The 206,716-nt window shown below is 60.4% G+C and carries 154 protein-coding genes, 2 tRNA genes, 3 pseudogenes and 1 riboswitch; of the genes and pseudogenes, 65 read left to right on the top strand and 94 right to left on the bottom strand.

Annotation, left to right across the window (positions count from 1 at the left end; translation table 11 throughout):
• The first annotated feature begins 177 nt into the window (after positions 1 to 177).
• Positions 178 to 774 (top strand): MarC family protein, encoded by a 597-nt coding sequence (locus K0H48_RS04910; protein WP_138817044.1) that lies wholly within the window; start codon positions 178 to 180, stop codon positions 772 to 774.
• On the opposite strand, the gene K0H48_RS04905 is transcribed toward K0H48_RS04910, so the two are convergent.
• The 5 genes from K0H48_RS04905 to cobG all read right to left on the bottom strand — a co-directional run bounded on the left by K0H48_RS04905 (position 771) and on the right by cobG (position 6,118).
• The gene (locus K0H48_RS04905; RefSeq protein ID WP_219266624.1) at positions 771 to 1,547 is read right to left on the bottom strand and encodes a hypothetical protein; all 777 of its coding nucleotides are present in this window, start codon (positions 1,545 to 1,547) and stop codon (positions 771 to 773) included. The two genes, K0H48_RS04910 and K0H48_RS04905, sit on opposite strands and share 4 nt — an antisense overlap.
• Before the next feature lie 237 nt (positions 1,548 to 1,784).
• Positions 1,785 to 3,422 (bottom strand): precorrin-3B C(17)-methyltransferase, encoded by a 1,638-nt coding sequence (gene cobJ, locus K0H48_RS04900; RefSeq protein WP_219266623.1) that lies wholly within the window; start codon positions 3,420 to 3,422, stop codon positions 1,785 to 1,787.
• Positions 3,422 to 4,153, bottom strand: coding sequence for a precorrin-2 C(20)-methyltransferase (locus tag K0H48_RS04895; RefSeq protein WP_219266622.1), 732 nt, complete (start codon positions 4,151 to 4,153; stop codon positions 3,422 to 3,424). Before K0H48_RS04895 ends, cobJ begins: the two co-directional genes overlap by 1 nt.
• Positions 4,153 to 4,779 carry a precorrin-8X methylmutase gene (locus K0H48_RS04890; protein ID WP_138817048.1) on the bottom strand — a complete coding sequence of 209 codons (627 nt, stop codon included), beginning with the start codon at positions 4,777 to 4,779 and terminating at the stop codon, positions 4,153 to 4,155. Before K0H48_RS04890 ends, K0H48_RS04895 begins: the two co-directional genes overlap by 1 nt.
• Entirely contained in the window at positions 4,772 to 6,118 is a 1,347-nt protein-coding gene (gene cobG, locus K0H48_RS04885) for a precorrin-3B synthase (protein WP_219266620.1), read from the bottom strand. The genes K0H48_RS04890 and cobG overlap by 8 nt, the downstream gene beginning before the upstream one ends.
• Positions 6,119 to 6,156: 38 nt before the next feature.
• Between cobG and cbiE the strand changes: the two genes are divergently transcribed.
• Both cbiE and K0H48_RS04875 read left to right on the top strand, forming a co-directional pair.
• A complete protein-coding gene (gene cbiE / locus K0H48_RS04880; RefSeq protein WP_219266619.1) occupies positions 6,157 to 7,362 on the top strand; it encodes a precorrin-6y C5,15-methyltransferase (decarboxylating) subunit CbiE in 1,206 nt (401 codons plus the stop codon).
• On the top strand, positions 7,359 to 8,078 hold the full coding sequence (locus K0H48_RS04875; RefSeq protein WP_219266617.1) for a cobalt-precorrin-6A reductase: 720 nt from the start codon (positions 7,359 to 7,361) through the stop codon (positions 8,076 to 8,078). The genes cbiE and K0H48_RS04875 overlap by 4 nt, the downstream gene beginning before the upstream one ends.
• A gap of 119 nt (positions 8,079 to 8,197) precedes the next feature.
• On the opposite strand, the gene K0H48_RS04870 is transcribed toward K0H48_RS04875, so the two are convergent.
• A complete protein-coding gene (locus K0H48_RS04870) occupies positions 8,198 to 8,446 on the bottom strand; it encodes a DUF6124 family protein (RefSeq protein ID WP_219266616.1) in 249 nt (82 codons plus the stop codon).
• 443 nt (positions 8,447 to 8,889) lie between these two features.
• On the opposite strand from K0H48_RS04870, the pseudogene K0H48_RS04865 reads away from it, so the two are divergent.
• The 11 genes and pseudogenes from K0H48_RS04865 to K0H48_RS04815 all read left to right on the top strand — a co-directional run.
• A pseudogene (locus K0H48_RS04865) lies at positions 8,890 to 9,087 on the top strand (type II toxin-antitoxin system RelE/ParE family toxin); the annotation flags it as partial.
• On the top strand, positions 9,080 to 9,367 hold the full coding sequence (locus K0H48_RS04860) for an addiction module antidote protein (protein ID WP_200431967.1): 288 nt from the start codon (positions 9,080 to 9,082) through the stop codon (positions 9,365 to 9,367). The pseudogene K0H48_RS04865 and the gene K0H48_RS04860, both read left to right, overlap by 8 nt.
• Before the next feature lie 96 nt (positions 9,368 to 9,463).
• Positions 9,464 to 9,859, top strand: a complete 396-nt coding sequence (locus K0H48_RS04855) for a DUF2946 domain-containing protein (RefSeq protein ID WP_068931263.1) — start codon at positions 9,464 to 9,466, stop codon at positions 9,857 to 9,859.
• A 46-nt stretch (positions 9,860 to 9,905) separates the two neighbouring features.
• Positions 9,906 to 10,388 (top strand): copper chaperone PCu(A)C, encoded by a 483-nt coding sequence (locus tag K0H48_RS04850; RefSeq protein WP_219266615.1) that lies wholly within the window; start codon positions 9,906 to 9,908, stop codon positions 10,386 to 10,388.
• A gap of 10 nt (positions 10,389 to 10,398) precedes the next feature.
• Positions 10,399 to 10,809, top strand: coding sequence for a DUF2946 domain-containing protein (locus tag K0H48_RS04845; RefSeq protein ID WP_219266613.1), 411 nt, complete (start codon positions 10,399 to 10,401; stop codon positions 10,807 to 10,809).
• Between the two features lie 93 nt (positions 10,810 to 10,902).
• Positions 10,903 to 12,963, top strand: a complete 2,061-nt coding sequence (locus K0H48_RS04840) for a TonB-dependent copper receptor (protein WP_219266612.1) — start codon at positions 10,903 to 10,905, stop codon at positions 12,961 to 12,963.
• Positions 12,964 to 13,098: 135 nt separating this feature from the next.
• A complete protein-coding gene (locus K0H48_RS04835) occupies positions 13,099 to 14,481 on the top strand; it encodes a PepSY domain-containing protein (protein ID WP_219266611.1) in 1,383 nt (460 codons plus the stop codon).
• A gap of 153 nt (positions 14,482 to 14,634) precedes the next feature.
• A complete protein-coding gene (locus K0H48_RS04830; protein ID WP_219266609.1) occupies positions 14,635 to 16,743 on the top strand; it encodes a TonB-dependent siderophore receptor in 2,109 nt (702 codons plus the stop codon).
• 139 nt (positions 16,744 to 16,882) lie between these two features.
• Positions 16,883 to 17,671: an ABC transporter ATP-binding protein gene (locus K0H48_RS04825; RefSeq protein ID WP_219266607.1), complete on the top strand. Its 789-nt coding sequence runs from the start codon at positions 16,883 to 16,885 to the stop codon at positions 17,669 to 17,671.
• On the top strand, positions 17,668 to 18,615 hold the full coding sequence (locus tag K0H48_RS04820; protein ID WP_219266606.1) for an ABC transporter substrate-binding protein: 948 nt from the start codon (positions 17,668 to 17,670) through the stop codon (positions 18,613 to 18,615). The genes K0H48_RS04825 and K0H48_RS04820 overlap by 4 nt, the downstream gene beginning before the upstream one ends.
• Complete coding sequence (locus K0H48_RS04815) at positions 18,612 to 19,622, top strand: iron ABC transporter permease (RefSeq protein ID WP_219266604.1); 1,011 nt, start codon at positions 18,612 to 18,614, stop codon at positions 19,620 to 19,622. The genes K0H48_RS04820 and K0H48_RS04815 overlap by 4 nt, the downstream gene beginning before the upstream one ends.
• Before the next feature lie 2 nt (positions 19,623 to 19,624).
• Here K0H48_RS04815 and K0H48_RS04810 read toward each other — a convergent pair whose 3' ends face one another.
• The 3 genes from K0H48_RS04810 to K0H48_RS04800 all read right to left on the bottom strand — a co-directional run bounded on the left by K0H48_RS04810 (position 19,625) and on the right by K0H48_RS04800 (position 36,565).
• Positions 19,625 to 25,528, bottom strand: a complete 5,904-nt coding sequence (locus K0H48_RS04810) for a DUF4329 domain-containing protein (RefSeq protein WP_219266602.1) — start codon at positions 25,526 to 25,528, stop codon at positions 19,625 to 19,627.
• 138 nt (positions 25,529 to 25,666) lie between these two features.
• Positions 25,667 to 31,594: a DUF4329 domain-containing protein gene (locus tag K0H48_RS04805; RefSeq protein ID WP_257626845.1), complete on the bottom strand. Its 5,928-nt coding sequence runs from the start codon at positions 31,592 to 31,594 to the stop codon at positions 25,667 to 25,669.
• A 171-nt stretch (positions 31,595 to 31,765) separates the two neighbouring features.
• The gene (locus tag K0H48_RS04800; RefSeq protein WP_219266599.1) at positions 31,766 to 36,565 is read right to left on the bottom strand and encodes a DUF4329 domain-containing protein; all 4,800 of its coding nucleotides are present in this window, start codon (positions 36,563 to 36,565) and stop codon (positions 31,766 to 31,768) included.
• A 68-nt stretch (positions 36,566 to 36,633) separates the two neighbouring features.
• On the opposite strand from K0H48_RS04800, the gene urtA reads away from it, so the two are divergent.
• From urtA to ureC, 11 genes are all read left to right on the top strand, one after another.
• Positions 36,634 to 37,899, top strand: coding sequence for an urea ABC transporter substrate-binding protein (gene urtA, locus K0H48_RS04795; RefSeq protein ID WP_219266597.1), 1,266 nt, complete (start codon positions 36,634 to 36,636; stop codon positions 37,897 to 37,899).
• A gap of 126 nt (positions 37,900 to 38,025) precedes the next feature.
• The gene (urtB, locus tag K0H48_RS04790; RefSeq protein ID WP_219266595.1) at positions 38,026 to 39,528 is read left to right on the top strand and encodes an urea ABC transporter permease subunit UrtB; all 1,503 of its coding nucleotides are present in this window, start codon (positions 38,026 to 38,028) and stop codon (positions 39,526 to 39,528) included.
• Positions 39,528 to 40,595, top strand: a complete 1,068-nt coding sequence (urtC, locus tag K0H48_RS04785; RefSeq protein ID WP_138450633.1) for an urea ABC transporter permease subunit UrtC — start codon at positions 39,528 to 39,530, stop codon at positions 40,593 to 40,595. Before urtB ends, urtC begins: the two co-directional genes overlap by 1 nt.
• Positions 40,592 to 41,425: an urea ABC transporter ATP-binding protein UrtD gene (gene urtD, locus K0H48_RS04780; RefSeq protein ID WP_178112708.1), complete on the top strand. Its 834-nt coding sequence runs from the start codon at positions 40,592 to 40,594 to the stop codon at positions 41,423 to 41,425. Before urtC ends, urtD begins: the two co-directional genes overlap by 4 nt.
• Positions 41,426 to 41,560: 135 nt before the next feature.
• Positions 41,561 to 42,259: an urea ABC transporter ATP-binding subunit UrtE gene (urtE, locus tag K0H48_RS04775; RefSeq protein WP_219266593.1), complete on the top strand. Its 699-nt coding sequence runs from the start codon at positions 41,561 to 41,563 to the stop codon at positions 42,257 to 42,259.
• 31 nt (positions 42,260 to 42,290) lie between these two features.
• Positions 42,291 to 43,130, top strand: a complete 840-nt coding sequence (locus tag K0H48_RS04770) for an urease accessory protein UreD (RefSeq protein WP_219266591.1) — start codon at positions 42,291 to 42,293, stop codon at positions 43,128 to 43,130.
• A 148-nt stretch (positions 43,131 to 43,278) separates the two neighbouring features.
• Positions 43,279 to 43,581, top strand: a complete 303-nt coding sequence (gene ureA, locus K0H48_RS04765; protein WP_003217383.1) for an urease subunit gamma — start codon at positions 43,279 to 43,281, stop codon at positions 43,579 to 43,581.
• A gap of 9 nt (positions 43,582 to 43,590) precedes the next feature.
• The gene (locus tag K0H48_RS04760) at positions 43,591 to 44,103 is read left to right on the top strand and encodes a GNAT family N-acetyltransferase (RefSeq protein WP_219266590.1); all 513 of its coding nucleotides are present in this window, start codon (positions 43,591 to 43,593) and stop codon (positions 44,101 to 44,103) included.
• 5 nt (positions 44,104 to 44,108) lie between these two features.
• Complete coding sequence (locus tag K0H48_RS04755) at positions 44,109 to 44,642, top strand: GNAT family N-acetyltransferase (RefSeq protein WP_219266588.1); 534 nt, start codon at positions 44,109 to 44,111, stop codon at positions 44,640 to 44,642.
• On the top strand, positions 44,639 to 44,947 hold the full coding sequence (locus K0H48_RS04750) for an urease subunit beta (protein WP_099487950.1): 309 nt from the start codon (positions 44,639 to 44,641) through the stop codon (positions 44,945 to 44,947). The genes K0H48_RS04755 and K0H48_RS04750 overlap by 4 nt, the downstream gene beginning before the upstream one ends.
• Before the next feature lie 125 nt (positions 44,948 to 45,072).
• Positions 45,073 to 46,773, top strand: a complete 1,701-nt coding sequence (gene ureC / locus K0H48_RS04745) for an urease subunit alpha (protein ID WP_219266587.1) — start codon at positions 45,073 to 45,075, stop codon at positions 46,771 to 46,773.
• On the opposite strand, the gene K0H48_RS04740 is transcribed toward ureC, so the two are convergent.
• The gene (locus K0H48_RS04740; protein ID WP_219266585.1) at positions 46,770 to 52,778 is read right to left on the bottom strand and encodes a DUF6543 domain-containing protein; all 6,009 of its coding nucleotides are present in this window, start codon (positions 52,776 to 52,778) and stop codon (positions 46,770 to 46,772) included. The genes ureC and K0H48_RS04740 overlap by 4 nt on opposite strands.
• A 103-nt stretch (positions 52,779 to 52,881) precedes the next feature.
• Positions 52,882 to 53,820 (bottom strand): DnaJ C-terminal domain-containing protein, encoded by a 939-nt coding sequence (locus K0H48_RS04735; protein ID WP_219266584.1) that lies wholly within the window; start codon positions 53,818 to 53,820, stop codon positions 52,882 to 52,884.
• Between the two features lie 238 nt (positions 53,821 to 54,058).
• Here K0H48_RS04735 and K0H48_RS04730 point away from each other — a divergent pair, with 238 nt between their 5' ends.
• On the top strand, positions 54,059 to 55,333 hold the full coding sequence (locus K0H48_RS04730; protein ID WP_219266582.1) for an Hsp70 family protein: 1,275 nt from the start codon (positions 54,059 to 54,061) through the stop codon (positions 55,331 to 55,333).
• A 123-nt stretch (positions 55,334 to 55,456) separates the two neighbouring features.
• Here K0H48_RS04730 and K0H48_RS04725 read toward each other — a convergent pair whose 3' ends face one another.
• The 3 genes from K0H48_RS04725 to K0H48_RS04715 all read right to left on the bottom strand — a co-directional run bounded on the left by K0H48_RS04725 (position 55,457) and on the right by K0H48_RS04715 (position 57,825).
• Entirely contained in the window at positions 55,457 to 56,470 is a 1,014-nt protein-coding gene (locus tag K0H48_RS04725; RefSeq protein ID WP_056860493.1) for an AI-2E family transporter, read from the bottom strand.
• Positions 56,471 to 56,661: 191 nt separating this feature from the next.
• Positions 56,662 to 56,964, bottom strand: a complete 303-nt coding sequence (locus K0H48_RS04720) for a PsiF family protein (protein WP_065930644.1) — start codon at positions 56,962 to 56,964, stop codon at positions 56,662 to 56,664.
• Between the two features lie 72 nt (positions 56,965 to 57,036).
• Positions 57,037 to 57,825, bottom strand: coding sequence for a helix-turn-helix transcriptional regulator (locus K0H48_RS04715; RefSeq protein ID WP_219266580.1), 789 nt, complete (start codon positions 57,823 to 57,825; stop codon positions 57,037 to 57,039).
• Between the two features lie 97 nt (positions 57,826 to 57,922).
• Here K0H48_RS04715 and K0H48_RS04710 point away from each other — a divergent pair, with 97 nt between their 5' ends.
• Entirely contained in the window at positions 57,923 to 58,822 is a 900-nt protein-coding gene (locus K0H48_RS04710) for a DMT family transporter (RefSeq protein ID WP_219266579.1), read from the top strand.
• 13 nt (positions 58,823 to 58,835) lie between these two features.
• On the opposite strand, the gene K0H48_RS04705 is transcribed toward K0H48_RS04710, so the two are convergent.
• Positions 58,836 to 59,726, bottom strand: a complete 891-nt coding sequence (locus K0H48_RS04705; RefSeq protein ID WP_219266578.1) for a triacylglycerol lipase — start codon at positions 59,724 to 59,726, stop codon at positions 58,836 to 58,838.
• A 74-nt stretch (positions 59,727 to 59,800) separates the two neighbouring features.
• Positions 59,801 to 60,442 carry an FMN-dependent NADH-azoreductase gene (locus K0H48_RS04700; RefSeq protein WP_219266577.1) on the bottom strand — a complete coding sequence of 214 codons (642 nt, stop codon included), beginning with the start codon at positions 60,440 to 60,442 and terminating at the stop codon, positions 59,801 to 59,803.
• Between the two features lie 137 nt (positions 60,443 to 60,579).
• Here K0H48_RS04700 and K0H48_RS04695 point away from each other — a divergent pair, with 137 nt between their 5' ends.
• Complete coding sequence (locus K0H48_RS04695) at positions 60,580 to 61,476, top strand: LysR substrate-binding domain-containing protein (protein WP_219266575.1); 897 nt, start codon at positions 60,580 to 60,582, stop codon at positions 61,474 to 61,476.
• Between the two features lie 98 nt (positions 61,477 to 61,574).
• The gene (locus K0H48_RS04690) at positions 61,575 to 62,105 is read left to right on the top strand and encodes a bacterioferritin (protein WP_017136789.1); all 531 of its coding nucleotides are present in this window, start codon (positions 61,575 to 61,577) and stop codon (positions 62,103 to 62,105) included.
• 366 nt (positions 62,106 to 62,471) lie between these two features.
• On the opposite strand, the gene K0H48_RS04685 is transcribed toward K0H48_RS04690, so the two are convergent.
• Positions 62,472 to 64,538, bottom strand: a complete 2,067-nt coding sequence (locus tag K0H48_RS04685; RefSeq protein WP_219266573.1) for an AsmA family protein — start codon at positions 64,536 to 64,538, stop codon at positions 62,472 to 62,474.
• Between the two features lie 346 nt (positions 64,539 to 64,884).
• On the opposite strand from K0H48_RS04685, the gene K0H48_RS04680 reads away from it, so the two are divergent.
• Both K0H48_RS04680 and K0H48_RS04675 read left to right on the top strand, forming a co-directional pair.
• A complete protein-coding gene (locus K0H48_RS04680; RefSeq protein WP_219266572.1) occupies positions 64,885 to 65,295 on the top strand; it encodes a hypothetical protein in 411 nt (136 codons plus the stop codon).
• 153 nt (positions 65,296 to 65,448) lie between these two features.
• Positions 65,449 to 66,081, top strand: a complete 633-nt coding sequence (locus K0H48_RS04675) for a TetR family transcriptional regulator (RefSeq protein ID WP_219266681.1) — start codon at positions 65,449 to 65,451, stop codon at positions 66,079 to 66,081.
• Positions 66,082 to 66,087: 6 nt separating this feature from the next.
• Here K0H48_RS04675 and K0H48_RS04670 read toward each other — a convergent pair whose 3' ends face one another.
• Positions 66,088 to 66,576 (bottom strand): C40 family peptidase, encoded by a 489-nt coding sequence (locus K0H48_RS04670; protein WP_219266571.1) that lies wholly within the window; start codon positions 66,574 to 66,576, stop codon positions 66,088 to 66,090.
• 339 nt (positions 66,577 to 66,915) lie between these two features.
• Here K0H48_RS04670 and ureE point away from each other — a divergent pair, with 339 nt between their 5' ends.
• The 5 genes from ureE to K0H48_RS04645 all read left to right on the top strand — a co-directional run bounded on the left by ureE (position 66,916) and on the right by K0H48_RS04645 (position 70,619).
• Entirely contained in the window at positions 66,916 to 67,416 is a 501-nt protein-coding gene (ureE, locus tag K0H48_RS04665) for an urease accessory protein UreE (protein ID WP_219266570.1), read from the top strand.
• Positions 67,413 to 68,087: an urease accessory protein UreF gene (locus K0H48_RS04660; protein ID WP_219266568.1), complete on the top strand. Its 675-nt coding sequence runs from the start codon at positions 67,413 to 67,415 to the stop codon at positions 68,085 to 68,087. Before ureE ends, K0H48_RS04660 begins: the two co-directional genes overlap by 4 nt.
• A 9-nt stretch (positions 68,088 to 68,096) precedes the next feature.
• Positions 68,097 to 68,711: an urease accessory protein UreG gene (gene ureG, locus K0H48_RS04655; RefSeq protein ID WP_028615537.1), complete on the top strand. Its 615-nt coding sequence runs from the start codon at positions 68,097 to 68,099 to the stop codon at positions 68,709 to 68,711.
• A gap of 22 nt (positions 68,712 to 68,733) precedes the next feature.
• Positions 68,734 to 69,306, top strand: a complete 573-nt coding sequence (locus K0H48_RS04650; protein ID WP_219266567.1) for a HupE/UreJ family protein — start codon at positions 68,734 to 68,736, stop codon at positions 69,304 to 69,306.
• Positions 69,307 to 69,509: 203 nt separating this feature from the next.
• Entirely contained in the window at positions 69,510 to 70,619 is a 1,110-nt protein-coding gene (locus tag K0H48_RS04645) for an AGE family epimerase/isomerase (protein ID WP_219266565.1), read from the top strand.
• Between the two features lie 102 nt (positions 70,620 to 70,721).
• On the opposite strand, the gene K0H48_RS04640 is transcribed toward K0H48_RS04645, so the two are convergent.
• From K0H48_RS04640 to K0H48_RS04600, 9 genes are all read right to left on the bottom strand, one after another.
• A complete protein-coding gene (locus K0H48_RS04640; protein WP_138817088.1) occupies positions 70,722 to 71,627 on the bottom strand; it encodes a cation diffusion facilitator family transporter in 906 nt (301 codons plus the stop codon).
• Between the two features lie 197 nt (positions 71,628 to 71,824).
• Entirely contained in the window at positions 71,825 to 72,589 is a 765-nt protein-coding gene (locus tag K0H48_RS04635; protein WP_056860507.1) for an SDR family oxidoreductase, read from the bottom strand.
• A gap of 800 nt (positions 72,590 to 73,389) precedes the next feature.
• Positions 73,390 to 74,106, bottom strand: coding sequence for an ABC transporter ATP-binding protein (locus K0H48_RS04630; protein WP_069786861.1), 717 nt, complete (start codon positions 74,104 to 74,106; stop codon positions 73,390 to 73,392).
• Positions 74,103 to 74,978: an ABC transporter ATP-binding protein gene (locus K0H48_RS04625; RefSeq protein WP_138817090.1), complete on the bottom strand. Its 876-nt coding sequence runs from the start codon at positions 74,976 to 74,978 to the stop codon at positions 74,103 to 74,105. Before K0H48_RS04625 ends, K0H48_RS04630 begins: the two co-directional genes overlap by 4 nt.
• On the bottom strand, positions 74,975 to 76,252 hold the full coding sequence (gene livM, locus K0H48_RS04620; protein WP_017136077.1) for a high-affinity branched-chain amino acid ABC transporter permease LivM: 1,278 nt from the start codon (positions 76,250 to 76,252) through the stop codon (positions 74,975 to 74,977). Before livM ends, K0H48_RS04625 begins: the two co-directional genes overlap by 4 nt.
• A 2-nt stretch (positions 76,253 to 76,254) precedes the next feature.
• The gene (locus K0H48_RS04615; protein ID WP_017136076.1) at positions 76,255 to 77,169 is read right to left on the bottom strand and encodes a branched-chain amino acid ABC transporter permease; all 915 of its coding nucleotides are present in this window, start codon (positions 77,167 to 77,169) and stop codon (positions 76,255 to 76,257) included.
• Positions 77,170 to 77,335: 166 nt separating this feature from the next.
• Positions 77,336 to 78,472, bottom strand: coding sequence for a branched-chain amino acid ABC transporter substrate-binding protein (locus K0H48_RS04610; RefSeq protein WP_219266564.1), 1,137 nt, complete (start codon positions 78,470 to 78,472; stop codon positions 77,336 to 77,338).
• Between the two features lie 374 nt (positions 78,473 to 78,846).
• Positions 78,847 to 80,130 carry an FAD-binding oxidoreductase gene (locus tag K0H48_RS04605; protein ID WP_219266562.1) on the bottom strand — a complete coding sequence of 428 codons (1,284 nt, stop codon included), beginning with the start codon at positions 80,128 to 80,130 and terminating at the stop codon, positions 78,847 to 78,849.
• Between the two features lie 144 nt (positions 80,131 to 80,274).
• A complete protein-coding gene (locus K0H48_RS04600; protein ID WP_138817094.1) occupies positions 80,275 to 81,765 on the bottom strand; it encodes an aldehyde dehydrogenase family protein in 1,491 nt (496 codons plus the stop codon).
• Between the two features lie 153 nt (positions 81,766 to 81,918).
• Here K0H48_RS04600 and K0H48_RS04595 point away from each other — a divergent pair, with 153 nt between their 5' ends.
• The 3 genes from K0H48_RS04595 to nadE all read left to right on the top strand — a co-directional run bounded on the left by K0H48_RS04595 (position 81,919) and on the right by nadE (position 85,066).
• Positions 81,919 to 82,806, top strand: coding sequence for a LysR family transcriptional regulator (locus tag K0H48_RS04595; protein ID WP_058422440.1), 888 nt, complete (start codon positions 81,919 to 81,921; stop codon positions 82,804 to 82,806).
• 214 nt (positions 82,807 to 83,020) lie between these two features.
• Positions 83,021 to 84,235, top strand: coding sequence for a nicotinate phosphoribosyltransferase (gene pncB / locus K0H48_RS04590; protein ID WP_017138441.1), 1,215 nt, complete (start codon positions 83,021 to 83,023; stop codon positions 84,233 to 84,235).
• 3 nt (positions 84,236 to 84,238) lie between these two features.
• Complete coding sequence (gene nadE, locus K0H48_RS04585) at positions 84,239 to 85,066, top strand: ammonia-dependent NAD(+) synthetase (RefSeq protein ID WP_219266561.1); 828 nt, start codon at positions 84,239 to 84,241, stop codon at positions 85,064 to 85,066.
• Positions 85,067 to 85,202: 136 nt separating this feature from the next.
• On the opposite strand, the gene azu is transcribed toward nadE, so the two are convergent.
• Entirely contained in the window at positions 85,203 to 85,649 is a 447-nt protein-coding gene (gene azu / locus K0H48_RS04580; protein WP_138817097.1) for an azurin, read from the bottom strand.
• A gap of 333 nt (positions 85,650 to 85,982) precedes the next feature.
• Here azu and K0H48_RS04575 point away from each other — a divergent pair, with 333 nt between their 5' ends.
• Positions 85,983 to 86,165 (top strand): hypothetical protein, encoded by a 183-nt coding sequence (locus tag K0H48_RS04575; RefSeq protein WP_017138444.1) that lies wholly within the window; start codon positions 85,983 to 85,985, stop codon positions 86,163 to 86,165.
• Positions 86,166 to 86,211: 46 nt separating this feature from the next.
• Here the strand turns inward: K0H48_RS04575 and K0H48_RS04570 are convergent, their stop codons facing one another.
• From K0H48_RS04570 to K0H48_RS04550, 5 genes and pseudogenes are all read right to left on the bottom strand, one after another.
• Complete coding sequence (locus K0H48_RS04570) at positions 86,212 to 87,102, bottom strand: transglutaminase family protein (RefSeq protein WP_219266559.1); 891 nt, start codon at positions 87,100 to 87,102, stop codon at positions 86,212 to 86,214.
• Positions 87,102 to 89,588 carry a circularly permuted type 2 ATP-grasp protein gene (locus tag K0H48_RS04565; RefSeq protein ID WP_219266558.1) on the bottom strand — a complete coding sequence of 829 codons (2,487 nt, stop codon included), beginning with the start codon at positions 89,586 to 89,588 and terminating at the stop codon, positions 87,102 to 87,104. The genes K0H48_RS04570 and K0H48_RS04565 overlap by 1 nt, the downstream gene beginning before the upstream one ends.
• A 130-nt stretch (positions 89,589 to 89,718) precedes the next feature.
• The gene (locus K0H48_RS04560) at positions 89,719 to 93,006 is read right to left on the bottom strand and encodes a transglutaminase family protein (RefSeq protein WP_219266556.1); all 3,288 of its coding nucleotides are present in this window, start codon (positions 93,004 to 93,006) and stop codon (positions 89,719 to 89,721) included.
• A 201-nt stretch (positions 93,007 to 93,207) separates the two neighbouring features.
• Positions 93,208 to 93,702 (bottom strand): solute carrier organic anion transporter, encoded by a 495-nt coding sequence (locus K0H48_RS04555; RefSeq protein WP_219266555.1) that lies wholly within the window; start codon positions 93,700 to 93,702, stop codon positions 93,208 to 93,210.
• A pseudogene (locus K0H48_RS04550) lies at positions 93,699 to 94,612 on the bottom strand (NAD synthetase). The gene K0H48_RS04555 and the pseudogene K0H48_RS04550 overlap by 4 nt, the downstream one beginning before the upstream one ends.
• Positions 94,613 to 94,799: 187 nt before the next feature.
• Here K0H48_RS04550 and K0H48_RS04545 point away from each other — a divergent pair.
• Positions 94,800 to 95,288 (top strand): annotated as a pseudogene (locus K0H48_RS04545) (Hcp family type VI secretion system effector).
• A gap of 55 nt (positions 95,289 to 95,343) precedes the next feature.
• Here K0H48_RS04545 and K0H48_RS04540 read toward each other — a convergent pair.
• The 3 genes from K0H48_RS04540 to K0H48_RS04530 form a co-directional block, all read right to left on the bottom strand.
• Positions 95,344 to 95,793 carry a hypothetical protein gene (locus K0H48_RS04540; protein WP_219266553.1) on the bottom strand — a complete coding sequence of 150 codons (450 nt, stop codon included), beginning with the start codon at positions 95,791 to 95,793 and terminating at the stop codon, positions 95,344 to 95,346.
• Positions 95,790 to 96,722 (bottom strand): NAD synthetase, encoded by a 933-nt coding sequence (locus K0H48_RS04535; RefSeq protein ID WP_099548100.1) that lies wholly within the window; start codon positions 96,720 to 96,722, stop codon positions 95,790 to 95,792. The genes K0H48_RS04540 and K0H48_RS04535 overlap by 4 nt, the downstream gene beginning before the upstream one ends.
• A 220-nt stretch (positions 96,723 to 96,942) precedes the next feature.
• Positions 96,943 to 99,246, bottom strand: coding sequence for a YgiQ family radical SAM protein (locus tag K0H48_RS04530; protein ID WP_138817103.1), 2,304 nt, complete (start codon positions 99,244 to 99,246; stop codon positions 96,943 to 96,945).
• 313 nt (positions 99,247 to 99,559) lie between these two features.
• Here K0H48_RS04530 and K0H48_RS04525 point away from each other — a divergent pair, with 313 nt between their 5' ends.
• A complete protein-coding gene (locus K0H48_RS04525) occupies positions 99,560 to 105,850 on the top strand; it encodes a DUF6543 domain-containing protein (protein WP_219266552.1) in 6,291 nt (2,096 codons plus the stop codon).
• A gap of 4 nt (positions 105,851 to 105,854) precedes the next feature.
• On the opposite strand, the gene dnaB is transcribed toward K0H48_RS04525, so the two are convergent.
• The 7 genes from dnaB to rnr form a co-directional block, all read right to left on the bottom strand.
• Entirely contained in the window at positions 105,855 to 107,252 is a 1,398-nt protein-coding gene (dnaB, locus tag K0H48_RS04520; RefSeq protein ID WP_017138451.1) for a replicative DNA helicase, read from the bottom strand.
• Between the two features lie 110 nt (positions 107,253 to 107,362).
• On the bottom strand, positions 107,363 to 107,809 hold the full coding sequence (gene rplI, locus K0H48_RS04515) for a 50S ribosomal protein L9 (RefSeq protein ID WP_003171376.1): 447 nt from the start codon (positions 107,807 to 107,809) through the stop codon (positions 107,363 to 107,365).
• An 18-nt stretch (positions 107,810 to 107,827) separates the two neighbouring features.
• Positions 107,828 to 108,721, bottom strand: a complete 894-nt coding sequence (locus K0H48_RS04510; protein ID WP_219266551.1) for a hypothetical protein — start codon at positions 108,719 to 108,721, stop codon at positions 107,828 to 107,830.
• A gap of 36 nt (positions 108,722 to 108,757) precedes the next feature.
• On the bottom strand, positions 108,758 to 108,988 hold the full coding sequence (gene rpsR / locus K0H48_RS04505; protein WP_002551829.1) for a 30S ribosomal protein S18: 231 nt from the start codon (positions 108,986 to 108,988) through the stop codon (positions 108,758 to 108,760).
• A 28-nt stretch (positions 108,989 to 109,016) separates the two neighbouring features.
• Complete coding sequence (rpsF, locus tag K0H48_RS04500) at positions 109,017 to 109,439, bottom strand: 30S ribosomal protein S6 (protein WP_003217491.1); 423 nt, start codon at positions 109,437 to 109,439, stop codon at positions 109,017 to 109,019.
• A gap of 327 nt (positions 109,440 to 109,766) precedes the next feature.
• Positions 109,767 to 110,522 carry a 23S rRNA (guanosine(2251)-2'-O)-methyltransferase RlmB gene (rlmB, locus tag K0H48_RS04495; protein ID WP_058422435.1) on the bottom strand — a complete coding sequence of 252 codons (756 nt, stop codon included), beginning with the start codon at positions 110,520 to 110,522 and terminating at the stop codon, positions 109,767 to 109,769.
• Positions 110,519 to 113,155 carry a ribonuclease R gene (gene rnr, locus K0H48_RS04490; RefSeq protein WP_219266549.1) on the bottom strand — a complete coding sequence of 879 codons (2,637 nt, stop codon included), beginning with the start codon at positions 113,153 to 113,155 and terminating at the stop codon, positions 110,519 to 110,521. The genes rlmB and rnr overlap by 4 nt, the downstream gene beginning before the upstream one ends.
• Before the next feature lie 224 nt (positions 113,156 to 113,379).
• Here rnr and K0H48_RS04485 point away from each other — a divergent pair.
• The 4 genes from K0H48_RS04485 (at position 113,380) to K0H48_RS04470 (ending at position 116,429) form a co-directional block, all read left to right on the top strand.
• Positions 113,380 to 113,466: transfer RNA gene (locus K0H48_RS04485), tRNA-Leu, on the top strand.
• A 153-nt stretch (positions 113,467 to 113,619) separates the two neighbouring features.
• Positions 113,620 to 113,706, top strand: a tRNA-Leu gene (locus tag K0H48_RS04480).
• A 144-nt stretch (positions 113,707 to 113,850) separates the two neighbouring features.
• Positions 113,851 to 114,876, top strand: a complete 1,026-nt coding sequence (locus K0H48_RS04475; protein WP_138449479.1) for an extracellular solute-binding protein — start codon at positions 113,851 to 113,853, stop codon at positions 114,874 to 114,876.
• The gene (locus tag K0H48_RS04470) at positions 114,876 to 116,429 is read left to right on the top strand and encodes an iron ABC transporter permease (protein ID WP_219266548.1); all 1,554 of its coding nucleotides are present in this window, start codon (positions 114,876 to 114,878) and stop codon (positions 116,427 to 116,429) included. The genes K0H48_RS04475 and K0H48_RS04470 overlap by 1 nt, the downstream gene beginning before the upstream one ends.
• Positions 116,430 to 116,537: 108 nt before the next feature.
• Here K0H48_RS04470 and K0H48_RS04465 read toward each other — a convergent pair whose 3' ends face one another.
• The 12 genes from K0H48_RS04465 to K0H48_RS04410 form a co-directional block, all read right to left on the bottom strand.
• The gene (locus tag K0H48_RS04465; protein WP_219266547.1) at positions 116,538 to 118,472 is read right to left on the bottom strand and encodes a methyl-accepting chemotaxis protein; all 1,935 of its coding nucleotides are present in this window, start codon (positions 118,470 to 118,472) and stop codon (positions 116,538 to 116,540) included.
• A gap of 140 nt (positions 118,473 to 118,612) precedes the next feature.
• Positions 118,613 to 119,902 (bottom strand): adenylosuccinate synthase, encoded by a 1,290-nt coding sequence (locus K0H48_RS04460; RefSeq protein WP_138817109.1) that lies wholly within the window; start codon positions 119,900 to 119,902, stop codon positions 118,613 to 118,615.
• Positions 119,903 to 119,956: 54 nt separating this feature from the next.
• The gene (locus tag K0H48_RS04455) at positions 119,957 to 121,144 is read right to left on the bottom strand and encodes an ATP phosphoribosyltransferase regulatory subunit (protein WP_138817110.1); all 1,188 of its coding nucleotides are present in this window, start codon (positions 121,142 to 121,144) and stop codon (positions 119,957 to 119,959) included.
• A gap of 292 nt (positions 121,145 to 121,436) precedes the next feature.
• Positions 121,437 to 122,303 carry a protease modulator HflC gene (gene hflC / locus K0H48_RS04450; protein ID WP_017138460.1) on the bottom strand — a complete coding sequence of 289 codons (867 nt, stop codon included), beginning with the start codon at positions 122,301 to 122,303 and terminating at the stop codon, positions 121,437 to 121,439.
• Complete coding sequence (gene hflK / locus K0H48_RS04445) at positions 122,303 to 123,481, bottom strand: FtsH protease activity modulator HflK (protein WP_219266545.1); 1,179 nt, start codon at positions 123,479 to 123,481, stop codon at positions 122,303 to 122,305. The genes hflC and hflK overlap by 1 nt, the downstream gene beginning before the upstream one ends.
• A 96-nt stretch (positions 123,482 to 123,577) precedes the next feature.
• A complete protein-coding gene (gene hflX / locus K0H48_RS04440) occupies positions 123,578 to 124,879 on the bottom strand; it encodes a ribosome rescue GTPase HflX (RefSeq protein ID WP_017138462.1) in 1,302 nt (433 codons plus the stop codon).
• A 12-nt stretch (positions 124,880 to 124,891) separates the two neighbouring features.
• The gene (hfq, locus tag K0H48_RS04435) at positions 124,892 to 125,152 is read right to left on the bottom strand and encodes an RNA chaperone Hfq (RefSeq protein WP_003188059.1); all 261 of its coding nucleotides are present in this window, start codon (positions 125,150 to 125,152) and stop codon (positions 124,892 to 124,894) included.
• A 93-nt stretch (positions 125,153 to 125,245) separates the two neighbouring features.
• Positions 125,246 to 126,217, bottom strand: a complete 972-nt coding sequence (miaA, locus tag K0H48_RS04430) for a tRNA (adenosine(37)-N6)-dimethylallyltransferase MiaA (RefSeq protein WP_219266544.1) — start codon at positions 126,215 to 126,217, stop codon at positions 125,246 to 125,248.
• A complete protein-coding gene (mutL, locus tag K0H48_RS04425) occupies positions 126,217 to 128,115 on the bottom strand; it encodes a DNA mismatch repair endonuclease MutL (RefSeq protein ID WP_219266679.1) in 1,899 nt (632 codons plus the stop codon). Before mutL ends, miaA begins: the two co-directional genes overlap by 1 nt.
• 14 nt (positions 128,116 to 128,129) lie before the next feature.
• A complete protein-coding gene (locus K0H48_RS04420) occupies positions 128,130 to 129,551 on the bottom strand; it encodes an N-acetylmuramoyl-L-alanine amidase (RefSeq protein WP_219266543.1) in 1,422 nt (473 codons plus the stop codon).
• 17 nt (positions 129,552 to 129,568) lie between these two features.
• Positions 129,569 to 130,039, bottom strand: coding sequence for a tRNA (adenosine(37)-N6)-threonylcarbamoyltransferase complex ATPase subunit type 1 TsaE (tsaE, locus tag K0H48_RS04415; protein ID WP_219266541.1), 471 nt, complete (start codon positions 130,037 to 130,039; stop codon positions 129,569 to 129,571).
• Positions 130,027 to 130,887 carry an NAD(P)H-hydrate dehydratase gene (locus K0H48_RS04410; protein WP_219266540.1) on the bottom strand — a complete coding sequence of 287 codons (861 nt, stop codon included), beginning with the start codon at positions 130,885 to 130,887 and terminating at the stop codon, positions 130,027 to 130,029. Before K0H48_RS04410 ends, tsaE begins: the two co-directional genes overlap by 13 nt.
• 63 nt (positions 130,888 to 130,950) lie before the next feature.
• Here K0H48_RS04410 and queG point away from each other — a divergent pair, with 63 nt between their 5' ends.
• Positions 130,951 to 132,015, top strand: a complete 1,065-nt coding sequence (queG, locus tag K0H48_RS04405; RefSeq protein ID WP_219266538.1) for a tRNA epoxyqueuosine(34) reductase QueG — start codon at positions 130,951 to 130,953, stop codon at positions 132,013 to 132,015.
• Here queG and K0H48_RS04400 read toward each other — a convergent pair.
• The 3 genes from K0H48_RS04400 to orn all read right to left on the bottom strand — a co-directional run bounded on the left by K0H48_RS04400 (position 132,012) and on the right by orn (position 138,208).
• Entirely contained in the window at positions 132,012 to 132,629 is a 618-nt protein-coding gene (locus tag K0H48_RS04400; protein WP_169986743.1) for a trimeric intracellular cation channel family protein, read from the bottom strand. The genes queG and K0H48_RS04400 overlap by 4 nt on opposite strands.
• Before the next feature lie 100 nt (positions 132,630 to 132,729).
• Positions 132,730 to 137,406: an RHS repeat-associated core domain-containing protein gene (locus K0H48_RS04395; RefSeq protein ID WP_219266537.1), complete on the bottom strand. Its 4,677-nt coding sequence runs from the start codon at positions 137,404 to 137,406 to the stop codon at positions 132,730 to 132,732.
• Between the two features lie 259 nt (positions 137,407 to 137,665).
• Positions 137,666 to 138,208 (bottom strand): oligoribonuclease, encoded by a 543-nt coding sequence (orn, locus tag K0H48_RS04390; RefSeq protein ID WP_219266536.1) that lies wholly within the window; start codon positions 138,206 to 138,208, stop codon positions 137,666 to 137,668.
• 107 nt (positions 138,209 to 138,315) lie between these two features.
• On the opposite strand from orn, the gene rsgA reads away from it, so the two are divergent.
• Both rsgA and K0H48_RS04380 read left to right on the top strand, forming a co-directional pair.
• Complete coding sequence (gene rsgA / locus K0H48_RS04385; protein ID WP_003171340.1) at positions 138,316 to 139,347, top strand: small ribosomal subunit biogenesis GTPase RsgA; 1,032 nt, start codon at positions 138,316 to 138,318, stop codon at positions 139,345 to 139,347.
• Between the two features lie 286 nt (positions 139,348 to 139,633).
• A complete protein-coding gene (locus K0H48_RS04380) occupies positions 139,634 to 140,029 on the top strand; it encodes a type II toxin-antitoxin system PemK/MazF family toxin (RefSeq protein ID WP_219266535.1) in 396 nt (131 codons plus the stop codon).
• Positions 140,030 to 140,090: 61 nt separating this feature from the next.
• On the opposite strand, the gene motB is transcribed toward K0H48_RS04380, so the two are convergent.
• Together motB and motA are read right to left on the bottom strand one after the other, a co-directional pair.
• Positions 140,091 to 141,110, bottom strand: coding sequence for a flagellar motor protein MotB (gene motB, locus K0H48_RS04375; protein WP_219266533.1), 1,020 nt, complete (start codon positions 141,108 to 141,110; stop codon positions 140,091 to 140,093).
• A gap of 3 nt (positions 141,111 to 141,113) precedes the next feature.
• Positions 141,114 to 141,965, bottom strand: coding sequence for a flagellar motor stator protein MotA (gene motA / locus K0H48_RS04370; RefSeq protein WP_003217532.1), 852 nt, complete (start codon positions 141,963 to 141,965; stop codon positions 141,114 to 141,116).
• 166 nt (positions 141,966 to 142,131) lie between these two features.
• On the opposite strand from motA, the gene K0H48_RS04365 reads away from it, so the two are divergent.
• Genes K0H48_RS04365 through asd form a run of 3 tightly spaced genes read left to right on the top strand, consistent with a single transcriptional unit; the run spans position 142,132 to position 145,416 of the window.
• Positions 142,132 to 143,667, top strand: coding sequence for an HDOD domain-containing protein (locus K0H48_RS04365; RefSeq protein ID WP_219266532.1), 1,536 nt, complete (start codon positions 142,132 to 142,134; stop codon positions 143,665 to 143,667).
• A 57-nt stretch (positions 143,668 to 143,724) separates the two neighbouring features.
• The gene (locus K0H48_RS04360; RefSeq protein ID WP_219266531.1) at positions 143,725 to 144,540 is read left to right on the top strand and encodes a rhodanese-like domain-containing protein; all 816 of its coding nucleotides are present in this window, start codon (positions 143,725 to 143,727) and stop codon (positions 144,538 to 144,540) included.
• Between the two features lie 15 nt (positions 144,541 to 144,555).
• Positions 144,556 to 145,416, top strand: a complete 861-nt coding sequence (asd, locus tag K0H48_RS04355; protein WP_219266530.1) for an archaetidylserine decarboxylase — start codon at positions 144,556 to 144,558, stop codon at positions 145,414 to 145,416.
• Between the two features lie 131 nt (positions 145,417 to 145,547).
• Here the strand turns inward: asd and serB are convergent, their stop codons facing one another.
• Complete coding sequence (serB, locus tag K0H48_RS04350) at positions 145,548 to 146,762, bottom strand: phosphoserine phosphatase SerB (protein ID WP_200432031.1); 1,215 nt, start codon at positions 146,760 to 146,762, stop codon at positions 145,548 to 145,550.
• Between the two features lie 133 nt (positions 146,763 to 146,895).
• On the opposite strand from serB, the gene K0H48_RS04345 reads away from it, so the two are divergent.
• Positions 146,896 to 148,428, top strand: a complete 1,533-nt coding sequence (locus K0H48_RS04345; protein ID WP_219266529.1) for an AhpA/YtjB family protein — start codon at positions 146,896 to 146,898, stop codon at positions 148,426 to 148,428.
• A gap of 182 nt (positions 148,429 to 148,610) precedes the next feature.
• On the opposite strand, the gene K0H48_RS04340 is transcribed toward K0H48_RS04345, so the two are convergent.
• The 9 genes from K0H48_RS04340 to K0H48_RS04300 all read right to left on the bottom strand — a co-directional run bounded on the left by K0H48_RS04340 (position 148,611) and on the right by K0H48_RS04300 (position 158,004).
• Complete coding sequence (locus tag K0H48_RS04340; protein ID WP_219266528.1) at positions 148,611 to 149,318, bottom strand: membrane integrity-associated transporter subunit PqiC; 708 nt, start codon at positions 149,316 to 149,318, stop codon at positions 148,611 to 148,613.
• A 176-nt stretch (positions 149,319 to 149,494) separates the two neighbouring features.
• The gene (parC, locus tag K0H48_RS04335) at positions 149,495 to 151,759 is read right to left on the bottom strand and encodes a DNA topoisomerase IV subunit A (protein ID WP_017138479.1); all 2,265 of its coding nucleotides are present in this window, start codon (positions 151,757 to 151,759) and stop codon (positions 149,495 to 149,497) included.
• 10 nt (positions 151,760 to 151,769) lie between these two features.
• On the bottom strand, positions 151,770 to 152,291 hold the full coding sequence (locus K0H48_RS04330; protein WP_058422427.1) for a TIGR02281 family clan AA aspartic protease: 522 nt from the start codon (positions 152,289 to 152,291) through the stop codon (positions 151,770 to 151,772).
• Complete coding sequence (locus K0H48_RS04325) at positions 152,288 to 153,283, bottom strand: esterase-like activity of phytase family protein (protein ID WP_219266527.1); 996 nt, start codon at positions 153,281 to 153,283, stop codon at positions 152,288 to 152,290. The genes K0H48_RS04330 and K0H48_RS04325 overlap by 4 nt, the downstream gene beginning before the upstream one ends.
• Complete coding sequence (parE, locus tag K0H48_RS04320) at positions 153,283 to 155,187, bottom strand: DNA topoisomerase IV subunit B (RefSeq protein WP_138817126.1); 1,905 nt, start codon at positions 155,185 to 155,187, stop codon at positions 153,283 to 153,285. Before parE ends, K0H48_RS04325 begins: the two co-directional genes overlap by 1 nt.
• Positions 155,188 to 155,231: 44 nt before the next feature.
• Complete coding sequence (locus tag K0H48_RS04315; protein ID WP_099548086.1) at positions 155,232 to 155,840, bottom strand: YqiA/YcfP family alpha/beta fold hydrolase; 609 nt, start codon at positions 155,838 to 155,840, stop codon at positions 155,232 to 155,234.
• 204 nt (positions 155,841 to 156,044) lie between these two features.
• A complete protein-coding gene (gene cpdA / locus K0H48_RS04310) occupies positions 156,045 to 156,860 on the bottom strand; it encodes a 3',5'-cyclic-AMP phosphodiesterase (protein ID WP_219266526.1) in 816 nt (271 codons plus the stop codon).
• An 86-nt stretch (positions 156,861 to 156,946) separates the two neighbouring features.
• Entirely contained in the window at positions 156,947 to 157,396 is a 450-nt protein-coding gene (locus K0H48_RS04305; RefSeq protein ID WP_017138485.1) for a DUF1249 domain-containing protein, read from the bottom strand.
• Positions 157,387 to 158,004 (bottom strand): NUDIX domain-containing protein, encoded by a 618-nt coding sequence (locus K0H48_RS04300; RefSeq protein WP_219266525.1) that lies wholly within the window; start codon positions 158,002 to 158,004, stop codon positions 157,387 to 157,389. The genes K0H48_RS04305 and K0H48_RS04300 overlap by 10 nt, the downstream gene beginning before the upstream one ends.
• A 194-nt stretch (positions 158,005 to 158,198) precedes the next feature.
• Here K0H48_RS04300 and K0H48_RS04295 point away from each other — a divergent pair, with 194 nt between their 5' ends.
• Entirely contained in the window at positions 158,199 to 158,945 is a 747-nt protein-coding gene (locus tag K0H48_RS04295; protein WP_219266524.1) for an RsiV family protein, read from the top strand.
• On the opposite strand, the gene cytX is transcribed toward K0H48_RS04295, so the two are convergent.
• Both cytX and thiC read right to left on the bottom strand, forming a co-directional pair.
• On the bottom strand, positions 158,914 to 160,203 hold the full coding sequence (cytX, locus tag K0H48_RS04290; protein WP_219266523.1) for a putative hydroxymethylpyrimidine transporter CytX: 1,290 nt from the start codon (positions 160,201 to 160,203) through the stop codon (positions 158,914 to 158,916). The two genes, K0H48_RS04295 and cytX, sit on opposite strands and share 32 nt — an antisense overlap.
• Positions 160,204 to 160,339: 136 nt before the next feature.
• Positions 160,340 to 162,232: a phosphomethylpyrimidine synthase ThiC gene (gene thiC, locus K0H48_RS04285; RefSeq protein ID WP_219266522.1), complete on the bottom strand. Its 1,893-nt coding sequence runs from the start codon at positions 162,230 to 162,232 to the stop codon at positions 160,340 to 160,342.
• A 147-nt stretch (positions 162,233 to 162,379) separates the two neighbouring features.
• A riboswitch (TPP riboswitch) is annotated at positions 162,380 to 162,485 on the bottom strand.
• Positions 162,486 to 162,681: 196 nt separating this feature from the next.
• On the opposite strand from thiC, the gene K0H48_RS04280 reads away from it, so the two are divergent.
• Positions 162,682 to 164,121: a TolC family outer membrane protein gene (locus K0H48_RS04280; RefSeq protein WP_200432039.1), complete on the top strand. Its 1,440-nt coding sequence runs from the start codon at positions 162,682 to 162,684 to the stop codon at positions 164,119 to 164,121.
• A 125-nt stretch (positions 164,122 to 164,246) separates the two neighbouring features.
• Here K0H48_RS04280 and waaA read toward each other — a convergent pair whose 3' ends face one another.
• Both waaA and K0H48_RS04270 read right to left on the bottom strand, forming a co-directional pair.
• A complete protein-coding gene (gene waaA / locus K0H48_RS04275; RefSeq protein ID WP_219266521.1) occupies positions 164,247 to 165,524 on the bottom strand; it encodes a lipid IV(A) 3-deoxy-D-manno-octulosonic acid transferase in 1,278 nt (425 codons plus the stop codon).
• A 23-nt stretch (positions 165,525 to 165,547) separates the two neighbouring features.
• Positions 165,548 to 166,438: a LysR family transcriptional regulator gene (locus K0H48_RS04270; protein WP_219266520.1), complete on the bottom strand. Its 891-nt coding sequence runs from the start codon at positions 166,436 to 166,438 to the stop codon at positions 165,548 to 165,550.
• A gap of 103 nt (positions 166,439 to 166,541) precedes the next feature.
• Between K0H48_RS04270 and K0H48_RS04265 the strand changes: the two genes are divergently transcribed.
• The 4 genes from K0H48_RS04265 to K0H48_RS04250 are packed head-to-tail and all read left to right on the top strand — an operon-like array spanning position 166,542 to position 169,918.
• Positions 166,542 to 166,877, top strand: coding sequence for a multidrug efflux SMR transporter (locus tag K0H48_RS04265; protein ID WP_017138493.1), 336 nt, complete (start codon positions 166,542 to 166,544; stop codon positions 166,875 to 166,877).
• A 55-nt stretch (positions 166,878 to 166,932) separates the two neighbouring features.
• Positions 166,933 to 168,108: an FAD-binding oxidoreductase gene (locus K0H48_RS04260; RefSeq protein WP_219266518.1), complete on the top strand. Its 1,176-nt coding sequence runs from the start codon at positions 166,933 to 166,935 to the stop codon at positions 168,106 to 168,108.
• On the top strand, positions 168,105 to 168,917 hold the full coding sequence (locus tag K0H48_RS04255; RefSeq protein WP_219266516.1) for an aldo/keto reductase: 813 nt from the start codon (positions 168,105 to 168,107) through the stop codon (positions 168,915 to 168,917). The genes K0H48_RS04260 and K0H48_RS04255 overlap by 4 nt, the downstream gene beginning before the upstream one ends.
• Positions 168,918 to 168,958: 41 nt before the next feature.
• A complete protein-coding gene (locus K0H48_RS04250; protein WP_017138496.1) occupies positions 168,959 to 169,918 on the top strand; it encodes a hypothetical protein in 960 nt (319 codons plus the stop codon).
• 138 nt (positions 169,919 to 170,056) lie between these two features.
• Here K0H48_RS04250 and K0H48_RS04245 read toward each other — a convergent pair whose 3' ends face one another.
• The 3 genes from K0H48_RS04245 to msbA all read right to left on the bottom strand — a co-directional run bounded on the left by K0H48_RS04245 (position 170,057) and on the right by msbA (position 174,442).
• Complete coding sequence (locus K0H48_RS04245; RefSeq protein WP_219266514.1) at positions 170,057 to 170,992, bottom strand: NAD-dependent epimerase/dehydratase family protein; 936 nt, start codon at positions 170,990 to 170,992, stop codon at positions 170,057 to 170,059.
• A complete protein-coding gene (hldE, locus tag K0H48_RS04240) occupies positions 170,985 to 172,409 on the bottom strand; it encodes a bifunctional D-glycero-beta-D-manno-heptose-7-phosphate kinase/D-glycero-beta-D-manno-heptose 1-phosphate adenylyltransferase HldE (protein ID WP_138817139.1) in 1,425 nt (474 codons plus the stop codon). The genes K0H48_RS04245 and hldE overlap by 8 nt, the downstream gene beginning before the upstream one ends.
• Positions 172,410 to 172,636: 227 nt before the next feature.
• Entirely contained in the window at positions 172,637 to 174,442 is a 1,806-nt protein-coding gene (gene msbA, locus K0H48_RS04235; RefSeq protein WP_056860554.1) for a lipid A export permease/ATP-binding protein MsbA, read from the bottom strand.
• A gap of 159 nt (positions 174,443 to 174,601) precedes the next feature.
• Between msbA and K0H48_RS04230 the strand changes: the two genes are divergently transcribed.
• The gene (locus K0H48_RS04230; protein WP_219266513.1) at positions 174,602 to 176,464 is read left to right on the top strand and encodes an O-antigen ligase family protein; all 1,863 of its coding nucleotides are present in this window, start codon (positions 174,602 to 174,604) and stop codon (positions 176,462 to 176,464) included.
• Between the two features lie 159 nt (positions 176,465 to 176,623).
• Here the strand turns inward: K0H48_RS04230 and K0H48_RS04225 are convergent, their stop codons facing one another.
• From K0H48_RS04225 to K0H48_RS04185, 9 genes are all read right to left on the bottom strand, one after another.
• A complete protein-coding gene (locus K0H48_RS04225; RefSeq protein ID WP_219266511.1) occupies positions 176,624 to 177,508 on the bottom strand; it encodes a glycosyltransferase in 885 nt (294 codons plus the stop codon).
• Positions 177,505 to 178,659 carry a glycosyltransferase family 4 protein gene (locus K0H48_RS04220; protein ID WP_219266510.1) on the bottom strand — a complete coding sequence of 385 codons (1,155 nt, stop codon included), beginning with the start codon at positions 178,657 to 178,659 and terminating at the stop codon, positions 177,505 to 177,507. Before K0H48_RS04220 ends, K0H48_RS04225 begins: the two co-directional genes overlap by 4 nt.
• A complete protein-coding gene (locus tag K0H48_RS04215) occupies positions 178,656 to 179,540 on the bottom strand; it encodes a DUF6625 family protein (RefSeq protein WP_219266508.1) in 885 nt (294 codons plus the stop codon). Before K0H48_RS04215 ends, K0H48_RS04220 begins: the two co-directional genes overlap by 4 nt.
• A gap of 58 nt (positions 179,541 to 179,598) precedes the next feature.
• Complete coding sequence (locus K0H48_RS04210) at positions 179,599 to 181,014, bottom strand: PIG-L family deacetylase (RefSeq protein ID WP_219266506.1); 1,416 nt, start codon at positions 181,012 to 181,014, stop codon at positions 179,599 to 179,601.
• Entirely contained in the window at positions 181,011 to 181,907 is an 897-nt protein-coding gene (locus K0H48_RS04205; RefSeq protein WP_219266505.1) for an antimicrobial resistance protein Mig-14, read from the bottom strand. The genes K0H48_RS04210 and K0H48_RS04205 overlap by 4 nt, the downstream gene beginning before the upstream one ends.
• Entirely contained in the window at positions 181,907 to 183,037 is a 1,131-nt protein-coding gene (locus tag K0H48_RS04200) for a glycosyltransferase (RefSeq protein WP_219266504.1), read from the bottom strand. Before K0H48_RS04200 ends, K0H48_RS04205 begins: the two co-directional genes overlap by 1 nt.
• Positions 183,021 to 184,778, bottom strand: coding sequence for a carbamoyltransferase (locus K0H48_RS04195; protein ID WP_219266503.1), 1,758 nt, complete (start codon positions 184,776 to 184,778; stop codon positions 183,021 to 183,023). The genes K0H48_RS04200 and K0H48_RS04195 overlap by 17 nt, the downstream gene beginning before the upstream one ends.
• A 141-nt stretch (positions 184,779 to 184,919) precedes the next feature.
• Entirely contained in the window at positions 184,920 to 185,276 is a 357-nt protein-coding gene (locus tag K0H48_RS04190) for a YceK/YidQ family lipoprotein (RefSeq protein WP_219266502.1), read from the bottom strand.
• A 69-nt stretch (positions 185,277 to 185,345) separates the two neighbouring features.
• Entirely contained in the window at positions 185,346 to 185,678 is a 333-nt protein-coding gene (locus K0H48_RS04185) for a YceK/YidQ family lipoprotein (protein ID WP_219266677.1), read from the bottom strand.
• Between the two features lie 172 nt (positions 185,679 to 185,850).
• Between K0H48_RS04185 and K0H48_RS04180 the strand changes: the two genes are divergently transcribed.
• On the top strand, positions 185,851 to 187,950 hold the full coding sequence (locus tag K0H48_RS04180; protein ID WP_219266501.1) for a TonB-dependent receptor: 2,100 nt from the start codon (positions 185,851 to 185,853) through the stop codon (positions 187,948 to 187,950).
• A 122-nt stretch (positions 187,951 to 188,072) separates the two neighbouring features.
• Here K0H48_RS04180 and K0H48_RS04175 read toward each other — a convergent pair whose 3' ends face one another.
• The 8 genes from K0H48_RS04175 to glnE all read right to left on the bottom strand — a co-directional run bounded on the left by K0H48_RS04175 (position 188,073) and on the right by glnE (position 198,160).
• The gene (locus K0H48_RS04175) at positions 188,073 to 189,515 is read right to left on the bottom strand and encodes a lipopolysaccharide kinase InaA family protein (RefSeq protein ID WP_219266500.1); all 1,443 of its coding nucleotides are present in this window, start codon (positions 189,513 to 189,515) and stop codon (positions 188,073 to 188,075) included.
• Positions 189,515 to 190,267, bottom strand: coding sequence for a lipopolysaccharide kinase InaA family protein (locus K0H48_RS04170; protein WP_219266499.1), 753 nt, complete (start codon positions 190,265 to 190,267; stop codon positions 189,515 to 189,517). The genes K0H48_RS04175 and K0H48_RS04170 overlap by 1 nt, the downstream gene beginning before the upstream one ends.
• Complete coding sequence (locus tag K0H48_RS04165; RefSeq protein WP_219266498.1) at positions 190,264 to 190,998, bottom strand: lipopolysaccharide kinase InaA family protein; 735 nt, start codon at positions 190,996 to 190,998, stop codon at positions 190,264 to 190,266. The genes K0H48_RS04170 and K0H48_RS04165 overlap by 4 nt, the downstream gene beginning before the upstream one ends.
• Entirely contained in the window at positions 190,998 to 191,804 is an 807-nt protein-coding gene (gene rfaP, locus K0H48_RS04160) for a lipopolysaccharide core heptose(I) kinase RfaP (protein ID WP_200431748.1), read from the bottom strand. The genes K0H48_RS04165 and rfaP overlap by 1 nt, the downstream gene beginning before the upstream one ends.
• Positions 191,801 to 192,925 carry a glycosyltransferase family 4 protein gene (locus tag K0H48_RS04155; RefSeq protein WP_219266497.1) on the bottom strand — a complete coding sequence of 375 codons (1,125 nt, stop codon included), beginning with the start codon at positions 192,923 to 192,925 and terminating at the stop codon, positions 191,801 to 191,803. Before K0H48_RS04155 ends, rfaP begins: the two co-directional genes overlap by 4 nt.
• The gene (gene waaC / locus K0H48_RS04150) at positions 192,925 to 193,986 is read right to left on the bottom strand and encodes a lipopolysaccharide heptosyltransferase I (RefSeq protein ID WP_138817158.1); all 1,062 of its coding nucleotides are present in this window, start codon (positions 193,984 to 193,986) and stop codon (positions 192,925 to 192,927) included. Before waaC ends, K0H48_RS04155 begins: the two co-directional genes overlap by 1 nt.
• Before the next feature lies 1 nt (position 193,987).
• A complete protein-coding gene (gene waaF / locus K0H48_RS04145; RefSeq protein WP_219266496.1) occupies positions 193,988 to 195,022 on the bottom strand; it encodes a lipopolysaccharide heptosyltransferase II in 1,035 nt (344 codons plus the stop codon).
• A gap of 198 nt (positions 195,023 to 195,220) precedes the next feature.
• On the bottom strand, positions 195,221 to 198,160 hold the full coding sequence (gene glnE / locus K0H48_RS04140; protein WP_219266495.1) for a bifunctional [glutamate--ammonia ligase]-adenylyl-L-tyrosine phosphorylase/[glutamate--ammonia-ligase] adenylyltransferase: 2,940 nt from the start codon (positions 198,158 to 198,160) through the stop codon (positions 195,221 to 195,223).
• Positions 198,161 to 198,543: 383 nt separating this feature from the next.
• Between glnE and aceE the strand changes: the two genes are divergently transcribed.
• The 4 genes from aceE to msrA all read left to right on the top strand — a co-directional run bounded on the left by aceE (position 198,544) and on the right by msrA (position 206,572).
• On the top strand, positions 198,544 to 201,189 hold the full coding sequence (gene aceE / locus K0H48_RS04135) for a pyruvate dehydrogenase (acetyl-transferring), homodimeric type (RefSeq protein ID WP_138817161.1): 2,646 nt from the start codon (positions 198,544 to 198,546) through the stop codon (positions 201,187 to 201,189).
• A gap of 11 nt (positions 201,190 to 201,200) precedes the next feature.
• On the top strand, positions 201,201 to 202,853 hold the full coding sequence (gene aceF / locus K0H48_RS04130) for a dihydrolipoyllysine-residue acetyltransferase (protein ID WP_219266494.1): 1,653 nt from the start codon (positions 201,201 to 201,203) through the stop codon (positions 202,851 to 202,853).
• Between the two features lie 305 nt (positions 202,854 to 203,158).
• The gene (locus K0H48_RS04125) at positions 203,159 to 205,852 is read left to right on the top strand and encodes a bifunctional diguanylate cyclase/phosphodiesterase (protein ID WP_138817163.1); all 2,694 of its coding nucleotides are present in this window, start codon (positions 203,159 to 203,161) and stop codon (positions 205,850 to 205,852) included.
• A 72-nt stretch (positions 205,853 to 205,924) separates the two neighbouring features.
• Positions 205,925 to 206,572, top strand: coding sequence for a peptide-methionine (S)-S-oxide reductase MsrA (gene msrA, locus K0H48_RS04120; RefSeq protein ID WP_177023473.1), 648 nt, complete (start codon positions 205,925 to 205,927; stop codon positions 206,570 to 206,572).
• Positions 206,573 to 206,716: the final 144 nt, after the last annotated feature.

Below are 206,716 nucleotides of genomic sequence, written 5' to 3'. Positions count from 1 at the left end.
GCGAAGCGGCCCCAAACCCATCACCCCATTCTTTCTGAAAGAATAGAGTGCCTTTATTGGGGCTGCTCCGCAGCCCAGCGCAGGGCAAGCCTGCTCGCCACAACAAGCCCGCTCCCACATTTGATCTGCGTCGCCTGATAGACTCTCCCCACCTCCACCGCCCGCGAGCCGCCGCCCATGCTCCACGTGTTATTCAGCGTCTACCTGAAAATGCTGGTGCTCTACAGCCCGTTCTTCGTGCTGTCCTGCTTTATCAGCCTGACCCGTGGTTACTCCAGCAAAGAGCGGCGGCGCCTGGCCTGGAAAGTCGCGTTGGCCACGCTGGTGTCGAGCGTGTTGCTCTACCTGTTCGGCAGGGTGATTTTCAGCGTGTTCGGCATCACCGTGGATGCTTTCCGCATCGGCGCCGGCAGCGTGCTGTTTATCTCGGCCCTGGGCATGGCCCAGGGCAAGTCAGCGGTGCAGACCGACAATGTGCAGCAGGACGTCACCATCGTACCGCTGACCATCCCGCTCACGGTCGGCCCCGGCACCATCGGTGCGCTGCTGGTGATGGGCGTAAGCCAGCCGCACTGGGATGACAAGTTCATGGCTATCGTCAGCATTGCCCTGGCCAGCCTCACGGTCGGTGTGGTGCTGTATTTGTCCAACCGTATCGAACGCATACTGGGTGACCAGGGCTTGCAGATTGTCAGTCGGTTGATGGGTTTGTTCGTGTGTGCGTTGGCCGCGCAGATCATCTTTACCGGTGTGCGCGGTTATCTGGTGCCTTAAATCCGGTACTTCGCGATCGCCAGTTGCACCTTGTCACCGGCACTCTCGCGCATCAGTTGAAGGGTTTTTTCGTTGACCATCGAGGTATTGAGCACCAGGCAAGTCTGGCCGCTGAAAGCCTCGACCGAAGAACTGTCCCACTCCAGAAATGGCAGGCCCAACTGTTTGCTCACACCGTGGGTGCTGTAAGTCGCCAGCACCATCATCAGCTCTCCCGCCGTTTCAGCGCAGGACGCCAAGCCAAAATCGCCGCCCTGGTGCACCGTGCTGTTGCGTTTGAACAACTCAAACAACGCAGGTTGATGCTTCAAGGCCTCCAGCGCATCGGCGGCCAGTTTCGGCAATGCCGACAGCAACGGCCCGGCCAGTGAAGTGGCTGCCAGCGCCGCGATGATACTCAGTGCCGCCACCTGCACCGTCAGCCCCTTGTCGGAGCTTGAGACCCGCTCAAAGCGGCTGCGCACCGGCAACCAGCCCAGGCTGACCATCACCTTGATAAACTCGTCGTACCACGCCTCGCTCCCTCGTTGCACCTTCAGCACATCACTCACATAACTGCTGGCCAACAGGTAGCTTTTACGAATGTATTCACGGTTCAACGCCGACATGCCCTCGATAAACGAGATCACGCCATTGTTGACGACGGCTGCATTGCTATCATCTTCCGCGTCCAGCGGCGCCGAGTGCTTGGCGCCCGGTGCCCCTGGCAGCTTGTAGGCGGCAATCAACTTGCGCCTTTTAGCACTGATGATCCTTTTGTGATGTCGCTCCATTTTCAGTTCTCCACAAGCACCCCACATGGGGCTTGTCTTCACACTAGTCCAGCGACCAGCGCGCTTTCCAGGCCACAAACATCGCTTGGCGCACCCGTCGAAAAAACGCCACCCAGCAATAACAAGGCGTACCGGTAGACCTTCGCTCTTTCATCGACAAAAAAAGAAAAAGCCCCGAGTAACAAGAGGTTTTCACCCAGTGTTACTCGGAGCCTTCTTACTTGCCGCAGGCTGTTTTCAGGAAGCGGGTTTCTCGCCATACCAGCGCGGCGTGTACACCCATTCGCCGCCACCGGCGCGGGGGAATACGCAGGTGGTGGACGAACCGATCAGCACCATGGTGCGCATATCCACTTGCTCAGGCGTCAACTGCCCCAGCGTAGTAACGCGCAGGGTCTGGCCTGGGCGCCCGATGTCGCGGCCCAGCACCACCGGTGTTTCGGGAGTGCGGTGCAACGCGACGATTTGCAGGGCGCGCCCCAATTGCCATGGCCGCGAACGCGAGATCGGGTTGTAGAACGCCAGCGCCAGGTCGGCCTGGGACGCAAGGTCCAGGCGCTTTTCGATGATCGACCAGGGCTTGAGGTTGTCCGACAGCGACATCACGCAGAAGTCATGCCCCAGCGGCGCACCTGCCTGGGCCGCAGTGGCCAGCGAGGCCGAAACGCCCGGCAGGATTTCCAGTTCAACCTGATGCCAGGCCGGGTCGCTGGATGCGTGCAACGCCTCGAGCACCGCCGCCGCCATGGCAAATACGCCAGGGTCGCCGGACGACACCACCACTACCGAACGCCCTTGAGCGGCCAACTCGAAGGCGTGGCGAGCGCGTTGCATTTCTTCGCGGTTGTCGGTGCAGTGTTGCACTTGATCGTCGCGGAACGGCCCGGCCATGCGCACATAGGTTTCGTAACCCAGCACATCGGTGCAACGCGCCAGCTCGGCCTTCACCGCCGGCACCATCAACTCGGCTGCGCCAGGGCCAAGGCCGATCACGGCCAGGCGGCCACGGGCACGGCCGACGTGCGACAAGTCCAGCGGTTGCTCTGCCACTGTGATCACGATGTCCGCGTCTTGCGCCACTTGCGCAAAACGCAACGGCACACCTAATTCCAACGCGGCTTGCTGCAACGAGGCGTCGGCCATCTGCGTGTCGCTGGCTAGCAGGCAGGCCAGCGATTGCACGGCGATGCCTGCATCGTGCAAAGCCGCTTGCACGCGCGTAGCTAAATCCACGCTCGGCTTACAGGTGACACACACCGTCTTCGGATAAATCAGCAACTCATTGGCAGCCGGCACGCGCTCGGCACTGCCCACGTGAATCGCCAGACGTGCGTGCTGATCCTGCGGCAAATTCGCCTGATCCAGCCACGGCGCCACGCCTTCGATGCGCACGCTTTCGCCGGCCAGCAGGTCCGAGACAAACCGTTTGCCCAGCTCCAGATCGGCCAACGCATAACCCGCAGGCGGGTTGAGCAGGCAAGTGCCAAAACGCAGCTCGCCGCTGGTGGTGATCGCCGCAGCGACGCCCAGTGCCGCGCCAATTTCTCGCGCCATCAGGTTCACACCGCCCAGGCCGCCGAGCAACGGCACCACGGCGCTGCCATCTTCGGCCACGGCGAGCACAGCCGGCTCTTCGCCTTTTTCCAGCAGCAGCGGCGCCAGCGTGCGGATCACGATACCGGCAGCACACAAAGCAATCAGCGGCGTGCCTTGCTGGTACAGCTGGCGCAGAGTCGCGCCGAACTCACTGTAAGCCTGGTCCGCCCCTTCAACCCGCCCGGCCAAGCCGTGGATCAGCGCGCCAGGGTAAACCTGTGCGATCTTGCGCGCCGTCGCCAGGCTGCCCTGGCCAAGAATCACAATCGCCGGGCGCATCAACCTTGCCACCTTTCACCCGGCACGATGATCAGCGAGAAGTACGGCGAAGACGCCGGGTCGACTTGATCCAGCGGCACTATTTTCTGATTAGCCATGGTCGCGCGCTCAACGTAGAGCGCGCGCTCGGCCAGGCCGAGCTCTTGCAGCACCTGGCGCACCTTGGGGAAATTACGCCCCAGCTTCATGATCACGGCGGCATCGGCATCCGCCAGCCGGCGCTTGAGGTCGTCGTGGGGCAACACGCCGGAGAGCACCGACAAACTCTGATTGCGGTACACCAACGGCGCGCCGAGCACCGAGGCGCCACCGAGCATTGAGCAGACGCCGGGGATCACCTGGGCTTCATAGCGCTCGGCCAAACGGTCGTGCAGGTACATGTAGGAGCCGTAGAAGAACGGATCGCCCTCGCAAATCACCGCCACATCGCGGCCAGCGTCCAGGTGCGCGGCTACATCGAGGCTGGCGTTGTCATAGAAGTCGCTGATGATCTGCTCGTAAGACATCGGTGCCGGCAGCACTTCGGTGGTCACCGGGTACACCAGCGGCATCAGGGTCTGCTGCGCCACCAAGTGGTCTTCGATAATGCCGAAAGCATTGCCTTTCTTGCCCTTGGCCACGAAATACGCCACCACCGGCGACTCGCGCAGCAGGCGCAGCGCCTTGAGGGTGATCAGTTCGGGGTCACCGGGGCCAACGCCCAGGCCAATCAAACGTCCGCGTACAGGCATTATTCGACCTCCGTGGCCAAGGCGTTGACTGCTGCTGCGGCCATCGCACTGCCGCCCAGGCGGCCTTGCATAATCACAAACGGCACGCCACGACTGTCGGCCGCCAGCATCGCCTTGGATTCAGCGGCACCGACAAAACCTACCGGGAAGCCCAGGATCAACGCCGGTTTCGGCGCGCCGGCGTCGAGCATTTCCAGCAGGTAGAACAGCGCCGTCGGCGCGTTGCCGATCACCACCACGCTGCCTTCCAGGTGCGGGCGCCACAGTTCCAGCGCGGCAGCTGAACGGGTGTTGCCCAGCTCCCGCGCCAGCTCTGGCACGCTATCGTCGCGCAAGGTGCAGATCACCGGGTTATTGGCCGGCAGGCGCGCGCGGGTCACGCCTTCGGAGACCATGCGCGCGTCGCACAAAATCGGCGCGCCTGCGGCCAACGCATCGCGCCCGGCCTTGCCTGCGCCTTCGGAGAACTGCAGGCCGTCGATGGCGTCGACCATGCCGCAGGCATGAATCACCCGCACCGCGAGTTTTTCCAAGTCAGCCGGGATACGCTCCAACTTGGCTTCCGCGCGAATAATGGCGAAGGAGTTGCGATAGATCTCCTGACCGTCGCGGATGTAATCAATCATCGGTGTTGCTCCGTGTGCGGCCGCGTAACAGGGCGCCCGCCGCTTCAATGGAAAGAGTGCGTGCGTGCAGCCGGCCGAAACCGGGTTGGGCTGCCTCGCGAAAATAGACGTCGTAGTGGCCGGGGCTTACCGCCAGCAAGGTGACCGGCGCGGTGTGTGCGGCAGCGCAAGAACGCACGCAGCCGGACAGGTGTACGTCGTGGCCGGGTTGCAGCGCAGCCAGTTGCAGGGCATCGGCCTTGGTGTCGGCCAGGCCTTTGCCACAGCCGCTTGAGCCGGTGCAGGCGATCATGCGCGCCAGGGGTTGGTCGACTGAGCAGAGAAAGCCCAATCGCTCCAAGCCTGCAGTCACGGCGCCGTGGTTGTTAAGGTTGGGCAGCAGTACGCCCTGCCACGGCGTGAAACGCAACGTGCCGTCGCCAAACTCACTGGCCAGCTGCGCGGCGCCTTTGAGCATGATCGAGTCCAGACGCCCCAGCGGCGCAACGGCGGCAACATAGAACAGGTTTTTTTGCCGTTGTGGATAAGTGCCCAGGTGCAACAAAGCCCCACCGGCCGGGCGTTTGAACCCATCCACCGGCAATAACGGCAGGCTCAGGTGGGCCAGTAAGTTATCCACAGCCAAATGACGCATGCGGGTTTGCGTCGGTGTCGCCAGGTCGAGAAACGTTTCCAGCACCGCCACGACCAGGGCATGGCCTTGCTCGAGCGGCACAGCGGCCAAGGGTGCATCCAGCCCCGGACAACCGGCCAGGCCAAAAGCCCAGAGTGTCTCGCCCGCCTGTTCAAACGCCGACAGCCACAGATCGTGGTGATGCTCGAGCATCGCCAGGGCTTCACCGCCATCGAGCTGCACGGCGAATTTGGCCGACAGTTCATGGAAACGTGGATGATTTTGCAGGGTGGCGAGGACCTGATCCGCCAGCGCACGCGTGTCAAACAGCATCTGCGGGTCGATACCGGCGCTGGGGCTGAGCATCAGGTTGCGCACGTCGTCGCCGGCGGCGTTGCTGGGGCCAAGCCCTGCGGCCAGCAGCAGCGCGATCAATGCATCCTGCTCGGCGCCTATGCCGCGAATCTGCAGGTTGGCGCGGTTGGTGGCTTCGATCACCCCGCCCGCATAGGCCTGCGCTGCGTCGGCCACGGCAACTGCCTGGGCGGCAGTGATAGAACCACCGGCCAATTTGACTCGGCAAATCCCGCCATCCAGCGCCTGGACGATACGCAGCAACCCCGGACAAGCCGAGGGGCGCAAGGTATTCAGAGCAGGCGTTGGGTTCACGGGGCTACCGGTTGACGGGTAAAGGCGCGGTATTATGCCTGCTTTGTCCGGCGGCATGAAAAGCCTGCCCGTCGGATGTCGTTCAAGGAATTCATATGTCGCCCTGGCTGACGGTTGTAGGCATCGGTGAAGACGGCTTCAAGGGGCTGGGCAGAAACGCCCGGCACGCCCTGTTGCGCGCCACCCGGATTATAGGCGGCCAACGCCAGTTGGACCTGCTGCCCGTGTGTATTCGTGGCGAGCGCCAGCTGTGGCCAAGCCCGTTTTCCCTGGAACCGGTGCTGGCGCGACGCGGCGAGCCTGTGTGCGTGCTGGCCAGCGGCGACCCGATGTTCTATGGCGTAGGCGCCAGTCTGGCGCGCCAGGTGGCGGCTGAAGAACTGCTGATTTTACCGGCGCCGTCCTCCGTGTCATTGGCGGCGGCGCGTTTGGGCTGGCCATTGCAGGAGGTGGTGACGTTATCCGTGGTGGCGCGGCCTTTGGCGGCGATTAATGCGCACCTGGCCAGTGGCGTGCGGTTGCTGGTGTTGAGCAATGACGGGCGCAGCCCTGCCGCGATTGCCGCGCTGTTAGCCGAGTCCGGTTTCGGGCTCAGCCGGATGAGCGTGTTTGAACACTTGGGCGGCACAAACGAACAGCGCATCGACAGGCTGGCTGCTGATTGGCAACACGCCTCGGTTGCGGACTTGAATCTGGTCGCCATCGACTGCCTGGCCGACGCCAACACCCCGCGCCTGTCACGCCTCGCCGGGTTGCCGGATTCGGCTTTCAAACACGACGGCCAACTGACCAAGCGCGATGTGCGCGCCATGACCCTCGCCCGCCTCGCGCCCATGCCCGGCGAATTGCTCTGGGACGTGGGCGCCGGCAGTGGCTCCATCGGCATCGAGTGGATGCGCGCGCACCCGAGTTGTCGCGCACTGGCGATTGAAGCCGACGCAGGCCGCCAAGGGCTGATCGAGCATAACCGCGATGCCCTCGGTGTGCCCGGCCTGCAACTGGTTCGCGGCAAGGCGCCGGATGTGTTGCTCGGCCTTGAGGCACCAGACGCGATCTTTATCGGCGGCGGCGTCACCCGCGACGGCGTACTCGACACCTGTTGGCAACACCTGCGTCCCGGTGGGCGTTTAGTCGCCAATGCCGTAACCCTGCAAAGCGAAATGACCCTGATGGCCTGGCGCGCTGAACACGGCGGCGAACTGACCCGCATTCATGTGGCCCAGGCCCAGCCACTGGGCGAGTTCGACACCTGGCGTCAGGCGCTGCCGATTACCTTGCTGGAAGTGATCAAGCCGCTATGAAACGCATCCTGTTATTGGGCGGCGTGACCGAAGCATTGGCCATAGCCCGCACGTTGGGGCCTGAGCATATCTACAGCTTGGCTGGCGTGGGCCGCGTGCCTACAGACCTCACCTGCCAGGTACGCGTCGGCGGTTATGGTGGGTTTGAAGGCTTGGCGCAATTTGTTCGCGATGAGCAGATCAGCCTGATCCTCGATGCAACCCACCCGTACGCGGCGCAGATCAGCCAGAACGCTGCCACGGCGGCAAAAGTGTGCGGCATTCCCTGCTGGGCGTTGCGGCGTTCGGCATGGCAGCCGCAGGCAGGTGACGACTGGCGCGAGGTGGGAGATTGGGCGCATCTGATAGAAGCACTCAAACCCTTCAAGCGCCCATTGTTCACCTTGGGGCGCGAGCCACTGCAGCACCTGAATGAAATCCCCGCCGATCAATTCTGGACGCTGCGCGCACTGGATGTGTATCCGGGCAATGCGCGCTGCGAAGTCATCGGCGCGCGTGGGCCGTTTCTGATTGAGGACGAGCGCGCGTTGTTTGAGCGGCGTGAGATTGATGTGTTGATCAGCAAGAACAGCGGCAGTGCAGCGACCGAGCCGAAGCTGGAAGTGGCACGCGAACGTGGGGTGCCGGTGCTGGTGTTGAAGCGGCCGGTGTTGGCGGGGGTGGATAGAGAGTTCACCGACGTGGCAGCGGTGCTAAAGGCAACCAGCACTCTCTAAACACCACCTATCCAATGTGGGAGCGGGCTTGCTCGCGAAGGCGGTGTGTCAGTCACCGGATGAATTGACTGACACTGCGCTTTCGCGAGCAAGCCCGCTCCCACACTTGGAATGCATTATCAGGCTGCTGCCGTCGACTGCCCTATGCCTTTATGCACGCGTTCAGCCAGCAATTGCGCCAGCTCAATCAACTGCGCAACGCCCAGCAATTCCTCTCGCTTTGGGCCATCCAGGTCAAACGCAAGGTCGCAACTCAGCGCATTGGCCGAGGCGAGTGTTTCGCTGAGGTTGACCAGCAGGTCTTCGGTGCTGATCCCGTCGGCTACGGTGAATAGGCAAATGGGAGGACTGGGGGTGGGTTTAATCATTGTGAAGCTCCGGAGAAGTAAAAAGGAGCTGCCACTGATCGCCGCGACACGATGGGGGTGGCAGCTGTACGCAGGTTCGCGGACCGATTCTCCGAAACAACCGGCATACCCGAAGGTATCCCGCGCACAGCCGCCATAGCGCCGCACAGTAGACGATAAAAAAGCGCCAACTGAAAGGAGACGATGACGCTTTTGCGTCTGGAGAAATCCGGGCCGCGACGCCCGACCGCTGAGTTTGCAGCGGCGTACACAGACTAGAGTTCCACCTTCCTAGGGACAACCTCAAAGACTTGTAAGACGTTTCTGTTTGCACGAATAACCAGCCGGACGGCCAACTATTTAGCTTCTCCGCCCAAAGTCGAATCCACCTACAAATACTTCCGAACCATCTGGCTGGCACAGCCAAAAGCCCTCGCCCTAACCTCCCCTCTCGCGGTTTTGCATCAGCATGCGAAACCGTAGGAAATGGCGTATCGGAAATGCGCATCCACTATGGCCCTGGGTACCGGGTTTACTTTACGCGCATCGGTGAGGTGGTTTACCTGCTGTTGATCGGAGGCGATAAATCAACGCAAAAGCGCGACATACAACGCGCTAAACAGATTGCAGATGAATTTGGCAAAGGAGTGAACCATGACTGAATTTAGAGATTTCGACGTAGCTGAGCACCTCAAAACCCCGGAAGACATGGCCGAGTACCTTGAAGCGTCTTTCGAAGAAGACTCTGGTGACGGCTTACTGATTCGTTCAGCCCTCAACAACATCGCACGCGCCCAAGGCATGACCCAAGTAGCCCGCGACGCCGGCCTTGGAAGAGAAAGTTTGTACAAAGCCCTTTCCAGTGCTGGCAATCCTGAGTTCGCGACTATCATGAAAGTAATGAAAGCGCTGGGCCTCAGGCTTCACGCCACTGCGGTCTGACCTGGTGCGACACCAAACCACACCGCCGCTTTTTACTTATGCCCCCCGATCAGGCTAAATACCCACCTGATCGCTTAACCCTACGGATTGTCCGCCATGGCCCGTCAACGCTTTGCAATTGTGTGGATCGCCTGCTTTGCAGTGCTGTTCAACGCCTTTGCCATGCCGCTGGCCAGCGCGATGCAACAGTCGCAAGACCCTGTGCAGCAATTGCTGTGGGGCAGTTTCTGTTCCTCCAATGGCGCCAGTCTCAAGACCATTGCCTTGGGCAAGTTGGACATCCCGACGCCGCCCCAGGAAGATCATTCGGCCATGCAGCATTGCTGGTGTTGCTCGGGTTCACCACCGCTGGTGGCGTTGCCGGGGCATGTGCCGCAGCTGTATGTCACGCGTTTTGATGCGGTGCCGGGCCTGTCGCCGCCCGCACTGCAAGCCCCGACCCCGCGCCAGCAATGGCCGAGCCTCAACCCCCGCGCCTCTCCAACGGTCTGATTCGTTCGCAAGTGAACTGCGTTTAGAACCGTTCTGGAGAACTGCCATGCTTAAATCTTCCCTGCTGCTGGCTGCCTTGTTGCTGCCGGTGTTCAGTGCTGCCAATGCCGATGACTACAAGGCCGGCGACTTGCTGGTCAGCGATCCCTGGTCCCAGGAATTGCCGCCGAATGCGCCGACCGTCGCCGCCTATTTTGTGATTCATAACCAAGGTGACAGCGCGGATCGCCTGGTTAGCGTCGATACGCCCGTGGCTGCCGAAGCCCAGCTGCATGAGCATGTGATGCAGGGTGACTTGATGAAGATGCAAAAGGTGGACACCGTTGCCATACCGGCCAAGGGTGATCTGACCTTCGCACCTATGGCCTACCATGTGATGCTGCTGGACCTCAAAGACCGCAGCAAACTGCGCGACGGCCAACACTTTCCACTCACTCTGAACTTCGAAAAAGCCGGCCCGGTGCAGGTTGAAGTCTCGGTACAAAAAGCGCCGCCGATGGCCGGCCACGAGCATATGCACGCCCAATAGGCCAACGTAAATGGGCGCCCCTCGCGCCAGGTTGTTGCCACACCGCCGCGGGCCCATGAGCCTGGCGCGCGGCAGTTGGATCAGCCTGTTCGCCATGCTGATGATCTTTATCGGTCCGCTGATTTCCCAAGCGATGCCGATGGATCATCACGCCGGTATGTCGATGGAAATGTCCATGGACATGCCCTCGAGCGGCCATGGCGAACACCAGCAAGCCCCCAGCGAACACCACGCCCTTTGGGCAAAGTGCGGTTATTGCGACCTGCTGTTCAGTTGCCCCGCCCTGCCCGGCAGCGTGTCCCATGTCACCCTCGACACACCGCCACCGGCGAATGCCCTGACGCCCGCCACTCGCCTTGGCCACGCCCGGCAGAGCATCTTCCCCGGCGCCCGCAGCCGCGCGCCGCCCATCGCTTCGTAAGCACTTCACAGCATCACTTCACACCGGCCGACTCCAGACAGACAGCCGCAGGCTGCTGGCCGTGTTGTTTACGATTGATTGATGGAATTTGTCATGTCCAGGTTTTCTGCTGACTCCCGTTTGGGATGTACCCCCGTTTTCGCTGTTCTGTGCGGCGCACTGCTGGTGCCACAGGCCCACGCCGATGAGCATGAGTTGAGCCCCACGGTCATCACCGCGATCGCCCCCAGCTCACCGCTGACCGTTGTCACCAATCCCAAAGACCCACGCCAACCGGTGCCCGCCAGCGATGGCGGCGACTACCTCAAGACCATTCCCGGCTTTGCGCTGGTGCGCAACGGCGGTACCAATGGCGACCCGGTGCTGCGTGGCATGTTCGGTTCGCGCCTGAATATCCTCACCAATGGCGGCATGATGCTCGGTGCCTGCCCAGGGCGGATGGACGCACCCACCTCGTATATCTCACCGGAAACCTACGACAAGCTCACCGTAATCAAAGGCCCGCAAACCGTGCTCTGGGGGCCTGGCGCGTCCGCCGGCACCATCTTGTTCGAGCGTGAGCCCGAGCAATTCGGCGAGCTGGGCACGCGGGTCAACTCCAGTGTGCTGGCCGGCTCCAACGGGCGCTTCGACAAGGTGGTCGATGCCGCCGCCGGTGGGCCTTTGGGCTACGTGCGGGTGATCGGCAATCAGGCGCACGCCGATGACTACAAGGACGGCAATAACCACACCGTCGCTTCGCGCTACGACAAGTGGAATGGCGATGTCGCCGTCGGTTTCACCCCCGACGCCGACACCTTGCTGGAGCTTACCGCCGGCCGTGGCGATGGCGAAGCGCGCTACGCCGGGCGCGGCATGGACGGTTCGCAGTTTCTGCGCGAAAGCCTGGGGCTGCGGTTTGAAAAATCCAATATCGGTGAGGTACTGGATAAGGTCGAAGCGCAGGTCTACTACAACTACGCCGACCATGTGATGGACAACTACAGCCTGCGCACGCCATCCGGCACCGGCATGATGGCGGGGCCGATGGCTTCCAACGTCGACCGCCGCACCCTCGGCGCACGCATCAAGGCGACCTGGCGCTGGGCCGATGTGCAACTGATCAGCGGCCTGGATGCGCAGACCAACGAGCATCGCCAGCGCAGCAGCATGGGCATCGACACCTACAAGGATCTGCCACGGGTAAAAGACGCCAACTTCCATAACTACGGCGTGTTCAGCGAACTGACCTGGTACGCCGCCGAGCGTGATCGGCTGATCACCGGCGCGCGTCTGGACCGCGCCTCGGCCAAGGATTTGCGCCAGCGCACGGGCTCGGGAATGATGTCGCGTCCCAACCCGACCGCTAACGACACCCGCGCCGACACCTTGCCATCGGGCTTTGTGCGTTATGAGCACGACCTGGCCGACACGCCCACCACCGTCTACGCAGGCCTCGGCCATTCGGAGCGTTTCCCGGATTACTGGGAGCTGTTTTCACCCAACACCGGTGCGGTCGGTTCGGTGAATGCCTTCGACGGCGTGAAGCCGGAGAAAACCACCCAACTCGATTTCGGCGCGCAATACAAAACCGCCGACCTGGAAGCCTGGGCCTCGGGCTATATCGGCCGGGTGCAGGACTTTATCCTGTTCGACTACAAGCCCGGCATGATGGGCACCACCTCCCAAGCCCGCAACGTCGACGCACGCATCATGGGCGGTGAACTCGGCGCGGCGTACAAGCTGACTCAGCACTGGAAAGCCGACGCCAGCCTCGCCTACGCCTGGGGCAAGAACACCAGCGACGGCAAGGCGCTGCCGCAAATGCCACCGCTGGACGCGCGTTTCGGTCTCACCTACAGCCAGGACGACTGGAGCGCCGGCGCCTTGTGGCGTGTGGTCGCGGCGCAAAACCGCATCGACCAGAACAAGGGCAACGTGGTCGGCAAGGACTTCGACAAAAGCAGCGGTTTTGGCGTGTTCTCGCTGAACGCGGCGTACCGCATCAATAAAAATTTCAAGGTCAGCACCGGCGTCGACAACCTGTTCGGCAAAGCCTATGCCGAGCATCTGAACCTGGCGGGTAACGCAGGCTTCGGCTACCCGGCCAGCGACCCGCAAGCCATCAAGGAGCCGGGGCGCACGCTCTGGACCAAAGTCGACATGAGCTTCTAAAAGCATCGCAGCGATGCGGCGGCCCGACGAGCCAGCTCCCACACTTGGAATGCATTCATTCCCCTGTGGGAGCTGGCTTGCCTGCGATAGCGCCCTGACAGACAAAAAATATCTAAAGCCTTGCGGAGCCTAATGATGACCACCCAAAAAATTTCCTTCTACAACCTGGCCTGGCGCTGGCACTTCTACGCCGGCCTTTTCGTCGCACCTTTCATGGTGCTGCTGGCCCTCACCGGCATCATCTACCTGTTCAAACCCCAGCTAGACCCGCTGATGTACGGCAACCTGCTCAACGTGCAAAGCGCCGAGCATGCCCTGAGCGCCGACGAGCAGCTGCAACGCGCCCAGGCCGCTTTTCCCCAGGGCAAAATCAGCAAATACCTGCCACCTGCCGACGCCACCAGCAGCGCGCAATTCGTGATGCACAACGATGGCCGTGAAGTGACGGTATTCGTCGACCCGTATCGCGGCACTGTGCTCGGCGAACAGGATGCCAAATACAACCTGCAAGCCATCGCCCGCGCATTGCATGGCGAACTGATGATCGGCACCGTCGGCGACCGTCTGGTAGAACTCGCCGCTGGTTGGGGCGTGATGCTGGTGGTGTCCGGCGTGTACCTGTGGTGGCCTCGCGGCAAGTCTTCGGCGGGTGTGTTGTGGCCACGGCTCAACAGTCGTGGTCGAGTGTTCTGGCGCGATATGCATGCGGTGACCGGTTTCTGGGGCGCGGCATTTTTGCTGGTGATGCTGCTCAGCGGCATGACCTGGACCGGCTTCTGGGGCAAGCAATACGCCGAGCTGTGGAACAAGTTTCCCGCAGCGATGTGGAACAACGTGCCGCAGTCCGACCAGCAAGCGCGCAGCCTCAATACCGCCAGCCAGCAGACCGTGCCGTGGGCGATGGAAAACACGCCGATGCCGATGTCCGGCGACCACGCCGAGCATATGCATCACGCTGCTATGCATTCAGGTCCTGCCGCGCCGACGGTACGCCTGCAACAAGTGGTCGACCTGGCCAACGCGCGCAAGGTCGAACCCGGCTACAGCATCACGTTCCCCACCACCGCCGAAGGCGTATTCACCGTGGCGGTGTTTGCCAACGACCCGCGCAATGATGCGACCCTGCATGTGGACCAGTACACCGGCAAAGTGCTGGCCGACGTGCGCTGGGAACACTACAACCTCGTCGCACGCGCCACCGAAACCGGCGTGATGCTGCATGAGGGCAAGATGTTCGGCTGGGTTAATCAGCTGATCGTGCTGGTGATTTGCTTGATGATTTTGCTCAGCGCGGTGAGTGGCGTGGTGATTTGGTGGAAGCGTCGGCCACAAGGAGCGCTGGGAGTTCCGCCGTTGCGCCATGACCTGCCGAAGTGGAAAACCGCGATGGTGATCATGTTCGCACTGGCGATTATTTTTCCGTTGGTGGGTGCATCGTTGATCCTGGTGTGGGCGTTGGATCGCCTGGTGCTGGCGCGCCTTTTCAACCAACGTGAATCTGCCTCAGGTTCTGCATGAGGTAGGCGAGATGCCCACGGCAGAGGCCTCCTGTAGCCTTGCGCGACTTTTGTCGCGCAGCCAATAAGTGTTAACTTATAACACTTTCTGCGTTATCGTTGCTCGCCGCGCCCTGCGGCGAGCACACCCTTTCAAGAAGCGATTGATCGACCGATGAACAAGTACCTAGCGTGCGGCGTATGCCTGCTCGCCCTGCACAACAATGCCCAGGCGCTGACCCTGCCCGCCAGCCCCGTGACCGCGCCCGCCGTGGATGACGAACGTGTCGACCTGAACACGCCGACCACTGCCGGTTCGCGCTTGAACCTCACGGCCTTGCAAACGCCAGGCAGCGTTGAGAGCCAGACCGGCGAGAAGATCCGCGAACGCGGCGACGCCAGTGTGCAGGACGCCATTTCCCGCGCCACCGGCATCAGCCGCACCGGTTCGCCGGGCGACGGCGGCACGTCATTGCAGGCCCGTGGGTTTACCGGGCAGAGTTCGGTGCTGCAGCTGTACGACGGGCAGCGCATGTTCGATGGCGCAGGCACGTCCACCTTTCCGGTGGATACCTGGTCGGTTGAGCGCGTGGATGTGCTGCGCGGCCCGGCCTCGGTGATGTACGGCCAGGGCGCCACCGGCGCGGTGATCAATACCATTGCGAAGAAGCCGTTCAGCGGCGAAATCGAAAACCACATCCGCCTCGGCTATGGCTCCGATGACCGCCAGCAACAAGCCCTGGACAGCGGCGGCTCGCTGACCGACACACTGAGCTACCGCCTGAACGTCAACCGCCTGCGCAGCAACGGCTTCATCGCGCGCGGCGACTCTGCCAGCGATTTCGTCAGCGGCGCGCTGCGCTGGCAGCCGGCCGACAACCTGAGCTTCACCCTGGCCCACGACTACGGTGACCAGAGCCCGCAGAACTACTACGGCACCCCGCTGATCAACGGTCAGTTGCACAAAGGCCTGCGCGACAAGAACTACAACGTCAGCAACGACAAACAGCACTACAACGACCAGTGGACGCGCCTGACCAGCGAGTGGCAGATCAACGACAACGTCACCGCGACCAACGAGCTGTCGTACCTGAAAAACCAACGCCGCTGGCAGAACGCCGAGAGCTACAACTATGTGAATGGCGGCCTGGTGCGCCAGGACTACCTGGGCATCAAGCACAACCAGGAACAGGTCGGCGACCGCCAGACCTTCACTTTCAAACACACGCTGTTGGGCCTCGACAGCCAGACGGTGACGGGCGTCGAGTACAACCGCATTCGCTTCCGCCTGGCCAGCAACGCGCCGTTTAACGACGTGCCAGGCGGCGGCCAGCCGGTGGATATTCAGCATCCAGTGCCGCAACCGTTTGTGAGCGACAGCCCTTTTATTGCGCAGTCGGTCAGCACCACCAAACAACTCGCTGCCTTCGCCGAAAACCGCCTGCAACTGACCGACAAACTCTCGCTGATCACTGGCGCGCGCCGCGACTACCTGCACATCGACAGCAATGACCTGACAACCGCAAACCAAGACTCCGACAAGACCTTGACCGGCAACAACTGGAAAGCCGGCCTGGTCTACGCGATCACTCCGAACACCTCGGTTTACGGCCAGTACGCCACCAGCACCGACGGCGTCGGTAGCTTGATCAGCCTGAGCCCGAGCCAGCAGCAGTTTGGCTTGTCCACCGCCAAACAGGCCGAAATCGGCTTCAAGCAGGCGTTCTGGGACTCGCGTGGCGAATGGACCCTGGCGGCTTATCACATCGTCAAAAAGAAACTGCTGGTGAGCATCCCCGGCACCACGCTCAAGGAGCAAGTCGGCCAGCAATCCTCCAACGGCCTGGAAGCCAGCCTCGACCTGCAACTGCCCAACGCCTGGCAGCTGCAAGCCAACGCGGCCATTGTGCGGGCGCAGTACGACGACTTCTCCGAAGTGGTCAACGGCCAGGCGGTTTCCCGCGACGGCAACCGCCCGGTGGACGTGCCCAACCGCACCGCCAACCTGTGGTTGAGCAAGGCGGTGACCGATGACATTCGCGCCGGTGCCGGTGTGCGTTACGTCAGCGCCCGTTATGCCGACACCGCCAACAGCAGCGAAGTACCCAGCTACACCGTGGCCGACGCCACCGTATCGTGGAAAGCCATGCGCAATACCACCCTGGGCCTTGAGCTGAACAACCTGTTCAACCGCACCTACGCCGTCAGCCAGTACAACAACGGCCAACAGTGGATACTCGGGGAACCGCGCTCGTTCTTCGTCACGGCGGACTACACCTTCTAACTGAAACAGCACGGACTCATGTGGGAGCGGGCTTGCTCGCGAATGCGGTGTGTCAGGCAATGGAAATTTCACTGATCCACCGTATTCGCGAGCAAGCCCGCTCGCACATTTTCGATTTGCGTTGACCTTGAGAATATTGATGGCCTCACTCACCCTCACCGACCTTGGCTGGACCCCACCCGGCCACGACCACTGCAATCACCGCTTCCAGCTGCGTGACGCCAGCTTGCAGGTCGGTGCGGGGGAGTTTGTCGGGCTGATCGGGCCTAACGGCAGCGGCAAGACCAGCCTGTTGCGTTGCGCCTATCGATTCACCCGGCCGGAGCGCGGCGACGTAACGTTTGCGCATCAGAACGTCTGGAAGCAAAGCGCCAAGTGGTGCGCGCAACGCATCGCTGTGGTGCTGCAGGAATTCCCCGACGCGTTCGGCTTGCGTGTGGATGAAGTGGTCGCCATGGGCCGCACGCCCCACAAGGGGTTGTTCGACAGCGACACCCAGCACGACCAGCAACTGATCCGCCAAGCGTTGGCATCCGTCGGTATGCAGCATTTCGAGGACCACGCCTTCGCCACCCTGTCGGGCGGTGAAAAGCAGCGCGTGATTCTCGCCCGCGCCCTGGCGCAGCAACCGCAGCTACTGATCCTCGATGAGCCAACCAACCACCTCGACCCGCGCTATCAGCTGGAGCTGTTAAGGCTGGTCAAGCAGTTGAACATCGGCACCCTGGCCAGCATCCACGACCTGAACCTGGCCGCCGCGTTCTGTGATCGCCTGTACGTGATCAACCACGGGCGCATCGTCGCCAGTGGCACGCCCCGAGAAGTGCTGACCGCCGCGTTGTTGCGCGACGTGTTTGGCGTCGACGCCTTGATCGACACTCATCCCTTGTCCGGCTACCCCCGAATCACCTGGATAACCCAACCATGATCCTGCGCGCCCTGCTGTCTCTGCCTCTGTTGCTCGGCACTGCCCACGCACTCGCTGAAAGCACCCATTACCCGCTGACAATCAAAAGCTGCAACCGCGACGTGACCTTCCAGCAAGCCCCGCAACACGCGGTCAGCCACGACATCAACATGACCCAGATGATGCTCGCCCTGGGCCTTAAGCCACGCATGGCCGGCTACAGCGGCGTGACGGGCTGGAAGTCAGTGCCGCCGGACATGGCCGCGATCCTCGAAGGCCTGCCGGAGCTGGCGAGCAAGTACCCGTCGGTGGAAACCCTGCTCAACGCCAACGTGGATTTCTTCTTCGCCGGCTGGGATTACGGCATGCGCGTGGGCGGCGACCTCACGCCGCACACCCTGCAACCGTTGGGCATCAATGTGTATGAGTTGACCGAGTCGTGTGCGTTTGTGATGAAGCGCCCGGCCGCGAGCCTGGACGACACCTATAACGACCTGCGCAACCTGGGCAAGATCTTCGATGTGCAGGATCGCGCCAATACCCTTATCGCCCAGATGCAGGCGCAGGTGGCCGAGGTGCAAAAAGACCTGCCCGCCGACAAGCCACGGGTGTTCCTTTACGACAGCGGCGAAGACCGCGCCATGACCTCGGGCCGCCTGGGCATGCCGCAGGCGCTGATCGACGCCGCCGGCGGGCGCAATATTCTCGATGACATCGACGCCAGCTGGACCCGGGTCAACTGGGAAACCGTCGTTGAGCGCAACCCACAAGTCATCGTGATTGTTGACTACAGCGAGGTCACCGCCGAACAGAAGAAACAGTTCCTGCTCGACAACCCTGCATTGCAATCGGTGGACGCCATCAAGTACCAGCGCTTCATTGTGATCCCCTACATGCAGGCCACACCAGGCATCGACAACGTGCTGGCGGTTGAAACCCTGGCCAAGGGGTTCCACGGCGAATGATCACCCGTCGCTACGTTCTGTTATTGAGCGCCCTGGGTGCCTTGTTGCTGGTCTCCTGTGTGATCTCCCTGGGGTTCGGTTCGGCGCGGGTGCCCGTGGACGTGGTGTGGCGAATTTTGCTGAACAAGGTGTTCGGCTTGGGTGGGGTGGACTGGAGTGTGGGCCAGGAACATATCGTCTGGCTGATCCGTGTGCCGCGCATGCTACTGGGGGCGCTGGTAGGCGCCGGGCTGGCACTGATCGGCGCGGTACTGCAGGCGGTCACACGCAACCCGCTGGCTGACCCGCATCTGCTCGGTGTGACCTCCGGTGCCACCCTCGGCGCGGTGATCGTGGTGCTGCATGTGGGTGAAATCATCGGCCTGCTGACCTTGCCCATCGCCGCGTTTATCGGTGCGCTGCTGAGCATGCTGGTGGTACTGGCCGTCGCCAGTCGCAACGGCCGCCTGGAAAGTGATCGCCTGTTGCTGTGTGGGGTCGCGGTGTCGTTCGTGATGATGGCGGTGGCCAACCTGCTGTTGTTCATGGGCGACCACCGCGCCGCCTCGGCGGTGATGTTCTGGATGCTCGGCGGGCTGGGGTTGGCACGCTGGGAACTGCTGGCGGTCCCTGCCGCCACCATACTGCTCGGGTTGGCCCTGCTGTTGGGCATGGCCCGTGCGCTCAATGCCCTGATGGCCGGCGAACAGACCGCCGTGACCCTGGGTTTGAACGCACGCAACGTGCGGCTCAAGGTGTTCCTGATCGCATCGCTGATGACCGGCGTGCTGGTGTCAATCAGCGGCTCCATCGGCTTTGTCGGCCTGATGGTGCCGCACATCGCCCGGCGCCTGGTGGGTGCCGAGCACCGACGCTTGCTGCCGGTATGCGTGCTGCTGGGGAGCGTGTTCCTGGTGTGGGTCGATGTGGCTGCGCGCACCTTGATCGCTCCCGAAGACTTGCCGATTGGCGTGGCCACGGCAGCGATCGGCGGGTTATTTTTTATCGGTTTGATGCGTAAGCGTTGAAGTCAGAGTTCAATCCTGTCCCGTTCATTGTTGCGTTCATACCAGAACTCGCTGTTTGGCGAATCGGACGGCTCTGGCGTGCAGTTCCACTCGTTACCCACTACGCCCAAGCGTGTCCAGAAAGCGTCGACAACCAACACCGACAGACTGCCCTGAGACCGCAATCGAAGGATCAGCGAACAGGGGTCTGGTGCACCCCCCGGGCTGAGCAAGGTGGTTTCAGTCGATGTGAAAGCCGGTACGTACTTAAGCAGGGCGCCGCCCTGACTGGAAAAGTAGCAACTCTTGGCATCGGGCGCATTGCTCTTGATCACCGAGAGATAGTCGCGCAGGTCATCCTTGGAAAGGAATTTGTTCAACAGTCCTTGACCCTTAGACCCACGGCTGGATGTCGAAGGCATCGTTTGGTAGAACGCCTGCACGGCAGCGATCTTGTAGGTGCTCAGTACATTGCTGGCGGGTACATCGAACCCGGCATGATCGATCCAGAACAACAGTTCTCGCGTACTTGCACCTGCGGTGCGCTGATCTTCCACCGGATCAATCGCTACATAGCCTTGGATTTGATCTGGCATCAGTACCGCCCCCAGATATTGCTTACCCAGGAAAGGCGCCACCAGGCCTTGGGCATAACGCGCCGCATCATCGGGATAAAGAAACAACGGCCCACAGAACGAATGAAAATGCGGGTCGTCTGCAAACGCATGGAACGCTCTGTACGGCTCCCATTGCCCCGTCACCCGCTCTTTCCTGCCCCAGACGTCACTGGTCACACGGACATACAATTCCCCCCTGGTGGCCAGGCGGCGCACATAGTCGCGCACTGTGAGGGTACCTTCGAGCAATTGCGTGCGTTCAACGGCCGCGGTGCTCGTCCAGTCGTACAGTGACGCCGTCCTTTGCACCAGGTATTTAAGTAACGCACCATCAGCACACAGCAGATACAGCGCCAGAGTCTTGCCGTTGCGTGCGTAGAAGAGGAACCTCAGCGCCTTACCGATGTATTGGGGCGCGAAAAAGCTCTGCGACAGGCCATCACTGGCCGGGGCAATCGCCACATTCGAAGCACACAGATACATACCGTCGAGCACATAACCTTGGGGCAACTGGCCGTTGATAAAAACTCGCCTGAAATCGTCAAATTCCTCTCTGACAAGCGGCAGGGTCGTCATGTACAGCGACTGTTTCACCGCCTTGAGTACATAACCGAACGATACATCCGCTTGCGGCTTCGCCATGCGCTGGGCGTAGCGAACAGCATCGAGCGCGCGGGTAAAGATCGGGCCACAGGGCGAGTCGAACAAGACCTGGCGAATATCCCCAGGATTGGGCGGCGTCTTAGACGCCTCGAGTTCGCCCCTTATCCGCCTGGGCTGCCCCCATACCCGATCACCTTTCACCACACTCAACTCACCGGCCTTCGCCACCTCCGTAACAAATTCCAGCGGCGTGAGCGCCCCACTGCGGATTTGCTGCTCGACGCTGTTGTCAGCGTAATCCCCCTTGACCAGGTTCAGCGCTGCCAGACGTTTCATGAGTAGCAACTCCTCGGCAGAGCCCGACAGTTGGTAACTCAGAACTGATCCATCGAACCCGAACACATATTCACGTTTGATATGGGCCTCACGGTGCAACAGTCTCGACAGTACCGCGCTCGGTATCATGCTTAGGTAGATGGCTTTCTGGGTGGTGGACAGCAACAGCGGCACCTCTTGATCCGTCAAAGACCGATATCGCGCCACAATCGTGCTGTTCCCCGGATAAAGTCCCGCAGTAACCGCCTGATCCGGAAAGATCCAATTAAGCGCAAAACCTTGGGGCGGTATCGCCAAAGGCGCTGTCGAGGCAAACAGACCACCGGCCAGCCTGAGAATCACCCCGCCATAAGCGCGGCCACTCCCGTGGCTGATTTGAGACTCTGCGTAGCAGGCCGCATCATCAGGGTTGGCGAAGGCGGGACTCAAACTGCGCGGCATCAAGTTCTGGTAGCCGGCCCAGGTTTTAGCCACCACGCCTTGTTCATCCCAGCACTGGCTGGTACGTACCACATGAAGTGCGTTCGGCGCCCACGCCCTGATGAAGTCACGGGGCTGCAACTGGCCGGAGTTCAATTGCGACTCAGCCGTACTCAACAGCTTAGCTGCCGGGCCACCAACGGTTAAGTCGAGCGGTACGGACTTGTAACGCAACAGCGCACCATCAAGGGTTGAAAAATAAATCGGCAGGCTTTTCGCGCTACCTCGATTGGCTTCATAAAGTGAGGCATGCAAGGTTTGAGGCGTGACAAAAAACCGGGTTAACCACTCGGTCGAAGCATTCAGCCCTGCGCGCACCCATTGTTGCGAGCGAAACAGCCCATGCTGTACAAAACCATCGGGAAGCTGGTGCTCGATCAGGGCTGTCAATTTATAAAAGTTGAAGCGATTGAACAGGTCACCGTCACGGGAGGCACCCACCACCTCGCTCGCAACGTACTCTTCCTTGTCCTTGTGTTTGAGGATAAACGCATAGCACGCCTCCTGTGGAAAGTTACGCCCATGCACCCGTCCATGAAGGTCGCGGGCCGCGTCATCGGCACGGGTGAACACGCCACCGTGGGTGACATAATCAAGTGGGCCGGACCTTGGGGCATAGGTATAATTGGCCTCCCAGTCAGCGTAGATCACCGAACGCGGCCCCCACAATGGGTTGCCCTGGATGACGTTGAAATCCCCCGCCTCGGCGAGTCGCCGCACCCATTCGGCAGGTTTGACCTGCCCGCTATCGAGGCGTCGCTGCAGGCTGTGGTCCCCGGCCTGGGGGCTGACATTGGCCAGCAGTGTTGTTTCTGCCGACGACTTGTTTGGGGTGTATTCCAACAAACAATTCGGTGCCGCCGAGAGATAGGCCACTCGCCCGGCCGGGATAATTGAATACATTTCAGTGCAGGAGAATACCTGCTGATTGATCAGCGCCTCGTCCCGTGTCCAGCCGCGCCGCACGATCGGTACCGGGTCGGCCATGGACAGTTCGAGGTGAGAGCCGTAACGCCCGTGCAACACATAGGATTGCGGTGGGATCAACGGGCCGCGGTGACTGACAGGGAAAAACAGCGTGTACAAAAATGGATTGTCGTGGCTTTCTATAGGCTCGGTAATCACAAAGCGACCGTCTTCGCCCTTGAGCACGTAACCGCCATAGTAACGATCCCGCCGATTGCCGATTTGCTCATGGGCGTACACCGCCGCATCGCGCGCCGAGAGAAACGAACGGCTCAATGTTGCCGTGTAGTCCGACACCAGCAGGCGGTCACCCACCGGGCCCACGTCGCCCCACAGGCCGCCCGGCTGGACCACCGACAGATCGGTCGCGCTAATAACCCGACGCACATAAGTGCGCGGGCTGAGCGTGCCATCGAGCAAGCCGGCTTGCGCACCGTTATCGTGCAGCGCACCGCTGCTGGATTCCTGCACCAGCTCGGAGGTGGCTGTGGCCTCGGGCACTTTGAATGCCAGCAACGCGGAATCAGAGGCGTGCATGTACAGGGTCAAGCCACGGGCCGGGTTCTGGATGGCCAGAGTCGCCCGTGCCTGGCGGGTAGCGGCCACCACCTGCGACGGCGTAAAAAACGCGCTGGCCAACCAGGTTTCCCGGGCCGAAATTTCGTTGGTCTCGTACCAACTATTGAAGTAGATAGCCTCCAGCCGGTATTGGGAAGGTAGTCGCAACTCGCCATCACGACGTTTGGGGAATATACCAACAGGCGAAAACAGCGGTTCACTCTTGGGTACCGCCAGCGTCGCTGCGTAGATATCTTCACGCGTATGTTTAAGTACAAATCCAAACTTTGCGCCACTATCGTCGGGGCCGGCGAGTACAAGCGCACGCATCACGGCATGCTCAGGTCGCGAAAAGGCTTCGGTAAAAAAGGGTTGCTGCGGCTGCGCTGTCGCGGCGGTTCTGATGCGCCAGCCCTTGGAGATACGCCCGCGAACGCCACCCCAAACGGGGTTAGCAATGACCACCGACAGCTCGCCGGCCTCGGCCAGCATCCTGATGGGATGCTCGAAATCACTGCTGGTCTCACCGGGGCCACCACGCAGTTGCAGATCCAATTTTTTTTCAATGGCCGAACCACTGCTAACGTACTTGAGCAGTACATCATCCGGCCCAGACAAGTAGTGGACCTTGGCAAACGTTCTTTTTTCAAAACTGAAGAGCTGATCAGCACTGGAATAAAAGTTGTTGAACACTTGCCCCTGATCAGCCGTGAAGTGGGGAATTTGGACCTTGATGTTTTCGGCATCAGCGGGATGGGAGTGATAAAACGCCTCGGCGGCGTAATCATCAGGGGCGATGAACTTGCCCTGATCGTCCGTGGCCAACATGCGCCAGTGATCGAATTGAACGCGCTTTCCCGCTATAGGATGGGTGGCATAGTAGCGATAACCGCGTTTGAGAATGACCCCGCCATACTCGAGGTCGCGCTGCGTACCGATAGCCTCATGAGCCCAACAGGCAGCGTCGTCGGCCGTGATGAAAGCCGGGCTCATCACCGGCTTTGGCATCTTGGCCAAGGGCCGCCACTGTAGCCCCACTTCCCCAACCGTATCCCAAATATGGCTGATCTGTACGACCGACAACGACCCTGCTGCCGCAACACGGGTAACGTATTGTCGCGGGCTTAACGTACCGGCGAGCAACTGGGCCTGCAGGCTTTCATTGGCAGCTGCCCCCTCTTTGTCCTGTTCCATGAGCAACGTTTCGGCAGGCGAACCGGAGAATTCGTACTGCAGCAGTGCGCCATCGGGTGTACGCATATACAACACTAGACCCAATACCGATTCCGCCTCCGGTTCAAGGCCATATTGACGAACCTTGGCGATATAGCGGGACAACTCTGCTGGACGGAAAAAATTCTGGTAAAGCCAGCTCTGTATTGTGGGGACTCCCTGCGTGGCGGGCCTTCCATTAAAATAGAACCCGTGCAGATGAAACCCGGCCGGCAATTTAGGGCCTGACGTCAAGCCCGGGAACCAATAATCGGGAGGCAGTCCGTTCGCAGGTATAACCCGAGGTTTGGAGGCAAGGTATTCATTGCCCTGGGTACTTTTCAGAATAAACACCAACCTTTGGCTGGTGGGGCTGCGATCGAGTTGTTTTTGAGCATAGGACCAGGTGGCCTCCTCAGTCTCCAGCAGATGCCCACAAACGACCTGTTCGGAGACGGAAGCAAAAGGAGCATAAGGCGCCCAATCATCCGGAACCGCGCCCAACGAATTACCCCACGCCGAGCTGGTAGCGAGAAAGGTCAGTCGGCCGACCGACGCATATTTTTTGTAGAGCCCCTCAATGGTGCCGTCATACGCATGAGGTGATTCCCAGGGGCCAGTGGTAGCGAGCCATTGCACAAAATCACTCTCGGCGACGGAACCACTGTGCTCGTACTTGAGCAAGGTGCCCTTGGGGCCGGACAAATAGACGACACCAAACACACCGCGTTCCTGATGCAGGAAAGTAATGTCCTCGACTGAGAAGAAACTTACGAAGGTTTCGACCTGTTGTGACGTCCATTTCGGGTTTTGCTGTTGCGTCGCCGCGATACGGTCGGGATGAGAATGCAGGCACCCGACAATTCTGTAGCCCGGCGGGTGCAAGAAGTCTTTGGTGGAGCTGTCGCGCTCCAGCAATTTCGTCCAATTGAATACGGTACCCCTGTCTGCAATCGGCTCACTGGCGACAAAGCGCTGGTCTGCCAAACGCTGGAGAATGACACTCCCATACTCGACAGTACGCCGACTGCCGATCTGTTCGTGAATATATAGCGCCGTATCGTCGGCACTGACAAATGCCGGGCTTAGGGTACCCAGTTTTAATACAAGCGCTGGAAGGGCTGCGCGCTTCTCACGCGATAAGTCGATGGTCATGGTAACGTCCTTGAATGATCAAATCCGCCAGCGTTCTCAACGCCTATTGAGAAGCTGGACCTGACGTCATTCTGGACAGCAGGCCTGCCACCGACGCTGTAGATAGTTAGCCGTGTCGATGGCCGGCCCAGACCTGCTTCAGGCGCGATGTTCTTTACGTAACTCCAACAACAAGCGCACGCCAACATGACTGCGAGGCTGCCAGAACGTGTCGGGCTCCAGGATGTGCAAACGGCCGGATTGACTCAAAGTCGTGATCACTTCAGACGGCGTGGACACCCTTTCGCCGGTGTCCGGGTCTATCCAGCGGGCTATCAGCATCTGCTGTTCGCTTTGGTTATAACCGGGCCGGTAGACCAACAGCGCACCATTGCGCGGCGTGAAGTAGTAGCGCGAGCTGGTGACCTTGTCGCCATGCAACAGGCTGATCGCGGCCCTGAACTCCGGCTGCGCAATAAAATTGCTGTCCAGCGCCTCCTGATAACGGTCTGCCAGTGGCGTGCGGGTGGTATCCACCTTGTATAGCTGTTGCACCCCCATCACCTGATAACCCACTGGGTATTTGAGGGAGGTCGGCGTCGACGCCTGGTTCATGACCCCGCCGAACAGACGGCTATAGGCCGCAGTGTCCGCACGCAGCCCCAGGGCCACACTCGGGCCGCTATCGTCCACCGGTTCAGTGACCAGAAACGTGTTGGCCGAAGCGTTGCGCAAGATTGCCCCCAGCCAGGCTTTGCCCGGCTGCGGGCGGCAGCGTCGCCACATATAGCGAGCGGCATCATCGGGGTGAGCGAACAAGGGCCCAAGTGCGACCCGCGTATGAATGCCGGGGCGGTAGTCCGACACCGCCCGCGGTTGCCAGGTCGGTAATACCAGGCCTTGGGTGGCCCAAATCTCCCCCGTGATCAATACCTGCAGCACACCCGCTTGAGCAACCTGGCGCGGGTAGTCGGCCGGGTTGAACCCACCATTGAGTTTACTCACATAGGCCCTGCGTTGGGTCTGACTGGCGCCCCAGTCACTGTCCAGCCTCGACGCCTCGTACTTGAGCAAGGCACCGTCGGCAAACGACAGGTAAAGCGGCAAGAATAAATCCTGGGTTGCGGTCCAATGCTTGTGTGCCACCAACGCGGCGCCCAACACCGTCGGCGGGATGAAGTTGCGGTATATCGGATCGGCGATCAGTTCTTGCGGCTGACGCGCCGGCGCACAGAGGTACAGCCCCGCAACAGTAAAGCCAACAGGCAACTGCCCACGCAAAAATACCCGACTGAGCGGGAACAGCAGGCCTTCGGCATTGACCGGCATACTTGCTGCCCACTGGCCTTTCGCCGATTTGAGGAGGAAGCCGAACATCAGTTCGCTACGCTCGCCCGCCTGCTCGTGCGCATGACGTGCCGCATCATCCGCGTGATTGAATACCGGCCCCAAGGCCCTGTCAGCCGTTGCATACGCAACGCTTTGCGGCGCCGTAAAGCCGTTGCGGGGCAGCCAACCGTGTTGCAGTTTCTGCGCGTTACCCCATAGGGCGCTGCTCTGAATCACCGACATCGATGCGACGCCGAGGAGTTGCCACACAAATGCGCTGGGTGTTTTCTGGCCATCACGCAGTTGTCGCTCGATCACATTGCTGTGTGGGTCCTGGGACGACAGGCTCGACGGTGCCAGGTCCTGTTTGAGTTGCGCCAGTGCGCTCGCCTTTTGCCGTTTCTGCTCGGTACTGAGCAGGTCGTTGTCGGGGTCGCTGCAGGTAAAACTGATCAGCGAACCATCAAAGCCCAACAGGTATTCGTGACTCCATAAATGTGTGCATTCCAGGGCCTTGCCCAGCACCTCGGTGGTAAACATGCGCCGATACAGTTGCAACTCGCTGCCTTCCAGCAGAAACCCCGGCTGCGTATCCCGACACGAACGATAACGCGCAACGATCGTCATGCCAGGGGCAAGCTGTTCCAGAGGGACGTTTTCATCCGGCAAAATCCATTTCGGATCAAAGTTCTCGGTCGGCACCGGCACGGGCTCGGTGGCGACGAACAAACCGTCCACCCGCCGCAGCAGCAGCCCGCCATAAATAGAGCGCCCTGGGGTACCCAACCGAGTCTGGGCATAACGCACAGCATCAGCCGTATTGACGAATGCCGGGCTCAACGCCCGACGAATGAAATCGGCATAGGGTATCCAGTCCACACCCAGTTTGCCTTGCTCGTCCCAGCACTCATTGGGCTCGATCACACTTAACCAACATAGCGTTGCGACTTTGACGACGAAATCCCTGGGGCTCAACAACCCGCTGGCCAGGGCCGTGTGTACATCCTCGAATTGGCCGGAGGGTTGTTTCTGTGGGTCGAACAGCGCCGTCGAAAGCGGCGTCTGGAACTCGAGCAGAGCGCCGTCCAGGGTCGAAATAAACACCGGCAAGGTGACGCGCGAGTCTTTGGCACGCCAACGTTTGGCGGCCGAAAATGCGCTGTACAGGTCTGCGGACGAAAGAAAGTGCCGGGCCAACCACTGCTGTCCGTTTGCCTCTTTGGCCGGCAACCAGCGCCTGGCGTAGAACAAACCCTGCAGGCCGAAACCCGAAGGATAAACGGGCGCACCGTTGTCATCCATGCGAAACAGGCTGCCTTGGGTGAACAGGGGGTTGAGCTGATCGGCAGGCACCATCTGCGAGACCACGTACTCATTTTTTTGCTCATGTTTGAGCACAAAACCGAAGCATGTCTGTGCCGATGTTTCACTTCGAGACAGTCGCGCATGGGCGTGTTTTGCCGCCTCCCTGGCACTCGAAAATATCGCGCCGAACCCAACTTGCTCCGGCACCTCGTGGGGTTGCAGACCGGTCCCCGCGCGCCAGTGTTCGGACACCACGCCTGCCGGGCCCCAGAGACGATTGCCCTGCACCACCCGCAGGGACAGCGCCCCAAGATTGACAACCCTCAACTCAGGCGCCGGCCCACCGGGCTGGCGCCTGAGCGCCGGGGTGCGGGAGAGGTCAGGTATCCATTGTTCGAGCAACGCCTTTTCGGCCACCGAACCGTCGGGTTCGTAGGCGATCAGCACGTCTTCGGCACTGGAGAGGTAAGCCACGCTGATCAGATGCCGGTTGTTGATGATGTGGTACAGGTCGTCGTCGCCAAACAACTGCCAGTCGATATAAGCCTGCTCCCTCGACCAGCCATTGCGGGTCATGAGTGTGGTGTCCAACAGCGAGGCGGCCATGCACGAAGCATAATGGCCGTGCATCACATAAGGCTCAGGCACCAAGCTGACACCGGCATGATCCGTAGGGAACACCGCCTCCAGGGCGAATCGCGAAAAAGCGTCACGGCGCAGCGGTCGAGTCGCGACAAATCGTTGGTCGAGCGTCTGCAAGATATGCCCGCAAAACTGCACATCGCGCCAATCGCCAATCTGCTCATGGGCCCAGCGTGCGGCGTCATCGGCACTGAGAAAAGGTGCACTGAATGTGGCTGTCGGGTAGCGGCTGAACGGTTTCCAGCGCTCGTCGACTACACCGGCCACATCCCAAAGCAGGCTGGTACGCCTGACCGACAGCTCACCTGCACCCGCCACTTGCTGGACAAATTCGATGCTCCCCAGGGTGCGAGCGAGCAGCGCTTGACGGCTCCCGTTATCGGTAACAGCGCCGGTGGGTGCCACACCATACAATTGGTTTTCGCGCTGACTTGCGGAAAAAACGTATCGAAGCTGTGCGCCGTCCCGCGTGCTCAAGTAGATCGCGCGAAGGGCGTGATCAGGTTCATGCGAACCGGCAATCGCCAACGCCAGGTCTGCCGGGTCCACGAAGCATTCGTACACCCAATACTGAAGGGGCTTGTGGGTCAGGGCGGGCAGCGATTGGTAGCAAACCCCATGCACAGTGAAATCGGTTGGCAGTACCGGCCCGCCCTTATCGTCAACGGCGAACACACGCTGAAGGGAAAACAATGAAAGGCTGGATGAGTCGTCGATTGTCCTGGGCTGGGTGACGACATAACCTTCACTCAGGCGGTCCTTGAGAATAAACGCGAGCTGGCGCACTTCGGCGTTCAACGCCAATTGATCATGGGCATACTCGGCGGCCAGTTCGGGGGCCTCAAACACCCAACTGCACGGTGGTGAAACAGGCGCGGAACCGGTTAAAGCTTCAAAGGGTTGCCACGTACCTGGCACCCGGCCCTGAGAGCCGACCCAGAATCGGTTTGACACCATGACATGCAGCTCACCCAAGCGAGCCAATTTCCTCGCCAGCGCCTGCGGTGTGCCGTCATAACCATCTGCCTGGATACCGAACTCTTTACTGTTCAATGCATGCTGCAAAAACCCGCTGAAGTCCCGCTCCAGCTGGGTATTGCTGCGCACATATTTGAGTAACGTCCCGTAAGGGCTTGAATAGTAGAGCACCGGGATAGTCTGTGAACCTGCCGTGATACTGACGGTGAATTCATAGTTGGGAACGATGGCGTACAGCTCAGCTTGATCGTCGAGAGAAAGCGAGGACTGATTCGGGTTTTCCATCAGCGTTTTTTTCGCTGCTTCGAAGTAGTCTCCCAGCGCTGCGACAAAGCCTGCGTAGCGGTAACCGTCAGGCAGGTTAATGTCCTCGGTAATACTGCCATCAATGGGTACCCCATAATGACTGGCCAAGTCCGAACCGATAGGCTCCGTAGAAACGAATCGGCCATCGGCACGCTCAAGCACATAGCCTATGTGGTTGCGGTTGCGGGAATGGATGCGCTCATGAAGATAACGCGCTGCGTCATCGGCCGTGATAAATGCCGGGCTCAGGCTTTTTTGCAGGTATTCAAAAGCCTGGTAATCAACACTGACCCGGCCCGTTTGGGACCATTGCGTGCCTACCTGCAACACCGTCAATTCGCCCACCCTGGCTACACGATCGACAAACTGGGCAGGACTGAGCGTGTCGTCTTTCATGCGTTTTTCCACCCTGGCCGCCCCCTCGGCAAGAAGCTGGTTTTCTGCCTCAGAACCGGAAAACGTGTAGGACAGCAACGCGTTATCGGCACTTCTCAACATCAACGTCAGGCGCCGTTGCGGGTCATACAGCGCAGGGTCGGCACGCCACTGAGCGTGTACGGATGCCAACAGCGAAGGCGTGAAAAAGTTCGGATGCTGCCACGACTCTTTCGCTTGTATCCGGCAATAGATGGTGTCAATCCGCAAGCTGGATGGCAGGCGCGCACGCCCCTCCGCGCGGTGCATGAACAACGCCTCAGGTGGCACCAGGCGCTCCATTTCCCAGGCGGCAACAGGAGCGATGTATTCGTCCTTATCGATAACCTTGAGCACGTACCCGAAAACGGGTGAGGCCGACGCAGCCGCGCTCACCGGCAGCAGTTTTTCTATATCCCGCCCCGGGAATATCGAGGAACACGAGGGTTGCAGTGTCCGCTCACCGCCCAGTCGATCGCCTAATTTCCAGTCTTTGTCGACACGCCCACGTTCGCCGCCCCATGCGGGGTTAGCCACCAGGACCCACAACTCGCCGGCTTCGGCCAGCATCGGAATAAACTCTTCGAATACATCAATATGCTGACCTGTTTTTTCTACAAGGAAGTTTAGGAATGCCAGCTCCTTGGGCGAACGGCTGGTCACGTACTTGAGGAGGGAACCTTCAGGCCCGGACAAGTAATGCGCCGCTGCCACGCTACGCAGCCGGATGATGTACTCCATCTCAGTACGCGAAAAAATCCCGCGAATGATCGTGCGCTGATCAGTTGTCCAGGTTCCGACGTTGAACTTGTCATTTCCATAAGGATGGGAGTGGTAGAACGCCATGCAGGAGTAACCTGCCGGGAGGATGAGCTTGCCGTCATCCCCCACGGCGCAGACATCGGCCGGAACAAAAGATGCAGATGCACCCGGGATCGGGGTGGTCGCGAAGTAACGGTTGCCGCGCTTGAGAATCATCCCTCCATATTCTCTGTCACGTCGGTCGCCTATTCGCTCATGCGCCCAATACGCGGCATCATCGGCACTGACAAATGCGCGGCTGAGGGGTGGAAGCGGCGGTGCAGGTGACCCCGAGGGTTGTGTGTCATCCATCATGGTGAAACTCCCTGAAAACGATTGAAAGAAGCTGGAAATCTTCAACCGTCGCAAGGTCCAGTAGGCACAACATAGTTATCGCATTGACACAAGCCAGCACCGCCGACAAACAGCCATACGCTCGCGGCTCAGCCGAAGGCAGCCCGACCCGAGCCCCGAACCGCGTGGTTAAAACTCATCCTTCTCTCGATGAAAACCATCGTCTTGCTTCGCCTGCTCCGGGAGAGCCGTGGCACTGGGAGCGCCCTCAATCAAGCCTTTTTGTGTCCAGAAACTGCCAGCACGTACCACGTTCAACGTTCTGTAAGGCGTCATCAGTTCCAGCATCTCGCGGGCCTCATACGCGCCTAGGTGTTTGAACTGATGGACCATCGTCTCCTCCCGCGAGTCAACGCTGAAATCCGGGGTGTACCGTAGCAACCCGCCGTCGCGTGTCGACAGGTAGTAATTCTGAACGTCGAAATACCCTCTCAGGCCGCGGGTGTATCGCCAGATATAACTCCAGGAAATGAAGTTGACCCCCAGTGACGTGGCAGGGTCGCTCTTGCTCTGGGCAAAGTCGGATTTGTAAAGCTGATGGGTCATGACAATACGGTGCCCGTCCGGGTACTCGGGAAGCGGCACATTGTGGTCGCTGGTCGAGACTCTGCTTGGCTTCCAGAAAAGGCGCTCCTCGGCACTGGGAACGGCGTTGGCGTCGTTGTCTACCAAGGGCTCGACGGCTACATAGGCACGCCTTAGCACATCTTCAAGAATCGCCCCCAGGTAATCGTCCCCTTTGTAGGGGCCGACCAGATGTTGCGTATAACGCGCGGCATCGTCCGAATGCAGGAAAATCGGGCTCAAGGCTAAACGATAGTCATGGTAGGGAGACACGGGCGTCGCCTTGTACGGCACCCATTGCGCGGTGACCCAGGTGGTTTCGAACCAGAATGGGCTGCCCAGCAATACCCGTAGCTTGTTGCCTGCGGCGACCTTGCGAATGTAGTGCAGCAGCGGCACGGCTGCGCTGTGCAGTTCACCGCCGTAACGGGATGCTGCCTCCACGGTGGCCAGCTCGGCAGCCGGCCGGGTGGTGTCAAGCATCAGCAGCGCGCCATCGGCACATGAAAGATAAAGAGGCACACGGCCGTACTCAGCCGCCGCCAATCCTTGTAACAAGTCCAGTGGCCAGAAGAAATGAGCGGCCGGGCTTGAATCTCCGGCCTGTGGCAGCACGCGGGCATGCAGGTAGACACCATGGACGGTGAACCCTTGAGGCAACTTCCCCTCAACAAATACATGGTTGAGCTTAAAGCCTTCGGCATCGCGCAGGGGCAACGGCAGCGTCCCGGCAAAATGCGCCTGATTCGAAGACTTGAGAATAAAACCGAACGCCAAGTGATCGCGTTCCGGACTCAGGCGATGCAGATAGCGTGCGACATCCAATGGCTGGGTGAACAGCGGGCTCAACCCTGCATCCGCTTGCGCCGCCACACCAGCGATCATTTCCAGCGCCTGGGAGTATGCCCTGAGGGCAGTCACGATGCGCGACGGCCCCCATAGTTCACTGCCTTGCAGTACGACCAGTTCCCCCGCATAAGCCAACCGATTGACCCACTCTTCAGGTTGCAGGGTGCAGTCGCGAATCTGTTCCTCAATCGGGTTGTACCGATGCCATTGCCCTTGAGCAGAGGCCAGGTTGAGTTCGGCCGCCAACGCCAGTTGCTTCGCGCCACCATCGAAACGGTAACGCAGCAGCGCACCGTCGTTACACAGCAAGTAGTCGATACGGGGGCTGGATGTTGCATCCCGGGTCCGCTCCCTGAGCACCTGCGTCACAAACGCAGTGGAGAACATGTTGCGGTATACGTTCCATTGCGTATCGGTGGTCGGAAACTGCGGCTCATATGCACTGCAGCTATGATAAAAAGCCACCACGGTACTGCCTCCCAGGAACACCCCCTTAGCCACCAATTCGTTTGAGCGAACCCACTGCACATCGAAGTTTTCGACGTGTACCACCAAGGGCTCGGTGGCGACGAACAGGCCTGCGCTTGATCTGAGGATCAAGCCGCCATAGACCTTGTCCCGTCTCGCGCCCAGGCGCATCAAGGCATAACGTGCCGCATCGTCGGCACAGGAAAAGGCCGGGCTCAGACGGCGACGCAACACCCGTAAAAACGGCACCCAGTGCGCATCCACTTGGCCTGGCGTGCTCCAACATTCACTCTCCAGGATCACGTGTAGCTGCCCGCTGCCGGCCACGCGCAAGACAAAATCGGTGGTGGCTATCTCAGCGCTGTCGAGCCCGCGTTTGAGGGTCGACAGGCCTTGCTTCGTATCTGTGCCAAACACTCCATCACGGGTACCGGCTTCATACGCCAACATAGCCCCTTCCAGTGTTGCGATATGCACCACCAGCCGCTGCGACAGCGGTAACCGTCGGACACCGACGTTATCGTAAAGGGCTGCATGCAGATCGTCAGGCGCGATGAAATGGCGGGCCAACCAACGCCCGGAGGCCGACGCATCCTCCGGTAAACGCACGGTGGATGCGTAAAAGCTATCGACTTCAAACCCCGCCTGCTGCAGCGGCTCGGCAAAACGGCAGGTATGCAGCAACTGGTCGAGTAACTCGGCCGACACACTCTGCGTTACCGCGTATTGCGCCAGGGTTCGATGCCGCAGCACCACACCCAGGCCGACAGGGCTGCGCCCATAGCGCTCCAAGGTGCGTTCATGCGCGTCCCGCACCGCCTCCGCTGCCGAGGCAAACACCGGGCCCAACAGGGGTGTTTCAGGGAGGCGCGACGCGTCAGTGCCCAGCGCCGGCTCCCAGTCTTCGGGCAAATCGCCTACCGGGCCCCATAGTGGGCTGGCAAGTACCACGCGCAACCGTCCCAGGTAAGCCTGCTCACGCACAAAGGCACTGGGCACAAGCGTGCCTTGCGACAACTCTCGCGCCACGGTGCTGCTACCGGCCGAAGGCGTTACCCGCTCCAGCAACTCGCGCTCGGTATATGACTCAAGCGCTTGCGATGTGTAGGCCAGCAAACTGTTTACCGAACCTGAAAGGTAGGCGCGCGCAACCACCTTGTGATTTGAGAGCAGCGTATAAATATCGGTGTCCATGAACATTTGCGCTGCGACCCGAGCCTCGTTGTCACGCAGGCTCTGAGCCGCATCAGGCTGTATTCTGGCGCAGAACAGGGCGTACAGTCGGCAGCCTGCCGTCAACATGATCGGCTCGCCCTGGGCGTCCAACGGGTAGACCGCATCCAGTGCAAAACGCGGCTGGTTTGTGCTGACAGGTTCAGTGACGACAAAACGTTGATCATCGCGCTGGAGAATCAGCGCAGCGCAGTTGAACAGACGACGGTAGTCCAGTTGCCCATGGGCATACCTGGCCGCATCGTCAGCCGTCACAAAGGCGGGGCTTAGCGGCGGCTGCCTGTTGGAGTAAGGCTTCCAGCCTGACGTCAGGATCGCCTTTTCATTCCAGACCTCACTGGTACGCAGGACCTCAAGTGCTCCAATCCCGGCAACCCGCAACACATAGTCGTGCGCCGACAATACGCCGGTACGCATGCGATCTTCGCTGCCATCGTCTTTAAATACGCCCTGAGGACCCTCAACAAACAACGTCGTCTCCTGCTGCGAACCGCGAAGGGTGTACCGCAACAAGGCATGGTCACTGGTTTGAAAATACAGGCTCGTCGGGTAATCGTCGTTACGCACACCGGTATTGGCTCGAAGCTGCCCAATCCCCGCCGCCAACTGCGACGCCGAAAACATTACTTTGTACAGCCACGGTTGCGGCACGGCGGGCGCCACCTCCTGAACGGCCGGCACAGTGGCGTAAGCGCCCTGCACAGAGCAATGCTCAGGCAAGCTGACCCCGCCACTGGCCTGGTCTGGAAACAACGCCTTTGGAAGAAACCACGGTTGTGCCGCCGGTACCGGCCAGGTGGCGACATAACCTTGAGGACACTTGAGAATAAAGCCGCTGACCCCAGGCCCGGCTGAAGCCTTATCGTCCAAGGCCACCGTGGCCGCCTTTTCGGCTTGTGCATACACCCGAGTACACAAAGGTAATGCTTCAACTTTTGACGTCACGGCAGTGCCAGGCACCCAGGTCGGGGTGAGCCGGCCCCGTACGCCGCCCCACTCATCATTGGCCACTACCACCCACAGCTCGCCTGCGGCGGCGCAATCGAGGATAAACGAATGCACAAACGTGTAGTGCTGAGGCGCCTGGCCATTCCATTCTTGCACCAACTGGTCGTGCAAGACCTGTTCGACGGCATTGCCGCTGGCGACATACTTGATCAAGGACCCATCCGGCCCCGACAGATAATGGACCGGCACCGACTCACCCATGGCGATGTTAAACAGCATTTCCACAGAGGTGAACGAACCGAGGAGGAATCGCACCTGCGAGTCCGACAAGCCTGTGCTGCGCATCTGCTCATGTACGGACTGATGTGAGTGGTAAATCGCAACCACCTTGAACCCCTTGGGTGCAACGGGATGCCCAGACTTATCTGCTGATAACACCGTTTCAAAATAGAACCGAGGCATCTCGCCGTGGCGAGGTTCGGTCGCGCGGAAAAGCCCCTCTTTGTCCTGCAGTATCCCCCCGCCGTACTCCCACTCCACGGTATGGCGGATACGGCGGTGCGCCCAATATGCGGCGTCGTCGGCACTGATAAAAGGTGGGCTCAGGGGAGGCAATTCAACAGGATGGCTTGGGGTGACGGGAATTGTGTCCATAAGGTACTCGCTGGCAAGAAGGTCCAAGGCACAAAAGGCGCGCCTGGTGGCCTCATCCTGGAACGCTCCTGCGTGACGCTTGCGCTGCATATCTATGCCTGCGCCCTTTTTAAGGGCTTTGCGCGCACTCGATGAGCTATGCAGCGCCAAGTTGGTGCGCTGCATAGCCACGTTAGCCGGGCAACCCTTGTTGATATTGGCGCTGCACGCCATAGGCACAGCCTTTGCAAAGTGCTGAATATCTGCCCCATAAAAAACTATCGGTTTACGGAGATCGCACCATGCAGCGTCGTAGCTTGATCAAGGCTTTCACTTTGTCGGCATCCATTGCCGCCATGGGCTTGACCTGGACCGTCCAGGCCGCCGAGACCATCAAGGTCGGCATCCTGCACTCGTTGTCCGGGACCATGGCGATCTCCGAGACCTCGCTTAAAGACATGGCCTTGATGACCATCGACGAGATCAACGCCAAGGGCGGTGTGAACGGCAAAATGTTGGAGCCAGTGGTTGTGGACCCGGCCTCGAACTGGCCACTGTTCGCCGAAAAAGGCCGCCAGTTACTGACCCAGGACAAGGTCGCCGTGGTGTTCGGCTGCTGGACCTCGGTGTCGCGTAAATCGGTATTGCCGGTGTTCGAAGAACTCAACGGCCTACTGTTCTATCCGGTGCAATACGAAGGCGAAGAGATGTCGCCGAACGTGTTCTATACCGGTGCGGCGCCGAACCAGCAGGCGATCCCGGCAGTGGAATACCTGATGAGCGAAGAAGGCGGCGGCGCCAAGCGCTTCTTCCTGCTCGGCACCGACTATGTGTACCCACGCACCACCAACAAGATTCTGCGTTCGTTCCTGCACTCCAAAGGCGTAGCCGATAAAGACATCGAAGAGGTCTACACCCCGTTCGGCCACAGCGATTACCAGACCATCGTCGCCAACATCAAGAAGTTCTCGGCCGGTGGCAAAACCGCAGTGATCTCCACCGTGAATGGCGACTCCAACGTGCCGTTCTACAAAGAGCTGGCCAACCAGGGCCTGAAGGCCACTGACGTGCCAGTGGTGGCGTTCTCCGTGGGTGAAGAAGAACTGCGCGGCATCGACACCAAACCACTGGTGGGCAACCTCGCCGCCTGGAACTACTTCCAGTCGGTGGAGAACCCGGTGAACAAGAAATTCGTGGCGGACTGGAAGGCCTATGCCAAGGCACACAACCTGCCGGGCGCGGACAAAGCCGTGACCAACGACCCGATGGAAGCCACCTACGTGGGCATCCATATGTGGGCGCAGGCTGTTGAGAAGGCCAAGTCCACCGACGTCGACAAAGTGCGCGAAGCCATGGCCGGCCAGACCTTCGCCGCGCCGTCGGGCTTCACCCTGACCATGGACGCGACCAACCACCACCTGCACAAGCCGGTGATGATCGGCGAGATCCAGGCCGACGGGCAGTTCTCGGTGGTGTGGCAGACCGAAAAACCGATCCGCGCCCAGCCGTGGAGCCCGTTCATTCCGGGTAACGACAAGAAGCCGGACTATGCCGTGAAGAGCAACTGATCCGCTGATCGTTCCCACGCTCCGCGTGGGCATGCATCCCGTGACGCTCTGCGTCACAACGCGGACGCAAAGCGTCCAAGGCGGCATTCCCACGCAGAGCGTGGGAACGATCTATAGGAAACCTTTATGCCCACTGCCCTTTACCGCCTCATCCTCGCCGCACTGCTGTGGCTGCCCTTCGCCGCACACGCCAGCGACGCCGAAGACTTCATCAACGCCAACCCGATGCAACAAGCCAAGCTGCTCCAGGACTGGGCCGCCCAGCCTGACCCGGCGCGCATCGAGTTGGTGGACGCGCTGCAACAAGGCCAACTTAGCGTCAACGGCGAAACCAGAACCGTGCGCCTGAACAACCGCCTGCGCGGCCTGATCGACAACGTGCAAGCCAGCCAGCAACTGCTCGCCGCCGACCCCAAGGTGCGCCTCGCTGCTGCGCAAACCCTGCAGAAAAGCGCACAGCCTGCGCAGCTCAAATTCCTCGACCAGCAAGTGGCCGCCGAGACCAACGAGGCCGTGCACACCGCGCTGAGCCTGGCCCTGGCCAACCTGCAACTGGTCGACCCCGACCCGGTCATTCGTCTCGCCGCCGTACGCCTGTTGGGCGGCACCGGCGACCCGCTGGCGCGCACACGCCTTGAGGCACTGCTGGCGCCCGGTGTCGAAACCGATGCCGCCGTGCACACCGCCGCCGAGACCAGCCTGGCCCAGGTCAAACGCAAATTGATGTTTGGCGAGATTCTCGGCCAGGCCTTCAGCGGCATGTCGTTGGGTTCGATCCTGCTGCTCGCGGCCCTTGGCCTGGCGATTACCTTCGGCCTGCTCGGCGTGATCAACATGGCCCACGGCGAGATGCTGATGCTCGGCGCCTACTCGACCTACGTGGTGCAACTGATGATGCAGCGCTACGTGCCGGCCGCCATCGAGTTCTATCCGCTGATTGCGCTGCCGGTGGCGTTCTTTGTGACTGCCGCGATTGGCATGGCACTGGAACGCACGGTGATTCGCCACCTCTACGGGCGGCCGCTGGAAACTCTGCTGGCCACCTGGGGCATCAGCCTGATGCTGATCCAGCTGGTGCGCCTGGTGTTCGGTGCGCAGAACGTCGAAGTCGCTAACCCCGAATGGTTGTCCGGCGGCATTCAAGTGCTGCCCAACCTGGTGCTGCCGTACAACCGCATCGTGATCATCGCCTTCGCGCTGTGCGTGGTGGTGCTGACCTGGCTGTTGCTGAACAAGACGCGCCTGGGCCTCAACGTGCGCGCCGTCACCCAGAACCGCAACATGGCCGCGTGCTGCGGCGTGCCCACCGGGCGTGTGGACATGCTCGCCTTTGGCCTCGGTTCCGGTATCGCAGGGTTGGGTGGTGTGGCGCTGAGCCAGATCGGCAACGTCGGCCCGGACCTGGGCCAGAGCTACATCATCGACTCGTTCCTTGTGGTCGTGCTCGGCGGCGTCGGCCAGTTGGCCGGTAGCGTGATGGCCGCCTTCGGTCTGGGCATCGCCAACAAGATTCTTGAACCGCAGATCGGCGCCGTACTCGGCAAGATCCTGATCCTCGCGCTGATCATTCTGTTTATCCAGAAACGCCCGCAAGGACTCTTTGCACTGAAAGGACGGGTGATCGACTGATGAACCAGCCATTGATGCTTACCGCCGCGCAAAAGGCCGGCCCCAAGATCACGATAGCGGTGGGTACGGTGATTTTGGTCCTGCTGCTGGCGCTGCCTTTGTGCTCGCTGCTGTCGCCGGCAAATCCGTTTTACGTCTCGGCCTACACCCTGACGCTGGTGGGCAAGATCCTCTGCTACGCCATCGTCGCCCTCGCGCTGGATCTGGTGTGGGGCTATGCGGGGATGTTGTCCCTCGGCCACGGTTTGTTCTTTGCCCTCGGCGGTTATGCGATGGGCATGTACCTGATGCGCCAGGCGTCCGGCGATGAGTTACCGGCGTTCATGACCTTTTTGTCGTGGACCGAATTGCCGTGGTATTGGGTCGGCACCGAGCACTTCCTCTGGGCCATGTGCCTGGTGGTATTGGCACCCGGTTTATTGGCGTTGGTGTTCGGGTTCTTCGCCTTTCGTTCGCGGATCAAGGGCGTGTATTTCTCGATCATGACCCAGGCGTTGACCTTTGCCGGGATGCTGCTGTTTTTCCGCAACGAAACCGGGTTTGGCGGCAATAACGGCTTCACAAACTTTCGCAGCATTCTGGGCTTTGGCATCACCGAGCCGGGCACCCGGGCGGTGCTGTTTGTGGCCACCGTACTGTTGCTGGTCGCCAGTTTGTACACCGGCTGGCGCCTGGCGCAGAGCAAGTTCGGCCGCGTGCTCACGGCGTTGCGTGACGCCGAGAACCGCCTGATGTTCTGCGGCTACGACCCGCGTGGCTTCAAGCTGTTTGTATGGGTGTTGAGTGCGGTGCTGTGTGGTTTGGCCGGCGCGTTGTATGTACCGCAAGTGGGCATCATCAATCCCAGCGAAATGTCGCCGACCAACTCCATCGAAGCCGCCGTGTGGGTGGCCCTGGGCGGGCGTGGCACCCTGATCGGCCCGTTGCTCGGCGCCGGTGTGGTCAATGGCATGAAGAGCTGGTTCACCGTGGCCTTCCCGGAATACTGGCTGTTCTTCCTCGGGGCGCTGTTCATCATCGTCACGCTGTACCTGCCCAAGGGCATCATCGGCCTGCTGAAGAAATGAGGAACGTCATGCTGGAACCTATTTTCGATGCGGGCAGCGGCCGCGATGCCATCGGTATCGGCCAGGCCGCCGGCAAGGGCCTGAACACCCGCCACGGCACCATCCTGACCCTGGAAGACATCAGCGTCAGCTTCGATGGTTTCAAGGCACTCAATGACTTGAACCTGTACATCGGCGTCGGCGAACTGCGCTGCATCATCGGACCCAACGGCGCGGGTAAAACCACGCTGATGGACGTGATCACCGGCAAGACCCGACCCAGCCATGGCAAGGCCTGGTTCGGTGAAACCCTGGACTTGACCAGCATGAGTGAAGTGCAGATCGCCCAGGCCGGCATTGGCCGCAAGTTCCAGAAACCCACGGTATTCGAAGCCCTGAGCGTGTTCGAAAACCTGGAGCTGGCGCAAAAGACTGACAAGTCGGTATGGGCCAGCCTGCGCGCACGCTTGAGCGGTGAGCAGAAAGACCGCATCGAGGAAGTGCTCGATACCATCCGCCTGACCGCCTCGGCACAGCGCCCGGCGGGGTTGTTGTCCCACGGGCAGAAGCAGTTCCTGGAAATCGGCATGCTGCTGATGCAAGACCCGCAACTGTTGCTGCTGGACGAACCCGTGGCGGGCATGACCGACGCCGAAACCGAGTTCACCGCCGAGCTGTTCAAGCGCCTGGCGGGCAAGCATTCGCTGATGGTGGTGGAACACGACATGGGGTTTGTCGGCGCGATTGCCGACCACGTGACCGTGTTGCACCAGGGCAGCGTGCTGGCCGAAGGGTCGCTTGCGCAGGTGCAGGAAAACGAGCGCGTTATTGAGGTTTATCTCGGTCGCTGACGCTTTATCTGATCGTTCCCACGCTCCGCGTGGGAATGCTGCACTGGACGCTCTGCGTCCGCTGTGTGACGCGGAGCGTCACGGGATGCATTCCCACGCAGAGCGTGGGAACGATCAATTGAGGAGGTTTTGAACATGCTGCAAGTCGACAAGCTGCACCAGTACTACGGTGGTAGCCACATCCTGCGCGGGCCCTCATTTGACGTGAAGATCGGCGAAGTCACCTGCCTGCTCGGCCGTAACGGCGTGGGCAAGACCACCTTGCTCAAATGCCTGATGGGTTTGCTGCCGGCCAAAGACGGCGCGGTGAATTGGGAAGGCAAGGCCATCACCGGGTTCAAACCGCACCAGCGCGTACACGCGGGCATCGCCTACGTGCCCCAGGGCCGGGAGATTTTCGGGCGGCTGACAGTGGAAGAAAACCTGTTGATGGGGCTCTCGCGCTTCCCAGGCTCCGAAGCCAAGGAAGTCCCGGCGTTTATCTATGAACTGTTCCCCGTATTGCTGCAGATGAAACATCGGCGCGGTGGCGACCTGTCCGGCGGTCAACAGCAGCAGTTGGCAATTGGCCGCGCATTGGCCAGCCGCCCGCGCCTGTTGATTCTCGACGAGCCCACCGAGGGCATCCAGCCGTCAGTCATCAAGGAGATCGGTGCAGTGATCAAAAAGCTCGCGGCGCGCGGCGATATGGCGATCCTTTTGGTGGAGCAGTTCTACGACTTCGCCGCCGAACTGGCCGACCAGTACCTGGTGATGTCTCGTGGTGAAATCGTGCAGCAGGGCCGAGGTGAAAATATGGAAAGCGAGGGTGTGCGCGGGCTGGTTACGATTTAATCTGTTGTGTCCTGACGATAAGTAAAAAAACATGAACCTGCCCGTTACCCCTGCCCTGTTCACCCCCAGCTGGCATGCCGAGCTGGAACTCGGCTACGCGCGCTTCGGCGACACCACGCGCCCGGTAATGCGCCGCCACCTCGGCCCGCTGCGGGTGCAAAAGCACTTGTACGCCGAAGGCCCCGAGGTGTGCCAGCACATCATCGTCCACCCGCCAGGCGGGATAGCCGGCGGGGACCGCCTGGACATCAGTGCACACGTGGGTGCAGGCGCATGGGCGCAACTGACCAGCCCCGGTGCGGCCAAGTGGTATCGCGCCAGCGGCCCGGCCTATCAAACACTCGACCTCACCGTGGAAGCTGGTGCGACCCTGGAATGGCTGCCCCAGGAAACCATCGTGTTCAGCGCTGCCCAGGCCGAACTCAGCACGCGCATCGACCTGCAAGGCGATGCCCGGCTGTTCTACTGGGACGTGATCGCCCTTGGCCGCCCGGCCAGTGGTGAACGTTTTGACCTGGGCCACTTTCAATCGCAGCTGGATATTCGCCGCGACGGCCAGTTGCTCTGGCATGAGCGCCAGCGCATTGTAGGCGCCGACGGTTTGCTCGACTCGCCCATCGGGCTGGACGGGCAGCCGGTGTTTGCGACGTTGCTGCTGACCGGCGATATAGACCCTCAATTATTGGAAACCTGCCGCGCCCTGCCCCACGCGGTGCGCGGCGACCTGACCCAACTGCCCGGCTTGCTGGTCGCCCGCTGCCTGGCCAGTGAGGCGCTGCTGGCGCGGGGTTGGTTGATTGATTTATGGCGGCTGTTGCGTCCGGCAGTGCTGGGGCGAGAAGCCGTCGCACCACGAATCTGGAGCACATGAAGATCAACAGGTGGGAGCGGGCTTGCTCGCGAATGCGGCGTGTCAGTCGGCGCATCTTTAACTGATCTACCGCTTTCGCGAGCAAGCCCGCTCCCACATTTTGACCTCTGATGTAGTTAAGAATGCTTTCTATGAGAGACCTTGAACCATGGATTTGACCCCACGGGAAAAAGACAAACTGCTGATCTTCACGGCCGGCCTGGTGGCCGAGCGCCGCTTGGCGCGTGGCGTGAAGCTTAACTATCCGGAAACCATCGCCTATATCTCCGCCGCGCTGATGGAAGGTGCCCGCGATGGCCGCACCGTGGCCGAGCTGATGCACTTCGGCACGACCCTGCTCACCCGTGAGCAAGTGATGGAAGGCATCCCGGAAATGATCCCGGACATCCAGGTGGAAGCCACCTTCCCCGATGGCACCAAGCTGGTGACTGTCCACCAGCCAATCGCGTGAGGCCCGGCCATGATTCGTGATGCTACCGAGCAAGACCTGCCGGCGATCCGCGACATCTACAACGATGCGGTGCTCAACACCACGGCAATCTGGAACGAGCAACCGGTGGACCTGGCCAACCGCCAAGCCTGGTTCGCGGCACGCCAGGCACAGCAGTATCCGATTCTGGTGGCGGTGGAAAACGATGAAGTCACCGGCTACGCCTCGTTCGGCGACTGGCGCCCGTTCGAAGGTTTTCGCTACAGCGTTGAGCACTCGGTGTACGTGCGTAATGACCAACGCGGCAAAGGCCTCGGCCCGCGCCTGATGCAAGCTTTGATCGAGCGCGCCAAAACCTGTGGCAAGCATGTGATGGTCGCGGCCATCGAAAGCGGCAACCTGGCATCTATCCGCCTGCACGAGCGCCTGGGGTTCATCACTACAGGGCACATGCCGCAAGTGGGCATCAAGTTCGGCCGCTGGCTGGACCTGACCTTTATGCAACTGACATTGAACCCGGGCGCCGAACCGCCCAAGGAGTGAGATCGATGAGCGCTACGCAACTGCGTCGAGTCAATGCTGAAAGTTTTGCCCATTACCGCCTGGGTTTGATTGAGCTGTTGCTGGACGCGGTGAAGCACGGCGCTTCAGTCGGTTTTATGGCCGACTTCGATGAAGCCCAGGCCCGCACCTATTTGAGCGGCGTGCAGGCGAGTATCGAAGAAGGCAGCCTGCTGCTGTGGGTGGTGGTACGCGACGAACAAGTCATCGCCAGCGTGCAACTGGCGCTCTGCCTGAAAACCAACGGCCTGAACCGCGCCGAAGTGCAAAAGCTGCTGGTACACAGCAGCGCCCGCCGCCATGGCCTGGGCCAACAGTTGATGAACACCCTGGAACTCGCCGCGCGCCAGCACAAGCGCGGCCTGCTGTACCTGGACACCGAGGCCGGTTCCGGCGCCGAAGCCTTCTACCAGTCGCTGCGCTACACCAAAATCGGTGAACTGCCCAACTACTGCCAAAGCCCGGACGGGCGCTACACCCCGACCGCCATCTACTTCAAGACCCTGGGGCAACCTGCATGATTCCTGGTGAATATCAGATCCAGCCTGGCGACATCGAACTCAATGTCGGCCGGCGCACCGTCACCCTCAGCGTGGCCAACAGCGGCGACCGCCCGATCCAGGTGGGCTCGCATTACCATTTTTTCGAGACCAATGACGCGCTGACCTTTGATCGCGCCGCCAGCCGTGGCATGCGGTTGAATATTCCGGCGGGCACGGCGGTGCGGTTTGAGCCGGGGCAGAGCCGCGACATCGAGTTGGTGGATTTGAGCGGCGGGCGGCGGGTGTTCGGGTTTGCCGGACGGATCATGGGCGACCTCGACTGATCGTTCCCACACTCCGCGTGGTAACGCCGCCTGGGACGCTCCGCGTCCCGCCCTTAAAGTCGTGACGCAGAGCGTCACCGGATGCAGTCCCACGCAGAGCGTGGGAACGATCAAGGAATACGCACATGAAGATTTCCAGACAAGCCTACGCCGACATGTACGGCCCCACCGTCGGTGACAAGGTCCGCCTGGCCGACACCGACCTGTTCGTCGAAGTCGAACAGGACTTCACCGTCTACGGCGAAGAAGTCAAATTCGGCGGCGGCAAAGTCATCCGCGACGGCCAGGGTCAAAGCCAGTTGCTCGCCCATGAAGTGGTCGACACCTTGATCACCAACGCGCTGATCATTGACCACTGGGGCATCGTCAAAGCCGACGTTGGCCTGAAAAACGGCCGCATTCATGCGATCGGCAAGGCCGGCAACCCGGATATCCAGCCCGGCGTAACCATGGCCATCGGCGCCAGCACCGAGGTGATTGCCGGTGAAGGCATGATCCTCACTGCTGGCGGCATCGACAGCCACGTGCACTTCATTTGCCCGCAGCAGATCGAAGAAGCGCTGACCAGCGGCGTCACCACCATGATCGGCGGCGGCACCGGCCCGGCCACCGGCACCAACGCCACCACCTGCACCTCCGGCCCGTGGCACCTGGCGCGCATGCTGCAAGCCAGCGATTCGTTCCCGATGAACATCGGTTTTACCGGCAAAGGCAATGCCAGCTTGCCGGAACCCTTGATCGAGCAGGTCAAGGCCGGGGCCATCGGTTTGAAGCTGCACGAAGACTGGGGCACCACGCCCGCCAGCATCGACAACTGCCTGAGCGTTGCGGACGAGTACGACGTGCAGGTCGCGATTCACAGCGACACCCTTAACGAATCCGGCTTCGTCGAAACCACCCTGGCCGCGCTCAAGGGTCGCACCATCCACACCTACCACACTGAAGGTGCCGGTGGCGGCCACGCGCCGGACATCATCAAGGCCTGCGGCTTCGCCAACGTGCTGCCCAGTTCCACCAACCCGACGCGGCCGTTCACGCGCAACACCATCGATGAGCACCTGGACATGTTGATGGTCTGCCATCACCTGGACCCGAGCATCGCCGAAGATGTGGCCTTCGCCGAAAGCCGCATCCGCCGCGAGACCATTGCCGCCGAAGACATCCTGCACGACCTCGGCGCGTTTTCGATGATCAGCTCCGACAGCCAGGCCATGGGCCGTGTCGGCGAAGTGATCACGCGCACCTGGCAGACCGCTGACAAAATGAAAAAGCAGCGCGGCCCTTTGCCCGGCGACGGCCCGGGCAATGACAACTTCCGCGCCAAGCGCTATATCGCCAAGTACACCATCAACCCGGCGATCACCCACGGCGTCAGCCACATCGTCGGCTCGATTGAAGTGGGCAAGTGGGCCGACCTGGTGTTGTGGCGTCCGGCGTTCTTCGGCATCAAACCGACCTTGATCCTCAAGGGCGGCGCGATTGCCTCAAGCCTGATGGGTGACGCCAACGCCTCAATTCCCACACCGCAGCCGGTGCACTACCGCCCGATGTTCGCCAGCTTCGGCAGCTCGCTGCACGCCACCAGCCTGACCTTTATCAGCCAGGCCGCCCAGGACGCCGGCTTGCCCGAGGCCCTGGGGTTGAAGAAGCAGATTGCCGTGGTCAAGGGCTGCCGCGATGTGCAGAAAAGCGACCTGATCCACAACGACTACCTGCCGGATATCGAGGTTGACCCGCAGACTTATCAGGTCAAGGCCGACGGCCAGTTGTTGTGGTGCGAACCGGCCGATGTGCTGCCCATGGCCCAGCGCTACTTTTTGTTTTAGGTAACGACCTCAGCCACGTCCAGCGGATGCTCAAGCAACGCCTGACGGGTCAGTGTCTCGATCAGCGCGGCTTCTCTAATCTGCAATTGCGCCTGCAATTCGCTGGCCCTCTGCGTGTAAAGAGCCTCGGTGATCGCTTTGGATTCAAACCTGCTGCGCAAGTCCTCCAACTGATCGTGAAACGGGTTGCGCAGTTCGTCAAATTGCACGGGGTATTTGCCTTTCAGGTAATCCTGCCAAAAGTCCCTGGACAGCAGCGCTTGAAACTCTTGCGCAGAATTATCCAGGGCCTTGATCGTGTCATAGGCGATATCGAGCATTGATGAGGTCACGTCGCCCAAGTTGGTATGCACGACCTTCTGCGGCTGCCCCGGTAGCTGGAGCCGATCCTTGAGGCCGTAACGGTACGCCAGTCGGATCTCAACCTCTTCGGCCAGGCGTTGGGTATGGGGCAACTTGTCGTCCGCCGACACGTTGGGGTCATTGACGATGGCTTCGCTGCGCTGGATATCCGCCGACGCGATCTTGTCCACTTCGTGCAGGCGGAACAAGCCCCTGGATAACCTTGCCAATTGTAGGCCCTGGGTCTGATCCGTGGCTTGCAAACGAGCCTTGTAGGCCAGCGTGCGCACTTCCAGGTTACTGAAGGAGAAAGCCGCAAGGTCACAACACCCTGGCTCGCCGGCCAGGTCGAGGAGTTCCGTGCGCAGGGTTTCCGATTCGGCGGTGTCCTGGGTGATGCTTTCGATCACGTCCCAGACGCGGCGCTGCATGTCGGCGTGGTCGGTGACAGTCGGTTCCAGACGCTCAAGGATGTCAAAAAACGGGGCGGCCCTCGGAATGCGCTCCAATGCCCCCCATAGAAGCCGTTTGCTACTCGCGTCTTGCGGGGACATGCCTTGGGCCCAACGCAGAAATGGATCCTGCGCGCCAGCTGTGGGGGCCACACGGTTAGGGGCAATATCAGCCGTCAACCGGAGCATGTTCGGAAGACCCTCAGACATCAGCCCAGCCTCCTCAAGGCGCCGGCTGTGTTCGCGGACTTGTTGCCGGGTTTGCTCGGTCAAAGGGTTCTCGCCGATATCCGTCACACGAGTCACGCGCTCCGTCTGCGCCAATTGCTCATCCGACGGTGCAATGACTGAGTCCGGGATAGTGGTAATACTGTTTTGGCTCAGATCTACCCATAGCAGGTTCGTTCGTTCAACCAACCCCGCAGGCCAGGTATCAATCCCTGTATTTTTCATCTGCAAGGTACGCAAATCCGTCATTTGGCTGAAATCCGGCGTCAGGCCGAGGGGGTTATCATTGAGCATCAAGTCACTGAGTGTCGCTCGCGAGGACAGTAAGGCAGCCGACTCGGCAGTCAATCGGATTCGGTTGTTTTGCAGCGACAAACGGGCCAACTCGTTCATATTCCCCACGGCTGGCGGCAACTCGAACAAATGGTTATCCGACATGTCCAGCCAGCGCACACCTTGGCAGTGCGCCAGGAAACCTTCTGGTGACGTACGCAGGTTCAGGCGGTTCAGTTTCAGTGACGTCGGGCGAATGAAATTCGCGCCAAGGTCGGGCAGGCTCGACAGGCGCAACCCACTGAGGTCCAGTTCGACGTCGATGAGTGTGGCGTCGTTGCTCAAAACGAGGGGATTACCCGCCCTCCAGCAGCTCATGATGCGTTGCCTGGCGCGATCACGATCGTTGAATTCCAGCAGACGCTCATTTCGCCCGACGCGCTCGTTACTCTGACGCTCGCTGGAGAGGTTCCAGGCTTTTAACTGACGCTTGAACGCTTTGAATTCCTGCTCACGCTGGGCCAACTCTGCATCGGCGCGCTCGCCCAGCGCCCAAATCATCTTCCGAGAAGTTTGCACGCTGTTGTCGGGATAGAGTTCCTGCATGACCCTGAGCCTTGGATTACCACTGTCAAAGGCGCCATCAAGGGCGCCTTGCAAAAGTTCGGACCGCGTGCGCGTCAAGGTCTCCCAGTAGCGATCGAACTGCTGCCAATAGTCGGCAGGAAACTTATTGTGCTCAAGCATGACGACGTTGTTTGTCCGAACGATCGCTTCAAGCTGCTCAGGCGGTGGTGTCAAATGCTGTGGTGGAACCTCCTGCAGGCGGTTTTCGGACAAATCGACACGTCTCAATCCAGTCAGTGCGGTTAATCCCGAGGGCCACTGCTCAATCTGCGTGTTACTGAGGTTCAACTCCACCAGATTTGGCATACCGCTGACATCGGGGGCAGCACCCAGCGGGTTGCTGCGCAGATCAAGCGTGACAAGGGCGCTGAGGTTGCTCAGCATACGGCTGGTTGGTGGAGTCAACTCAAGATTATTACCGGTCAGGTTCAACGAAGTCAGGTAGCGCATTTCACCGATAGCACTGGGTAACTCGGTAAGCCGGCAACCGATCAGGGCCAAATGCTTGACGTGGGTGAACGATGTAAGGAAAGCATCAGTCTTGCCGGTCCAGCCGCTACCGTAGATCTCAAGCCCCTCAACATGGCTGAAGTCGACGCTTAGCAGTGGTAGTTCCAGATCGCCCCTCATCATCAGCTTCAGGGGGCCTTCACTCATAAGCCGCCAGTGACTCTTGATCTCGCGCGCGATATCGGACGCACCGGGAAAATCGGCATCCCAACCATCAGCACGCGGCGGCCCACTGGCGTAAACCCAGGCATCCAACTCCCTCGTAAACGTTTTGAACTCAGCCTTCCAGTGTTTCAACCCACCCTCGACGTCGTCGCCCAAAGTGCGGACAAACGCATTGACTGCCTCCTCGTCCATCAAAGGGAACAGATCGGTGACCTTCTCGTGTATTAAATCGACATCGCTATCGACATCACTGGCCGCCTGTCGGCTGGACCCGCCGCCGCCACCGAGTAATCTCAGCGTCGAATCAATCGTCGGTTTGCGCACCGGATGCTCCAGCAACACCGTGCGCAGCGGCTCACGAGGCAAAGGCGATTGCTGGATCGCTGTCTTCAACTGCTGTGCATCGGTGAACCCGAGGCTCTGGCGTTCGGCGGTGGACAACAGGTCCCAGGTTGCCCCAAAGAAGTCCCTGGGCATGGGCGCCTCGAACAAACCATTGTCCTTGAGCACCAGGGCCTTGGTGGTGGTTGAATCCGGGGAACCGATAGCATCCAGCAACGTGCCTTGGGCCGAGTAGTGACGCAACTCCACCCGCGTTCCACGCTGCCATCCAGGCAAGGTTTCCAAAGTGCGCAAGGCGAGGCGCTGGCTGTCGATGCTTGCCAGAGTGTCCAGGTGCAGGCCTTCATAGGCACGCGATACCCGGGTTTCCTGCTCAAGCCACCTCGCCTGTTCAATACGTTCCTCGGGCAGAAACCCGGTATCCCGAAAGGTCTGCAACTGCTCAGCCCTCAGCCTTCTGAGCAACTCAGTGGCCATCGACGCCGGCAGCCTGGGGTAAGTCGCCATGACCAGGCGCACATCAGGATCGTTCGTGGCATTCAAGGCTTGGTAGCGCTCTTCGACCAGCGAGCCCTTAAAGGTATCGACGACATTGGCGATGTGTTCACGCAGCTTGCCGGCCCGCACCGCCAGCGACTCTTCGGCACTGCCAGGGATTTCCCTGAGCGCGGGGTCCACGCCTTGCAAGCTGTACAGCACCTGATTGAGCAACTCACCGCCCGCCAACTGGCTTTCACTGACCTCCACTACGCGCCTGGAGGCGTCCCCGAAGGTCTCCTCCCACAGCACCCTGCTGTTGCTGCCACTGACCCTGACCCGTAGCGGCGCATCAGGCAACATCCCTCGTCGACGCATGATTTGCAGTTGCAGCACGGGGTCGCTCTGGGCATAGACAGCCGGGTCGCTACTTTTCATTTGCTCGACAAACGTCGTCAGGTCCTGATGAGCCTTGAAGTGCTGGATCGTGTCCTCCAACAACAAGGGCACCGGGTCATGCACAACAAAAGTCTGGCGCAAGACGTCTTCCTCGACACCGCTGGCCATACGGGCTTGTTCCAGCGTTTGGGCGTCAAGCCCACGCTGTTCCAGCCCCAGGCGCCTCATCAGGGTCGGCTTGTCCCAGGTCAGCGGCTGCTCGAACTCATGGTTCCAGACGCCAGCATGGTTATGTTCAAGCAGCGGCTCATACGCACCAGGGCGGTTGGGGTGCTGGATGCGATACTGGCCGGTGACGGAGTCCTGCCCGACCCGGTAGTGGTCACCCTCATGGGGCAAAATCAACTGGCCGTCGTGCGAGTAAAGGCCCAAAGCGTCTGGCTTGGCACCTGCGGCCAGTTCGACAGGCACCTTATAGGGGGCAAGGTCAGGCTTCCACAGGCGAGTCTTGCCACCGGGCAACGTGACGGCTTTGAGCCGTTCAATGAACGGTGACACTGTGAAGTGGAACGCCACCGCCTGCGCCGCCAGCGTGGCCAGGTTTTCTATCACATCAGTGACGTGCGCCCAACCTGCCTCGCGGTCGCCTTCGCTGAGTTCGGTCGCGCCTTCAAAGACCTCGGAAAGCAGCTGGCCAGCCATCACCCCGGCCATCACCAAGCCCAAGGGTGGGACGGCCATCCCCACCAGGTTCAGGCCGAACATGCCGATACTCAGGTAATGGGCGGCGCGCCTGGAACTGGATGCCTTGTCAGCCTCCTCAGTGCTCACGGCCTGGTTTTGGGCATCTTTAAACAGTCGCGTGCGCAGGCTGGCATGGCGATACACCCACAGGTCCGCAGCCCGCCAGAGGCCGGCGATTTCGATGGCCTGAATGTTGAATTCGGGGGCGGTTATCGGAACGCGCACAGACGGTTGCGGCTCCCCCAGCGACGAGCCGGAGGTAAAGGAGGGGGCCGTGAGTAAACGCCCCCATTCCGAGCGCAGCCACTGTGAGCCGAACGGTTGGGGGGGCGCATCCACCGCCAGCTCGGTCAGCCTGCGGTAGTAGTAAGCGCGATCCTTATCGGCGACAAACCGGGCAAAAAACTCCTGGTACTGCGTGGTTTGTACACCCTTCGAACGGTCGGCCCCCTGGCTGGTGCTCGCGGTCAGGCGATCAGTCAATTCGTTGCGAAACTCATTAAACGTTTCATAACGCTTGATGGGATGATCGGGGTGGTCAGGGATGTAGGCGATCACCCAGCACGAATAACGCTGCTTGGCGCAGGGGTCGATGATCAGGCAGTCATGCAGGTGCAGGTTCATCAGGCTCAAGCAGCGGTAACCGACCGCCTGGTTATCGACCATGATGTCCTTTTCACCCGCCGCCACGCGCATCAGCAGTGCGTAATCGGTGGCACCGATATCGCCCTTGAGCAAGGCCAGATACGCCGCCGCCTTGAAGGCATCTTTCTGGTGGCGGATGGAGCGATCCCGGAACTCGGCGCGGGCCCGTACATCATTAGGTCTCAACTGCGCCCTGAGATAAGCCTGGTATTGACGCCCCAAATCAAGGCCACGGCATAGCTGGGCGAACTCATGAATTTTCAGGGTCGTGGCATGCCGTTCAAAGTGCCCAAGCGTATCCGGCGGGGTGATAAATCCCGAGGCACTGTCGAAAAAATCCTTCTTAGCCTCCCGCGCCTCAAAGTTGCCCAGGGCAGCCTTGAGCAAGGAGAACGTCTTGCCCCTGACCCCCCCGGTTTTTCTGCCAAAGGCGTCCTCAACCGGCACATACAGGCGCAACCAGGTTTGATTGACATCCAGTGCATGGCCGGCCGCCTTTAATGCCGCTTCCAGTAACGGCTGGGCGAATGCTTCCAGCGCCTGGACTTTGCTTAGGGATTTCTCCAGTTCATTCAGGGCGTGGCAACGGCTTTCCAGCAGTGTATTGAGCTGATCCTTTTGCGCTTGAGACGTGGTGTCGTACCAAGAGGGAATATTCGCGGGTGTCTGCTTGAGCGCCTGGCGCCGCTCGGGCGAACTGATGACCAGGCAGGACGGGATCGCCTGTTTGATTAGCTCGTAGTGTTTTCCCTGCTCACCGGGCGGGAGCGTGGTGGGGGCAATAACCTGAAGTTCGAGCATAGGATGACAACCTTGTCGTGAGAAAGATTGTCATCCTATGCAGTGAGTTTTTTTGCTGGAGCTAACTATTTAGCAGGCTCGAAAACTCACCGGGTCAGCTGGTTCAGAAGTTCTCACGGGGGTCGAACGCGGCCTTTTCAGCCAGCGCCTGCCACAATGCCTTGACCTCATCGTCTGCCACTTTAGGCATCACGGCCTTGAGCTGGATAAACAGGTCGCCGCGTTGCCCGGCCTTGTTCAGCAAGCCGTGGCCCTTGGCGCGCATGCGTTGGCCGTTCTGGCTGCCGGCCGGCACCTTGAGGTTGATCTTGCCGGTAAGGGTCGGCACCGCAATTTCGGCGCCCAGCGCCAGTTCCCACGGTGCCAGCGGCAGTTTGATGGTCAGGTTTTCATCATCCACCTCAAATTTAGCGTGCGGCGCAAACTTGATGATCAGGTACAGGTCGCCATTGGCACCACCGGCCACACCCGGTGCGCCCTGGCCCTTGAGGCGGATGCGCTCGCCATCGGCCACACCGGCCGGAATCTTCACATTCAGGCTCTTGACGGTATTGCTGACATGCCGGCCAGACGCATCGTATTGCGGCACCTGGAAGCTGATCTGCTTGGACTCGGTGGACAGTGTTTCCTCAAGGGACACCGACAGTTGCATCTCCACATCCTGGCCTTTGCGCCCGGTAGGACGGCGCTGGCCGCCACCAAAGGCATCGCCGCGCGCGCCGAAGATCGAGCTGAAGAAGTCCGAAAAATCGCCCGCGTCCTGGCCACCGCCAAAACCGCCACGGCTCTGCCAGCCCGGCGGGCCCTGGAACGGCTGGCCATGCTGGCCGTATTTACGCAGTTCGTCGTACTCGGCGCGTTTGTCGGCGCTTTTGAGCGCTTCGTAGGCTTCGGACGCGTCTTTGAATTTCTCTTCGGCGTCCTTTTCCTTGCTCACGTCCGGGTGATATTTGCGTGCGAGCTTGCGATAGGCGGCCTTGATTTCCTTGTCATCGGCGCTCGGCTCGACACCCAATATCTTGTAATAGTCTTTGAAATCCATCGGCAGTTCACCATCCTTAATCGAGATCGCACAGCCCGGGGCACAACGTGCGCTGCTTTGCACCTGTTGAGTAATGTGGCCTGGGGGTGCGTCAAAGTGTTATCGGCGCTAGCCGTATGCAACAGATGTGGGGGCAAATACCCAGCTTTCAAGCACGATTTAGCGGATAGTCGGCCTACGCATCTGCGCGTGAGTGACATACACTGCGCGGCCGTTTTTTAACCGGAACCTGGAAGACATGAACAACACATCCCCAGCCCGTGCCTGCGGCATCGACTTCGGCACGTCCAACTCCACCGTCGGCTGGATCCGCCCCGGCGAGGAGACGCTTATCGCGCTGGAGGACGACAAGATCACCCTGCCGTCGGTGGTGTTCTTCAACTTCGAGGAGCGCCGCCCGGTGTACGGTCGCCTGGCGCTGCATGAATACCTGGAAAACTACGAAGGCCGGCTGATGCGCTCGCTCAAGAGCCTGCTGGGTTCCAAGTTGATCAAACACGACACCAGCGTATTGGGCACGGCCATGCCGTTCACCGACCTGCTGGCGCTGTTTATCGGCCAGCTCAAGAGCCGCGCCGAAGCCAACGCCGGCCGCGAGTTCGAAGAAGTGGTGCTGGGCCGCCCGGTGTTCTTCGTCGATGACGACCCGATGGCCGACCAGGAAGCCGAAAACACCCTGGTGGATGTGGCACGCAAGATCGGCTTCAAGGACATCTCGTTCCAGTACGAACCGATTGCGGCGGCGTTCGACTACGAGTCCACCATCGAGAAAGAAGAGCTGGTACTGATCGTCGACATCGGCGGTGGTACTTCAGACTTCTCGCTGGTGCGCCTGTCGCCGGACCGCCGTCACAACGACAACCGCCAGAGCGATATCCTCGCCACCGGCGGTGTACACATCGGCGGCACCGACTTCGACAAACAACTCAGCCTGCAAGGCATGATGCCGCTGTTCGGCTACGGCAGCCGCATGAAAAGCGGCGCCTACATGCCCACCAGCCATCACATGAACCTGGCTACCTGGCACACCATCAACTCGGTGTACTCGCAAAAATCCCAGCTGGCCCTGGGCAGCATGCGCTACGACATCGAAGACACCGGCGGCATCGACCGCCTGTTCAAGCTGATCGAACAGCGCGCCGGGCACTGGCTGGCCATGGAAGTGGAAGAAACCAAGATCCAGCTGACCCACGAAGACAGCCGCCATGTGCTGCTGGACCGAGTTGAGCCGGGGCTGAGCGTAAACCTGACGCGGGCATTGTTCGAGTCGTCCATCGACGCCTTGCTGGAACGTGTGCGCAACAGCGTCACACAATTGCTCAATGATGCTTCGGTGAGTGTGGCGCAAGTGGACACGGTGTTCTTTACCGGCGGTTCAAGCGGCATCCCTGCACTGCGTCACAGCATCTCGGCAATGCTGCCGAATGCGCGGCATGTGGAAGGCAATATCTTTGGCAGTATCGGCAGTGGTCTGGCGATTGAGGCGAGCAAGCGCTACGGCGCAATGGAGTAGATCGTTCCCACGCTCCGCGTGGGAATGCATCCTGTGACGCTCCGCGTCACGACTTCAACAGCGGACGCAGAGCGTCCAGGGCAGCATTCCCACGCGGAGCGTGGGAACGAGCTAACGGGCGAGTTAAACCATCCCCGCCAGCTTCAACTCACTCTTCAAATACGCATAATAAATCGGCCCCGCCACCACACCTGGCAGACCGAAGGCCGCTTCAAACACCAGCATCGCCAGCAGCAACTCCCAGGATTTGGCACTGATCTGCCCGCCGACGATGCGCGCGTTGAGGAAGTACTCGACCTTGTGGATCACGATCAAATACCCCAACGCCGCCACTGCCACCCAGATCGACAGCGACAGCGCGACGATGGTGATCAGGGTGTTGGAGATCAGGTTGCCGATCACCGGCAGCAAGCCGACCAGGAAGGTCAGCACGATCAGGGTTTTGGTCAGGGGCAGGTGGATACCGCAGAGCGGCAACACGACCGCGAGAAAAATCGCAGTGAAGGCCGTATTGAGCGCGGCAATCTTGATCTGGGCGAAGACGATGTTGCGAAACGCTTGGACCAACAGGTGCAGGCGGTCGAACAGCGCGGCGGCCAGGGGTTTGCGTTTGGTCAGGTCGGGCACACGCTGCAGGGCAATGATGGCGCCGAGCACCATGCCGATCAGCAGGGTGACGAACATGTGGGCGGCGTCTTTGCCAACCAGTTGCAGTTCGCTCAGGTGTTTGCTCAACCAGTCGCCGATGGCCACGCGAAACTCGGCGGCGCTGGCGGGCAAGTAGGCGTCAACGAACGGCGGCAGTTGCCCGCGCGCGCGGTCGACCACGCCCATGAATTTGTCCAGGGAAGCCCCAGGGTTTTCCGCTTCGTGGAGCAGGAAGCTGATGGCGCCGGCAAAGATCAGGGTCAGCACACTGACGATCAAGGTGCCCAGCAAGGCCACCGCCAGCCAACGCGCACGCCGGCCTTCAATCAGTCGCTGCAACTGCGGGGTAAGCATGTTGACCAGTTCATAAACCAACAGGCCGGCCAGCAGGCTCGGCAGCAGCTTGAGCGGCAGGACCAGCAAGAGCCCGCCGAAAATGATGATGCAACTGACCAGCAACAACACGTGACGCTGAGAAAACGTTGGCATACAGCCTCAAAACGAACGGCGTTAAAGGATGGGCAGTCTGCCAGCCTTGAGGGAATCAAGCGAGAGGTCTGAATGGCGAACACCGGCAGTGTGGGAGCGGGCTTGCTCGCGAAAGCAGTGGATCAGTCAGTACATCTAAACTGACACACCGCTTTCGCGAGCAAGCCCGCTCCCACAGGAGATAGGCGCTATCAGTTGCCTTTGAGGCAGGTGCTCATAAAGGTTTTACGCGCATCGCCAGCCAACGCCTTGGTTTTCGCCGTGGCATTGCAGTCTTTCATCTTCTGCTGCTGCGGGGTCAGGGTCTTGGCATCGTTGGCGGCCGGCGCCGACAGGCAGGTCTTCATAAAGGCCTTGCGGTCATCACCTTTGAGCGTCTTGGTGGAAGCTTGTGCATTGCAGGTGGTCATTTTATTTTGCTGGGCTGTGGCAGCGAAGCCTTGGGAACACAGCAGCAGGCCCATCATCAACAACGGAATACGCAGCATCTTCATGGAGTTTTCTCCCTGTTACCGCACCAAAGGGGCACGGCCTACGCAGCAGTGTAGTCAAAACCTGTTACATCTTCAGCGCCCGCGAATATTCGACCGGCGGTACTGCTCCGGGGTGCAGCTGGCGTGACGCTGGAACATGGCGATAAACGCCGAGGCGGTGCTGTAGCCCAAGTCAAACGCCACATGTTGCACACTGCGGTCGCTGTCCAGGGCTTCGATGGCGGCGAGGTAGCGTAGGCGCTGGCGCCATTCGCCGAAGCTCATGCCCAACTCACGCACGAACTGACGGGCCAGGGTGCGCTCACTCACATGCACTTGCTCGGCCCACTGCGCCAACGGGCGATTGTCCCCAGGCTCGGCCTGCATCCCTTCGAGTACGCTGAGCAACCCGGGGTGGCGTGCGTAAGGCAGGAAGCAATCATGCATCGGCGCCTGCCTGAGCTGGTCTACCAACACCTGGGCCAGGCGTGTATCGGCCTCGGTCTGCGGGATATTGACGTCACGCTGGGCAAAGTCGCTGAGGATCGCCTTGAGAATGTCACTGATCGCCAAGGTGCACGGCGCCTGCGGCAGTTGTGCGCAGAGTTCCGGAGCCAGGCCCACTGAGCGATAGACAATCGCCTGGGCGTTGTAGGAACTGTGCTCGGTATTGGGTGGGATCCACACCGCGTACTGCGGTGGCGACATAAAGCGGTTGCCGGCCACTTCCATGCGCATCACGCCATTGGCCGAATAGTCCAACGAACCCCACCCATGCCGGTGCGGCGTGCATTCGGTGTCGGGGGCGAATTCGGAGTAGCGGAAGTACACCGGGCTGGGCAGGCTGCGAAAATCCGCGAGGCGTACAGTGTGTCTGGTCATATTGTCTGGATACAGAGGTCGGTTGTCTGGATCGCAGTATAGGCTTCTATCCAGACAGAGGATAATCCCGGCTCATCAACACACCTGGTTTCTTTCGATGCAATACGCGTATCCCCTGCTGGCCATCTTTATCTGGGCCGGCAACACCGTGGTCAACAAACTGGCCGTGGGCTCGATCTTCCCCGCAGAAATCGGCTTTTACCGCTGGTTGCTGGCGGCGCTGCTGTTTACCCCGTTCATGCTCAAGCCGGTGCTGGCCAACTGGACGCTGATCCGCCCGAACCTGGGCAAGATCTTCATCCTCGGTGTGCTGGGCATGGCGGTGTATCAAAGCCTGGCCTATTACGCCGCGACGCTGACCAGCGCCACCAACATGGGCATCATCCTCTCACTGATGCCGTTGATGTCGCTGACTGCCGCCATCATCAGCCTCGGCCAACGCCTCACCTTAGGCGCGCTGACCGGCGCGGTGCTGTCGTTCGCAGGCGTTGTGGTGGTGGTCTCGGCCGGCAACCTCGGCGCATTGCTGCAACACGGGCTTAACCTGGGTGACGCGATGATGCTGTTCGCCACCCTGGCCTACGCGGTCTACAGCACCCTGCTGAAAAAATGGCAACTGCGCCTGCCGCCGTTGGTATTGCTGTATTTGCAGATCCTGGTGGCGGTGGTGGTGCTGTTTCCGTTGTTTCTGTTCTCGGCCAAGGCCGGCTTGGGCTGGGCGAATATTCCGCTGGTGCTGTACGCGTGCTTGCTGGCGTCGATGCTGGCGCCACTGGCCTGGATGCACTCGGTCAAACACCTGGGGCCAAGCCGCACCACACTGTTTTTCAATTTGCTGCCGCTGATTACCGCCTTGATTGCGGCAGTGGTGCTGAAGGAAGAACTGGCGATGTATCACTTGGTCGGCGGTTTGCTGACCTTGGGCGGGGTGATTTTGTCGGAGCGTTGGACGACGCCGGTGCGCCGCGAGGTCGGGCTTGCCTGCGATGAACGATAACCCGGTCTCCCGGTTAAACCCCGGCCGCCTTCAGCCGCCGGGAATGCTCGACAAACAACCGAATCGGCTCCGCGCCCTTGCCCACCAGCCCCATGGATTGGTTGACGATATCGAAGTGGTCCAGGGCGTAGTCATCGCCGATGACCGTGCCCAGGTGCGAGCTGTAGCGCCCGACCATGCCGTCACACTGGCCCTTCTCGCGCACAAAGCTGCGGGCGAACAACCGGCAACTGCGATTCGTGCCGTCCAGCAGGTTGCGCCCGCGATCGGTCTTGCCTGGCTGCAAGGTGCCGGACCACGAGTAATAACGCACGCCGTTGACCACCTCGGCGCCCTGCCCGCCCCAGGTTTCGGGCAGCCCTTGGGGATACTGGCGGTTAAACAAGGCCACACCGTCACAGGTCAGGGAATGGTGCGAGGCCTCTAGATCGGCCTTGAAGCGCGGGCCGCGATAGCCGGTTTCCAGCAGGCCCATCACCCAGGCAACCAGATGAAACACCGCGCTCATCAGTCGGCCTTTCACACTGGCCGGCGGGTAATGGGCGTGGATATGGTCCGCCAGTTCCGAGCCATGGTTGGGGCCGGCCACCGACGTTACTGACGCCACCCACTCCGGGCGCATGGCGGCGGCATAACGCGCGGTGAGCGCGCCCTGGCTATGGCCGATCAGGTTGACCTTATCGGCGCCGGTCTCGCGGCGGATCTGCTCAATGCGCACCAGCAACTGTTCGCCACGCACCTCACTGGAATCCAGTGGCGCCACCTGAATCGCAAACACCTGCGCCCCACCCGCCTGCAGTGCCGGGACAATGCCGTACCAGTAAGGGAAAAAGCCTACGCGCACAAAACCCAGCATGCCGGGTACCAGCACCAAGGGGTAACGCGTGGTGAGGGAATCGGGCATGGGGCAACATCCAGGTCACAATAGCGATAACGCCATCCTAGCCCAACCGACATGACTGCCCCATGACCGCGCCGTTAGAAATGCCCGGCCAGATCGTGCAACTGGCGCTCGGCCTCTGCACAGGCGCGCAGGAACACGCTTTTGTCCGACTCCTCACCTTCGGCGGCAATCACCTGGATGTCGTCGATCCCGATGTAGCCCAGCACCGTGCGCAGGTGCGGGTCCGCGTGGTTCATCGCCTCGTTCTCGCCACCCGGGCCAAACCCGTTGCCGCCTCGGCTGGTGATGATCAACGCGCGCTTGCCCTTGAGCAACGCCTGGTATTGCGCGTTGCCGTGGCTGTCCAGGGTGATATCGAAGGTGAGGCCCATGCGCACAATCTGATCGATCCAAGCCTTGAGGCCGCTGGGCACACCGAAGTTGTACAGCGGCATGGAGATGACCAGCAGCTCATGTTCGATCAGCTCGCCAACCAGTTGATCGCTGAGTTGCAGATCGGCCTTCATCACCTGCGGCAATGATTGCGGCTCAGGGTAGAAATTGGCTGCCACAAAGGCTTCGCTGACATGGGGAATGGCGGCGCGGCCGACTTCGCGGCGGGTCAGTTGGGCGCCGGGGTTGGCGGCTTGCCAGGCCTGCAGAAACGACTCGGCCAGGCGCCGCGAGTGCGAACGTTCACCACGCGGACTGGCATGTATCACAAGCATTTTTTTCATCTGTTAAACCCTTCACGGAGTAGACTCAGGCAACCTGAATGGTCACCGTTTCTGCCTGCGAATCTAAAGCTGTGGGTGATGACCGACAAATGAGCGATAGTTAATCAAGATGAGATTAATTCATCCATGGAGTTGAAATGTTTTCCTCGCTGCCCCTTACTGCCCTGCGCACGTTTGAATCCGCGTCGCGCCTGCTGAGTTTCAAGGCGGCGGCTGAGGAACTGTCGGTGACCCCCACGGCGGTATCCCATCAGATTCGCTCGCTGGAAACCTGGCTGGGCGTGCCGTTGTTCGAGCGCCTGCCACGCCGGGTGCGCCTGACCGACAGCGGCGAGCGGCTGTTTCGCAGCCTGCATGGTGCCTTGCTGGAGGTGGCACAGAGCCTCGACACCTTGCGCCCGCAACGCAGCACCGGGCACCTCACCGTCTCGACCACGCCCGCCTTTGCAGCGTTATGGCTGGTGCCACGGCTGGGGCGATTCTATGCCGCTCATCCGGACATCAATCTGCGCCTGGACACCCAATGTGAGGTGGTCGACCTGCAGCAGGACGCCAGTGTCGACCTGGTGATTCGCTACAGCCTCGGCGATTACCCGCACCTGTACGGCCAATGTCTGTTTGACGAGTGTTTCGCGGTGTACGGCTCGCCCGAGCAGGTCGCGCGCGCCAGTATCCAGGCGCCGACCTTGATCAGCGTGCGCTGGCACAACTCCGAGCTCTACGCCCTGGGCTGGCAAGCCTGGTGTGACAAAGCGGGTGAAGCCTGGCTTGGCCTGGGTCCGTTGCGCGAATACGACGAGGAACACTACGCGCTGCAGGCGGCAATTGCCGGCCAAGGGTTGGTGTTGGCGAGCAATATCCTGGTGTCCGAAAGCGTCGCCAGTGGCCTGCTGGTGCCCTATCGGCCGCAGGTCAGTGTGGGCGGTGCCGGCTATAGCGCTTTGTGTGTGCCGGGGCGTGAGCGGCATCCGCCGGTGCGGGCGTTTTTCCAGTGGGTGCGGGAGGAAGCCGAGCTATCCGGCCAGGCGGTGTGAAATCCGATAAAACTTTTTGCATCAGCCAAGACTCACAACTTGGAGTGATCACGCCAACAGAGCGTGGCGCAAAACCGGATTAGCACCAGGAGATTGAGATGACCCAAGCAAACTTGACCGACGTTGCCACCCTGCGCAGCCGCGCCCGCCAGCACGTCGAAAACGGCGCCGTGACCGAAGGCTACGACGCCGACCGTGAGGAAATTATCCGCCTGCTCAACGAGTCGCTGGCCACTGAACTGGTCTGCGTGTTGCGCTACAAGCGCCACTACTTCATGGCCAGCGGCCTGAAAGCCAGTGTCGCCGCCGATGAGTTCCTGGAGCACGCCACCCAGGAAGCCGAGCACGCCGACAAACTGGCCGAGCGCATCGTGCAGCTGGGCGGTGAGCCGGAGTTCAACCCCGACCTGCTGTCGAAGAACTCCCACGCTCAATACGTGGCCGGCAACACCTTGAAGGAGATGGTCTACGAAGACCTGGTAGCCGAACGGATCGCGGTGGACAGCTATCGCGAAATCATCCAGTACATCGGTGATAAAGACCCGACTACACGTCGCATCTTTGAAGACATCCTGGCTCAGGAAGAAGAACACGCCGATGACATGGCGGATATTCTGCAGGACCTGTAACCCGCATCACCGCTGAACCCCATGTGGGAGCGGGCTTGCCCGCGATAGCAATCCAACAGTCAGTGCTGGTATCGACTGTTACACCGCTATCGCAGGCAAGCCAGCTCCCACATTTTTTTGCGCCGACTACTGATCGTTCCCACGCTCCGCGTGGGAATGCATCCAGTGACGCTCTGCGTCACACCCCCTTTAGGAGCGGACGCAGAGCGTCCAGAGCGGCATTCCCACGCAGAGCGTGGGAACGATCCTTATCGCAGGCAAGCCAGCTCCCACATTTTTTTGCGCCGACTACTGATCGTTCCCACGCTCCGCGTGGGAATGCATCCAGTGACGCTCTGCGTCACATTCCCTTTAGGAGCGGACGCCTTATTTAACGGTTTTGGGCGCCTTGCCTTCCTTCATCTGTTGCAGCAACGGTGCGCACTGGTTGGGCTCATCGCCGCTTGGTGCGACGAGGGCCAGCAAGCCCGCCGCAGGGCCGGCGATTACGCCCAGCGCGACCATCCCGGCACCCCGCAACATCAACGGCACCGCTTTCACACCCGCATTAGGCTTGATAAACGGGCCATTGACGTACAACGGTGAACGCAGGGAGAACAGGCGGAAGCCTTTTGATTCGGGCGTGATGGTCAAGTCCAACTGCTCAGTCGCCATATTCGCCGTGCCATCGATATAAATGATCGCGTTCTCGGTATCGAATACAAACAGCCGCGTCGTCGCCAGACCGGTCTTGATGCCAAAGTCCGCTGCCGCGCAGTTGATCTTCACTTCTTTGTCGCCAAACAAGCGGCCGACCACGTAGTTGCCCACGTTGAGCCCGGCGATTTCCATCAGGCCGCGGCTGATGGCGCCGTCATTGATCAGCATTTTCAGGTCGCCGTTGGAGGTGCCCAACAAGGCCGCTACGGAGTTGCCGCGCCCGGAAATATCGGCATCACCGTTGAGTTCACCAAAGCTGGTCTTCATCGGCTCGAATGTCGGGAACAGCTGCTTGAGCTTGAAGTTACGCGCCGTCAGCTTGGCGCGACCTTCCATCGGCGTGATACGCCCGTTCAAGCGAATCTGCGCATCCAGCTTGCCACCCGCCACGCCAAAGCGCAGGGGTTGCAGGCTCAGCTCGCCATCGTTGAGAACCAAGTGGGTGTAGAGGTCGGTAAACGGCAGGTCGGCGCTGTGTACGATGCGTTTGCCGGTGAATTCCACATCGGCATCCATATCACGCCAGCGCTCGGTGCGAAATTCTTCCACCGGCAGCACTTTGGTCGCCGGCTGCTTGCTCTCGCCACCACGGGCCTTTTGCTTGGCGTTGGAGTCGGCACCGATCAACGGCGCAAGGTCGGTCATCAGCAGTTGGTTGGACACCAACGTCCCGCTGAGCTTGGGCCGTGGCTGGCTGGCGACGTAGCTGAGGTTGCCGTGGATGTCGCTGTTGCCAATCTTGCCGTTGAAGTTTTCGTAGGTGAATGACGCGCCGCTGGCCTCATGCAGCTTGGCGATCAGGTGGCCATCGGTGGAATAGGCCGGGGAATCGGGCAACGTCACGCCGGTCAGCGGGTAAAGGTTGCCCAGGCTGGTGCCGGACAGTTTCAGCCGCAGGTCCAGGGCGCCAAGGTTCAGCGGGTCAGTCAGGGTGCCGGCCAGCGCCACGCTGGTGTCGGCGATCTTCACCTGCGCTTGCAGCGGGAACGGCTTGGCCGCGTCCTGCAAGGCCAGCAGCCCGCCGATCTTGCCGGTGCCGTCGAGTTTCTGGCCGTGGTACTGACCTTTGACCTTGAGGCCGAATGCATAGTCCTGCGGCGCCGAGCCTTTCTCCAGGGCTTTCTTGGCATCCGCGTCGCCGACGATTTCACCGAAGGGAATCGGCTTGCCGAGCAGGTCGATAATCACATCCAGCTGGGTCTTGAGGGTTTGGTCGTCGAGGGTGACATGGCCCTTGTCGAAGCCGATGGAGCCGATGTCCACCACCCAGCTGGAAGGCTCGGCGTCGGGGTCTTTGGGGTCAAACTTGAAGGTCCAGTTAGCGCGACCGTCAGCCAGGCGCTGCAAGTCGGCACTCGGCTCGGTGAGGTCGATACGCGGGATCACCACACGCTGGGCCAACAATGCTAAAGGCGAAATGCGCAGCTCGACGCGTTTAAGCGTGACCATCTGCGGTTTTTTTGACCAGTCCGGGTTGCCCAGGGTCAGGTCTTCGGCAATCACATGGGGCCACGGCACCCAGGCACGCCAACCGCCTTCATCGGGCTCGCGCGCCCACACCACGGCGAGGTTGCCATTAATGGCAAACGGGCGATGCAGTTCTTCGGAGACCTTGGCATTGAGCGGCGGCTTGATGCGGTTCCAATCAAAAAACACCAGCACCAAGACCACGATAGCGATTAACACAGCGAAGCTGGCGCAGCTCCAAACCACGATTTTACGAGTGCGCGTCATTGCACAGGACTCCTCAACACAGATAGCAAAACTACAGCTTATAAGGCTACGACTGGCAAACCGCCTGGGGGTTTAACCCGATCAGCGATTTAGTCGCAAAAAGCCACATTCCTGATCGACCAGACAGTTTTCATCATCGACGGCGCACCATTGTTACCCACCTTCGTGTCGAAAATACCCACCACGGTGCAAAAGCGCGGGCTTGAGAGGCGCGTTCTAGAGCCTCTGCGGGGAACAATCAATTCTGTTGATTATTACCATTGTGTTTATGAACTTTTATATCGACTTCTCGAGAGTAACATTAGCCCTGTACCCACTTTATCGCCCTCCCAAGGAGCAACCCATCATGAAACGCCAAATACTCGCTACTGTTCTGCTGTCGGTCCTGGCTTCCAGCGCATTTGCCCTGCCAGCCGCTGAACAAGCTACCCCACAGAACAAAGCTCAAGCCGTTCAGTCGAGCCAGACCCTGGCCCGCAGCGGTTCGCAAGAAGACGAAAACCGCGACTACGCCAAAGGCGCTGTAGCTGAAAACGGTCGTAACCGTTTGGAAGAGAAAGGCCTGGTAGAAGGCGGCGCTGAACAAGCCAACAAACGCGCTTACACCGAAGGCGTTGCTGAAGGTGGCCGTGATCGCCTGGAACAGAAAGGTCTGGTAGAAGGCGGTGCTGAACAAGCCAGCAAACGCGCTTACACCGAAGGCGTTGCTGAAGGCGGTGCTGACCGTCTGCAAGAACTGCATCAAGCACAGAGCTAACCCCGTGGTGGCCGAGAAAAAAGCCCGATCTGAAGATCGGGCTTTTGCTTTTATCTGAACTGCATCACACCCCGATACCCCGCCAAGTTCGACGTAGCTGAAGCTGTTTTGCTAGAGTGCGTCGCTGTACTTGCCGACAAAGCCCGCCCGCCGATGCTGCCCCGCGCCGAACAGAAGCAACAGACCCGCCTCGCCTTGATGGACGCAGCCCGCCATCTGATGGAGTGTGGCCGTGGGTTTGGCAGCCTGAGCCTGCGCGAAGTGGCCAAGACCGCCGGGATCGTGCCCACCGGGTTCTATCGTCATTTTGAGGATATGGACCAGCTAGGGCTTGTCTTGGTGAGTGAAGTCGGCCAGACCTTTCGCGCCACTATTCGCCTGGTCCGTCACAACGAGTTCGTGATGGGCGGCATCATTGATGCCTCCGTGCGGATCTTTCTGGATGTGGTTTCGGCCAACCGTTCGCAATTCCTGTTCCTGGCCCGCGAACAATACGGTGGATGCCTGGCTGTGCGCCAAGCCATCGGCGCGCTGCGTGAAGACATCACCAGCGACTTGGCGGCCGACCTCACGTTGATGCCCAAGCTGCAGCACCTGGATGCCGACGGCCTGCATGTCATGGCCGACCTGATCGTCAAGAGCGTGTTCGCCACCCTGCCCGACATCATCGACCCTCCGGCCCTGGCCTTGCCTGCGCACCTTACGCCCCAGGCAAAAATCACCCAGCAACTGCGCTTTATCTTTATCGGCCTCAAGCATTGGCAAGGGCTGGGCAGTACCGAATAAGCCCAATCAGCCCGCCGCGTGGAAACGCTTGGCGGTGGTGTAGTGCTTTTTCCAGTAGCTGTTGCTCAATGAATCGATGCGCACGCGTTTGCCGGTGCTGGGCGAGTGGATGAACTTACCCTTGCCGATGTACAGGCCCACATGGCTGACCTGGCCGCGCCCATTGCCTTTGAAAAATACCGCGTCGCCGGGCTTGAGCGCCTCGCGCTGAACGGTCGCGGCGCTTGATCGATGCATTTCTGTGGTGGTGCGCGGCAAGCGGATATTGGCTTCGGTCTTGAACAGATAGACCATGAAGCTGCTGCAATCAAACCCCTGGTCGACCTTGGTACCGCCGCTCTTATAGGGTGTGCCGAGCAGCTGATGGGCACGATCGATCACGTTGTCGATGGTGGCGGCGGGCTCAAAGGCCACAGGTGCTTTTAAATTGGCTGAGGCCGGTATGACGGCGCAGGACAAGCTGACAATAAGTGAAACCAAAAATACTCTGAACATGATCGGCGTCGCAGTGGATTAAACACGGCGCACATCGTAATGAAACAGCACGTAACTTTTTGAACGCCAATTCCTTCAATCGCGTAGGACAATTCTGAGAAAAATCCAGTGCGAAACAGATGAAGGAAATTTCATCCTCCACGCAACGGCCATCAACGCAAAACGCCCCTATCCAGTGCTATAAATCCGCTAGCGCACCAAATTGAAGCGCGGCAGGAAATGGCTGACGCCCTATTCGGTGGCATGTCCGTGCTTGCCTACAGGGATTTCCTGTCCATACACACGGTTGGCAAGCCCCTTGCTCTAGCTCATTTATCGCTCATAGCTGGAAGCCTCCTGATGCTGGTGATCCACCGCCGAATCGCCCCCCAAGCCACCTGGGCCGCTGAACTGCTGCTGAACTTCGAAGCCCGCAGCAAAAGCCGCCTGCGCTGTTTCAGTGCCGACGGCGAAGATGTCGGCCTGTTTCTGGAGCGCGGCCAACCGCCCCTGCACGACGGCGAGTGCCTGCAGGCTGAAGACGGGCGCGTGATACGCGTAGTCGCCCGCCCGGAACAGCTGCTGCACGTGACCTGCACAAACGCCTTTGAACTGACCCGCGCGGCGTATCACCTCGGCAACCGGCACGTAGCCCTGCAAGTCGGCGACGGTTGGCTGCGCCTGCTCGATGACTACGTGCTCAAGGCCATGCTCGAACAGCTCGGCGCCACCACGCAAACCATCGAGGCTCCGTTCCAGCCGGAACACGGTGCCTATGGCGGCGGCCACCATCATTCGCGTCATGGCGATGAAGACTTCAATTACCCCCCCAAGCTGCACCAGTTCGGCGTGCGTCTATGAACCCAGCCTGGGCGCTGTTGCGTCTGGCCAGTCCGCAATTGCCGATTGGTGGCTACAGCTATTCCCAAGGCTTGGAGATGGCGGTGGACAACGGCCGGGTCAATGATGCAGCCAGTGCCCGGCGCTGGATCAGCGACCAGTTGCTGCTCAACCTCGCCCGTTTTGAAGCGCCGCTGTTGCTCGCCCATTGCCGCGCCGCCGCCGAACAGGATTGGCCGCGTTTGGCGCAGCTGTGCGAAGAGCACCGCGCCAGCCGTGAGACCCGCGAGCTGTATCAGGAGAGTCGCCAGATGGGCTACTCCCTGCAACAGCTGCTCAACGGCTTGCCGGAGCTGGACGACGCCGCACGCGACTTTCTGGCCCAACGCGACGAACCGCACCTGGCCCTGGGCTGGGCCTTGGCCGCCCGCGCCTGGCTCATCAGCCCCGACGACGCCCTGGCCGCATGGCTGTGGAGCTGGCTGGAAAACCAATTGGCGGTGCTGATGAAAACTCTGCCGCTGGGCCAGCAAGCCGCCCAACGCCTGACCAGCGAACTGCTGCCCCTGTTGCAACAAGCCCAGCAGGACGCGGCACGCATCGACCCTCACCATTTCGGCAGCGCCGCGTTCGGCCTGTCCCTGGCGTGTATGGCCCATGAGCGCCAATACAGCCGCCTGTTCCGTTCCTAGGAGACCTACATGAACACACAACCTTTGCGTGTCGGCATCGGCGGCCCAGTGGGCTCCGGCAAGACCGCCCTGACCCTGGCGCTGTGCCTGGCGCTGCGCGACCGCTACAACCTGGCGGTGGTCACCAACGATATCTACACCCGCGAAGATGCGGATTTTCTGGTGCGCAACCAAGCCCTGGCGCCCGAGCGCATCATCGGCGTGGAAACCGGCGGCTGCCCGCACACGGCGATTCGTGAAGACGCCTCGATCAACCTCGAAGCGGTGGACCAACTCAACCGCCGCTTCCCCGGCCTGGACCTGATTCTGGTGGAGTCTGGCGGCGACAACTTATCGGCCACCTTCAGCCCGGAACTGTCAGACCTGACCATCTACGTGATCGATGTGTCTGCCGGTGACAAGCTGCCACGCAAGGGCGGGCCCGGTATTTGCAAATCCGACTTGCTGGTGATCAACAAGATCGACCTGGCGCCTTTGGTCGGCGCCTCGCTGGAACTGATGAACAGCGACACCACACGCATGCGCAACGGTAAGCCCTTTGTGTTCAGCAACCAGAAAACCGGCGTCGGCCTGGATGAAATCGTCGCTTTTATCGAACGTCAAGGTTTGCTGACTGCAGCCTGATCACCCCCCAAAAGGAGCCTGTATGGGTCTCAACAAACTTCTCGCAACCGCCGCCCTGCTGCTGGCACCGGCACTCGCCTTCGCTCACCCCGGGCATGGCGATAATGGGCTGGTGGCCGGTATCAGCCACCCATTGGGCGGTATTGATCATTTACTGGCCATGGTCGCCGTCGGCCTGTGGGCCGCGCAGCAACAAGGCAAGGCGCGCTGGGCACTGCCTTGCGCCTTTGTCGGCACCATGCTGATCGGCGGCCTGCTCGGCTTTGAAGGCCTGGAACTGCCGGCGCTGGAAAGCGGGATTGCCGCCTCGGTGCTGGCCCTGGGCCTGGCAGTAGCGCTGGCAGTACGGCCGCCGTTGTTTGTGGCGGTGGCAGCGACGGCGTTGTTTGCGCTGTTCCACGGTGTGGCCCACGGCCTGGAGCTGCCGGACATGTCCAGCCCGTGGGCGTATGCGGCCGGGTTTGTGGGCGCGACGGCGGCTCTGCATGCCGTTGGATATGCGCTGGTGCGCTTTCTGCCGGCCGCTGCGGCACCGTTGGTGCGGGTTGCTGGCGCAGCTTCGGCGGCGACCGGGGTCTGGTTGCTGGCGGGCTGATCGGCAGCGCTGCTGAGGGCACCATCGCAGGCAAGCCAGCTCCCACATGATCGTTCCCACGCTCTGCGTGGGAATGCAGCCTTGGACGCTCCGCGTCCCAAAGCCTGACGCAGAGCGTCACGAAATGCATTCCCACGCAGAGCGTGGGAACGATCAGCCTGCTACCATGCGCGCCTACACCTCTGCCGTGACGACGCCAGCCGATGCCCATCGCTTCCCAACCTTCCTTGAATGCCGTGCTCACGCACTTCCACACCCTGATCGTGCCGCTGTGGCAAGGCCCGGGCTGGAATGCCGAGCTGGCGTTGCCCTACGAGGCGCTGGACGCCAATCACCAGCCATTGCCCCCGCAACGCTACCGCGCCATGGCCTGCGCCCGGCAGTTGTACCTGTTCGCCAGCCTGATCGGCGAGCCCGGTGCAGCGTTTGCCGAAGAACGTGCGGCGGCACTGTTTCGTTCGCTGCAACGGCACTTCCATGATGCCGAGCATGGCGGCTGGTTCTACAGCATCGACGCCCACGGCAAACCGCTGGACAAGCGCAAAGACCTCTACACCCACGCCTTCATCATCTTCGCCTGCGCCCACTATTGGGCCAAGGTGCGCGAGCCGTTGGTGGAGTCGGTACTCGACGCGGCCCTGGCCGTGGTCGCCGAACGTTTTGCCACCGGCGACGGCCTGTACGAAGCGGTGTTGGAGCGCAACTGGTCATCGCTCAAGTCCGGCCCGCTGCAAAACCCGCTGATGCACCTGGCTGAAGGCTTCCTCGCCACGCTGGCCGTGCGTGAAGACGCGATCACCCAGGATGCGTTGCTGGACCTCGCCACTGCTATGCAGAAGCGCTTCATTGACCGCCAGCACGGCGTGATGATGGAAAAACCGCTGGGCGCTGTGGATAACTGGTTTGAGCCGGGGCATCAATTCGAATGGTTCTTTTTGCTCGAATCGTCGGACGTGCTGCGCGGCACAGCGTTGCATGCCTCGCTGACGCGGGCATTTGCCTATGCAGAGCTCAAGGGTGTGGATAAATCAAGTGGCTCAGTCAGCGGCATGCTCGCGCTGGATGGCAGCGTGCGCGACGGCACGCAAAGGATCTGGGCCCAGGCTGAATACCTGCGGGCACTGACCTTGCGGCCTAGCAGTGAGGCGCTGTTGCAACGCCAATTGCTGGCGCTGCAACAGCACTTTTTGCATGAGAACGGCTGGCATGAGTGCCTGGATGCCAAGGGTGCGGTGAGCCGGCGGGATATGCCGTCGACTACGCCATATCACTTGGCCACTTGCTACCAGGGCCTTATCCAGCATCTGGGTTGACCTTTAGTGCCTCATCGCAGGCAAGCCAGCTCCCACATTTGACTGTGTTCACACATCAAAATGTGGGAGCTGGCTTGCCTGCGATAGCGGTCTACCTGACTGTCATGCAATCCACTTGCGATCCCCAGTAAAACTGATCGTCAACCAGCGCGCCGCATCCGGCGTACCCAGCCCTGTGGATATCTCCTCGCGCAGCCCATCAAGCGTGGCCACGTTATCCACCGGGTAATTGGCCGGCAGCACCACATGAATCTCGATAAACCGCGCCCGCCCGTGCTTTTGCACGTAGGACACGTAGTCATCGAAACCATGCCTGGCCTGGGCCGCGTCCATCACTTCGCGCACTTTGTCATCCAAGTGGTCCGGGGCAATGCCCAGCACCTCACGCAACGCCGGGCGCAGGATCTTGAACGCCGGCGCCAGCATGCTCAGGGCCAGCAGAATCAGGATCAATGGGTCGACATACACCGCCCACTCGCCATAACCCTGGGACTTGAGCAACAGCGCGGCGAGGAAGCTGATCAGCAAGCCCACCGACAGCATCGCGTCCACCAGCCAACTGATATTGTCGAACTGGATCAGTGAAGATTTCAGCGTGCGATTGCGATAGCGCACGTAGAAGAAGTAGGCGAACTCGACCACGGTAAACACCGCCGCGTAGACGATCACCAGCCCCAATTCGATTTCACGCCCGCCATTGATGATGCCGAACACGCCGTTGAGAAACGCATAGATCGCGATCAGCAACAGGAAGCTGCCTTCGATCAGCAGCACCATCGGCTCCAGGTGCCAGTAGCCGAACTGGAAACGCTCGTTGCTTTTCTTGGCGATCAGCTTGGCCGTGATCAGCATCAGCACCTTGATGGCGGTGGCGATCAGCGAGAAAAAGCCGTCGAATAGAATGGATTGGGCGCCAGATATCACACCCGTGACAATCCCGGCGATCGCGACCGCGAACATCAGAATCGTCGATTGTTTGAGCAGTGCCTGCTCACCTCGGTTACTCACATTTCCTCCCGTCAAAACCTTTAAACCGCACAGTGCGGAGGGGTTTTCAGGCGTGGAGTGTACCTTATGTCCTGTTTTGGCCGATTTGACGCCATCGCAGGCAAGCCAGCTCCCACACTTGACCGAGTTCCTGCATGAGAATGCGGTCGAATGTGGGAGCTGGCTTGCCTGCGAAGGACCCGACGCGGTCTTAAGCCTTACTTGGCCCCACGCTCAATCGCAAACCCAGCCCAGGTCTGGCTCACCGGCATCAGCTCCAACCGGTTGATGTTCACGTGCGCCGGGGTGTTCATCACCCAGAAGATCGTGTCGGCAATGTCTTGCGGCTGGATCGGCTCGGCACCGGCATAGGTCGCGTCATAACGCGCCTGGTCACCGCCAAAGCGTACCAGCGAGAACTCGCTCTCACACAGGCCCGGTTCGATGTTGGTCACACGCACGCCGGTGCCTTGCAGGTCGCAACGCAGGTTCAGCGAGAACTGCTTCACGAACGCCTTGGAGCCGCCATACACGTGGCTGCCCGGGTACGGATAGTTACCGGCGATGGAACCCAGGTTGATGATGCCGGCCCCACGGCCGTGGGCGATCAGGCGCGGCAACAGCAGGTTGGTGGTGGTCAACAGGCCTTTGATGTTGGTGTCGACCATGGTTTCCCAATCGTCGAGGCTGCACTTGGGCGCAGGGTCGGTGCCCACGGCCAGGCCGGCGTTGTTGATCAGCCCGCGTAGCTTGGCGAACGACGGTGGCAGGTTGGCGATGGCCTCTTCCATGCCCTTGCGGTCACGCACGTCCACCACCAGGCCATGCACTTCGGTCTGCTTGGAAAGCTCTTCGACCAAGGCATTCAAACGCTCAGCACGACGGCCAGTAAGCACCAGTTTCCAGCCGGCGTCGGCAAAACGACGGGCGCAAGCTTCGCCGAAACCTGAGGTGGCGCCAGTAATAAACAGCGTGTCGGACATGGTGTTCTCCTTGCGGGCATCGGGAAAAAAACAGCCAGCAGAATGCCCTTACGCCGCGATTGCGGCAACCGCTAAGCGCATAACTTCATACAGGGCTGGTTGTTTTTTGATCATGTCAGGCAAAGCCTTACAGTACGTGGCTTGCAGCCATATGCACGCAGGTTATCCACAACTGCGCCCACAGTCTTTGGGGGCAAGTGTAAAAAGCGCCAAGCCGCTCCATACAAGGCTTGCAGGCGATTTCAGAAAGTTTTTTGCTTGACCTTGGCCAAGGCGTATGTAGCCAAATGGCAAGAGGGAAAATCCGAACGATGGCTCCAGGCCAGTCATTCCGGCCTCTGCGGCAGTCTTTCCAGAGTTTAGTCACAGACTTATCCACAGGCTGAGCCGACATAAATCAGTCATATACCTGTGTCTTTAAACAGGTTGACAAAGCCCTCGGCAGGCCAGCAAAAAACCGCTGATCAATAAACAACCACCACGCTGCACGCCACGGTTTTAAAGGCTTACAGCCAGCTACTCCCACGTTACCCACAGCCGGTTCCACAGCGGATGGGGACAAGTCAAAACTGTGACAAAACAGGGATTTGCGGCGGCTATATGTCGCGCTTTGGAGGGTGTCTGGATTTGTTTTCCACAATTTGGCGGGAGCACTGAAAACAGCCCAAAAACAACTGTTGATGATCGTTCCCACGCTCTGCGTGGGAATGCAGCAAAGGACGCTCCGCGTCCCGAAGCGTGACGCGGAGCGTCACAGGATGCATTCCCACGCGGAGCGTGGGAACGATCAGGGGCAGGCGTTAATGCCCGCCGAGGTAGGCGTTGCGCACTTCCTCGTTAACCAGCAATTCCTTGCCAGTGCCCGTCAGGCGAATCTCGCCGTTAACCATCACATACGCCCGGTCCGACAGGCGCAGCGCGTGGTTAGCGTTCTGTTCCACCAGGAAGATGGTCATACCGGTAGCGGCCAGCTCGCGCAGGGTGGCAAAGATCTGCTTCACCACAATGGGCGCCAGGCCCAGGCTCGGTTCATCCAGCAACAGCAGTTTGGGCCGGCTCATCAGCGCTCGAGCGATGGCGAGCATTTGCTGCTCACCACCGGACATGGTCATTGCACGCTGAGTGCGTCGCTCCTTGAGCCGTGGGAACAGCTCGAACATGCGCTGCATGTCTTCCTGCGCATACTTGTCGCCAATCGGGATGGTGCCCATCAGCAGGTTTTCCTCGACGGTCATGTCGGGGAACACCCGCCGCCCTTCCGGCGACTGCGCAATGCCGTTGGAGGCGATGTAGTGGGATGACTTGTGGGTAATGTCGACGCCGTTGTACAGAATTTGCCCGGACTCGGCACGCGGCTGGCCGAAAATCGACATCAGCAGCGTGGATTTGCCCGCGCCGTTGGAGCCGATCAGGCTCACGGTTTCGCCTTCGTTGATGTGCAGCGAGACTTTTTTGAGGGCCTGGATCGGGCCGTAAAACACGTCCAGGTCCTTCATTTCGAGGATAGGTGCACTCATACCAGCTCCTCCTCGTCTGCGCCCAGGTAGGCGGCGATCACTTTCGGGTCGTTGCGGATTGCATCCGGGCCACCTTCGGCGATCACGTTGCCGTGGTCGAGCACCACAATGTGGTCGGAAATACTCATCACCATGCCCATGTCGTGTTCGATCAGCACCACTGTCAGGTCGTGTTCGTCGCGCAGCAGGCGAATCATCGCGCTGAGGGCTTCGGTTTCCTGCGGGTTGAGGCCCGCGGCCGGTTCGTCCAGGCAGATGATCTGCGGCCGGGTGCACATGGCGCGGGCGATTTCCAGGCGGCGCTGCTGGCCGTAGGAAAGCTCACCGGCCAAGCGGTTGGCGCAATCCACCAAGTCCACCACTTCGAGCCAATAGAAGGCATGGTCGAGGGCATCGCTTTCGGCCTTGCGGTAGCCCTTGGTGTTGAGGATGCCCGCCAGCATGTTGCGGTTGACCCACATGTGTTGGGCCACCAGCAGATTTTCCAACACCGACATTTCCTTGAACAGGCGAATGTTCTGGAAGGTCCGCGCCAGGCCTGCGCGGTTGACCAGGTGGGTGCCGCCGAACATCTTGTAGTACACGCGGCTGAAGAAGCTTTTCGGCGACACAAAGTCGACGGCCTTGAAGCGTTCGCCGAGCAACTGGATCACGTTGGTCTGCTTGCCACGAATGTTCAGTTCGATCTTGCCGCCGCTGGCTTTGTAAAAACCGGTGAGGCAGTTGAACACCGTGGTCTTGCCCGCGCCGTTGGGGCCGATCAGGGCGAAGATCGAGTTGCGTTTGACCTGCAGACTTACATCGCTCAAGGCCTTGATGCCACCGAAGTGCATCATCAGGTGTTCCACTGAGAGGACGACTTCCTTGCTCATGGCGCCACTCCTTTACGTGGGGTCACACCGGTTCGGCTGATGCGGATCAAGCCGCGCGGTCGCCAGATCATCATCACCACCATCAACACGCCAAACAGCAGCACGCGGTATTCGGAGAAGCTGCGCAGTAACTCCGGCGCAACCGTCAATACGAACGCCGCAATCACCACGCCCACTGTCGAACCCATGCCGCCCAACACCACGATGGCCAGGATCAGCGCCGACTCGAAGAAGGTAAACGAAGACGGGTTGACGAAGCCCTGGTAGCTAGCAAAGAACACCCCGGCCAGCCCTGCAGTCGAGGCCCCGATAGTGAACGCCGAAAGCTTGACCAGCACGTGGTTCAGGCCCATGGAGCGGCAGGCGATTTCATCTTCGCGCAAGGCTTCCCAGGCGCGGCCGACCGGCATGCGGGTCAGGCGGTGCTTGATGTACAGCACGGCCAGTACCACCAGGAACAGCACGATGTAGATGAACATGAACTTGATGTTGGGGTTGTAATCGATGCCGAAGAATTCGTGGAACGGAATCCCGCCATCCTTGGCCTTGCGCCCGAACTCCAGGCCGAGGAAGGTCGGCGAAGGCACTGGCATACCGTTGGGGCCGCCGGTGAACGACAGCCAGTTATTGAGTACCAGGCGGATGATTTCACCAAAACCCAGGGTCACGATGGCGAGATAATCGCCGTGCATTCGCAGCACCGGGAACCCGAGTATGCATCCGGCCAGCGCCGCAGCGATGGCTGCCAGGGGCAACACACTCCAGAAACCCAGGCCGAGGTATTGGTAACCGAGTGCCAGGCCATAGGCGCCGATGGCGTAGAACGCCACGTAACCCAGGTCGAGCAAGCCGGCCAGGCCCACCACGATGTTCAGGCCAAGGCCGAGCAACACGTAGATCAGCCCGAGAATCACCACGGTCAGCAGGTATTTGTTGGCGAAGATCGGGAACACGATGGCGATCACGATCAGTGCCGGGATGATCCAGCGCAGCCGCGATTTGTAGTCCGGCGGTAACACGTGCACGCCGGAGCCACTGCTCTCGAAACCCTGCAGGATCTTTACGCCTTTGGGGGTTTGCAGGAACAGGCTCAAGGCAAAGCGCCCGGCCATCACGATGGCGACCAACGTGGCCACCCGCGCAGGCTCGAGGTTAAAGCTGTAGCCGTCGAGCACCACGCCGACAATCGGACCGAACACGATCAACGAAATCAGCCCGGCAAGGACCGTATCGACCACACTTTTCTTGATATCGATAGATTTGGCAGCAGACATGTTTACACCTTAGCCACGAGTGGGCGACCAAGCAGGCCCTGAGGACGGAAGATCAGAATCACCACCAGCAGGGAGAAGCTGAACACGTCTTTGTAGTCAGAGTTGATCAACCCCGAGAACAGCGACTCGGAGATACCCAGGATGATCCCGCCCAACATCGCCCCAGGCAGGGAGCCGATGCCGCCGAGTACCGCTGCGGTAAATGCCTTGATGCCGATGATGAAGCCGGCATAGAAGTCGAAGGTGCCGTAGTTGAGGGTGATCAGCACGCCGGCCAGGGCGGCCATGGCGGCACCGATGACAAACACGTAGGAGATCACGCGGTCGGTGTTGATGCCCAGGATCGAGGCCATCTTGCGGTCTTGCTGGGTGGCGCGGCACATGCGGCCGAGCTTGGTGTACTTGATGATGTAAGTCAGCAGGCCCATGCCGAGGAACGCGGCCACCAGGATAAACACCTTGGTGTAGGTCAACTGCACAAACCCTGTGCCGATATCGACGCGCCAGGCGCCGGCCAGCAGGGTTGGAATGCCTTGTTGTTTCGCGCCCTGAGCGATCTGCGCATAGTTTTGCAGGATCAGGGAGATACCGATGGCGCTGATCAGCGGTGCCAGTCGGGTGGAGTTGCGCAGCGGTTTATAAGCGACACGCTCGATGACCCAACCGTAAACGCCAGTGACGACCACGGTGAAGATCAGGGTGCCGAGAATGAGCAGCGGGAAGGATTCGATGCCGAAGTAAGCCAGCAGTGCCAGACTGATCGCCGCGAGGTAAGCGGAAATCATATAAACCTCGCCGTGGGCGAAGTTGATCATGCCAATGATGCCATAGACCATTGTGTAGCCTATGGCGATCAGGCCATAGACCGACCCGAGGGTCAGGCCGTTGACCAGTTGCTGCAGGAAAATACCATCCATAACGCAATCTCACGCGGTGAGCACCTGCACACGGGTGGGTGTGCGGCGCTTCTGGAGGAAAAGACAGATCTTGATATCAACACCACTCCCCTGTGGGAGCAGGCCCTGTGTGGGAGCCAGCTCCCACAACAAGCCCGCTCCCACATTGGTTCCGTGGTGCTTGTTTTTACTTCTGCTTTTCCAACTGGTGGTATTTGCCGTCTTTATCCCACTGGTAAACCACGTAGTCGGAGATTTTCAGGTCGCCCTTGGTATCCCAGGCTTTTTCACCCATCACGGTTTTCACCGGGTGAGCCTTGAGCCACTTGGCGGCGTCTTCGCCCTTGTTGGACTTGGCGCCGTTGAAGCCGGCGGCCAGGGCCTGAATCGAGGCGTAGGCGTACAGGGTGTAGCCTTCCGGCTCGGTGCCGTTTTTACGGAACTCTTCCACCACGGTTTTGCTGTCTGGCAGCAGGCGCGGGTCGGCGCCGAAAGTCATGTACACGCCGTCTACGTATTGTGCGCCGCCAGCGGTGGCCACCAGTTCGTCGGTCACGACACCATCATCGGACATGAACTTGACGTCTTTGAGGCCGGCTTCACGAATCTGGCGAACCAATGGACCGGCTTCCGGGTGCAGGCCGCCGAAGTACACGACGTCGGCACCGGTGGAGCGGATCTTGGTGACCAGGGCGCTGAAGTCTTTCTCGCCACGGGTCAGGCCTTCTTCCAGCACAGGCTTGACGCCGCGTTTGGTCAACTGGGCAGCAGTGGCATCGGCCAGGCCTTTACCGTAGGTGTCCTTGTCGTTGATGACCGCGACTTTCTTGCCTTTGAGCACGTCGACAATGTAGTCGCCGGCCACGATACCTTGCTGGTCGTCACGCCCGCACATACGGAACACGGCGCTCAAACCACGCTCGGTCACCTGTGGGTTGGTGGAACCCGGAGTGATCATGATGATGCCCGCTTCGTCGTACACCTCAGATGCCGGGATGGTGTTGGAGGAGCAGAAGTGCCCGACCACGCCGATCACTTTGTCCTGGTCGGCCAGGCGGTTGGCCACGGCCACGGCTTGCTTGGGCTCACAGGCGTCATCACCGGCAACCAGTTTGATCTGCTCACCGTTGATACCGCCGGCCTTGTTGATCACATCGGCTGCCGCTTGGGCACCCTTCATGTACTGCTCACCGAAAGCTGCGTTGGCGCCCGTCATCGGGCCTGCCACGCCAATCTTCACATCAGCTTGAACAAACGCAGAAACACCCAACGCCGCTGCAACGGCGAGGGCCAGAAAACCTTTCTTGTAAAACGTCTGGGACATGAGTGGTGCTCCGAGGTTTTTGTTTATTGGCACTACGAATTCGCGTCAAACTTTCACAGGAAAGCCCAGAGCAAGGCGCGTGCCATTACTTTTTTATTCTTCAAAAAGACACGGTGTCATTGTTATTACAGGCGTTTCGGCTCCTTCTGCCAGCACGTGCAACCGTCTAGCATCGAAAGGTGCAACCAATGGATCCAAAAAGTACAACCCTGGCAGGTCGCACCTGCAACCGGATGCCTAAACGACAGTTCCTACAGCTGTAACAATGTGCGTAACGGAACTGCACATTTACAGTGCGTGATTGCTACGACTTGCACCAATACAGATTAGTAGCCTGCTAAGAAAATGCAGGCTTCTGACAGCTATTTCGCTGATCAGACCACGATCCGCAGGCATTGCCCGGCGTGATACAGCGAGAACCCCGCTTCATACAGGCAACTGCGCAGGCCCACCCCGGCCAGCGGTTGCATGGGCGCAAAGGGGATCGGCAATGCCTGTGGGTTTTGGTGACACAAATAGTCGGCAAAAGCCTTGCCGACCACACTGCCAGTGGTCACGCCACGCCCGTTATAACCGGTGACGGCGACCAGACCGGGTGCCGGCTCGAACAGGCGCATCAGGTGGTCCGGGGTGAAGGCGATGCAGCCGGTCCAGGTGCACTCCCACTGCACCGATTTGAGGTACGGGAAGTAATGCTGCTGCACCCGATCGGCCCACGCCTTGAGGAACCACGTGGGTTTCTGGTTGCCGTTGCCCAGGCTGCCGAGCAATAGACGGCCATCGGCGTCGCGGCGGATGCTGCTTAACACCTGGCGCGTGTCCCATGAGCCCTGCCCGCCAGGGAGGATTTGTTGCGCGGCTTCGTCCGTCAGCGGGGCAGAGGCGACCTGGTAGTAGTAACCCGGGAAAAAGTTGCGGCGCAGCTCAGTCCATTCGCCTTCGGTATAGGCATTGGAGGCGATCACCACGTGTGCCGCCTGCACTGAACCTTGGGCGGTCTGCACCGACCAGAGTGCGCCTTGGCGCTCAAGTTGCGTGACCGGCGAATGATCGAACATTTGCCCGCCAAGCCCCAGGGCCGCATTGGCCAAGCCAGTGGTGTAGGCCATCGGGTTCAAGGTGCCCGCGCGCCGGTCCAGCAAGGCGGCGGCGATCTTTTTGGTGCCGGTGGCCTGTTCGCACGCCTGGCCCGTGAGCAACTCGACGGGGGCGCCACGGCGCTTCCATTGTTCTTCGCGACTGCGCAAATCCGCCTCGCCACGGGCGTTATGCGCCATGTGCAAGGTGCCCTCACGGCGCAGTTGGCAATCAATCTTGTATTTGTCGATCAGGCTGAATACCAGCGAGGGTGCCGCGCCCAGCATGCGGTTGAGCTGACTGCCCACCGCCTCGCCAAAACCGGCTTCGATCTCATCCGGCGGGATCCACATACCGGCGTTGACCAGCCCGACGTTACGCCCCGAACCGCCATGGCCGGTGCGATGAGCCTCCAGCACGGCGACGCTTTTGCCTTGTTCCAGCAGGTGGATGGCGGCCGACAAGCCGGTGATGCCGGCGCCGATTACGCACACATCGACCTTGACCTCGCCCTTGAGCGCGGCACGATCAGGCCGGCCTGGGGTGAGTTGTTCCCACAAACATGTTTCGCGTAGTGCCATTGCCAGACTCCGGGATGAGTTCACCACCGCTCGTTCCCACGCTCTGCGTGGGAACGTAGCCCTGGACGCTCCGCGTCCGCTTTTCGTGACGCGGAGCGTCACAGGATGCATTCCCACGCGGGAGCGCGGGAACGATCAGCCGAGTCAGTCGAAGGTAATGCCCTGCGCCAGCGGCAATTCCAGCGAGTAGTTCACGGTATTGGTCTGGCGACGCATATACCCGCGCCACGCATCCGAACCCGACTCACGCCCGCCGCCGGTCTCTTTCTCGCCACCAAACGCGCCACCAATCTCTGCGCCGCTCGGGCCGATATTGACGTTGGCAATGCCGCAGTCACTGCCCACCGCCGACATGAACTGCTCGGCTTCACGCACGTCGGTGGTAAAGATGCACGAGGACAGGCCTTGCGGCACCGCGTTGTTCAGGCGCAGGGCCTCGGTGAACTCGGTGTAGCCAACCACATACAGAATCGGCGCGAAGGTTTCGGTGCACACCACGTCGCTTTGCTCGGGCATTTCGACAATGGCCGGCGACACGTAGTAGGCATTCGGGAACTTGTCTTCCAACTGGCGTTTGCCGCCGAACACCTTGCCGCCTTCGCTCAAGGCTTGCTCCAGGGCGTCCTGCATATTCTCGAAGCCGTGCTTGTCGATCAGCGGGCCAATCAGGTTGCCTTCCAGCGGGTGGCCGATGCGCACTTTGGAATAGGCGGCCTTGAGGCGGGTAACGATTTCTTCCTTGACCGACTCATGGGCGATTAGACGGCGCAAGGTGGTGCAACGCTGGCCGGCAGTGCCGACGGCGCTGAACAGGATGGCGCGCACGGCCATGTCGAGGTCGGCGCTTGGGCCGAGGATCATCGCGTTGTTGCCGCCCAGTTCAAGGATGCTGCGGGCGAAACGTGCGGCGACTTTGGGCGCCACTTCGCGGCCCATGCGGGTGCTGCCGGTGGCGCTGATCAGCGCAACGCGCGGGTCATCCACCAACGCCGCACCGGCGTCACGGCCGCCGATGATCACTTGGCTGAGGTATTGGGGGGCGCCGTCGAACTTCTTCAGTACGCGCTCGAACAATGCCTGGCAGGCCAGTGCGGTGAGCGGGGTCTTTTCCGACGGTTTCCAGATCACCGCGTTGCCGCACACCAGCGCCAGTGTGGTGTTCCACGCCCACACGGCGACCGGGAAGTTGAACGCGCTGATCACACCGACCACGCCCAGCGGGTGCCAGGTTTCACGCATGTGGTGGCCTGGGCGCTCGGAAGCGATGGTCAAGCCGTACAACTGGCGGGACAGGCCCACGGCGAAGTCGCAGATGTCGATCATCTCCTGCACTTCACCCAAGCCTTCCTGGGTGATCTTGCCGGCTTCCCACGACACCAGTTCGCCCAGGTCGGCTTTATATTCGCGCAATACATCGCCGAACTGGCGTACCAGCTCACCGCGACGCGGTGCCGGCACCTTGCGCCAGGCCTCGAATGCATGCTCGGCGCGACTGACCTGCTGCTCCACTTCAGCGGCACCTTCCCAGTGCACACTGCCGATACGGCTGCCATCAATCGGCGAATGCACGGGCTGTTTACCCGACTGGTACAGCGCCGGGTTTACCCCGAGACGATCAAGCAATGCGGCAACCATGGGTCACTCCCTCAAACTCAAACAGAAAATTCGCGCCGCCACAGACACGGCGATCCAGAGCTTATTTGTAGCTGGCCCAAGACTTGCCAACAAACGACGATTAGGCGAGATATCATTCCGTTTACTCATGCAAAGAATAAAAAGAGGCGTGCCGTGCTCAACAAAAGACATTTGCCCTCGATCACCGCCCTGCAGTGTTTCGAAGCCGCCACCCGTCACCTGAGCTTCACCCGCGCTGCCGAGGAGCTGAACCTCACGCAAAGCGCCGTGAGCAAACAGGTGGCGCAGCTGGAAGAATTGCTGCAACACCTTTTGTTTCGCCGAGTGCGCCGCCGCTTGCAGATGACCCCGGCGGGGGATCTGTACCTGGTGGAAGTGCGCAAGATCCTCACGCAAGTGGAGATGTCCACCCACTACCTGCGCTCCTACGGCGGCGAGACCGAAGTGCTGCGCGTGTCCACGCCCTACACCTTCGGCGCTCGCTGGCTGGTGCCGCGCCTCAAGGGCTGGCGTTTGCGCCATCCGCAAATCCACCTGGACCTGTGCAACGAGCAGGAGCCCGACGAGTTGCTGCAAGGCAAGGCCGACATGGCCTTCTACTTCGGTCAGGGCTCAAGGCCGGGCACCGAGAGCCTGAAACTGTTCAGCGAAGAGCTGGTGCCGGTGTGCGCGCCGGAGAGCCTGCCCGCGCAGCCATTCACCGACCCCACGCAACTGAGCAACCTGGTGCTGTTGCAGAACGCCTCGCGACCGCAGGGCTGGCATGACTGGTTCGCCAGCCAAGGCTACCAGACCGAGCACAGCTACCACGGGCCGCGTTTTGATACCTTTTATATGTGCATTCGGGCGGCGCAGGTGGGCTGTGGCGTGGCCTTGTTGCCGCGCTTTCTGGTGGAAGAGGAGCTGGCCGAGGGCAAGCTGGTGATTCCCTGGCAGCATGCAATGCCCAGCCAGGATGCGTATTACCTGGCGTATCCGGAGCATTCGGCGGAGGTGCCCAAGGTGCGTGAGTTTGTGAAGTGGATGATGGAGCAGGTTTAGATCTTTTTGGGCTGTACCACCGTCATCGCAGGCAAGCCAGCTCCCACATTTGGAACGCATTTCCAGTGTGGGAGCTGGCTTGCCTGCGATGAGGCCAGTGGCCGCACTGAAAAAATCACTGGCAAAACCCCACAGGTCTATGCGCCACTAGCACCATTCCTCAATAGTGCGTAAAGGCCGGCGCCCATCGCCGACCCGTCTGGAGATTCCCGTTATGAGCGAGAGTGTGTTTGCCGATCGCATCGTGCAGAACTTGCTCGACACCGACTTCTACAAGTTGACCATGATGCAGGCGGTGCTGCACAACTACCCGAACGTGGAAGTTGAATGGGAGTTTCGTTGCCGCAACAGTGAAGACCTGCGCCCGTACCTGGCGGAAATCCGCTACCAGATCGAACGCCTCGCCGAGCTGAGCCTGAGCCCCGACCAGTTGGGCTTCCTGGAACGCATCAGCTTTATGAAGCCGGATTTTTTGCGCTTCCTCGGGCTGTTTCGCTTCAACCTGCGCTATGTGCAAACCGGCATTGAAAACGGCGAGCTGTTTATCCGCCTGCGCGGGCCGTGGCTGCACGTGATCCTGTTTGAAGTGCCGATGCTGGCCATCGTCAGCGAAGTGCGCAACCGCTACCGCTACCAGACGGTCATCCTCGAACAGGCCCGTGAGCAGCTGTACCGCAAGTTCGACTGGCTGTCTGCCAATGCCAGCAGCGAAGAACTTTCGGAGCTGCAAGTCGCCGACTTCGGCACCCGTCGGCGCTTCTCGTACCGGGTGCAGGAAGAAGTGGTCAGCGTGCTCAAGCACGATTTCCCCGGGCGTTTTGTCGGCACCAGCAACGTGCACCTGGCTCGTGAGTTCGATATGAAACCGCTGGGCACCATGGCCCACGAATGGATCATGGCCCATCAGCAACTCGGCCCGCGCCTGATCGACAGCCAGATCGCCGCGCTCGACTGCTGGGTGCGCGAGTACCGTGGCCTGCTCGGCATCGCGCTGACCGACTGCATCACCACCGACGCGTTCCTGGGCGATTTCGACCTGTACTTCGCCAAGCTCTTCGACGGCCTGCGCCACGACTCCGGTGACCCGATTCAATGGGCCGAGAAAGCCATCGCCCACTACCACAAGCTCGGCATCGAGCCGATGAGCAAGACCCTGGTGTTCTCCGACAGCCTGACGCTGCCCAAGGCCCTGGAGATTTTCCGCGCGCTGCGTGGGCGCATTAATGTCAGCTTCGGTATCGGCACCAACCTGACCTGTGACATTCCGGGTGTTGAACCGATGAGCATCGTGCTTAAAATGACTGCCTGTAATGGCCAGCCCGTCGCGAAGATTTCCGATGAAGCGGGCAAGACCCACTGCACCGATCCGAATTTTGTCGCCTATTTGCGCCACGTTTTCAAAGTACCTGCCCTTTCCAGCAAGGAGTGAATCATGCAAGCCGTACAGCGTGAGATTGCGCAGCAGCTCAAGGTCCAAGCACCGTTCAACGACCAGGCCGCCCTTGAGGCCGAAGTGGCGCGCCGCGTAGGGTTTATCCAGGACTGCCTGCGCAATTCCGGGCTCAAGACCTTGGTGCTGGGCATCAGCGGCGGTGTCGACTCCCTGACCGCCGGCCTGCTGGCCCAGCGTGCAATCAAAGAACTGCGTGCCAGCACAGGTGATGAGGCCTACCGTTTTATCGCGGTGCGCCTGCCCTACGAAACCCAGTTCGACGAACACGATGCCCAGGCTTCGGTGGACTTTATCGAGCCGGACGAACGCCACACCGTGAACATCGGCCCAGCGGTGAAATCCCTGGCCAATGAAGTGGCTGCGTTTGAAGGCAAGGCGGCGGTGTCGCGTGATTTTGTGCTGGGCAACACCAAGGCGCGTATGCGCATGGTGGCGCAGTACACCATCGCTGGCGCAGCCGGTGGTTTGGTGATCGGCACTGACCATGCGGCGGAAGCGGTAATGGGCTTTTTCACCAAGTTCGGTGACGGTGCCTGCGACCTCGCGCCGTTGAGCGGGCTGGTGAAGAACCAGGTGCGCGCGATTGCGCGGCACTTCGGTGCGCCGGAGTCGCTGGTGGAGAAGATCCCGACTGCCGACCTTGAAGACCTGTCGCCGGGCAAACCGGACGAGGCTTCACACGGGGTGACCTACGCCGAGATTGATGCGTTCCTGCACGGCGAGCCGGTGCGTGAGGAAGCGTTCAAGATTATCTGCGACACGTATCGCAAGACTGAGCACAAGCGCGTCATGCCATTTGCGCCGTGAGGTAGACCTGTTAGTCCGGCGGTGTTTGTTAGATTGCAATCGCAGGCAAGCCAGCTCCCACACTTGACCGTTTTCCAACAAGGGAATGCGGTCGAATGTGGGAGCTGGCTTGCCTGCGATGAACGCTAACGCGGTATTACTTGACTACCACAGTGCCTTTCATCATCGAGATGTGGCCCGGGAACGAGCAGAAGAACGCGTAATCCGTGCCTGCAACCAGTTTCGACACATCGAAGGTCACCGAATCTTTCTCGCCAGCACCAATGATCTTGGTGTGGGCGATGATGCGGGTGTCGCCGTCTTTGAGGTAGTTCTTGTCGATACCGGCGGCCATGCCGTCGCTGGCAACGCCAGGCATGTCGGCGGCGGAACTCAGTACCCAGTTATGGCCCATGACGTTTTTCGGCAAGCTGCCGGAGTGCTCAAGGTTCACGGTGAACTTCTTGCAGCTCTTGTCGATGGTGATTTCTTTGGTGTTGAAGGACATCTGGTCGGTGGAATCAACAGTGACCGCGCACTCTGCAGCAAGCAACTGGCCGCTCGCCAGTGTCAGCAGGGAAACAGCAACGATTTTGGCAAACATGTGAATCTCCAAGGCAGGGTTTAAAAAACGCGTATTGCGACTAGGGTGCCTCAAGCAGGCTGAAATTCTTATGATCTGAATCAACAGATTGTATACAACTTTAGGCTATCAGACTGATCAACACAATCTACCAGCCAAACAACAGCCACCCGCCTATGATCGCTCCATCACCCACCGGAGCGTCTGCCATGCACCTCAATCAATTCTTCAACGGCCTGCTGGCCGCGTATGCCTGCGGTAAGTGAAGGCCAATCGCGCTGCTAAGCTGCTACCATAGCGACCCAAGGCAGCTGCGCGCCGCCCACCCTCACCTTCGACCCTAGAGGATCGCCCATGGCCAAACCTAATTACTCCTTCGCCAAACGTCAGAGAGACTTGGCCAAGGAGCAGAAGAAAGAGGAAAAGCTGCAACGCAAGAAAGCCGCTGCAGATGAAGAAGCAGGTGCACTGAACCCGGATGCTGAAGGTGAAGTGGCTGCTGATGACACCGAGACACCGAAAGACCCGGCTGAATAAATTTTGTTGGGGTGAGCAGGCCCTCCCTGCTCACCACAACCCACTGTTACTCCAGCGGCATCACCGTCACCCGCACCTCCGGGTCATGGTTCCCTCCTCCCAGAATCACCCCACGCAACGGCGACACATCCGAGAAATCACGGCCCCAGGCCAAGGTGATGTGCTCCAGTGCAGGCTGCACGTTGTTTGTCGGATCAAAATCCACCCAGCCCGCCACCGGGCAAAACACCGAGACCCACGCGTGGGATGCATCGGCGCCGATCAGACGTGGCTGGCCGGGCGGTGGCTGGGTCAGCAGGTAGCCGCTGATGTAACGCGCCGCCAGGCCCCGCGAGCGCAGGCACGCGAGCATCAGGTGGGCGAAGTCCTGGCACACGCCGCGTCGGCGTTCCAGCACTTCCACCAAGGGCGTGGCGACCTGGGTGGCTTCGGCATCGAAGGTGAATTCGCTGAAGATCTTCTGCATCAGGGCCTGCACGCCCAGCAGCAAGGGCACGCCTGGCGGGAAGCAACTTTCGGAGAACTCGACGAAGGTGTTCTTCAGGTGTACGTAGGGCGATTCGAAGCGATAACGACAGGCTTCAAGCATCTCAGACGACAGCACCTGGCTGCTGTAGGTCAGGCTGTCGCGGGTTTGGTCCCAAGCCGGCGACTGCTGAAAATCCAGCGCCGCCCGCGCCAGCACTTCCACGGTCAGCCCGGCATTCACCAGCAATTCATCATGGGGCCGTTCAAACGCCAGCCGGGTGATCGGGTTACCGAACACGTCCAGCTCATCGCGGCGCGACGACGGCTGCGGGCTGATATCCAATTGCTGGGAACTGCAGCGCTGCCACGCGCACGGACGCGGCCACAGATGAGCAAGCTGCTGAGCCAGGGACACCGGGCTGTCGTAGTGGTAATGGGTATCGTGAAAAATCTGGTAGCGCGCACTCATCACACCGACACCGTTTGCTGGCTGACATCATCCACATGGGCAAAGTGGCGCAACGCCAGGCGATCCGACACTTGCCCGCTTTCATCGGCGACCGCTTGCAGCAGGTCGGCCAGGCCGTCCAACGCGGCACGCACGCTGGATTCGCCGAACAGCGGGTTCTCCAGGCAACCCAGGTCGAAACGCGACAGGCGCTCCACCAACGGTGCCAGTCCGGTTTCCCGGGGCACCCCAAAGTCATCATTGAGACGCCGCAGGGTGCGGCTGACCAGCTTCAACTGGAACAACACCGCATGGGGGTTCTGTTCATCGAGCAGCAACAAGTCGAGCACCGGGATCAGTTGCGGCACTGCCAGGTAGCGCGAGCGATAGGTGATGCTGCTGTTGCCCAGCTCCAGCAGCCATTCCAGCCCGGCCTGATCAAACACCGCCACGCCACGCAGGAACGCGGCGAGGCTGCTGCTGAGAAATTGCAGGCGCTCGATACGCCGGCCCATCATCAAAAAGCGCCAGCCTTCGTCGCGGGTCATGTCGTCCAGGGCGAAGCCGGACAAGGCCGCCAGGGACATCACCAAGCGGTTGAGGAAATCCAGCAACTCGCCAAAATCCGGGGTCTCGCTTTCCAGCTCCAGGGCTTCGCGTTGCAACTCCACCAGCGCTTGCCAGTTCTCGCGAGACAACTTGCCGCGCACCTGGGACGCCGCCCACTGCAAGCGCTGCAGGTTGGCGCGCAGGCTCGACGGCCAGTCATCGCCTAGCAACGCGGCAAGCAGGCGCTCGGGCAACTCGCCCTCCTCCGGCAACAAGCGCAAGGTCTCGCCCAGTTCGACAGCGGCCTGCAAGGCTTGCGGGTCGTCGCCATCGACATAGCGTGCCAGCACAATGCGCAGCCAGCGCGCGCTGTCATCACAGCGCTCGCAGTAACGGCCAAACCAGAACAGGTTTTCCACCACGCGCGACGGCAGATAAGGATCGCGCCGCACCAGGTCGTGCACGCCAATCGCCCGTTGTGCGCGCCAATGCTCGCCGCCGACGGCGCGGTCGCCCAGTACCCAGGTGTCTTTACTCGCGCCACCACGTTGCATCGACACCACTTCGGCATCCGCCTCCGCCGCCACACGAGTCAGGCCACCGGGCAATACGCGGTAGCCGTCAGCGCTGGCCACCGCGTACACGCGCATGCCGATGGCGCGGTGTTGCAGATGGTCGTCGACGGTGTGCCACACCGGCGCCTGGGACAGTTGCGCCAGCTCTTGGGCCACATAGGCGTAAGGCCGCGCACGCATGCGCTCGGCCAGGGCCAGGCGTTGTTCGTCGTTCAAATCGCGGCCGAATACCGGCGCGAAACTTTGCGAGGGGAACGCCGGTTTGATCAGCAATTCCGGCAGCTTTTCCAAGGCTTCGGCCAGCACCGGCGCCTCGCCGCACCACCAGGTGGCGATGGACGGCAGGATCAGTTCCTCACCAAACAAGAACTCGTTGATCTTCGGCAGAAAGCCGAGCAAACCGGGCGACTCCAGCACGCCGCTGCCCAAGGCATTGGCCACCAGCACATTGCCCTGACGCACCGCGTCCAGCAGGCCGGGCACGCCCAGGGCCGAGTCGGTGCGCAGCTCCAGCGGGTCGCAGAAGTCGTCGTCCAGGCGCCGCATAATCGCGTGCACCCGGCGCAGGCCGCTAAGGGTTTTGAGGAACACCGTGCTGTCGCGCACCGTGAGGTCGCCGCCTTCTACCAGCGGGTAGCCGAGCTGGCGTGCGAGGTAGAGGTGTTCGAAATAGCTTTCGTTGAAACGCCCCGGCGTGAGCAGCACGATCAGCGGCGGCTGGTCATCACCGGGCGCCTGGCGGGCCAGGGTTTCCTGGAGCGTACGGAAGAAACCGGTGAGGTGTTGAACCTGCAAATCACGGTACAGATCCGGGAACGCACGGGATACGATGGTGCGGTTTTCCAGCGCGTAACCTGCGCCCGAGGGCGCCTGGGTACGGTCGGCGGTGACCCACCAACGGCCATCCGGGGTGCGCGCCAGGTCCACGGCATACAGGTGCAGAAACGCGCCGTCCGGCGGTTGAATGCCCTGGCACGGCCACAGGAAGTTGTTGTGCCCAAACACCAGTTCGGGCGGGAGCAAACCTTCCTTGATCAGGCGCTGAGGGCCGTACAGGTCGGCCAGCACGGCATTGAGCAACCGCGCCCGCTGGGCGATGCCGGCCGACAGGTGCTGCCACTCATCGGCGGCCAGCACATGGGGCAGCAAGTCCAGCTCCCACGGGCGGTCGGCGCCTTTGGGGTCGGCGTAGACGTTGTAGGTCACGCCGTTTTCCTGGATCTGCCGCGTCAGCAACGCCTGGCGCTGGGCCAGTTGCACAGGCGTACTGCGTTGCAGGTGATCGAGCAGGCGCTGCCAATGGGCACGCACCGCGCCACTGTCGTCGAGCAGTTCGTGATAGGTGCCCGCAGTGAGCGGGTAACGGTCGAGCAAATCGGGCATGGAACGCTCGGCAGAGGCAAGGGAAGTCAGTTTAAATCAAATTCACTGCAATCTAATGTGGGAGCTGGCTTGTTGTGGCGAGGGAGCTTGCTCCCTCTCCACAACAAGCCAGCTCCCACATTTGGATTGGTCATTTCTTATTGGGGAAACGCCGCAAATCCAGGGTCATCGGTAGTTCATCGTTAATCACCAAAGGCGGCACAGGCAGCTTGCCAGGGCTATGCCCCAAGCGGAAAAACCGCGCCATGCGCCGGCTTTCCGCCTCATTGGCATTCACCGGCAAGCTGTCGTAATTGCGCCCACCCGGATGCGCGACGTGGTACTGGCAGCCGCCCAGCGAGCGTTGCATCCAGGTATCGAGCAAGTCGAACACCAACGGCGCGTGCACCGCGATGGTCGGTTGCAAACAGTGGGCCGGTTGCCAGGCGCGATAACGCACGCCGGCGACGAACTCGCCGATACGCCCGGTCGGCTGCAACGGCACCGGGATGCCGTTGCAGGTCAGCAGATAGCGCTGCGGCGCCAAGCCGCTCAACTTCACCTGCAAGCGTTCCAGGGATGAGTCCACGTAACGCACCGTGCCACCCACGGCGCCTTCTTCGCCCAGCACGTGCCAAGGCTCCAACGCCTGGCGCAACTCCAGCTCGATGCCGCTGACGGCATAGTCGCCGACCTTGGGGAAACGAAACGCCAGGTGCGCGGCAAACCATTCGGCACGCAGCGGGTAACCGGCAGCGTTGAGTTCGACGATCACGTCGGCAAAATCCTGCTCGATAAAGTGCGGCAGCAAAAAGCGGTCGTGCAGCTCAGTGCCCCAGCGCGCCAGTTTTGGCGGTGCATAGGGTTCGCGCCAGAAACGCGCGACCAAGGCGCGCAGCAGCAGTTGCTGGGTGAGGCTCATGCGCGCATGGGGCGGCATTTCAAATGCGCGCAGTTCCAACAGGCCCAGGCGGCCGGTGGCGCCATCGGGCGAATAGAGTTTGTCGATGCAGAATTCGGCGCGATGAGTATTGCCGGTCACATCGATCAGCAGGTTGCGCAACAGCCGGTCGACCAGCCACGGCGGGCATTCCTCGCCAGGCTCGGGCATTTGTGCGAAGGCGATTTCCAGCTCATACAGCGCGTCGTTACGCGCTTCATCCACCCGTGGCGCCTGGGAGGTCGGGCCGATAAACAGCCCGGAAAACAGATACGACAAGGACGGATGGTTATGCCAGTAACTGATCAGGCTGCGCAGCAAATCCGGGCGGCGCAGGAACGGCGAGTCTTTCGGCGTCGCGCCACCCAGCACAAAGTGGTTACCACCGCCGGTGCCGGTGTGGCGCCCGTCGATCATGAACTTCTCGGTGGTCAGGCGGGTTTGCCGCGCCTCTTCGTAGAGGAACTCGGTGCGTTCCACCAGCTCATCCCAGGTGGCGGATGGCTGCACATTGACCTCGATCACACCCGGATCCGGCGTGACCCGGAAGTTGCTCAAGCGTGTATCGAACGGCGGTTCGTAACCTTCCAGCAATACCGGGCAATGCAGCTCTTCGGCGGTGGCTTCGATGGCGGCCACCAACTCCAGGTAATCCTCGACGCGCTCCAGCGGCGGCATAAACAGGTACAAACGCCCTTCCCGCGCTTCGCCACACAAAGCGGTGCGGGTCAGCCAGTCGGCGGACTCGTCGACCTTCGGCACACGCTCGTCACTCGGCGCAGGCGTGTCATGGCTTTGCAGTTGCGCGGTGGTCGGCAGTTCCGGCTGATCCTGATTCGGGTCGGTGGGATGCACAAACGGATACTCCGCCGCCGTCACCCACGGTTGCGAGGCCAACGGCAGGCGATAGCCCAACGGCGAGTCGCCCGGCACCAGGCGGCAGTGGTTGTCACGCAGGTACCAGCGCCCGCTCTGCCAGCGGTCATTGGCTGGCGTGCGCGCCAGTGGCAGCACTTGGCCGATGACTTTATCCAGGCCTTGGCTGAACACTTTGCGCAGGCGCTCGCGCTCCAGGTCATCACTCAGGCGTGGATCCTGGGCGGTGACGTTTTGCGGCAGCGCACCCTCGCGCCACAGGTAGTAGAAGTTGTCTTCGAAGGCCGGGAACACAAAACGTGCCGGCAGTTTAAGGCGCTCGGCGACACTGGCGAGGAAGCGCCCAGCCATCGCGCCATCGGCGCCGTAGTCCTGTTGCTCATCGGCGACCAACGCACTGTTATGCCAGATCGGCACGCCGTCGCGGCGCCAGTAGCAATTGAGCGACCAGCGCGGCAGTTGCTCGCCGGGGTACCACTTGCCCTGGCCAAAATGCACCAGGCCTTTCGGCGCGTAATGGGCACGCATGCGCTGGAACAGCTCAGCGGACAGCCGGCGCTTGTCCGGCCCGAGGGCTGCGGTATTCCACTCGGCGCCGTCGGGGTCGTCGATGGACACGAAGGTCGGCTCGCCGCCCATGGTCAGGCGTACGTCATCCTTGAGCAGGTCGGCGTCGATCTGCCGGCCCAACGCCTGAATCGCCAGCCATTGTTCTTCGGTGTAGGGCTTGGTGACACGCGGCGCTTCCCAAATGCGCTCCACCGACATCTCGTGGGTAAACTCGCACTCGCAGGGTTCCACCAGCCCGCTGATTGGCGCAGCGGAAGAAGGATCGGGGCTACAGGCCAATGGTATATGCCCTTCACCGGCGAACAGCCCAGAGGTGGCGTCCAGGCCGATCCAGCCCGCACCGGGCAAATACACCTCGCACCACGCGTGCAGGTCGGTGAAATCGACCTCGGTGCCGGACGGGCCATCAAGGGCTTTGACGTCGGCGGTGAGCTGGATCAAGTAGCCCGACACAAACCGCGCCGCCAACCCCAGGTTGCGCAGCAATTGCACCAGCAGCCACGCCGAATCGCGGCAGGAGCCGGAAGCGGCGCCCAAGGTGAATTCCGGGGTTTGTACGCCCGGCTCCATGCGGATCAAATAGCCGATGTCGGCCGCCAGGCGCTGATTGAGGCCTACCAGAAAATCCACCGCCGGCAGCGGCGTGCGGTCGATACCCGCCAGGTAGGCGGCAAACTTTGGCGTCAGCGGCAAGGTTTCCAGGTACGGCGCCAGCTCGCGCTGCTCATCGGCGGCGTAGCTGAAGGGGATTTTTTCGGCGTAGGGCTCGAGGAAAAAGTCGAACGGGTTGAACACCGCCATCTCGGCAACAAGGTCTACTTCGATGCGCAGCTCGTCGGTCTTTTCCGGGAATACCAAACGCGCCAGGTAATTGCCCTGCGGGTCCTGCTGCCAATTGATGAAGTGCTGCTCGGGCAGCACTTTGAGCGCGTAAGACAAGATCCGCGTGCGGCTATGGGCAGCCGGGCGCAAGCGCACGATCTGTGGGCCGAGTTCGACAGCGCGGTCGTAGCGGTAATGCGTAACGTGGTGCAACGCGACATGAATCGACACGGCGGCCTCCTGCGAGCCAGGGCATGGACACAAAGCGCGCAAGACTTATGCCAGAGCGGCTGTCATTGCGCTTTATCGTAAGACCCGGTGCAGTACAGCACCAAAACGGCGCCATGGCTGCGGTTATGGTGCAAGGGTTGCACAGATTTGTGGCGCGGGTGGGTGCGGCGGTAGCGATTGGGTGGGCGATGAGGTGGGGAATTACCTCGGTTTTTTTATTCTGATGATTGCGCGCTCGTGTTTGCGGCGTTTGTTGATGGCTGCCTGGACTTTTACGCGCATGTGGCGAACTTCTACATAGGCGGCACGCATTTCCTGATGGCGTTTGCTACGCAGTAGAAGCAGGCCGAGTATCGGCCAGAAGAAGCATTCAAAGTAAATGAACAAGTGCGGTGAAAAATGAAAGCCCGGCACTGCAACCAATAGGCAGGCGATGAAAAGGCCGTACATGCCCCAGGCCCATTTCGGTCGCCCATAGATAATCATGAAATTGCAGTGGGTAATAAAGACGACCAACACCAAGCCGGTAATCTCAGCATCCGCATTCGATAACGAGGGTAAATAATAGTTTTCCACCAGTACGATAACAGCGGAACTGCCGAATAAAGCCGAAAGAATTACACCAATAAGCACGGGAAAATTACGAGCCAGAAAAGGCCGGATAGGGACAAGATACTTCCTTGTGATAAGCCTCATTCTGAAATCTCCTCATACAGCCCAACGGCAATGATCCGGATATTCCCGGACCGTACGCTGCCAGCAACAGCAGATGCAGCGCCGAGGGCATCAAGCATCTGCAAGAGCGTCCCATTCCTTATTTCCGCCGACGTGTAGCGCTTTGGCATCTCACCAGCGATTTGTTTCAGCTTGATCATTTTTCGGGTTATTCCCGGATGATTGATACTCAGCAGCTCCCTGGTGAGCTTTGCCCGTTCTTGCCGACTCAAGCCTTCAAGCACCTGTTGCGTGGTTTTCCCGGTTGCCTTTTTCAGCATGTTGACGAATCGGATTGTCGACATCGCGGAAGTACCAGCACCCAACAAAGAAACCGCATCCAGCCCAACCACTACGGACTGATACCATGGCTCGTTGTCCATAGCGTCGTTAAGGGCAGGGTCATTCATTTCGTTTCTAGTCCGGCGACCGCTAATCCAGCACTGAAGCGAGCTGGCGACTGCTGACGTATAGCCAATCACAGCAACCACCCCAGTAGCCCCGAAGGTGAAGGGGCCCAACGCAGAGCCGCCCGCATCACCAACCAACTAATCACCGCCGAAGTACACGCCAACCCCGTATTCACCGCCTCAAATGCCACCTGCGACTCACGCGGCTCATTCGCCAACCGCCGCGCAAATTCCACCCGCCCGATGTAACTGGGCGCCTCGCGCAAAATCACTTTCTTCGGTGCAACACTGCAAATCGGCTGAAACTCACGCAACACCATCGCCCGCCACTGAGCGTCGAGGTACACCACCCCCGCGCCGACAATCGCCGGATCGGCATCAATGGCGGCAAACAACTTGCGCAGATCAAAACTGCTTTCGACCCATTGCCGCGTCGGCAAATGGGCACTGGGGAAACCGTCTTTCAACAGGCTGGAAGTCATCCCTTTACTCCGCTTTTTCACAAGAGCGCAGAGGGTAAAGACTGGGCATCGCCTAAAAATGTCAGAAGCTTCGCTTTATCCGGAAAGGCGCTTCTTTATCGTGGCTGAGCACTTTGTAGGTCATACCCCAAATAAGAAAGAGTGCGCCCCACACCCATTCGGGTGAACACCAAAACAGGGAACGATGATGGCGACTGATATGTTTTTGAAGCTGGGAGACATCAAGGGCGAATCCAAGGATCAGGTGCACCGCGACGAAATCGCGATCAGCAAATGGGGCCGGGGCATGTCTCAGACAGGTTCGATGCACAGCGGCAGCGGCGGCGGTGCCGGCAAGGTCGACATTCAAAACCTGGTGATCACCAAGGTCATGGACAAGTCTTCACCCAACCTGATGATGGCCTGCTCCACCGGCAAGCATTACCCGGAGGCGCGGCTGGTGGTGCGCAAGGCCGGAGGCAGTAATGCCGTGGAGTATCTGCTGATCACGATGAAGGAAGTCATGGTGACCTCCTACTAAACCGACGCAGTGACAACCAGCGATACACTGACCGAGGTGATCGGCCTGAACTTCGCCACGGTCGAAGTCAGCTATCAGCCGCAGAAAGCTGACGGTGGCAAGGACGGCGGCGCGGTCAAATACGGTTGGAATATTCGCCAGAATGTCAAAATGTGACACCGCCGGTCGACTCACTCAGCACGTGGTCGACGATTCAGGTGGCATCCTTGGGCTAGCGTTTTTTACGCGCGGCGATTATTGCCTGACGAAGATGGCGGACTTCCAACAGTTTGTTGCGCATTTCGCGGTGACGCTTGCTGTTGAGCAACAACAGCCCAAACAGCGGAAAGAGCACCGCCGAGCCATAGACCAGCTTGGGAATGGGGTACTGAATCATCGGCAGCACGAACAGCAGGCAGCAGCCCAGGTAACCCGCCACCAAGCCGGTGGCCCAGGGGCGGCCACGCGCAACCATCACGTTGCCAAACACCAGTACTGCCACCAGCAGCAAAATCGCCAGGCCGGAGTAGTCGGATTTAAGCGACGGATCGACACCACGCAAATACGTCACGCCGGCGAGGGATACAGCGGAAGCGCCGGAAAAGATCGCCATGAAGATCGTGCCCATGAACACCGGGAAATAGCGCGCGAGGAAACTGCCCATGTCGGGGAGACCTTTCATTCGGTGAGGTCCTCATACAAGCCGATTGCAAGGGTAGTGGCGGTGCCCACGCTACCGCTGCGGTAGCTGCCCACAATGCCGAGGATGCCGCCCAACGCGTCTTTCATCTGGGTCAGGGTGGCATGCCGAATTTCTGTGGAGCTGAAGCTTTTGGTCAGTTTGCCTGCTCGCTGCTGCAACTTGAGCAACTTGGGCGTCAGGCTCGGGTCGCGCAGGCTTAGCAGCTCTTTGGTCAGTTTCTTGCGTTCCTGGCGATTCAAACCCTTGAGCAGTTCATACCAACTCTTACCCAAAGCGGCAGCCTTTTTGGCTCTGAGCAGCTTGACCGTGGTCAGCGCACCGGTGCCAATCCCCACCAGGGAGGCCGTATCAAGGATTGTAGAAACAGCACCGAACCATTCGGCGTCATCCATCCGGTCGTTCGCGTCGGGGTCGAGGATTTCGTTGTAGGTACGTGCCACGCCGAACCCGCACTGCGCACTGCTGGCCAGCGCCGCCGTCACGCCAATGCCCACCACGAACGCACTGGCGCCCGCCGTAAAAGGCACGGCGACGCTGCCGCTGAACACCACGATCCAACCGATAATCGCGGCGGTGCACGACAAGCCCATATCAAACGCCTCTTTTCTGAGGCGTTCTTCACGGGGGTCGGTCTTCACCTGTTCCACAAATTGCGCGGGGGAAATGTACTTCTGTGCCTCGCGCAAAATGATGCGCTTGGGCTTGATGCTGCACAGGGGCTTGAATTCGCGCAGGGTGATGACATTGAAGTCGGCGTCGATGTACACCACACCGGCGCCGACAATGCCGGGGTCGGCATCGATGGCGGCGAACAAGCGTGGCAGGTTGATCTGGCTTTCGATGCGCTGGCGCGCCATGAATTGGGAGCGGTTGGAGTCCATGCCGATGGAGAGCAGGGGGTTGCTCATGGGTGTTCTTCCTTGAAGTGAATAGTGCCTGAACTGACGCCTTCGCGAGCAAGCCCGCTCCCACATTCGACCGCATCCTCATGCTGGAACTCGGACAAATGTGGGAGCGGGCTTGCTCGCGAAGGCGATCTAATGGGCGCCACCTTAACAAACAGGCACGCCACCGAATAGAAAGCAAAACGCCAGCACAAGGCTGGCGTTTTGCATATTCAGGCTGCGGTCAACGCGGCACGACCGGTTTGCGCGCAGGCTTACCGCCCTTGCCCTTCGCCGCATCACTGCGTTCTTTAGCCGCCTGCTTGTTACGCGCCTGGGCTGCCGCCTTGGCTTGCTCACGCTTGTCCCACGGGTTGCTGCCATCACTGCCGCGCGGTGGCAGGCCGGTGTGCTGGGTAAGGATCCTGGTGGTGGTTTCCTTCGCAACCTTATGGCTGCCAGCTGGCGTCGAGTTCTTGCGACGGGCGCTCTGGTAGCTGTCGGTGGACGGCTGGTGCAGCGGAATCAACTGGTCTTTACCCGGCCCGATCAAATCGGCGCGGCCCATGCGCGTGAGTGCTTCACGCAGCATCGGCCAGCCTTTCGGGTCGTGGTAGCGCAGGAAGGCCTTGTGCAGACGGCGCTGATCTTCGCTCTTGACGATGGTCACCGCGTCACTCTTGTAGGTGACCTTGCGCAGCGGGTTCTTGCCCGAGTGGTACATCGCCGTGGCGGTGGCCATCGGCGACGGGTAGAACGCCTGCACCTGGTCGGCGCGGAAGCCATTGCCCTTGAGCCACAAGGCCAGGTTCATCATGTCTTCATCGGTGGTGCCCGGGTGGGCGGCGATGAAGTACGGAATCAGGTACTGCTCCTTGCCCGCTTCCTTGGTGTACTTCTCGAACATGCGCTTGAACTTGTCATAGCTGCCAATGCCCGGTTTCATCATCTGGTTGAGCGGACCTTCCTCGGTGTGTTCCGGGGCGATCTTGAGGTAACCACCGACGTGGTGGGTAACCAGCTCTTTGACGTACTCCGGCGACTCGACCGCGAGGTCGTAGCGCAGGCCGGAAGCAATCAGAATTTTCTTCACACCGGGCAACGCACGGGCGCTGCGATACAGCTGGATCAATGACGAGTGGTCGGTGTTCAGGTTCGGGCAGATGCCCGGGAACACGCACGACGGCTTGCGGCACGCGGATTCGATTTCCGGCGTTTTGCAGGCGATGCGGTACATGTTCGCGGTCGGGCCGCCGAGGTCGGAGATCACGCCGGTAAAGCCTGGCACTTTGTCGCGGATCTCTTCGATTTCGCGAATGATCGACTCTTCGGAACGGTTCTGGATGATGCGGCCTTCGTGCTCGGTGATCGAGCAGAAGGTGCAGCCACCGAAGCAGCCACGCATGATGTTCACCGAGAAACGGATCATGTCGTAGGCCGGGATCTTTTCCTTGCCGTACACCGGGTGCGGGACGCGGGCGTACGGCATGCCGAACACGTAGTCCATTTCTTCGGTGGTCATCGGGATGGGCGGCGGGTTGAACCACACGTCCACTTCACCATGCTTCTGCACCAAAGCACGGGCGTTGCCTGGGTTGGTTTCCAGGTGCAGCACGCGGTTGGCGTGGGCGTACAGGACCGAGTCGCCACGGACTTTTTCCATGGACGGCAGACGAATGACCGTCTTGTCACGGGTCATGCGCGGGCTGGCAAGAATTTGTACGACCTTGGCTTCTTCCGGGTCTTCAACCGGGCCTTTTTCCTGCTCGATGGCGCAGGCCTGGGTGTCCTGGGTATTCACATACGGGTTGATGATCTTGTCGATCTTGCCCGGACGGTCGATACGCGTGGAGTCCACCTCGTACCAGCCCTCAGGCGTGTCACGTCGAATGAACGCGGTGCCGCGCACGTCGGTGATGTCTTCGATCTTGTGGCCCCACGACAGGCGCTGGGCAACTTCGACGATAGCCCGCTCGGCGTTGCCGTACAGCAGGATGTCAGCGCAGGCATCGATCAGGATCGAGTTGCGCACACGGTCCTGCCAGTAGTCGTAGTGGGCGATGCGACGCAGCGAAGCCTCGATGCCGCCAAGCACGATCGGCACGTTCTTGTAGGCTTCCTTGCAACGCTGGCTGTACACCAGGCTCGCACGGTCCGGGCGTTTGCCGGCCATGCCGCCTGGGGTGTAGGCGTCGTCGGAACGGATTTTCTTGTCGGCGGTGTAGCGGTTGATCATCGAGTCCATGTTGCCGGCCGCGACGCCGAAGAACAGGTTCGGCTCGCCTAGCTTCATGAAGTCGTCTTTGGACTGCCAGTTCGGCTGCGCAATGATCCCGACGCGAAAGCCCTGGGACTCCAGCAGCCGGCCGATAATCGCCATGCCGAACGACGGGTGATCCACATACGCATCACCGGTGACGATGATGATGTCGCAGGAATCCCAGCCAAGCTGATCCATCTCCTCCCTGCTCATCGGCAGGAATGGCGCAGGACCGAAACATTCGGCCCAGTACTTGGGATAGTCAAATAACGGCTTGGCTGTTTGCATGACGGTGACCGGTGTTGAGATGAAAAATCGCGGGCGCGGAATATAGCACAAATTTTGACCAATTCCGACGGCAATGGTCGGCCTTTACCCACGCCGCGCCCGACGGCGCTTATAGACCGGTTTTGCTGGGGGCAAGACACACAGAGGTATCCTGATCACTCGTCGTCATTGAAGGAGCAACTACCCGGGCTTTTTCAGCGCACAGCTTTATGCACCCCTTTTTTTGGTACTGCCCGCCCTAAGGTCGCTCAATCTTTTCAACAGAGCGCCTGCCAGGCTGCAGTGCCGAGCGCTCTCTTCCAGAGCACACACCATGACCAACTCAGTCACCTTTGACACAGAGCAACCTGCATTACTCACCAACGAAAGCTGGGCCGAACAACAGATCTTTCAACTGATACAGGAAAACGTAAACGCCTTCATGGGCAAAATGGGCGTGGACGAGCAAAAAGAATACCTGCGCCTGAGCAAAGATCTGGTGGAGCGCGAGCAAACCCTCGGCAACGCCCTCACAGCTCTTTACAACGACTTGAGCCAGCAAATGGTCGACGCTCTGGAGCGAGAGCTGAAGAGCAAAACCGGCATGGCCATCAATTCGCGTACCACCTACCTGAAGACGCGGATCCGGCAGTTGCCGGTTTCCCAGGATGACCTCCCCACCAACGATCGCTTGGGCGACAACGTGCGTATCTACAAAGAGGACCTGGGCGTACGTGAGTACGAACGTTCGATCACCTTACTGGAGGCCGCGTATCGCAACTTCGGGTTTACTGCGTATTTCTCCACCGAAGAACAACGCGCCAGCTCTATCAGCGGCAACGTCATCAGCGTCAAAGCGTTCGTGGCCGTCGCAAGGAGTGTGGACATCGGCAAGCGCATCAGCGACTACATCGAAAAAGAGTTCAAGAACCGTCTGTCCAATCCGCTCTTCGGCCTGCAAAGCACCAAGCTGCTGGTCGCTTTGAGGGACGCCTATCGCACCAATGAGTCCTGGAGTATCAGCGAATGGGAATTCAATGAACTTAAAGACTGGCTGTTCGACACCAGCGTGTATTGGGACCTCTACCAACTGGACGCCGGCGGCGACAAAATTGCCCTGCCGTTCTTCACTCGTCGCTTTGACACGCCCGACGGCTCTTGCGTCTACAGCTATTTCCCGGACCGTCCCAATGGCGCGTTACGCCGACATGCCTCTAGGCAAGAAGCCGTGGACTCGCTGCAGGACCAGATCCGAAACGACATGGGGCTGACACACTTCAGTTGGTTCATGAAGGCCATCTCCCTGAACAATCAGGAAAAGCTGCGAGCCTTTATCAAACCGCTGAAGGTCAACCGGGACGAGCTCGCCTGGCATGCCAAAATCCTGTATGACCTGTTCGCCAGCAAGACCCCAAACAGACAAAAACTGGCGGTGGAAAAAATCGGTACGGACATCCGCTGCCTCGCCCACACCTTGCCGATCCACCAGGCGTGGCCGATACAATCGGACCTTATCCGACTGGCCCGCACCAATAAACTCGCCGACCGAGAGGCCGCCGTTGCGTTAGCCACCTACCTGGTCAGCGAAACCTTGTCGATGCTGCTGATCCCCCTTCCCGGTGGCGTGACAGGTTTGGGCAAAGTGATGTTGGTCGCTATGCTGGGCACCCTTGTCTATCAGACCTGGTCCGCCATTGCGGCGCTGCGCCGAGGTCAGCAGGCCGAGCTGGTGCAAGCCGTCGGCGATATTCTTGACCTGCTGGTGGGGCTGCGCTTGCAGGGGGCAGCGGCAAAGTTATCTGCACGCCGCACCCGCCAGTTGATGAACGCGCTGGGCAACCCCAACTACGCTATTGCCACAGACGGCAAGCCAGGATTGTTGTTCATCAACGACTACACCCAAATCGACCCGAACTACCTGACAGGACTTGAACAAAACTCTCAAGGCCTGTTTGAAAAGGACAACCGAAGCTACATCAAGCTGCAGGTCGACAACCAAACCAAATTCGCCCAGGTCACCCTCGAAAAGAGCTCCGGGCGCTATCAACTGGACATGCCGGGTTCCTCAAGCATTCACCCCTATGTCACCTACTCAGCCAAACATGACCGCTGGACGCTCGACCCCATCGATACCCGTGCGCTGAACGAAGCTCAACTGCTACAGCATATGATCTCGCCCAGCGAGTTGCCGCTTAGCCCGACAGCTTGCAAGCGCGCCCTGGATGTCGCGGCCGTTGATCGCCAGGAGCTGCTGGATATCTGGTTCGATCGCCGGCCCACCCCTGTCGCATTGACGCAGGCCATCGAGAATCAGCAACTGCGCGAAGGGCTCACCCAGTTGCAAACGGCGCTCGGGCAGAACGATGGTCCGCTGCCGCCCATCGCCGACCAGGTCATGCCTGCACTACTGGCCGACCTGGGCACCTGCACGATCAAGCTATACACCCCTGACGGCAAGACCTTGCTGTCCAGCCACGCACCGGTGCTCGCGACCAACACACAACCCTTGGCCACAATCGAGCTACGCCAGGACGGGCGCGATCGTTACCTGGCATTGGCGTTTGGCGCGTCGGTAGGCTCACTCATGCAACAGGTCCTGCAAGAACATGAACGGCTGGTCCCGGATAGCACATTGGGTAAGACAGGTCACGGCAGTGAAGAGCACCCCCTGGCGAGCAGACTGCTTGGGCTGAGGAAAAAACTCGCAGCGCACCTTCAGACACATCAAGGCGCAGTGTATGAGGCGTTACGCGATGGTCGACTGCGCGACCACCTGAATGCACAACATCCAGCCACTCGGTTTGCACCCACGGCGCAGTTCGAGCAGACGCCCGGTGGTGAAGTCGCAATCAGCCTGTTGCGGCGTCGCTTTCCGGACCTTTCAAGGGCCATGGCCGCGGACTTGCTACAACATCATCCCTCATTACGTGACATCGGCCTGTATTCGCGCCTGGAGGCTGCGGTACGCGAAGCCATTCACAAAAGTATTCAACAAAGCACCATCATTGAGGCGCTCAACGCACTTTCGGACCCGGGCGGCCTCGGTCTCAACGCACAAAGCCAAGCCCTGTTCTGCAACCTGCTGACGCTCTTGCCGGGTTGGCCGAGCGACGTCGGGGTGCAGGTTTATCAAGGCTCCACCGATCAGACCGGGCGGATCACCCAGCGAGGTTCACTGCTGGACACCTATGGGAGCGAAGACGCAGACAGCTTCGTCATGTTGGTCAAGTCCGGCACTGAATATGCCGGTTACCTACAGGACAGTGGCGACCTGAAAACGCCAGTGGCCGGGGAGAACAGCCTACTCGGCGCCACCTTGCGCGCCCTCACCGAAACCCAGCGCAATGAGCTGGGCCTTGAGCCCCACGACATCGCCGTACTGGCTCAGGACGTGCTTGAACAGGCGCGCGTACAGCAGGCGCACCTGCCGGAATTTCTCACACCTTCGCGGGAGGCGCCGCTATCAACCCCAAGCATCAGTGCTTTCCGGATACCCCACAAGCAGGTGCCAGACAATGCCGATGCAGACGGCGTTCATGCCCTGAGCGGGCGTCAATACGTAACCATCGACGACGGCACCTATCAGGTCATGCTCGACCGCGACGCCTCCTCGGCGACAGGCAAAGTCTGGCGCATTGTCAAGCCGGGCGATCCGGTGGCGATGGACGCGGATAACGTCTACAACGGCAGCCGCCTCGGCGAAAGCCATGCCATTCGGCGCAATGCCGCCAATGCCTGGGTCAGCGCCATCGTCGGCGCACCGGGGGGTGTACGCGGCGAGGGACATGACTGGTCGTTCTTTCGGCAATTGGCCGACCGTGCCAGCGCCCTCTTGAATCAACTGCGCAGCCCGCAGCGGAGGGTGCACACACTGTTTCCGTTGTTTGACCAGGGACAGATCAACGCCTTTATCCAGTCTCTGGGCAGCGACATTGCTGGCGGGCTGACGCGATGGGAAGCCGAATACAGGACCCTCAGCACGGACTTGAAGGCATGGCGGCATGCGAACGCATCCGAATCTGCAAACTGGGCCAAACTCGCTACCGATGAGGTCAAACAGTGCTGGCGTCGGGAGACAGGCGCACAACTGAAGTTACCCGCGAACCTCGCATCGCTGCCCGCCTTAAAAGCAGATTTCAGCCATGTGCGCGAGCTTTTCATGGAGTCCGTTGCCTGGTCGGAGAACGCCGATGTATTCCTGAGCAATTTCACGGCCCTTGAACGCCTGGACATCACCCGCTCCAAACTCGCCGCGCTGCCCCCCGCGATTGGTGACATGACTAAACTGACCACTTTGAACCTGAGGTCTAATCACATCCGCCTGGATACACAAAGCGCTCAAAAAATCAGCGCCCTCACAACGCTCAAACAAGTTGACCTGTCGGGAAACCCGCTGGGGGCAGCCCTGGACTTCAGTCAGACGCCTGGGCTTAAAACCTTGGACTTGAGCGATACTCAAATAGATCAGTGGCCAACCGGCCTGCACAACGCGAGCGCGCTAAAACTTGTCGATCTGCGCAACAACCAATTGCGCCAAGTGCCTGAGGCCAACCTGAACCCGGCGCCTGAACAACTCAACGCCATGGTCCGCGTCAACGGCGTTACGCTTCTTGAGGGCAACCCATTCCCCGCTGGCTACTGGAAGACCCTTGAAGCGTATTGGCAACGCTTGGCTACCAATCACCCCGAACTGAGCACGCCAGCTCAAACCGGTGCCTTCAGGATCGAGGCGGACGCGCATGAGATCCAGGTAGTACAGCGGATGTATCCCGAGAAAAACGCCCAGGCCGCCAAGGAGTATCTGATTGGCCTGGGTGACAACACCGAAACAGAAATGGCGCGTATCCAGGCCTTCGATCAGTTGGACAAGCAACTGGTACGCTATATCGCAGAGCATGACCCCAACGCCCCTCGCCCTCCGGGCACCCAAAAACCGGACTCGGCCTACGCATCCAAATTAATCAGGGAGTGCTGGGTCAAGTCAGCGGATTCATTACGCCTGCCTTCCTTGAGGGCTCCCCTTCCGGCGCTGACCGCCGATTTCAGCCACGTCAAAATACTCAGTATCGATTCGGTGACCTCGTCGGCCGGTGCAGATACGTTCCTGGCGAACTTCCCCAACCTGACCGTGCTGACCATTGCCTACTCCAACATTGAAACGTTGCCTGCCAGCATTGGCCAGATGAAAAAACTGGTTAACCTGAGCCTGTGCCGAAACAACATGAAGCTGGATGAAACGAGTGCTTCGATACTGAGTAAGCTGGACCAACTTGGGGTTCTCGATCTTTCGGAAAACCCACTGCAGATAACACCTGACTTCAGCACCATGACCAGCTTGAACACTGTGGTCTTATCTAACACCGGCATAAGTCAATGGCCCATCGGGTTACTGAACCTGCCTTCTTTGGCTCACGTGGACTTGCGCTTCAACTGGTTGCGTGAAGTGCCGCAGGCCAACCTCAATCCTGCCGCCGAAAACCTGCAAACAGTGGCGCGGATCAATGCCGGCACGCGGCTGGAGGGCAATCAGTTCCCCGCCCAATATTGGAAAAAGTTCGATGAATATTGGCAACGCCTATACGACACTCATCCGGAACTGGCAGACCCTGATGATCCTAAAGTTTTCGACGTAATGAACTCCCCGGCGCAGCACTACCGTAAACAGCATTCGAACCTGCGCATCAAGGAGTGCAGGGAGCGGGTCTGGCGCATGGGGGAAGGTGCTTCATCCGGCTCACTAAGCAGACAATTTGAACGATTAACAGCGCAACTCGATAATTGGGTGCGCGTAGAAGGTGGCAATGGGCAGGACGCCTCGTCTTCCACACAACAAGGTGACCGCCTGCGCGCGGACCTGGAAAAGGCCAGGGAGCGAATCCTCAATTGCTGGCAGTTAAACGCCCCACAACAATTTGCCGCCAATGGCACTTCGATTGGCCAGGAGCTGAGTCTGAGCGGACTGAAACTGCCCAACCTGCCACCCATCAACGCCGACTTCAAATATGTCGGGTCGCTTAAATTGAGCAAGATGAACCTGAAGGCTCTCCCAAAGGATTTCCTGGGTCAATTTCGTCATCTACGCTGGCTGAATCTGGCGAGAAACCATCTAACGGAGCTGCCCGAGGGCGTGGCTGAAATGAACGGCCTGACGCATCTATTCCTACAGAATAACCAGCTGAAACTGACTGTCGAGGCTGCGCAAGTGCTTACCGGGCGAACCACACTCGAGGCATTGTGGCTGCATAACAACCCGGGATTGGAGACCCCCCCCGATTTCAGCCTGATGACCGAAATGCGCGACGTCAATCTGTCGAATACAGGTATCGACACCTGGCCGACCGGCCTGTTTACCCAGCCTGGCCTGGAGAGGATCAAGCTGAACCACAACCAAATAACCGAAATTCCGGACTACGTGGTTGAGCCAACGGCTAATTGGCTGGCGCACTCTGTCCAAGTCAACAGCATCACTGAGGTGTCACACAACCCGCTGTCCAGCGTCACTCGTATGCAAATACAACGCTATGAGCAGCGCTTGCTGGCCGCTGGCATGATGCTCAACGCAGAACCCAACCTGATCACGACGGCGGCGGTCACAAAAGACCGCGAATCAACCCGCGAAATGTGAGTGTTTACTCATCGTCGTCGAAGTTGTAACTGCCCGGCGCCAAATTTTCGAAGCGCGTGTATTTACCGATAAACGCCAGACGGATAAAGCCGATCGGCCCGTTCCGCTGCTTGCCGATGATGATTTCGGCAATGCCTTTGTGTTCCGTCTCGGGGTGATACACCTCGTCGCGGTACACGAACATGATCACGTCAGCATCCTGCTCGATGGCTCCGGACTCACGCAAGTCGGAGTTCACCGGGCGCTTGTTCGGCCGTTGTTCGAGGGAACGGTTGAGCTGGGACAGCGCCACCACCGGGCAGTTGAATTCCTTGGCCAGGGCTTTGAGCGACCGGGAAATTTCGGAAATCTCGTTGGTGCGGTTGTCGCCGCTTGAGCCTGGGATCTGCATCAGCTGCAGGTAGTCGATCATGATCAGGGCGATGTCGCCGTGCTCACGCACCAGCCGGCGAGTGCGCGCACGCATCTCCGATGGGCTGATACCGGCAGTGTCATCAATGAACAGCTTGCGGTCGTTGAGCAGGTTGACCGCCGACGTCAGGCGCGGCCAATCGTCGTCTTCCAGGCGGCCGGCACGCACCTTGGTCTGGTCGATACGGCCGAGCGAGGAAAGCATACGCATGATCAGCGATTCACCTGGCATCTCCAGCGAGTAAACCAGTACGGCTTTGTCGCTACGCAGCACGGCGTTTTCCACCAGGTTCATCGCAAAGGTGGTTTTACCCATGGATGGACGGCCGGCGACGATGATCAAGTCGGAAGGCTGCAGGCCGCTGGTCTTCTCGTCGAGGTCGGTGTAGCCGGTGGAAATACCGGTGATGGCGTTGTCGGTGTTGAACAAGGTGTCGATGCGGTCGATGGCCTTGGTCAACAGGTCGTTGACGCTGACCGGGCCGCCGGTCTTCGGGCGCGCTTCGGCGATCTGGAAGATCTGGCGTTCAGCCTCATCAAGGATCTCGGCGGCGGTGCGGCCTTCGGGGTTGAAGGCGCTGTCGGCGATTTCGGTGCTGATACCGATCAACTGGCGCAGGGTGGCGCGCTCGCGAACGATCTGCGCATACGCCTTGATGTTGGCGACGGACGGCGTATTTTTCGCCAGCTCACCCAGGTAGCCCAGGCCGCCGACTTGGGAAGTCTGGCCTTCCTTGTCCAGTTGCTCGGCCAGGGTCACCACGTCGATCGGCGAGTTCTGGTCGGCCAGCTTGGCGATGGCGCGGAAAATCAGGCGGTGGTCATGGCGATAGAAATCACCGTCCGAGACTTGATCCAGCACGCGTTCCCAGGCGTTGTTGTCCAGCATCAAGCCACCGAGCACGGCCTGTTCGGCCTCGATGGAATGCGGCGGCACCTTCAGGGCAGCGGTTTGCAGATCGTATTGCTCAGGAGCTGAAATATCGTTCATGGCCACTTGGAATTAGGGGTGTGTAGAAAAACAAAAGGCACGACCTGTAAACAGGATCGTGCCCGATGTTAACCGCCTGGCACGCGAGGTGCCAGTCAGTTAGGTGTTGCTTAAGCTGCTACCACTACAACGCGTACGGTGGCTTCAACTTCGGCGTGCAGGTGCACGGCTACGTCGAATTCGCCTACGTTGCGGATGGTGCCGTTCGGCAGACGAACTTCGCTCTTCTGCACTTCAACGCCGGAGGCGGTCAGTGCATCAGCGATGTCGTGGGTGCCGATCGAACCGAACAGCTTGCCTTCGTCACCGGCGGTGGCAGTGATAGTCACTTCCAGCTCAGCCAGTTGGGCAGCGCGAGTTTCGGCCGAAGCTTTTTTGTCTGCTGCGGCTTTTTCCAGCTCAGCACGACGCTCTTCAAACGCAGCCAGGTTGGCAGCGGTTGCAGCGGTGGCTTTGCCGTATGGCAGCAGGTAGTTACGACCGTAGCCGGCCTTAACGTTCACTTTGTCGCCCAGGTTGCCCAGGTTGGCGACTTTTTCCAGAAGGATCAGTTGCATGTGAAAATCCTCTAACTTTTAACCTTCACCGTTCGCGTTATCGGCGTCTTTCGACGCCAGACGACCGCGAAAATCAATCAGGCCGTCGACAATGGCCAAAACCACGAGTAACGGATAGATCAGCTGCATAAACAGCAACATCGTGACGTACAACCCCACCAGCCAAAACTTGGCCAGGCGCTTTCGCGCCACCAGCCCATGCATCAGGGCCAGCCCGGCAAACACCAGCGGTACACTGCAAATAGGCGCCAGCAAGGCCATCTGTGGGCCGAAGTTCGGCCCGACAACCATGCACGCCAGCAGCAACATCGCCGGCCCCGCTGGGATTCTGATACTGCGAAATTCGCGACCAAAACCACCCGGGTTGTACAACAACGCCTGCCAATAACGCCCAACAATCAGGCTCAGCACGCTGACGACCTGCAACAATGCCGCAATCAGGCCGGTCAGGACCGGGGCAATCAGTGACGCAAACCGCGCTCGCTCATCTACCGACAATTGCTGGTAGAGATCCCCGAGGGCCATCGGCAGGATCTTGACGATCTCTTGCGACAGCGCTTCGATTTGCGGGCGGAAAGCCGCGCCAAGCATCACTGAGTACACCAACCCCAATGCCACGCTGACCAGCAGCGTGCGGACCCAAGACTCGCTTGCGCGTAAAACCAACGCAAGGCTCAATGACCCAAGCAGTACCAGAAGTACCCGTGGATCACCGAATTGAAGCCACCAGATCAAGGCCGGCAACAATCCCAGGGCAAGAACGCCAAGGGCGTCCTTCAAACCGCGCCGCAGGAGCACAAGGCAACCTGCAGCAGCACCCAACCAATAAAGCAGCGGCAATGCCGCACATCCAGCCACTACCAGAGTGGCCTGCACGCGACCGCGCATGATGAACTCAGCTAAGGCGCGCATGCATTCAATCCCTTACTACTTGTCGACTGCCCGGTCTCAGCGGCCGTGGCTGTCGGTGTAGGCCAGCAGGGCCAGGAAGCGGGCGCGCTTGATAGCGGTGGCCAGCTGACGCTGATAACGTGCTTTAGTACCGGTGATACGGCTTGGAACGATTTTGCCGGTCTCGGATACGTAGGCTTTCAGAGTGTTGAGATCTTTGTAATCGATCTCTTTCACGTCTTCAGCGGTGAAGCGGCAGAATTTACGACGACGGAAGAAACGTGCCATTTGATAGGCTCCTTAAAAGGTCCGTGGATTACTCGTCAGCGTTATCGCTGTTGTCGCTGTCATCACTATCAGCGCTTTCGGCGCCTTCGTGCTCAGGACGGTCGCGACGCTCACGGCGCTCACTGCGGTTTTCTTCAGCCTTGAGCATCTCGGATTGGCCGGTAACGGCTTCTTCGCGACGGATGACCAGGTTACGGATCACTGCATCGTTGTAGCGGAAGTTGTCTTCCAGCTCGGCCAGGGCCTTGCCAGTGCATTCAACGTTCAGCATCACGTAGTGAGCCTTGTGAACATTGTTGATTGCGTAGGCCAGTTGACGACGGCCCCAATCTTCCAGACGGTGGATTTTGCCGCCGTCTTCTTCGATCAGCTTGGTGTAACGCTCAACCATGCCGCCGACTTGCTCGCTTTGATCCGGGTGGACCAAAAAGATGATTTCGTAATGACGCATGAATGCTCCTTACGGGTTGTAGCCTGCCGCTCAAAAACGGTCAGACAAGGAGTGAATGACACTTATGGATCTTGCCGCAGGGAGGCACATAGGTGCCTGCCAGGAAGGCAAGGGGCGCAATTGTAGAGAAGGGGGAGAAACGGCGCAAGGTGATTGGTGATTATTTGAACAATCTTCCAAACAGCCTCAAACGACTGTGGGAGCTGAAATCCTGTGGGAGCTGGCTTGCCTGCGATGCAGACACCCCGGTGTATCAGTGATACTGAGGTGATGCTATCGCAGGCAAGCCAGCTCCCACACAAGCCAGGCTCCCACATTCTTGATGGGTTACTTCTTGCTCTTGGCCTTGACGCCACGCTGGCGCTGGGCTTCAAACAGGCACACGCCGGTGGCAACCGACACGTTGAGGCTGCTGACGCTACCGGCCATCGGCAGTTTCACCAGGTAATCGCAATGCTCACGAGTCAGGCGACGCATGCCTTTGCCTTCGGCACCCATGATCAGGATGGTCGGGCCGGTGAGGTCCTGGTCATAAATGCTGACCTCGGCCTCGCCCGCCGTGCCCACGACCCACAGGCCGCGCTGCTGGAGTTTCTCCAGGGTGCGCGCCAGGTTGGTCACGGCCACCAGCGGAATCACTTCCGCCGCGCCGCACGCGACTTTACGCACGACCGGCGTCAGGGTTGCCGACTTGTCTTTAGGCACGATCACCGCCAGCGCACCGGCAGCATCAGCCGAACGCAGGCAAGCGCCGAGGTTGTGCGGGTCGGTCACGCCGTCCAGCACCAGCAACAGGGGCGCGCCTTCGGTACGGTCGAGCAGCTCGTCGAGCATCGCTTCGCCCCAGACCTGGCTCGGGCTTACGTCCGCAACCACGCCCTGGTGAACGCCTTCAACCCACACGTCCATCTCACGGCGCTCGGCCTGGCCGATAGCGACCTTGTTTTGCGTGGCCAGCTCGACCAGCGCTTGTACACGCGGCTCGCTGCGGCCTTCGGCCAACCACACCTGCTTGACGCGTTTAGGGTGATGACGCAGCAGTGCTTCTACGGCGTGTACGCCGTAGATTTTTTCCAGACTCATGACTTGGCCTTAGGTTTGCGCGACCCGCCGCTTTTCGCGGGGGCCGAACCCGCTTTAGGCGGGCCTTTACGGTGTTTACTCGGTTTGCTCGACGGCTTTTCCGCCCCGTGGGACTTTCCCCCAGACGCCGCTTTACCACCGCTTTTGGCTTCGTTGAGCAACTGCTGCTTCAACTCACGGCTCTTGCGCACTTCAGCGTTTTTCGCCGCAGCATCGCTCGGGCGGTAGGCCTCGGGGGCTTTTTCCTTGGTGGACGAACGACGACCGGCTTTGGCTGGCGCAGGCTCGGCGGCAGCTGCTTTCGCAGGCGCGCCCTTGCCTTTGCTGGCTGGCGCAGTCGGTTCGCTGCCACGCTTTTTACGGCCAGTCGGTGTTTCGCTCGGCTTGTCGGGCATGCCGAAGTCGATCTTGCGCTCGTCGAGGTCGACGCGCATGACCTGCACTTCCACGGTGTCGCCCAAACGGAAGCTGCGACCCGTGCGCTCGCCCGCCAGGCGGTGATGCACAGGGTCAAAGTGGTAGTAGTCGCCCGGCAGCGCAGTGACGTGTACCAAGCCTTCGACGTAGATGTCGGTCAGCTCGACGAACAGGCCAAAACCGGTCACGGCGGTGATCACACCTGGGAACGACTCGCCCACGCGGTCTTTCATGAACTCGCACTTGAGCCAGTTCACTACGTCGCGGGTGGCCTCGTCGGCGCGGCGCTCGCTCATCGAGCACTGCTCGCCCAGCTGTTCCAGAGCCGCTTCGTCGTACGGATAGATCCGTGCCTTCGGAATGGTCATGGCACCGGCGCGCTTGACGTGCGGAGTGTTCTGCTTGGAGTGGATTACGCTGCGAATCGCCCGGTGCGTGAGCAGGTCCGGGTAACGACGAATCGGCGAAGTGAAGTGGGTGTACGCCTCGTAATTCAGGCCGAAGTGGCCCTGGTTATCGGCGCTGTACACCGCCTGGCTCAGCGAGCGCAGCATCACGGTCTGGATCACGTGGTAATCCGGACGGTCCTTGATGCTGGCCAGCAATGCCTGGTAATCCTTCGGCGTCGGGCCATCCTTGCCTTTGTGCAGGGACAGGCCGAGTTCACCGAGGAAGGCGCGCAGTTTTTCCAAACGCTCCGGCGGCGGGCCGTCGTGCACACGGTACAGGGCAGGAATTTCGTGCTTTTTGAGGAATTCTGCGGTGGCCACGTTGGCCGCCAGCATGCATTCTTCGATCAGCTTGTGCGCATCGTTACGCGTCGTCGGCGTAATGGCCGCGATCTTGCGCTCGGAACCGAACACAATCCGGGTTTCCTGGGTTTCAAAGTCGATTGCGCCACGGACATGACGTGCGCCCAGCAATACCTTGTACAGCGCATAAAGCTGCTTGAGGTGCGGCACGACGTCGGCGTATTCGCCACGCAGAGCCTTGGCTTCGCTGGTCTTCGGCGCTTCCAGGATGGTGCTGACCTTGTTGTAGGTCAGGCGCGCCTGGGAGTGGATCACCGCTTCGTAGAACTGGTAGTCGGTCATTTCGCCGGTTTTGGAGATGGTCATCTCGCAGACCATGGCCAAACGGTCGACTTTCGGGTTCAGGGAGCACAGGCCGTTGGACAGCTGCTCAGGCAGCATCGGGATCACGCGCTCAGGGAAATACACGGAGTTGCCGCGCACCTGGGCTTCGTTGTCCAGGGCCGAGCCGATCTTCACATAGCTGGACACGTCGGCAATCGCGACGAACAACTTCCAGCCGCCAGAGAACAGGCGCAGCTTGCCAGGCTTGGCTTCGCAATAGACCGCATCGTCGAAGTCGCGGGCATCTTCGCCGTCGATGGTGACGAACGGCAGATGGCGCAGGTCGATGCGTTTTTCTTTGTCTTTCTCTTCCACTTCCGGCTTGAGCTTGGCGGCTTCTTTGAGCACCGCCTGCGGCCAGACGTGAGGAATATCGTAGGTGCGCAGCGCAACGTCGATTTCCATGCCCGGCGCCATGTAGTTGCCGACCACTTCAACAATATCGCCCTGTGGCTGGAAGCGCGCCGTTGGCCAGTGGGTGATTTTCACCTCGACGAACTGGCCGACCTTGGCGGCGCCATTGCGACCCGGGGTGATCAGCACTTCCTGCTGCACCTTCGGGTTATCCGGCACCACAAAGCCGATACCGCCTTCTTCGAAGTAACGACCGACGATGGACTCGTGGGCACGGGACACCACTTCGACGATCACGCCTTCACGGCGACCACGACGGTCCAGGCCCGACACGCGAGCCAGGGCACGGTCGCCGTCGAATACCAGGCGCATTTGCGCCGGGCTCATGAACAGGTCGTCGCTGCCGTCATCCGGGATCAGGAAGCCGAAGCCATCGCGATGGCCGGCGATGCGACCCAGGATCAGGTCAAGCTTATCCACAGGCGCATAGGTGCCACGGCGGGTGTAGATCAGTTGAGCATCGCGCTCCATGGCACGCAAACGGCGGCGCAGGGCTTCGAGCTGGTCTTCAGTGGTCAGACCGAATTCTTCAACCAACTGCTCGCGGCTAGCAGGCGAACCACGATCGGCGAGATGCGCCAGGATCAGTTCGCGGCTAGGAATAGGGTTTTCATATTTTTCCGCTTCACGAGCGGCCTCGGGATCGAGGGACTGCCAATCGGCCATTAGAGAGTTTTCACCTTGTCTATATGCGGGTTAGTTTGGCATACGCGTATTGAAACGGGAAATTTCAGGTATCAACAAGCGTTTAAAAGGCCTTTGCCGCCCTCGGAAAGCACCTTGCATGACCATTGGCGAAATTTTCCAGGCTTTTTTCATGGCAGGGCTTTACAGCTCAAAATCGCCTCCGTATAGTGCGCGCCATCGACGACGGCAACGTTGTTGATGCTGCCCAGGTGGTGAAATTGGTAGACACGCCAGCTTCAGGTGCTGGTGATCGCAAGGTCGTGGAAGTTCGAGTCTTCTCCTGGGCACCAAATTCAGATTAAACCCGCGAAAGCGGGTTTTTTCGTTTCAGGCCTCTGATTTTTAACAAGAATATTGAATTATATTTTTGATATCAGGGGTTTACAGATTAAAAAGCGCTCCGTATAGTTCGCTCCATCAACAGCGCAAGCGTTGTTGATAATGCCCAGGTGGTGAAATTGGTAGACACGCCAGCTTCAGGTGCTGGTGATCGCAAGGTCGTGGAAGTTCGAGTCTTCTCCTGGGCACCAAATTCAGATCAAACCCGCGAAAGCGGGTTTTTTCGTTTCCGGGGTTTGAAAACCTCAGCGCTGATTTCCCCCTCGTCCGCACATGAGAAGTTTTATCGTTTATCCTTGCAATGATTTGTTGCATACAAGCGAGGAACACTTCGGATGATGATCCGCGATAACCGTCTCAAGACATCCCTTCTGCGTGGCCTGACCCTCACCCTGCTCGGCTTGACCCTGCTCTCGCCCACCGCCTACTCCGCCGACAAGGTGTCCCTGACCCTGTACAACGGCCAGCACAAAGAAGTCGGCGATGAACTCGCCAAGGCCTTCGAAGCCAAGACCGGAATTCACGTCAACGTGCGTAAAGGCAGCAGCAACCAGCTCGCCAGCCAGGTCGTGGAAGAAGGCGAGCGCTCGCCTGCCGATGTGATCTACACCGAAGAATCGCCACCGTTGAACAAACTCGGCGAGCAAGGCCTGCTGGCCAAAATTGATGCGAGCACGCTGGACGTGTTGCCCAAGGATTACGTGGGCAGCAATGGCGACTGGATGGGTGTGACCGCTCGCACCCGCGTCGTGGCCTTTAACCCCAAACTGATCGCCGAGAAAGACCTGCCCAAATCGGTACTCGATTTTGCTGGCCCAGAGTGGCAAGGCAAAGTCGGCTTTGTGCCCACCAGCGGCGCATTCCAGGAGCAAGCGGTAGCCATCATCAAATTGCACGGACGCGAAGCCGCGGAAGAATGGCTGACCGGCCTGCGCGCCTTCGGCAAGGTGTACAGCAACAATATGGTCGCCCTCAAAGCCGTCGAAAACGGCGAAGTGGCCACCGTGCTGGTGAACAACTACTACTGGTTCGCCCTGAAGAAAGAAAAAACCAACCTGGATTCGCAGCTGCATTACTTCACCGATGGCGATGTGGGCGGCCTGATCACCGTGTCCTCGGCGGCGGCACTGAAATCCAGCAAGCACCCCAAAGAAGCCCAGCAACTGCTGGCGTTCATGGCCAGTGAAGAAGGCCAGCGCGTGATCACCAACACCTCGGCCGAATACCCGCTGCGCAAGGGCATGCAATCCAATCGTGGCCTCAAGCCGTTCAGCGAGCTGCAACCGCCGAAAGTCACCCCGGCCGACCTTGGCAACGCCGAAGAAGCCCTGGACCTGGAACGTGACGTTGGCTTGAACTGATGAACCCATCGCTTTCCGCCGCCGGGTTCATACCACGGCGCAAACGCCCGTCGATTTGGCTGCTGCTGCCCGTGCTGTTTCTGGTTGGCCTGAGCCTGCTGCCGCTGGTGTATGTCGGCACCAAGGCCTGGCAGGCGGGCTGGGCGGAGGCGGTGCACCTGCTGTGGCGGCCGTATGTGTTCGGGCTGTTGCGCAACACCTTGGCATTGATGATTGGCGTAACCGTGGCCTGCGGGGTCATCGGCCTCTCGCTGGCCTGGCTGCTTGAGCGCAGCAACCTGCCGGGGCGGCGCATCTGGGGCGTGATCCTGTGCCTGCCATTTGCGGTGCCGGCGTTTGTCAGCAGCTTTACCTGGGTGTCGCTGAGCGCCAACTTCGAAGGGCTTGGCGGGGCGATACTCGTGATGACCCTGTCGAAATACCCGCTGGTATTTCTGCCGGTGGCAGCGACCCTGCGCAATCTTGACCCTTCACTGGAAGAGTCGGCGCGTACCCTGGGCCTGAACCGCTGGGGCGTATTTTTTCGCGTCACCCTGCCTTTGCTGTGGCCTTCGCTGCTGGCCGGCGCGCTGTTGATCGCGCTGCATATGCTGGTGGAGTTTGGCGCACTGTCGATTATCGGCCTGCAGACTTTCACCACGGCCATCTATCAACAATTCGAGCTGGAATTCAGCAACGCCAATGCCGCGATGCTTTCGGCGGTATTGCTGGTGATGTGCCTGACGCTGCTGTGGCTGGAACTGCGCGTGCGCGGCAAAGGCCGACATGTGCGCATCGGCCAGGGCGCGGCGCGGCATGCGGAACAGGTCAAGCTGGGCAAATGGTCGAGCTTGGGTCAGCTGTATTGCCTGGCGCTGGCGATCATCGGCAGCGGCATTCCCCTGGGGATGCTCGCTTACTGGCTTGCCGTGGGTTCATCGGCGGCGTTCCCGGTGGCCGAGATTGGTGAGGCACTGCTGTCCTCGCTGGCGCTGTCATTGGGCGGCGCTGCGCTATGCCTGGTGTTGGCAGTACCGGTGGGGTTGCTGGTGGTGCGCTACAAAGGCCAGTTGGCGATTTGGGCCGAGCGCCTGCCTTATCTGCTGCATGCCCTGCCAGGGTTGGTGATTGCGCTGACACTGGTGTATTTCGCCCTGCACTATGTGCCGGCGCTATATCAGACCTCGGCATTGCTGCTGATTGCTTATGCGCTGTTGTTTTTGCCATTGGCCCAGGCACCGATTCGAACTGCCTTGAACAAGGCGGCGCCCCAGTTGGAAGAAGCCGCCCGTACGCTGGGAGCATCGTCGTTCAGCGCCTTTTGCCGGGTCACCTTGCCGATTATTTTCCCGGCCTTGGGGGCGGCGTTCGCGTTGGTTTTTCTGGATGCGATGAAGGAGTTGACGGCGACTTTGCTGCTCAGCCCGACGGGGTTGAATACCCTGGCGACTGCCGTGTGGGCGCATACCTCGAATGTTGAGTTTGCGGCAGCGGCGCCGTATGCGGCGTTGTTGATTCTGGTGTCGGGGTTGCCGGTGTACTTGCTCACTACCCGGATGTATTTGAGCCGCTGAGACCGCTATCGCAGGCAAGCCAGCTCCCACATTTGACCGAGTTCCAACTTTGGAATGCAGTTGAATGTGGGAGCTGGCTTGCCTGCGATAAGGCCGGTGCAGACGACGCTAAGCCCGAAACTGCCCCAAGCTCGCCTTCAACTGCGCCGCCAACCCATCCAGCACCTTGCCACTGGCCGTGGTTTCCACCACCGCCTGCGCGGCCCGCTCCGCCTGCGCATGGATCACCTCGACCCGCCCACGCACCGCATGCGCGCCCTGGGCTTGATGCTCGGCCGCACGCGTCGCCAAGCCAATCGCCGCATGCACTTGCTCCACCGAAGCCTGCACCGACTGTTGCAAGCGCACACTGTCGCGCAGTACCAACAACCCTTCATTCGCTTGGCGCCCGGCCTTGCCGATGGTTTCCACCGCCTCCCGAGCACCCTGCTGCAACGCCACGATATGCGCCTGGATGTCGCCGGTGGAGCTTTGGGTTTTACTCGCCAGCGCCCGCACTTCGTCCGCCACCACCGCAAAACCTCGTCCGGTCTCACCCGCGCGCGCCGCTTCAATCGCCGCATTCAGGGCCAGCAGGTTGGTCTGCTCGGCAATCCCGTGGATCACCGTCAACACCACTTCGATCTGCTCACTTTGCTGCGCCAACCGCTCGATCACCTGGGAACCGGCCTGCACCTGCCCCGCCAGCGCCTCGATCAGGCTGCCGACCTCCGCCGAGGTCCGCGAGTTTTCATCCGTGGCCTGGCGGATATCCACCACCTGCTGCAAAGCTGCCTGCATCGCATGGCTTTCGGCCTGGGCCTCATCGGCCATCTGCGACAGCGCGCGCAGGCTTTCGGCAACTTCGTCGCGCTGCAAACCGGCCGCCTTGTCAGCCCCGGCATTGCGCAAGGTCATGGCGCCGATTTCGACGCCAGTGCGCTGCGCCACATCGCCCGCCTCACGCACGATCGGCTGCAACTTATCCACAAAGCGATTGACCGCCGAGGCCATGTCGCCGATTTCGTCTTTGCTGTTGATCTGCACACGCTTGGTGAGGTCGCCCTCGCCCGCCGCCAAGTCATCCATGGCCGCAATCAACAGCTTCAGCCGATTGACCACACGGCGCCCCAGCACGATGGCGATCAGCAGCAATACGCCAAACCCGACAATCGCGAGCCCCATGCCGATGCGCCAGCGCAGCGCTCCTGCCGCGTCCTGCACGGCGCTGCTGGTGTTGGCGGTCATCTGGGTGGCGGTGGCTTGCGCCGATTGCAGGCGCGCGCCCATGGCCGCTGCGCTGTCGGCGGCGGCACCCTTGAGGCTGTCGCCGACTAACTGATCACTGCTCGCGATCAAGGCAGCAAAGCGCTGGTCCAGCGCTGCCAGGTCGGTCTCTACCGCTTTGGTCGAGACACCCATGCGGACTTTGCCGATCTCGGTGCCGTTGGGGCTGATGGACGCCTCGACGTAGAACACCGAGGGGTCGTTTTTAGCTGCATCCAGAACCTTATCCAAGGCTCGGTCGCCCTTGCCTTTTTCCAGCAGCGCCTGGTTGATCGGGTTTTCGCGATTGAGGTAACGGGTCAGGTGCTCGCCAGCCGCGTCGTCATACACCACGAACAACACGTTGGGATTGCGCTGGGCGCGCCGGGCAAACTCCGACAACGTCGGCACGTCGCTGTCCCACATGGCGCGCGGCGCCACCGAAGCCAGCAGTTGGGCCATGTCATTGGCCGAATCCTGCAGGTCTTTTTCCAGGGTCGCACGCAGTTGCTTCTGCTCCTCTTGCAGGCGCGTGGAAAGCCCTGCGGTCAGACGCTGGCGCGTGCTCGAAGACAGGCTGTCCAGGCTCGAGGTGACTTCCTTGCCGGCTTGCGCCAGCTCGCCAGAGAGTTTCTGGCTGTCGGCACCCAGGCGGCTGCTTAAATCCGCTTCCAACGCCGTTACGGTGCTTCGCGTCAGGGCAACGGCCACCAGCACTTGCACCAAAAGGGCGATACCTAGGGTAACGAACACCGGCCGCAACAGTCGGCTTTGTAACAATGAGAGAACGGCAGACACGGTAAATCCCTCCACCACGGGTGCCATTAATTTGATAGCACCGCGAAAGAAAGAACCATAGCAAGGGTCGTGCCGATTGCCAGCCAGGCACGAAAAAGGGCTCCCGAAGGAGCCCTTTTGCTTTTTACATCAACAGCTTGTTAAGCGAACGGGTGACGCAGAACGATGGTCTCGTTGCGGTCCGGGCCTGTCGAAATAATGTCGATCGGCGCGCCGATCAGCTCTTCAACACGCTTGATGTAGGCACGGGCATTGGCCGGCAGCTCTTCAAGGGTCTTGGCGCCCACGGTCGATTCGGTCCAGCCCGGCACTTCTTCGTACACAGGCTGCAGGCCGACGTAGCTGTCAGCGTCGGTCGGTGCAACGTCTTTGCCTTGTGCATCTTTGTAGCCGATGCAGATGTTGATGGCTTCCAGGCCGTCGAGAACGTCCAGCTTGGTCAGGCAGATGCCCGAGATGCTGTTCACATCGATAGCGCGACGCAGGATAACGGCGTCGAACCAGCCACAACGACGGGCACGGCCGGTGGTAGCGCCGAACTCGTGACCTTGCTTGGCCAGGTGCGCGCCGACTTCGTCGAACAGCTCAGTCGGGAACGGGCCCGAACCCACGCGCGTGGTGTAAGCCTTGGTGATGCCCAGGATGTAGTCCAGGAACATCGGGCCAACGCCCGAACCGGTCGCAACGCCACCCGCGGTGGTGTTGGAGCTGGTCACGTACGGGTAGGTGCCGTGGTCGATGTCGAGCAACGAACCCTGGGCGCCTTCGAACATGATGTCTTTGCCAGCGCGACGCAGGTCGTGCAGCTCGGCAGTCACGTCCAGCATCAGCGGCTTGAGCAGCTCAGCGTATTCCTTGCACTCGGCCAGGGTCTTTTCGAACTCGATGGCTGGCTCTTTGTAGTAACCCACCAGCATGAAGTTGTGGTAATCCACCAGTTCACGCAGCTTGTCTTCAAAGCGCGGCATGTTGAGCAGGTCGCCCACACGCAGGCCACGACGTGCAACCTTGTCTTCGTACGCCGGGCCGATGCCGCGACCGGTGGTGCCGATCTTCAGCTCGCCACGCGCCTTTTCACGGGCCTGGTCCAGCGCAACGTGGAAGGACAGGATCAGCGGGCAGGACGGGCTGATACGCAGGCGCTCGCGCACCGGTACGCCTTTCTCTTCCAGCTTGGTGATCTCACGCAGCAGGGCGTCAGGTGCAACCACTACGCCGTTGCCGATCAGGCACTGCACGCCTTCGCGCAGCACGCCCGACGGGATCAGGTGCAAGACGGTTTTTTCGCCATCGATGACCAGGGTGTGGCCAGCGTTGTGGCCACCTTGGTAGCGCACTACGGCGGCAGCATGTTCGGTCAGCAGATCAACGATCTTGCCTTTGCCCTCATCACCCCATTGGGTGCCCAGGACTACGACATTCTTACCCATAACACTTGTCCTCATTCGCGCAAACTTGGTGCCGGCGATGGCCGGCAGGAAAACTCAAGAAGCCAGTGGCGATACTTGCCAAAGCCCGTTCTGCAGAATCAATTGCCGGTCGCAGTCCGCATCACGGGCGGCGGCCAATGGCTGCCCAGGCAAAGCCTGGACAACACGCTGACCCTCACTGCGCAACTGGCAAACCTGCTGCCAGAGTGCTGCGTCCGTACTGTCGGGCATCCAGATGCCACCAGACGGCAGCTCGACCTCAGCACGCCCCAGGGTCACCAGGGTTTTCAAATCGGTAGAAAAGCCAGTCGCCGGACGCGCGCGACCAAAATCAGCGCCGATATCGTCATAACGACCGCCTTGGGCGATGGCCTGGCCAACACCCGGCACAAACACGGCGAACACCACACCGGTGTGATAGTGGTAACCGCGCAACTCACCCAGGTCGAAATACAGCGGCAACTCGGGGAAGCGCGCCGACAACTGCTCGGCAATCGCGAACACATCATCCAGCGCAGCCAATACCGGCGCCGGCGCATTGGCCAGGCGCTCACGGGCAGCCACCAGCACTTCACGGCCACCGCACAGGTTCACCAGGGCGCGCAGCATGTCGGCCAGGTCCGCAGGCACGCCTGCGGTCAGGGCGATCACTTCATCGATAGCCTTGCGCTGCAAGGCATCGAACAACTGTTGCTCCACTTCACCGGACAAACCGGCCGCACGGGCCAGGCCACGGTAGATACCGACGTGGCCCAGGTCCATGTGCACATCCGGCACATCGGCCAGTTGCAGCATGGCCAGCATCAGGCTGATCACTTCAACGTCGCTGCTCGGGCTGGCATCACCGTACAACTCGGCGCCCAACTGAATCGGGCTGCGCGAAGACGACAACGCGCGCGGCTGAGCATGCAGCACGCTGCCGGCGTAGCACAGACGGCTCGGGCCTTCGCGGCGCAGGGTGTGCGCATCGATGCGCGCCACTTGCGGCGTGATATCGGCACGGAAACCCATTTGCCGGCCCGATTGCGGGTCGATGACCTTGAAGGTGCGCAGATCCAGGTCCTGGCCCGCGCCGGTCAGCAGGGATTCCAGGTACTCGATATGGGGGGTCACGACAAACTCGTAACCCCAGCTCTGGAACAGATCCAACACCTGGCGACGCGCTACTTCAATGCGCGCAGCTTCTGGTGGCAGTACTTCTTCGATGCCATCTGGCAGCAGCCAGCGGTCTACCGTTGCCATTACGCCATTCCCCTATGATCCGGGCGGCCAGCCCTCGGCCGAGCCTTGAGTGAAGCAGAAAATACCCACGCTTTGCATAATCCACGCGCAAGAGCGACGTGACGAACGGCCTGCCTGCGGCCTCGTCGGGCACTTTCCTCGAAAAACCTGTGGCGTCTGCCGAATCAAACATGCAGACGCAAAAAAGCCGGGAATTTCCCGGCTGCCGCATCATACACCCGTTTTCTGAAAGGATCACCCCGCCAGGCATTTTAGCCGCCCGACGGAGTGCGCCCTAAAGTCACAGGCTTGGTTACTTGGACTTTTCCAGGTAGCGGAAGAAGTCGCTGCTTGGGTCCAGCACCATGACGTCGGTTTTGTTCGCGAAGCTTTCACGGTAAGCGCGCAGGCTACGGTAGAACGCGTAGAACTCCTGGTCCTGGCCGTAAGCCTTGGCGTAGATCGCCGCAGCTTGGGCATCACCATCACCCCGGGCCTCTTCAGACTCGCGATAGGCCTCTGCCAGCAGTACACGGCGCTGACGGTCGGCATCCGCACGGATACCTTCAGCCAACTCGTTACCTTTGGCGCGATGCTCACGGGCTTCACGCTCACGCTCGGTGCTCATACGCTCGAACACGCTGCGGTTCACTTCCTTCGGCAGATCAATAGCCTTGACCCGAACATCGACCACTTCGATGCCCAGCTCTTTTTCTGCCATCGTGTTCAGCGAACGGGTGATGTCAGCCATCAGCGCATCACGTTCACCGGATACCACCTCATGCAGGGTGCGCTTACCAAACTGGTCACGCAGGCCCGATTCCAGACGGCGCGACAAACGCTCGTCGGCAATCTGCTTGAGGCCGGAGGTCGCGGTGTAGAAGCGCTCGGCATCCTTGACGCGCCACTTGGCGTAGGCGTCAACCATCACGGCTTTCTTTTCCAGGGTCAGGAAGCGCTGTGTCGGTGCATCCAGGGTCATCAGGCGGCCGTCGAACTTGCGCACCTGGTTCACGTAGGGGACTTTCACATGCAGGCCCGGCTGGACATCCGCCTGCACCACACGACCGAATTGCAGCAACACCGCGCGCTCGGTCTGAGACACGATGTAGAAGCAGTTCCAGGCAGCGATGACCACGACGACGCCCACAATCAGGGCGGTCAGCGATTTATTGCTCATCAACGACTCTCCCTGGTACGTGTTTGCTGTTGCAGCAAGTCAGCGGCCGCACGGGCGCTCGCTTCGTTGGCAGCGGCATTCGAGCTGCTCGACGGTGCGCTGGTGCTGCTACGACCACCTTCGATCATCTTGTCCAGCGGCAGGTACAGCAGGTTGTTCTGCCCACCTTTGCTGCCGGTCACGAGAACCTTGCTGGTGTTGCTGAAGACTTCCTGCATGGTGTCCAGGTACAGACGCTCACGCGTGACTTCCGGAGCCTTGCGGTACTCGGCAACCAGTTTGGTAAAGCGGTCTGCCTCACCCTTGGCGCGGGAGACCACTTCGTCGCGGTAACCGTTGGCATCTTCAAGGATACGCTGGGCCTGACCACGGGCTTCCGGCACGACGCCGTTGGCGTAGGTTTCAGCCTGGTTGCGCGAACGCTGCTCGTCTTCACGGGCGCGGATCACGTCATCAAAAGCTTCCTGCACTTCGCGCGGTGCCGCTGCGCTCTGTACGTTCACCTGGGTCACAGTGATGCCGGTGCGATAGGTATCGAGGAACCGTTGCAGCCGCTCCTTGATTTCGCTGGCCATCAATTCACGACCTTCGGTCAGCACCTGGTCCATGGCGGTGGAACCCACCACGTGGCGCAGGGCACTTTCGGTTGCGTGTTGCAGACTGATTTCCGGCTGATCAACGTTCAGCACGAAGTCCTGCAGGTTGCTGATCTTGTACTGCACGGTCAGCGGCACTTCGACGATGTTCTCGTCTTCGGTCAGCATCTGGCCCTGCTTGGTGTAGGCACGCTCACGCGTGACGTTCTCCATGTACTTCTTGTCGATCGGCGGGAAATAGATGTTCAGGCCTGGCCCGACAGTCTCGTAGTACTTGCCGAAGCGCAGCACCACGGCTTGCTCCTGCTCGTCCACCACGTAAACGGCGCTGTACAGCCAAACGGCTGCGAGCACGACAAGCCCTAGGCCCAGCAGGCCGTAGCCGCCGCCCTTGCTTGTGCGACCGCCGTCGTCACCACCACCGCGTTTTTTTCCACCACCGAACAACCCATTCAGGCTTTCCTGCAGCTTTCGGAAGGCCTCGTCGAGATCTGGTGGCCCCTTGCGGTCGCCATTATTGCGGCGTTTACCACCCCAAGGATCCTGATTATTCGAGTTGCCACCCGGCTCATTCCAAGCCATAGCGCTCTCCATCTGATAAAGCAAAGACGCACCCACGGCGCGCCGACCAATGCTACAGAATGCCTGCTACTGCGGCACAACCGCTTTCGGAGGCTTTTATTGCAAAGTGTGTTGTTCGATGAACTCTGTCGGTACCACACCTTCACGGCTGACCAGCCGATTCAGCTCCGAGCGCGGCAATCGAACGGCCAGCAAGCTGACACCTTCTTCGTCGTATTCTTCTTTCTGTACGGCGCCCAGCTCGAAAAACTGTGCACGCAGTCGAGCAAAACGTTGCGGCAAGCGCAAGGTGCCGACAAACAAATCGCTGCCCAACAGCTCGGCAATCGCCTGTTCAAGCAACTCCAGACCACTGCCATCGCGCGCCGACAGCCACACCCGCTGGGGCTTGCCGTCTTCATCGCGCTGGATTTGCGGCTCAACGCCCTCAAGCAAATCGAGTTTGTTATAGACCTCGAGGATCGGCAAGTCCTGTGCACCAATCTCGCCCAGCACCACCATCACCTGCTCGATCTGCAGCATGCGATCCGGTTCGGCCGCATCGATCACGTGCAACAGCAGGTCGGAATTGCTCGACTCTTCGAGCGTAGACCGAAACGCTTCGACCAGCTTGTGCGGCAAGTGACGAATAAAGCCTACCGTGTCGGCCAGGACAATCGGCCCCAGGTCGTCGATGTCCAGACGGCGCAAGGTCGGGTCGAGGGTCGCGAACAGCTGGTCGGCCGCGTACACGTCGGATTTCGTCACGTTGTTGAACAGCGTGGATTTGCCGGCGTTGGTATAGCCCACCAGAGAGACCGTAGGGATGTCCGCACGCGAGCGGCCACGGCGTGATTGTTCACGCTGGCTGCGTACTTTTTCCAGGCGCCCCTTGATCTGTCGCAGGCGTACCCGCAGCAGACGTCGGTCGGTTTCCAGCTGGGTTTCACCCGGGCCGCGCATACCGATGCCACCACCCTGACGCTCAAGGTGAGTCCAGCCACGCACCAGCCGGGTGCTCATGTGGTCAAGCTGGGCCAGTTCTACCTGGAGCTTGCCTTCATGGGTACGGGCGCGCTGGGCGAAAATATCGAGAATCAGACCGGTGCGGTCGATCACGCGACACTCGAAAACACGTTCGAGGTTACGTTCCTGACTGGGCGTGAGGGTGTGATTGAAGATCACCAGATCGGCTTCTTCGGCATGAACCAGGTCGCGCAGTTCCTCGACCTTGCCGCTGCCAATCAGGTATTTGGCGGTTGGCCGATGACGCGGTACGTTAAAAAACGCAACGGTCTCGGCGCCGGCCGAATTTGCCAACTCCTGAAACTCCTGCGGATCTTCGCGCGCCTCAGGGTCCTGTCCATCCAAGTGAACGAGGATTACTCGCTCACCACCACCGTGGCGCTCAAAGAACAAAGGAGACTCCTATCAGGCGTTACCTGGCTCAGCGTCACCCTGTTCATCACCTGCTGCGCTAGGCAGACGGATTGGACGAACTGGAACGACTGTCGAGATAGCGTGCTTGTAAACCATCTGGCTGACGGTGTTTTTCAGCAGGATCACGAACTGGTCGAACGACTCGATCGTGCCTTGCAGCTTGATACCGTTGACCAGATAGATGGAAACCCCAACTTTCTCTTTACGTAAAGTATTCAAGTAAGGGTCTTGTAGCGAATGCCCTTTTGACATGTGCCGCACTCCTTTAAGGATCAATAATAAAATTCGGAAAATAGATAGCTTATGGCCGTCACACCCCCAAGGATAGACGGCAATTGCAAGGACTCAGCTCAATATGGAGACCGATCCCAAGTATTTCAAGGCGCGTGACAGATTGTCGCTGTCCAGGCTGTCCAGCCAGTGCAAATCACTCCAGCTGCGCAACCAGGTGAACTGGCGCTTCGCCAATTGGCGCGTGGCAATGATGCCGCGCTCCTGCATTTCGGCTGACGTCAGCTTGCCATCCAGATGTTCCCAGACTTGGCGGTAGCCTACAGCACGTATCGAAGGCAACCCGGCATGCAGGTCACCTCGGGAACGCAGTGCTACGACCTCGTCCACAAACCCCTGTTCCAACATAATTGTGAATCTTTGTGCAATTCGTTCATGCAACACCTGGCGATCTGCCGGGGCAATGGCCAGATTCGCCACAGTATAGGGCAATTGTGACTGTCCAGATGCGCCTGCTTCAGCACTTTGCGCAGTTTGTTTCAGCCTGTGTTCAGTCATGGTCTGGCCGCTCACCCGCCAGACTTCCAGGGCGCGGCTGAGGCGCTGGGGGTCATTGGGGTGAATGCGCGCAGCGGAAACCGGGTCAACTGCCGCCAACTGGTCGTGCAGGGCTTGCCAGCCGAGGCGTGCAGCCTCTTCTTCGATTTCGCCGCGCACCTGGGCGTCGGCCGCCGGCATATCCGCCAAGCCTTCCTGCAGAGCCTTGTAATAGAGCATCGTACCGCCCACCAGCAGCGGGATATTTCCCCGCGCGGTGATTTCGGCCATGGCGGCCAGGGCGTCAGTACGAAAATCGGCTGCGGAATAACTCTCGGCCGGGTCGATGATGTCAATCAACCGGTGCGGATACTGTGCCAACAGCTCTTTTGAAGGCTTGGCCGTGCCGATGTCCATGTCCCGGTAAACCAGGGCAGAGTCGACACTGATCAGCTCGCAGGGCAGCACTTTGGTCAGCTCGATGGCCAGGTCGGTCTTGCCGGCGGCCGTAGGGCCCATCAGGAAGATGGCAGGGGGCAAGGCACTCATCAACGGCCGCGCAAGAACAGTTTGTCCAAGTCGTCCAGGCCCATTTGGGTCCAGGTCGGTCGGCCATGGTTGCATTGCCCGCTGCGCTCGGTGTTTTCCATGTCGCGCAGCAAGCCGTTCATTTCCGGCAAGGCCAGGCGACGGTTGGCGCGGATTGCACCGTGGCAGGCCATAGTGCCGAGCAGTTCGTTGATGTGCGCCTGGATGCGGTCACTGGTGCCGTATTCCATCAGGTCGGCCAGCACGTCGGCCACCAGGCGGTTGGCTTCGGCTTGCTTGAGCAAGGCCGGAATCTGGCGGATGGCCAGGGTTTCCGGGCCCAGGCGTTGCAGTTCGAAGCCCAGCTTCTGGAACACGCTGTGGTGTTCCTCGGCGCAATCGGCTTCACGCTGGCTCACCGCCAGGGATTCCGGCACCAACAACGGCTGGCCGCTAAGACCTTCACTGGCCATGGCGATCTTCAAGCGCTCGTACATGATCCGTTCGTGGGCGGCATGCATGTCCACCAGCACCAGGCCGTGGGCGTTTTCGGAGAGGATATAAATGCCCTTGAGCTGCGCCAACGCATAACCCAAAGGCGGAATATCACCGCCGCCCTCAGGCAACGCCACAGCGCCGGGTTCGGCACCCGGCAGCGGTGCAAAAAATTCGCGATAGGCGGCCTGGGCCTCAGCCACCGGCACAGCCGACTGCGGACGAGGCGTGTATTGGTACTGATAGCCCGCGCCCGAACCGGAACCCGGCGCGGTGTAGGAAGGCTGTGGTTGCGGCGATTGCAGCAGGTTGGCGGCCAGGCTCATTTCGCCCTGAGGGCCAAACTCGCCAGCCTCCGGACCGCTGGGCCTTACCACCGCCGTCACGATCGGCGCAGACAACTGGTCATCCGGGCGCACATCGCCCAGGGCTCGGTGCAGCGTGCCATAAAGGAAGTCATGCACCATGCGCCCGTCACGGAAACGCACTTCGTGCTTGGTCGGGTGCACATTGACGTCGACCACCGACGGGTCGACCTCAAAAAACAGCACAAACGTCGGATGACGCCCGTTGAACAGCACATCGCGATACGCCTGGCGCACCGCGTGGGCTACCAGTTTGTCGCGTACCGCACGGCCATTCACAAAGAAATACTGCAAGTCCGCCTGGCTGCGGGAGAAGGTCGGCAAACCCACCCAACCCCAGAGCCGCAAGCCATTGCGCTCGATTTCAATTGGCAGCGCCTGCTCCAGGAAGCCTGCGCCGCAGATCGCCGAGACCCGCCGAGCGCGCGCAGCGTCGTCATGGGCTTCGTGCAGGCTGAGAATGGTTTTGCCGTTGTGGCGCAAATGGAACGCCACATCAAAGCGCGCCAAGGCCAGACGCTTGATGACTTCTTGCAGGTGATCGAATTCGGTTTTTTCGGCCTTGAGGAACTTGCGCCGCGCGGGCGTGTTGAAAAACAGGTCGCGAACCTCAACCGAAGTGCCCACCGGGTGCGCGGCCGGCTGCACGCGAGGCGCCATGTCACGGCCTTCGGTTTCCACCTGCCAGGCTTGTTCGGCGCTGCGGGTGCGGGAAGTCAGGGTCAGGCGCGCTACGGAGCTGATGGACGCCAATGCCTCACCACGAAAACCCAGGCTCATTACCCGCTCAAGGTCTTCGAGGTCGCGAATCTTGCTGGTGGCGTGACGCGCCAGAGCCAGCGGCAGGTCATCCGAGGAGATCCCGCTGCCGTCGTCACGCACCCGTAGCAGCTTGACGCCGCCCTGCTCCACATCGACATCAATGCGCTTGGCACCGGAGTCGATGCTGTTTTCCAGCAATTCCTTGATCACCGACGCCGGGCGCTCAACCACCTCACCCGCTGCAATCTGGTTGGCGAGGCGCGGGCTGAGCAGTTCGATGCGTGAACCGCTATTCAAAACTGATTCGCTCATTACTGCGCCGCCAATTCTGTGCCAGGGATGGTCAACACCTGGCCAACTTTCAACTCATCGGTCTTCAGGTTGTTGGCGCTGCGCAAGGTCGCGGCCGATACCTGAAAACGCACGGCCAGCATGGCCAGGGTGTCGCCGGGCTGCACGCGATGGTCACGCGGGCCTTGGGCGATCTTGCCGGAGTCACGCAGCCAGGCAATGTAGGTGCCCGGCGGCGGGTTTTGCTGGAAGAACTGGCGAATACCGGCGCTGATCGAACGCGCCAGCGCCTGCTGGTGGCTGGAACTGGCCAGTTTCGAGGCTTCGTTGGAGTTGGAGATAAACCCGGTTTCCACCAGGATCGACGGGATATCCGGCGACTTCAACACCATGAACCCGGCCTGCTCCACGCGCTGTTTGTGCAGAGACGTCACGCGGCCAATGTTGCTCAGGACTTTTTGGCCGACATTCAAGCTGGAGGTCAGCGAAGCGGTCATCGACAGGTCGAGCAATACGCCTGCGAGCATTTTGTCTTTGTCGTCGAGGGAAACGTTGCCGGCCCCGCCGATCAAGTCGGAACGGTTTTCGCTGTCGGCCAGCCAGCGTGCGGTTTCGGACGTAGCGCCACGATCCGACAAGGCAAACACCGAGGCACCGAAGGCCGCTGTCGATGGCGCAGCGTCGGCGTGGATCGACACAAACAGGTCGGCGCCCTTCTTGCGAGCGATTTCGGTACGGCCGCGCAGCGGGATGAAGTAATCGCCGGTACGGGTCAGCTCGGCGCGATAGCCTTTCATACCATTGACTTGGCGCTGCAGTTCACGGGCGATGGCCAGTACCACGTCTTTCTCGTGCTGGCCGCGCGAACCGGAGGCGCCCGGGTCTTCCCCGCCGTGGCCGGCGTCGATCACCACAATAATGTCGCGCTTGCCCGCAGGCGCCGGTGGTGGTGGCGGCAACTTGACCTGCGGCTGCGCCGGGTTGACCGGTACGGCCGGCACCGTCGCAACACTCGGGGTTGGCGCAGGCGGCGGCGCGGCATCGGCGGGATTGTCGAACAGGTCGACCACCAGCCGGTTGCCGTATTGGGCATTAGGCGCCAGTACGAAGCTTTTCGGGGTCACGGCCTTTTTCAGGTCGATGACCACACGCAGGTCGGTCGGCGTGCGCTGGGCCGAGCGCATCGCGGTGATCGGGGTATTGGCGGTGGAGACTTTCAGCGGCGCGCCGAGGGTGGCGCCGTTGATGTCGATCACCAGGCGATCGGGCGCCGTCAGGGTAAAGACGCTGTGCTGGACCGGGCCAGACAGGTCGAACACCAGTCGCGTGTTATCCGGCGCTCGCCACAGGCGAACACTTTTCACCTGTGAAGCAGCCAGAGCATTGAAAGTCATTGCCGCAAGCAACACCCCTACGACAGCAACCATCGCGCGAAAGCGCATACCTAACCCCACCAATTTTATTTGAATTCCAATGCCAGGGCCGCGCACCAAGACTGGCCGCGCGTACTCTGGGGCAACAACTTCAGCTGACGTCCATGCTCATGCGGCGTAATGGTAATGGTCAGGTCCGGCTTTGGCAAAAAGCCTGTGCCTTTATCTGGCCACTCGATCAGGCACAGTGCGTCTTCATCAAAGTAATCACGGATGCCCATGTACTCCAGTTCTTCGGGGTCGACCAGCCGATACAGGTCGAAGTGGAAGGCGCGAACCGCACCGATCTCGTAGGGTTCGACCAAGGTGAACGTCGGGCTTTTTACCGCGCCCCCGTGGCCCAACCCACGAATAATCCCCCGCGACAGTGTGGTTTTGCCCGCGCCCAGGTCGCCTTCAAGGAAAATCAGTCCCGCGCCGGCCGTAACCTGGGCAATACGCTGACCCAACGCGACCATGGCGTCTTCATCAGCCAGAAAAAGGCTTACTTCAGACACGGCGACTGCTCCTCCAGCAATTGACGAATGGCGGGTATCAGGTCGCTGGCGGCCAGGCCGCGACCGTAAGTGCCTTGGCGATCCCCCGCCGTGGCGTGCAACCACACGGCCAGGCAACTTGCCTCATAGGCGGGCATGCCTTGGGCCAGCAATGCACCCACCAAGCCGCTCAGCACATCCCCCAAACCGGCGGTTGCCATCGCCGGGTGGCCTTGGTCACAGCGCGAAACACGACCATCCGGGCTGGCAATCAAACTGCCAGCACCCTTGAGGATAGCCACTGCATTGAATTTCTGGCTCAAAGCGCGCGCCACGTTAAGGCGATCGGCCTGAACCTCGGCTGTCGTGATACCCATCAACCGCGCCGCCTCGCCGGGATGCGGCGTGATCACGCTGTTGGTCGGCAGGCTTACACCACCTGCAGCCAACTGGTTCAAGGCGTCGGCATCCCAGACTTGCGGCTGCCGGGCGTTGGCGGCGACCGACAACAGGCTTTTGCCCCAGGACGCTGCGCCCAGGCCGGGGCCGATAACGATCACCGAGATTTTTTCAAGCAGCCCCATCAACTGATTGGCCGAACTCACGCCGACGGTCATCACCTCAGGCAAGCGTGCGAGTGCAGCCGGCACGTGTTCCGGGCGAGTCGCCAGCGAGACCATGCCCGCGCCACTGCGCAAGGCGCTTTCGGCGCTGAGCAACGCAGCACCGCCAAAGCCATGGTCGCCGCCGATGACCAGCAGGTGGCCGAACTGACCTTTATGGGCGTCCGGGGAACGTGCAGCCAGTTGCGGCAAATGGCCGTGCAACAGCGGCTGTACGTCGGTAATTGTGTGTTTTGTCTGCGGCATGCGTCTTCAAGCTCCGATGTCTGGCAGAATTATACGCATCTAACCTGTGGTTTCCCGTGTCTCATGCCCGCAATTACTTCCGATCTGCCCGCCCTCGCCCAATCGATCAAAGACTGGGGCCGCGAGCTGGGCTTTCAACAAGTCGGCATCAGCGGCCTGGACCTGGCCGAACATGAGCAGCACCTGCAACGCTGGCTCGACGCGGGCTACCACGGCGAGATGGAATACATGGGCGCCCATGGCAGCAAACGCTCGCACCCCGAAGAACTGGTGCCGGGCACCCTGCGCGTGGTGTCGCTGCGCATGGATTATCTGCCAGGCGACACGCAAATGGCGCAGTTGCTGGCCAAGCCAGAAAAAGCCTACATCTCCCGTTACGCCCTGGGCCGTGATTACCACAAGCTGATCCGCAAGCGCGTGCAGCAACTGGCCGACCGTATCCAGGCACAAATCGGCCCGTTTGGCTTTCGCGCCTTTGTCGACAGCGCGCCCGTGCTGGAAAAAGCCATTGCCGAAAAAGCCGGCCTCGGCTGGATCGGCAAAAACACCCTGGTACTCAATCGCAAGGCCGGCAGTTACTTCTTCCTGAGTGAACTGTTTGTCGATTTGCCCTTGCCGGTGGACGCGCCCCACACCACCGAGCATTGCGGCCGCTGCACCGCGTGCCTGGATATATGCCCCACCAATGCCTTCGTCGGCCCATATGTGCTCGACGCGCGGCGCTGCATTTCCTACCTGACCATCGAACTCAAGAGTGCGATCCCCGAGGACCTGCGCCCACTGATCGGCAATCGGGTGTTCGGCTGCGATGACTGTCAGATCGTTTGCCCGTGGAATCGTTTCGCTCGATCCACGGCCGAGAGCGATTTCAAGCCACGGCACAATCTGGATAACGCAGAACTGGCCGAACTGTTTATGTGGGATGAGGATAAATTCCTCAGCAGCACCGAAGGCTCGCCCCTACGCCGCGCCGGTTATGAGCGCTGGCTGCGCAACCTGGCAGTGGGCCTGGGCAACGCGCCGTCGAGCATCCCGGTGCTCGAAGCCTTGAAAGCACGCCGCGATTATCCGTCCGAGCTGGTGCGCGAACATGTGGAATGGGCGCTCAACCAGCACGCTACGCGCTAGTGCACGTCGTCGTTGTAGACGAACTTGGGCATTTCCCAGTGAAAACGGATCGCCAGCAGGCGTAGCAGAAAGCCGCTGAACAAGGTCAGCAGAATCGCCTGCTCGCTGGGCAGTTGGAGATACAGGCACAGCATGTAGAACCAGGCGGCGAGGAACGACACGCTGGCGTACAGCTCACGGCGGAAGATCAGCGGGATGTCGTTGCAGAAGATATCGCGCAGGATGCCGCCGAATACGCCCGTGATCACGCCGCTGACCGATGCCACCAGCATGCCGTGGCCCATTTCCAACGCTGTCATGCAGCCGATCAAGGTGAAGGCCACCAGGCCCAAGGCGTCCAACGCCAGGAACAACGAGCGCAGGCGGCGCATCAGCGGCGCAATAAAGATCGTCACCAATGCCGCGATGGAGGTGAGCACCAGGTATTCCGGGTGTTTTACCCAGGTCAGCGGGTAATGCCCCAACAGCACATCGCGTACCGAACCACCGCCCAGCGCGGTGACGCAGGCGATCAGCACCACGCCAAACCAGTCCATGCCACGGCGCCCGGCGGACAGCGCGCCGGTCATGGCTTCAGCGGTGATGGCGATGAGGTAGAGCATCAACAGCATGATGGCGATCCTTGCAAAGAGGCCGGCAGTTTACATGGGCACCACCCACGCCAACAGGCATCCAGGCAAGCATTGCACTACAGGCACAGGGCAAACCACACGTTCACGCGGGCGAAATCCTAAAAGCCCAACGCCGTATATCGTCGCCCTTGGCAACTGCAGTACCCGTCAGCAGCGTGCCTCTGATAGGGCCCAGTGTTTTCACCCCACTGGCGACCGCACTTGCCAACCGACTCAACAAAGGCGCCTCACTGGCAGCACCCTTTAACAGATTACTGAGCGTCAGCATGATTTGAGGGTAGTTTGAATAGGCCCCCACGCTAAGTGACAGAAGTCCGGTCACCATGCTCACGTAACCCAACACATCACCTGCAACGGAACCAGGGTGATACTCTTTAACCAATGCCGAAGCAATGCCGGTAACCCCAGAACAAACCCCCATGGAAGCGCCAACAACCAACAACGGGGTTATTGCTCCTGCCGTCATTACCTCGGCGACCACCGCCACAATAGTCAACACACCCAATCCGATACCCAGCCATGTGCGCCAAGACCAATGCCCCGTAGGATCAATATGGTTTATAGGGTCTCCCAGGCAGTACGCGTAAGCATTGATTCCGCCAGCGCCAAATGGGCTGGACGCGTCAGGCTGATGAAACCTCATCAATTCCGGGTCGTAGGTTCGGTAGCCATTGCCTAAGTGATAGCCGCCCATCACCGCGCTGCGAAGCTCACCATTAAACTGGGCAAGGCTGATTTCATCGTGAGTGCGGTGTATACCGCGTTTGCCAGCCTCGCTCCCGCTTAGTCCATACGGCAAGTAGCCGAGGGTCCGTACGGGATCGCGCGGATCATCCGTGGCCACGACGCGGACGCTGTTATTCATGTCTGTGCCGAATAACAGAGCAGGCGGCCTATTCTCACCGACCTTCGTGCCTTCGCATTGGGCCAACAGCATGCCAGCGTGCTCAAGGAATGTGATGGCGGTTTCATTTATCAGCTCAACACATACGCGGCTATCAATATAAAACCGGTTGCGCGTCAGCCCCCCTATGGCCACCGTCAATAACCGATCAGTGCCGTCATAGCTAAACGCTTCAACAACGTTGCGTGGGACATTGTTTATAATATTCAGGCGCCCTAATGCATCGTATCGGTAGGTGTGTTCTTTTTGCCCATCCGTTACCAAACGCCCGCTTTTATCGTACTTAAATACCATAGAGGGGACAGTTTCGCCGCCAACCCGAACACCTGTCAGACGCCCACAACCAGCAGGGATATCGTAATCATAGAACTCCGTATGCATCGCCCCGTCGGCAGCCTCGGTTTTCACGCTCGTTATATTGTCGAAAACATCAAACTCATAAACTTGTTCGCGCACGCGTCGACCGAAACCATCCAGCGGACTTTCGCCTTCACAGCGATAGCGAACGAGTCTGCCACGCGAATCATAAACAAAGGACTCACTCAGCGTCTCTTGCCCGGCAGACTCAATTGATCTGGCTACAAGGTTGTTATCAGCAGCGTACTCAGACTGCATTTCCCAATGAACAGTTGAAAACTCGTCTGGTATTTTTTTAAAACTGAGCGTTCGACGAGTTTCGCGCCCCAAAGCGTCATATTCAAGGGAAGTTTTCATGCAATACCCCTGCGGCGTATCCAAGACCTCCACCTCGGACAACAGCCCCACAGGATCGTAAGTCATCTGAGCCTGAATCGCGCTCTGGCTAACTTTTTCAACCCGACCAGCCTCATCATAAACTACTTCACGAACGTCCCCATTCGGCAATATTGTTTTTACCAGTCGGCCGCCATGAGAGTAGCTATGACGCACGCTGTAGTTTTTATCAAGCACTCGATAAGACTCTTCTTTGATATAACCAGAAGGCCAATAACTGCGATTGACTGAGCTGTCGCCCTCTTGGGCAGTAACAAGTTTATTCGTTCGCGGATCATACCAACGCTGGGATAACACACTCTCCGGCTTTTCATTCACGACGACCGTCGCATGGCGAAGCAGCAACGCGCCATCAAGATGGGCATCATGACTATAGCGGATGGTGCTCCCATCAGCATTCGTCTGAAGCTCGGGGTAGGGGACGCCTCGCGCATACTGATATTGGGTCTCCACACCGCCGGTGGCTTTCTTGATCAGACGGCCGATCCCATCAAACTCCTGAGTGCCCAAGATAACTGAGCCAACTTTTATTTCTGTCGGATGAGGCTCATGACTATTAGCCGCATATCGGGTTTCAACAACAGTGCCATCTGGCAATATCGTCTGAGTCTTACGATCGAAGACGTCATAGCGGTAGTGGCTTACATTGCCGAGCGGATCTTTCCGGGATACGCAGCGACCAATGCCGTCATAGGTATTACTCGTGGTGTGCCAGGATTGACCGTCGAAAACTTTTACCTCATCAACATGGCCGAAAAGGTTGATTTTTTTTATGCTGACATTCTTTGCTTCGCGCATGGACTCGGTAAGTGCCAAGAAGACTTTGTCTCCGCCCCCCCCGCTCGCCGATTTAGCCAGTAGCCAGCGTGACTCGCTCATACTGATGGGGTCGAAACTGATTCGCTCGACCTTTCGATCCGTGTGAACTATCGCTTTTAAGTGACCCCAATCATCGTAATCGTATTTCTTCGTCAGTACTATAGGGGTGGTCTTGTCAGGGCGACCGAAATAATCCATAAAATTTTCGTACGCCAACTGACCAACATCATTGTAACTCGCACTATACACCCCTGCTGTTAACGGCATACCGTGCTCATCAATGATCTCTTCATATGATTCGGAAACCGACAAGACTCTCCCAAACCCGTCATAGAACACTATTTGCTTACGGCCATTGACGTCGTGGCAGCGCAGACCGCAAGGCGCTTGCTCCTTGTCCTCCTCGGCCGACCGAGAGACTTGTAAATACTCGGTTTTTCTACCCGCCTCATATTTTGAGTAAGGTGAAACCGTTTCACGCACAAGGCGCCCTAATACATCGCGCTCAGCAACAACCGTTGCAGCACCATCGGCTGTTCTGGAGAGTTCTTCACCTGTGTAAGCGGAATAGACATGGGTCGTAATTTTCGAGGTGCCATCAAACCCAGCCACCGTTGTTTCAACTTCAACCTTCCCATTGCCAAACTCCTGCTCGAAAAACCTATAAGCATAACTAAGCTGGGTAAATTCCTCGCTGCCGAAGCTTATATCAACGTACGCAGGCCTGCCGTACACCCTATGCTTCTTTATATCTTTTAAATACGTAGTCTTTTGTTGAAAGCACTTCTTTTCAAGCCCGGTGCTTAACTCTATCAATTCTTCAGTTTCTGGCCATACGTCCAAGTAACCACCCGCAGTGAGCGACGACTGGACGGTATAGGAAAAGCGCTTGATTAATGTACCATTCGGCGTTGGGGCAGGTGCAGGTATCCGTCTGAGTTCCTTAAGGTGCCGAACAATCGGAATGCTGCCGCGCAATTCGTCGACCGTATAATAGAGATACTCAGAGCGCGTACCATCTGGCTTAGTTTCAGACAAGAGGTTGCCATACTCGTCGAACTCGGTTGTGGTCTTTTCGACTCTCTGCTTTGGACCCTCCGTACGCCCTACCTCCTCATAAGTTACCGTCTTAACATGCACCAACTGATAATTAGCTGACTGCTGCGAAGGCAGCCCTTTTTTAGCCGGATAGTGCTCATATTCACACTTATGACGTGTATTACCACACGCTACCTCTTCACAAATCAACAGATGAAAAACATTGTAAGTACGCCTGACCTCTCGTTCTTTGCCGAGATCCCCATTCATCTGCCGCTCTACCGAACTGTATTGATAATTCGGCTCCCGCTCATAAACCGCTTCCCCTTCGGCATCGCCCTCTCGCTCACCTCGCAACAAAAAATTTTTGGCCGAGAATTCATAGGTTTTCACGATCGCTGGATTCCCAAACCCCGGCGAACGGGTATATTTACTGACCGCGTGTATTTTCTCCTTGTGCCCGGAACTCGATCGCGAGTGAAGCTGAACGTTGCCGTACTCGAGATGTTCCTCCCCCCGCATGGGGTTGATAACCCGTTGAATATAGGTTCTGCCGTCCAGCACGGTGTAGCCGATTCTCCATTCGCCCGCATTTTCAGGCAGGGACACCACTGTTTCTTCAGCCACCTTGCGAACGCTGAATACCGCTTCGGCCCTGGTGCCAGGGTTCTGAGTCAGGACAAACCCGCCTTCCCCCAAGTAATCGATACGCAAACTCTCTCGCCGACCGAAGATTGCGTGCAACAGCAACTTACCCTGATACAACCGATGCGCAAAGGTGCAGGACAGACCATTACTTGAAGTCACTTTGGACGTCACAGCGAGGTGACTATCGCCATGGACTGTAAGCTCTTCCACATTTCCAGTCTTAGTCACGACACGGAAGCGTCCAGCCCCATCATTCAAGAACAACAAATTGTTGACTTTATGATCTTTGAACGCATATTGATCAGCCACTTTTGTCAGCTCATGAACCTCTCCACTCGCCAAGGTCAACCGATGGGTTTGAGTATTGAACGAACTTACCGACATTGACCAGCCGACACCAAAACCGACATCCGCAGGATCCATTGAGCTGAAACGTAACTTGATGGGTATTAACGGCCCCCGTCCCTCGAAAGTTTTTACATCCGCCAAGTGCAACTCGCACGAATAGCTACCTGTTCGCGGATCCACCCCGTGATGGATAAACTCATGAAAATTGAACGCAGAGGAAAAAACTCTTTGCCCCGTAGACTCCGACATATTTATTCCTTATAGACATACTGCATTCTGACTTGCCATTAACAAACAGCCCTCACCCGACTCGGTGTGAAAGCCGCCTCTCGTAGCAACAGTCTATGTCTACATAAAAAACAATCGTGTACGAAGTCACTCCCCGGACTATTTAAAACAGCATCACAATCGGACAGATAAATCCGCGTCTCATGCGGGCATTAAAAATTAGCTATCAGCAACCACCCGCCACTTATACAAGTGCGCCCCGGTGGTAGCTGGAGCGTTATCAGAACTTGATGAAATGCTTGCGGTAATGCTGCAACTCGGCGATCGACTCACGAATATCATCCAGCGCCAGGTGCGTGCTGCCTTTATGGAAGCTGTCCTTAACCTCCGGCGCCCAGCGCGCCGCCAGCTCTTTCAAGGTGGACACATCCAGGTTGCGGTAGTGGAAGTAGCTTTCCAGCCCCTTCATGTGCGTATAAAGGAAGCGACGATCCTGGCAGATGCTGTTGCCACAGATTGGCGACTTGCCCTTGGGCACCCACTTTTCCAGGAAGGCGATGGTTTCAGCTTCGGCCTCAGCCATGCTGATACGGCTGTCGCGCACGCGCTGGGTCAGGCCGGAATTGCCATGGGTGCGGGTGTTCCACTCGTCCATGGTGGCCAGTACGGCGTCGCTGTGATGGATGGCGATCACCGGACCTTCAGCCAAGGTGTTGAGGTTGCTGTCGGTGACAATGGTCGCCATCTCGATGATGACGTCGGTGTCGGGGTTCAGACCGGTCATTTCCAGATCGATCCAAATCAGGTTCTGTGGGTTTTGCATGGCTTGATTCTCTTGGCCCTTGGCTTAGCTGCGCAGTTTAGCAGGCGGGGGCGTGCTAGACTCGCGACCGTTTTACCCAACCTTTGCATTATCGACACGGAACACCAATGGCCAAACGCCAGCTCAATCGCCGCCAAAACTGGCGCATCGAAAAGATTCAAGGTGAACGCGCCGCTCGCGCCGCCAAACGTGAATCCTCCGCCGTGGAAGCGCTCGAGGGCGGCGACCTGGGGCCTGAACAAACGGGCCTGGTGATCGCGCACTTTGGTGTGCAGGTCGAAGTCGAGGCGCTCGAAGGCGAACTCGCAGGTTCGGTGTCCCGCTGCCACTTGCGCGCCAACCTGCCTGCGCTGGTCACCGGCGACAAGGTCGTGTGGCGTGCCGGCAACCAGGGCATCGGCGTGATCGTCGCCCAGTTGCCGCGCACCACTGAACTGCGCCGCCCCGACAGCCGTGGCCAGCTCAAGCCGGTGGCGGCCAACGTCGACATGATCGTGATCGTGTTCGCACCGCTGCCCGAGCCGCATGCCAATTTGATCGACCGCTACCTGGTCGCAGCCGAGCATGCCGGCATTCGCCCGCTGCTGCTGCTGAACAAATTCGACCTGATCGACGAACAGAACGCCCCGGCGCTCAACGCGTTGCTGGCGGTCTACCGCACGCTGGGTTACCCGGTGCTGGAAGTGTCTGCGCATCACGGCAATGGCATGGAACAGCTGCAACAGCAGTTGGACGGGCGCATCAGTGTGTTCGTCGGCCAGTCGGGCGTGGGCAAGTCATCGCTGGTCAACAGCCTGCTGCCGGAAGTCGACACCCGCGTCGGCCCACTGTCGGAACTGTCCGGCCAGGGCACCCACACCACCACTACCGCGCGGTTGTTCCACTTCCCCGGCGGCGGTGAGCTGATCGACTCCCCAGGCATCCGTGAATTCGGCCTCGGCCACGTCAGCCGCAGCGATGTGGAAGCAGGCTTTATCGAGTTCAACGACCTGATCGGCACCTGCCGCTTCCGCGACTGCAAACACGACCGCGAGCCGGGCTGCGCGTTGCTCAAGGCCCTGGAAGATGGGCGCGTGCAGCAGCAGCGAATGAACAGCTATCGGTCGATTATTGCGAGCTTGCCGGAGAGCAGCTATTAACGATCCATTTCTTGATACACATAAACCAGTGTACTGAAGGCCCTAGTCCATTGATTTAATGGGAGCAGGCATCAAGAATCCGGACCAACTGGGTGGCTCATACGCACAAGCCAGCTTGTATTCGGATTTCTCGATGCGCATAATTGCTCCGTCACCAGCGAAAGCTGGCAGGAGTCTGGATCCTTTTCGGGGTTGATCCAGCGGCGCAGAAGGGGCGAAGCAAGCTCCACTGCGCGTCGAATGAAGCCGCCTTCGGGCGGCTTTGCTTTTTGTGGGGCATTAACATTTGGCTCTCTACTATCACCCCAAACAAGGCGATGTGCTGCTCTGCGACTTCACCCGAGGTTTTGTAGCTCCGGAAATGCTGAAGATCCGCAAAGTGGTAGTGATATCGCCTACTGCTACTCACAACCGCAAGCTGTGTACCGTGGTGCCGATATCTTCTACCGCTCCCGATATTCAGTACGATTGGCACCACTTGCTGCGCACCAACCCACTTCAATCCGACGGCTATAAAGAGCTATGGGTGAAGTGCGACATGATTTACACCGTCAGCTTCGAGCGTCTCGACAAACTGCACAGAAAGACTCGCGCCAAGGGCCGGGAGTACTTCGTGCCGCGCCTGTGCGTGGAGGACATGCGAGGTGTCATCAGCGGCGTCAAAGCCTACCTTCCTCTCTGAACACAAATGAAAACGCCCCGACATAGTCGGGGCGTTTTCATTTACAGCCAACAAAGACCGCTTACGAACCCGGCGCAGGCGCAGTCGGGTCTTTCACCCCACCGTCATCAAACAGGTTCAGCTTCTGCCGCAGCTCATGGGCTGGCAACGGCTCCTGCCCTGGCGGAATCGCATTCGGATCGGCCGGCACTTCACCCGGTGCGCCTTCGCCCTGGGTCGGTGCCGCAGGTGGCGGCTGATCACCTTCAATCGCACGCTGGGCTTTTTTAGTCAGCACCACGATATCGATACGGCGGTTGATCGGGTTGAACGGGTCTTTAGGGTCAAACAACTGCGAAGACGCAAACCCCACTACGCGCGCCACTTGCGGGTCGGGATAGCTGCCCGCCACCAGCGCACGGCGGGCGGCGTTGGCGCGGTTGGCCGAAAGCTCCCAGTTGCCGAAATCGCCTTGGCCCGCATAGGGCTTGGCGTCGGTGTGGCCGCTGATGCTGATCTTGTTCGGCACCGCCTTGATGGTGTCGGCCATGGCCAGCAGGATGTCTTCGAAGTACGGCTTCAAGCGCGCACTGCCGGAGTCAAACATCGGCCGGTTGGCGGCGTCGGTGATCTGGATGCGCAAGCCTTCGGGGGTGATCTCGAAGGAAATCTGATCCTTGAATTTGAGCAATTGCGGGTTTTCTTCGACCTTGGTCTGCAGTTCCTGCAGCAGCAACTCCAGGCGTTCTTTCTCGACCTGCTCGGCCATGGTTTCAGCGGTTTCGCGCTCGATCGGGATGTTTTCCTGCGGCGATTCGGTTTTGACTTCCGGGTTGATGGTGCGCTCAGGCGCCAGTTGCGGCGAGCCGCCCAGGTCGATCACGAAGGGCGTGCCGCTTTCCGAAAAACCAATCGGGTCTTTGAAGTAACCGGCGATGGCGATCTTCTGCTCGGGCGTGGCGGTCGACATCAGCCACAGCACCAGGAAGAACGCCATCATCGCCGTAGCAAAGTCGGCGAAGGCGATTTTCCAGGCGCCGCCATGGTGCCCCGCAGCGAAGCGCTTGACGCGCTTGATGATTATCGGCTGGTTGTTTTCCATGACTTAGCGACCGCGAACCGCTTGTTCCAGCTCGGCAAAACTTGGGCGATGTTTCGGGTACAGCACCTTGCGCCCGAACTCCACCGCCAGCGATGGCGGCATGCCGGACGCCGAAGCCACCAGGCAGGCCTTGATCGCTTCGTACAAATTCACTTCTTCCTTGGCATCGTGGGCCAGAGACGTGGCCAATGGGCCGAAGAAACCGTAGGCCGCGAGGATACCGAAGAAGGTCCCGACGAGGGCCGCGCCCACATGCATACCGATGGCCTTCTGGTCGCCTTCGCCCAGGGATGCCATGGTCACCACGATACCGAGTACCGCCGCGACGATACCAAAACCGGGCATGCCGTCGGCGATGCCGGTCACGGCGTGGGAAGGGTGTTCCAGCTCTTCTTTGAGGCTGAACAGTTCCATGTCGAACAGGCCTTCGAGCTCGTGCGGAGCCATGTTGCCGGAGGACATGATGCGCAGGTAATCACAGATGTAGGCGGTCATGCGCTCATCTTTGAGCACGGCCGGGTACTTGGCAAAAATCGGGCTGGCGGCGGCGTCTTCGATGTCGCCTTCGATGGCCATCATGCCTTCGCGGCGGCTCTTGTTGAGGATCTCGTAGATCAGCCCCAGCACCTCGAGATAAAAGGTATGGGAGAAGCGCGAGCTGAACATGCCCAATGACTTCTTGATCACATGCATGGTCATGTAGCCAGGGTTGGCCTGCAGGAAAGCACCAAACGCGGCGCCGCCGATGATCAGCACTTCGAAGGGCTGGATCAGCGCGGCAATTTTACCGTGGGACAAGACGTACCCACCGAGCACACTTGCGATGACGACGATGATGCCGATAATTTTAGCCATAGGAGATTGGTACTTGCGCCGTCGGGTTCATGGACATAATGGGTGCTGCAGAAAACTCTTGTTCTACTTATCGGCAAAACTGCGCCAGACTATAGCCCGTTAAGGCGAAAAGCCAATTCGGCCCGTTCCGGGCGTGTTGAACGCAAGTGATGATCGCGCCCCAATCATGGCAAACGAAACGACAGTTCCAACGACAAAACCCACCACCCTCGCCGCTTGGATCAAGCGCCTGGACGATGTGCTACTGCCTGTTCCTCAGGCTAGTCACGAACGCGTGTGCAAGGCCATCCGCGACAGCCGCAGTTCATTGCGAGATATTGCCGAGCTGATGCAAAACAGCCCGGCGCTGGTGCTCAGTGTGATGCGCGAGGCCAACAGCCAGGCGCACGGCAGCCTGTCGGGGCCGGCGGAAAACCTCGAAGTGGCGCTGAACCGCCTGGGCCTTAAACGCGCCGAAGAATTGCTCGCGCGCCTGCCCGCGGTGCCGGAAAAAGACATCCCGGTGGCCTTGCGCCAATTGCTGCTGGTCAGCCAGCACGCCTCACAGCAAGCCAATGGTTTGTTCGCCAGCCGCCTGGCGCGGCTGTGGCAAGACATCCATTGGGGCAGCCTGCTGTTTCTGTCGCCACTGTGGCCGCTGGCCGTGGCCTACCCCAAGCTTCTGGAAGAATGGGAACTGCGGGTGATCCACAAAGGCCAGTCGGCGCGCAAGGTCGAGCAGGAACTGTTCGGTGTGCGCCTGCTCGACCTGTGCCTGGGCTTGACCGAAGCCTGGCACCTGCCGATCTGGGTATCCCAGGGCTACAACCTGCTGCTGACCGAACAGCGCTTACTGGTCAAGGCGCTGCACATCGCCCGCGAAGATGATGCGTTGCGCCAGCAGCAATTGCTCGATGCCGAACCCAACCTGCGGCGCTGGCTGAACCAGCCCGCCAATACCGTACTTTTGGCCAACGGCCTGGCGATGTCGGCCCAGGAATCCTGGACCTGCCCACACACCGAGCGCTGGCAATACCTCACCGCGCTCTACCTGCAAGCGCCGCTGTGTGACGTGCAGCAGCAGGTTCACCAACAAGCGGTCACCAGCGCGCGAACCACCTTGATGCCGGACCTCTGGCACCCGGCGCTGTCGCTGATCTGGCCCTGGCATGTGCAAAAAGTCCATCGCGGCCTGCTGCCCGCACCACCGCCCACTGCCGAAGCACTGGCCGTGTGGCGCAAGCGTTGCACCGAATTGCTGGTCGAGCCGAGCCGCTTTGCCAACGCCATGCACTTGACCACCTGTGCCAGGGAAGCCTTGGTCGCCAGTGGCATGCAGCGCGTGCTGCTCTTTATGGCCGACCGCGCCCTGAGTACCTTGCGTGTGCATCAGGCCGATGGCTTGCCCAAGGACGCTGCCAACCTGAGCCTGGACGTGGTCAACAGCACGCTGCTGCAGCGCCTGCTGGAAAAGTCCGCGCAAGTGCGTCTCACGCCAGACAATCACGCGCAATTTTCCGCGCTGCTGCCGCCGATCCTGCGCCGCTGGTTTACCGGTGAACACCTGTTGCTACGCTCCCTGAGCTGCAATGGCCGGGTGGTGATGCTGATGGTCGCCGACCAGGGCGGCGGGCCGTTCTCGGAAACCACCGTGCAGGCCTTCGGCAAAACCGCTCAATGCATCGAGAAAGCGCTGCACAGCTTTACCAACCGCAGCGCCTGATGCTTGCGCTACAATCGCCGTCCTTTATCGCCAACATTTGTGCGCAGGAGACCTCACATGCCTGACTTCTCTGGCTTGCCGCTGGTGATCGAATCCAGCGACCTGCTTGGTCGCCTGGATGCCGAACACTTGATTCTGGTGGACCTCACCAGTGCCGCCCGCTACGCCGAAGGGCATATCCCCGGCGCGCATTTCGTTGACCCCAAGCGCACCCAACTGGGCCAGCCGCCCGCACCCGGCTTGCTGCCGCACAAGGCCGAGCTGGAAAAGCTGTTCGGCGAACTGGGCCACACCCCGGACGCCACTTACGTCGTCTATGACGACGAAGGCGGCGGCTGGGCCGGGCGGTTTATCTGGATGCTCGACGTGATCGGCCACCAGAAATACCACTACCTGGACGGCGGCCTGCTGGCCTGGCTGGAAGGTCAGCACCCAGTGTCCACCGAAGTGCCCGCCCCGGTTGGCGGCCCGGTCAGCCTCACGCTGCACGACGGCCCCACCGCCACCCGTGAATACCTGCAAAGCCGTCTCGGTGCGGCCGACCTGGGCATCTGGGACGCACGCGGCCCGCTGGAGTATTCCGGCGAGAAAGTGCTCGCCGCCAAGGGCGGGCACATCCCCGGCGCCGTCAACTTCGAATGGACTGCCGGCATGGACAAGGCGCGCAACCTGCGCATCCGCCGCGACATGCCGCAGATCCTCGAAGACCTCGGGCTGACCCGCGACAAAGAAATCATCACCCACTGCCAGACTCACCACCGCTCTGGCTTCACCTACCTGGTGGCCAAGGCGCTCGGTTATCCGCGAGTCAAAGGTTATGCCGGTTCCTGGGGCGAATGGGGCAACCACCCCGACACCCCCGTCGAGATTTAAGGTTTAAGGACAGTTATGAAAAAGCAGTTGTTTATCCTCAGCCAGTACTTGCTTCCGCACCACTTGCTGTCGCGCCTGGCCGGCTGCATTGCCGAGTGCCGCGTGCGCTGGTTCAAGAATGCCTTCACGGCGTGGTTCGCCAAGCGTTACCAAGTGGACATGTCCCAGGCGCTGGTGGAAGACCTCACCGCCTACGAGCACTTCAACGCCTTCTTCACCCGCGCCCTGAAAGACGGCGCCCGCCCGCTGGATGAAACCCCAGGCGCGGTGCTGAGCCCAGCCGACGGCGCGGTCAGCCAGCTTGGCCCGATTGAACACGGCCGGGTGTTCCAGGCCAAAGGCCACAGCTTCAGCGTGCTGGAATTGCTGGGTGGTGATGCGGCACTGGCCGCACCATTCATGGGTGGTGATTTCGCCACTATTTACCTGTCACCGAAGGACTACCACCGCGTACACATGCCTTTGGCCGGTACGCTGCGCGAGATGGTCTACGTGCCGGGCCGGATTTTCTCGGTTAACCAGACCACTGCCGAAAACGTGCCTGAACTGTTTGCGCGCAACGAGCGTGTTGTCTGCCTGTTCGACACCGAACGCGGCCCGATGGCTGTGGTGCTGGTGGGTGCGATGATTGTGGCGTCGATTGAAACTGTGTGGGCCGGGCTGGTGACGCCGCCGAAGCGTGAACTGAAAACCTTCCGCTACGACGAAGCCGCACGCGCGCCGATTCACTTGGAGAAAGGTGCTGAACTGGGCCGCTTCAAGCTGGGTTCGACCGCCATCGTGCTGTTCGGGCCGGATCAGGTGAAATGGGCAGAGGCGTTGGTGGCGGGTGCGCCAGTGCAGATGGGCCAGGGTATCGCCGCGCCTAAAGCCTGACCTGATCGCTCCCACGCTCTGCGTGGGAGCGCCCTCCTGTGACGCTCTGCGTCACGCCCTTGAAGCTGACGCGGAGCGTCAGGGGCGGCATTCCCACGCGGAGCGTGGGAACGATCAACAGTGCAAACCGCTTACAGCTGCCCGTCGCGATCGCGAAAGCCCAGCAGATACAACACACCATCCAGCCCCAGCGTCGAAATCGCCTGCTTGGCCGATTGCTTGACCAGCGGCTTGGCACGGAACGCCACACCCAAACCGGCAATCGCCAGCATCGGCAAGTCATTGGCACCGTCGCCGACCGCAATGGTCTGCTCCAGACGCAAACCTTCCTTGTGGGCCAACTCCTTGAGCAAGTCCGCCTTGCGCTGCGCGTCGACAATCGGCTCTACCGCCACGCCGGTCACCTTGCCATCCACCACTTCCAGCTCGTTGGCGAACACATAATCGATACCCAGCTTGGCCTGCAATTGCTTGGCGAAGTAGGTGAAGCCGCCGGACAGGATGGCGGTTTTGTAGCCCAGGCGCTTGAGTTCGGCGAACAGGGTTTCGGCGCCTTCGGTGAGGCGCAGCGAGGCGCCAATCGAATCCAGCACGCTTACGTCCAGGCCCTTGAGTAGTGCCAGGCGCTCCTTGAAGCTGGCGCGAAAATCCAGTTCACCAGCCATCGCGCGCTCAGTGATTTCGGACACTTGCTCACCCACACCTGCGGCCTTGGCCAACTCGTCGATGACTTCGGCTTCGATCAGTGTGGAGTCCATGTCGAACACCGCCAGGCGGCGGTTACGGCGGAACAGCGAATCTTCCTGGAAGGCGATGTCGACATTCAATTCCTGGGCCACGCTAAGGAACTCAGCGCGCAGGGCTTGCGGGTCGGCCGGTTCGCCGCGCACGGAGAACTCGATGCAGCCCTTGCCTTTGTCCGCCGGCGTGTCCAATGGCATACGACCCGACAGACGGTCGATATGGTCGATATTCAAACCATATTGAGCGGTGATCGAGCTGACGCGCTGCAATTGTTCGGCGGTCACTTTGCGGGTCAGCAGCGTCACGATGTGGCGTTTTTTGCCCTGGCCGTCCACCCAATGCTGATAATCGGCTTCGGAGACCGGCGTGAAACGCACCTGCTGATCGAGCTTATACGCCGTAAACAGGATGTCTTTAAGCACCGACGAGGCCTGCTCGGTGCTGGGAATTTCAACCAGGATGCCAAACGACAACGTGTCGTGGATCACCGCCTGGCCGATGTCGAGAATGTTCACACCACCCTGGGCCAGAACACCGGTAATGGCCGCGGTGAGGCCCGGGCGATCTTCGCCGGTGATGTTTATCAGGACAATTTCGCGCAAAGCGCACCCCCAGGCTGGAAAAAAACCGCATTCTACCCACTTTCAGTGACCATCGGGCGCAGCGAGCGCTTTGCCGGTTCTAGGCCTGTCGCTATACTGCGCGTCAACTTCACGGACCAAGAGCCGAGCGCAAGTGAACCGGCCCACGCCAGTAAAAACCGATAACTTCTTCCTGCTGATCTTCCGGGCACTGCGCCACCGCCGTGTACCGATCGCATTACGCATCGCCAGCCATAACGTGATCCTGGTCGCTCTGGCCTTGGTGATCTACGCCTGCGTGATGGGTTTGCAGTTCAAGCAGGCCATGCACGAGCAAGCCGATGCCTTGGGTGAGAGCCTGACGACCCAGACCGCCACCTCGGCGACTGAGTTGCTGGTGTCCAACGATATCCTCAGCCTCAACGTGCTGCTCAATAACCTGACCAAGAACCCGCTGGTGGCGCACGCCGCCATCTACAGCGTGGACAACCGGATCATGGCCGAAGCCGGGCAGCGCCCGAAAAACGGCCTGTTGGGTGAAGCCGAAGGTCTGTATTCGAGCAATATTACGTTTCAGGATGTGAAGGCCGGGCAACTGCGCATCAGCCTCGACATGCAGCAATTCCAGCAGCCGATGACCATCAGCCTACAAAGCATGGGCATCCTCAGCGCGATCCTGCTGGCCTTGGCCCTGGCCCTGAGCTTGCGCCTGGGTCGGCATATCTCCACGCCGCTGATGCAACTGCGCATCTGGCTGCGCGATATCGACGAACACACCCCGGCCACCGACCGCCAGGATGAAATCGGCGACCTCGCCCGCCAGCTTCACGCCAGCTTCGCCCCAGAGCCGGTGGTGCCTGAGGTTGAACCGGAGCCAGAGTACGACGACACCGACTACGACGACGAGCCGGAGTTTGAAGTGCGCAACCTGCGTGACCCAGGCTTTGACGAAAGCGCGCCGGTGGCCGCCCTCAAGCCTGCGCCACGCCAGGTGATCAAGGCCGAAGAAGACGAACTGGACGATGAAGACCCGTTCGCCGACCTGCGCGACACCTCGGCCGCCGCGCCCGTTGCGGCCCCGCAACCTGCGCCGGTGAAAAATACCGAGCCGCAGCACAGCGCCGTACTGGCTGTGCAACTGGGTGCCCAGGACCAACTGCGTCGCCTGCCGCGTGCGCGCCTCACCGAATTGCTGGAACGCTACCGCGATTGCCTCGACCAGGCCGCCTCGCTCTACCAGAGCGAGCTGCATACCCTGAACGACGGCAGCACGTTGATGCTGTTCCATAGCGAAGACAGCGGCGAAGACTACCTGACCAATGCGATTTGCTGCGGCGAGCTGCTGCGCGCCCTCGGCCATGCCTTGCAGATTGAAGTGGCCGACAGCGGCATTACGTTGCAGCTGCAACTTGGCCTGACTGTGGGTGACGATCTGTTCGGCATGAGCCAGATCGACCTGCTGCTGACCGAGATCGCCCAGGATGCGCTGGCCTTGTCCCAACACAGCCGCAACCTGCTGCTGGTGGAGCGCAAGATCAGTGAAGATGCGTTGATCCGCCAGCGCGCACGTATCCGCCCGATTGCCAGCCCTGAAGGCGCGAGCTGTGTGGAGCGGCTGATGGAGCCGTACCCGTCAATGCTGGAACGGCAGTTGGCGCGCATGCATGAGACCCGTAACAAGCCCTGACAGCTTGATCGTTCCCACGCTCCGCGTGGGAATGCATTCCGTGACGCTCTGCGTCACTGCTGCGCAGTGCTGACGGCGGGACGCGGAGCGTCTCAAGAGGCATTCCCACGCGGAGCGTGGGAACGATCAACAACAAAAAGGCCCGCTGAGTAAGCGGGCCTTTTGTTTGGGCACGATTCAGGTCAGAACCTGAACACTTCCATATCCGTACGAATCGGCGTAGCCATCGGCATCTTCGGCTTTTCCGGAGCGGACGGTTTGGCTTGAGCCGGAGTTTGCTTGCGCGGCGCTTCAGCCACTGGCGGCTGGTTGGCCAATGGCTTGAGGGCCACCGACAACTGCTGCGCCAGATGCTGCAACAACACGCCCTGGGCCTGGACCTGAGACGCGGTGGTGCCGGTATGTTCTTCCTGCAGATGCACGATGCGGTTATCGCGCACCTGGCCACGGCGGTCGATCAAGCGCCATTGCGCGTCAAGAATCGCCGGCTGCGAAGTACCCGAGTCGAGCCGCGTAATGGTCAACAAGACCTGTACATCCGGGGTGAAACCGGATGGCCCAGGCGCAAGCACCACACGCTGGCTGTCGAGATGACCAGCCACCTGACGCAACATCAGCTGGTTGATATCGGACGACAAACTGCCCGCCCAACGACCATCGGTGGAACCTTGCAGGCTGCCGTCGTTCTGACGTTGCAGCAGGGTTTCGCGTTGCAGGTAATCAGCAACGACGACCGGGCCAAGCAAAACGGCCATACCTGCGGTTTGCGCAGGCTGAGCCGGACTTCCGCTGTCCAGCTGGTACAGCGACACCGGTTGGTGTGTGCTGCAACCCGCCAGCCCCAAAAGGCCAGCGAGCATCAAAAATAAAGGAAGGCGTGGAGCAGTCATCATCCCATCCAGGTGGCTGCCACAAGGCGAACCACAATGTAATACTAAAAATAACCTAAACACGCTCGGCCACGCCGGCGCTGGAAAGGCCATATCATCCGTGAATATGCGTCCTGACTCCAGCGCGAAAGCGTCGATCTACGCGTTAAATCGTAGATCGAGCCCTCTAATCCGCCTTAAACAGGCGTTTCCACCAGCAAAGCATCCACACGCTGAAAGCCACGCGGCAGTTTATTACCCCGTCGGCCACGCTCACCCTTGTAGTGTTCAAGGTCGTCGGGGCGCAGAGACAGCGTGCGCTTGCCGGCCTGGAGCACCAGGGTAGAGCCTTCCGGGATCACGGCGATGTCGGTCACGTACTCTTCGCGACTGGCCACGCGCTCCCCGGGAATCCCGATAATCTTGTTGCCCTTGCCTTTACCCAACTGTGGCAAATCGCTGATCTTGAACACCAGCAAACGCCCTTCGGTGGTCACCGACGCCAGCCAGTTGCTCTCGCGGTCTTCCACGGTGCGCGGCAGGATCACTTTGGCGTTGTTCGGCAGGCTCAACAGCGCCTTGCCCGCCTTGTTCTTGGCCTGCAGGTCTTCACCCTTGACCACAAAACCGTAACCCGCGTCGGAGGCGATCACGTACAGCGAATCGTCATCCGGCAGCAGCACGCACTCGAAATTCGCCCCCGGTGGCGGCGTAAGGCGCCCGGTCAGCGGCTCGCCCTGCCCCCGTGCGGAGGGCAAGGTGTGCGCCGGCACCGAGTAGCTGCGCCCGGTGGAGTCGATAAACACCGCAAACTGGTTGGAACGCCCGGCTGCAGCGGTCTTGAAACCATCGCCAGCCTTGTACGAGAGGCCGGTGGCGTCAATATCATGCCCTTTGGCGGAACGAACCCAACCCTTTTCCGACAGAACGACGGTAATTTTTTCGTTAGGCAGCAACTCGGTTTCTGTCAGGGCTTTCGCCTCTGCGCGCTCGACGATTGGCGAACGGCGATCATCACCATAGGTTTCGGCGTCTTTGATCAGTTCGCTGCGCACCAGCTTCTTGAGCTTGGTTTCGCTGCCCAGCAGGGCTTGCAGCTTGGCTTGTTCCTTGAGCAGTGCATCTTGCTCGTCGCGCAACTTCATCTCTTCCAGCCGCGCCAACTGACGCAAACGGGTGTCGAGGATGTAATCGGCCTGGATCTCGCTCAGCTCGAAACGCGCGATCAGCTCGGCTTTCGGGTGCTCGGCGGTACGGATGATGTGGATCACTTCATCCAGGTTGAGGTAAGCAATCAGCAAACCATCCAACAGATGCAGGCGGCGCTCAACCTTGTCGAGACGAAATTGCAGGCGACGGCGCACGGTCTGTACACGGAACTCCAGCCACTCCACCAGCAGGTTGCGCAGGTTTTTCAGCTGCGGCTTGCCGTCCAGGCCGATGATGTTGACGTTGACCCGGTAGCTGGACTCAAGGTCGGTGCTGGCGAACAAATGCTGCATCAGCACTTCGTGGTCGACCCGGCTGTTGGTCGGGATGATCACGATGCGGCACGGGTTTTCGTGGTCGGACTCGTCACGCAAGTCAGCCACTTGCGGCAATTTCGACGGTTTGGCCTGCATCAGCGCGGCGATCTGCTCCAGCACCTTGGCACCGGACACCTGGTGCGGCAGCGCGGTAACAATAATGTCGCCGTCTTCAATGTGGTAAACCGCGCGCATGCGCACCGAGCCCTTGCCGGTCTCGTACATCTTCAGCAGGTCGGCGCGCGGCGTGATGATTTCCGCTTCGGTCGGGTAATCCGGGCCTTGAATATGCTCGCAGAGCTGCTCGACTGTGGCTTTTGGCTCATCGAGCAAACGCACGCAGGCAGTCGCGACTTCGCGCAGGTTGTGCGGCGGTACGTCGGTGGCCATGCCGACCGCGATGCCGGTGGTGCCATTGAGCAGGATATTCGGCAAACGCGCCGGCAACACCAGCGGTTCGTCCAAGGTGCCGTCAAAATTCGGCCCCCAGTTCGCAGTGCCCTGGCCCAACTCGCTGAGCAGCACTTCCGAATAACGCGACAGGCGCGCCTCGGTGTAACGCATGGCGGCGAAGGACTTGGGATCATCCGGCGCACCCCAGTTACCCTGGCCATCCACCAAGGTGTAGCGGTAGCTGAACGGCTGCGCCATCAGCACCATGGCTTCGTAGCAGGCCGAGTCGCCGTGCGGGTGGAACTTACCGAGCACGTCACCGACGGTACGCGCCGATTTCTTGTGCTTGGAGTCTGCGTCCAGGCCCAACTCACTCATGGCGTAGATAATGCGCCGTTGTACGGGCTTAAGGCCGTCGCCGATATGCGGCAAGGCACGGTCCATGATCACGTACATGGAGTAGTTGAGGTAGGCATTTTCGGTGAAGTCAGCCAGCGATCGGCGTTCTACGCCATCTAAGCTGTCTGCGAGGATGTCACTCATGCGGGCCTCATCATTGTTTGGTCTGGCGCAGCAGCATGGTGCCGCTGCGCTGGGTAAATTCAAGTTGTTTCAGTGCACTCATGCCCAACAGCACCTGCTCGCCGCCCAGGCCCGGCGCTACCAGCGCGCGCACGTCCTGCAGGACGATATCGCCCAGCTTCAGGCGATCAAGGCGGGTGCGGTAGCCCTGGCTACGCCCATTGGCGGTGCTCAAGGTCACGGGCGGGCCACGTTGGAGCCCGAGGCGGTCGGCCAATTCGGCCGGCACCGCCACATCGGTCGCGCCGGTGTCGAGCATAAACTCCACCGGCGATCCGTTGATCTGGCCGCTGGCGACAAAATGCCCTTGGCCGTTGCCCAGCAATTTCACTTCGATGTAACCCTCGTGCTGCTCCGAGGTCACCACGGCATTGGGGTTTTCCTGACGCGCTTCCCACTGCCCAAAAAAACGCGTGGCCAAAAACAGCCCGGCGCCCCATGCCACGAACATCAGTACACGTCCAGCACGTTTGCCGGGCGGCGCTGCCGTCATGGTTGCGCGCCCCAGCCACCGGCCGGCGCGGCAAAACGATAGACCACCGGGCGTTTTTCACCGTCGGCACGCGGGCCAAAATTATTGTCGATACCCAACCACGCGCCTTCGGCATCCACCACCAGGGCTTCGGCCAGGCCATAAGGCTGGGCATAACGCCGGTTCGGTGCCAGGGTTTCGTCGGCAAACGACCAGCACAGCTCGACTTTGGCCGTGACCGCATCGCGCCGGCAAATCTGGAACGCATTGCGCTCCAGGGTAAACAGCTTGCCGTTGAACAGCGCCAGGTCGGCAAAATCCTTGGACACCGCCTTGGCGTTAGTGAACTGCGCCGGCTGCACTTCCTGGCCGGCCTCGCTCAGCAACACACAGGGTCCGTCACAGTCCCACACGCTCTGGCCACGCTTGATCGAGATCAAGCCACGGCGCTCACGCTCAGCGGCCAGCCAGATCTGATTGCCTTGCGGGTTGATCGCCAAGCCTTCGAACAAGGCATTGAAGTGCAGCAGCATTCCACTGGCCCGCGCTTCGCGGACCATGCCCGGAGCAATCTTCAACCATTCAGGCGCACCGCTCACCGGCACTTGCAACACCGCCGCATGGGCTTCGCTGACAATGTAGCGGTTGCCGGCGGCATCACAGGTGATGCCTTCAAAATCCAGGTCGCCGCCACGAATGAACGATGCAGCCTTAGTGCGCGAGCGCAACCCCCAAGGCAGACCGGACTCGGGCACTGGCGGCACCTCGATTTTTACGGTTTCGGCCTTCCAGGTCGGCGCGCTGATATCGAGGCGGTAGATCTGGTCGTCATCGCGGTCGGACACAGTCCACAGGTCCTGGCCACACAGCGCCAGGCCCGACAGATTGCCACCGCGCATGCCGTCCACCGGGTGTTCGGAGACCAATTTAAGCTCAGCCACGGGCGCGGCCACCACTTGGGAGGCCACCAACCCGCTCAATATCAGGATCGCCAGGGCGAAACCTGTGCGCATCAGCCCAGCACCTCGGCCAGGTTGCCTTTGGACTCCAGCCAGGCTTTACGGTCCGGCGCACGCTTCTTCGCCAGCAGCATGTCCATCATTTCCGACGTACCGGCGAAGTCTTCCAGGGTCAACTGCACCAGGCGCCGAGTGTTCGGGTCCATGGTGGTTTCGCGCAGCTGCGGCGGGTTCATCTCACCCAGGCCTTTGAATCGCGTGACCTGTGGCTTGCCGCGTTTCTTCTCGGCTACCAGGCGGTCGAGGATGCCATCGCGTTCGGCTTCGTCCAGGGCGTAGAAAATCTCTTTGCCCAGGTCGATACGGTACAACGGCGGCATGGCGACGTAGACGTGACCCGCATCCACCAACGGGCGGAAGTGCTGCACAAACAGCGCACAGAGCAAGGTTGCAATGTGCAGGCCGTCGGAGTCGGCGTCGGCGAGGATGCAGATCTTGCCGTAGCGCAGCTGGGCGATATCCGCCGAACCCGGGTCTACACCAATGGCCACGGCAATATTGTGTACTTCCTGGCTGGCCAGGACTTCGCTGCCGTCGACTTCCCACGTATTGAGGATCTTGCCGCGCAACGGCAGGATCGCCTGGAACTCTTTGTCCCGCGCTTGCTTGGCGGAACCGCCGGCGGAGTCACCTTCGACCAGGAACAGCTCGGAGCGCATCGGGTCTTGCCCGGCGCAATCGGCCAGTTTGCCTGGGAGTGCCGGGCCTTGGGTGATGCGCTTGCGCTCGACTTTCTTGCTAGCCTTTAAACGGCGGCCGGCGTTGTTGATCGCCAGCTCAGCCAGGGCCAGGCCCAGCTCCGGGTGCTCGTTGAGCCACAGGCTGAACGCATCCTTGACCACACCGGAGACAAACGCCGCCGCCTCGCGGGACGACAAACGCTCTTTGGTCTGGCCGGAGAACTGCGGCTCCTGCATTTTCATCGACAGCACGAACGCGATGCGCTCCCACACGTCTTCCGGCGCCAGCTTCACGCCGCGCGGCAACAGGCTGCGGTATTCGCAGAACTCGCGCATGGCGTCCAGCAAACCCTGACGCAAACCGTTGACGTGGGTGCCGCCCTGGGCCGTGGGGATCAGGTTGACGTAGCTTTCCTGCACGCTGTCGCCACCTTCGGGCAACCACAGCAGCGCCCAATCGACGGCTTCTTTATTACCCGCCAGGCTGCCGCAGAACGGCTCATTGGGCAGGCGTTCGAAGTCGCTGACCGAGTCTTCCAGGTAGGAGCGCAGGCCATCTTCGTAGTGCCACTCGACCTTTTCGCCGGTGCCTTTGTCTTCAAAGCTGACCAACAGGCCCGGGCACAACACGGCCTTGGCCTTGAGTACATGCTTGAGGCGGCTGATGGAGAATTTTGGCGAATCGAAGTATTTCGGGTCCGGCGCGAAGTAAACGCTGGTGCCGGTATTGCGCTTGCCAACGGTGCCGATCACTTCCAGGTCGGTGGCTTTGTAGCCATCGGCGAAGGTCATCTGGTACTCGTTGCCGTCGCGCTTGACCTTGACCCGCACGTGGTTCGACAGGGCGTTGACCACGGAAATACCCACGCCGTGCAAGCCACCGGAGAACTGGTAGTTCTTGTTCGAGAACTTGCCACCGGCGTGCAGCTTGGTGAGGATCAGCTCAACGCCCGACACACCCTCTTCCGGGTGAATGTCCACCGGCATGCCGCGACCATCGTCGGACACTTCCAGGGAATGGTCGGCGTGGAGGATGACCTGCACCGACTTGGCGTGCCCGGCCAAGGCTTCATCGACGCTGTTGTCGATGACTTCCTGGGCAAGGTGGTTCGGCCGACTGGTGTCGGTGTACATGCCGGGGCGTTTGCGCACCGGGTCGAGGCCCGAGAGGACTTCGATGGCGTCGGCGTTATAAGAGCTAGCGCTGGGAGTGGCCATGGGGTCTCGTCGTGAGTCGTTCGATTAAAAAGTGACCTTGGACTTTACAGTGCTGCAAAGTCGAAGGATTGATACTGATCTGCGCCAATGCCGGCAAAGCTCAGCATGGCCGGCAATTGCTGGGCGAACCCCTGGTAACCATGGTCGCCACCGGCCTGGATGCGCAAGGCACAGGCCCGGTAATACTGCTGGGCGAGGCGATAATCCAGGGTTTCGTCCCCGGTCTGCAACCACACCTGATACCGCGCGGCGTCCTGGGGCGCCGGCACTTCCAGTTCGGCCAGGGCCGTAACGTGGTCGTGGGTCAGCTCCCAGGTTTCATCGGTGTAGAGGTTCTTCTGGGTGCCCAGGTAACCGTCAAACATCCGATGCGGGCTGACCGCCGGGTTCACCAGCAGCGCCTTGAGGCCATGGCGTTCGGCAAGATGGGTTGCATAGTAGCCGCCGAGTGAACTTCCCACCAGCAGCGGCCGCCCCAGTTCTGCAATGGCCTCTTCCAATTGAGGAATCGCCTGACGCGGATGGTGATGCAGGGCCGGCACACGCAATTGGTCGCTCAAACCGAGGCTGTCCATCACGGTGCTCAACTGGGTGGCCTTGTTGGACGCAGGCGCGCTGTTGAAACCGTGGATATATAGAATCGAAGCGGACATGCCAGGCTCTCCGTGCATCAGCCAAAGAGGCGCAGTTTACAGGGATCGGGGTGGTGTGTGAGTACCCTATTGTCCAGCCGGCACAGAACCCATGTGGGAGCGGGCTTGCTCGCGAATGCGGTGGGTCAGCCAGCACATCTGTCGACTGCTAAACCGTATTCGCGAGCAAGCCCGCTCCCACATTTTGGTCAGTGTTTTCAGCGTTTAGTAGCCATTGCTGCCGTAATCGACGGTAAATTTGAATCCTTTTACCCGCTCCACGCCCGTCTCCAACCGTCCGTCGGCATGCAATCGCAGCCAGCGATACCCGGGCGCCTGCTCGCTGACCTTGAAGTCCTCGCTGCCCGGCGCGAACTGGATACAGGTGGACGGCGACGCCAGCAGGCGCACGCCGTTGCGCTCGCGGTCGATTTCCTGGTGCACATGGCCCCACAGCAGCGCCTTTACCTGTGGGAAACGGTCGAGTACGGCAAACAGGGCTTCAGGGTTGCGCAGGCCGATCGGCTCCATCCACGCACAGCCGATGGAGACCGGATGATGGTGAAAACACACCAGATGATGACGGTTAGGCGCCTCGCTCAGGGCTTGGGCGAGCAATTGCAATTGCGAATCCTGCAAGTAACCGGGCACCGAACCTGGCACAGCCGAGTCGAGCAAGGTGACGCGCCAATGGCCAATATCGACCACTGGCTCGAGCAAATCGCTGTGCACGGCGGCGTGAGCCATGACCTGCGGTTCGTCGTGGTTGCCGGGAATCCAGCGCGCCGGCGCGTCGATCTGCCGCGTCAGGTCACGAAATTGCTGGTAAGACTCAAGCGTGCCGTCCTGGGACAAGTCTCCCGTGGCCAGCACCAGATCGATCTGCGGCTGTTGCTCGCGCACCAAACCAATCACTCGCTGCAGGCTGTCGCGGGTGTTCATGCCCAGCAGTGTACCGTCGGCCTCGGCAAACAGGTGGCTGTCGGACAATTGCACCAGCAGCGCCGGCGCATCAGGGTTCACGGTGGATACGCTCGGCAAGGCGCTCTCCCAGGGCAATCACAGGAATGGATAGGTAGCGCGATTATGCTGGGGCAGGACACAAAGAGGAAAGACGCAGTTCACATCTAGCGCACGACTTCGAATTCATGGCCCAGGGCCAGGCAATGGCTCAACCACTCACCGAGGAACACATTGAGCTGTGCTTTCTCATCGGGCTGGTGCATGAACACATTCGGATAAGGATAGATGCTGCGAAAGCGTCGCGCATGTTCGGCGCTGATCACTTCGGCCATGCGCGCATCGTGATACACCTGAACCTCCAGCTGCGGCACCGGCAGCCAGGGCAGGCTGTGCTCCTGGCGCACACGCAGGGTGGTGGTGTACGGGCAGTTGACGATGACCTCAAGGGTCAGCACGCCCAGCATCTGGTCGCCATGGGTCACGGCAATCCGCCGCGCCTCAGGGGCGTGACGCATGTCGGGGAGCAGGCGCATCAGCCGCGCATAGTTGGCCTCGCAGGCGGCTTGCAACCCGATCAGGTCAACCCGGTATCGTTCCCGTGCCTTTACTGCCATAACCCCCTCACTTCCGCGCGATTAAGCGCAAGCCATTGCAGGGCGATAATGCTGGCTGCGTTGGAAATTTTGCCGTCACGCACCGCTTGCAGGGCATCTTCAAATGCCCAGGGGGTGACGCGGATATCTTCTGCTTCTTCTTCCAGTCCATGGACGCCACCTGCGCCTGAGCTGTCGCAACGGCCCAGATACAAATGCACGAATTCGGTACTGCCACCGGGCGACGGGAAGTACTTGGTGATCGGCCACAGCGCAGAGAACGTAAGGCCAGCTTCCTCCTCGGCTTCGCGGTGTGCAACCTCCTCCGGCTGTTCGTCCTTGTCAATCAGCCCCGCGACCATTTCCACCAGCCACGGGTTGTAGGTGCGACCCATGGCGCCGATACGGAACTGCTCGATCAACACCACTTCATCGCGCTGCGGGTCGTAGGGCAGCACGCACACCGCGTCATGACGCACAAAGACTTCACGATTGATCACCCGGCTCATGCCGCCATCGAACTTCTCGTGGCGCAGTTGCACGCGATCAAGCTGGTAGAAGCCCTTGTAGGCATTGTCACGCTGAACAATCTCGATGGTGTTCGGCGTCGATTTGGCGATGTCCGTCATGTCGTTCCTCGTTACGCAGGTGCAATTCGCGCCATCCTAACGCGCCCATGGCCCTTGATGCAGCCCCTTTCCGGTTGCCGGGATAGACGGCGGACGTCAAACTCACTCTAATCAGCTTAGTGGCGAACTGACGGCTTTGTTCGCAGTCGAAGCGCTACTCTTTTTCGCTTTCCATCGATTTACGAAGGACGCACATGTCGCTTTTAAAAATCGCCTCCGTGGCCTGTATTGCCTTGACTCTGGGCGCTTGCCAGAGCCTGTTCCAGCCCAGCTACCTCAAGCCCCTGGACACCAAGCCGGACACTTCCGAACAGATCAAACCCGGCTGCAACAGCCCGGAATGCCCGCTGGTGAACATCGACACCGTGCATTTTCCCAGCGAGCCGCAGCTGGACAGCATTGTTGAGCAACGCTTGCTGCAAATGACCCGCACCACACCCGGCGCCAGCGTGCCGCCGACCTTGAATGCCTACCGCGACAAATTCCTGCGCGAGTCGCCCGACCGCAACAGCATGTACTTGCAGGCCAAGGTACGTGAGCAGCATGACGGACTGGTGATCATTGAAGTATCCAGTTACCTGGATACCGGCGCCGCCCACGGCGAGCCCGGCCGTGGTTTCATCAACTATTCACGCCTGCAGCACAAAGAGCTGAGTCTGGCCGACATGCTGCTGCCCGGCCAGGAACAGGCGTTCTGGAACACCGCGAAAGTCGCCCACAACAGCTGGCTGATCAATTCGCAGATGGACCGCGACCCGGAGTTCGTCAAGAGCTGGCCGTTCCAGAAAACCCCGAGCGTGGCCCTGACCAGCGCCGGTGTGGTGCTCAAGTACAACGTGAGCACCATCGCCCCTTACGCATTGGGGCTGATCGAAATGACCATCCCCTATGCGCGCCTCACCGGCGTGCTCAAGCCTGAGCTGATGCCTGCGCGCCACTGACCGCACGCCCCAGCACCAGCTGTAACAACCCTGCCAGCACCAGTGCTGGCAGGGTTGCGCCGATGTCCGGATACAGGTTGGCCAGCAAGTGATAAGTGCCGATGCCGCCCAGCCAGGCCACCAGCGCCGGCCAATGCAGGTTGGCAACCGTGCCCTGGCCACGGCGGCGCAGGATAAAGTGATCCACCAGCACCACGCCGAACAGCGGCGCAAATACCGAGCCGATCAGCAGCAGGAAGTTCTGGTACTGCGCCAGCGGTGCGAGGCAGGCGATCAAGGTGCAGATCACACCGATGGCCAACGCCAGGTGCTCGACCTTCAAGCGCAACAGAATCCCACTGGACACCGCCGCCGAGTGAATATCGGCAAAGGCGTTTTCCGACTCGTCCAACAGAATCAACAGCAACGGAATGCCAAGGCCAGCACCGGCCAGCGCCAGCAACAGCGCATTCACTTCACCACTGGGCGCAAACGCCAGGGTGTAGGCCACGCCCAGGCTCATCAGCCAGAAGTTACCGATAAAGAAGCCCAGTGCAGTGCCGCCGAACACGCTTTTGGCGCGCTGGCCGAAACGTGAATAGTCGGCGATCAGTGGCAGCCACGACAGCGGCATGGCGATGGCGATATCAAAGCCCACCGCAAACGGCATCGAGCCGTCACCGGGCTTGGCCCACAACGCCGTGAGGTCGGCCTTGGCGAACAGGTTCCAGGTCAGCCACAGGCAGGCGGCGAGCAGCAGCCAGATGCCCCACTTACGCAGAATCTGGCGCACGAATGTCAGCGGCCCACTGACGGCCAGCAAAGTGGCCAAACCGCCGAAAAACAGGGTCCACAGCAATGGGCTGGCCAACAGGCTGCCCTCACTGAACGCGCGCGTGCCCAGCAGGCTGGCGGCGTCGCGCATCACGATGATTTCGAACGAGCCCCAGCCGACCAATTGCAACAGGTTCAGCAGCGCCGGCAGGCTCGCGCCCTTGCTGCCAAGGCTGAGCTTGAGCGCGGCCATGGCGGACAGGCCGGTGTCGCTGCCGATCACACCCACGGCGGCCAGCAGCAACACACCGACCAGCGTGCCGAGGAAGATGGCCAGCAACGAGCCGGACAAGCCCAGGCCCGGCGCGAGCAAGGCGCCGGTTTGCAGGACCATCAGGCCGATGCCGAGGGAGAACCACAAGGAGAACAGGTCGCGGGCGCCGAACACGCGCTTGTCACGTGGCACCGCGATGTCCGGGGAGTAAGTACTCGGTTGAATGCTCAAGGGTGTTATCTCTGAGGGACATGATCGTTCCCACGCTCTGCGTGGGAATGCCGCTAAGGACGCTCTGCGTCCGCCTTTGTGACGCAGAGCGTCACGGGATGCATTCCCACGCAGAGCGTGGGAACGATCGTGGATGTCAGACCTTCTTGTACAGCTGACTGCCTTCCTGCTTGAACCGCTCCGCCTGCTCGGCCAAGCCCTTGGCCACATCCACGTCCACCGCTTCAATGCGCTGGTTGGCGGCGTACTCGCGTACTTCGTGAGTGACTTTCATCGAGCAGAACTTCGGCCCACACATCGAGCAGAAATGCGCGACCTTGGCCGATTCCTTCGGCAAGGTTTCATCGTGGAAAGCACGCGCGGTATCCGGGTCCAGGCCGAGGTTGAACTGGTCTTCCCAACGGAATTCGAAGCGCGCCTTGCTCAAGGCGTTGTCGCGAATCTGCGCACCTGGGTGGCCTTTGGCGAGGTCGGCGGCATGCGCGGCGATCTTGTAGGTGATGATCCCGGTCTTCACGTCATCCTTGTTCGGCAACCCCAAGTGTTCCTTGGGCGTGACGTAGCAGAGCATGGCGCAACCGAACCAGCCGATCATCGCCGCACCGATGCCCGAGGTGATGTGGTCGTAGCCCGGCGCAATGTCGGTGGTCAGCGGGCCGAGGGTGTAGAACGGCGCCTCGTCGCAGCATTCGAGCTGCTTGTCCATGTTCTCCTTGATCAACTGCATCGGCACGTGGCCGGGGCCTTCGATCATGGTTTGCACGTCGTGCTTCCAGGCGATCTTGGTCAGTTCGCCAAGGGTTTCCAGCTCGCCGAATTGCGCCGCGTCGTTGGCATCGGCCACCGAGCCTGGGCGCAGGCCGTCACCGAGGGAGAAGCTGACGTCATAGGCCTTCATGATTTCGCAGATTTCTTCGAAATGCGTGTAGGCGAAGTTTTCCTTGTGGTGGGCCAGGCACCACTTGGCCATGATCGCGCCGCCACGGCTGACGATGCCGGTCACGCGGTTGGCGGTCAGCGGCACATAACGCAGCAAGACACCGGCGTGAATAGTGAAGTAGTCCACGCCCTGCTCGGCCTGTTCGATCAACGTGTCGCGGAACAGCTCCCAGGTCAGCTCCTCAGCCATGCCGTCGACTTTTTCCAAGGCCTGGTAGATCGGCACGGTGCCGATCGGCACCGGCGAGTTGCGGATGATCCACTCGCGGGTTTCGTGGATGTGCTTGCCGGTGGACAAATCCATGATGTTGTCCGAACCCCAGCGAATCCCCCAGGTCATCTTCGCCACTTCTTCTTCGATGGACGAACCCAGGGCGCTGTTGCCAATGTTGCCGTTGATCTTCACCAGGAAGTTACGGCCGATGATCATCGGTTCCAATTCGGTGTGGTTGATGTTGGCCGGAATGATCGCGCGACCACGGGCGATTTCTTCGCGGACAAATTCAGGCGTGATGATTTTCGGGATGCTCGCGCCAAAACTGTGGCCCGCGTGCTGCTGCTTGAGCAAGCCGCTGGCACGGGCTTCTTCGAGCTTCATGTTTTCGCGGATGGCGACGTATTCCATCTCCGGCGTGATGATGCCTTTGCGCGCGTAGTGCATCTGGCTCACGTTGGCGCCGGCCTTGGCTTTGCGCGGGTTTTGCAGGTGGGCAAAACGCAGGTAGGCCAGCTCCGGGTTATCCAGACGCTCCTGGCCGTAGCTTGAACTCAGGCAGGTGAGGCGCTCAGTGTCGCCGCGCTCTTCGATCCACGGCGAGCGCACATCGGCCAGGCCTTTGCGCACGTCGATGATGACGTTGGGGTCGGTATACGGGCCGGAGGTGTCGTAGACCACCACAGGGGCGTTGATTTCACCGCCGAACTCGGTGGGTGTCACGTCCAGGCTGATTTCGCGCATGGGCACACGGATATCGGGACGCGAGCCCTGCACATAAATTTTCTGCGAGCGGGTAAACGGCTGCACGGAGCCTGTGTCGACCTTGGCCGACTCACTCAAATGCACGGTGTTGTTTTTTGGTCTTGTACTCATCACGGGCTCTCCAACTTATCCAGGCGGTGGATTTTTGTCGGAGCGAACCTGTGACGGATGGACGCACTGAAACCAGTGCTGTGCAAGGCACGAGGGCTGTTCGATTGTCGAACAACATCCCGGACGAAGCACAAGAGGACTCGCCGGGTGACGAGAAATCTTGTTCCCTACGCAGGCGTTAACCTGATCAGGTTCAACGGGATCCGGTATTTACCGATCTCAGCCTTCCAACAAGGCACCCCGACAAGAACGCGGCCAGTCTAGACCATGGCGTGGGCAAATTGCCAATAGCGGTGTATTCAGCGTGATGAATGGCGTGATTGCGGGATTGTTGCGCGGGGTCAGCGCCACTACACTCGGGCGTCGTCACAATGCTTGACGCCAGGAATGGCCAGCCTTAGCCTTGGGCGCTTAATTACAGCCGTAATATTCACACTAGGGATCGCCTCATGCTGCGCAAACTCTCACTGGCTCTTGCCGTGTCTTGTGCGACCAATGGAATGGTCTGGGCAGCTGAAGCGCCCTTGTCCGCCAAAACCGACTTGGTCAGCGTCTACCAGGAAGCGGTGAACAACAACGCCGACCTGGCCGCCGCCCGGGCGCAATACGGCGCACAGAAAGAAGTGGTGCCCCAGGCCCGCGCCGGTTTGCTGCCGAACCTGTCGGCCGGCGCCGACAGCAACAACGTGCGCACCCAGATCGATCAGCCGGCCGCCACCGTCAACCGTGACGCGCATTCCTGGCGTGCAACCTTGAGCCAGCCGCTGTTCCGCGCCGATCGCTGGTTCCAGCTGCAAGCCGCCGAAGCCGTCAACGAACAAGCTTCGCTGCAACTGTCGGCAACCGAACAGAACCTGATCCTGCAAAGCGCCGAAAACTACTTCGCCGTGCTGCGCGCCCAGGACAACCTGGCCTCGACCAAGGCCGAAGAAAACGCCTTCAAGCGCCAGCTCGACCAGTCCAACGAACGCTTTGATGTGGGCCTGTCGGACAAGACCGATGTGCTGCAATCCCAGGCCAGCTACGACACCGCCCGCGCCAACCGCATCGTCGCCCAGCGCCAGGTGGACGATGCGTTTGAAGCATTGATCACTCTGACCAACCGCCAGTACAACGCGATCCAAGGCATCGTGCACACGCTGCCGGTGCTGCCACCGGCACCTAACGATGCCAAGTCCTGGGTCGAAACCGCCGGCCGTCAGAACCTGAACTTGCTGGCCAGCAACTACGCGGTCACCGCTGCCGAAGAAACCCTGCGCCAGCGCAAGGCCGGCCACTTGCCGACCCTCGACGCCGTGGCGCAATACGAGAAAGGCGACAACGACGCGCTCGGTTTCAGCAACCCGAACCAGTTGCCCGTGCCGTACGGCGGTGATGTGTCCCAGCGCACCATCGGCCTGCGCCTGAATATCCCGATCTACAGCGGCGGCCTCACCAGCTCGCAAGTGCGCGAATCCTATTCACGCCTCGACCAGACCGAACAGCAACGCGAAGGCCTGCGCCGTCAGGTGGTGGAAAACACCCGCAACCTGCACCGCGCGGTGAACACCGATGTGGAGCAGGTGCAGGCGCGCCGCCAGTCGATCATCTCCAACCAGAGCGCGGTGGAAGCCACGGAAATCGGTTATCAGGTGGGTACGCGCAATATCGTCGATGTGCTGGACTCGCAACGCCAGCTGTACTCGTCGGTGCGCAACTACAACAACAGCCGCTACGACTACATCCTCGACAACCTGCGTTTAAAGCAGGCTGCCGGCACGCTCAGCCCAGGGGATTTGCAGGACCTGACGCGCTACCTCAAGGCTGATTACAACCCGGACAAGGATTTCCTGCCGCCGGATCTGGCCAAGGCCGCCGCCGAGCAGCTCAAGGCCCGACCCGGTTATTAAACCAATGTGGGAGCTGGCTTGTGTGGGAGCTGGCTTGCCTGCGATGCAGACACCTCGGCACCTCTGATACACCGAGGTGATGCTATCGCAGGCAAGCCAGCTCCCACATTTTGGCTCAGTGTCAGTCAGTGATTAAGCAAGTTGTCCAAACCATCCAGCAAGCGTTTCAGCGCGCCCTGGTTGGCCTGCATCACCTTCAATCCCGCCTCTGCCATCTTGCGCGCATCCTGCGGCAGTTCGAACAACTGCCGCACAGCCTCTGCCAAACCTTGCGCATCATCCACCTCACGCAACGCCCCGGCCTCGCGCATCATCGCGCTGATTTCGAGGAAGTTGAACAGGTGCGGCCCCATAATCACCGGCTTGGCCAGCGCCGCCGGTTCCAGCGGGTTGTGGCCGCCAGTGGGCACCAGGCTGCCGCCGACGAAAGCGCTGTCGGCCAGGGCGTAAAGAAACAGCAGCTCGCCCATGGTGTCACCGAGCAGCACTGAGGTCTGCGCCGTCACCGGCTCAGCGCGGGAGCGGCGCACCGTGGCAAAGCCTTGTTGACCGCACAGCTCGAACATCGGCCCGAAGCGCTCCTGATGACGCGGCACCAGAATCAGCAACGCGTTGGGGTAGCTTTCGAGCAGTTGGCGATGGGCCGCGAGCACCACTTCATCTTCGCCTTCGTGGGTGCTGGCGGCGATCCACACCGGGCGCTCGGTGGCGCCCCATTGCTCGCGCAAAGCGGCGGCGCGTACCGGTAACTGAGGGTCGATGGTCAGGTCGAACTTGATCGAGCCGGTGACTTCAACGGTTTCCGGTCGCGCACCCAGGCTTAGAAAGCGCTGGGCTTCGGTTTGTGTCTGCACCGCAAACAGGCTCATCTCGGCCAGCATCGGCGCGGTCAGCTTGGCAAAGCGCGCGTAACCTTTGGCCGAACGTGCCGACAGCCGTGCATTGGCCAGCGCCACCGGAATACCGCGTTCAGCGCAGGCGTGGATGTGGTTGGGCCACAGCTCGGTTTCCATGATCACCGCAAGCTTGGGTTGTACACGATCAAGAAAACGCTTGGCGGCGCAAGGCAAGTCATAGGGCAAGTAGCAATGTTGAATGCGCGGCTCATTGGCGAACAGGGCCTGGATACGCTCCGAGCCGGTGGGCGTCATGCAGGTGACGGTGATCGGCAACGTCGGGTGACGCTCCATCAGGCCGCGAATCATCGGTGCGGCGGCAATGCTTTCGCCCACCGACACCGCATGCACCCAGATCCCGCCCGGCTGCATCACGGACAAGCCGTAGGAAAACCGCTCGCCGATACGTTTTGCATACGCCGGCGCTTTGCGCGCGCGCAGCCACAGACGTAAAGCCACCAATGGCAGCGCCAGGTAAAACAGACAGCTGTAGAGAGTTCTATTCATGGCGGCGGAGTTTATCGGCTTTTTCAGTCGATCGCCTGCAAGCACTCGGCAAATCGCTCGGTCAAAAAGCGTGCGGCTGGGCCGAGGTGCTCATCGCGGCGCCAGACCAACTCCACCACCAGCGCCGGCGGCGTCCATTCGCTGTCCAGCTCGATCATCTGCTGCTGATAGGTCGGGTACTGCACGATGTGCCGAGGCAGCCAGGCCCAGCCCAGGCCACTCATCAACCATTCGGCCAATACGTAGAAGCTGTCGGCACGCCACACCAAGGGGCTCGCGGCTTCGCTGCCGGGGTAGACGCTGGTCTGGGTCGACATCAGCAATTGGCGAAACTGCGCCAGGCGTTGGCAGGTCACGTATTTGTCCTGGGCCAGCGGATGATTCACGCCGCACACGGTGACCATTTCCACACTGCCCACTACGCGCCGCTCAAGCGCTTCGGGGATTTGGTCGTGATAGAACAACAGGCCAAGGTCGGCCTTGCGCTCCACCAGCTTGCGCGCCACATCGCCTTGCGCGGCGCTGGACAGTTGCACTTCCAGCAGCGGGTATTGCTGGGCCAGCGCCTCAAGGCTGTCGAGCACCGGCTGGAACAGCATGGCCTCGTCCTGGGCCAGGCGCAGGCAGGCTTCCTCGCCACGGGTCAGTGACAACGCCCGTCCATTGAGCCGCTCACATTGGCGCAGCACCTCACGCGCTTCTTCCAACAACACACTGCCGGCTTCGGTCAGGCGTGGCTGGCGACCACTGCTGCGCTCGAACAGGCTAAGCCCAAGGTCCGCTTCCAACAGGGCAATCCCGTTGCTCACTGCCGATTGCGCCTTGCGCTGGCCGCGTGCCACTGCCGAAAACGAGCGCTGCTCGGCGACGCTGACAAACAGGCGCATCTGTTCCAGGTTCCATTGCACACTCATGGCTCAACCCATCTTCAAATCGGATAGGTAATGACTTTATCTCATCTCACGAAGGGTTAAAATGCGCACCTAATCAAGCACGTATCACACCGAGGATTCACCCATGAATGTTGCCTACGTTTACCTGGCCATCGCCATTTGCTCGGAAGTGATCGCGACCGTTTCCATGAAAGCCGTCAAAGGCTTGAGCACGCCTATTCCGCTGTTGCTGATGATTGTGGGGTATGGCGTGGCCTTCTGGATGCTCACGCTGGTGGTGCGCACGGTGCCGGTGGGCATTGCCTATGCGGTCTGGGCCGGGCTGGGCATTGTGATGGTCAGTATCGCCGCGCTGTTTATCTACGGGCAGAAGCTCGATGTACCGGCAATGTTGGGCATGGGCCTGATTGTGCTGGGCGTGGTGGTGATTCAGCTGTTCTCGAAAACCGCCGGGCACTGACCGCCACGCAACAGCCTGTATACTGCGCCTCTTGTCTTGAACACTGAGGTCGCCGATGCCATCCGTTATTTCCACCGACGTTCTGATTGTCGGCGCCGGGGTTGCCGGCCTCTGGCTTAACGCGCGCCTGCGCCGCCAGGGGTTTTCCACGGTGGTGGTGGAAAGCGCCACCTTGGGCGGCGGGCAAAGTGTGAAATCCCAGGGGATCATCCACGGCGGCGCGAAATACGCCCTGCACGGCGCCCTCACCGGCGCCTCCGAAGCCATTGCCGACATGCCGCGCCGCTGGCGCGAAGCCCTGGCGGGTAACGGCGAGCTGGACCTGACCGGCGTGCGCTTGCTCTCCGAAGCCCACTACCTGTGGTCGCCCGGCACCATCGCCGGCAACCTCACCAGCTTCTTCGCCAGTAAAGCCGTGCGTGGCCGCGTCGATCAGGTCAAGGGCGACGAATTGCCGCCCGCCCTGCAAGACCGGCGCTTCAAGGGCAAGGTCTATCGCCTGGCCGAACTGGTCATCGATGTGCCCAGCCTGATCGAACGCCTGGCGCAACTGGCCGGCGACGGCTTGCTCGCCGGGCAACACATCAAACCGCTGCTTGAAGGCGACAGCTTGGTGGGCCTGAAGGTCGATGGCCGCCAGATCCGCGCCCAGCGCATCGTGCTGAGCGCCGGTGGCGGCACCGCTGACTTACTGACGGCCTTGGGCCTCAGCCAGCCCGCCATGCAAACCCGCCCGCTGCATATGATCATTGCCAAAGGCCCAGGCCTCAAGCCGCTGTATGCGCACTGCCTGGGCGGCGGCACCAAGCCGCGCCTCACCATCACCACTCACCCGGCTGCCGACGGCAACTGGGTGTGGTACATGGGCGGCGATATCGCCGAGGCGGATGGCGTGGCCCGCACACCACAAGAACAGATCGCCACTGCGCAAAAAGAGCTCGCGCAGTTACTGCCGTGGATCGATATGAGCCAGACCCAATGGGCCACCCTGCGTGTCGAGCGTGCCGAGCCGCTGCAATCGGGCCTGAGCCGTCCCGACAATGCCTTCCTCGCCGAGCAAGGCCGCTTGCTGGTGGGTTGGCCGACCAAACTGGCGCTGGCGCCAGACTTCGCCGATCGAGTGCTCAACGCCCTGGAACGCGACGGTATCCGCCCAAGTGCCAGTGACGCGCTGCCTGAACTGCCAAAACCGGCCCTCGGCCAACCTGCCTGGGAGCAACTGTTGCCATGAGCCTGCCAACCCTGCACGACCTGCATCGCCCGCTGGGCAGCACTGGCCTGATGGTCTCGCCGCTGGGCCTGGGCACCGTCAAGCTGGGCCGTGATCAAGGGGTGAAATACCCCAACGGCTTCCAGATCCCTAATGACGACGAAGCGCGGATGTTATTGCGCCAGGCCCAGCAGTTGGGCATCAACCTGATCGACACCGCGCCGGCTTACGGGCGTAGCGAAGAGCGCCTGGGGCCACTGTTGCGCGGCCAGCGCAACGACTGGGTGATTGTCAGCAAGGTCGGCGAAGAGTTTGCCGACGGCGTGTCCCATCACGATTTCAGCGCCGCGCATACGCGCATGTCCATCGAGCGCAGCTTGAAACGACTTGAAACGGATTTCATCGATCTGGTGCTGGTGCACTCCGACGGCAATGACCTGCATATCCTCACTGATTGCGAGGTGTACGAGACCCTGGCGCAGCTGAAAAAAGAGGGCAAGATTCGTGGTTTCGGCTTTTCCGGAAAAACCGTCGAAGGTGGCGTGAAGGCTCTGGAACAAGGTGATTGCGCGATGGTCACCTACAATCTGAATGAACAGGCCGAGAAAGCCGTGATCGATTACGCCGCCGCCCACGGCAAAGGCATCCTGGTGAAAAAGGCCCTGGCCAGCGGCCACGTGTGTCTTGAGCCAGGAATGGATCCAATTCATGCCAGTTTCATGCTGTTGTTTGCGCAAACGGGTGTCGCCAGTGCTATTGTCGGGACCATTAACCCGCTGCACCTGGCCCACAACGTGGCGACCGCTGCCCAGGTCATTCGTCAACTCTGATGCCGCCCACGCGGCCGACCCCGTCGCAAGAAGGAGCCGACATGCCGCGAACGCTGATTAGAAAAAACCCCAGCAACTTCAAGACACTGCCGCTGCACGTCGAAGCCACCCCCGAAGGCCTGAGTTACCAGAGCGTGGGCATGCCGCTCAACTTCGCCCAGACCCTGCAACGGCGCAAGCCGGTGGAAGTGGCAAACCCTGAACGCTTCGCTCTGGAGTTGGCCAACCTTGGCGTGTCGGTGCGCCTGACCCTGCATTGGCAGAACAAGGATTACTGGGTACTGGTGCGCCAGCGCCGCCAGGACCGTGGCGATGTGGTGCTCAAGCTGATCTCCGGCTACGTACCCGCCCACGAACTGAACCTGCCGCTGCACACCGCCATCCAGGAAATTGCCGAAGAATGCCTGCTGGAGACGCCCGAAGGCTGGCTGGGCGGGCGCTTCAATGACACCTGGCTGCCCGCACCCTACTCCGCCGCCCTGCATTACCGTGAAGCCCTGCCGTTTCGCTTGAGCCCGCTGTCCGGCGCCGCCCGCCCGGTTCGCTGCGCCACCATGCAATTGATCGAGCGCCCACGCGCTTATGTGCATTTGCCCACAGCGTCGCTGCAGCTGATTTATGACCTGCGCCTGGAAGTGCCCAAGGAAGCCAAGTCCTTGAGCCTGTTCCATGTGGACGAGCGCCTCGAAGGCGACCAGTTGGTGGCCCGCCTGGACCGTCAGCGGCCCGACCTGTACCTGATGCCATTGAAAGACGGCCAGCCGCTGGCCGAGCTGTACACCGTGAAGAAAGACCAGCTGTACCCGGCCAGCACACGCGGCTTGTACCTGGCAGAAAGCTTCGCCCAGCAGGAAGGCTGGCTGGTGCGCGATGAGCGCATTCGCTGGAAGGATTGGCTGCGCCAGCAAGGGCTCGCCGAGCCTGAGAAAGAGTCGAAGTTGAAGCGATTGGCGCAACGGGTGCTGCGCAAGATCGTGCCGAAGAAAAAGGCCAAAGGCTGACACAAATCGATCGTTCCCTCGCTCTGCGTGGGAATGCCGCTCCGGACGCTCCGCGTCCTGATGTCGGCGAATTCTCAAGCCGTGACGCGGAGCGTCACTGGCTGCGTTTCCACGCGGAGCGTGGGAACGATCTGGTGGTCAACCGTTAAGCAAGCGTTCCAGGCCGACCTTCAACGGCGTAGGCTCAGGCAGCGTAAAGCTCGCCAACAAGCGCTGGTTATTCGCTCGTGAATGGCGAATGTCCCCCGAGCGCGCCGGCCCGTAAGTAATCACCGGCAACTGCCCCACCACTTCTTCCAACGCCTGCAGCACCTGCTTGAGCGTGGTCGTGCGGTTCCATCCTACGTTGATCGCGCCCAGTGGCGCTTCGGGCGCTTCGATGGCCTGGACCAGCACATCCACCAGGTCTTCCACGTACATGAAATCCCGGGTTTGCTCGCCGTCGCCAAACACGCTGATCGGCACGCCTTGCTGCACACGCTCGCTGAAGATACTGATCACGCCGGAATACGGTGATGACGGATCCTGGCGTGGCCCGAAGATATTGAAGAACCGGAAAATCACCGGTTCCAGGCCGTGCTGGCGGCGATAGAAATCGAAGTAGTGCTCACCCGCCAACTTGTCCGACGCGTAAGGCGTCAGCGGCGCCTTGGTGGTGTCTTCGTCAATCGAAGCACCCTCGCCATTGTTGCCATACACCGCCGCGCTGGAAGCAAACACCACACGCTTCACGCCGGCCCTGCGCATGGCTTCGCAGACATTCAGGGTGCCGACAAAGTTGCTCTGATGTGTGCTCACTGGATCATCCACCGAGGCCTGCACCGAAGCTACTGCGGCCAGGTGCACCACGGCCGTCGCGCCGACGGCAGCTTGCGCCACCAGCTCGGCGTTGGCGACATTGCCTTCAATCAGCTCTACGCGCGGGTTATCCAGCGGCAGATTGCTGCGTTTGCCGGTGGACAAGTCATCCAGCACCCGCACGGCATAGCCCTTGGCGAGTAGCGCATCGACCAGGTGCGAGCCGATAAACCCGGCACCTCCGGTGATCAACACCCACTTTTCAGCATTACTCATTGTTGCGGATCTTCTCGACAATGGCCGTGGTCGAGCTGTTTTCAACCAGCCCCAGCACTTTGACCGTACCGCCGTAAGCGCTGACGATGTCGGCGCCTACAACCTGGTCGACAGAATAGTCGCCACCCTTGACCAGCACGTCTGGCTTGACTTGGGCCAGCAGGTTTTCCGGGGTGCCTTCAGAGAAGCTGATCACCCAGTCCACCGCGCCAAGACCGGCCAATACGGCCATGCGGCGATCGACACTGTTGATCGGACGGCCCGGGCCTTTCAGGCGGCTGACCGAAGCGTCGTCGTTGACCGCCACGATCAGGCGGTCGCCTTGGGCGCGCGCCTGTTCCAGGTAAGTCACGTGACCTGCATGCAGGATGTCGAAGCAGCCGTTGGTGAACACGATGCTTTCTTTGTGGGCACGGGCGTCGTCAATGGCCAGCAGCAATTGCTCGATCCCCAGCACGCCGCGCTCCGAGCCTTCGGAGCGCTGGATCGCACGGCGCAGCTCGGGTGCGCTGATAGCCGCGGTACCCAGTTTGCCGACCACAATGCCCGCTGCCAGGTTGGCCAAGGCCACGGCGTGGGGCAGTTCTTCACCGGCCGCAATCGAGGCCGCCAGGGTGGAGATGACGGTGTCACCGGCACCGGTGACGTCGAACACTTCACGGGCACGCGCCGGCAGGTGCATTGCCGGGTGGTCCGGGCGCAACAGGGTCATGCCGTGCTCGCCACGGGTGACCAGCAAGGCGCCCAGGTCGAGGTCGGCCATCAGCGCCGCGCCTTTGGTCACCAGCTCATGCTCATCGGCGCAACCGCCGACGATGGCTTCAAACTCGCTGAGGTTTGGCGTGATCAGGCTGGCGCCCCGATAAATCGAGAAATCCTTGCCCTTGGGATCGGCCAGTACCGGAATGCCACGGGCCTTGGCGGCCTGGATCAGCATCTGGTGGTTCTTCAGGGCGCCTTTGCCGTAGTCGGACAACACCAGCACCTTGATACCTTCGAGCAACTCGTCGACCTGACCACTGAGAGCCAGGGCGTCGGTGGCGAAGGGTTCTTCGAAATCGATACGCAGCAATTGCTGGTGACGGCTCATGACCCGCAGCTTGACGATGGTCGGCTGATGGGCAATGCGCTGGAACAGCGCGCGCACGCCGGCACCGCGCAGGCTGTTGGCCAGGCTGTCGGCGGCTTCGTCGTCACCGGTCACACCCACCAGGGAGGCCGGGGCGCCGAGGGCGGCAATATTGAGGGCAACGTTGGCAGCGCCACCCGGGCGGTCTTCGATTTGCTCGACCTTGACGACCGGTACCGGTGCCTCAGGGGAAATCCGTGAGGTACCGCCATGCCAGTAACGGTCGAGCATGACATCGCCGACCACCAAGACAGGGGCTTGATCGAATCGCGGCATGGACAACTTCATGGAGCAACCCACATACAAAATGAACAGGGGCGCGATATTAGCACAGGGTTATGGAACGCTTGTGGAGGGTGTGACAGAAGATGAAGGACACAGCAGTGAATCCACTGAGGAACAAATGTGGGAGCGGGCTTGCTCGCGAATGCGCAGTGACAGTCACCGAAGATATCGACTGATCCACCGTATTCGCGGGCAAGCCCGCTCCCACATTAAGCATCCACACCTTTAATTCAGGTGATATCGGCCGGCACGGGGGCATCCAGGCCCATGGCATGCAGGCGGGCGTAGTAGCCGTTCTGTGCCAGCAGCTCGGCGTGGCTGCCACGCTCGACGATCCTGCCGTCGTCCATTACCAGGATCAGGTCGGCCTTCTCGATGGTGGACAGGCGGTGGGCAATCACCAGGGTCGTGCGGCCTTGCATGACCTTGTCCAGAGCCGCCTGAATGTGCCGCTCGGATTCGGTGTCGAGGGCCGAAGTGGCCTCGTCGAGAATCAGCAGCGGCGCGTTCTTCAGCAAGGCCCGGGCAATGGCCAGGCGCTGGCGTTGACCACCTGACAGCAGCACGCCGTTTTCACCCACCTGGGTATCGAAGCCTTTTGGCAACTGATCGATGAAGTCCTTGGCGTAGGCATCCGCCGCCGCCGCTTCAACGTCGGCACGTGGCGCGCCGGCCAGGTCGCCGTAGGCGATGTTGTTGGTCACGGTGTCGCTGAACAGCGTGACATGCTGGGTCACCTGGGCAATGTGCTTGCGCAGGTTAAGCAGCTTGTAGTCCTCGATCTCTACGCCGTCGAGCAGGATTTCGCCGCTTTCGTGGTGGTAGAAACGCGGGATCAGACTGGCCAGTGTGGACTTGCCGCTGCCGGAACGGCCCACCAGGGCGATCATCTGCCCCGGCTCGGCGGTAAAGGTGATGTCTTTGAGCACATGGCGCTCGGTGCCTGGGTAGGTGAAGTTCAGGTTGCGCACTTCCAGGCGACCGCTGACCTTGTCGCGCTCGACGCTGCCGCGGTCGACTTCCTGCTCTTCGTCCAGCTGTTCGAAAATGCTTTCAGCACCGGCCACGCCTTTCTGGATAGTCGAGCTGACTTCCGACAGTTGGCGGATCGGCTTGGGCAATAGCCCGGCCAAGGTGATGTAAGCCACCATGTCACCGGCCGACGCGTCACCGCGAAGGTAGAGCACCAGGAACATCAGCACCGCCATGGCGGTGTAGATCACCAACTGCAGCAACGGGGTGTAGATGGCCCCGGTGCGGGTCATGCGCAGTTGCTTGTCGGTGTTGCCCTGGCTGGCCTTGAAGAAGCGCTTCTCCTCGTAGACTTCACCGCCGAAGCTGCGCACCACGCGATAGCCCTGGATGGTTTCCGAAGCCACGTGCGTCACATCGCCCATGGCCACCTGGATCTTCTTGCTCTGCTTGCGGAATTTCTTGCTGGCCGTGCTGACCATCACCGCAATCAACGGCAGGATGGCGATCATCACCAGCGTCAGGCGCCAGTTCATGAACAGCAGCGAGGCGAACAGGAAGATCACCGTCATGCCTTCGCGGATCACCACCTTGATGGCATCGGTGGCCGCCCCCGTAACCATGGTCACGTTGAAGGTGATGCGCGAAATCAGGTGCCCGGAGTTGTGGTTATCGAAATAGCGGTTGGGCAGCGTCAGCAGGTTGTTGAACAACTGCACGCGCAGGTCGTGGACCAAGCCCAGGGAAACCTTGGCCAGCAAGTAGTTACCCAGAAATGAACCCAGGCCCTGCCAGGCGGCGATCAAAATGATCAGCAACGGCACGGCTTGCAACAATTTCATGTCACGCAGGAAGGGTACGCTGGGGAACAGCACGGCATCAGGATTGGATAGGCCGTCGACGAAGTACTTAAGGATGTACCCCAGCATAGGCTGGGTCGACGCGAAAATCAGAAATCCGACAATACTCAACGCGAACAAGCCGGCATAGGGCTTAACGTACATGAGCAGGCGGAAGTATATTTTCAAGCTCGAAGGGCTTGCGCTCGGACTGGAGTCGGTCATATCACGCGGCGTTTTAAAAAAGGAGGCTGACTTTAGCACAGCTTCTCTGTTGTACTTGCACCCAGCGTGACCCGCAGCCCGGCTGGATCCAACGGGCGACATTATATAGCCACTGCCTTAACATGGTCGGCTTTCTCTATTCTGGAATGGCTTTACTGTATGCACTCCAAGCGCCTTAACTACGGCACAAATCGCGTTTTCGACTTCCTGGTCCTCTGGATTTTGCCCATTGGCTTGTTGTTGCTTCTGAGTTCGCTGTTCTTCGTCAACAACCGCAATGTCATGCACCGCGGCTTCTACATTTTCTTCGCCCTGCCAACCTTGCTCCTGCTGTGCTTGCGCCCAGGGGAACTCAAAGCGTTACTGCGCGAGCCGCTGGTGCTTGCCTTCACCGCGTTTTGCGCATGGGCAATGCTCACGGTGCTCTGGAGCCCGGAACCCACCGGCGACTCCAACCTGTTCAAGATCCCGCTGCAAACGTTCATGCTGTTTGCCGGCTGCGGGCTGCTGCTGCATTACCGCAATGACCTGTTCAAGCCGGTCTTCTTCGGCGCCGCCATGATTGCACTGGTGGTGACGCTGTTAAATCTGGTGGCGTTCGCCAAAGGCTTCGAGCCGAGCATGCGCATGATTGGCGGCTTGGGCGCCCTGGACAACCCACTGCTCAGCTCGCACCTGTTCGGCTTCTTTTGCGTGTATTGGCTGTACCTGTGTGTCACCACCAAACGCCTGCGCGTGCTGTGGCTTAGCGTGCCCGCCCTGATGATCATGACCCTGGCAATTCTGGCCACAGGTTCCAGAACCCCCTTGGTCGCACTGGTTATGGCCGTACTCTGGATGGGCCTGCTGAGCCGCAACCGGCGCTCGGCGCTGATGGTTGCCGCCCTGGTGCTGGCCGCCGCCGGGCTGTTGCTGTTGTACCCGCAACTGATCACCGAGCGCGGCAGCTCATTCCGCTTTGAAATCTGGCGCATTATCCTGGACCGCATCGCGGACCATCCATGGATTGGCCACAGCTACGACTCCGAACTGTACGTAAAGCCTGCCAACTACGATTTCGAGCCTCTTCGCGAACCCCACAGCTTCGCTTTGGGCGTGCTTTATTACATTGGCATCATCGGCTTTATCCCGTGGATGTTCATGCTCGGCCGGGGGTTGTACACCGGCCTCAAAGAGCGCGCCCAGCCGCTGTTTATCCTGACATCCTCGCTGCTGGCCTACGGCATCGGCGCGGGCCTGACCGAAGGCGGTGGCATCCTGTCGCGGCCCAAGGAGCACTGGTTCCTGCTGTGGATTCCCCTCGCACTGATCGCCGGTCTGAGCATCGCCAAGCGGCGCCACAGCCTGCTGCGAGTCGTGGTGAGCACGCCCAAGCCACAGGTTTTCAAAGCCCTGTGCGAAGGCGCGCATATTGTCGAGGAAGACGGCCTGGGGCCTAAGGTCCTGCGCCTGGGCGATGGTAGCTTCCTGAAGCTGTTCAGGGCGCGCCGCTGGTACACCTCGGGCACATTCAATCCGTATTCGGAGCGTTTCGCCAGCAACAGCGAACACCTGCAGGCGCTCGGCATTGCGTCGCCGCTGATCCTTGACCTGTACAGCCTGCGCGACGGCAGCACAGCCGTGCGTTACCAGCCACTGCCGGGGCTGACCTTGCGCCAGGCCTTGCAAAGCCTGGACAGCAGCCTGCGCGAATCCTTGATCGAACGGTTTGGGCGGTTTATGGCTCAACTGCATGAACGCGGCGTCTACTTCCGCTCCCTGCACCTGGGCAATGTATTGCTGCTGGAAGACGGAGAGTTCGGCCTGATCGACGTGGCGGATATGCGCGTCTATCCGTCAGCGCTGCGCAACACGCTGCGCCAGCGCAACCTCAAGCATATGCAACGCTATGCGCAGGATCGCAATTGGTTGTTCGAAGCGCACTTCGAGCAATTGGCCAAGGGCTATGCCTCGGTGGCTTCGCCTCAAGCAACGCTCAAGATCCGCGAGCAGGTACTCACACTCGCGCGCTCGGCGCCCTGAGGTCGTACTCGGCACAAATAGATGTGGGAGCTGGCTTGCCTGCGATGGCGGTGGATCAGCAGCAGATAAGCTGCCTGAACCACCGCCATCGCAGGCAAGCCAGCTCCCACATTTAGATAGCAGTACACCCAGTAGAGGTGTACCGCCCTGCTTTTGGTATCAGTCTTTTTCCAGCGGGGAAAAATACAGGCGGGCCAAGCCGCGCCACGTCTTCTTGTTCCAGGCCCGAAACGGGATCTGCGCCAGCAGCTCTCGCGCCAACGCACGGTTGCGGTTGGAGGTCTTGAGGAACATGGAGCTGAGGAACTTGTAACGCACCTCGTCATACAGCGGGTGATCACTGAACAAAGCGTAGGTGCGCAGGATGTTATCGATCATGAATCGATGATTCTTGTACGAATTGGTCGCGTGCTTGCGATAGCGCGCCATCACCACGTTCAAGCCGTCGATGAAGTACCCGGCGTGGGTGATCTTCAGTTCGATCAGCAAATCTTCCAGGCGGATCTGCGGGTCAAACCCTCCGACCTTTTCCAGCGCTTCACGCCGAATCATCAGCGTAGGCGCCGGCGGGTAAGGTTTGCGCTCCAGGAACATATCGTCGAAATCCAGGCGTCGAAACGGCACATCACGGCGCTGGCGCTTCTCCGGGAACAACTCGCCCTGGGAGTCGATCAGCTCGATATTGCCCGCGCAGATACCCACCTCAGGCTTGCCATCCATATAGGCCACCTGGGTCGCAATGCGCTCGGGCATCATGATGTCGTCCGAACCGAACGGCACGATCAGTGGCCCCTGAGACCGCGCAATCGCGCCATTGAGGGTGTTGGTCAGCCCCTGGTTCTGCTGCACACGAAAGTCGAACTTGTGATGCTCCTGCAGACGGCGGATGCGCTCGACACTGTCGTCAGTCGAGCCATCGTCCACCACCAGCAGTTCGATATTGGGATAGGTCTGGTTCAACACACTGAGGATACTTTCCTCAATGTAGGGAGCATGGTTATACGACGCAATGATCACCGTGACCAAGGGCTGACTCTGGTTCATACATTCTTCCCGGGTGCTTGAGCCAAGCCTGAATCAATCAGCTCCAGGTATTCCTGGCGGAACACCTCAATGTCATGTTGCGCCTGAAGGTACTGGTAGGCCTGCTCGCCTTTTTGTGCGAGTGCCTCGTCAGGCAGCGCCAGGTAAGTGTCCAGCGCCTGGGTCAGTTGTGGCACGTTGGCCGGCTCCACTGCCAGGCCACCGGCACCTTCGATCAACGGCAGCATGGCCGGTACGCTGGAGGCAATCACCGGCAGGCGGCCGCTCATGCCTTCCAGCAATGCCAGGCCCAGGCCTTCTGCGAGCGAAGGCATTGCCCAAATGTCAAAGGCACGCACGTATTGCAGCGCGTTCTCCTTGAAGCCCAACAGGTGTACGCGTCCGCCCAGGCCAAGGCTTTGGATTTGCGTGGCCAGGTTGGCCTCTTCGCGCCCGGCGCCAATGATGGCCAGCTGCGCGGTGGGGTATTTATCTTTCAGCGCCGCAAACGCCTGCAACAAATAGGTGTGGCCTTTGACCGGCACCAGCCGGCCCAAGGCGCCGATCAGCCGTACCGAAGGGTCGATGCCCAGCAACTCGCGCGCGCGCGTGCGTGAGTGCTGCAAGCCTTCGGCCTGCTCGATGTCGATGGCGTTGGTAATCGCGTAGGTATTCTGGTCGGTAAACCCGCACTGGCAATCGAGCAGGTACTGCTTGACCGCCGGCGACACGCCGACAAAGCGCCAGTGCGCATCGATCCAGCGCTGCGCCTGCTTGCGGCGGTAGAGACGGTCATACTCGCCAAAACCGTGGGATATGCCGATGCACAACGGGATCTTCAACCAACGGTTGAGCTGCAACATCATGTTGACCGGCTTGAAGCGGTTGCACACCACCACGTCGAACTGTTCGCGGCGGCAGAACTTATACAGTTGCCACATGGCGCGCAGTCGCAAGCCTTTGAGCGACTTGTCGGAAAACTCGAAGTAGACCGACTTGGCAGCCCGGCTGACTGGTTCCCCAGGTGCGGGCTTGCCACGCAGGAACGCGGCGGTGACCTCGTAGCGCTCGGCAGGCAATGCCTTGACGATTTGCTCGGCCAGGTCGGCGAAGTCATGGGATTTAACATTGTAGTCAGGCTGCAGTTGCAGGACCTTGAAACGCCGACTCATAACTCTCCTCGATGGAAACCTGTGGCATCAATCACCCAGGTTGTTTCAGCCGCCAGCGTCTCGACGTACTCGGCGTCAGGCTCCGGTAGCAACGGCCACTGATTGCGCTTCCAGCAGACAAAATGGAAATACGGAAATTCCCGCTCACCATCCCTGTCATTGGTCAGCCGACCCTTGTTCCAGAACCATTGATGCGGGAAGCGATCACTGCCGTCGTGCCATTTGATCACACCACCGGGCGTACTGAACGCCTCGGTGAACTCACTGCGCCGACGCCATGGGTTGAACTTGCCGACCAACTCGAACAATGGCTTGGGGAAATTCTTGCGCCACAGGAAAATCCTGCTGAAGGCGCCTTCATCCAGCGCATGATGCGCCTGATCGGTAAAACGCGCCTCCCAATCCTTGATCTGCATGAACGCATGCCGCTTCCTGGGGGTGTTACGCATCAGGCACAAATGCCCGGCTACCCGCCGCTCATGGGTTGAAAACAAGTCATAACTGGCCAACCGCTCGGCGGTGAAATACTCGCGCAGGTTGCCGTAGATCAGGTCCAGATCGCCAAACGCCCAGAAATCGTAACCGGTGAGGCGGTCAGCGTGGATATGCCCGAGCGCCGGCTTGATGTCACACAGCTTGTACGGCGCCTGGGGCGCAAAATTGATGTACAGCCGCTGGGAAACCAGCGCGCAGTAATCGGCAAAGGTGATGCTTTCGATACGAACATTGTCCGGCACATTGGCCGGCATCGGGCAGTCGCTGAACAGCAACCAGTCGACGTCGGCGTTGTGGCGGCAGCTTTCGAGAAAAAACGGCATCCAGAATGGCCAGCGGCCAAAGTAAGGAATAATAAAAAGGATGCGGGGGCACGGATTGCTCACGGGGGACTCACTGTCATTTTGTACTGGGGCGCGCTGCGCGCCACCACGTTGCTTAACGTTACTTGTGCTTGATGAACCAAAAGAGTTCATGGCGCCGAATGGCCTTGCGGAAAAACTCGTTCTCACCCCACGGCGAGACGGCCCTGCCCGCCAGCAGACGCTGTATGACCCGCCGCACCCGCCGTTTGAACGGCATCCGCGGCTGCAGGTCATGCATCATGCCCAGCGACATGGCCTTTTCACACTGCCGCTCCTCCGATACCGGCAGACAATATGGTTGCAAAATGTAAGCAGAATCGAAGCATGGCGGCAAAGCGACACTATTGCCCGAATCCCCCATCGGCCAGCGGTCGTTGTCATGCAGGTGGTTGGCGTAGCCGAGCAAGGTGGTCGGCTGCCATTCCAGGCCCTGCAAGGCTTCCAAAACGGCTTGCTGAGCGCAGATATGGTCAGGGTGCGGATCGATCACCGGATGCGGCAACACGATGACCTCAGGTCGCGCCATCAACAGCACGGCACGCAAGTCCGCCAGCAGGTTGTTCCAGGTCGGCTGGCCATCGGCATCGGCGGGCAGCGGGAACGGGTTGAATTGGCGGAACAGGCGGATATCGCTCAACTCGGCTTCCCGCGACGCAATGGCACGCGCAGGCTCGGCTTTCATCGCTGCCAACTGCAGGCAAAAATACCCGAGCTGAACGCAATGCTCCTGCGGCACGCCAGCCCAGCGCGGCACGGCGATACTGTCCCAGGCACGCAGCCGGCCCTTGAGGCGCGCCGCTTCAGGCTTGCCCAGGCCCATGTGCTGATAATGCTCGGCTTCGATCTCACCGGCGGTCAGCGTCACGATCCAGGGCTGTGCTGCCTGGCGGTACAGGCCAAAGGCGGCCAGTTCGGCATCGTCGGCATGCGGCGCAATCACCATTACCCGCTGCTGACGCACATCCGGCTGGCGGAACACCGACAGCACAGGCTCACCCTGTACCCGGCAAAACCGGCCACGCAACAGCAACCGCCCCGCCAGCAAGGCTTGCGCCTGGCCGGTGAGATTGAGGTAGCGCAGGCCGTTGACGCCGCGCTCGAACACTTGGCGGTCACCGCCCGGCAATGCGACATACGGGTCGATAAAACGCCCCAGCAGGTTGCTCTTGAGGCGCAGCGCGAGGATCAAGGTCTCATCACCCGCCAACTCCAGCGCTTGGCCCAGCACCAGCCGGCCCGCATCCAAAGTCACCTTGGGCTGCTCGGTATCGGCGGCAAATTGATACTGATAGTCGTCTTTGGGCGAGTAAAACAGATGGTCGGCAAACCAGGCTTCATGGGCCACCCAAGCCAGTACCGCCAGCAGCAGCGGCAACCACCAGGCCACCAGTACACCCACTGCAATCAGTACCAGCAGGCTGACCAGCAGCCCGATGCGCTTATTGCGGCGATGGCGCTTGAGCAGCGCCTGCTTGCGACTTGTCGAGGCACTCATACCGTGAACACCGGCACGGGGTTGCACCAACGGTCCTTGTACTCGCGGTCCGCGCGGCCGAACGAGAAGCGCAAGGGTTTGTCGACTTCCCGCGCCTGTTCCCAGGCACTTTGCGTATTGAGGAAGCTCAGCACACTACCGGGGCTGAACGCGCGGGTTTCGGGGTCTACACCGCCATTGATGTACTCGACGCTGATCCACTGCGGCGCTTCAACGCGATACACCAATTGCACGGCAATCGGCGCATCGTTAAGAAAAATCACCGAACCGATCAGCCACTCACGCAACAGCTCGATCACCTGCGCCATGTGCGCGGCACCGGTGGCGGCAAAGCCCCAGCGGCGCTGGAACAGGTCGCAGTAGATAGCCGCCAGCTCGGCGCTGGTGAAGTCCTGCACCGGCCGCACCACACCGCCCGCCTCTTCCAGCAGGCGCAATTCGCGGCGCTGGTTGTAGCGAAACTTTTTCGACAACTCTTCGGGAGTACGCGCCATGGCCAACTGTTCGGCCTGAAGCTTGATACCGGTAAAACGGCCTTCATTCAGGCCCGACAGGTAACGCGCGCGATGGCGCAGCGGCGCCTGGGCATCGGTGGCGGCGGGCAGGATCAACTCGGCATTACCGAGGTCGAACAAGCCTTTTTTGCCGTTGCGCTTGAGCACGTCTTTGGACAACGCCAGGTCGCGCCCCCAAGTTGCAATGCTGGCTTTAAGCTCGCCGCCCTGCTCCCAGGCCAGATAGCGCACTGGAATCTCGGCCAGCCCGGCCAGACGCTCGACCACCTGCGGATGGGTGGCGACACTGCCGCCAAAACGCTGCCAGGCGTCGCTGTAGGTCGGCGCGTCAACCACCGACCAACCGCGCTCGCGAAAGCCTTGGAATCGATTGAGCATCAAGCCCTCGCGGTCAGTTCGGTGACAGCAGGCAACTGCCAGAAAGTCTCGCGCACCGCCTGATCCGAAAACTGCTGATGCAGGCGCTCAAGCATCATCTCGGCGCACTGCTGGTGTTGCTGACGGTCCATCGCGGCCAAATGCCGAAGGCCCTGACCCAAGTGATCGGCATCGCCAAACGGAAACAGGATGCCCACGCCTTCAACCACTTCCCGCGCGCCGCCACACGACGTGGCGAGCAGCGGCACGCCGGCGGCCATGGCCTCCAGCAGCACCATGCCGAACGGCTCATGGTCGGAGCTCAGGGCGAAGACGTCGAACGCACGGAAATACCGGCGCGCATCCGGCACCTGGCCGAGGAACAGTACGTGCTCGGCAATGCCCAGCTCGTGCGCCAGCGACTTGAGGTCTTTCTCCAGGCGGCCGGTGCCAAGGATCGCCAACCGGCTCTGCGCCGGCAAATGCGGCAAGGCCAAGGCAAAGCCTTTGAGCAAGGTGGCTTGGTCCTTGTCCGGGTGCAGGCGGCCGACGTTGCCGACTACCCACTCATCCGGCGACAACCCCAAGGCATCGCGCGCCTCATCGGCCGGCACCTGCAACGCTTGCATGGCCTGAACATCGATGCGGTTATACAAGGTCTGAATGCGTGCCGCCGGCCAGGCCGGCAGGCAGCGGCGCATATCGTCACGCACTGCGTCAGACACACCGAGCAGACTCAGGCGCTTGCTGAAAATCGAGGCAAACAGCTTGCGGCTGCGGCGCTGATAATCACCAAACGCGTGATGCACGCCGATCACTGGCAGGCGTGTACCGAGCAAGGCGATGTAGATCGGCTTGAAGCGGTGGGCAATGCATAAGCTGAAGTTGCGCGACGCGGCGATTTTGCGCAGTTCACGGATGGCGCCCAGCTTGAGGCCACGAACGGCCTTGGAGCTGAACTCCATGAACAGCACTTCATCAGAGGCGCAACCGGCGGCGACATCGGGGTCGGCGACCCCGGTGAGGAACACCGTGGTCACCTTGTAGCCTGTGCCTGCGAACAGGCTGGCGTACTGCCGCGCGCAGTCCAGGAACGGCCCGTCATAGCCGTGGCAGAACTGCAGGACGTGGCGTTCAGCCGACCGAGTCATAAGGGTCCACGCCGTCTTTGACGACCAGGATGTCTTCCATGATCAGGTACTGCAGGTCGGAGCCGAAGAACATGTCCAGCGCGTCTTTCGGCGAGCAGATCATCGCTTCGCCACGGCGGTTGAGCGAGGTGTTCAGCGACACGCCGTTGCCGGTCAATACTTCCAGCTCTTTCATCATGTCGTAGTAACGCGGGTTGTATTCGCGCTTGAGCACCTGGGCGCGGGAGGTGCCATCTTCATGGACCACTTCCGGTACGCGGGTTTTCCACTCTTCGGACACTTCAAAGGTGAAGGTCATGAACGGCGCCGGGTGATCGACCTTGATCATCTGTGGGGCCACGGTGTCGAGCATCGACGGGCAGAAAGGCCTCCAGCGCTCACGGAACTTGATCTGGTGGTTGATGCGGTCGGCCACGCCGGTAGCGCTAGGGCAACCGATGATCGAACGACCGCCCAACGCACGCGGGCCGAACTCCATGCGGCCCTGGAACCAGGCCACCGGGTTGCCGTCGACCATGATCTTGGCGATGCGCTTGGGCATGTTTTCGATCTTGCGCCACACCGGCTTGCTTGCGTGCTTGGCGCACGCGGCAATTACGTCTTCGTTGCTGTAGGACGGGCCGAGATAGACGTGCTCCATCTTCTCCACCGGCACGCCACGCGCGTGGGACACATAAGCCGCCGCGCCAACCGCGGTACCGGCATCGCCGGACGCCGGCTGCACGAACAGCTCTTTGACGTCATCGCGGGCAATGATCTTCTGGTTCAGCTTGACGTTCAGCGCGCAACCACCGGCGAACGCCAGCTTGCCGGTGTCCTTGAGGATGTCGCCCAGGTAGTGGTCGATCATCTGCAAGGCCAGTTTCTCGAACAACGCCTGCATGCTGGCCGCGTAGTGGATGTACGGCTCGTCGGCGATGTCGCCTTCGCGCTTGGGACCCAGCCACTCGATCAGTTTTGGTGAGAAGTAGAAACCCTTGCCCTTCTCTTTATAACGACGCAGGCCGATGACGTTGGCGTAGTCGGTGTTGATCACCAACTCGCCGTTTTCAAACGAGGCCAGGCGCGAGAAATCGTATTTGCTGGCGTCGCCATACGGCGCCATGCCCATGACCTTGAACTCGCCATCGAGCATCTCGAAACCGAGGAACTCGGTGATCGCGCCGTACAGGCCACCCAGGGAGTCCGGGTCGTAGAATTCCTTGATCTTGTGGATCTTGCCGTTTTCGCCGTAGCCGAAGAACGTGGTGGCGTACTCACCTTTGCCGTCGATGCCCAGGATCGCGGTTTTTTCCTGGAAACCCGAGCAGTGGTAAGCGCTGGAGGCGTGGGCCAGGTGGTGTTCAACCGGTTCGATCTTGATTTTCTTCGGATCGAAGCCCAGTTGCTCCAGGCACCAGACGATCTTGTTGCGGTAGCGCTTGTAGCGACGGTTGCCCATCAGGATCGCGTCAAGGGCGCGGTCCGGGGCGTACCAGTAACGCTTGGCGTAGTGCCAGCGCGCCTCGCCGAACAGGCTGATCGGGGCGAACGGGATCGCCACCACGTCAACGTCGGAAGGCTTGATGCCGGCTTGTTCCAGGCAGAACTTCGCCGATTCGTAGGGCATGCGGTTCTTTGCATGTTTGTCGCGTACGAAGCGCTCTTCTTCGGCGGCCGCGATCAGCTTGCCGTCGATATACAGGGCTGCGGAAGGATCATGGCTAAGGGCGCCGGACAGGCCAAGAATCGTCAATGCCACTGGGGTCTAGCCTCTTTTAGTCTGCATGCAGGCGGGTTGCGCCTGAAAAAAGTGTGCCTCCCGCCTGAGCGAGAAACAGCTAAAGGGCGGGATTATAACTTAAAAGCAGTGGGAAGCTGTTAGCGGCAACCGGCAAGCGGGTTACTGGTAGATCTCGATGCTGCCGTCTTGGCTTTGGCGGTAGACGGTGTAAGGCAGCACCAGCGTGTCCGCCAAGCCCGAGGCGATTGCCTCGATGGCAATGATGGGGAAGATACTGCTTTCGCGCTGCCCAAAGGTTGGGTCCTCTGCGCTCTTTTCGGGTTTGGGCTCGCTGTTCAAATAACAAAACCCGTACATCACACCGCTGTAGATACGCGGCACACTGCCACAGTGGCTGCGCGAATCCTTGAGGCTCTTGCTGGCCACAGCGTCGGGGCGGAATACGGTATTGATCGTTCCACAGCCGGTAATCGACACGAGCGTTAGCACCAGCAGGGCTTTAGAACCACGATTCACGGACTGCTCCTTTTGTCTTGAACGGCGAAACGCGGCCACGGCCGACGCTCGTATACCAACCCCCGTTCACTAGCTGTCGGGGCGCCAATAGATACTGATATTGCCATCGGCCGCTTGCCGATAAATCGTATAGGGCAAAATCACAGTATCAGCAACGCCGGAAACCGCAAAGTCTAGCAGCACCACGGGTATCAGTATCCCAGTGGGGTCCGGCGCCGCATGCAGCGCACAAAAATCAAAGGCCACCCCGCTGTAAACGCGGGGTATGGATTGGCAATACGTTTTTATCAGCCTGAGTTCACGGGCGGTATCGCCGTCCTTGCGGACAACGCTGTTAACGGTTCCACAACCGTTCAATATCAGTACGGCAATACCCAGCGCAGCCGTGATTTTTACTGCCATAGCCCTGCCCTCGCAAACGATGAGCCACGCTATCACCGCGCTATCGGATTCCCCACCCTGGCACGTCGCCAAACCACGTACGAAAAATCCGAAATGGTAAAACCTCAGCATTTCACTAAACTCGCGCCCTTTTGCGCGTTTACCTTCTATGCGCCACAGATCCCGGCTGACCATGAAAACCTTCACCCGCATGACCTTGTTGCTGCCCGGCCTGCTCGCCCTGAGCAATGCCGCCCTGGCCGATGACGCCCCACTGGTCCTCGACCCCAGCGTGGTCACCGGCTCGCGCAGCGCCAGCCCGACGTTCGACTTGCCCTATTCAGTCGACAGCATCAGCCATGAGCAAATCAGCGACGGCCAACTCGGCATCAACGCCTCCGAAGCCCTGTCCCGCGTACCGGGCCTGGTGGTACAGAACCGCCAGAACTATGCCCAGGACCTGCAGATTTCCTCGCGCGGCTTCGGCGCGCGCTCGGCGTTTGGCGTGCGCGGCCTCAAGTTGATCGCCGACGGCATCCCGGCCAGCACCCCGGACGGCCAGGGCCAGGCGGCCACCTTCAACCTCGACACTGCCGAGCGCATTGAAGTGCTGCGCGGCCCGGCCGCCACCTTGTATGGCAGCAACGCCGGCGGCGTGATCCAGATGTTTTCCCGCGACGGCGAAGGCCCGCCACGCATCGGCGCCGAAACCCTGGTGGGCAGCGACGGCATGAACAAAAACCACCTCACCGCCGAAGGCGCGGCGAACGGCGCAGGTTTTGTGCTCGACGCTTCGCGTATGGACACCAATGGTTATCGCGACCACAGCAGCGCACGGCGCGACCAGACCTTTGCCAAGCTCAACTTGCAGCCGGATGACGACAGCAAGTTAGCGCTGATCTACAGCAGCCTGGAGCAGAACGGCACGCAGGATCCTTTGGGGCAGACCTGGGAAGCCTACAAAGCCGATCCACGCTCGGTAGCGCCGGCTGCGTTGCAGTACAACACGCGAAAAAGCATCGATCATCAGCAACTGGGCATGAATTACGAGCGCTACATCGGCGATGCGACGCTACAGGTGAATGCATACACCGGGCGCAGGAGCGTGATTCAGTACCTGTCGATTCCGGCCACATTCGCCAGTGGCGCGCCCAACCCCGCAAACGCTCGCGGCGGCGTAGTCGCGTTCGACCGTAAGTTCTACGGCGGCTCGGTCCACTGGCTGCAACCCATCACCAGCGCCCCCGGCGAGTTGACCCTGATCACCGGCCTCGATTACGACCGCAGCCAGGATGACCGCCAAGGCTATTCCAACACCCTGGACGGCGTACACGGCGTCAAAGGCGCCCTGGGCCGCGACGAAATCGACACCGCCACCAGCCTCGACCCGTTCGTGCAAGCCAATTGGCTGCTGGGCGACTGGACGCTACAGGCCGGCCTGCGCCACAGCAGCATGAAGATGGACGTGGACGACCACTTCACCAGCGACGGCAATGACAGCGGCAGCAAGACCTACCAGAAGAACACGCCTTCGGTCAGCGTGATGTACGCCTTCACGCCGGACCTGCATGGCTATGTGAGCGCGGGCAAAGGCTTCGAAACCCCGACCCAGGCCGAGTCGGCCTATTCGAGCACTGCCAACGGCTTTAACTTTGCGCTCAAGCCGTCGGTCAGCAAGCAGTATGAAATCGGCCTGAAAGCCAAGCTTGGCCAGGACACGCGCCTAAACGCTGCGCTATTCCAGATCACCACTGACGACGAGTTGGTCGTGCAGCAATCCAGTGGTGGTCGCACCACCTACCAGAACGCCGGCAAAACCCTGCGCCGAGGTTTCGAGCTGGGCCTGGAAAGCCAGCTCAGCGAACAGTGGAGCACCACCCTCGCCTACACCCGCCTGCAAGCGACCTACGACAGCGACTTTACCAACAGTGGCAAGGCTATCGAGAAGGGCAACTACCTGCCCGGCGTACCGCAAACCACGCTCTTCGCCGAGCTGAACTGGAAGCCCCGCGACTGGGTCAGCACCGCCCTCGAAGGCCTGTACCGCAGCAAGGTCTACGTCGAAGACACCAACCAGCAACGCGCCGCGCCGGGCTACAGCGTGTTCAACTGGCGGGCACGCTTCGAACAGAAGGTGGAGCACTGGACCTTTCACCAGACGGTGCGCCTGGATAACTTGCTGGATCGCCAGTATGTCGGTTCGGTAATTGTTGGGGACGGCAACTTCCGCTACTACGAAGCGGCGCCGGGAAGGTCGTGGTATGCCGGGGCTGGGGCTGAATATCAGTTCTGATGATCGTTCCCACGCTCCGCGTGGGAATGCATCCCGTGACGCTCCGCGTCACCTCGCACGGGGCTTGAGGAGCGGGACGCAGAGCGTCCGGGGCGGCATTCCCACGCAGAGCGTGGGAATGATCATTGCACCTGCTTGGGCAAACGCGCATCGATCAGTTGGTACAGCGCACTGCTCTCAGGCCAGTTACGCATAAACCGCGCGCGGTCCTTGGCGAACGCCGGCGCGAAGCTCGCGACCGAGCTGTGCTGACACATGGCGTCAAGGTCGATCAACGCCCAGCGATCCTCGGCCCAGAACAGGTTATGGCCCTTGAAATCACCATGGCTGATGCGCTCGCGGATCAGCTCGGCGAACAAATGGTCCAGGGCCAGCAATTCATGCTCGGGCGCATCGCCCTGCTCAACATAGGGCGCAAACCGCTCGATGATGTCCGGCCCCGGCAGGTATTCAGTCACCAGGTAAGCGCGGCTGCGCAGCCACAAAAAGCGATTTTCCAGCACGGCCAGCGGCTTGGGCGTGGCGATGCCAAGGAATGCCAGACGGTTGCCCTCGCGCCACGAATGCCAGGCCCGGCTGGGGCGCCAGAAGCGCTTGAGCCAATGGGCAAACCCCTTGATGTTATAGCGCTTGATCACCAGCGGCCGACCGCCCGCTTCGACCTTGGCAACCGTGGCTGCACCACCGGTCTTGTACACATGGCCCTGGTCGAGCAACACGTCTGCCTGCTCCAGCACCGGCAGCATCGCCGCCTCTTCCTCGCGGCGAATCGCACGCAAGGCAAAGGCGCCACGCACCACGCTGAACAGCGTGCATTCACGGCCGACCTTGTTCAAAAAGTCCTTCAAGCGCCAGGCACTGACCTTGCGCACCTGTTTTTCCAGGGCCTGCAGCGGCAAGGCGTGCTCGCCGTTGCTCAGCAGGTAGTACACCAGCAATTCTTCGGTGAACGGCTCGAGGTTTTTCGGCAGCTGGGCGAAGAACACGCCAAGGTTTTCCAGCACCCGGTTGCGCGACAGCGGCTTGCCCGCCGCTTCAACTCGAATCCCGGCGCCGTCGATCAGGTACAGCTTGCCGTCCTGGCGCAGCAGGTTGTCCAGGTGCAGGTCTTCCTGCCACAAGCCTTTAGCGTGCATCTGCGCAATAGCTCCCAACGCCTCGGCGAGTACAGCGGTTTGTTCGTCCGCCAATGGCGGCAAACCTTCGACCGCCTGCCAGGCATCGGCAAGGCTTTCGGCACCTTCGATAAAGTCAAACAACAGCCAGCCGCCCTCGCCTTCCTGCAAACCATCGGCCAGCAACTGTGGCGTGGTCAGGCCCTGTTCGGCCAGCAGGCGCACGCCGCTGAGTTCGCGCTGAAAATGCCGCGCGGCCTTGCTGCCCACCAGCAATTTGGCCAACACCGGGCGACCGCTCCAGACGGCGGCGCCCACGTAGCGTTCGCCCGGCAACACGCGCAACAGTTTAATAAGTTGCAACTGGCCGGTGCCTGCGGCGTCGGCCAACTCGATGGTCAGCGGCAGCTCGGGCGTGCGGCCGGCCTTTTTCAGCTCGGACAAGCGCATCAGCGCTTCTCCTTGTGGCTGCGCCGGGCCGTCAGGCGCTCGAACCAGGCGCCCACCAGCGTGCTGTCTTCAGGCTGATCCAGATACGCCGCCAGCAGTTGCCGCACTTGCGCATCCGACCACTGCGGCGCACGGCGCAGCAATGGCTCCAGGTCCTTGACCCGATCACGCCGGCCGAACAACAGCGGGCGGGTTTTCTCCAGGTCGATCAACTGCGCGGCATAACCCTCTCCGAGCGGTTGCAGAAAAATATGCTTGGGGTAAAAACAGCCATGCACCTGACCCACGCTGTGCAGGTGGCGCGCCAGCTGACCGCAAGCCAGCAGGATCGCACGGTGCTGGGCGTCACTCAGTTGCGGCCATTGCTCGAGCAATGAGTCCAGGTCATTCCAGCCGTCCAGGGCTCGGGTCAGCAGCATCGCGCGATGCTCGCCGGCCACCTTGCGCTCACCGAAAAACGCCGCCTGCAACGCCGGAATACCCAGCTTCCGGTAGCGGCTGATATTGCGGAACTCGCGGGCAAACGTCGGCTCGCCAAACGGTTTGGTGAGCGTACGCGTCAGGTAGTTGCTCTGACGCTTGAGGTAGTAACCCTGGCCCTCAAGCTCCAGGCGAAACACGCTGCTCCAGCCGCCGTCGCTGGTATTGGGTTCATCCACCGCGTCCAGTTGCCTGGCCCACAGCGCATCGAAGTCAGCCAGGCCGTGGCGCGCAAGCAATGCGCGATCATCGGCCGCCAGGAAATCAGTCATTCGCGCCCCTCGAAAAACTTCACCACATGGCGGATTCGCTGTTTGTCCGAAGCCGTCAGGTGTGTGCGTTGGCGGTATTGCATGTAGAAACGCAGGCGCTGGGTGGCCGACAAGTGATACTTGGCAACCTTGTCCAGACAGGCCAGGTCCTTGGTAATACGGTACTTGAGCCAGAAACCGCGCCAGAAATCGCCGTTGGGGCAATCGATCAGGTACAGGGTGCGGTTATCGTCAACCAGCAGGTTGCGCCACTTCAAGTCGTTATGGGTGAAACGGTGTTCGTGCATCGTGCGCGTATATTCGGCCAGTTGACGGCTGATCACGCTGACCCACTGCGGGTCTTTCAAGCACGGATCGTTACGATCGGCCAGCACCGACAAATCTTCGGTCTTGGGCAGCTCGCGGGTGATCATCGCCCCACGCGCATAAGCCAGCCCCTTGCGTTCCAGGCCCCAGGCCACCACGTCGGCGGTGGGAATCCCCCACTTGGCGAAGCGCTTGAGGTTCTGCCACTCGGACTTCACCCGAGGTTTGCCCAGGTAGCGGCGCAAGCCCTTGCCGGCACCGACATAGCGCTTGACGTAGTAATTGACCCCGCCACGCTCCACCCGAATCACTTCCGACAAGGGGTCGCGCGTCAGTCGCTCACCCTGCAAGGCAAACACCGCCTCCAGGCTGCCAAAATCATCCGCCAGGGCGGCGTAAGCAGGTTCCAGGTTCCAACCCGCCATCAGATCGCATCCCCCAAGCGTTGCTTGCGCGCATACAGCTTGTCGGCCTTGCGCTGCAACAGGCTCAGGGACGCCGACTGCTCGGCCAGGATCTGGCGCAGCGGCTGGCGGAAGTAGCCTTTGAGGAAGCGCAATTTGTCGCGCTGAGTCAGGCCGATGTCCAGCGCCGAGTAGTACAGCGCGGACAAGTCCTTGTCGCGCCAGCGCAGCGGCAGATGGGCACGCAATTGCGCACGGTGCAGGTCGATCACCGAGAGTTTGATGGTGCGCGCATCGATCGGCTGGGCCGTGTCCAGCAGGAAGTGGCACAGGTAGCAGTCGCGGTGATTGACGCCGCCACGGTGCATGTCGCCGACCATGCGCGCCAGTTCGGCGGTGAGCGCATGGCGCAATGCCGGTGCCGGCGGCTCGGCCACCCAGTTGACGGTCAGGTCTTCCAGGCTGATGGTCGGGGCCAGTTCTTCGGTGATGATGAACGAGTGCTGGTCCGCCGGGTTGCTGCCTTTTTCACCGAAAGCCACGCCGGTCATGGTCGGCACACCCAGTTCCTGCAGACGGTGGATGGCCGACCATTCCAGGCCGGCACCGAGCACCGGCAACTTGGCGGTGATCAGGTTCTTGAAGATCTCGCCCCAACCGATGCCACGGTGGATTTTCACGAAATACGGGCGGCCCTCCACCTCGGTACGCAAGGTGCGACGCGCCGCCAGTTCACGAAATACCTGGCCTTGCAGTTTCTCGACTTCGGCAAAGGCATCACGCCCGGCCCATAACGTCTTGAACGGTTCGGCAAGAATCAACTTCATCGTTTCGGCTCCGCCAGAATCACATCTGCCGCGTGCTGCGGCATGCTGTAGAGGTCGGCCGTCTCGGCGAAGGCCAACCCATTGCGGCCCCAGGCCGCGCGCTGTGCAGTGTCGGTAAGCATTCGGGACAGGTACTGGTTGAGCTGCGCTTGTTCAAACGGCTCATCCAGCACCAACCCGCTGTCGGCTTCAGCAATGTAGTGGGCATACCCACACACCGCCGAGACCAGCACCGGCAACCCGGCCACCAGGGCTTCGAGCAACACGGTACCGGTGTTTTCGTTGTACGCCGGGTGAATCAACAGATCGGCACCCAGCAGGAAACGCGGGATATCGCTGCGGCCCTTGAGGAACTGCACGTTATCGCCCAGCCCCAACGTGGCGCTCTGCAATTGGAATACTTTGGGGTCGTCCTGGCCAATTACAAACAGGCGCGTGCGTTTTTTAAGCTCGGCCGGTAGCGCGGCCACGGCCTTGAGGCTGCGGTCGACGCCCTTGGTCTTGAAGCCGGAACCGATTTGCACCAGCAGCAACTCGTCGTCGCGCAGGTTGAATTCCTTGCGGAAACCTTCGCGGATTTCAGCCGCATTCGGCGGCGCGCGACGGTCCTGGGCAATGCCCGGCGGCAACAAGTGAAAGCGCTCCAGCGGCGTGTTGTAATGCTTGATGAACAGCGGTTGCTGCACTTCGGAAATCATCAACACTTCGGTCTTGGCGTCCTTGGCGAACACCGCACGCTCGTACTCGGCAAAGTGCTTGTAACGGCCAAAGCTTTTGTACAGCGAGTGGCGCAGGTTTTGCGCCTTGTCTTCAAAGCAGCCGTCGGCGGCGTAGTACACATCCAGGCCGGGCATTTTGTTGAAGCCGATCAAACGGTCCACCGGACGCTTGGCCAGGTCGGCTTCCATCCAGGCCAACAGCTTCTCGTTGCGCCGATGGTTGAAGAACGCCTTGACCGGCGCCACCAGCACTTCAAAGCCGGGCGGAATGTCGCCTTCCCAGATCAGCGTGTAGACCCGAATCGTATGGCCGCGCTGCTGGCACTCCAGGGCGATGCGCATGAAGTCGCGCTGCAGGCCACCGAAGGGGAAATATTTGTACAAAACAAAAGCCAGTTGCATCAGTGCAGCTCCTCAGCCAATAACAACGTGCTCAGTCGGCTTGCCACACGCTCAGGGTTCAAGCGCGTGAAGCACAGGGGCGACTCGCGCTTGATGTCGAACCGACGCAGGTCGTCGGCCGTCGGTTGATAGGTACAGGTTTTTTGCAGGCACGGCGCGCACGGGAAGTCGCTGGCCAAGTGAATCTGGCCCTTGCCGTAGGCGCCGGTCAGGCCCGGGTTGGTGGGACCGAACAGGGAGATGGTCGGCACGTCCAACGCGGCGGCCAAATGCCCCAGGCCCGTGTCCACCGCCACACAGGCGCGGGCACCGGCCAGCACCCGGGCGACGCCAGCCAGGTTGAGTTTGGGCAGCACTTCGGCGTTTTGCAGGCCTTGGGCCAAACGCTCGGCGCGGGCCTTTTCGGCGGCATTACCCCATGGCAATTTCACGTCCACGCCCAGGCGGCCCATGCGCTCGGCCAGCTCACGCCAGTAGGCTTCGGGCCAGTGCTTGGTGTCCCAGGTGGTGCCGTGCAGCAGCAGTACAAAGGGTTTTTTTGGCGGCAGGCCAAGCAACTTGTCGACACTGAGGCCGTAGTCGCCCAGGCCTTTGGGCAAGTCATAACCCAGCGCCACGGCGAACAGCTGGCGCAAGCGTTCTACCGCATGCTGCCCACGGGCCACGGCCAGGCGGCGCGAGTAGAAACGCGCAGCCATCGGTTCACGAGCAGAATTTTTATCGAAACCGGCCACCGGCGCGCGTACATAACGCGTCAGCCAGGCGCTTTTGAGCAGCCCTTGGGCATCGATCACCAAATCGTATTTGGTCGACTGCACGCTCTGCTTGAAGCGCCGCCATTCACCGCTCTTGATGGTTTGCCAGATGTTCTTGCGCCAGCGACGAATCGCCACAGGGATCACTTTGTCCACGGCCGGGTGCCAGGTGGGAATCTCGGCAAAGCCTTCTTCCACCACCCAGTCAAAGCGGATGCCAGGGATCGCCCGCGCCGCGTCGGTCAATGCCGGCAAGGCGTGGATCACATCGCCCAGGGATGAGGTCTTGACTACCAATACGCGCAAACTAATGGACCTCAACCACAGAACCCTGCAACCGCTGCAAGGCTTCGTTGACCGGCTGCGGCAGCAACTGGCGCATGCAGTTGTAATGGCCAAAACGGCAGGTACGCTCAAAGCACGGGCTGCAATCCAGGCCCAGGCGCACCACTTCAACCTTGTCGGCCAAAGGCGGGGTAAAACCGGGCGACGTCGAGCCATACACCGCCACCAATGGGCGGTTCAGCGCGGCGGCCACGTGCATCAGGCCGGAGTCGTTGGACACGACTGAGTCGGCGCAGGAGAGTAAATCGATAGCCTCGGCCAGCGACGTGTCGCCACTGAGGTTTACCGCTTCTTCACGCAAACCGGGGATCAGGCGCTGGCGAATGTCTTCGCCGACCGGGTGGTCCTTCTTCGAACCAAACAGCCACACCTGCCAGCCTTCGCGAATCTTCATCTCGGCGACTTTGGCGTAATGCTCCGACGGCCAGCGCTTGGACTCGCCAAACTCGGCGCCCGGGCACAGCGCCAGCACGGGGCGGTCGAGCGCCAGGCCGAACTTGGCCAGCGCCGCGTCACGGCTCAGCGGATCGATCTGCAGGCTGGGGCGCGGGTACGGCGTGGGCAACTCGGCGCCGGGTTCGTAGGCCAGCGCCATGAAACGCTCGATCATCAGCGGGTAGCGCGCCTTGTCGAGGGTGCGCACGTCATTGAGCAATACGTAGCGAAACTCGCCGCGCCAGCCGGTACGTTCAGGGATGCCGGCAAAGTACGGCACCAGCGCCGACTTGAGCGAGTTGGGCAGCAAAATCGCCTGGTCGTACTGGCCGACCATGGATTTGCCGATGCGCCGGCGCGTCGCCAATTCGAGGGCGCCGTGGCCGAGCGGGAAGCTCAAGGCCGCGCGCACCTCGGGCATGCGCTCAAGAATCGGCCGGCTCCACTCAGGGGCGAGCACGTCGATTTGGCAGTCGGGATGGCGTTGCTTGAGGCACTGGAACAGTGTCTGCGCCATCACCATGTCACCGACCCAACTAGGCCCAACGATCAGAATATTCATGTAGTTTCCACAAACGATGCGGGGAGGCTTATGCCTCCCCGCATCGACAATGATTGTAGATCGCGCTTTTTGTGGGAGCTGGCTTGCCTGCGATGGCATCGCTTCGGTATGGCTGAAGTACCGAGGCGTCTGCATCGCGGGCAAGCCCGGCTCCCACATAAAGCCGATTTCCACATTAAATTGGAGCCACTTAATTAATCAGCTTAACCCCAGTTCATTCCAGATGCGCTTCACCTGGCGCCGCTCGTCGGCGAACTGATCCCCGGCTACCGTGCCGGCCTCGTTTTGCAAAGCCTGGCGGTGCGCGGCGGAACGGTAGGCCTTATACACCTCACGCAGCAGATGGGCATCGGCGGCGGGCATCAGCCCGACCTGCTCCAAGCCTTCCAGAATGCGGATATTGTCGGTATAGCGCAGCAACGATGGATGTTGCGCAGACCACGCCAAAGCCGCGTATTGCACCATAAATTCAATATCGACGATACCTCCGGCGTCTTGCTTGAGGTCGAACACGGTCGTCGGCTCGAAGGCATTCGCACCCGTGCCGGCAGCCGTGGCCTTGGTGCCCAGGTTGTCGCGCATCTTGGCACGCATCTCGCTGACCTCCTGGCGCAGCTTCGCCAAGTCACGTTCGCGCCCCAGCACTTTAGCCCGGACGTGTTCAAACGCATGGCCCACATCCTGGCTGCCCACCAGCACCCGCGCGCGGATCAGGGCTTGATGCTCCCAGGTCCAGGCTTCATTTTCCTGATAGCGCTCAAACGCCCCAAGCGAGCTGACCAGCAAACCGGAGGCGCCGGAAGGTCGCAGGCGCATATCCACTTCATATAGCTGCCCGGAGTTGGTCTGGGTGGTGAGCAAGTGAATGATGCGCTGGCCCAGGCGCGTGAAGAATTGCGCGCCGTCGATGGGTTTGGCGCCGTCGGTCTCGGCCTGTGGGTCGCCGTCGTGGATGAACACCAGGTCAAGGTCCGAGCCATGCCCCAGCTCAATGCCGCCGACTTTGCCGTAACCCACAATAATGAACCCTGGGTCGCACAGGCTGCCGTCCACGCGCTGTGGCGAGCCATGGCGGGCGACCGTCTGGCGCCAGGCCAGGGCCAGCACTTGTTCGAGGATAGCTTCGGCGAGCCAGGTCAAATAGTCGCTGACCTTCATCAACGGCAGGCTGCCGGCGATTTCCGAGGCGGCTACACGCAGGCGGTGGGCCAGTTTGAAGTGACGCAGGGCTTCCATTTGTTGCTCAAGGTCATCTTCGGGGATGCGTGTGAGGCGCTCACGCAGCTCAGCGGCAAGTTCCGGCGCCAAAGGCGGCTTGAACAGGCGGCCTTCGTTGAGTAACTCGTCGAGCAGCAGCGGGAAACGCGTGATTTGCTCGGCAATCCACGGGCTGGCGGCGCACAGCGTCAACAAGCGGCGCAGGGCGTCGGGGTTTTCGGTCAGCAGCACCAGATAAGCAGAGCGTCGCGCCACGGCCTCCACCAACGGCAGCACGCGTTCGAGCACCAGGTCCGGGTTGGCGTGCTCGACGGCCTGGGCCAGCAGGCGCGGAATAAAGGCGTCGAGCCGCTCGCGACCGAGGCGCTGCATGGCGCGCAACTGCGGGCTGCCACGCAGGCCAGCCAGGGCTTTGAGGGCTTTGGGCGCGTCGGTAAAACCACCCTCGGCCAACTGGCGACAAGCGGCGTCTTCGTCTTGGGACTCCTCCCACAATGGCAACCACTCCCCGCCCACCACCAGCTCGCTTTCTTCACCTTCTTCTTCGTCAGGATCAGCAATCACCTGGCGGAAGTGCCAGTCCACCCGGCCACGCCAATACATCAGGCGCTCATGGAACGCGGCCCAGTCGGCAAAGCCCAGCATAAAGGCGATGCGCGCCTGGTCTTCCGGGCTGTCCGGCAACATTTGCGTCTGACGGTCGGCAATCGCCTGAATCGCGTGCTCGGTATAACGCAGGAATTCATAGCCATTGCGCAGTTCAGCGATCACCGCAGGCGGCAAGTAGCCCTGGCCTTCAAGCGTGCCGAGCACCATGAGCAACGGCCGCTGTTGCAGGCTCAGGTCGCGGCCACCGTGGATCAACTGGAACGCCTGGGCGATAAATTCCACTTCGCGGATGCCGCCCGAGCCCAGCTTGATATTCTCGGCCATGCCCTTGCGCCGCACTTCCTGCTGGATCAGCTGCTTCATGGTGCGCAGCGCTTCAATCGCGGAAAAATCCAGGTAACGGCGGTAAACGAACGGGCGCAGCATATCCAGCAGTTGCGCACCAGCCACCTGGTCGCCGGCCACCACACGCGCCTTGATCATGGCGTAACGTTCCCAGTCGCGGCCTTGATCCTGGTAGTACTGTTCCAGCGCATTGAAGCTGAGCACCAGCGCACCGGCCGAGCCATAGGGCCGCAGGCGCATGTCGACGCGGAACACAAACCCATCGACCGTCATCGGGTCGAGCGCCTTGATCAATTTTTGACCAAGGCGAATGAAAAACTCCTGGTTGTCCAGCGCGCGCTTCACGCCCACGGTTTCGCCGCCTTCGGGGTAGGCGAAGATCAAGTCGATGTCCGACGACAGGTTCAACTCCACCGCGCCGAGCTTGCCCATGCCGAGGATGACCATGTGCTGGGCTTCGCCGCTGCGCCGGCCGGTGGGCGTGCCGAACTGCACGCAGTGGCGCTGGTACAGCCACTGGTAAGCCTGGTCGATGCTGGCGTCGGCCATGTCGGAGAGGTCGCGACAGGTTTGCACCAGGTCCGCCTGTCGGGTCAGGTCGCGCCAGATAATGCGCACTTGCTGGCGCGTGCGCTGGCGGCGCAGCACCCGGCCCAGCTCATCTTCTGTTTCGGCCTGTTGCACGGCCCCGGCGATCTGGCTGCACAGCTCACCGGGCGCAAAGCCGCGGTCCAGCTCGCCCCAGGCCACCAGCTCAAGCAACATCAAAGGGTCACGAAGGCTCTGTTCAATGACGAAATCACTGGCGGCGCACACCCGGGCAAGGTCGGCCCACCGTTGCGGCGTCCACGCAGAAAGTCCATGATCGGCGTCCAGCGCGGCCACTGCGTCACGAAATGACTGCTCGGCCCGCTGGGCAAAAGGCAAGAGAATGGCCGGCAGGTCGGCTAGCGTTGGAAGGCTCATGGTCTATCCTTGATCGGCGCGCAAAAGGCGTGTTGTTGTGAAGGCAAGAACCACGCTTGGTGAAGGACTGTCGAACAAAGGTTAGAAATAGCTGAAATTAATTTCATCTTGGCAGCCAACATCAAACTTTCACCTTTTCTTGTTCGCAAATGATCAACAATAACGATTATGCTCACCAGCCAGACCGAGCCATACGCTCAGTCTTGTGTAGTTTTACTACTCGTATATACATTCGAAAGGCTGAAATGGCCGACGATTTGTAGTAAAACTACAGGACGCCGAAGCAACCTTCGGCCATCCAAGAATTTATGTCGTCTGCCCACAAGGCCAGTCGCAAACTTCAGGCAACCGATTCTGGTAGCCTTTCCGCCCTGGAGCAAGCCATGCAAGACCTCGATCCCGTCGAAACCCAGGAATGGCTGGACGCCCTGGAATCGGTTCTCGACAAAGAAGGCGAAGACCGTGCTCACTATTTGATGACCCGTATGGGCGAACTCGCGACCCGCAGCGGCTCGCAATTGCCTTACGCCATCACCACGCCATACCGCAACACCATCCCCGTTACCCACGAAGCACGCATGCCTGGCGACCTGTTCATGGAACGCCGCATTCGCTCGCTGGTACGTTGGAACGCCATGGCGATGGTAATGCGCACGAACTTGAAAGATTCTGACCTGGGCGGTCACATCTCCAGCTTCGCTTCCAGCGCAACCCTGTATGACATAGGCTTTAACTACTTCTTCCAGGCCCCGACCGACGAACACGGCGGCGACCTGATCTACTTCCAGGGCCACACCTCGCCAGGCGTCTACGCCCGTGCGTTCATGGAAGGCCGCATCACCGAAGAACACATGAACAACTTCCGCCAGGAAGTGGACGGTAACGGCCTGTCGTCGTACCCGCACCCTTGGCTGATGCCTGATTTCTGGCAGTTCCCGACGGTATCCATGGGCCTTGGCCCGATCCAGGCGATCTACCAGGCACGCTTCATGAAGTACCTGGAAGCGCGTGGCTTCATCCCTGAAGGCAAGCAGAAAGTCTGGTGCTTCCTGGGCGACGGCGAGTGTGACGAGCCGGAATCCCTGGGCGCCATCTCCCTGGCCGGCCGCGAGAAGCTCGACAACCTGATCTTCGTCATCAACTGCAACCTGCAGCGCCTCGACGGCCCGGTTCGCGGCAACGGCAAGATCATCCAGGAACTCGAAGGCGTGTTCCGCGGTGCTCAGTGGAACGTGACCAAAGTTATCTGGGGCCGTTTCTGGGACCCACTGCTGGCCAAAGACGTCGACGGTATCCTGCAACGTCGCATGGACGAAGTCATCGACGGCGAGTACCAGAACTACAAAGCCAAAGACGGCGCGTTCGTACGTGAACACTTCTTCAACTCGCCAGAACTCAAGGCGATGGTTGCAGACCTGTCCGACGACGAGATCTGGAAACTCAACCGTGGCGGCCACGACCCGTACAAGGTCTACGCGGCGTACCACGAAGCGGTCAACCACAAAGAACAACCGACCGTCATCCTGGCCAAGACCATCAAAGGTTATGGCACCGGTGCCGGCGAAGCGAAGAACACCGCGCACAACACCAAGAAAGTTGATGTTGAAAGCCTGAAGCTGTTCCGCGATCGCTTCGACATCCCGGTCAAGGACGAAGAGCTGGAGAACCTGCCGTTCTTCAAGCCAGAGCCAAACAGCGCCGAAGCCCGCTACCTCAGCGAGCGTCGCACTGCACTGGGTGGTTTCGTGCCACAGCGCCGCGCCAAGTCTTTCGACATCCCTACTCCGCCACTCGATACCCTCAAGGCTATCCTGGACGGCTCGGGCGACCGTGAAATCTCCACCACCATGGCTTTCGTGCGCATCCTGGCGCAGCTGGTCAAGGACAAGGAAATCGGTTCGCGTATCGTCCCGATCATCCCGGACGAAGCCCGTACCTTCGGTATGGAAGGCATGTTCCGTCAGTTGGGCATCTACTCCTCCGTCGGCCAGCTCTACGAGCCAGTCGATAAAGACCAGGTGATGTTCTACAAGGAAGACAAGAAGGGCCAGATCCTCGAAGAAGGCATCAACGAAGCGGGCGCCATGAGCTCCTTCATCGCTGCCGGTACTTCGTACTCCAGCCACAACCAGCCGATGCTGCCGTTCTACATCTTCTACTCGATGTTCGGCTTCCAGCGTATCGGCGACCTGGCGTGGGCAGCAGGCGACAGCCGTACCCGTGGTTTCCTGATCGGCGGTACTGCCGGCCGGACCACGCTGAACGGCGAAGGCCTGCAACACGAAGACGGTCACAGCCACATCCTGGCTGCCACCATCCCGAACTGCCGCACCTTTGATCCAACCTACGGCTATGAGCTGGCGGTGATCATCCAGGACGGCATGAAGAAGATGACCGAAGAGCAGCAGGACGTTTTCTACTACATCACCGTGATGAACGAGTCCTACCAGCAACCTGCCATGCCGGCCGGTGTTGAGGAAGGCATCATCAAGGGCATGTACCTGCTCGAAGAAGACACCAAAGAAGCAGCGCACCACGTGCAGCTGATGGGCTCCGGCACCATCCTGCGTGAAGTGCGTGAAGCGGCGAAGATCCTGCGTGAAGAGTTCAACGTCGGCGCTGACGTGTGGAGCGTTACCAGCTTCAACGAACTGCGTCGCGACGGCCTGGCGGTGGAGCGCAACAACCGCCTGCACCCAGGTCAGAAACCCGCCAAGAGCTATGTCGAAGAGTGCCTGGCCGGCCGTAAAGGTCCAGTCATCGCCTCTACCGACTACATGAAGCTGTTTGCTGAACAGATTCGCCAGTGGGTCCCGTCCAAGGAATTCAAAGTCCTGGGCACCGACGGTTTCGGCCGCAGTGACAGCCGCAAGAAGCTGCGTCACTTCTTCGAAGTTGACCGTCACTTCGTGGTGTTGGCAGCCCTGGAAGCCTTGGCTGACCGTGGTGAGATCGAACCTAAGGTGGTGGCTGACGCTATCGTCAAGTTCGGCATCAACCCGGAAAAACGCAACCCACTGGACTGCTGAGGAGATTTTTTGTGAGCGAACTCATTCGCGTACCTGACATCGGCAGCGGTGAAGGTGAAGTAATCGAGCTGTTTGTGAAGGTCGGCGACACCGTCGAAGCCGACCAGAGCATCCTGACCCTGGAGTCGGACAAGGCGAGCATGGAAATCCCTGCTCCCAAGGCCGGCGTGGTCAAGAGCCTGAAAGTGAAGCTGGGCGACCGCCTGAAAGAAGGCGACGAACTGCTGGAACTGGAAATCGAAGGTGCCGCTGATGCGGCCCCTGCGCCAGCCCAGGCTGCCGCTGCCGCACCCGCACCTGCTGCTGAAAAACCTGCCGCTGCTGCCGAGGCTGCTCCAGCTCCGGCTGCCGCACCTGCCGCCGCCACTGTTCAGGACATTCATGTTCCGGACATCGGCTCGTCGGGCAAGGCCAAGATCATTGAGCTGCTGGTAAAAGTCGGCGATACCGTCGAAGCCGACCAGTCGCTGATCACCCTGGAGTCCGACAAGGCCTCCATGGAAATCCCTTCGCCGACTGCCGGCGTGGTGGAAAGCATCGCGGTGAAGCTGGAAGACGAAGTCGGCACTGGTGACTTCATCCTCAAGCTCAAAGTACAAGGCGCCGCACCTGCTGCTGCGCCAGCACCGGCTGCTGCTCCGGCTGCCAAGGCTGAAGCTGCTCCGGCCGCTGCTGCACCTGCCGCACCTGCTGCAAAAGCCGAGGCCGCACCGGCTCCGGCGGCTGCCGCACTTGCGCCAAGCGGTGCCAAGGTTCACGCCGGCCCTGCCGTGCGTCAGCTGGCCCGTGAGTTCGGTGTTGAGCTCAACGCTGTGTCGGCCACCGGCCCTCACGGTCGTGTGCTCAAGGAAGACGTGCAGGTTTACGTCAAGGCCATGATGCAGAAGGCCAAGGAAGCTCCGGCTGCCGGCGCTGCTACGGGCGGCTCGGGCATTCCACCGATTCCGGTCGTGGACTTCAGCCGCTTCGGCGAGACCGAAGAAGTGCCGATGACCCGCCTGATGCAAATCGGCGCGTCGAGCCTGCACCGCAGCTGGCTGAACATCCCGCACGTGACTCAGTTCGACCAGGCCGACATCACCGACCTGGAAGCTTTCCGCGTTGCGCAGAAAGCCGTGGCCGAAAAAGCCGGCGTGAAACTGACCGTGCTGCCACTGCTGCTCAAGGCGTGCGCGCACCTGCTCAAGGAGCTGCCGGACTTCAACAGTTCGCTGGCACCAAGCGGCAAGGCGATCATCCGCAAGAAGTACGTGAACGTAGGTTTCGCGGTGGATACCCCGGACGGCCTGCTGGTTCCTGTGATCAAGAACGTTGATCAGAAGAGCCTGCTGCAACTCGCCGCTGAAGCTGCTGCGCTGGCTGCCAAAGCCCGCGACAAGAAGCTCACCGCCGACGACATGCAAGGCGCGTGCTTCACCATCTCCAGCCTCGGTCACATTGGCGGCACTGGCTTCACGCCAATCGTCAACGCGCCGGAAGTGGCGATCCTGGGTGTGTCCAAGGCCACTATCCAGCCAGTGTGGGACGGTAAAGCGTTCCAGCCGAAGCTGATGCTGCCGCTGTCGTTGTCCTACGATCACCGCGTCATCAACGGCGCTGCTGCTGCTCGCTTCACACAGCGCCTGAGCCAACTGCTCAACGACATCCGCACCATCTTGCTGTAAGCCTCAACAAGCCTTCCCTTCACAGGGAAGGCTTGGCAGCACCGATTTCCGAGCGCCACGCTCGTACCTCAACCCCGCCACTTGGCGGGGCTTTTTTTGGGTGTTTGTTAAACACGCAAAACAGGTTTGTACACCTTCCATCACCCCGATTGCAGAAATCCCCTTCGCGGCCGATAACACACATATAGCACTTAGCCTTCATCCTCTCTTGTCAGTGCGTGCTGCATGATGCAACCTTGCCGCAGGTGACAGTAAAGAGGGCGTGAGCCCGGCGCCGTGCGCATCTTCCCAAGCGAGTTTCCCCCATGAAAAGCCAACCCGATGTCGCCCGTATGGCGGCCGAGGTAGTGACGCAATTACCGGTGCCTTCGCGCCTCGGTATGCTGCGTTTCGAGCGGCTTAATGAGGCAAGCTGGGCGCTTTTGTACCTGGACCCTAATTGCGAGCGCCAATTCGGCCTGCCGGCGGTGGAACTGTGTGCCTTGATCGGCACCCCTTACGCCAGCCTGATGGAACCCCAGGCGCGCTATCAATTGCACGACACCATCCAGCAGCAACTGGCCCATAGCCCGCATTACCTGGTGCGCTACACCCTGCACACCAACGATGGGCCTCTGAGCCTGCTGGAAATGGGCGAGGCGTATAAACAACACAATCGCCACCTGCTGCGCGGCTACCTGATGGTGGTCGACGGCCTGTTCAGCGAAATCCCCGCCGCCGCGCCGACCGCCGACCTGGAAAACCAGAACAGCCGCCTGCAGATCGCCCTGGAACTCAACCAGCGTGCCCAGCAGGAACAACTGCAACACCTTGAACGGGTACGCGCCCAACAGGAGCTGATTCTGCTGCTCGCGCGCCAGCGCTACACCACGCCGAATTCGCTGCAAGAAGCCGCCGAGTTGATCACCCGCAGTGCCTGCGATATCTACCAGATCGACTGCGCTAGCATCTGGAATCTCGAAGGCCAGCGCCTGGTGCCGATCTCGGCCTACCACCGCGACGACCAGCAGCACCACTTGCCCGAAGCGATTGACGCCAGCGGCTTCCCGGATTACCTCGAAGCCCTGCATTCAAGCCGTGCAATCGACGCCACCCACGCGATGCGCGACCCGCGTACCCGGGAAATGGCCGAGAGCCTGCGCGCCAAGGATGTCCACGCCATGCTCGACGCCAGCATCCGCGTGGATGGCCAGGTGGTCGGCGTGTTGTGCCTGGAGCAAAGTGGCAGCTCGCGTGCCTGGCAGTCGGATGAAATCGCCTTTGCCGGTGAGCTGGCAGACCAGTTCGCGCAAGTGATCAACAACCACAACCGCCGCACCGCCACCAGCGCCCTGCACCTGTTCCAGCGTGCAGTCGAGCAAAGCGCCAACGCCTTTTTGCTGGTCAATTGCGACGGCGTGGTGGAGTACGTCAACCCAAGCTTTACCGCGATCACCCAGTACAGCGCCGAAGAAGTCCACGGCCATCGCCTGGCGCAGCTGCCGGCCCTGGAAAACCTCAGTGAGCTGCTGTTCGACGCGCCGTCGAGCCTGGCCAAGAGCAATAGCTGGCAAGGTGAATTCAAGAGTCGGCGCAAAAACCTGGAACCCTATTGGGGCCAGCTGTCGATCTCCAAGGTGTATGGCGACAACCGTGAGTTGACCCACTACATCGGCATCTACGAAGACATCACCCAGACCAAGCTCGCGCAGCAGCGTATCGAGCGCCTGGCCTACACCGACAACCTGACCAACCTGGGCAACCGCCCGGCGTTTATCCGCAACCTTGATGAACGCTTCGCCCGCGACAGCGACAGCCCGATCAGCCTGCTGCTGGTGGACATCGACAACTTCAAGCGGATCAACGACAGCCTCGGCCACCAGACCGGCGACAAACTGCTGATCAGCCTGGCCCGGCGCCTGCGCAACAGCCTGAGTGCTGGCGGCAGCCTGGCGCGTTTTGCCAGTAACGAATTTGCGGTGCTGCTGGACGACACCGACCTCGAGACCGGCCAACAGGTGGCCAGCCAATTGCTGACCACCCTCGACAAGCCGATGTTCGTCGACAACCAGTTGATCAGCGTCACCGGCTCCGTGGGCCTGGCCTGCGCGCCGCTGCACGGCCGCGACCCGCAGACGCTGATGCGTAACGCCGGCTTGGCGCTGCACAAGGCCAAGGCCAACGGCAAACATCAGGTGCAGGTCTTCACCGAGGCGTTGAATGCCGAGGCCAGTTACAAACTGTTCGTGGAAAACAACCTGCGCCGCGCCCTGACCCAAAACGAGCTGGATGTGTTCTACCAGCCCAAGCTGTGCCTGCGCAGTGGCCGCTTGCTGGGCATGGAAGCGCTGCTGCGCTGGAACCACCCGGAAAAGGGCATGATCCGCCCCGACCAGTTCATCAGCGTGGCCGAAGAAACCGGGTTGATCATCCCCATTGGCAAATGGATCGCGCGCCAGGCTTGCCGCATGAGCAAGCAGTTGAGCGCAGGCGGCATGGGTAATTTGCAGGTGGCGATCAACCTGTCGCCCAAGCAGTTCTCCGACCCGGACCTGGTGGCGTCGATCGCCACCATCCTCAAGGAAGAACAACTGCCGGCCAACCTGCTGGAGCTGGAGCTGACCGAGGGCTTGCTGCTGGAAGCCACCGAAGACACGCGCCTGCAACTGGACCAGTTGAAAAGCTTCGGCCTGACCCTGGCCATGGACGACTTCGGCACCGGTTACTCGTCGCTGAGCTACCTGAAAAAATTCCCCATCGACATCATCAAGATCGATCGCAGCTTTATCCACGAAATCCCGGACAACCAGGACGACATGGAAATCACCTCGGCGGTCATCGCCATGGCCCACAACCTCAAGCTCAAAGTAGTGGCCGAGGGCATCGAGACGGCCGAACAGCTGGCGTTCCTGCGCCGCCATCGCTGCGATGTGGGCCAGGGCTACCTGTTCGACCGGCCGATCCCCGGCGCAGAGCTGCTGGAAAAGCTTAAACGCTACCCGCGCGGGCCAATCGCCTGACAGCGCTGTAACACTCGGGCACACTGGCTGTCTGTCTTAATACATAACTCAATCTGACTGAGAGGACTGATCATGGTCTTGCGCTCGGAAATTCTGGTGAACAAAAACGTGCTGCCGACTCAAGAACAAGCTTTGCCTGGCCGTGAAACGCCGATGAACCTGCCGGAAACTCACTTCGTCAACGGCAACCCGCTGCTCGGCCCGTTTGTCGACAACGTAGAGTTCGCGATCTTCGGCCTCGGTTGCTTCTGGGGTGCCGAACGGCGGTTCTGGCAGCGCGACGGCGTGGTCAGCACCGTGGTCGGTTACGCCGGCGGCTACACGCCGAACCCGACCTACGAAGAAGTCTGCTCGGGCCTCACCGGCCACAGCGAAGTGGTATTGGTTGTGTTTGACCAGGACAAGATCAGCTATGAAGAACTGCTGAAAATGTTCTGGGAGTTGCACAACCCGACCCAGGGCATGCGCCAGGGCAACGACATCGGCACCCAATACCGTTCGGTGATCTACGCGGTGAAACCTGAGCATCTGGAGGCGGCCAAGGCCAGCGCCGATGCCTATCAGGCTGAATTGACCAAGGCGGGCCTGGGTGTGATCACCACGGAAATCGAAGAAGCCCCGACGGTGTATTTCGCCGAGGCGTACCACCAGCAGTACCTGGCGAAGAACCCGCAAGGCTATTGCGGGATCGGCGGTACCGGCGTGACCTGCCCGATCTAAAGGCAACACCGATGATGATCGTTCCCACGCTCCGCGTGGGAATGCCGACAGGGACGCTCTGCGTCCGCTCTTGAGGCGTGACGCGGAGCGTCACAAGATGCGTTCCCACGCGGAGCGTGGGAACGATCAGCTACAAGGCGGGCT

The sequence above is a fragment of the Pseudomonas sp. Xaverov 259 genome, from assembly GCF_019352915.1.
Taxonomy (GTDB): Bacteria; Pseudomonadota; Gammaproteobacteria; order Pseudomonadales; family Pseudomonadaceae; genus Aquipseudomonas.
The sequence above is the reverse complement of the archived record's forward strand: the minus strand, read 5'-3'. Positions and strand labels throughout refer to the sequence as shown.

Excerpts from the sequence above, each read along its gene's own strand:
- K0H48_RS04510 (WP_219266551.1), bottom strand. The coding sequence starts at position 108,721 with ATGCGCGCCTTAGCTGAGTTCATCATGCGCGGTCGCGTGCAGGCCACT.
- K0H48_RS04690 (WP_017136789.1), top strand. The coding sequence starts at position 61,575 with ATGACCCAAGCAAACTTGACCGACGTTGCCACCCTGCGCAGCCGCGCC.
- K0H48_RS04805 (WP_257626845.1), bottom strand. The coding sequence starts at position 31,594 with ATGGATGACACACAACCCTCGGGGTCACCTGCACCGCCGCTTCCACCC.
- aceE (WP_138817161.1), top strand. The coding sequence starts at position 198,544 with ATGCAAGACCTCGATCCCGTCGAAACCCAGGAATGGCTGGACGCCCTG.
- K0H48_RS04895 (WP_219266622.1), bottom strand. The coding sequence starts at position 4,153 with ATGCCTGTACGCGGACGTTTGATTGGCCTGGGCGTTGGCCCCGGTGAC.
- K0H48_RS04555 (WP_219266555.1), bottom strand. The coding sequence starts at position 93,702 with ATGAGGCTTATCACAAGGAAGTATCTTGTCCCTATCCGGCCTTTTCTG.
- K0H48_RS04475 (WP_138449479.1), top strand. The coding sequence starts at position 113,851 with ATGATGATCCGCGATAACCGTCTCAAGACATCCCTTCTGCGTGGCCTG.
- K0H48_RS04675 (WP_219266681.1), top strand. The coding sequence starts at position 65,449 with ATGCTGCCCCGCGCCGAACAGAAGCAACAGACCCGCCTCGCCTTGATG.
- K0H48_RS04715 (WP_219266580.1), bottom strand. The coding sequence starts at position 57,825 with ATGACCAGACACACTGTACGCCTCGCGGATTTTCGCAGCCTGCCCAGC.
- orn (WP_219266536.1), bottom strand. The coding sequence starts at position 138,208 with ATGCAAAACCCACAGAACCTGATTTGGATCGATCTGGAAATGACCGGT.
- waaF (WP_219266496.1), bottom strand. The coding sequence starts at position 195,022 with ATGAATATTCTGATCGTTGGGCCTAGTTGGGTCGGTGACATGGTGATG.
- K0H48_RS04205 (WP_219266505.1), bottom strand. The coding sequence starts at position 181,907 with ATGCTCAATCGATTCCAAGGCTTTCGCGAGCGCGGTTGGTCGGTGGTT.
- rfaP (WP_200431748.1), bottom strand. The coding sequence starts at position 191,804 with ATGAAGTTGATTCTTGCCGAACCGTTCAAGACGTTATGGGCCGGGCGT.
- K0H48_RS04710 (WP_219266579.1), top strand. The coding sequence starts at position 57,923 with ATGCAATACGCGTATCCCCTGCTGGCCATCTTTATCTGGGCCGGCAAC.
- dnaB (WP_017138451.1), bottom strand. The coding sequence starts at position 107,252 with ATGAACGATATTTCAGCTCCTGAGCAATACGATCTGCAAACCGCTGCC.
- K0H48_RS04630 (WP_069786861.1), bottom strand. The coding sequence starts at position 74,106 with ATGAGTGCACCTATCCTCGAAATGAAGGACCTGGACGTGTTTTACGGC.
- K0H48_RS04305 (WP_017138485.1), bottom strand. The coding sequence starts at position 157,396 with ATGGCAGTAAAGGCACGGGAACGATACCGGGTTGACCTGATCGGGTTG.
- K0H48_RS04840 (WP_219266612.1), top strand. The coding sequence starts at position 10,903 with ATGTCCAGGTTTTCTGCTGACTCCCGTTTGGGATGTACCCCCGTTTTC.
- K0H48_RS04705 (WP_219266578.1), bottom strand. The coding sequence starts at position 59,726 with ATGCCCGATTCCCTCACCACGCGTTACCCCTTGGTGCTGGTACCCGGC.
- urtD (WP_178112708.1), top strand. The coding sequence starts at position 40,592 with ATGAGGAACGTCATGCTGGAACCTATTTTCGATGCGGGCAGCGGCCGC.
- K0H48_RS04270 (WP_219266520.1), bottom strand. The coding sequence starts at position 166,438 with ATGAGTGTGCAATGGAACCTGGAACAGATGCGCCTGTTTGTCAGCGTC.
- K0H48_RS04325 (WP_219266527.1), bottom strand. The coding sequence starts at position 153,283 with ATGCGCACAGGTTTCGCCCTGGCGATCCTGATATTGAGCGGGTTGGTG.
- K0H48_RS04825 (WP_219266607.1), top strand. The coding sequence starts at position 16,883 with ATGGCCTCACTCACCCTCACCGACCTTGGCTGGACCCCACCCGGCCAC.
- K0H48_RS04210 (WP_219266506.1), bottom strand. The coding sequence starts at position 181,014 with ATGAGTGCCTCGACAAGTCGCAAGCAGGCGCTGCTCAAGCGCCATCGC.
- rplI (WP_003171376.1), bottom strand. The coding sequence starts at position 107,809 with ATGCAACTGATCCTTCTGGAAAAAGTCGCCAACCTGGGCAACCTGGGC.
- K0H48_RS04280 (WP_200432039.1), top strand. The coding sequence starts at position 162,682 with ATGCTGCGCAAACTCTCACTGGCTCTTGCCGTGTCTTGTGCGACCAAT.
- ureE (WP_219266570.1), top strand. The coding sequence starts at position 66,916 with ATGCTGGTGATCCACCGCCGAATCGCCCCCCAAGCCACCTGGGCCGCT.
- K0H48_RS04180 (WP_219266501.1), top strand. The coding sequence starts at position 185,851 with ATGAAAACCTTCACCCGCATGACCTTGTTGCTGCCCGGCCTGCTCGCC.
- K0H48_RS04860 (WP_200431967.1), top strand. The coding sequence starts at position 9,080 with ATGACTGAATTTAGAGATTTCGACGTAGCTGAGCACCTCAAAACCCCG.
- msrA (WP_177023473.1), top strand. The coding sequence starts at position 205,925 with ATGGTCTTGCGCTCGGAAATTCTGGTGAACAAAAACGTGCTGCCGACT.
- ureC (WP_219266587.1), top strand. The coding sequence starts at position 45,073 with ATGAAGATTTCCAGACAAGCCTACGCCGACATGTACGGCCCCACCGTC.
- K0H48_RS04220 (WP_219266510.1), bottom strand. The coding sequence starts at position 178,659 with ATGAGTCGGCGTTTCAAGGTCCTGCAACTGCAGCCTGACTACAATGTT.
- K0H48_RS04625 (WP_138817090.1), bottom strand. The coding sequence starts at position 74,978 with ATGAGCAAGGAAGTCGTCCTCTCAGTGGAACACCTGATGATGCACTTC.
- K0H48_RS04750 (WP_099487950.1), top strand. The coding sequence starts at position 44,639 with ATGATTCCTGGTGAATATCAGATCCAGCCTGGCGACATCGAACTCAAT.
- K0H48_RS04265 (WP_017138493.1), top strand. The coding sequence starts at position 166,542 with ATGAATGTTGCCTACGTTTACCTGGCCATCGCCATTTGCTCGGAAGTG.
- hflK (WP_219266545.1), bottom strand. The coding sequence starts at position 123,481 with ATGGCTTGGAATGAGCCGGGTGGCAACTCGAATAATCAGGATCCTTGG.
- parC (WP_017138479.1), bottom strand. The coding sequence starts at position 151,759 with ATGAGTGACATCCTCGCAGACAGCTTAGATGGCGTAGAACGCCGATCG.
- K0H48_RS04720 (WP_065930644.1), bottom strand. The coding sequence starts at position 56,964 with ATGAAGATGCTGCGTATTCCGTTGTTGATGATGGGCCTGCTGCTGTGT.
- rpsR (WP_002551829.1), bottom strand. The coding sequence starts at position 108,988 with ATGGCACGTTTCTTCCGTCGTCGTAAATTCTGCCGCTTCACCGCTGAA.
- K0H48_RS04295 (WP_219266524.1), top strand. The coding sequence starts at position 158,199 with ATGTCGCTTTTAAAAATCGCCTCCGTGGCCTGTATTGCCTTGACTCTG.
- K0H48_RS04185 (WP_219266677.1), bottom strand. The coding sequence starts at position 185,678 with ATGGCAGTAAAAATCACGGCTGCGCTGGGTATTGCCGTACTGATATTG.
- glnE (WP_219266495.1), bottom strand. The coding sequence starts at position 198,160 with ATGAGCCTTCCAACGCTAGCCGACCTGCCGGCCATTCTCTTGCCTTTT.
- K0H48_RS04645 (WP_219266565.1), top strand. The coding sequence starts at position 69,510 with ATGCCCATCGCTTCCCAACCTTCCTTGAATGCCGTGCTCACGCACTTC.
- K0H48_RS04330 (WP_058422427.1), bottom strand. The coding sequence starts at position 152,291 with ATGACGGCAGCGCCGCCCGGCAAACGTGCTGGACGTGTACTGATGTTC.
- ureA (WP_003217383.1), top strand. The coding sequence starts at position 43,279 with ATGGATTTGACCCCACGGGAAAAAGACAAACTGCTGATCTTCACGGCC.
- K0H48_RS04875 (WP_219266617.1), top strand. The coding sequence starts at position 7,359 with ATGAAACGCATCCTGTTATTGGGCGGCGTGACCGAAGCATTGGCCATA.
- K0H48_RS04455 (WP_138817110.1), bottom strand. The coding sequence starts at position 121,144 with ATGGCAACGGTAGACCGCTGGCTGCTGCCAGATGGCATCGAAGAAGTA.
- motB (WP_219266533.1), bottom strand. The coding sequence starts at position 141,110 with ATGGAAAACAACCAGCCGATAATCATCAAGCGCGTCAAGCGCTTCGCT.
- K0H48_RS04530 (WP_138817103.1), bottom strand. The coding sequence starts at position 99,246 with ATGCAAACAGCCAAGCCGTTATTTGACTATCCCAAGTACTGGGCCGAA.
- K0H48_RS04155 (WP_219266497.1), bottom strand. The coding sequence starts at position 192,925 with ATGCAACTGGCTTTTGTTTTGTACAAATATTTCCCCTTCGGTGGCCTG.
- K0H48_RS04810 (WP_219266602.1), bottom strand. The coding sequence starts at position 25,528 with ATGACCATCGACTTATCGCGTGAGAAGCGCGCAGCCCTTCCAGCGCTT.
- K0H48_RS04770 (WP_219266591.1), top strand. The coding sequence starts at position 42,291 with ATGAACCTGCCCGTTACCCCTGCCCTGTTCACCCCCAGCTGGCATGCC.
- K0H48_RS04125 (WP_138817163.1), top strand. The coding sequence starts at position 203,159 with ATGAAAAGCCAACCCGATGTCGCCCGTATGGCGGCCGAGGTAGTGACG.
- K0H48_RS04165 (WP_219266498.1), bottom strand. The coding sequence starts at position 190,998 with ATGGCGGGTTGGAACCTGGAACCTGCTTACGCCGCCCTGGCGGATGAT.
- hfq (WP_003188059.1), bottom strand. The coding sequence starts at position 125,152 with ATGTCAAAAGGGCATTCGCTACAAGACCCTTACTTGAATACTTTACGT.
- K0H48_RS04565 (WP_219266558.1), bottom strand. The coding sequence starts at position 89,588 with ATGCCCGATTTGCTCGACCGTTACCCGCTCACTGCGGGCACCTATCAC.
- K0H48_RS04420 (WP_219266543.1), bottom strand. The coding sequence starts at position 129,551 with ATGCGCTTTCGCGCGATGGTTGCTGTCGTAGGGGTGTTGCTTGCGGCA.
- cbiE (WP_219266619.1), top strand. The coding sequence starts at position 6,157 with ATGTCGCCCTGGCTGACGGTTGTAGGCATCGGTGAAGACGGCTTCAAG.
- rnr (WP_219266549.1), bottom strand. The coding sequence starts at position 113,155 with ATGGCCGATTGGCAGTCCCTCGATCCCGAGGCCGCTCGTGAAGCGGAA.
- urtE (WP_219266593.1), top strand. The coding sequence starts at position 41,561 with ATGCTGCAAGTCGACAAGCTGCACCAGTACTACGGTGGTAGCCACATC.
- K0H48_RS04315 (WP_099548086.1), bottom strand. The coding sequence starts at position 155,840 with ATGTCCGCTTCGATTCTATATATCCACGGTTTCAACAGCGCGCCTGCG.
- pncB (WP_017138441.1), top strand. The coding sequence starts at position 83,021 with ATGAGCGAGAGTGTGTTTGCCGATCGCATCGTGCAGAACTTGCTCGAC.
- K0H48_RS04910 (WP_138817044.1), top strand. The coding sequence starts at position 178 with ATGCTCCACGTGTTATTCAGCGTCTACCTGAAAATGCTGGTGCTCTAC.
- K0H48_RS04575 (WP_017138444.1), top strand. The coding sequence starts at position 85,983 with ATGGCCAAACCTAATTACTCCTTCGCCAAACGTCAGAGAGACTTGGCC.
- nadE (WP_219266561.1), top strand. The coding sequence starts at position 84,239 with ATGCAAGCCGTACAGCGTGAGATTGCGCAGCAGCTCAAGGTCCAAGCA.
- K0H48_RS04570 (WP_219266559.1), bottom strand. The coding sequence starts at position 87,102 with ATGAGTGCGCGCTACCAGATTTTTCACGATACCCATTACCACTACGAC.
- K0H48_RS04470 (WP_219266548.1), top strand. The coding sequence starts at position 114,876 with ATGAACCCATCGCTTTCCGCCGCCGGGTTCATACCACGGCGCAAACGC.
- motA (WP_003217532.1), bottom strand. The coding sequence starts at position 141,965 with ATGGCTAAAATTATCGGCATCATCGTCGTCATCGCAAGTGTGCTCGGT.
- urtB (WP_219266595.1), top strand. The coding sequence starts at position 38,026 with ATGCCCACTGCCCTTTACCGCCTCATCCTCGCCGCACTGCTGTGGCTG.
- rsgA (WP_003171340.1), top strand. The coding sequence starts at position 138,316 with ATGGCCAAACGCCAGCTCAATCGCCGCCAAAACTGGCGCATCGAAAAG.
- K0H48_RS04245 (WP_219266514.1), bottom strand. The coding sequence starts at position 170,992 with ATGAGTAATGCTGAAAAGTGGGTGTTGATCACCGGAGGTGCCGGGTTT.
- waaA (WP_219266521.1), bottom strand. The coding sequence starts at position 165,524 with ATGAATAGAACTCTCTACAGCTGTCTGTTTTACCTGGCGCTGCCATTG.
- K0H48_RS04535 (WP_099548100.1), bottom strand. The coding sequence starts at position 96,722 with ATGAGCAACCCCCTGCTCTCCATCGGCATGGACTCCAACCGCTCCCAA.
- K0H48_RS04905 (WP_219266624.1), bottom strand. The coding sequence starts at position 1,547 with ATGGAGCGACATCACAAAAGGATCATCAGTGCTAAAAGGCGCAAGTTG.
- K0H48_RS04800 (WP_219266599.1), bottom strand. The coding sequence starts at position 36,565 with ATGGCGTGCAGCGCCAATATCAACAAGGGTTGCCCGGCTAACGTGGCT.
- livM (WP_017136077.1), bottom strand. The coding sequence starts at position 76,252 with ATGTCTGCTGCCAAATCTATCGATATCAAGAAAAGTGTGGTCGATACG.
- K0H48_RS04605 (WP_219266562.1), bottom strand. The coding sequence starts at position 80,130 with ATGGCACTACGCGAAACATGTTTGTGGGAACAACTCACCCCAGGCCGG.
- K0H48_RS04730 (WP_219266582.1), top strand. The coding sequence starts at position 54,059 with ATGAACAACACATCCCCAGCCCGTGCCTGCGGCATCGACTTCGGCACG.
- rpsF (WP_003217491.1), bottom strand. The coding sequence starts at position 109,439 with ATGCGTCATTACGAAATCATCTTTTTGGTCCACCCGGATCAAAGCGAG.
- K0H48_RS04360 (WP_219266531.1), top strand. The coding sequence starts at position 143,725 with ATGCCTGACTTCTCTGGCTTGCCGCTGGTGATCGAATCCAGCGACCTG.
- K0H48_RS04395 (WP_219266537.1), bottom strand. The coding sequence starts at position 137,406 with ATGTCGGAGTCTACGGGGCAAAGAGTTTTTTCCTCTGCGTTCAATTTT.
- K0H48_RS04650 (WP_219266567.1), top strand. The coding sequence starts at position 68,734 with ATGGGTCTCAACAAACTTCTCGCAACCGCCGCCCTGCTGCTGGCACCG.
- azu (WP_138817097.1), bottom strand. The coding sequence starts at position 85,649 with ATGTTTGCCAAAATCGTTGCTGTTTCCCTGCTGACACTGGCGAGCGGC.
- urtA (WP_219266597.1), top strand. The coding sequence starts at position 36,634 with ATGCAGCGTCGTAGCTTGATCAAGGCTTTCACTTTGTCGGCATCCATT.
- K0H48_RS04340 (WP_219266528.1), bottom strand. The coding sequence starts at position 149,318 with ATGACTGCTCCACGCCTTCCTTTATTTTTGATGCTCGCTGGCCTTTTG.
- queG (WP_219266538.1), top strand. The coding sequence starts at position 130,951 with ATGCCCGCAATTACTTCCGATCTGCCCGCCCTCGCCCAATCGATCAAA.
- K0H48_RS04680 (WP_219266572.1), top strand. The coding sequence starts at position 64,885 with ATGAAACGCCAAATACTCGCTACTGTTCTGCTGTCGGTCCTGGCTTCC.
- K0H48_RS04815 (WP_219266604.1), top strand. The coding sequence starts at position 18,612 with ATGATCACCCGTCGCTACGTTCTGTTATTGAGCGCCCTGGGTGCCTTG.
- cobG (WP_219266620.1), bottom strand. The coding sequence starts at position 6,118 with ATGCCGCCGGACAAAGCAGGCATAATACCGCGCCTTTACCCGTCAACC.
- asd (WP_219266530.1), top strand. The coding sequence starts at position 144,556 with ATGAAAAAGCAGTTGTTTATCCTCAGCCAGTACTTGCTTCCGCACCAC.
- K0H48_RS04610 (WP_219266564.1), bottom strand. The coding sequence starts at position 78,472 with ATGTCCCAGACGTTTTACAAGAAAGGTTTTCTGGCCCTCGCCGTTGCA.
- K0H48_RS04685 (WP_219266573.1), bottom strand. The coding sequence starts at position 64,538 with ATGACGCGCACTCGTAAAATCGTGGTTTGGAGCTGCGCCAGCTTCGCT.
- K0H48_RS04175 (WP_219266500.1), bottom strand. The coding sequence starts at position 189,515 with ATGCGCTTGTCCGAGCTGAAAAAGGCCGGCCGCACGCCCGAGCTGCCG.
- K0H48_RS04200 (WP_219266504.1), bottom strand. The coding sequence starts at position 183,037 with ATGACTCGGTCGGCTGAACGCCACGTCCTGCAGTTCTGCCACGGCTAT.
- K0H48_RS04460 (WP_138817109.1), bottom strand. The coding sequence starts at position 119,902 with ATGGGTAAGAATGTCGTAGTCCTGGGCACCCAATGGGGTGATGAGGGC.
- K0H48_RS04830 (WP_219266609.1), top strand. The coding sequence starts at position 14,635 with ATGAACAAGTACCTAGCGTGCGGCGTATGCCTGCTCGCCCTGCACAAC.
- K0H48_RS04260 (WP_219266518.1), top strand. The coding sequence starts at position 166,933 with ATGCCATCCGTTATTTCCACCGACGTTCTGATTGTCGGCGCCGGGGTT.
- K0H48_RS04735 (WP_219266584.1), bottom strand. The coding sequence starts at position 53,820 with ATGGATTTCAAAGACTATTACAAGATATTGGGTGTCGAGCCGAGCGCC.
- ureG (WP_028615537.1), top strand. The coding sequence starts at position 68,097 with ATGAACACACAACCTTTGCGTGTCGGCATCGGCGGCCCAGTGGGCTCC.
- K0H48_RS04850 (WP_219266615.1), top strand. The coding sequence starts at position 9,906 with ATGCTTAAATCTTCCCTGCTGCTGGCTGCCTTGTTGCTGCCGGTGTTC.
- K0H48_RS04835 (WP_219266611.1), top strand. The coding sequence starts at position 13,099 with ATGACCACCCAAAAAATTTCCTTCTACAACCTGGCCTGGCGCTGGCAC.
- K0H48_RS04365 (WP_219266532.1), top strand. The coding sequence starts at position 142,132 with ATGGCAAACGAAACGACAGTTCCAACGACAAAACCCACCACCCTCGCC.
- parE (WP_138817126.1), bottom strand. The coding sequence starts at position 155,187 with ATGGCCACTCCCAGCGCTAGCTCTTATAACGCCGACGCCATCGAAGTC.
- K0H48_RS04635 (WP_056860507.1), bottom strand. The coding sequence starts at position 72,589 with ATGTCCGACACGCTGTTTATTACTGGCGCCACCTCAGGTTTCGGCGAA.
- K0H48_RS04755 (WP_219266588.1), top strand. The coding sequence starts at position 44,109 with ATGAGCGCTACGCAACTGCGTCGAGTCAATGCTGAAAGTTTTGCCCAT.
- K0H48_RS04695 (WP_219266575.1), top strand. The coding sequence starts at position 60,580 with ATGTTTTCCTCGCTGCCCCTTACTGCCCTGCGCACGTTTGAATCCGCG.
- K0H48_RS04890 (WP_138817048.1), bottom strand. The coding sequence starts at position 4,779 with ATGATTGATTACATCCGCGACGGTCAGGAGATCTATCGCAACTCCTTC.
- K0H48_RS04525 (WP_219266552.1), top strand. The coding sequence starts at position 99,560 with ATGACCAACTCAGTCACCTTTGACACAGAGCAACCTGCATTACTCACC.
- cobJ (WP_219266623.1), bottom strand. The coding sequence starts at position 3,422 with ATGCGCCCGGCGATTGTGATTCTTGGCCAGGGCAGCCTGGCGACGGCG.
- K0H48_RS04230 (WP_219266513.1), top strand. The coding sequence starts at position 174,602 with ATGCACTCCAAGCGCCTTAACTACGGCACAAATCGCGTTTTCGACTTC.
- miaA (WP_219266544.1), bottom strand. The coding sequence starts at position 126,217 with ATGAGTGCCTTGCCCCCTGCCATCTTCCTGATGGGCCCTACGGCCGCC.
- thiC (WP_219266522.1), bottom strand. The coding sequence starts at position 162,232 with ATGAGTACAAGACCAAAAAACAACACCGTGCATTTGAGTGAGTCGGCC.
- K0H48_RS04725 (WP_056860493.1), bottom strand. The coding sequence starts at position 56,470 with ATGCCAACGTTTTCTCAGCGTCACGTGTTGTTGCTGGTCAGTTGCATC.
- K0H48_RS04760 (WP_219266590.1), top strand. The coding sequence starts at position 43,591 with ATGATTCGTGATGCTACCGAGCAAGACCTGCCGGCGATCCGCGACATC.
- K0H48_RS04300 (WP_219266525.1), bottom strand. The coding sequence starts at position 158,004 with ATGACGGACATCGCCAAATCGACGCCGAACACCATCGAGATTGTTCAG.
- K0H48_RS04820 (WP_219266606.1), top strand. The coding sequence starts at position 17,668 with ATGATCCTGCGCGCCCTGCTGTCTCTGCCTCTGTTGCTCGGCACTGCC.
- K0H48_RS04255 (WP_219266516.1), top strand. The coding sequence starts at position 168,105 with ATGAGCCTGCCAACCCTGCACGACCTGCATCGCCCGCTGGGCAGCACT.
- hldE (WP_138817139.1), bottom strand. The coding sequence starts at position 172,409 with ATGAAGTTGTCCATGCCGCGATTCGATCAAGCCCCTGTCTTGGTGGTC.
- K0H48_RS04250 (WP_017138496.1), top strand. The coding sequence starts at position 168,959 with ATGCCGCGAACGCTGATTAGAAAAAACCCCAGCAACTTCAAGACACTG.
- K0H48_RS04855 (WP_068931263.1), top strand. The coding sequence starts at position 9,464 with ATGGCCCGTCAACGCTTTGCAATTGTGTGGATCGCCTGCTTTGCAGTG.
- K0H48_RS04845 (WP_219266613.1), top strand. The coding sequence starts at position 10,399 with ATGGGCGCCCCTCGCGCCAGGTTGTTGCCACACCGCCGCGGGCCCATG.
- K0H48_RS04225 (WP_219266511.1), bottom strand. The coding sequence starts at position 177,508 with ATGAACCAGAGTCAGCCCTTGGTCACGGTGATCATTGCGTCGTATAAC.
- K0H48_RS04600 (WP_138817094.1), bottom strand. The coding sequence starts at position 81,765 with ATGGTTGCCGCATTGCTTGATCGTCTCGGGGTAAACCCGGCGCTGTAC.
- K0H48_RS04170 (WP_219266499.1), bottom strand. The coding sequence starts at position 190,267 with ATGACTGATTTCCTGGCGGCCGATGATCGCGCATTGCTTGCGCGCCAC.
- K0H48_RS04615 (WP_017136076.1), bottom strand. The coding sequence starts at position 77,169 with ATGGATGGTATTTTCCTGCAGCAACTGGTCAACGGCCTGACCCTCGGG.
- K0H48_RS04740 (WP_219266585.1), bottom strand. The coding sequence starts at position 52,778 with ATGCTCGAACTTCAGGTTATTGCCCCCACCACGCTCCCGCCCGGTGAG.
- K0H48_RS04700 (WP_219266577.1), bottom strand. The coding sequence starts at position 60,442 with ATGAAAAAAATGCTTGTGATACATGCCAGTCCGCGTGGTGAACGTTCG.
- rlmB (WP_058422435.1), bottom strand. The coding sequence starts at position 110,522 with ATGAGTCTGGAAAAAATCTACGGCGTACACGCCGTAGAAGCACTGCTG.
- hflC (WP_017138460.1), bottom strand. The coding sequence starts at position 122,303 with ATGAGCAATAAATCGCTGACCGCCCTGATTGTGGGCGTCGTCGTGGTC.
- K0H48_RS04660 (WP_219266568.1), top strand. The coding sequence starts at position 67,413 with ATGAACCCAGCCTGGGCGCTGTTGCGTCTGGCCAGTCCGCAATTGCCG.
- K0H48_RS04540 (WP_219266553.1), bottom strand. The coding sequence starts at position 95,793 with ATGAAAGGTCTCCCCGACATGGGCAGTTTCCTCGCGCGCTATTTCCCG.
- urtC (WP_138450633.1), top strand. The coding sequence starts at position 39,528 with ATGAACCAGCCATTGATGCTTACCGCCGCGCAAAAGGCCGGCCCCAAG.
- msbA (WP_056860554.1), bottom strand. The coding sequence starts at position 174,442 with ATGACCGACTCCAGTCCGAGCGCAAGCCCTTCGAGCTTGAAAATATAC.
- K0H48_RS04870 (WP_219266616.1), bottom strand. The coding sequence starts at position 8,446 with ATGATTAAACCCACCCCCAGTCCTCCCATTTGCCTATTCACCGTAGCC.
- K0H48_RS04670 (WP_219266571.1), bottom strand. The coding sequence starts at position 66,576 with ATGTTCAGAGTATTTTTGGTTTCACTTATTGTCAGCTTGTCCTGCGCC.
- K0H48_RS04410 (WP_219266540.1), bottom strand. The coding sequence starts at position 130,887 with ATGCCGCAGACAAAACACACAATTACCGACGTACAGCCGCTGTTGCAC.